Annotated in this window: 222 protein-coding genes, 5 pseudogenes and 1 riboswitch (1 of these 228 running past the window's edge); of the genes and pseudogenes, 90 read left to right on the forward strand and 137 right to left on the reverse strand. The window is 68.3% G+C overall.

Annotated elements, in window-relative coordinates:
* Positions 1-560 precede the first annotated feature (560 nt).
* From AC1RUS_RS11920 to sdhC, 6 genes are all read right to left on the reverse strand, one after another.
* On the reverse strand, positions 561-881 hold the full coding sequence (locus AC1RUS_RS11920) for a 2Fe-2S iron-sulfur cluster-binding protein (protein WP_492916315.1): 321 nt from the start codon (positions 879-881) through the stop codon (positions 561-563).
* A gap of 20 nt (positions 882-901) precedes the next feature.
* Entirely contained in the window at positions 902-2,122 is a 1,221-nt protein-coding gene (locus AC1RUS_RS11925; protein WP_492917098.1) for an NAD(P)/FAD-dependent oxidoreductase, read from the reverse strand.
* 201 nt (positions 2,123-2,323) lie between these two features.
* Entirely contained in the window at positions 2,324-3,106 is a 783-nt protein-coding gene (locus AC1RUS_RS11930) for a succinate dehydrogenase iron-sulfur subunit (protein WP_492916317.1), read from the reverse strand.
* Between the two features lie 7 nt (positions 3,107-3,113).
* Entirely contained in the window at positions 3,114-4,904 is a 1,791-nt protein-coding gene (gene sdhA / locus AC1RUS_RS11935; protein ID WP_492916319.1) for a succinate dehydrogenase flavoprotein subunit, read from the reverse strand.
* Positions 4,904-5,308, reverse strand: a complete 405-nt coding sequence (gene sdhD, locus AC1RUS_RS11940) for a succinate dehydrogenase, hydrophobic membrane anchor protein (RefSeq protein WP_492916321.1) — start codon at positions 5,306-5,308, stop codon at positions 4,904-4,906. The genes sdhA and sdhD overlap by 1 nt, the downstream gene beginning before the upstream one ends.
* 2 nt (positions 5,309-5,310) lie before the next feature.
* Positions 5,311-5,718: a succinate dehydrogenase, cytochrome b556 subunit gene (gene sdhC, locus AC1RUS_RS11945; protein WP_492916323.1), complete on the reverse strand. Its 408-nt coding sequence runs from the start codon at positions 5,716-5,718 to the stop codon at positions 5,311-5,313.
* A 182-nt stretch (positions 5,719-5,900) separates the two neighbouring features.
* Between sdhC and AC1RUS_RS11950 the strand changes: the two genes are divergently transcribed.
* Positions 5,901-7,340 carry a sensor histidine kinase gene (locus AC1RUS_RS11950; protein WP_492916325.1) on the forward strand — a complete coding sequence of 480 codons (1,440 nt, stop codon included), beginning with the start codon at positions 5,901-5,903 and terminating at the stop codon, positions 7,338-7,340.
* A 91-nt stretch (positions 7,341-7,431) separates the two neighbouring features.
* Here AC1RUS_RS11950 and AC1RUS_RS11955 read toward each other — a convergent pair whose 3' ends face one another.
* From AC1RUS_RS11955 to AC1RUS_RS11965, 3 genes are read right to left on the reverse strand one after another with little or no spacing between them, the layout of a single operon-like run.
* Positions 7,432-8,043: a GDP-mannose pyrophosphatase gene (locus AC1RUS_RS11955; RefSeq protein ID WP_492916327.1), complete on the reverse strand. Its 612-nt coding sequence runs from the start codon at positions 8,041-8,043 to the stop codon at positions 7,432-7,434.
* Between the two features lie 8 nt (positions 8,044-8,051).
* Positions 8,052-9,170: a cell division protein ZapE gene (zapE, locus tag AC1RUS_RS11960; protein WP_492916329.1), complete on the reverse strand. Its 1,119-nt coding sequence runs from the start codon at positions 9,168-9,170 to the stop codon at positions 8,052-8,054.
* 49 nt (positions 9,171-9,219) lie between these two features.
* The gene (locus tag AC1RUS_RS11965) at positions 9,220-10,134 is read right to left on the reverse strand and encodes a LysR family transcriptional regulator (RefSeq protein WP_492916331.1); all 915 of its coding nucleotides are present in this window, start codon (positions 10,132-10,134) and stop codon (positions 9,220-9,222) included.
* A gap of 112 nt (positions 10,135-10,246) precedes the next feature.
* On the opposite strand from AC1RUS_RS11965, the gene AC1RUS_RS11970 reads away from it, so the two are divergent.
* Positions 10,247-10,990 (forward strand): SDR family oxidoreductase, encoded by a 744-nt coding sequence (locus tag AC1RUS_RS11970; RefSeq protein ID WP_492916333.1) that lies wholly within the window; start codon positions 10,247-10,249, stop codon positions 10,988-10,990.
* 21 nt (positions 10,991-11,011) lie between these two features.
* Here the strand turns inward: AC1RUS_RS11970 and AC1RUS_RS11975 are convergent, their stop codons facing one another.
* Positions 11,012-11,308, reverse strand: coding sequence for a hypothetical protein (locus AC1RUS_RS11975; protein WP_492916335.1), 297 nt, complete (start codon positions 11,306-11,308; stop codon positions 11,012-11,014).
* Between the two features lie 429 nt (positions 11,309-11,737).
* On the opposite strand from AC1RUS_RS11975, the gene AC1RUS_RS11980 reads away from it, so the two are divergent.
* From AC1RUS_RS11980 to trxA, 7 genes are all read left to right on the forward strand, one after another.
* Complete coding sequence (locus tag AC1RUS_RS11980) at positions 11,738-12,592, forward strand: 1-acyl-sn-glycerol-3-phosphate acyltransferase (protein WP_492916337.1); 855 nt, start codon at positions 11,738-11,740, stop codon at positions 12,590-12,592.
* Complete coding sequence (tsaE, locus tag AC1RUS_RS11985; protein WP_492916339.1) at positions 12,589-13,035, forward strand: tRNA (adenosine(37)-N6)-threonylcarbamoyltransferase complex ATPase subunit type 1 TsaE; 447 nt, start codon at positions 12,589-12,591, stop codon at positions 13,033-13,035. Before AC1RUS_RS11980 ends, tsaE begins: the two co-directional genes overlap by 4 nt.
* The gene (gene amgK / locus AC1RUS_RS11990) at positions 13,001-14,113 is read left to right on the forward strand and encodes an N-acetylmuramate/N-acetylglucosamine kinase AmgK (protein ID WP_492916341.1); all 1,113 of its coding nucleotides are present in this window, start codon (positions 13,001-13,003) and stop codon (positions 14,111-14,113) included. Before tsaE ends, amgK begins: the two co-directional genes overlap by 35 nt.
* Positions 14,110-14,826, forward strand: a complete 717-nt coding sequence (gene murU, locus AC1RUS_RS11995; RefSeq protein ID WP_492916343.1) for an N-acetylmuramate alpha-1-phosphate uridylyltransferase MurU — start codon at positions 14,110-14,112, stop codon at positions 14,824-14,826. Before amgK ends, murU begins: the two co-directional genes overlap by 4 nt.
* Positions 14,823-17,792: a double-strand break repair protein AddB gene (gene addB, locus AC1RUS_RS12000; RefSeq protein ID WP_492916345.1), complete on the forward strand. Its 2,970-nt coding sequence runs from the start codon at positions 14,823-14,825 to the stop codon at positions 17,790-17,792. Before murU ends, addB begins: the two co-directional genes overlap by 4 nt.
* Complete coding sequence (gene addA / locus AC1RUS_RS12005) at positions 17,789-21,250, forward strand: double-strand break repair helicase AddA (protein WP_492916347.1); 3,462 nt, start codon at positions 17,789-17,791, stop codon at positions 21,248-21,250. The genes addB and addA overlap by 4 nt, the downstream gene beginning before the upstream one ends.
* A gap of 111 nt (positions 21,251-21,361) precedes the next feature.
* Positions 21,362-21,694, forward strand: coding sequence for a thioredoxin (gene trxA / locus AC1RUS_RS12010; protein WP_035049110.1), 333 nt, complete (start codon positions 21,362-21,364; stop codon positions 21,692-21,694).
* A gap of 69 nt (positions 21,695-21,763) precedes the next feature.
* Here the strand turns inward: trxA and AC1RUS_RS12015 are convergent, their stop codons facing one another.
* The 6 genes from AC1RUS_RS12015 to AC1RUS_RS12040 form a co-directional block, all read right to left on the reverse strand.
* A complete protein-coding gene (locus AC1RUS_RS12015; RefSeq protein ID WP_492916349.1) occupies positions 21,764-21,874 on the reverse strand; it encodes a hypothetical protein in 111 nt (36 codons plus the stop codon).
* A 212-nt stretch (positions 21,875-22,086) separates the two neighbouring features.
* Positions 22,087-23,403: a bifunctional folylpolyglutamate synthase/dihydrofolate synthase gene (locus AC1RUS_RS12020; RefSeq protein WP_492916351.1), complete on the reverse strand. Its 1,317-nt coding sequence runs from the start codon at positions 23,401-23,403 to the stop codon at positions 22,087-22,089.
* Positions 23,400-24,332 carry an acetyl-CoA carboxylase carboxyltransferase subunit beta gene (locus AC1RUS_RS12025; RefSeq protein ID WP_492916353.1) on the reverse strand — a complete coding sequence of 311 codons (933 nt, stop codon included), beginning with the start codon at positions 24,330-24,332 and terminating at the stop codon, positions 23,400-23,402. The genes AC1RUS_RS12020 and AC1RUS_RS12025 overlap by 4 nt, the downstream gene beginning before the upstream one ends.
* Positions 24,333-24,336: 4 nt before the next feature.
* Complete coding sequence (trpA, locus tag AC1RUS_RS12030) at positions 24,337-25,173, reverse strand: tryptophan synthase subunit alpha (protein WP_492916354.1); 837 nt, start codon at positions 25,171-25,173, stop codon at positions 24,337-24,339.
* Positions 25,174-25,185: 12 nt separating this feature from the next.
* Positions 25,186-26,406, reverse strand: a complete 1,221-nt coding sequence (gene trpB / locus AC1RUS_RS12035; protein ID WP_492916356.1) for a tryptophan synthase subunit beta — start codon at positions 26,404-26,406, stop codon at positions 25,186-25,188.
* 25 nt (positions 26,407-26,431) lie between these two features.
* Positions 26,432-27,079 carry a phosphoribosylanthranilate isomerase gene (locus AC1RUS_RS12040; protein ID WP_492916358.1) on the reverse strand — a complete coding sequence of 216 codons (648 nt, stop codon included), beginning with the start codon at positions 27,077-27,079 and terminating at the stop codon, positions 26,432-26,434.
* Between the two features lie 126 nt (positions 27,080-27,205).
* Between AC1RUS_RS12040 and AC1RUS_RS12045 the strand changes: the two genes are divergently transcribed.
* Positions 27,206-28,372, forward strand: coding sequence for a catalase family protein (locus tag AC1RUS_RS12045; RefSeq protein WP_492916360.1), 1,167 nt, complete (start codon positions 27,206-27,208; stop codon positions 28,370-28,372).
* Here the strand turns inward: AC1RUS_RS12045 and AC1RUS_RS12050 are convergent.
* Entirely contained in the window at positions 28,369-29,775 is a 1,407-nt protein-coding gene (locus tag AC1RUS_RS12050; RefSeq protein WP_492916362.1) for a sensor histidine kinase, read from the reverse strand. The genes AC1RUS_RS12045 and AC1RUS_RS12050 overlap by 4 nt on opposite strands.
* A 795-nt stretch (positions 29,776-30,570) precedes the next feature.
* Here AC1RUS_RS12050 and AC1RUS_RS12055 point away from each other — a divergent pair.
* On the forward strand, positions 30,571-30,897 hold the full coding sequence (locus tag AC1RUS_RS12055; RefSeq protein WP_492916364.1) for a GIY-YIG nuclease family protein: 327 nt from the start codon (positions 30,571-30,573) through the stop codon (positions 30,895-30,897).
* Between the two features lie 938 nt (positions 30,898-31,835).
* On the forward strand, positions 31,836-32,021 hold the full coding sequence (locus tag AC1RUS_RS12060) for a hypothetical protein (RefSeq protein ID WP_492916366.1): 186 nt from the start codon (positions 31,836-31,838) through the stop codon (positions 32,019-32,021).
* A gap of 3 nt (positions 32,022-32,024) precedes the next feature.
* On the opposite strand, the gene AC1RUS_RS12065 is transcribed toward AC1RUS_RS12060, so the two are convergent.
* Complete coding sequence (locus tag AC1RUS_RS12065) at positions 32,025-34,301, reverse strand: NADP-dependent malic enzyme (protein ID WP_492916368.1); 2,277 nt, start codon at positions 34,299-34,301, stop codon at positions 32,025-32,027.
* Positions 34,302-34,561: 260 nt separating this feature from the next.
* Between AC1RUS_RS12065 and dapB the strand changes: the two genes are divergently transcribed.
* The 5 genes from dapB to AC1RUS_RS12090 all read left to right on the forward strand — a co-directional run bounded on the left by dapB (position 34,562) and on the right by AC1RUS_RS12090 (position 40,274).
* Complete coding sequence (gene dapB, locus AC1RUS_RS12070) at positions 34,562-35,335, forward strand: 4-hydroxy-tetrahydrodipicolinate reductase (RefSeq protein ID WP_492916371.1); 774 nt, start codon at positions 34,562-34,564, stop codon at positions 35,333-35,335.
* Positions 35,336-35,416: 81 nt separating this feature from the next.
* The gene (locus tag AC1RUS_RS12075; RefSeq protein WP_492916372.1) at positions 35,417-38,656 is read left to right on the forward strand and encodes an intermembrane phospholipid transport protein YdbH family protein; all 3,240 of its coding nucleotides are present in this window, start codon (positions 35,417-35,419) and stop codon (positions 38,654-38,656) included.
* 35 nt (positions 38,657-38,691) lie between these two features.
* Positions 38,692-38,871: a YnbE family lipoprotein gene (locus tag AC1RUS_RS12080; protein WP_108489247.1), complete on the forward strand. Its 180-nt coding sequence runs from the start codon at positions 38,692-38,694 to the stop codon at positions 38,869-38,871.
* A 13-nt stretch (positions 38,872-38,884) separates the two neighbouring features.
* The gene (locus AC1RUS_RS12085; RefSeq protein ID WP_492916375.1) at positions 38,885-39,241 is read left to right on the forward strand and encodes a YdbL family probable chaperone protein; all 357 of its coding nucleotides are present in this window, start codon (positions 38,885-38,887) and stop codon (positions 39,239-39,241) included.
* Positions 39,242-39,404: 163 nt separating this feature from the next.
* Positions 39,405-40,274 (forward strand): EamA family transporter, encoded by an 870-nt coding sequence (locus AC1RUS_RS12090; RefSeq protein WP_492916377.1) that lies wholly within the window; start codon positions 39,405-39,407, stop codon positions 40,272-40,274.
* Between the two features lie 90 nt (positions 40,275-40,364).
* On the opposite strand, the gene cysQ is transcribed toward AC1RUS_RS12090, so the two are convergent.
* Positions 40,365-41,132: a 3'(2'),5'-bisphosphate nucleotidase CysQ gene (gene cysQ, locus AC1RUS_RS12095; RefSeq protein ID WP_492917100.1), complete on the reverse strand. Its 768-nt coding sequence runs from the start codon at positions 41,130-41,132 to the stop codon at positions 40,365-40,367.
* A gap of 26 nt (positions 41,133-41,158) precedes the next feature.
* Entirely contained in the window at positions 41,159-41,347 is a 189-nt protein-coding gene (locus AC1RUS_RS12100; protein WP_492916379.1) for a DUF3553 domain-containing protein, read from the reverse strand.
* Between the two features lie 66 nt (positions 41,348-41,413).
* Between AC1RUS_RS12100 and chpT the strand changes: the two genes are divergently transcribed.
* From chpT to AC1RUS_RS12115, 3 genes are all read left to right on the forward strand, one after another.
* Entirely contained in the window at positions 41,414-42,097 is a 684-nt protein-coding gene (gene chpT, locus AC1RUS_RS12105; RefSeq protein WP_492916381.1) for a histidine phosphotransferase ChpT, read from the forward strand.
* 79 nt (positions 42,098-42,176) lie between these two features.
* Positions 42,177-42,554: a response regulator gene (locus tag AC1RUS_RS12110; RefSeq protein WP_492916383.1), complete on the forward strand. Its 378-nt coding sequence runs from the start codon at positions 42,177-42,179 to the stop codon at positions 42,552-42,554.
* Positions 42,551-43,381 carry a CheR family methyltransferase gene (locus AC1RUS_RS12115; RefSeq protein WP_492916385.1) on the forward strand — a complete coding sequence of 277 codons (831 nt, stop codon included), beginning with the start codon at positions 42,551-42,553 and terminating at the stop codon, positions 43,379-43,381. Before AC1RUS_RS12110 ends, AC1RUS_RS12115 begins: the two co-directional genes overlap by 4 nt.
* Here the strand turns inward: AC1RUS_RS12115 and AC1RUS_RS12120 are convergent.
* From AC1RUS_RS12120 to nepR, 5 genes are all read right to left on the reverse strand, one after another.
* Positions 43,378-44,466, reverse strand: coding sequence for a hypothetical protein (locus AC1RUS_RS12120; RefSeq protein ID WP_492916387.1), 1,089 nt, complete (start codon positions 44,464-44,466; stop codon positions 43,378-43,380). The genes AC1RUS_RS12115 and AC1RUS_RS12120 overlap by 4 nt on opposite strands.
* A 148-nt stretch (positions 44,467-44,614) precedes the next feature.
* Positions 44,615-44,749, reverse strand: coding sequence for an entericidin A/B family lipoprotein (locus AC1RUS_RS12125; protein WP_492916389.1), 135 nt, complete (start codon positions 44,747-44,749; stop codon positions 44,615-44,617).
* Positions 44,750-44,817: 68 nt separating this feature from the next.
* The gene (gene phyK, locus AC1RUS_RS12130; protein ID WP_492916391.1) at positions 44,818-46,482 is read right to left on the reverse strand and encodes a sensor histidine kinase PhyK; all 1,665 of its coding nucleotides are present in this window, start codon (positions 46,480-46,482) and stop codon (positions 44,818-44,820) included.
* 29 nt (positions 46,483-46,511) lie between these two features.
* Positions 46,512-47,120: a sigma-70 family RNA polymerase sigma factor gene (locus AC1RUS_RS12135; protein WP_492916393.1), complete on the reverse strand. Its 609-nt coding sequence runs from the start codon at positions 47,118-47,120 to the stop codon at positions 46,512-46,514.
* Positions 47,121-47,122: 2 nt separating this feature from the next.
* Complete coding sequence (gene nepR, locus AC1RUS_RS12140) at positions 47,123-47,308, reverse strand: anti-sigma T factor NepR (protein WP_492916395.1); 186 nt, start codon at positions 47,306-47,308, stop codon at positions 47,123-47,125.
* A gap of 227 nt (positions 47,309-47,535) precedes the next feature.
* On the opposite strand from nepR, the gene phyR reads away from it, so the two are divergent.
* The gene (gene phyR, locus AC1RUS_RS12145) at positions 47,536-48,336 is read left to right on the forward strand and encodes an anti-anti sigma factor/receiver protein PhyR (protein ID WP_492916397.1); all 801 of its coding nucleotides are present in this window, start codon (positions 47,536-47,538) and stop codon (positions 48,334-48,336) included.
* A gap of 93 nt (positions 48,337-48,429) precedes the next feature.
* On the opposite strand, the gene AC1RUS_RS12150 is transcribed toward phyR, so the two are convergent.
* The 4 genes from AC1RUS_RS12150 to AC1RUS_RS12165 form a co-directional block, all read right to left on the reverse strand.
* Positions 48,430-48,684, reverse strand: coding sequence for a hypothetical protein (locus AC1RUS_RS12150; protein WP_492916399.1), 255 nt, complete (start codon positions 48,682-48,684; stop codon positions 48,430-48,432).
* Between the two features lie 11 nt (positions 48,685-48,695).
* Positions 48,696-48,887: a hypothetical protein gene (locus AC1RUS_RS12155; protein ID WP_492916401.1), complete on the reverse strand. Its 192-nt coding sequence runs from the start codon at positions 48,885-48,887 to the stop codon at positions 48,696-48,698.
* 358 nt (positions 48,888-49,245) lie between these two features.
* On the reverse strand, positions 49,246-49,716 hold the full coding sequence (locus AC1RUS_RS12160; protein WP_492916403.1) for an OmpA family protein: 471 nt from the start codon (positions 49,714-49,716) through the stop codon (positions 49,246-49,248).
* 90 nt (positions 49,717-49,806) lie between these two features.
* Positions 49,807-50,148: a YMGG-like glycine zipper-containing protein gene (locus AC1RUS_RS12165; protein WP_492916405.1), complete on the reverse strand. Its 342-nt coding sequence runs from the start codon at positions 50,146-50,148 to the stop codon at positions 49,807-49,809.
* A gap of 161 nt (positions 50,149-50,309) precedes the next feature.
* Here AC1RUS_RS12165 and AC1RUS_RS12170 point away from each other — a divergent pair, with 161 nt between their 5' ends.
* Entirely contained in the window at positions 50,310-51,176 is an 867-nt protein-coding gene (locus AC1RUS_RS12170) for a diacylglycerol/lipid kinase family protein (protein ID WP_492916407.1), read from the forward strand.
* Complete coding sequence (locus AC1RUS_RS12175) at positions 51,173-51,982, forward strand: metallophosphoesterase family protein (RefSeq protein WP_492916409.1); 810 nt, start codon at positions 51,173-51,175, stop codon at positions 51,980-51,982. The genes AC1RUS_RS12170 and AC1RUS_RS12175 overlap by 4 nt, the downstream gene beginning before the upstream one ends.
* Before the next feature lie 39 nt (positions 51,983-52,021).
* Here the strand turns inward: AC1RUS_RS12175 and AC1RUS_RS12180 are convergent, their stop codons facing one another.
* The 4 genes from AC1RUS_RS12180 to AC1RUS_RS12195 all read right to left on the reverse strand — a co-directional run bounded on the left by AC1RUS_RS12180 (position 52,022) and on the right by AC1RUS_RS12195 (position 53,725).
* Entirely contained in the window at positions 52,022-52,195 is a 174-nt protein-coding gene (locus AC1RUS_RS12180) for a DUF1328 domain-containing protein (RefSeq protein WP_492916411.1), read from the reverse strand.
* A gap of 91 nt (positions 52,196-52,286) precedes the next feature.
* The gene (locus AC1RUS_RS12185) at positions 52,287-52,910 is read right to left on the reverse strand and encodes a superoxide dismutase (RefSeq protein ID WP_492916413.1); all 624 of its coding nucleotides are present in this window, start codon (positions 52,908-52,910) and stop codon (positions 52,287-52,289) included.
* A 60-nt stretch (positions 52,911-52,970) separates the two neighbouring features.
* On the reverse strand, positions 52,971-53,360 hold the full coding sequence (locus tag AC1RUS_RS12190) for a hypothetical protein (protein WP_492916415.1): 390 nt from the start codon (positions 53,358-53,360) through the stop codon (positions 52,971-52,973).
* Positions 53,361-53,377: 17 nt separating this feature from the next.
* Positions 53,378-53,725, reverse strand: a complete 348-nt coding sequence (locus tag AC1RUS_RS12195) for a hypothetical protein (protein ID WP_492916417.1) — start codon at positions 53,723-53,725, stop codon at positions 53,378-53,380.
* 173 nt (positions 53,726-53,898) lie between these two features.
* Here AC1RUS_RS12195 and AC1RUS_RS12200 point away from each other — a divergent pair, with 173 nt between their 5' ends.
* Positions 53,899-55,797 (forward strand): HWE histidine kinase domain-containing protein, encoded by a 1,899-nt coding sequence (locus tag AC1RUS_RS12200; protein ID WP_492916419.1) that lies wholly within the window; start codon positions 53,899-53,901, stop codon positions 55,795-55,797.
* A gap of 138 nt (positions 55,798-55,935) precedes the next feature.
* Here the strand turns inward: AC1RUS_RS12200 and AC1RUS_RS12205 are convergent, their stop codons facing one another.
* On the reverse strand, positions 55,936-57,144 hold the full coding sequence (locus tag AC1RUS_RS12205; RefSeq protein ID WP_492916421.1) for a CaiB/BaiF CoA transferase family protein: 1,209 nt from the start codon (positions 57,142-57,144) through the stop codon (positions 55,936-55,938).
* A gap of 123 nt (positions 57,145-57,267) precedes the next feature.
* On the opposite strand from AC1RUS_RS12205, the gene AC1RUS_RS12210 reads away from it, so the two are divergent.
* Positions 57,268-57,867, forward strand: a complete 600-nt coding sequence (locus tag AC1RUS_RS12210) for a DUF4142 domain-containing protein (RefSeq protein WP_492916423.1) — start codon at positions 57,268-57,270, stop codon at positions 57,865-57,867.
* Between the two features lie 158 nt (positions 57,868-58,025).
* On the opposite strand, the gene AC1RUS_RS12215 is transcribed toward AC1RUS_RS12210, so the two are convergent.
* From AC1RUS_RS12215 to AC1RUS_RS12225, 3 genes are read right to left on the reverse strand one after another with little or no spacing between them, the layout of a single operon-like run.
* The gene (locus tag AC1RUS_RS12215) at positions 58,026-58,454 is read right to left on the reverse strand and encodes a PaaI family thioesterase (RefSeq protein WP_492916425.1); all 429 of its coding nucleotides are present in this window, start codon (positions 58,452-58,454) and stop codon (positions 58,026-58,028) included.
* The gene (locus AC1RUS_RS12220; protein WP_492916428.1) at positions 58,451-62,044 is read right to left on the reverse strand and encodes a M1 family aminopeptidase; all 3,594 of its coding nucleotides are present in this window, start codon (positions 62,042-62,044) and stop codon (positions 58,451-58,453) included. Before AC1RUS_RS12220 ends, AC1RUS_RS12215 begins: the two co-directional genes overlap by 4 nt.
* Positions 62,045-62,056: 12 nt before the next feature.
* Positions 62,057-62,935 carry an ABC transporter ATP-binding protein gene (locus AC1RUS_RS12225; protein ID WP_492916430.1) on the reverse strand — a complete coding sequence of 293 codons (879 nt, stop codon included), beginning with the start codon at positions 62,933-62,935 and terminating at the stop codon, positions 62,057-62,059.
* 186 nt (positions 62,936-63,121) lie between these two features.
* Here AC1RUS_RS12225 and AC1RUS_RS12230 point away from each other — a divergent pair, with 186 nt between their 5' ends.
* The 4 genes and pseudogenes from AC1RUS_RS12230 to AC1RUS_RS12245 all read left to right on the forward strand — a co-directional run.
* Positions 63,122-63,802 (forward strand): fumarylacetoacetate hydrolase family protein, encoded by a 681-nt coding sequence (locus AC1RUS_RS12230; RefSeq protein WP_492916432.1) that lies wholly within the window; start codon positions 63,122-63,124, stop codon positions 63,800-63,802.
* Positions 63,803-63,813: 11 nt separating this feature from the next.
* A complete protein-coding gene (gene maiA, locus AC1RUS_RS12235; protein ID WP_492916434.1) occupies positions 63,814-64,455 on the forward strand; it encodes a maleylacetoacetate isomerase in 642 nt (213 codons plus the stop codon).
* Positions 64,456-64,465: 10 nt separating this feature from the next.
* The gene (locus AC1RUS_RS12240) at positions 64,466-65,092 is read left to right on the forward strand and encodes a carbonic anhydrase (protein WP_492916436.1); all 627 of its coding nucleotides are present in this window, start codon (positions 64,466-64,468) and stop codon (positions 65,090-65,092) included.
* A 26-nt stretch (positions 65,093-65,118) separates the two neighbouring features.
* Positions 65,119-65,219, forward strand: a pseudogene (locus AC1RUS_RS12245) (hypothetical protein); the annotation flags it as partial.
* Between the two features lie 26 nt (positions 65,220-65,245).
* Here AC1RUS_RS12245 and pbpC read toward each other — a convergent pair.
* The 4 genes from pbpC to AC1RUS_RS12265 all read right to left on the reverse strand — a co-directional run bounded on the left by pbpC (position 65,246) and on the right by AC1RUS_RS12265 (position 73,943).
* Positions 65,246-67,315 (reverse strand): penicillin-binding protein 1C, encoded by a 2,070-nt coding sequence (gene pbpC, locus AC1RUS_RS12250; protein WP_492916438.1) that lies wholly within the window; start codon positions 67,313-67,315, stop codon positions 65,246-65,248.
* A 133-nt stretch (positions 67,316-67,448) separates the two neighbouring features.
* The gene (locus AC1RUS_RS12255) at positions 67,449-72,491 is read right to left on the reverse strand and encodes an alpha-2-macroglobulin family protein (protein ID WP_492916440.1); all 5,043 of its coding nucleotides are present in this window, start codon (positions 72,489-72,491) and stop codon (positions 67,449-67,451) included.
* An 88-nt stretch (positions 72,492-72,579) separates the two neighbouring features.
* Positions 72,580-73,401, reverse strand: coding sequence for a carbonic anhydrase (locus AC1RUS_RS12260; protein ID WP_492916442.1), 822 nt, complete (start codon positions 73,399-73,401; stop codon positions 72,580-72,582).
* Between the two features lie 68 nt (positions 73,402-73,469).
* On the reverse strand, positions 73,470-73,943 hold the full coding sequence (locus AC1RUS_RS12265) for an Lrp/AsnC family transcriptional regulator (protein ID WP_492916445.1): 474 nt from the start codon (positions 73,941-73,943) through the stop codon (positions 73,470-73,472).
* Positions 73,944-74,062: 119 nt separating this feature from the next.
* On the opposite strand from AC1RUS_RS12265, the gene ald reads away from it, so the two are divergent.
* Positions 74,063-75,175 (forward strand): alanine dehydrogenase, encoded by a 1,113-nt coding sequence (gene ald / locus AC1RUS_RS12270; protein WP_492916447.1) that lies wholly within the window; start codon positions 74,063-74,065, stop codon positions 75,173-75,175.
* Positions 75,176-75,286: 111 nt separating this feature from the next.
* Here the strand turns inward: ald and AC1RUS_RS12275 are convergent, their stop codons facing one another.
* The gene (locus tag AC1RUS_RS12275) at positions 75,287-75,991 is read right to left on the reverse strand and encodes a glycosyltransferase family protein (RefSeq protein ID WP_492916448.1); all 705 of its coding nucleotides are present in this window, start codon (positions 75,989-75,991) and stop codon (positions 75,287-75,289) included.
* Between the two features lie 165 nt (positions 75,992-76,156).
* Entirely contained in the window at positions 76,157-77,032 is an 876-nt protein-coding gene (locus tag AC1RUS_RS12280; RefSeq protein WP_492916451.1) for a bifunctional regulator KidO, read from the reverse strand.
* A gap of 102 nt (positions 77,033-77,134) precedes the next feature.
* Between AC1RUS_RS12280 and AC1RUS_RS12285 the strand changes: the two genes are divergently transcribed.
* Positions 77,135-78,112, forward strand: coding sequence for an XdhC family protein (locus tag AC1RUS_RS12285; protein WP_492916453.1), 978 nt, complete (start codon positions 77,135-77,137; stop codon positions 78,110-78,112).
* Between the two features lie 74 nt (positions 78,113-78,186).
* Here AC1RUS_RS12285 and moaC read toward each other — a convergent pair whose 3' ends face one another.
* Genes moaC through moaA form a run of 5 tightly spaced genes read right to left on the reverse strand, consistent with a single transcriptional unit; the run spans position 78,187 to position 80,939 of the window.
* Positions 78,187-78,660 carry a cyclic pyranopterin monophosphate synthase MoaC gene (gene moaC / locus AC1RUS_RS12290; protein ID WP_492916455.1) on the reverse strand — a complete coding sequence of 158 codons (474 nt, stop codon included), beginning with the start codon at positions 78,658-78,660 and terminating at the stop codon, positions 78,187-78,189.
* Positions 78,657-79,211, reverse strand: a complete 555-nt coding sequence (gene moaB, locus AC1RUS_RS12295; protein WP_492916456.1) for a molybdenum cofactor biosynthesis protein B — start codon at positions 79,209-79,211, stop codon at positions 78,657-78,659. The genes moaC and moaB overlap by 4 nt, the downstream gene beginning before the upstream one ends.
* 3 nt (positions 79,212-79,214) lie before the next feature.
* The gene (locus tag AC1RUS_RS12300; protein ID WP_492916458.1) at positions 79,215-79,661 is read right to left on the reverse strand and encodes a molybdenum cofactor biosynthesis protein MoaE; all 447 of its coding nucleotides are present in this window, start codon (positions 79,659-79,661) and stop codon (positions 79,215-79,217) included.
* Positions 79,658-79,900: a MoaD/ThiS family protein gene (locus tag AC1RUS_RS12305; RefSeq protein ID WP_492916460.1), complete on the reverse strand. Its 243-nt coding sequence runs from the start codon at positions 79,898-79,900 to the stop codon at positions 79,658-79,660. The genes AC1RUS_RS12300 and AC1RUS_RS12305 overlap by 4 nt, the downstream gene beginning before the upstream one ends.
* A 1-nt stretch (position 79,901) precedes the next feature.
* Positions 79,902-80,939 (reverse strand): GTP 3',8-cyclase MoaA, encoded by a 1,038-nt coding sequence (gene moaA / locus AC1RUS_RS12310; protein ID WP_492916462.1) that lies wholly within the window; start codon positions 80,937-80,939, stop codon positions 79,902-79,904.
* Positions 80,940-80,968: 29 nt separating this feature from the next.
* Here moaA and AC1RUS_RS12315 point away from each other — a divergent pair, with 29 nt between their 5' ends.
* Complete coding sequence (locus tag AC1RUS_RS12315; RefSeq protein WP_492916464.1) at positions 80,969-81,574, forward strand: nucleotidyltransferase family protein; 606 nt, start codon at positions 80,969-80,971, stop codon at positions 81,572-81,574.
* Here AC1RUS_RS12315 and AC1RUS_RS12320 read toward each other — a convergent pair.
* The 7 genes and pseudogenes from AC1RUS_RS12320 to AC1RUS_RS12350 form a co-directional block, all read right to left on the reverse strand.
* Positions 81,571-81,789, reverse strand: a complete 219-nt coding sequence (locus tag AC1RUS_RS12320) for a hypothetical protein (protein WP_492916466.1) — start codon at positions 81,787-81,789, stop codon at positions 81,571-81,573. The genes AC1RUS_RS12315 and AC1RUS_RS12320 overlap by 4 nt on opposite strands.
* On the reverse strand, positions 81,761-82,204 hold the full coding sequence (locus tag AC1RUS_RS12325) for a hypothetical protein (RefSeq protein ID WP_492916468.1): 444 nt from the start codon (positions 82,202-82,204) through the stop codon (positions 81,761-81,763). The genes AC1RUS_RS12320 and AC1RUS_RS12325 overlap by 29 nt, the downstream gene beginning before the upstream one ends.
* Positions 82,205-82,270: 66 nt before the next feature.
* Positions 82,271-82,618, reverse strand: coding sequence for a hypothetical protein (locus AC1RUS_RS12330; protein ID WP_492916470.1), 348 nt, complete (start codon positions 82,616-82,618; stop codon positions 82,271-82,273).
* A 214-nt stretch (positions 82,619-82,832) separates the two neighbouring features.
* On the reverse strand, positions 82,833-83,111 hold the full coding sequence (locus tag AC1RUS_RS12335) for a hypothetical protein (RefSeq protein WP_492916472.1): 279 nt from the start codon (positions 83,109-83,111) through the stop codon (positions 82,833-82,835).
* 121 nt (positions 83,112-83,232) lie between these two features.
* Positions 83,233-83,415, reverse strand: a pseudogene (locus tag AC1RUS_RS12340) (LuxR C-terminal-related transcriptional regulator); the annotation flags it as partial.
* A gap of 64 nt (positions 83,416-83,479) precedes the next feature.
* Positions 83,480-85,669, reverse strand: a complete 2,190-nt coding sequence (locus tag AC1RUS_RS12345; RefSeq protein ID WP_492916474.1) for a xanthine dehydrogenase family protein molybdopterin-binding subunit — start codon at positions 85,667-85,669, stop codon at positions 83,480-83,482.
* Positions 85,666-86,202, reverse strand: coding sequence for a (2Fe-2S)-binding protein (locus AC1RUS_RS12350; RefSeq protein ID WP_492916476.1), 537 nt, complete (start codon positions 86,200-86,202; stop codon positions 85,666-85,668). Before AC1RUS_RS12350 ends, AC1RUS_RS12345 begins: the two co-directional genes overlap by 4 nt.
* A 227-nt stretch (positions 86,203-86,429) precedes the next feature.
* On the opposite strand from AC1RUS_RS12350, the gene AC1RUS_RS12355 reads away from it, so the two are divergent.
* Together AC1RUS_RS12355 and AC1RUS_RS12360 are read left to right on the forward strand one after the other, a co-directional pair.
* Positions 86,430-86,744, forward strand: coding sequence for an MliC family protein (locus tag AC1RUS_RS12355; RefSeq protein ID WP_492916478.1), 315 nt, complete (start codon positions 86,430-86,432; stop codon positions 86,742-86,744).
* Positions 86,745-86,754: 10 nt separating this feature from the next.
* On the forward strand, positions 86,755-87,651 hold the full coding sequence (locus tag AC1RUS_RS12360) for an NAD(P)-dependent oxidoreductase (protein ID WP_492916480.1): 897 nt from the start codon (positions 86,755-86,757) through the stop codon (positions 87,649-87,651).
* Here the strand turns inward: AC1RUS_RS12360 and AC1RUS_RS12365 are convergent.
* The 4 genes from AC1RUS_RS12365 to AC1RUS_RS12380 all read right to left on the reverse strand — a co-directional run bounded on the left by AC1RUS_RS12365 (position 87,648) and on the right by AC1RUS_RS12380 (position 95,242).
* Complete coding sequence (locus AC1RUS_RS12365; RefSeq protein ID WP_492916482.1) at positions 87,648-89,300, reverse strand: MFS transporter; 1,653 nt, start codon at positions 89,298-89,300, stop codon at positions 87,648-87,650. The two genes, AC1RUS_RS12360 and AC1RUS_RS12365, sit on opposite strands and share 4 nt — an antisense overlap.
* A gap of 56 nt (positions 89,301-89,356) precedes the next feature.
* A complete protein-coding gene (locus AC1RUS_RS12370; RefSeq protein WP_492916484.1) occupies positions 89,357-92,041 on the reverse strand; it encodes a PAS domain S-box protein in 2,685 nt (894 codons plus the stop codon).
* A 91-nt stretch (positions 92,042-92,132) separates the two neighbouring features.
* Positions 92,133-92,816: a Fe2+-dependent dioxygenase gene (locus tag AC1RUS_RS12375; protein ID WP_492916486.1), complete on the reverse strand. Its 684-nt coding sequence runs from the start codon at positions 92,814-92,816 to the stop codon at positions 92,133-92,135.
* Positions 92,817-92,905: 89 nt separating this feature from the next.
* The gene (locus AC1RUS_RS12380) at positions 92,906-95,242 is read right to left on the reverse strand and encodes a TonB-dependent receptor (protein WP_492916488.1); all 2,337 of its coding nucleotides are present in this window, start codon (positions 95,240-95,242) and stop codon (positions 92,906-92,908) included.
* Positions 95,243-95,455: 213 nt separating this feature from the next.
* Positions 95,456-95,538: riboswitch (ZMP/ZTP riboswitch) on the forward strand.
* A gap of 25 nt (positions 95,539-95,563) precedes the next feature.
* On the opposite strand from AC1RUS_RS12380, the gene AC1RUS_RS12385 reads away from it, so the two are divergent.
* From AC1RUS_RS12385 to AC1RUS_RS12395, 3 genes are all read left to right on the forward strand, one after another.
* Positions 95,564-96,196 carry a LysE family translocator gene (locus tag AC1RUS_RS12385; RefSeq protein ID WP_492916490.1) on the forward strand — a complete coding sequence of 211 codons (633 nt, stop codon included), beginning with the start codon at positions 95,564-95,566 and terminating at the stop codon, positions 96,194-96,196.
* A gap of 54 nt (positions 96,197-96,250) precedes the next feature.
* A complete protein-coding gene (locus tag AC1RUS_RS12390) occupies positions 96,251-96,967 on the forward strand; it encodes a ribonuclease T2 (RefSeq protein WP_492916492.1) in 717 nt (238 codons plus the stop codon).
* Positions 96,968-97,066: 99 nt separating this feature from the next.
* Positions 97,067-98,695 carry an ABC-F family ATP-binding cassette domain-containing protein gene (locus tag AC1RUS_RS12395; RefSeq protein ID WP_492916494.1) on the forward strand — a complete coding sequence of 543 codons (1,629 nt, stop codon included), beginning with the start codon at positions 97,067-97,069 and terminating at the stop codon, positions 98,693-98,695.
* Between the two features lie 124 nt (positions 98,696-98,819).
* On the opposite strand, the gene pnp is transcribed toward AC1RUS_RS12395, so the two are convergent.
* From pnp to rimP, 13 genes are all read right to left on the reverse strand, one after another.
* Positions 98,820-100,958 carry a polyribonucleotide nucleotidyltransferase gene (pnp, locus tag AC1RUS_RS12400; RefSeq protein ID WP_492916496.1) on the reverse strand — a complete coding sequence of 713 codons (2,139 nt, stop codon included), beginning with the start codon at positions 100,956-100,958 and terminating at the stop codon, positions 98,820-98,822.
* Positions 100,959-101,203: 245 nt separating this feature from the next.
* Positions 101,204-101,473, reverse strand: a complete 270-nt coding sequence (gene rpsO, locus AC1RUS_RS12405; protein ID WP_492916498.1) for a 30S ribosomal protein S15 — start codon at positions 101,471-101,473, stop codon at positions 101,204-101,206.
* Positions 101,474-101,487: 14 nt separating this feature from the next.
* Positions 101,488-102,420 (reverse strand): tRNA pseudouridine(55) synthase TruB, encoded by a 933-nt coding sequence (truB, locus tag AC1RUS_RS12410; protein WP_492916500.1) that lies wholly within the window; start codon positions 102,418-102,420, stop codon positions 101,488-101,490.
* Positions 102,420-102,914 carry a 30S ribosome-binding factor RbfA gene (gene rbfA / locus AC1RUS_RS12415; protein WP_492916502.1) on the reverse strand — a complete coding sequence of 165 codons (495 nt, stop codon included), beginning with the start codon at positions 102,912-102,914 and terminating at the stop codon, positions 102,420-102,422. Before rbfA ends, truB begins: the two co-directional genes overlap by 1 nt.
* A 228-nt stretch (positions 102,915-103,142) precedes the next feature.
* On the reverse strand, positions 103,143-103,925 hold the full coding sequence (locus tag AC1RUS_RS12420) for a dienelactone hydrolase family protein (protein ID WP_492916504.1): 783 nt from the start codon (positions 103,923-103,925) through the stop codon (positions 103,143-103,145).
* A gap of 101 nt (positions 103,926-104,026) precedes the next feature.
* Positions 104,027-104,575 (reverse strand): hypothetical protein, encoded by a 549-nt coding sequence (locus tag AC1RUS_RS12425; RefSeq protein WP_492916505.1) that lies wholly within the window; start codon positions 104,573-104,575, stop codon positions 104,027-104,029.
* Positions 104,572-105,084, reverse strand: a complete 513-nt coding sequence (locus AC1RUS_RS12430; RefSeq protein ID WP_492916507.1) for a DUF2939 domain-containing protein — start codon at positions 105,082-105,084, stop codon at positions 104,572-104,574. Before AC1RUS_RS12430 ends, AC1RUS_RS12425 begins: the two co-directional genes overlap by 4 nt.
* Positions 105,085-105,131: 47 nt before the next feature.
* Complete coding sequence (locus AC1RUS_RS12435; RefSeq protein ID WP_492916509.1) at positions 105,132-105,545, reverse strand: type II toxin-antitoxin system VapC family toxin; 414 nt, start codon at positions 105,543-105,545, stop codon at positions 105,132-105,134.
* The gene (locus AC1RUS_RS12440) at positions 105,542-105,805 is read right to left on the reverse strand and encodes an AbrB/MazE/SpoVT family DNA-binding domain-containing protein (protein ID WP_492916510.1); all 264 of its coding nucleotides are present in this window, start codon (positions 105,803-105,805) and stop codon (positions 105,542-105,544) included. Before AC1RUS_RS12440 ends, AC1RUS_RS12435 begins: the two co-directional genes overlap by 4 nt.
* Before the next feature lie 116 nt (positions 105,806-105,921).
* On the reverse strand, positions 105,922-108,975 hold the full coding sequence (gene infB / locus AC1RUS_RS12445; protein WP_492916513.1) for a translation initiation factor IF-2: 3,054 nt from the start codon (positions 108,973-108,975) through the stop codon (positions 105,922-105,924).
* Positions 108,976-109,176: 201 nt separating this feature from the next.
* On the reverse strand, positions 109,177-109,839 hold the full coding sequence (locus tag AC1RUS_RS12450; protein WP_492916515.1) for an RNA-binding protein: 663 nt from the start codon (positions 109,837-109,839) through the stop codon (positions 109,177-109,179).
* Between the two features lie 77 nt (positions 109,840-109,916).
* Complete coding sequence (gene nusA, locus AC1RUS_RS12455; RefSeq protein ID WP_492916517.1) at positions 109,917-111,587, reverse strand: transcription termination factor NusA; 1,671 nt, start codon at positions 111,585-111,587, stop codon at positions 109,917-109,919.
* Between the two features lie 2 nt (positions 111,588-111,589).
* Complete coding sequence (gene rimP, locus AC1RUS_RS12460; protein WP_492916519.1) at positions 111,590-112,207, reverse strand: ribosome maturation factor RimP; 618 nt, start codon at positions 112,205-112,207, stop codon at positions 111,590-111,592.
* Between the two features lie 275 nt (positions 112,208-112,482).
* On the opposite strand from rimP, the gene ppa reads away from it, so the two are divergent.
* A complete protein-coding gene (gene ppa / locus AC1RUS_RS12465) occupies positions 112,483-113,016 on the forward strand; it encodes an inorganic diphosphatase (RefSeq protein WP_492916520.1) in 534 nt (177 codons plus the stop codon).
* Positions 113,017-113,162: 146 nt separating this feature from the next.
* Here ppa and trmB read toward each other — a convergent pair whose 3' ends face one another.
* The 15 genes from trmB to AC1RUS_RS12540 form a co-directional block, all read right to left on the reverse strand.
* Positions 113,163-113,843: a tRNA (guanosine(46)-N7)-methyltransferase TrmB gene (gene trmB / locus AC1RUS_RS12470; RefSeq protein WP_492916522.1), complete on the reverse strand. Its 681-nt coding sequence runs from the start codon at positions 113,841-113,843 to the stop codon at positions 113,163-113,165.
* A 208-nt stretch (positions 113,844-114,051) separates the two neighbouring features.
* A complete protein-coding gene (metK, locus tag AC1RUS_RS12475; protein WP_492916524.1) occupies positions 114,052-115,275 on the reverse strand; it encodes a methionine adenosyltransferase in 1,224 nt (407 codons plus the stop codon).
* Positions 115,276-115,418: 143 nt separating this feature from the next.
* Positions 115,419-115,850 (reverse strand): helix-turn-helix domain-containing protein, encoded by a 432-nt coding sequence (locus tag AC1RUS_RS12480; protein WP_492916526.1) that lies wholly within the window; start codon positions 115,848-115,850, stop codon positions 115,419-115,421.
* Positions 115,851-115,913: 63 nt separating this feature from the next.
* Positions 115,914-117,467 carry an apolipoprotein N-acyltransferase gene (gene lnt / locus AC1RUS_RS12485; RefSeq protein WP_492916528.1) on the reverse strand — a complete coding sequence of 518 codons (1,554 nt, stop codon included), beginning with the start codon at positions 117,465-117,467 and terminating at the stop codon, positions 115,914-115,916.
* The gene (locus AC1RUS_RS12490; RefSeq protein ID WP_492916530.1) at positions 117,464-118,360 is read right to left on the reverse strand and encodes a hemolysin family protein; all 897 of its coding nucleotides are present in this window, start codon (positions 118,358-118,360) and stop codon (positions 117,464-117,466) included. Before AC1RUS_RS12490 ends, lnt begins: the two co-directional genes overlap by 4 nt.
* A gap of 12 nt (positions 118,361-118,372) precedes the next feature.
* Positions 118,373-118,822, reverse strand: coding sequence for an rRNA maturation RNase YbeY (gene ybeY, locus AC1RUS_RS12495; RefSeq protein ID WP_492917102.1), 450 nt, complete (start codon positions 118,820-118,822; stop codon positions 118,373-118,375).
* A gap of 18 nt (positions 118,823-118,840) precedes the next feature.
* Positions 118,841-119,785: a PhoH family protein gene (locus AC1RUS_RS12500; protein WP_492916532.1), complete on the reverse strand. Its 945-nt coding sequence runs from the start codon at positions 119,783-119,785 to the stop codon at positions 118,841-118,843.
* Complete coding sequence (gene miaB, locus AC1RUS_RS12505) at positions 119,782-121,134, reverse strand: tRNA (N6-isopentenyl adenosine(37)-C2)-methylthiotransferase MiaB (RefSeq protein ID WP_492916534.1); 1,353 nt, start codon at positions 121,132-121,134, stop codon at positions 119,782-119,784. The genes AC1RUS_RS12500 and miaB overlap by 4 nt, the downstream gene beginning before the upstream one ends.
* A 167-nt stretch (positions 121,135-121,301) precedes the next feature.
* Entirely contained in the window at positions 121,302-121,709 is a 408-nt protein-coding gene (locus AC1RUS_RS12510) for a Fur family transcriptional regulator (protein WP_492916536.1), read from the reverse strand.
* Between the two features lie 45 nt (positions 121,710-121,754).
* A complete protein-coding gene (gene rimI, locus AC1RUS_RS12515; RefSeq protein WP_492916538.1) occupies positions 121,755-122,207 on the reverse strand; it encodes a ribosomal protein S18-alanine N-acetyltransferase in 453 nt (150 codons plus the stop codon).
* Positions 122,204-122,845 (reverse strand): tRNA (adenosine(37)-N6)-threonylcarbamoyltransferase complex dimerization subunit type 1 TsaB, encoded by a 642-nt coding sequence (gene tsaB, locus AC1RUS_RS12520; protein ID WP_492916540.1) that lies wholly within the window; start codon positions 122,843-122,845, stop codon positions 122,204-122,206. Before tsaB ends, rimI begins: the two co-directional genes overlap by 4 nt.
* Positions 122,842-123,432, reverse strand: a complete 591-nt coding sequence (locus AC1RUS_RS12525) for a DUF1131 domain-containing protein (RefSeq protein ID WP_492916542.1) — start codon at positions 123,430-123,432, stop codon at positions 122,842-122,844. Before AC1RUS_RS12525 ends, tsaB begins: the two co-directional genes overlap by 4 nt.
* A gap of 7 nt (positions 123,433-123,439) precedes the next feature.
* Positions 123,440-124,090, reverse strand: a complete 651-nt coding sequence (locus AC1RUS_RS12530) for a DUF1131 family protein (protein ID WP_492916544.1) — start codon at positions 124,088-124,090, stop codon at positions 123,440-123,442.
* Positions 124,091-124,216: 126 nt separating this feature from the next.
* On the reverse strand, positions 124,217-124,804 hold the full coding sequence (locus AC1RUS_RS12535; protein ID WP_492916546.1) for a malonic semialdehyde reductase: 588 nt from the start codon (positions 124,802-124,804) through the stop codon (positions 124,217-124,219).
* Between the two features lie 181 nt (positions 124,805-124,985).
* Positions 124,986-125,555: a NifU family protein gene (locus AC1RUS_RS12540; RefSeq protein ID WP_492916548.1), complete on the reverse strand. Its 570-nt coding sequence runs from the start codon at positions 125,553-125,555 to the stop codon at positions 124,986-124,988.
* Between the two features lie 130 nt (positions 125,556-125,685).
* On the opposite strand from AC1RUS_RS12540, the gene AC1RUS_RS12545 reads away from it, so the two are divergent.
* On the forward strand, positions 125,686-126,954 hold the full coding sequence (locus tag AC1RUS_RS12545) for a cytochrome P450 (RefSeq protein WP_492916550.1): 1,269 nt from the start codon (positions 125,686-125,688) through the stop codon (positions 126,952-126,954).
* Between the two features lie 127 nt (positions 126,955-127,081).
* On the opposite strand, the gene AC1RUS_RS12550 is transcribed toward AC1RUS_RS12545, so the two are convergent.
* The 5 genes from AC1RUS_RS12550 to AC1RUS_RS12570 form a co-directional block, all read right to left on the reverse strand.
* The gene (locus AC1RUS_RS12550; protein ID WP_492917104.1) at positions 127,082-127,570 is read right to left on the reverse strand and encodes a universal stress protein; all 489 of its coding nucleotides are present in this window, start codon (positions 127,568-127,570) and stop codon (positions 127,082-127,084) included.
* Between the two features lie 32 nt (positions 127,571-127,602).
* Positions 127,603-128,649 carry a tryptophan--tRNA ligase gene (gene trpS / locus AC1RUS_RS12555; RefSeq protein WP_492916552.1) on the reverse strand — a complete coding sequence of 349 codons (1,047 nt, stop codon included), beginning with the start codon at positions 128,647-128,649 and terminating at the stop codon, positions 127,603-127,605.
* 164 nt (positions 128,650-128,813) lie between these two features.
* The gene (gene murJ / locus AC1RUS_RS12560) at positions 128,814-130,448 is read right to left on the reverse strand and encodes a murein biosynthesis integral membrane protein MurJ (protein WP_492916554.1); all 1,635 of its coding nucleotides are present in this window, start codon (positions 130,446-130,448) and stop codon (positions 128,814-128,816) included.
* 57 nt (positions 130,449-130,505) lie between these two features.
* The gene (gene thpR, locus AC1RUS_RS12565) at positions 130,506-131,042 is read right to left on the reverse strand and encodes an RNA 2',3'-cyclic phosphodiesterase (protein WP_492916556.1); all 537 of its coding nucleotides are present in this window, start codon (positions 131,040-131,042) and stop codon (positions 130,506-130,508) included.
* Between the two features lie 5 nt (positions 131,043-131,047).
* On the reverse strand, positions 131,048-132,100 hold the full coding sequence (locus AC1RUS_RS12570; RefSeq protein WP_492916558.1) for an aldo/keto reductase: 1,053 nt from the start codon (positions 132,098-132,100) through the stop codon (positions 131,048-131,050).
* 152 nt (positions 132,101-132,252) lie between these two features.
* Here AC1RUS_RS12570 and AC1RUS_RS12575 point away from each other — a divergent pair, with 152 nt between their 5' ends.
* Entirely contained in the window at positions 132,253-133,005 is a 753-nt protein-coding gene (locus AC1RUS_RS12575; protein WP_492916560.1) for a Bax inhibitor-1/YccA family protein, read from the forward strand.
* 124 nt (positions 133,006-133,129) lie between these two features.
* The gene (locus tag AC1RUS_RS12580) at positions 133,130-133,504 is read left to right on the forward strand and encodes a hypothetical protein (RefSeq protein WP_492916562.1); all 375 of its coding nucleotides are present in this window, start codon (positions 133,130-133,132) and stop codon (positions 133,502-133,504) included.
* Between the two features lie 7 nt (positions 133,505-133,511).
* On the opposite strand, the gene AC1RUS_RS12585 is transcribed toward AC1RUS_RS12580, so the two are convergent.
* Together AC1RUS_RS12585 and AC1RUS_RS12590 are read right to left on the reverse strand one after the other, a co-directional pair.
* Positions 133,512-133,853, reverse strand: coding sequence for a DUF2794 domain-containing protein (locus AC1RUS_RS12585; protein WP_492916564.1), 342 nt, complete (start codon positions 133,851-133,853; stop codon positions 133,512-133,514).
* Between the two features lie 577 nt (positions 133,854-134,430).
* On the reverse strand, positions 134,431-135,144 hold the full coding sequence (locus AC1RUS_RS12590) for a DUF1223 domain-containing protein (protein WP_492916566.1): 714 nt from the start codon (positions 135,142-135,144) through the stop codon (positions 134,431-134,433).
* Between the two features lie 66 nt (positions 135,145-135,210).
* Between AC1RUS_RS12590 and AC1RUS_RS12595 the strand changes: the two are divergent.
* A pseudogene (locus AC1RUS_RS12595) lies at positions 135,211-135,377 on the forward strand (hypothetical protein).
* A 27-nt stretch (positions 135,378-135,404) separates the two neighbouring features.
* On the opposite strand, the gene acnA reads toward AC1RUS_RS12595, so the two are convergent.
* Positions 135,405-138,092, reverse strand: a complete 2,688-nt coding sequence (gene acnA / locus AC1RUS_RS12600) for an aconitate hydratase AcnA (RefSeq protein ID WP_492916568.1) — start codon at positions 138,090-138,092, stop codon at positions 135,405-135,407.
* Between the two features lie 180 nt (positions 138,093-138,272).
* Here acnA and ccmA point away from each other — a divergent pair, with 180 nt between their 5' ends.
* From ccmA to AC1RUS_RS12635, 7 genes are all read left to right on the forward strand, one after another.
* Entirely contained in the window at positions 138,273-138,875 is a 603-nt protein-coding gene (gene ccmA / locus AC1RUS_RS12605) for a heme ABC exporter ATP-binding protein CcmA (protein ID WP_492916570.1), read from the forward strand.
* Positions 138,872-139,537, forward strand: coding sequence for a heme exporter protein CcmB (gene ccmB, locus AC1RUS_RS12610; RefSeq protein WP_492916572.1), 666 nt, complete (start codon positions 138,872-138,874; stop codon positions 139,535-139,537). Before ccmA ends, ccmB begins: the two co-directional genes overlap by 4 nt.
* A 112-nt stretch (positions 139,538-139,649) precedes the next feature.
* Complete coding sequence (locus AC1RUS_RS12615; protein ID WP_492916574.1) at positions 139,650-140,246, forward strand: Spy/CpxP family protein refolding chaperone; 597 nt, start codon at positions 139,650-139,652, stop codon at positions 140,244-140,246.
* A gap of 51 nt (positions 140,247-140,297) precedes the next feature.
* Positions 140,298-141,044: a heme ABC transporter permease CcmC gene (ccmC, locus tag AC1RUS_RS12620; RefSeq protein ID WP_492916576.1), complete on the forward strand. Its 747-nt coding sequence runs from the start codon at positions 140,298-140,300 to the stop codon at positions 141,042-141,044.
* A gap of 1 nt (position 141,045) precedes the next feature.
* Positions 141,046-141,216: a heme exporter protein CcmD gene (gene ccmD, locus AC1RUS_RS12625; protein WP_492916578.1), complete on the forward strand. Its 171-nt coding sequence runs from the start codon at positions 141,046-141,048 to the stop codon at positions 141,214-141,216.
* Positions 141,213-141,725 (forward strand): DsbE family thiol:disulfide interchange protein, encoded by a 513-nt coding sequence (locus AC1RUS_RS12630; RefSeq protein ID WP_492916580.1) that lies wholly within the window; start codon positions 141,213-141,215, stop codon positions 141,723-141,725. The genes ccmD and AC1RUS_RS12630 overlap by 4 nt, the downstream gene beginning before the upstream one ends.
* 200 nt (positions 141,726-141,925) lie before the next feature.
* Positions 141,926-142,204 (forward strand): hypothetical protein, encoded by a 279-nt coding sequence (locus AC1RUS_RS12635; protein WP_492916582.1) that lies wholly within the window; start codon positions 141,926-141,928, stop codon positions 142,202-142,204.
* Positions 142,205-142,323: 119 nt separating this feature from the next.
* Here AC1RUS_RS12635 and AC1RUS_RS12640 read toward each other — a convergent pair whose 3' ends face one another.
* The 3 genes from AC1RUS_RS12640 to ftsY form a co-directional block, all read right to left on the reverse strand.
* Entirely contained in the window at positions 142,324-142,875 is a 552-nt protein-coding gene (locus tag AC1RUS_RS12640) for a MarR family winged helix-turn-helix transcriptional regulator (RefSeq protein ID WP_492916584.1), read from the reverse strand.
* Positions 142,876-142,987: 112 nt separating this feature from the next.
* The gene (locus tag AC1RUS_RS12645) at positions 142,988-143,593 is read right to left on the reverse strand and encodes an inner membrane-spanning protein YciB (protein ID WP_492916587.1); all 606 of its coding nucleotides are present in this window, start codon (positions 143,591-143,593) and stop codon (positions 142,988-142,990) included.
* Between the two features lie 2 nt (positions 143,594-143,595).
* On the reverse strand, positions 143,596-144,537 hold the full coding sequence (gene ftsY, locus AC1RUS_RS12650) for a signal recognition particle-docking protein FtsY (RefSeq protein WP_492916589.1): 942 nt from the start codon (positions 144,535-144,537) through the stop codon (positions 143,596-143,598).
* 91 nt (positions 144,538-144,628) lie between these two features.
* On the opposite strand from ftsY, the gene AC1RUS_RS12655 reads away from it, so the two are divergent.
* Positions 144,629-145,288 carry a trimeric intracellular cation channel family protein gene (locus AC1RUS_RS12655; RefSeq protein WP_492916591.1) on the forward strand — a complete coding sequence of 220 codons (660 nt, stop codon included), beginning with the start codon at positions 144,629-144,631 and terminating at the stop codon, positions 145,286-145,288.
* Positions 145,289-145,291: 3 nt separating this feature from the next.
* Here the strand turns inward: AC1RUS_RS12655 and AC1RUS_RS12660 are convergent, their stop codons facing one another.
* The 7 genes from AC1RUS_RS12660 to dapF all read right to left on the reverse strand — a co-directional run bounded on the left by AC1RUS_RS12660 (position 145,292) and on the right by dapF (position 150,623).
* On the reverse strand, positions 145,292-145,669 hold the full coding sequence (locus AC1RUS_RS12660; protein WP_492916593.1) for a helix-turn-helix domain-containing protein: 378 nt from the start codon (positions 145,667-145,669) through the stop codon (positions 145,292-145,294).
* A complete protein-coding gene (locus tag AC1RUS_RS12665; protein WP_492916595.1) occupies positions 145,669-145,953 on the reverse strand; it encodes a type II toxin-antitoxin system HigB family toxin in 285 nt (94 codons plus the stop codon). Before AC1RUS_RS12665 ends, AC1RUS_RS12660 begins: the two co-directional genes overlap by 1 nt.
* Before the next feature lie 51 nt (positions 145,954-146,004).
* Positions 146,005-146,436, reverse strand: a complete 432-nt coding sequence (locus tag AC1RUS_RS12670; protein ID WP_492916597.1) for a GFA family protein — start codon at positions 146,434-146,436, stop codon at positions 146,005-146,007.
* A gap of 8 nt (positions 146,437-146,444) precedes the next feature.
* Positions 146,445-147,509: an endonuclease/exonuclease/phosphatase family protein gene (locus AC1RUS_RS12675; RefSeq protein ID WP_492916598.1), complete on the reverse strand. Its 1,065-nt coding sequence runs from the start codon at positions 147,507-147,509 to the stop codon at positions 146,445-146,447.
* 98 nt (positions 147,510-147,607) lie between these two features.
* A complete protein-coding gene (gene mtaB, locus AC1RUS_RS12680) occupies positions 147,608-148,936 on the reverse strand; it encodes a tRNA (N(6)-L-threonylcarbamoyladenosine(37)-C(2))-methylthiotransferase MtaB (RefSeq protein ID WP_492916600.1) in 1,329 nt (442 codons plus the stop codon).
* Entirely contained in the window at positions 148,933-149,856 is a 924-nt protein-coding gene (locus AC1RUS_RS12685; RefSeq protein ID WP_492916603.1) for an SDR family NAD(P)-dependent oxidoreductase, read from the reverse strand. Before AC1RUS_RS12685 ends, mtaB begins: the two co-directional genes overlap by 4 nt.
* Positions 149,769-150,623 (reverse strand): diaminopimelate epimerase, encoded by an 855-nt coding sequence (gene dapF, locus AC1RUS_RS12690; RefSeq protein WP_492916605.1) that lies wholly within the window; start codon positions 150,621-150,623, stop codon positions 149,769-149,771. The genes AC1RUS_RS12685 and dapF overlap by 88 nt, the downstream gene beginning before the upstream one ends.
* A 96-nt stretch (positions 150,624-150,719) precedes the next feature.
* On the opposite strand from dapF, the gene AC1RUS_RS12695 reads away from it, so the two are divergent.
* From AC1RUS_RS12695 to AC1RUS_RS12710, 4 genes are all read left to right on the forward strand, one after another.
* Positions 150,720-151,508: a potassium channel family protein gene (locus tag AC1RUS_RS12695; protein ID WP_492916607.1), complete on the forward strand. Its 789-nt coding sequence runs from the start codon at positions 150,720-150,722 to the stop codon at positions 151,506-151,508.
* 53 nt (positions 151,509-151,561) lie between these two features.
* Positions 151,562-153,700, forward strand: coding sequence for a prolyl oligopeptidase family serine peptidase (locus AC1RUS_RS12700; RefSeq protein ID WP_492916609.1), 2,139 nt, complete (start codon positions 151,562-151,564; stop codon positions 153,698-153,700).
* Entirely contained in the window at positions 153,701-155,839 is a 2,139-nt protein-coding gene (locus tag AC1RUS_RS12705; RefSeq protein ID WP_492916611.1) for a prolyl oligopeptidase family serine peptidase, read from the forward strand.
* Between the two features lie 100 nt (positions 155,840-155,939).
* Complete coding sequence (locus AC1RUS_RS12710) at positions 155,940-157,034, forward strand: GNAT family N-acetyltransferase (RefSeq protein ID WP_492916613.1); 1,095 nt, start codon at positions 155,940-155,942, stop codon at positions 157,032-157,034.
* A gap of 36 nt (positions 157,035-157,070) precedes the next feature.
* Here AC1RUS_RS12710 and AC1RUS_RS12715 read toward each other — a convergent pair whose 3' ends face one another.
* Together AC1RUS_RS12715 and AC1RUS_RS12720 are read right to left on the reverse strand one after the other, a co-directional pair.
* Entirely contained in the window at positions 157,071-157,409 is a 339-nt protein-coding gene (locus AC1RUS_RS12715) for a DUF2218 domain-containing protein (protein WP_492916614.1), read from the reverse strand.
* Between the two features lie 14 nt (positions 157,410-157,423).
* Entirely contained in the window at positions 157,424-157,996 is a 573-nt protein-coding gene (locus AC1RUS_RS12720) for a PadR family transcriptional regulator (RefSeq protein ID WP_492916615.1), read from the reverse strand.
* A 397-nt stretch (positions 157,997-158,393) separates the two neighbouring features.
* On the opposite strand from AC1RUS_RS12720, the gene AC1RUS_RS12725 reads away from it, so the two are divergent.
* From AC1RUS_RS12725 to AC1RUS_RS12750, 6 genes are read left to right on the forward strand one after another with little or no spacing between them, the layout of a single operon-like run.
* Positions 158,394-159,248: an MlaA family lipoprotein gene (locus AC1RUS_RS12725; protein WP_492916616.1), complete on the forward strand. Its 855-nt coding sequence runs from the start codon at positions 158,394-158,396 to the stop codon at positions 159,246-159,248.
* Complete coding sequence (locus AC1RUS_RS12730; RefSeq protein WP_492916617.1) at positions 159,245-159,913, forward strand: MlaC/ttg2D family ABC transporter substrate-binding protein; 669 nt, start codon at positions 159,245-159,247, stop codon at positions 159,911-159,913. Before AC1RUS_RS12725 ends, AC1RUS_RS12730 begins: the two co-directional genes overlap by 4 nt.
* A gap of 3 nt (positions 159,914-159,916) precedes the next feature.
* The gene (gene mlaD, locus AC1RUS_RS12735) at positions 159,917-160,447 is read left to right on the forward strand and encodes an outer membrane lipid asymmetry maintenance protein MlaD (RefSeq protein ID WP_492916618.1); all 531 of its coding nucleotides are present in this window, start codon (positions 159,917-159,919) and stop codon (positions 160,445-160,447) included.
* Positions 160,448-160,449: 2 nt separating this feature from the next.
* Positions 160,450-161,235, forward strand: coding sequence for an MlaE family ABC transporter permease (locus tag AC1RUS_RS12740; protein WP_492916620.1), 786 nt, complete (start codon positions 160,450-160,452; stop codon positions 161,233-161,235).
* The gene (locus tag AC1RUS_RS12745; RefSeq protein WP_492916621.1) at positions 161,232-162,005 is read left to right on the forward strand and encodes an ABC transporter ATP-binding protein; all 774 of its coding nucleotides are present in this window, start codon (positions 161,232-161,234) and stop codon (positions 162,003-162,005) included. The genes AC1RUS_RS12740 and AC1RUS_RS12745 overlap by 4 nt, the downstream gene beginning before the upstream one ends.
* The gene (locus tag AC1RUS_RS12750; protein ID WP_492916623.1) at positions 161,995-162,441 is read left to right on the forward strand and encodes a hypothetical protein; all 447 of its coding nucleotides are present in this window, start codon (positions 161,995-161,997) and stop codon (positions 162,439-162,441) included. The genes AC1RUS_RS12745 and AC1RUS_RS12750 overlap by 11 nt, the downstream gene beginning before the upstream one ends.
* Positions 162,442-162,580: 139 nt before the next feature.
* Here AC1RUS_RS12750 and AC1RUS_RS12755 read toward each other — a convergent pair whose 3' ends face one another.
* Positions 162,581-163,477 carry a hydrogen peroxide-inducible genes activator gene (locus tag AC1RUS_RS12755; protein WP_492916625.1) on the reverse strand — a complete coding sequence of 299 codons (897 nt, stop codon included), beginning with the start codon at positions 163,475-163,477 and terminating at the stop codon, positions 162,581-162,583.
* Between the two features lie 232 nt (positions 163,478-163,709).
* Between AC1RUS_RS12755 and AC1RUS_RS12760 the strand changes: the two genes are divergently transcribed.
* The gene (locus tag AC1RUS_RS12760; protein WP_492916627.1) at positions 163,710-165,095 is read left to right on the forward strand and encodes an intermediate filament-like cell shape determinant CreS; all 1,386 of its coding nucleotides are present in this window, start codon (positions 163,710-163,712) and stop codon (positions 165,093-165,095) included.
* Positions 165,096-165,157: 62 nt separating this feature from the next.
* Here AC1RUS_RS12760 and AC1RUS_RS12765 read toward each other — a convergent pair whose 3' ends face one another.
* The 3 genes from AC1RUS_RS12765 to AC1RUS_RS12775 form a co-directional block, all read right to left on the reverse strand.
* Positions 165,158-165,685, reverse strand: coding sequence for an SRPBCC family protein (locus tag AC1RUS_RS12765; RefSeq protein ID WP_492916629.1), 528 nt, complete (start codon positions 165,683-165,685; stop codon positions 165,158-165,160).
* 190 nt (positions 165,686-165,875) lie between these two features.
* The gene (locus tag AC1RUS_RS12770) at positions 165,876-166,844 is read right to left on the reverse strand and encodes a TraB/GumN family protein (protein WP_492916631.1); all 969 of its coding nucleotides are present in this window, start codon (positions 166,842-166,844) and stop codon (positions 165,876-165,878) included.
* Between the two features lie 167 nt (positions 166,845-167,011).
* Complete coding sequence (locus AC1RUS_RS12775) at positions 167,012-169,138, reverse strand: M3 family metallopeptidase (RefSeq protein WP_492916633.1); 2,127 nt, start codon at positions 169,136-169,138, stop codon at positions 167,012-167,014.
* A 132-nt stretch (positions 169,139-169,270) separates the two neighbouring features.
* Between AC1RUS_RS12775 and murI the strand changes: the two genes are divergently transcribed.
* Positions 169,271-170,122 (forward strand): glutamate racemase, encoded by an 852-nt coding sequence (murI, locus tag AC1RUS_RS12780; protein ID WP_492916635.1) that lies wholly within the window; start codon positions 169,271-169,273, stop codon positions 170,120-170,122.
* Here murI and AC1RUS_RS12785 read toward each other — a convergent pair.
* Together AC1RUS_RS12785 and AC1RUS_RS12790 are read right to left on the reverse strand one after the other, a co-directional pair.
* Complete coding sequence (locus AC1RUS_RS12785; protein ID WP_492916637.1) at positions 170,119-170,490, reverse strand: ammonium transporter; 372 nt, start codon at positions 170,488-170,490, stop codon at positions 170,119-170,121. The two genes, murI and AC1RUS_RS12785, sit on opposite strands and share 4 nt — an antisense overlap.
* Positions 170,487-170,783, reverse strand: a complete 297-nt coding sequence (locus tag AC1RUS_RS12790) for an autorepressor SdpR family transcription factor (RefSeq protein WP_492916639.1) — start codon at positions 170,781-170,783, stop codon at positions 170,487-170,489. Before AC1RUS_RS12790 ends, AC1RUS_RS12785 begins: the two co-directional genes overlap by 4 nt.
* Before the next feature lie 176 nt (positions 170,784-170,959).
* On the opposite strand from AC1RUS_RS12790, the gene AC1RUS_RS12795 reads away from it, so the two are divergent.
* Complete coding sequence (locus AC1RUS_RS12795) at positions 170,960-173,386, forward strand: DNA translocase FtsK (protein ID WP_492916641.1); 2,427 nt, start codon at positions 170,960-170,962, stop codon at positions 173,384-173,386.
* A gap of 12 nt (positions 173,387-173,398) precedes the next feature.
* Here the strand turns inward: AC1RUS_RS12795 and AC1RUS_RS12800 are convergent, their stop codons facing one another.
* Complete coding sequence (locus tag AC1RUS_RS12800) at positions 173,399-173,719, reverse strand: hypothetical protein (protein WP_492916643.1); 321 nt, start codon at positions 173,717-173,719, stop codon at positions 173,399-173,401.
* Positions 173,720-173,944: 225 nt separating this feature from the next.
* On the opposite strand from AC1RUS_RS12800, the gene AC1RUS_RS12805 reads away from it, so the two are divergent.
* From AC1RUS_RS12805 to AC1RUS_RS12820, 4 genes are all read left to right on the forward strand, one after another.
* Entirely contained in the window at positions 173,945-174,598 is a 654-nt protein-coding gene (locus AC1RUS_RS12805) for an outer-membrane lipoprotein carrier protein LolA (protein WP_492916645.1), read from the forward strand.
* A gap of 231 nt (positions 174,599-174,829) precedes the next feature.
* Positions 174,830-175,636, forward strand: a complete 807-nt coding sequence (locus tag AC1RUS_RS12810; RefSeq protein WP_492916647.1) for an exodeoxyribonuclease III — start codon at positions 174,830-174,832, stop codon at positions 175,634-175,636.
* A gap of 105 nt (positions 175,637-175,741) precedes the next feature.
* The gene (locus AC1RUS_RS12815) at positions 175,742-177,103 is read left to right on the forward strand and encodes a sensor histidine kinase (RefSeq protein ID WP_492916649.1); all 1,362 of its coding nucleotides are present in this window, start codon (positions 175,742-175,744) and stop codon (positions 177,101-177,103) included.
* Between the two features lie 69 nt (positions 177,104-177,172).
* Entirely contained in the window at positions 177,173-177,931 is a 759-nt protein-coding gene (locus AC1RUS_RS12820; protein ID WP_492916651.1) for a tetratricopeptide repeat protein, read from the forward strand.
* A gap of 10 nt (positions 177,932-177,941) precedes the next feature.
* On the opposite strand, the gene dnaQ is transcribed toward AC1RUS_RS12820, so the two are convergent.
* Genes dnaQ through AC1RUS_RS12845 form a run of 5 tightly spaced genes read right to left on the reverse strand, consistent with a single transcriptional unit; the run spans position 177,942 to position 181,650 of the window.
* A complete protein-coding gene (gene dnaQ, locus AC1RUS_RS12825; protein ID WP_492916653.1) occupies positions 177,942-178,667 on the reverse strand; it encodes a DNA polymerase III subunit epsilon in 726 nt (241 codons plus the stop codon).
* A gap of 30 nt (positions 178,668-178,697) precedes the next feature.
* Complete coding sequence (coaE, locus tag AC1RUS_RS12830; protein WP_492916655.1) at positions 178,698-179,291, reverse strand: dephospho-CoA kinase; 594 nt, start codon at positions 179,289-179,291, stop codon at positions 178,698-178,700.
* Positions 179,292-179,294: 3 nt separating this feature from the next.
* Entirely contained in the window at positions 179,295-180,149 is an 855-nt protein-coding gene (gene aroE / locus AC1RUS_RS12835; RefSeq protein WP_492916657.1) for a shikimate dehydrogenase, read from the reverse strand.
* On the reverse strand, positions 180,146-180,745 hold the full coding sequence (locus tag AC1RUS_RS12840; protein WP_492916659.1) for a Maf family protein: 600 nt from the start codon (positions 180,743-180,745) through the stop codon (positions 180,146-180,148). Before AC1RUS_RS12840 ends, aroE begins: the two co-directional genes overlap by 4 nt.
* Complete coding sequence (locus AC1RUS_RS12845) at positions 180,742-181,650, reverse strand: pyruvate, water dikinase regulatory protein (RefSeq protein ID WP_492916661.1); 909 nt, start codon at positions 181,648-181,650, stop codon at positions 180,742-180,744. The genes AC1RUS_RS12840 and AC1RUS_RS12845 overlap by 4 nt, the downstream gene beginning before the upstream one ends.
* 434 nt (positions 181,651-182,084) lie before the next feature.
* On the opposite strand from AC1RUS_RS12845, the gene hemE reads away from it, so the two are divergent.
* The 4 genes from hemE (at position 182,085) to rho (ending at position 186,304) form a co-directional block, all read left to right on the forward strand.
* A complete protein-coding gene (gene hemE, locus AC1RUS_RS12850) occupies positions 182,085-183,119 on the forward strand; it encodes a uroporphyrinogen decarboxylase (protein ID WP_492916663.1) in 1,035 nt (344 codons plus the stop codon).
* A complete protein-coding gene (hemH, locus tag AC1RUS_RS12855) occupies positions 183,116-184,159 on the forward strand; it encodes a ferrochelatase (RefSeq protein ID WP_492916665.1) in 1,044 nt (347 codons plus the stop codon). Before hemE ends, hemH begins: the two co-directional genes overlap by 4 nt.
* Positions 184,108-184,623 (forward strand): CopD family protein, encoded by a 516-nt coding sequence (locus tag AC1RUS_RS12860; protein WP_492917106.1) that lies wholly within the window; start codon positions 184,108-184,110, stop codon positions 184,621-184,623. The genes hemH and AC1RUS_RS12860 overlap by 52 nt, the downstream gene beginning before the upstream one ends.
* A 259-nt stretch (positions 184,624-184,882) precedes the next feature.
* Positions 184,883-186,304 (forward strand): transcription termination factor Rho, encoded by a 1,422-nt coding sequence (rho, locus tag AC1RUS_RS12865; protein WP_492916667.1) that lies wholly within the window; start codon positions 184,883-184,885, stop codon positions 186,302-186,304.
* Positions 186,305-186,385: 81 nt separating this feature from the next.
* Here rho and AC1RUS_RS12870 read toward each other — a convergent pair whose 3' ends face one another.
* Together AC1RUS_RS12870 and AC1RUS_RS12875 are read right to left on the reverse strand one after the other, a co-directional pair.
* Positions 186,386-187,351 carry a quinone oxidoreductase family protein gene (locus AC1RUS_RS12870; RefSeq protein WP_492916669.1) on the reverse strand — a complete coding sequence of 322 codons (966 nt, stop codon included), beginning with the start codon at positions 187,349-187,351 and terminating at the stop codon, positions 186,386-186,388.
* A 4-nt stretch (positions 187,352-187,355) separates the two neighbouring features.
* Positions 187,356-188,054: a dienelactone hydrolase family protein gene (locus AC1RUS_RS12875; protein ID WP_492916671.1), complete on the reverse strand. Its 699-nt coding sequence runs from the start codon at positions 188,052-188,054 to the stop codon at positions 187,356-187,358.
* 109 nt (positions 188,055-188,163) lie between these two features.
* Here AC1RUS_RS12875 and AC1RUS_RS12880 point away from each other — a divergent pair, with 109 nt between their 5' ends.
* The 6 genes from AC1RUS_RS12880 to AC1RUS_RS12905 all read left to right on the forward strand — a co-directional run bounded on the left by AC1RUS_RS12880 (position 188,164) and on the right by AC1RUS_RS12905 (position 194,175).
* Positions 188,164-188,409, forward strand: coding sequence for a DUF6489 family protein (locus AC1RUS_RS12880; protein WP_492916673.1), 246 nt, complete (start codon positions 188,164-188,166; stop codon positions 188,407-188,409).
* Entirely contained in the window at positions 188,409-189,746 is a 1,338-nt protein-coding gene (gene mnmE, locus AC1RUS_RS12885) for a tRNA uridine-5-carboxymethylaminomethyl(34) synthesis GTPase MnmE (protein WP_492916675.1), read from the forward strand. Before AC1RUS_RS12880 ends, mnmE begins: the two co-directional genes overlap by 1 nt.
* A gap of 178 nt (positions 189,747-189,924) precedes the next feature.
* On the forward strand, positions 189,925-191,781 hold the full coding sequence (mnmG, locus tag AC1RUS_RS12890; protein WP_492916677.1) for a tRNA uridine-5-carboxymethylaminomethyl(34) synthesis enzyme MnmG: 1,857 nt from the start codon (positions 189,925-189,927) through the stop codon (positions 191,779-191,781).
* Positions 191,771-192,421, forward strand: a complete 651-nt coding sequence (rsmG, locus tag AC1RUS_RS12895; protein WP_492916679.1) for a 16S rRNA (guanine(527)-N(7))-methyltransferase RsmG — start codon at positions 191,771-191,773, stop codon at positions 192,419-192,421. The genes mnmG and rsmG overlap by 11 nt, the downstream gene beginning before the upstream one ends.
* Positions 192,411-193,220 (forward strand): ParA family protein, encoded by an 810-nt coding sequence (locus AC1RUS_RS12900; RefSeq protein ID WP_492916681.1) that lies wholly within the window; start codon positions 192,411-192,413, stop codon positions 193,218-193,220. Before rsmG ends, AC1RUS_RS12900 begins: the two co-directional genes overlap by 11 nt.
* 40 nt (positions 193,221-193,260) lie before the next feature.
* The gene (locus AC1RUS_RS12905) at positions 193,261-194,175 is read left to right on the forward strand and encodes a ParB/RepB/Spo0J family partition protein (protein WP_492917108.1); all 915 of its coding nucleotides are present in this window, start codon (positions 193,261-193,263) and stop codon (positions 194,173-194,175) included.
* A gap of 329 nt (positions 194,176-194,504) precedes the next feature.
* On the opposite strand, the gene AC1RUS_RS12910 is transcribed toward AC1RUS_RS12905, so the two are convergent.
* The gene (locus AC1RUS_RS12910; protein WP_492916683.1) at positions 194,505-195,056 is read right to left on the reverse strand and encodes a hypothetical protein; all 552 of its coding nucleotides are present in this window, start codon (positions 195,054-195,056) and stop codon (positions 194,505-194,507) included.
* Between the two features lie 139 nt (positions 195,057-195,195).
* Here AC1RUS_RS12910 and coaBC point away from each other — a divergent pair, with 139 nt between their 5' ends.
* Together coaBC and dut are read left to right on the forward strand one after the other, a co-directional pair.
* Positions 195,196-196,392: a bifunctional phosphopantothenoylcysteine decarboxylase/phosphopantothenate--cysteine ligase CoaBC gene (gene coaBC, locus AC1RUS_RS12915; RefSeq protein WP_492916685.1), complete on the forward strand. Its 1,197-nt coding sequence runs from the start codon at positions 195,196-195,198 to the stop codon at positions 196,390-196,392.
* 60 nt (positions 196,393-196,452) lie between these two features.
* Entirely contained in the window at positions 196,453-196,908 is a 456-nt protein-coding gene (dut, locus tag AC1RUS_RS12920; protein ID WP_492916687.1) for a dUTP diphosphatase, read from the forward strand.
* A 9-nt stretch (positions 196,909-196,917) separates the two neighbouring features.
* On the opposite strand, the gene AC1RUS_RS12925 is transcribed toward dut, so the two are convergent.
* Positions 196,918-197,049, reverse strand: coding sequence for a hypothetical protein (locus AC1RUS_RS12925; protein ID WP_492916689.1), 132 nt, complete (start codon positions 197,047-197,049; stop codon positions 196,918-196,920).
* A 419-nt stretch (positions 197,050-197,468) separates the two neighbouring features.
* On the opposite strand from AC1RUS_RS12925, the gene AC1RUS_RS12930 reads away from it, so the two are divergent.
* From AC1RUS_RS12930 to AC1RUS_RS12945, 4 genes are all read left to right on the forward strand, one after another.
* Complete coding sequence (locus tag AC1RUS_RS12930) at positions 197,469-199,265, forward strand: methyl-accepting chemotaxis protein (protein WP_492916691.1); 1,797 nt, start codon at positions 197,469-197,471, stop codon at positions 199,263-199,265.
* Positions 199,266-199,412: 147 nt separating this feature from the next.
* Positions 199,413-200,516, forward strand: a complete 1,104-nt coding sequence (locus AC1RUS_RS12935) for an HlyD family secretion protein (RefSeq protein WP_492916693.1) — start codon at positions 199,413-199,415, stop codon at positions 200,514-200,516.
* 10 nt (positions 200,517-200,526) lie between these two features.
* A complete protein-coding gene (locus AC1RUS_RS12940) occupies positions 200,527-202,125 on the forward strand; it encodes a DHA2 family efflux MFS transporter permease subunit (protein ID WP_492916695.1) in 1,599 nt (532 codons plus the stop codon).
* Complete coding sequence (locus AC1RUS_RS12945; protein ID WP_492916697.1) at positions 202,125-202,733, forward strand: TetR/AcrR family transcriptional regulator; 609 nt, start codon at positions 202,125-202,127, stop codon at positions 202,731-202,733. The genes AC1RUS_RS12940 and AC1RUS_RS12945 overlap by 1 nt, the downstream gene beginning before the upstream one ends.
* Positions 202,734-202,859: 126 nt before the next feature.
* Here AC1RUS_RS12945 and AC1RUS_RS12950 read toward each other — a convergent pair whose 3' ends face one another.
* From AC1RUS_RS12950 to AC1RUS_RS12975, 6 genes are all read right to left on the reverse strand, one after another.
* Positions 202,860-203,675: an enoyl-ACP reductase FabI gene (locus tag AC1RUS_RS12950; RefSeq protein ID WP_492916699.1), complete on the reverse strand. Its 816-nt coding sequence runs from the start codon at positions 203,673-203,675 to the stop codon at positions 202,860-202,862.
* A 78-nt stretch (positions 203,676-203,753) separates the two neighbouring features.
* Entirely contained in the window at positions 203,754-204,656 is a 903-nt protein-coding gene (locus AC1RUS_RS12955) for a phytanoyl-CoA dioxygenase family protein (RefSeq protein ID WP_492916701.1), read from the reverse strand.
* A gap of 87 nt (positions 204,657-204,743) precedes the next feature.
* Positions 204,744-206,690: an O-linked N-acetylglucosamine transferase, SPINDLY family protein gene (locus AC1RUS_RS12960; protein WP_492916703.1), complete on the reverse strand. Its 1,947-nt coding sequence runs from the start codon at positions 206,688-206,690 to the stop codon at positions 204,744-204,746.
* A gap of 15 nt (positions 206,691-206,705) precedes the next feature.
* Positions 206,706-207,923, reverse strand: coding sequence for a beta-ketoacyl-ACP synthase I (gene fabB, locus AC1RUS_RS12965; RefSeq protein WP_492916705.1), 1,218 nt, complete (start codon positions 207,921-207,923; stop codon positions 206,706-206,708).
* A gap of 67 nt (positions 207,924-207,990) precedes the next feature.
* Entirely contained in the window at positions 207,991-208,506 is a 516-nt protein-coding gene (fabA, locus tag AC1RUS_RS12970; protein ID WP_477034423.1) for a 3-hydroxyacyl-[acyl-carrier-protein] dehydratase FabA, read from the reverse strand.
* Positions 208,507-208,600: 94 nt separating this feature from the next.
* A complete protein-coding gene (locus AC1RUS_RS12975; protein ID WP_492917110.1) occupies positions 208,601-209,077 on the reverse strand; it encodes an SH3 domain-containing protein in 477 nt (158 codons plus the stop codon).
* A gap of 135 nt (positions 209,078-209,212) precedes the next feature.
* On the opposite strand from AC1RUS_RS12975, the gene AC1RUS_RS12980 reads away from it, so the two are divergent.
* Complete coding sequence (locus AC1RUS_RS12980; RefSeq protein ID WP_492916707.1) at positions 209,213-210,199, forward strand: 2-hydroxyacid dehydrogenase; 987 nt, start codon at positions 209,213-209,215, stop codon at positions 210,197-210,199.
* A gap of 13 nt (positions 210,200-210,212) precedes the next feature.
* Here AC1RUS_RS12980 and AC1RUS_RS12985 read toward each other — a convergent pair whose 3' ends face one another.
* Together AC1RUS_RS12985 and AC1RUS_RS12990 are read right to left on the reverse strand one after the other, a co-directional pair.
* Positions 210,213-211,184 carry an alpha/beta fold hydrolase gene (locus AC1RUS_RS12985; RefSeq protein WP_492916709.1) on the reverse strand — a complete coding sequence of 324 codons (972 nt, stop codon included), beginning with the start codon at positions 211,182-211,184 and terminating at the stop codon, positions 210,213-210,215.
* A gap of 63 nt (positions 211,185-211,247) precedes the next feature.
* Complete coding sequence (locus AC1RUS_RS12990; RefSeq protein WP_492916711.1) at positions 211,248-211,985, reverse strand: HesA/MoeB/ThiF family protein; 738 nt, start codon at positions 211,983-211,985, stop codon at positions 211,248-211,250.
* A 5-nt stretch (positions 211,986-211,990) separates the two neighbouring features.
* Here AC1RUS_RS12990 and hslV point away from each other — a divergent pair.
* From hslV to hslU, 3 genes and pseudogenes are all read left to right on the forward strand, one after another.
* Positions 211,991-212,589, forward strand: a pseudogene (hslV, locus tag AC1RUS_RS12995) (ATP-dependent protease subunit HslV).
* A 75-nt stretch (positions 212,590-212,664) separates the two neighbouring features.
* Positions 212,665-213,510 (forward strand): DUF4440 domain-containing protein, encoded by an 846-nt coding sequence (locus AC1RUS_RS13000; RefSeq protein ID WP_492916713.1) that lies wholly within the window; start codon positions 212,665-212,667, stop codon positions 213,508-213,510.
* Between the two features lie 19 nt (positions 213,511-213,529).
* A complete protein-coding gene (hslU, locus tag AC1RUS_RS13005) occupies positions 213,530-214,825 on the forward strand; it encodes an ATP-dependent protease ATPase subunit HslU (protein WP_492916715.1) in 1,296 nt (431 codons plus the stop codon).
* 56 nt (positions 214,826-214,881) lie between these two features.
* Here the strand turns inward: hslU and AC1RUS_RS13010 are convergent, their stop codons facing one another.
* The 3 genes from AC1RUS_RS13010 to AC1RUS_RS13020 form a co-directional block, all read right to left on the reverse strand.
* The gene (locus AC1RUS_RS13010) at positions 214,882-215,208 is read right to left on the reverse strand and encodes a hypothetical protein (protein ID WP_492916717.1); all 327 of its coding nucleotides are present in this window, start codon (positions 215,206-215,208) and stop codon (positions 214,882-214,884) included.
* Positions 215,209-215,337: 129 nt separating this feature from the next.
* Complete coding sequence (locus tag AC1RUS_RS13015; protein WP_492916719.1) at positions 215,338-216,207, reverse strand: methylated-DNA--[protein]-cysteine S-methyltransferase; 870 nt, start codon at positions 216,205-216,207, stop codon at positions 215,338-215,340.
* A gap of 50 nt (positions 216,208-216,257) precedes the next feature.
* Positions 216,258-216,734, reverse strand: a complete 477-nt coding sequence (locus AC1RUS_RS13020) for a DUF2244 domain-containing protein (protein WP_492916721.1) — start codon at positions 216,732-216,734, stop codon at positions 216,258-216,260.
* A 52-nt stretch (positions 216,735-216,786) separates the two neighbouring features.
* Here AC1RUS_RS13020 and nth point away from each other — a divergent pair, with 52 nt between their 5' ends.
* On the forward strand, positions 216,787-217,494 hold the full coding sequence (gene nth, locus AC1RUS_RS13025; protein WP_492916723.1) for an endonuclease III: 708 nt from the start codon (positions 216,787-216,789) through the stop codon (positions 217,492-217,494).
* Here nth and AC1RUS_RS13030 read toward each other — a convergent pair.
* The 3 genes and pseudogenes from AC1RUS_RS13030 to AC1RUS_RS13040 all read right to left on the reverse strand — a co-directional run.
* Positions 217,491-217,619 (reverse strand): annotated as a pseudogene (locus tag AC1RUS_RS13030) (hypothetical protein); the annotation flags it as partial. The gene nth and the pseudogene AC1RUS_RS13030 overlap by 4 nt on opposite strands.
* 13 nt (positions 217,620-217,632) lie before the next feature.
* Positions 217,633-218,337, reverse strand: coding sequence for a glutathione S-transferase N-terminal domain-containing protein (locus tag AC1RUS_RS13035; RefSeq protein WP_492916725.1), 705 nt, complete (start codon positions 218,335-218,337; stop codon positions 217,633-217,635).
* A gap of 48 nt (positions 218,338-218,385) precedes the next feature.
* Entirely contained in the window at positions 218,386-219,264 is an 879-nt protein-coding gene (locus tag AC1RUS_RS13040; RefSeq protein ID WP_492916727.1) for an ATP-grasp domain-containing protein, read from the reverse strand.
* 126 nt (positions 219,265-219,390) lie between these two features.
* On the opposite strand from AC1RUS_RS13040, the gene AC1RUS_RS13045 reads away from it, so the two are divergent.
* Positions 219,391-220,380, forward strand: coding sequence for an adenosine kinase (locus tag AC1RUS_RS13045; RefSeq protein WP_492916729.1), 990 nt, complete (start codon positions 219,391-219,393; stop codon positions 220,378-220,380).
* An 8-nt stretch (positions 220,381-220,388) separates the two neighbouring features.
* Positions 220,389-220,694: the 5' portion of an imidazoleglycerol-phosphate dehydratase HisB gene (gene hisB, locus AC1RUS_RS13050; protein WP_492916731.1), read on the forward strand. It continues 285 nt past the right edge of the window; only the first 306 of its 591 coding nucleotides appear in the window; the start codon lies at positions 220,389-220,391; its stop codon lies off the right edge, out of view.

Here is a 220,694-nt window from a genome sequence, read left to right on the forward strand (position 1 = left end):
CGATGTCGGCGGAGGCGGCTATCTATCCAACCTCGAATTCCGTGTCAAATCGTTTTTTTCAAAACTTTCCGACTTTCGCCGCCGAGCCAGTTTTTCAACCGATCCAGCAGAGCCGGCAGCTTCTAAAGAAGCTACCAAATCCAGTCAACCATTTTCTTTGAAGAAATCTTCTTAGAAACAACTGACTAGACTTAACATCGCGCCGCTGAATTCTTGCGAACACTTGGCGGCGATGCCGGAGCGGCGCTTCTAGAGAAGCTCCATTCCGAAGTCAACCAACTCTTTTCGGCGATTTCAAAACCCGGAAACCGGGGAGTGAAAAGGCAAAAGGATGAACCAGGGCCGCCGAGGCCGCCCTCTGAATGGTGCATCACCGAGTCGATTGAGGCGCGGAAACTAGCGAAGCAATTCGGACTAAGCAAGCGCCCTTTCGGGAACCAACTTCGTCCGGGCGCGATGCGTTTCCGAGCGAGGGGCGGATTTAGGCCTCGCCATCCGACATGGCAACCCCCGCGTGACGATATAACGACGCTTTTTGGACGGCGTCGTTAACGCCGTCCTTAGTGCTGGCTTTCCGGCAGCCGCACGACCAGGCCGTCGAGGGTGTCCGACACCTTGATCTGGCACGACAGGCGGCTGTTGGGCTCGACGTTCTCAGCGAAGTCCAGCATCGACTCCTCCATGGCGGACTTCTCGCCGGTCTTGTCGAGCCAGGCGTCGTCCACATAGACGTGGCAGGTGGCGCAGGCGCATGCGCCGCCGCAATCGGCGTCGATGCCCGGCACGTTGTTCTTCACCGCGCCTTCCATGACCGTCAGGCCCGGCTTCACGTCGATGACGTGTTCGGCGCCGTCGTGCTCGATATAGGTGATCTTGGCCATCAGTTCCCCTTTGGGCGGCTTCAGGCCGCCACGTCCTTCATGGATATCGTCGTATCGGTGAGCTTGCCCACCGACACCGGCGTACGCTTGGCGATCAATTGCTTGCCCGCCATGAATTCGGGCGGCGCGTTGACCGCCTCCACCGCCTGGATCAGGTCGCCCTTCATATGGAAGACGGCGAACCTGGCGGCGGCGACATCGCCGCGCACCACGATGTGGTCGGCGTCGAACGGCAGGCCGGCGATCTGGAGCTTCAGGTCATACTGATCCGACCAGAACCACGGCACTTCCGGAACGGGTCCGGCGCGGCCGACGATGGCGGCGGCGGCCTGCTTGGCCTGCTCCAGCGCATTGGGCACGCTTTCCAGGCGGAACTGGCGCTCATAGAGCGGCAGCGGCCGATGGCTGACGTCGCCGATCGCGAAGATCTTCGGATCGCTTGTGCGCGCCTCCAGATCCACGACCACGCCGTTGACGCATTCCAGGCCCGCGTCCTTGGCCAGTTCGTCATTGGGAATGGCGCCGACGCCCACGAGGACGACGTCGCAGGCGACAACCCGGCCGTCGGAGAACTTCACGCCCGTGACACGGCCGTCCCGGCCCTCGAAGGCCTCGACCCCGGCGTTGAGTTCGAAGGCGACGCCCTTGGCGCGGTGATAGTCCTGGAAGAAGGATGACAGCGCGTGGCAGGCGACCCGGGCCAGCACCCGCTCCTCGCGCTCGATGATCATGGCGTGGGCGCCCAGAGCCCGGGCCGAGGCCGCCGCCTCCAGGCCGACATAGCCGCCGCCGACCACGGCCAAGCGCTTGTCGGGGCCCAGCGCGTTCTTCAGCAGCTCGGCGTCGGCGGCGGTGCGCAGGGCCAGGACGCCCTTCAGGTCGGCGCCGGGGATCGGCAGCATCCGCGCGCGGGCGCCGGTGGCCAGGATCAGATAGCCGTACGGAAGGATCTCGCCCGAGGCCAGGGTGACGGTCTGGTCGGCGCGATCGATGCGCGTGACCACGCCGCCGAGGCGCAAGGACACGTTGGCCTCTTCATACCACTCGGCGGGCTTGAGGGAGAGCGACTCGGCGTCGGCCTCGCCCTTCAGCCAAGCCTTGGACAGCGGCGGGCGTTGATAGGGCAGGAGCGGCTCGTCGCCGATGAGGGTGATCGGACCCGTATGGCCGTACTGACGCAGGAACGCGGCCGCCGACCCGCCGGCGTGACCGGCTCCGACAATGACAACGCGCGCGTTCAGATCGCCCGGCTCGACTGCGTTCAAGGACGCGCCCTCCCTTTCGTCAAAAATGACGGCGGCGTCACCTTTTGGCAAGCACCTTGAGCGCGGTCACCGTCATCGAACGGATACGGCGTTTTGAGCGTACGCCACACGTCTTAGTTCTAAGGCCCTCGCCCACCGATCAAACGGGAGTGAGGGCCTTGATCGGAAGCCGGTGCGTCAGACGACGCGCTCGACCATCATCTTCTTGATCTCGGCGATCGCCTTGGCCGGGTTCAGGCCCTTGGGGCAAACCTGGGCGCAGTTCATGATCGTGTGGCAGCGATAGAGCTTGAACGGATCCTCGAGCTGGTCGAGGCGGTCGCCGGTCGCTTCGTCGCGGCTGTCGATCAGCCAGCGATAGGCGTGCAGCAGGGCCGCCGGGCCCAGATACTTGTCGCCGTTCCACCAGTAGCTGGGGCACGAGGTCGAGCAGCAGGCGCAGAGGATGCACTCATAGAGGCCGTCCAGCTTCAGACGGTCTTCCGGGCTCTGCTTCCACTCGGTCTGCGGCTCGGGGGTGTCGGTGTGCAGCCAGGGCTCGACCGAGGCGTACTGCGCGTAGAACAGCGTCAGGTCCGGGATCAGGTCCTTGACCACCGGCGCGTGCGGCAGCGGGGCGATCTGCACGGCCTTGCCGGGCACTTCGGCCCAGCCGTGGGTGCAGGCCAGGGTGTTGCGGCCGCCGATGTTCATCGAGCACGAGCCGCACACCCCTTCCCGGCACGACCGGCGGAAGGCCAGCGTCGGGTCGATGGTGTTCTTGATATAGAGCAAGGCGTCCAGGACCATCGGGCCCACGGCGTCCATGTCGACGTCGTAGGTGTCCCAGCGCGGATTGCCGCCCGCCTCGGGATCGTAGCGATAGATCTTGAAGGTCTTGACCTTCTTGGCCCCCGCGGGCGCCGGCCAGTGCTTGCCGGCCTTGACCTGGGAGTTCTTGGGAAGCGTAAGCTCGACCATAGGACCCTCAATAAACCCGTGCTTTGGGCGGGATGTAGGCGATGTCGTCCGACATCGTGTAGCTGTGGACCGGGCGGTAATCGATCTTCACCTTGCCGGTGCCGACGTCGAGCCAGGCCAGGGTGTGCTTCATCCACTCGCCGTCGTTGCGATCGCCGAAGTCTTCCCGGGCGTGGGCGCCGCGGCTTTCGGTGCGGTTGACCGCGCCGTTCACCGTGACGACCGCCTGGCCGATCAGGTTGTCGAACTCGAGGGTTTCCATCAGGTCGGTGTTCCACACCAGACCCCGGTCGGAGACCTTGATGTCGGCCTTCTTGGCCCACACCGCGTCCAGACGACGAACGCCGCTTTCCAGGCTTTCGCCGGTGCGGAACACGGCGGCGTCTTCCTGCATGGCCTTCTGCATTTCCAGACGCAGGCTCGCGGTCGTCTGCGTGCCGTTGGCGTTGCGGAAGCCGTCGAAGCGATCCAGATGCGGCTGGGTCTGGCTGTCCTTCAGTTCCGGTTGCTTGGCGCCGGGCTTGAGGATCTCGGCGCAGCGCAGCGCGGCCGCGCGGCCGAACACCACCAGGTCGATCAGGGAGTTCGAGCCCAGGCGGTTGGCGCCGTGCACCGAAACGCAGGCGGCCTCGCCCACGGCCATCAGGCCGGGGATCACCTGGTCGGGGTTGCCGTCCACCTTGGTGACGACTTCGCCGTAGAAGTTCGTGGGGATGCCGCCCATGTTGTAGTGGACGGTCGGCAGAACCGGGATCGGGGCCTTGGTCACGTCGACGCCGGCGAAGACCTTGGCGGTCTCGGAGATGCCGGGCAGGCGCTCGTGCAGGATCTTCGGATCCAGGTGATCCAGGTGCAGGAAGATGTGGTCCTTGTTGGGGCCCACGCCGCGGCCTTCGCGGATCTCGATGGTCATGGCCCGGCTGACCATGTCGCGCGGGGCCAGGTCCTTCACGGACGGCGCATAGCGCTCCATGAAGCGCTCGCCCTCCGAGTTGGTCAGATAGCCGCCCTCGCCGCGGGCGCCTTCGGTGATCAGGCAGCCGGCGCCGTAGATGCCGGTGGGGTGGAACTGCACGAACTCCATGTCCTGCAGCGGCAGGCCGGCGCGCAGCGCCATGGCGTTGCCGTCGCCCGTGCAGGTGTGGGCCGAGGTGGCCGAGAAGTAGGCGCGGCCGTAACCGCCGGTGGCCAGGATCACCATCTGGGCCTGGAAGCGGTGCAGGGTGCCGTCGTCGAGCTTCCAGGCGGTGACGCCCCGGCACACGCCGCCTTCGTCCATGATCAGGTCGAGGGCGAAGTACTCGATGAAGAACTCGGTGTCGTGGGCCAGGGACTGGCCGTACATCGTGTGCAGCATGGCGTGACCGGTGCGGTCGGCCGCCGCGCAGGTGCGCTGGATCGGGCCTTCGCCGTAGTTCTTGGTCATGCCGCCGAAGGCGCGCTGATAGATCTTGCCCTCGGCCGTGCGCGAGAAGGGCACGCCCCAGTGCTCGAGCTCATAGACGGCGGCCGGCGCGTTACGCGTCAGATATTCGATGGCGTCCTGGTCGCCCAGCCAGTCCGACCCCTTGACGGTGTCGTACATGTGCCAGCGCCAGTCATCCTGGCCCATGTTGCCGAGCGAGGCCGAGATGCCGCCTTGCGCCGCGACGGTGTGCGAGCGGGTCGGGAACACCTTGGTGACGCAGGCAGTCTTCAGACCGGCCTGGGCGCAGCCGAGCGCGGCGCGGAGGCCCGAGCCGCCGGCGCCGACGACGACGACGTCGAACTTGTGATCGATGAACTTGTAGGCCGACATCAGAAGGCTCCGGTGAGGGCGACCTTCAGGATCGAGAAGACCCCCAGGGCGCCGCTGAGCACGCAGACGAAAACGTTCAGGATGACCAGAGCGCTCTTGGTCGTGAACTTGTGGATGTAGTCCTCGATCACGACCTGGATCGCGCCCTGCAGGTGGACCAGGGCGGTCACCAGCAACAGGGCCAGCAGCACGGCGTTGATCGGGCTGGAAAGCCACACGGCCGCGCCCTCGAAGTCGCCGGCCGCTAGCTTCAGGCCGGCGAACACGCCCCACAGGGACAGCGGGATCAGGGCCAGGCCCGAAACGCGCTCGGTGATGAAGTGGCTGACGCCGTGGCGAGCGGCGCCCATGCCGCGAGCCCGCGACAGCGGGGTGCGGAAACGTTCGGAGTGGGTCTCGGCCATGATCAGAGCGCTCCCGTGGCGGCGGCGATCACCCAGGTGACGATGGTGGCGACCACCGCGAAGGCGATCGCGGTCGCGCCCGTCAGGTCGGCGGTCTTCGGCGCGAAGCCGACGCCGGCGTCCCAGAAGGCCTGGCGGATCGTGTAGGCGATGTTGAAGAACACGGCGAAGGTCAGGCCCAGCAGGACCAGCTTGCCGATCAGCGAGCCCAGCAGGCCCGCATAGAGCGCGTAGGCGTCCGGGCCGAGGGCCAGGGACAGCGCCCAGCCGGCCAGGATCACCGCGCCGACATAAAGGCCGACCACGCAGCCGCGGTGCAGGATCGAGCAGGCCATGGTGATATGCCAACGCCACACCTGCAGGTGCGGCGACATCGGGCGCTCAGGCAGCCCCCGGCTCGTGTCGGTCATGAGAGGTCCAACCCCAGTAGCCTTTGTGCGTTGCGGGATGCTTTTAAGCGTGACGGCGGGGGTGTCAACGAAACCGCCCTTGTTGAGAAACGTTCTCACGGTCGCACGGGTTGACGGGATTGGAACCTATAAAGCCAAGCTGGCATTGTGATGCCAGTGACGCGCGGGGGAGGCGCGCCTTGATGCGTGATCCGATCGATTTCCAGACTGTGTTCGACCGGATCCCGAGTCCGTACATGATGCTGGACCGCGAGTTTCGCTTCGTCGCCGCCAATCGCGCCTATCTCGCCACCGTCGCCCGCGCCTGGTCGGAGCTGGAAGGCCTGGACATGTTCGAGGCCTTTCCGTCCGACGGGGAAAGCCGGAGGATCCTGGAAGGCTCGCTGATCCGGGCCCGCGACAGCGGCCAGGTCGATATGCTGCCGCTGATCCAGTACGCCATCCAGCGCCCCGCCCATCTGGGCGGAGGGTTCGAGGACCGGATCTGGAGCGCCACCCACACGCCGATCGCCGGCGAGAACGGCGAGACCCTCTATATTCTCCAGCACACCCAGGACGTGACCGAGATCCAGCGGCTCAAGGACGTGGCCTTCGGCGGGCGCGCGCCCGTGGCGGCGGCCATGCTGGGCGATGACGTCCTGCGGCGGGCCGAGACCGTCCAGGCCCAGAGCCTGCAACTGCGCCAGCTGTTCATGCAGGCCCCCAGCTTCATGGCGGTTCTGCGCGGCCCGGACCACGTGCTGGAGCTGGTCAACAACGCCTATCTGCAGCTGATCGGCCATCGCGACGTGGTCGGCCTGCCGCTGGGCCATGCCCTGCCCGAGGTGGTGGAGCAGGGGTTCGTGGCGCTGCTGGACACCGTGCGCACCACCGGCGAGGCCTTCGTCGGCCGCCAGATCAAGGTCGTGCTGCAACGCGATCCCGGCGGCGCGCCCGAGGAGCGCTATCTCGACTTCATCTATCAGCCGATCATCGAGGACGACGGCGAGGTGTCCGGCGTCTTCGTCGAGGGCGCCGACGTCAGCGACCGGGTGCGGGCCCAGGAGCGCCAGCGCCTGCTGGTCGACGAGCTGAACCACCGCGTGAAGAACACCCTGGCCACTGTCCAGGCCATCGCCCAGCAGACCCTGCGCAGCGCGACGACGCCGGAGCGGTTCGCCGAGGCCTTCGAGTCGCGGCTGCTGGCCCTGTCCAAGACCCACAACGCCCTGACCGACAGCCACTGGACCGGCGCAGGCCTGCGCCAGATCCTGTGGCAGGAGCTGAGCCCCTATGGCTCCGAGCGGGTGCTGATCCAGGGCCCCGACGTCCAGCTGTCGGCGCGCCTGGCCCTCGCGCTGGGCATGGTGTTCCACGAACTGGCCACCAACGCCGCCAAGTACGGCGCCCTGTCGGGCGGCGGGCGCCTGCGGGTGACCTGGGCGGTCGACGACGCCGACGACCTGACCCTGGAATGGCGCGAAAGCGGCGGACCTCCGGCCTCTCCGCCCGCCAAGCGCGGCTTCGGCTCACGGCTGATCGAGCGCAGCATCACCGGCGAACTTCAGGGCCGGATCGCGGTCGACTACGCAGACACCGGCCTGGCCTGCCGCTTCACCGTGCCTTTGGCGCGGGAGCCTTAAGGTCGGTCAGGGTTTCGCTTCACGATATGAGACGCCCGCCTCTTTAAAGCTCCGCCATTCCCGCCCCTGTGGCGGGAATGGCGGAGGGAAATTAGGGGGCGATGTGCGTTCGATTGCTCCCTAAGCGCAGCACGTTCAGCGCCAGGTGCTGCAACAGCATGATGGTCTTGGCGTCGCGGATGCGGCCGTCGGCGATCATGGCCAGGGCCTCGTCGATGGTGGGCTCCACGACCTCGATGTCTTCGCCCTCGTCGGGATGGCCGCCGCCGTCGCCGATGCGCATGGCCGCGTCGTATTCGGCCACGAAGAAGTGCAGAATCTCGGTCACCGAGCCGGGGCTCATGAAGGCCTCGAAGACCTTGCGGACCTCGCCGAGGCGATAGCCCAGCTCCTCCTCGACCTCGGCGCGGATGCGCACTTCCGGCTCGGCGTCGTCCAGCAGGCCGGCGGCCGCCTCGATCAGCAGGTCGTCATAGCCGTTGACGAAAGCCGGATAGCGGAACTGCCGCACCAGCAGGACGGTGCGCCGTTCCAGATTGTAGGGCAGCAGCACCGCCCCGTTGCCGCGGTCGTAGTGCTCGCGGGCTTGCGTCTGCCAGGTCCCGTCCCGACGCTTCCAGTCGAAGGTCGTCGTCTTCAGGACGTACCAGTTGTCCGACAGCAGCTTGGTCTCGCGCACGCGGACGCGGTCTTGAACGCTCATGGCGGCTCCTAGTCCCGTACGCGGGCGACATAATCGGCGGATCGCATCTCCTGCAGGCGCGAGACCGTGCGCTCGAACTCGAACGAGCCGTCACCGGCAGGATACAGCGCCTCGGGCTCGGCGTCGGCCAGGGCCACCAGCTTGGCGTCGGCCTCATAGAGCGCGTCGATCAGGGTGTTGAACCGCTTGGCCGCGTCGCGCCGCTCGGGCGTCAGGCGCGGGACGTCTTCCAGGAAGATGGTGTGGAAGCGTTCGGCGATGGCCAGGTAGTCCTGCGGGCCCAGGGCCTGCTGGCACAGGCTGGCGAAGGACGAGCGCAGCAGGCCGCCGGCCACGCGCGGCAGGCGCATCTTGCGGCCCAGCACCTCCAGCGTCGCGCCGGTCTCGGGCGCGCCGTCCAGCATGTCGGCCCACAGATGCTCGAACTCGGCCTGGCGGGCCTTGTCGTTGGGCGACAGCCAGGTGCGGGCGGCGCGCAGGCGGTCAAGGCGGAAGTCCACCGGCCCGCGCACGGCCACGACGTCCAGGGCGGTCTTCAGCATCTCGATGAAGGGCACGAACAGCTGGCGGTTCAGGCCGTCCTTGTAGAGGTCGTCCGGAGGCCGGTTGCTGGTGGCCACCAGCGTGACGCCCTGGGCGAACAGCGCTTCGAAGAGGCGCCCCAGGATCATGGCGTCGGCGATGTCGGTGACCTGCAGCTCGTCGAAGCACAGCAGCCGGGCCTGGCCGGCGATCAGGTCGGCGGTCGGGACGATCGGGTCGTCGCCCTTGTGCTGGCCGAAGCGCGCCTTGCGCTCGGCTGCGTCGCCCTTGCGCCAGGCGTCGATGTGGGCGTGGACCTCGGCCATGAAGGCGTGGAAGTGGATGCGGCGCTTGCGGGCGACGGGAGCGGACTCGAAGAACAGGTCCATCAGCATGGACTTGCCGCGCCCGACCGGTCCCCAGAGATAGACGCCGCGCTGGCTCTTGGGCTTGCGGCCGAACAGCGAGAAACCGGGCTCGCCGGCCGAGTCCAGGTCGGCCTCCAGCCGTGACAGGGCGTCGACGGCGGCGGCCTGGGCGGCGTCGGGACGGATCTCGCCCTGGGCCAGGCGCTCGCGATAGGCGGTGCGGAGTGAAGTCGGCATCGGGATTGCGGTTAGCGCGGTACGGCTGGGAGGGAAAGAGGCCGCAACGTCAACCGCCGCGCTCCGCCGCCCGAAGCCGGCGGCTCATGAAGTCGACGAAGGCCCGCAGCGGGGCCGACGCGCCCAGGCGGCTGGGATAGTAGAGTCGCCAGCTGGTCTCGCCGGCCAGGTAGTCGTCCAGCACCCGCTCCAGCCGTCCGGTCGCGACATGTTCGGCCACCTGGGTCTCCGGACCGTAGGCCAGGCCCATGCCGTCGATCGCCGCCTGCCGCAGCAGGTCGAAATCGTTGATGCTCAGCGGCCCGTCGACCGCGACGTCGAATTCCTGGCCGTTCTCGGCGAACTCCCAGCGATAGTTCCGACGGCGCGTGATCTGGTGGATGTTGAGGCAGGGAAAGTCCTTCAGATCATGGGGATGGCCCGGCCGCCCGATGCGATCCAGCAGCGCCGGGGCGGCGAACACGCAGAACCGGAACGGCTTGGAGACCCGCACGGTGACCATGTCTGGCGCGATCATCTCGCCCAGGCGCACGCCGACGTCGAAGCCGTCCTCGATGATGCTGACCGAGACGTCGTCGACCACCACTTCCAGCTTCACGTCGGGATAGGCGCGCGAGAACTCGGCCACCACCGGGGACAGCACCATGGTCATGGCGCCGCGCGACAGGGTCACCCGCACCACGCCCGCCGGCCCTTCCCCCAACGACCGCGCCGAGGCGGTGGCGGCCATGACGCCCTCGACGGCCGGCTTGACGCCGTCGAGGAAGCGGCGGCCGGCTTCGGTCAGACCCACCTCACGGGTGGTGCGGGCCAGCAGGGTCACGCCCAGACGGGCTTCCAACTGCTTGATCGTGTGGCTGACGGAGGCCGCGGTCACGCCAAGGTCGCCGGCCGCCACGGTGAAACTGCGTCGCCGCGCCACCGCTGCGAAGGCGACGACGCCGTCCATCAGGTCGCGTTGCAATTATCAAATCCTGCTTGAAAGTCTGTTGAGACTATCAAGGATTATCACTGACGCTTCAAAAGCGCATCTCCTTGTCACCGGGACAGGCCCGGCAACGACAGGAGATTTCCAGATGTCCGCCAATATCGAAAACAAGGTCGTGGTCATCACCGGCGCCAGCAGCGGCCTGGGCGAAGCCACCGCTCGCCATCTCGCCGCCAAGGGCGCCAAGCTGGTGCTGGGCGCGCGCCGCCTCGACCGCCTCGAGGCTCTGGTCGCCGAGATCCGCGCCGCCGGCGGCCAAGCCGTCGCCCGCCAGACCGACGTCACCGTCAAGCTCGAGGTCGAGGCCCTGATCGCCGCTGGCGTCGAGGCCTTCGGCCGCGTGGACGTGATGGTCAACAACGCCGGCCTGATGGCCATCGCCCCGATATCGGCGGGCGCCACCGACGAGTGGGACCGGATGATCGACATCAACATCAAGGGCCTGCTGTACGGCGTCGCCGCCGCCCTGCCGGTCTTCGAGGCGCAGGGCTCGGGCCAGTTCGTCAACATCTCGTCGATCGCCGGCCGCAAGGTCTTCAGCCCGGGCGGCACGGTCTACAGCGGCACCAAGTTCGCCGTGCACGCCATTTCGGAAGGCCTCCGGCACGAGGTGGGCTCCAAGATCCGAGTGACGGTGATCTCGCCCGGCGGCGTAAACACCGAACTCAAGCACGGCAGCTCGGACGCCGAGTCCCTGAAGAACCTGGACGCGTTCTACGAGATCGCCATCGGCTCGGACGCCATCGCCCGCGCCATCGCCTACGCCGTCGAGCAGCCGGCCGATGTCGACGTCAGCGAGATCGCCGTCCGTCCGACCGCTCAGGACTTCTAGGAAGCCTCAAGGGGGCGGGTTTCAGCTCGCCCCCAGCTCCTTGCGCACGAAGCGATAGGTCTCGCGCCGTTCGCAGGCGCAGGCCCGCATCTGGCCGTCCTTGGTCCACCAGACCATCAGCGGCCAGGCGAACTTGACGCCATTGTCCTTCAGCAGCGGGATCAGCTTTTCGACATTGGCGCGGCCGGCCTCGACCACCGCCGTGCGGGCGATGTCGCCGTCGGCCGGCTTGATGCCCGGCGCGGTCCAGGCTTCGACCGGGGTGGCGTCCCAGCGCTCGGCCAGGGCCCAGCTGCGGTTGACCCACAGCTCGGCCACCGTGGCCCGTCGACTTCGGCACGCCGTTCTTCTCGGCCCGGGCCACCTCGATCACCCGGGTGTCGACGCCCGCTTCATGCAGCTTCGGAAACTCCTCGGCCTTGAACCGCACGCAGTCGGGGCAGGTGCGGAAGCTGACCATGTAGAACTTGGGCCCCGGCAGGTTCGGCGACACCCAGCCGGACTCCTGCAGGATCTTGGCGATCTCGGCCTGGTGCTTGGTGATGGTCTTGGGCCGCCAGCGCAGCTCAAGGTTCCAATAGCCGTAGACGCCGGCCCCGATCGCGACCAGGACCAGCAGGGCGATCAGCCCCCGCACGAACTTTTTCATTCCAGCGCTCCCTTGGCGACGCGGACCCTAGGCTCGGCCGCCGCGACGCGCCCGTCAAATTTCCTGACACGGATCACAACGCCTCCTAAGCTCGTCGGATGCTCAAGGTCTCCGAGCTCGGCCCCGCGCCGCACATCGTCGACACCCTGATCGCCGAGCGCGCGCCCCGGCTGACCGGCGCGGCGCTGTGGCCGCTGGTCCGCCCGCCGCTGCATGCCCTACTGGGCTACGCCAAGGCCCGCGCCATGGTCGACGCCATCGCCGACAGGGGCGGCCGCGCGGCGCTGGAGCACGTCTCGGCCCTGCTGGCCCTGAAGGTTTCGGTTCGCGGCCTGGAGAACCTGCCCCCGGCGGGCCGCGTGGTGATCGTCGCCAACCACCCGACCGGCATCGCCGACGGTGTGGCGGTCTATGACGCCCTCAAGGCCAGGCGGCCCGATCTCGTCTTCTACGCCAACGCCGACGCCCATCGGGTCTGTCCGCGCTTCGACGAGGTGCTGATCCCGGTCGAATGGGTGGAGGCCAAGCGCAGCCGCGAGCGCATGCGGCTGACCTTGCAGATGACCCGCGAGGCCGTGGAGGCCGATCGCGCGCTGATGGTGTTCCCGGCCGGACGCCTGGCGACGCGCGACGCCGAGGGCCGGCTGACCGATCCGCCCTGGGCGACCTCCGCCGTCTCCATCGCCCGCAAGTACGACGCGACCATCGTCCCGATCCATGTCGCCGGCCCGTGGTCGACCCTGTTCCACCTGTTCGACAAGCGCTCGCGAGAGCTGCGTGACATCACCCTCTTCCATGAGCTGCTGAACAAGACCGGCCGCCGGTTCGATCTGATCGTCGGCCGGCCCGTCGATCCGGCGAGCCTGCCCGCCGACACGGGGGAAGCCACGGACGTCTTGAAACGCTATGTGGAGCGCGTTCTCCCCGACCAGCCCGAGGGATCGCTGACTTGAACGCCATCCGCCTCGAAAACGAGGCCGCCACCCAGGACCTGGGCCGCGCCCTGGCCTGCGCCCTGCAGCCCGGCGACGCCCTGTGCCTGACAGGGCCGCTGGGCGCCGGCAAGTCGACCCTGGCCCGCGCCCTGATCCGCGCCCTGACCACGCCCGACGAGGAGGTCCCCAGCCCGACCTTCACCCTGGTGCAGTTCTACGAGACCGCCGCATTCCCCTTGGCCCATTTCGACCTCTACCGCCTAAGCGATCCCGACGAAGCCTATGAGATCGGCCTGGACGAGGCCCTGGAGGGGGGCGTGGCGCTGATCGAGTGGCCGCAGAAATTGGAAGGGCGTTTGCCGCCGACTCGGCTCGATATAGACATCGCCCTCGACGGCGACGCGCGACGCGTCACGATCACCCGGCATGGCGAGTTTGAAGGACGCACCCTTGAGTTCTGAGCGCGAGACGGCCAAGGCCGCGTTCCTGTCGGCCCACGGCTATGGCGACGTCCGCCGCGAGAGCCTGGGCGGCGACGCCTCGACCCGCAGCTACGAGCGCCTGCATCGCGAGGGCGGCGTCAGCTTCATATTCATGGACCAGCCGCCCTCGGTCGAGACCGCGCCCTGCCCGCCCGAAGCGACGCCGGCCGAACGCGCCGCCCTCGGCTACAACGCCCTGGCCCGCCTGGCCGCCGGCCGGGTGGACGCCTTCATCGCCTGCGCCGGCTGGCTGAACGCCCAGGGCCTGTCGGCGCCCAAGGTGCTGGCCGCCGATCCGGGCGCCGGCCTGGCCGTGTTGGAGGACCTCGGCGACGACCTTTATGCCCGCCTGATCGAGACCGGGACCGACGAGGGCCCACTCTATGACGCCGCCATCGACGGCCTGCTGGCCCTGCACGCCGCCCCGACCCCGAGCGTGCTGGACTTCGACGGTTCGACCTGGCCGCTGCTGACCTATGACGACCTGGCCCTGAAGACCGCCCACGACATCTTCACCGAGTGGCAGCCCAAGTTCCGCGACGTCGCCTTCGACGATGCGGCGCTCGCGGACTGGGAAGCCATCTGGGCGCCGATCCGCGCCAAGGGCGAGGCGAACGCCAGGGTGTTCTGCCATCGCGACTATCACGCCGAGAACCTGATCTGGCTGCCGGCGCGCGACGGCGCGGCCAAGGTCGGCCTTCTCGACTTCCAGGACGCCGTCCTGGCCCATCCGGCCTGGGACCTGTCGATGCTGCTGCACGACGCCCGCCGCACGGTGTCGCCGCAGCGCGAAGCCGCCAGCCTCGATCGCTATCTGGCCGCCCGCCCCGAGCTGGACCGCACCGCCTTCCTGGCCGACTACCACGCGCTGGGGGCGCTCAACATCATCCGGATCCTTGGCATCTTCGCCCGCCTGGTGACCCGCGACGGCAAGCCCCGCTACGCCGACTTCATTCCTCGGCTGTGGACCTATCTGGACGCCTGCTTCGCCGATCCGGCGCTGAAGAACCTCAAGGCCTGGTTCGACGCCCACGTCCCGGCGGAGGCTCGCCGATGAACGCTCCCAAGATCGCAATGGTGTTGGCCGCGGGCCTGGGCACCCGCATGCGCCCGCTCACCGACGACCGGCCCAAGGCCCTAGTCGAGGTTGGCGGCCGGGCCCTGATCGACCACATGCTGGACCGCCTGGTCGAGGCCGGGGTCGAGACCGCCGTGGTCAATGTCCACTACTTCGCCGACCTGGTCGAAGCCCATCTGGCCGCCCGTCAGGCCCGAGGCCTCGCGCCCCGCATCGTCATCTCCGACGAGCGCCCGCAGGCGCTGGAGACCGGCGGCGGCGTCAAGCAGGCCCTGCCGCTGCTGGGCGATGGCCCGGTCTGGGTGGCCAATATCGACTCCGTCTGGATCGAGAGCGGCGCCCCCGCCCTCGACGCCGTCGCGGCGGCCTGGGATCCGGAGCGGATGGACGTCTGCCTGATGCTGGCCTCGACCGCCGGTTCGCTGGGCTTCCATGACAGCGGCGACGTGTTCCTGAACGACGGCGTGGTGCGCTTCAAGAATCCCGGCGAGCCCGCGCCGCTGGTCTATGTCGGCGTCCACATCTGCAAGCCGGCCATCACGGCGGACGGTCCCGAGGGTCCGTTCTCGCTGCTGCCGATCTGGAAGGGCCTGGCCGCCAACCACCGTGTGCACGGCGTCTCGCCCGAGGGCTTGTGGATGCATGTCGGCGACCCCGGCGCGCGCGACCTCGCCGAGGCCAAGCTGAAATGACCTTCGGCGGCCCCTTCGACCGAGACGGGCCGCGCTGGTTCTCGATCCCGGCCCACCGTCCGTTCGTGGACGATCTGGCCCGGGGTTTCCTGGCGGCGCTGGCGCATATGGGTCCCGAGGCCCTGCCCCGCGCCACCCTGCTGACCCCGACGCGTCGCGGGGCCCGCGCCGTGGCCGACGCCCTGCTGGCCGCCAGCGACGGCAAGGCCCTGCTGCTGCCGCAGATCCGCCCCCTGGGCGACCTGGACGAGGGCGAGCCGCCGTTCGAGCCGGGCGACCTGGCCCTGGACCTGCCGCCGGCCATCGCCTCACGCCGCCGGCGGTTCGAGCTGGCGCGGATCGTGGTCGACCATGCCGACCTCCTGACCTTCACCCCCGGCGCCTCGCAAGCGCTGGAGATGGCCAAGGCGTTGTCGGACTTCTTCGACAGCTGCCGAATCGAGGAAATCGACACCGACGGCAAGCTCGACGGCCTCGCCGACGGCGACCTGGCCCAGCACTGGCAGGTTTCCGCGCGGTTCCTGAAAGCCGTGCTGGCCGCCTGGCCCAAGCGGCTGGAAGAACTGGGCCTGATCGACGTCGCCGACCGCCGCGTGCTGCTGCTGCGCGCCCTGGCCGAGCGCTGGAAAGAGCATCCGCCGAGCGAGGTGCTGGTCGCCGCCGGCTCGACCGGCACGGCGCCGGCCACCGCCGACCTGCTGCGCGTGGTCGCCGCCGCCCCATTGGGCGCGGTCGTGCTGCCGGGCCTCGACGAAGACCTGGCCGAAAGCGCTTGGGACAAGGTCGGCGAGCAGCATCCGCAGGGCGCCATGCGCCGCCTGCTGGACCGCGCCGGGATCACCCGCGCCGATGTCCGTCCCTGGTTCCCCTCCGCCGACAGCCGGGGCCGCTGGCGCCGGCGGATCGTCAACGAGGCCCTGCGCCCAGCCGAGGCCACCGCCGACTGGCTGGCCCAGATCGACAGCCTGCGCGCCGAGGCCCCCGAGCTCGACCCGGTCGCCGAAGGGCTGAAAGGCCTGTCGCTGATATCGGCCCGCACGGAGGAAGAAGCCGCCAGCGCCTGCGCCTTGCTGCTGCGCGAGGCCCTGGAAGATCCCAACCGCACCGCCGCCCTGGTCACGCCCGACCAGACCCTGGCCCGCCGGGTCAATGCCCGCCTGCTGCGCTGGGGCGTGATCCCCGACAGCTCGGCCGGCGCGCCCCTGGCCGCCAGCCCGGCCGCGATCCTGGCCCAGCACCTCGCCGGCCTGGTCGCCGATCCGCTGGACCCCGTGCGCCTGCTGGCCCTGGCCAAGCATCCGTTGGTGCATGTCGACGATGACCTCTCGGCCGCGACGACGCTGGAGCTGAAGGGCCTGCGCGGCCCCGCGCCGCGTTCGGCGGACGCTCTGCTCAAGCGGCTGGACGAGCACCCAAACGCCCGCACCCTCGCCCAGCGCCTGCTGGCCGCCGTCGCCCACGCCGGCGCGCCCTATGTCGACGAACTGGCCCCGCCGTCGAAAGCGGCGTTGGCCCTGACCGAAGCGCTGGAGGCCCTGACCGGCCCGGACCGCCTGTGGATCGGCCAGGCCGGCGAGTGCCTGGGTTCCCTGCTCTCGGCCCTGATCGAGGACGGCGTCGTTTTGCCCGACGCCAAGCCGCAGGCCTTCGCCGACATCCTCAACCGCCTGGTCAACGAGGAGACCTTGCGGGTCGGCGGCGCCACTCATCCCCGCCTGCGGATCCTGGGGGCCATTGAGGCCCGTCTGGTGCGCGCCGACCGGCTGGTGTTGGCGGGGCTGGAGGAAGGGATCTGGCCGCAGGGCGCGCCGATCGACCCGTTCCTGTCGCGTCCGATGCGCGAGAAGCTGGGCCTGCCGCCGCCCGAGCGCCGGGTCGGCCTGACCGCCCACGACTTCGCCCAGGCCGCCAGCGCGCCCGACGTCATCCTGGTCCATTGCGAGCGACGCGGCGGCGCGCCCGCCGTCGAGTCCCGCTGGCTGTGGCGGCTGAAGACCCTGGCCGGCGGCGCGGACCTGAAGCTGCCGCAACGCCAGGACGCCCTGGACTGGGCCCGCGCCCTCGACGCGCCGGGGACCTACGCGCCCTACGCCCGCCCGGCCCCGACCCCGCCGGTCGCCGACCGCCCGCGCCGCATGGCCGTGACCCGCGTCGAAGCCCTGACCCGCGACCCCTACGCCGTCTGGGCGCGCGACATCCTCAAGCTCTATCCGCTGGAACGCCCCGACGAACCGGTCGAGGCGAGGGCGCGCGGCACCGCCATTCACGCGGCGTTCGAGAAGTTCTCTCTGGACCATTCGGGTCCGGTGCCGGCCAACGCCGCCGCCATCTTCGAGGCGCTCTACATGAGCGAGCTGGTCTCGGCCGGCATGCCGCCGACGGCTCTGGCCCGCGAGCGTGCCCTGGCCCGGGAGGCCGCCGCCTGGGTCGCCGACTGGGAGCGCGACCGCCGCGCCCGGGCCGAGCGGATCATCGTCGAGGCCGAAGGCCGACTGACCTTCCCGATCAACGGCCAAGACTTCACCCTGACCGCCAAGGCTGATCGGCTGGAGCCCACCGCCGACGGCCTAGCCCATATCCTCGACTACAAGACCGGCGCCGCGCCGAGCAAGAAGCAGGTCGAGTCCGGCTTCTCGCCGCAGCTGACCCTGACGGCGGCGATCCTGCTGAACGGCGGCTTCCCGGATCTGCCGGGCCGTAAGCCCGGCGACCTGACCTATGTCCGCGTCACGGGCCGCAAGCCGGCGGGCCTCGAGGAAGTGCGGGTCACGGCCGCCGACAGCGAACACGCCGCCTTCCAGGCTCTGGACGGTCTGCGCACCCTGATCACCCGCTACGACGACCCGGCCCAGCCCTATCGCTCACGCACCGCCCCGCAGTTCGTGAAGGACCACCCGGGTGACTACGCCCACCTGGCGCGGGTGTTCGAGTGGTCCACCAGCGGCGACGATGGGGAGGGCGAATGACCGCCCTCGATCCCCAGCGCGTCGCCGCCGATCCGGCGATCAGCGCCTTCGTCACCGCCAACGCCGGCTCAGGCAAGACCAAGACCCTGATCGACCGGGTGGCGCGCCTGCTGCTGAACAGGACTAAACCCGAAGCCGTCCTTTGCGTGACCTACACCAAGGCCGCGGCGGCCGAGATGCAGAGCCGCCTGTTCCAGCGCCTCGGCAAGTGGTCGGTCACGGCGGACGCGGACTTGCGCAAGGAGCTCTCGGACCTGGTGGGCGAGCCTGACGCGGTCTTTGACGCCAAAAAGCTTTCTGAAGCCCGCGCGCTGTTCGCCCAGGCCCTGGAAACCCCCGGCGGCCTGAAGATCCAGACCATCCACGCCTTCTGCGAAAAGCTGTTGCGGCGCTTCCCGCTGGAGGCCGGGGTGTCGCCGGGCTTCGTGGTCATGGACGACTCGGCCGGCGCCGCCGTGGCCCGCGCGGCCCGCCGCACGGTGGCGGCCTATGTCGACACCCACGACGACGCCTATGCCGTGGCCTATGCGCGGTTCTCGGTGGCCTTGGACTTCGCGGCCTTCGAGTCGATGTTCGGCACGTTCGAGATCCGGCGCGGGGCGATCGCCGACTATCTGGCGCGGCACGGCGGCCTCTCCGGCGCGATCGAGGACGTCTGGCGGGTCTGTGGGTTCGACGAGCCGACAGATCCCCAAGCGGTCGCCGCCGAGGCGATGGACGAGATGGATCCCGATCTCTGGGAAGCCTGCGCCAGCCTCTTGGAATCCAGCGGCAAGGCCCGCGACACCGAGCACGCCGCTCGTCTGCGCGTCACCCTCGCCACACGGGATTTCGACGACGCCCTCTGCGCCCTGTTCACCGACAAGGAAGACCCTCGCAAGCACCTGCAGACCACCACGACCTTCAAGGCGCGGGAGGATTTGCGCGAGGCGCTGCTGGAGGAAACCGACCGGTTGTCCTTCGTCCGCCAGCAGGTTCGCGCCGCCGGCGTGGCGCATGACACGGCCGGGGCCCTGCGGCTGGCGGCGCTGTATATCCTGGCCCACGCCAACGAGAAGGCGTCACGCGGCGCGCTGGACTTCACCGACCTGATCGACCACGCCAAGGTGCTGCTGACCGAGAAGGTCGACGCGGCCTGGGTGCTCTACAAACTGGACGGCGGGGTCGATCACATCCTGCTCGACGAGGCCCAGGACACAGCGCCTGACCAGTGGGCGATCTTGCGGGCCCTGACCGCCGACTTCTTCGCCGGAGCCGGCGCGGGCGGTTGGCGCAAGACCCGCGACGAGCGGACCCTGTTCGTGGTCGGCGACGAGAAGCAGTCGATCTACTCGTTCCAGGGCGCCGATCCGCAGCGGCTGCTGATCGAGACCCAAGGCTACATCGCCCAGATCGAGGCCGTCGGCCGGGTGGGCATGGGCGTGCCGCTGACCGTCTCGTACCGCTCAACCCGCGAGGTCTTGAGCTTCGTCGACGCCCTGTTCTCCGATCCCGCCACCCGCGAGGGCGTGCCCCCGCCGGCCGGCGAGGACGTGGTGCGTCACCAACCCTTCCGCACCGACGGTCCCGGCTGCGTCGACCTGTGGCCGCTGACCCGCGAGCGCCCCGGCGAGGAGCGCGACGCCTGGGAGGCGCCGCTGGACGCCGAGACCGAGCACAGCGCCAACCGCCGCCTGGCCGAGGCCATCGCCGCCGAGATCAAGGGCATTCTCGATCGCGGCGACGAGGTCCACGACAAGGAGACGAAGCAGCGCCGCGCCGCCCACGCCGGCGACATCCTCATTCTCGTCCGCCGCCGCAAGGTGTTGTTCGAGGAGATCATCCGCGCCCTGAAGCGGCGGAACGTGCCGGTGGCCGGCGCCGACCGCCTGTCGCTGTCGGCCCATATCGCCTTCGACGACCTGCTGGCCTTGGGCCGGTTCGTGCTGTTCCCCGACGATGACCTGACCCTGGCGGCCCTGCTGAAGAGCCCGTTCTGCGCGTTGACCGACGAGGACGTCTACGCCCTGGCCAAGGGTCGCAAGGCGACGCTGTGGTCGGTGCTGTCGGCGCGCGCCGACGAGGATCCGCGCTGGACGGCCGCCCGCGACCTGTTGAGCTGGGCGCTGGTCGAGGGCTGCAAGCGCCAGCCGTTCGAGTTCTTCGCCACCCTGCTGGGCAAGGTCGACGGCGCCGGCGTGTCCAACCGCGCCAAGGTGCTGACCCGCCTGGGCGGCGAGGCCGATGAGGCGCTGGACGAGTTCCTGGCCCAGGTGATGGACGCCGAGCAGCGCAACATCCGTGACCTGGAGGCCCTGGTCGCCGACTTCGCTGCGCTGGACATCATCGTCAAGCGCGAGATGGAAGGCGCCCGCCGCGAGGTGCGGGTGATGACCGCTCACGGCTCCAAGGGGCTGGAGGCGCCGATCGTCTTCCTGCCCGAGACCACGGTGAAGCGCGGTGCGGGCGGCTCGCCGTTGCTGGCCACCGAGGATGGCGGGGTGCTGTGGTCGACCGGAAAGTCTTCGGACTGCGCCGCCTCGACCGCCGCCCGCGAGCTGCGCGACAAGAAAGAGGCCGAGGAGGCCCTGCGGCTCTATTACGTGGCCCTGACGCGAGCGCGGGACCGGCTGGTGCTGTGCGGTCGCATCGACGCCCGCACCAAGGACGAGAACGTCGGCGGCTGGTACGCGGCGGCCAAGGCAGCCTTCGCCCATGCCGACATCGCCCCCGACGTCCGCGAGATCGACGATCCGGACGCGCCGATCCTGCGCTACGGACCTGATCCCAAGACCCTGCCGCGCGAGGCCGAAGCGCTGGTCGCTGCCGCGCCCCTGCCCGCCTGGGCCACCGGTCCCGCCAAGCCCGAACCGGCCACCGCTCGCTACGCCGCCCCGTCGCGGATCGAGGACGAGGCCGACAGCCGCGCTCCGGCGCCGTCGCCCCTGGCCAAGGTGGAGGGCTTGGGTCGCTATCGGCGCGGCGAGATCATTCACCGGCTGCTGCAGATCCTGCCCGACGTCGCCCCGGCCGAGCGCCGCGTGGCGGGCGTTCGCCTGCTGGCCGCCGAGCGCGATCTCTCCGACGACCAGCGCATTGAGATGGCGGCGGCCGCGTTCGGGGTGCTCGAGGACGACCGCTTCGCCGCCGTGTTCGGCCCTGGCTCGCGGGCCGAGGTGGCGCTGGCCGGGACCAGCCCGCTGCTGCCCAAAGGCCTGGCGATCTCGGGCCGGGTCGACCGGCTGGTGGTGACGGCCGAGCGCGTGCTGGTCGTCGATTACAAGACCAACCGCCCGGCGCCGGCCAGCATCGAGAACGCCGACCAGGCCTATCTGGCCCAGATGGCGGTCTATGTGGCGGTGCTGCGCGAGGTGTTCCCCGACCGTCCGGTCGAGGCGGCCCTGGTGTGGACGGACGGTCCCAAACTGATGCCGGTTCCAGAAAAGGTGATGTCCGACGCGCTGCGGCGGATCGGCTAGGGCGTTGCCGGGAACGTCCCCGGCGCCTACATCTTCTTCAAGCGCTCGCGACGACTCGCGGGCTTTTCTTATTCCGCGCCGGTCAGACGGCGCCCTGATGGAGCAAACGACATGAGCACCGTGACGGTGACCGACGAATCCTTCGAACGCGACGTGCTGCAGGCCGACGGCCCCGTGCTCGTCGACTTCTGGGCCGAATGGTGCGGTCCCTGTAAGCAGATCGCTCCGGCCCTGGAGCAGATCTCCGAGGAGCTCGCCGATCACGTGACCGTGGCCAAGGTCAATATCGAGGACAGCCCCACGACCCCGTCGCGCTACGGCGTGCGCGGCATCCCGACCATGATGCTGTTCCGCGGCGGCCAGATGACCTCGATGAAGGTCGGCGCCATGCCCAAGCAGAAGATCCTGGAATGGCTCAACGAGGCCGGCGTCCAGCCCGCCTGAGCCCTTTAGGCTTTTGATGAGATCCAGCCGCCCACTCCGCCGACGCGGGGTGGGCGGTTTGGTGTCTGGCTACTTCTTGGCCGACGTGACGATGAACGGCGAGACCGACTCCGGCGCGGCCTTCTTGTCGGCCTTCGGTTTGCGGACTTCCTTGTTGGACTTCTTCTGACCCTTGGCCATTGGCGGTTCCTGCCAGGACGGGCGCGCCTGCCGAGGATGTCCAGCGGGCCGAGCCGCCCTATCGGCGTGGGGCAGGTGTACGCCCAAGCCCGACGGAGCGCCTCCCTTATTCTGTCATCCCGGACGGCCCGAAGGGTCGATCCGGGACCACCGGAAGCGCCGCGCCTGCCGTGGTCCCGGCTCGGCGCTTCGCTTGGCCGGGATGACAATCTCTATTGAGGCCAGGTCTCGAGGCTCATCGCCAGCACCTCGCCGGCCAGGTAGAGCGAACCGCAGATCAGAACGTGCGGGGTCGGCGTCAGGGCCAGAGCCTTGGCCAGGGCGTCCTCGACGCCGTCGCAGGCATGGGCCCGCAGGCCGGCCAGTTCGGCGGCGGCGGCGGTCTGGGCGGCGCTGGCCGCGGAGTGACCTTCGAAAGCTACGGTGAAGACCTGTGCCTTGAGCAGCGCGAACGGGCGGAAGAAGCCGGTGGCGTCCTTGTTGGCCAGCAGACCGGAGATCAGGGCCACGGGGCGGCCGTCGCGGGCCGCCAGGTCGCCGAGGGCCCGGGCCACGGCGGCGCCGGCGTGGGGATTGTGGCCGCCGTCCAGCCACAGATCGGCGCCCGCCGTCTTGGCCCGTTCGGCCAGGGGACCGGCGGTCAGGCGCTGGAAGCGGGCCGGCCAGACCGCGCCGGCGATCCCGGCGGCCATGGCGGCCTCGTCGATGCGCGGATCGGCGAGGGCCAGCAGAGCGGCGACCGCGAGACCGGCGTTGGCGAACTGGTGCTCGCCCGGCAGGGACGGCGCGGGCAGGTCCAGCAGACGGTCCTGCATCTGCACCAGAAGGCGGCCGCGCTCGTTCCAGGCGTCGAACTCGCGGCCCATCAGGGTCAGCTCGACCCCGGCCAAGGCGGCGGTGGACTCGAGCACGTCCTCGGCCTCGGCCTGCTGGCGGGCGGACACGGCCGGCGCGCCGGGCTTGATGATGCCGGCCTTTTCGAAGGCGATCTCGCCGATGGTGTCGCCCAGGAACTCGCGATGGTCGATGTCGACCGGGGCGATGACGCTGACGGCGGGCGTCTCGATGACGTTGGTGGCGTCCAGCACGCCGCCCAGCCCGACCTCGACGATGCAGAGATCGGCCGGGACCTCGGCGAAGGCGACGAAGGCCGCGGCCGTGGTGATCTCGAAGAAGGTGATGGCCTCACCGGCGTTGGCCTGCTCGACCCGGTCCAGCACGTCGGCCAGATGCTCGTCGGTGATCAGGGTCCCGGCCAGGCGGATGCGCTCGGCGAAGCGGACCAGGTGCGGCGAGGTGAAGACGTGGACCTTCAGCCCGGCGGCTTCGGCCATGGCCCGCAGATAGGCGACCGTCGAGCCCTTGCCGTTGGTGCCGGCCACGTGGATCACCGGCGGCAGGCGGTCCTGCGGATCGCCCAGCGCGTCGCACAGCCGCCGCATGCGATCGAGCGACAGGTCGATCAGCTTGGGGTGCAGAGCCTTCAGCCGCTCGAGGGCGGCGTCGTGGGCGCGGAGGTGTTCGCTCACGCGGCCTTGCGGACGCGGCCCATCATCAGGGTGCCGAGGATCGAGCCCAGCACGGCGGGCAGCTCCTTGCGCGGCGTGACGCGGTCGACCATGCCCTTTTCAACGAGATATTCCGACCGCTGGAAGCCTGGCGGCAGAGTCTCGCGGATGGTCTGCTCGATGACGCGCGGGCCGGCGAAGCCGATCAGGGCGCCCGGCTCGGCCAGGTGGACGTCGCCCAGCATGGCGTAGGAGGCGGTGACGCCGCCGGTGGTGGGGTCGGTGAGGACCACGACATAGGGCAAGGCCGCGTCCTTCAGTTCGTTGATCGCCAGCGTCGTACGAGCCATCTGCATCAGGGACAGCGCCCCTTCCTGCATCCGCGCGCCACCGGCGGCGGTGAAGACGATCAGCGGGATTTCGCGGTCGAGCGCGGCCTTGGCGGCGGCCACGAAGCCCTCGCCGGCGGCCATGCCCAGCGAACCGCCCATGAAGGCGAAGTCCTGGACCAGCACGATGGCCTCGACGCCGCCGACCTTGCCGTGGCCGATGGCCATGGCGTCAGGCTCGCCGGTGGCCTTGCGGGCGGCGGCCAGGCGGTCCTTGTAGGGCTTGCCGTCGGAGAAGTGCAGCGGGTCTTCCGGCACGGCCGGCGTCGGCAGCGACTCGAACTGACCGTCATCGAAGGTGAACTTGAAACGCGCTTCGGGACCGATGCGCATATGGCGTCCGGCCGGAGTTACCCACAGGGCGGCTTCCAGGTCGGAGCGGAAGATCATTTCGCCCGTATCGGGACATTTGACCCAGAGATTCTCCGGAGTCTCGCGCTTGGCGAAGGCGCCGCGCACGCCGGGGGCGATGCGCGAAAGCCATCCGCCGCCGCGTCGGCCGTCAGCCGAGGTCTTTGATTTGTCGCCCTTTTTCGGGTCCTGGGGTTCAGCCATAGCCATAGCCTTAGAGCCTCACTTCGTTCCCGACTCGCGCCGATCGCACAGCCTTAGCCAGCTGCGACGCCTTGAGAAGAACCTTCTCGGTCACGTTTTCGTTCAACTGGGCGGCGGATTCAATTTCATCCACAAGCGCCGAGCCGACCACGGCGGCGTCGGCGACGCGGGCCACGGCGGCGGCTTGCTCTGGCGTCCGGATGCCGAAACCGACTGCGACCGGCAGGCCAGAGGCCTTGCGCAGGCGAGTGACGGCCGGGGCCACGTCGCCCGCGTCGGCCGACTTCACGCCGGTCACCCCGGCGACCGAGACGTAATAGACGAAGCCCGAGGTGCGCCGGATCACGGCCGGCAGGCGCTTGTCGTCGGTGGTGGGCGCGGCCAGGCGGATCAGGGCGACGCCTTCAGCCTCCAGAGCATCCGACAGCGGGTCGGCTTCTTCCGGGGGGCAATCGACGATGATCAGGCCATCGACGCCGGCCTTGGCGGCGGCGGCGGCGAAGCTCTCGAAGCCCCGGTTCAGCACCGGGTTGAGATAGCCCATCAGGATGATCGGGGTCTCTTGATCGCCTTCGCGGAAGGCGGCGACCAGGTCCAGCGTGCCCTGTAGGGTCATGCCGGACTTCAGGCCGCGCTGAGCGGCGCGCTGGATGGTCGGCCCCTCCGCCATCGGATCGGAGAAGGGAAAGCCCAGCTCGATCAGGTCGGCGCCGGCGCCCGGCAGGCCCTTGAGCACGCGGAGCGTGGCGGCGGCGTCGGGATCGCCGGCCATGATGTAGGTCACGAAACCGGCGCGGTTCTCGGCCTTCAGCGCCGCGAAGCGACGGTCGATACGGTCTTTGGTCACGCTGGTCAGGTCCTAGATCTTGCGCCCAAGCGCTTCGGCCACCGTAAAGATGTCCTTGTCGCCGCGACCGCAGAGATTCATCACCACGATCTTGCCCTTGCCCAGCTCCTGGGCGATCTCGCCGACGCGGGCCAGGGCGTGGGCCGGCTCCAGCGCCGGGATGATGCCTTCGAGGGTCGAGCACAGCTGGAAGGCCGCCAGGGCCTCGTCGTCCGTGGTCGAGACATATTCGGCGCGGCCGATCTCGTGCAGGAACGAGTGCTCGGGGCCGATGCCCGGATAGTCGAGCCCGGCCGAGATCGAGTGGGCGTCGATGATCTGGCCGTCGTCGTCCTGCAGCAGATAGGTGCGGTTGCCGTGCAGCACGCCGGGGCGGCCACCGGTCAAGGAGGCGGCGTGCTTGTCGGTGGAGACGCCGTGGCCGGCCGCCTCGACGCCGATCAGGCGCACGCCCTCGTCGGCCAGGAACGGATGGAACAGGCCGATGGCGTTGGAGCCGCCGCCGATGCAGGCGACCACCGCGTCGGGCAGACGGCCCTCGGCTTCGAGGATCTGCTGGCGGGCTTCGGTCCCGATCACGCTCTGGAAGTCGCGGACCATCACCGGATAGGGGTGCGGGCCGGCGGCCGTGCCGATCAGGTAGTAGGTGTCGTGCACGTTGGTGACCCAATCGCGCATCGCCTCGTTCATGGCGTCCTTCAGGGTGCCGGTGCCCGAGGTCACCGGGCGCACTTCGGCCCCGAGGAGATTCATGCGGAAGACATTGGGCTTCTGACGTTCGACGTCGGTGGCGCCCATATAGACGACGCACGGCAGGCCGAAGCGGGCGCAGACGGTGGCGGTGGCCACGCCGTGCTGGCCGGCGCCGGTCTCGGCGATGATCCGGGTCTTGCCCATGCGCATGGCCAGCAGGATCTGGCCGAGCGCATTGTTGATCTTGTGCGAGCCGGTGTGGTTCAGCTCGTCGCGCTTGAAATAGATCTTGGCCCCGCCGAAGTGCTCGGTCAGACGCTCGGCGAAATAGAGCGGGCTGGGCCGGCCGGCATAATGGGTGTTGTAGCTGGTCAGCTGCGTCTGGAACGCCGGGTCAGCCTTGGCGGCGGCATAGGCGTCGCCCAGCTCCAGCACCAGCGGCATCAGGGTCTCGGCCACATAGCGACCGCCGAAGTCGCCGAACCGACCGTTGGCGTCGGGATAGGCGGAGTAGTCGTTGGGCTTTGAGGGGGCGTTCACGAGATCATCCAAAGGCTGGGCAGAGCTACACGCGTTTGACGGCGTCGAGGAACGCCGTGATCAGAGCCGGGTCCTTTAGGCCGGGACCGCGCTCCACGCCAGAAGAAACGTCCACCAGCGGGGCTCCGGAGACCCGGATCGCGTCCGCCACGTTCCAGGGATCCAGGCCGCCGGCCAGGAAGTGGGGGCGCGAAAATCTGCGGCCTTCCAGCAGGGTCCAGTCGAACCGCGCGCCAGTGCCGCCGGGCAGGACCGAACCTTCCACAGGCCGGGCATCGAACAGGAACTGCTCGGCCACGGTCTCGAAGGCGCGGGCCTGGTCGACGTCGGAGGGCGAGGAAACCGAGAAGGCCTTGATCACGCCGGCGCCGGAACGGGCGGCGATCTCGCGGACCCGGGCCGGGGTTTCCTTGCCGTGCACCTGGATCAGATCGGGCTTGAGCGTGGCCATCAGCCGGTCGACCAGGGCGTCGTCGGGATCGACGGTGACCGCCACGGTCTTGACGCCCCGGCCCCGGATCGGATCGGCCAGCCGCCCGGCGGCTTCGGGCGTCAGGTTGCGCGGGCTCTTGTCGAAGAACACGAAGCCCAGATAGGCCGCGCCGCCGTCGAAGGCGGTCTTCACCGTCTCGGGGGTCGAGAGCCCGCAGATCTTGGCCTTGGCCTGGGTCATGGGCGGGGAGTTACGTGCGGGGAACGTCCAGCGCAAGGGGGCCGGGCCCGGAACAGGCGTCCGCACGGGGTGTTCCCTTCACAGCCCTCAGACAAGGACGTTCCCATGCCGACCCTGGATCCTCACTTGCCTGAAGGCCTCCGCGCCGACGACCTGGCGTCGATCGGCGCCGCCGAAGCGCGCAGCTTCGCGCCCGGACCGCCGGTCAGCCCGCAGCGCTATGACCCGTCGGTCGAGACCATCGAACCCGACGAGGCCGAGACCGCCCAGGCGATCGTGGCCACCATGCGCAAGATCCAGGAGCGCACCTATGCCGACGGCGGGCGAGCCCTGCGGGCCGTCCACGCCAAGAGCCACGGCATCCTGAAGGCGCAGCTGGAGATCCTGCCCGGCCTGCCGGCGGTCCTGGCCCAGGGCCTGTTCGCCAAGCCCGGCCGCTATCCGACCGTGATGCGGTTCTCGACCATTCCCGGCGACATGCTGCCCGACAGCGTCTCGACGCCGCGCGGCGTGGCGCTGAAGATCCTCGGCGTCGAGGGCGAGCGTCTGCCGGGCTCGGAAGGCGGAACCAGCCAGGACCTGATCCTGGTCAACGGTCCGATCTTCAACGCCAAGAACGCCAAGGCCTTCCTGGCCAATCTGAAGCTGGTGGCGGCGACCACCGATCGGGCCGAAGGCGCCAAGGTGGCGCTGTCGGCCGTGGCCCAGACCGTCGAGAAGCTGATCGAGGCGTTCGGCGGCCAGAGCGCCACGCTCAGCGCCCTGGGCGGCCAGCAGCCGCGCCACATCCTGGGCGAGACCTTCTTCAGCCAGCTGCCGCTGCGCCATGGCGACCATATCGCCCGCTATTCGCTGGTCCCGGCCTCGGCGGAGCTGAAGGCCCTGGAGGAGGCGACCGTCGACCTGGGGGCCGATCCGGACGCGCTGCGGCTGGCGATCCAGAAGCACTTCGGCCTCAAGGGCGGCGAATGGCTGCTGCGGGCCCAGCTGTGCGCCAATCTCGACGACATGCCGGTCGAGGACCCGACCGCCGTCTGGGACGAGGCCCTCAGCCCGTGGATCCCGGTGGCGCGGCTGACCGCCGGTCCGCAGTCGGGCTGGAGCGCGGCGCGGTCGGAGGCCGTCGACGACCGCATGGGCTTTTCGCCCTGGCATGGCCTCTCGGCCCACCACCCGCTGGGCCAGATCATGCGGATGCGCCGCAGCGCCTACGCCAAGGCCCAGCAGTTCCGGGCCGAGCGCAACGGCGGGCCGCTGGCCGAGCCCACCGATCTCGACTCGTTTCCCGACTAGGCCGACATCGCGCCAGCCTCGGCGGGTTCCGACAGCGTGACCTGCATCACGCAGACCAGGCCCTCGGGGCGGTAGTCCATGGTCGCCGCGCCCTTCATCTCGCCGCGCAGGCTGCGCTCGATCAGCCGCGAGCCGAAGCCCCGGCGGGTGGGCGGCGAAACGGGCGGGCCGCCGGTCTCGGTCCAGGTCACCCGCAGGCCGCGGGCGGCCTCGTCATAGGTCCAGTCCAGGGTCACGCGACCGTCGGGGCGGGAGAGCGCGCCGTATTTCAGAGCGTTGGTCGCCAGCTCGTGGAAGATCAGCGCCATGGTCAGGGCTCCGCCCGGCTGCAGCCAGACCGACGGCCCGTCGACCACCACGCGGTCGGCCACCTCGGTGAACGGCGCCAGGGCCCGCTGGGCCACTTCGCGCAGCGCCGCGCCGTGCCAGCTCTCGCGGGTCAGGACATCGTGGACCTGCGACAGGCCCAGCAGCCGCGACTCGAACTTCTCGAACGCCACCGCCGGCTCGGGCTCGTTGCGCAGGGTCTGGGCGGCCATCGACTGCACGGTGGCCAGGGTGTTCTTCACCCGATGGTTCAGCTCGTTGATCAGCAGGCGCAGCTGGCCCTGATAGTGCTGCTGCTCGCTCTCGGCCTGCTTGCGGGCCGTGATGTTGGAGATGATCATGACCAGATAGGGCGGCTCGTCGCCCAGCTGGACCCGTGAGGCGGTCAGGTGAATCCAGACCAGGGCGTCGCCGCCGGCCTTGAGCCGCCGCTCGACCGTGTAGGTCTCCATCTCGCCGGTCAGCAGGGCCTGGGCGTGGCCCATGGCGCCGGCCAAGTCCTCGGGCGACACCAGATCGCGGAACCGCATGCCCAGCAGGGCGTCGCGGTCGTAATGGGTGATGGCGCAGAACCGGTCGTTCATCTCCAGGAACCGGCCGTCGAAGGTCACGCGGGCCACGCCCATCGACGCCTGGTCGAACACGGCGCGATAGCGCGCCTCGGCCGCCTGCAGCTCCTGGCGCGCCCGGACCGAGGCGGTGACCACCTCGGTATAGAGCACCAGCCCGCCGATCGCCCCGTCGTCGGTGCGCCAGGGGGCCATCGACCAGCGGATCCAGTCGACCTTGCCGTTGCGGTCGGTGAAGGGCTCGCCCTCCTCGTGCCGCAGCTCGACCCCCTCGGCCAGCACCCGGGCGTGCAGGTCGCGCCAATGCTGGGGAATCTCGGGGAAGACCTCGTAGTGGCGGCGACCGATCAGCGACAGGTCGGCCGGCAGGTCCTGGTCGGTCAGGTACTGCCGCGAGGCCGCCAGATAGCGCATGTCGCGGTCGAAGATGGCGATGCCCAGCGGCGCGTGCTTCAGCGCGGTCGTCACGCTGGGCGAGGTGGCCAGAAAGGTCAGTTGGTCGATCACGGGCGCTGACCCCGCGTCTCCGACCTGTCCCTCGCCATCGGCCTCATGACCACCCTCGAATGCCGGCGATCGCACGGTCACGGCGCCCGTTGCTGGGCCTGCGACACGATAGCGCCGCCACCCCGGCAAGTCATCGCACAACCCTGCGACCACGGGTCACACCCAGGCCGCGCTCGGGGAAATCCCCGACGGGCGTCTGAGCCATCGCCGCCCGGACAGCACGAGGCGGCCTCGCGCGGAAAACCGCCGATGGGATGGGAAGGGTCGCGGAGCGCCCGGGCCTCGCCCGGATGGGTGCGTAGTGAGTACCGTTTCGACGAAGACGGACGCTCCGCGTGACCGTTTTCCCTCTGGCCGGGGCGCGCGGGTCTGGTTCAACCCTTTGCCCCACCCGGATTTCCCCTGCCTCGCGACGGACCCAGCCCTGGGGCTGCAAGCCACGCCGATTCCGGAGGGATCCGGAGCGAACCTTCGGACGGGCGGGGATCTTGGCCGATCCCCGATGGATGGGTTTACGTCCCCCATCCTCGTTCCCGCGCGATCACACCCCAAGGCCCATCAGGTCGCCGGCCGACGTCCCTTCCCTTGCCTTGGGGCAGGAGCAGTATGGGGCTTGTTTTGAGCGCGTCCGAAAGGGCGATGCGAGAAAGTTCCAAGGTGTTGAAATCGTGGAGCTCTGTCGCGCAAACGCCCGGGATGGAGCGCCGCCTATCCCCGCGCTCGCGCCCTGCTTCACCGCCAAGGTGACACGTCACGATTGTTCTTGTATTGTTCTTATTCCGACGGAGAACAGCCATGGTTCCGCGCGACGCCTGGATCGCGGTCTACATGATGGCCGATCGATATCGGGGGACGCTCTATACCGGCGTCACGGGCCAGTTCCTCTCGCGGATCGTTCAGCACCGCGAAGGCCAGCAACCGGGCTTCACCAGGACCTACGGCCTGAAACGCCTTGTCTGGTACGAGGCCCACGACCTGATGACAGAGGCGATCCAGCGCGAAACCTCCATCAAGCGCTGGACCCGCCAGTGGAAGATCAACCTCATCGAGCGCGACAACCCGCGCTGGGACGATCTCTATGCGTCGGTGTTCGAATGGACGCCCGTTCCGCGGATGGTGTGAGCGTCATCTGCCCACCTAAACCCACCGTCATTCCCGCCCTTGTGGCGGGAACCCCTGGTTCAGCCGACACGTGAAGCGCAGTCGGACCGCCAGCGGTCCGCCCCTCCCGCACTTGCGGCGGATAGAGGGGTTCCCGCCACAAGGGCGGGAATGACGGTGGAGAGGGGGGTGCGTGAACCGCAGAGACCCCGCTTGCGAAATCGGCCCGCTAAAAATACGCCCGCCAACCCAACACGCATCGTCATTCCCGCCCCCGTGGCGGGAACCCCTGGTTCAGCCGACACGTGAGGCGCAGTCGGACCGCCAGCGGTCCGCCCCTCCCGCACCTGCGGCGGACCGCCACAAGGGCGGGAATGACGGTGGAGAGGGGGTGTGAAAGGAACGCCTCACGGCGAGGCCGCGCCTTGAACCCATGGAGGCGAGCTTGCTCGGGCTGAGGGTCTCGTCAAGGACCGCCTCTGGCGGCCGCGTCGCGGCGACGCTCCGCGTCGTCCTTGACGAGACCCTCAGCCCGAGCTCCAATTCCACCAAGGGTTTTAGGGTGGGCTAAACGCCAATGGCGACGCTCGACGAACATCTTGAACACGTCGTCTTGCCGGCGCTTCGAGAGTACTGGACCGCTGAGCACGCTCTCTCCCATGCGGCTCAAAATGATGTCTCCGCAGTTCCAACCGCTCGCCTCGACAGTATGCGTCGTGGCCGCACCGCAGCGACAGAACTGCATCACCTGGCGGACTTCGCGTTAAAGGAAGGCGATGCAAATCTTCCAGCATTCTCCAGTTTAGATGAAGTTCGAGAGGCCGTTTCTGCTCAGTGCTTACACTTAAGAACAACCGAACGATCGCTTGACGTCGCGCTCCTTCGAGATGTTGCCGATGCGTTTAAGCACCGAGTGTTAGATAGAAGGAATGCCCGTATCGCTGGGGCGGATGCAGTGATTGCCTGCCAATCTGGATACGGGCAACTACGGTTCGGGAGAAGGCAAGCTCGGCGGCATCGACCAAGTCGTTATCACTGACCGTAACGGCGATCAGCGCGTGCTCTCCTCCGTACTGCAAAACGTACTCGATGCGTGGCGGAGGCTTCTGGACAAAGCACTGCCGCCACTTAACGACTTTCAGTAACCCCTACCCCTCCACCGGCGCGTCATACGCCGCCATCATCGCCATGTTCAGGATCTTCGACACCGACGCGCTCAACGGCGCGATCTGGACCGACTTCGACAATCCGAGAAGCACCGGCCCGATCACCGTCGCTCCGCCCAGGCTCTGCACCAGCTTGGTCGAGATCGAGGCGGCGTGGATGGCCGGCATGATCAGGATGTTGGCGCTGTCGGTCAGGCGCATGAACGGGTAGTTGGCGCGCTTTTCGGGGTCGAGGGCCAGTTCGGGCGGCATTTCGCCTTCGTATTCGAAGTCGACGTCCATCTCGTCGAGCATGGCGACGGCCTCGCGCACCTTTTCCGAGCGCAGGCCCATCGGGTTGCCGAAGGTGGAATAGCTCATGAAGGCCACGCGCGGCTTGTGGCCCAGGCGGGCGACGGCGCGGGCGGCTTCGCAGGCGATCTCGACCAGCTCCTCGGCCTCGGGCAACTCGGTGACGTTGGTGTCGGCCACGAAGATCGTGCGGCCCTTAGCCAGCACCACCGACATGCCCATGATCCGGCCGCCGGGGGCCGGGTCGACGACGCGCAGCACGTCCTCCAGCGCCTGGTCGAAGCTGCGGGTGACGCCGGTGACCATGCCGTCGGCCTCGCCCAGGGTGACCATCGAGGCGGCGAAGCTGTTGCGGTCCTGGTTGATCAGCCGCTGGATGTCGCGCTTCAGATAGCCCTGGCGCTGCAGGCGGGCGTAGAGCGCGTCGACATAGTCGGGATTACGGTCGCTGAGGCGGGCGTTGATGATCTCCAGGCCCGCCGTGTCGGGGTCGAGGCCCACGACGCGCATGTTCTCGTGCACCAGGTTCTCGCGGCCGCACAGGATGGCCTTGCCGTAGCCGCCGGTCTGGAAGGCGTAGGCGGCGCGGATGACCGACGGGTCCTCGCCCTCGGCGAAGACGATGCGCTTGGGATTGGCCAGCACCGAGCCGGCGATTTTCTGCAGGAAGCCGGCGGTGGGATCCAGGCGCTGGGCCAGGCTGGCGCGATAGGCGTCCATGTCCTCGATCGGTCGGCGGGCGACGCCGGTGTCCATCGCCGCCTGGGCGACGAAGGGCGGCACGTACCAGATCAGGCGCGGGTCGAAGGCCGAGGGGATGATGTAGTTGGGGCCGAACTTCAGCTGGCGGCCGTGATAGGCGGCGGCGACCTCGTCGGGCACGTCCTCGCGGGCTAGCATGGCCAGGGCGTTGGCGCAGGCGATCTTCATCTCGTGATTGACGCGCTTGGCCCGCACGTCCAGGGCGCCGCGGAAGATGTAGGGGAAGCCCAGGACGTTGTTGACCTGGTTGGGATAGTCGCTGCGGCCGGTGCCCATGATGGCGTCCTTGCGCACGGCGTGGACCTCTTCGGGCGTGATCTCCGGGTCGGGATTGGCCATGGCGAAGATGACCGGGTTGGGCGCCATGCTGGCGATCATCTCGGGCGTGAAGGCGCCCTTGGCCGAGAGGCCGAGAAGGACGTCCGCGCCGGCGACGGCTTCGGCCAGGGTGCGCTTGTCGGTGTCGACCGCGTGGGCGCTCTTCCACTGGTTCATGCCGTCGGTGCGGCCGCGATAGAGCACGCCCTTGGAGTCGACGGCGATGACGTTCTCGGGGCGCACGCCCATGGCCTTGATCAGCTCCATCGAGGCGATGCCGGCCGCGCCGGGGCCGTTCAGCACCACCTGCACGTCGGCCAGGTTCTTGCCGGTGATGTGGCAGGCGTTGATCAGGCCGGCGGCGCAGATGATCGCCGTGCCGTGCTGGTCGTCATGGAACACCGGGATGTCGAGCAGCTCCTGCAGCTCGGTCTCGATGCGGAAGCATTCGGGGCTCTTGATGTCTTCCAGATTGATGCCGCCGAAGGTGACGCCGATGTTCTTGACCACCGTGATGATCTCGTCGGCGTCTTTCGAGGTGACCTCGATGTCGATGCTGTCGACGTCGCCGAAGCGCTTGAAGAGGACGGACTTGCCTTCCATCACCGGCTTGGAGGCCAGGGCGCCCAGATCGCCCAGGCCCAGGATCGCGGTGCCGTTGGAGATCACCGCCACCAGGTTGCCCTTGGAGGTGTATTCGTAGGCGAGGTCGGGGTCCTTGGCGATCGCCAGCACCGGCACAGCGACGCCGGGCGAATAGGCCAGCGACAGGTCGCGCTGGGTGGCCATCGGCTTGGTGGCGACCACCCCGATCTTCCCCGGCGTGGGATAGCGGTGGAAGTTCAGCGCTTCTTCGTCGGTGAAGGTCTTCTTTTCGGTGTCGCTCATAACCGGCGTTCCCCGTCCTGCGTGCAAGTTGATGGGACGAGCCGGACAATGCGGAGCGCCCTTATGTGCGCTCACCGTACGGGGGCTTGGGAGAGCCCACAACCTCGCCCAGCGGAGAAAATCGCTCGCAAACGCCTGTTGGGCTTGGCGTTGCGTCAAGCTGGAGGGTCGCGCGCAAGGCGCTCGCCGCCCTCGCCGCCATTGACCCGGAGGGGTCGGATGGGCGATCAGGCGCGACACGTTTCGTGTCGGAGGCCGCCATGTCCACGCCCGTGAAGATCGCCATCGCCGGGGCGCTCGGCCGCATGGGCCAGGCGGTGGCCAAGACCCTGGACGGCCACGCCCTGGCCACGGCGGTCGCCCGCTTCGACCGTCCCGGCGCGGACGGTCCGGGCCTGGTCGACCGCGACGCGGCCCTGGCCGCCGCCGACGCGGTGATCGACTTCACCCTGCCCGAGGCCTCGGTGGCGCTGGCCGAAGCCTGCGCGGAACGCGGCGGTCCAGCCCTGGTGATCGGCTCGACCGGCTTTTCCATCGAGCAGCTGGCCCGCATCGACGCAGCGGCGACGAAGATCGCCATCGTGCGCTCGGGCAACTACTCGCTGGGCGTCAACATGCTGATGGGCCTGGTCAGGCAGGCCGCCGCCGCCCTGCCGGCGTCCGAGTGGGACATCGAGGTCTACGAGGCCCACCACAAGCGCAAGATCGATGCGCCCTCGGGCACCGCCCTGATGCTGGGCGAAGCCGCCGCCGAGGGCCGCGGGGTGGGCCTGGGCCAGGTCGCCGACCGCGGCCGCGACGGCGTAACCGGCCCGCGCAAGGAAGGCGCGATCGGTTTCTCGGTGGTGCGCGGCGGCGGGATCATCGGCGAGCACAGCGTGATCTTCGCCGGCGAGGAGGAGCTCCTGACCCTGTCGCACTCGGCCACCGACCGGGGCCTGTTCGCGCGCGGGGCCATCGCGGCGGCTGCCTGGGTCGCGGGCAAGCCGCCCGGTCTCTACGACATGCAGGACGTTCTGGGCTTCCGAGGGTAGATCTGGGCTTTCGCGGATAAAAGTCGCGAACTAGACATTACAGAGAAGAGCCGGGGGGCTTCGATCCAGACCTAGGACCTGATGGCCGACCCGACTCCCGATCCCGCGTCCAAGCCTTCCAAGCCCAGTCGCCGCGACCGGCTGGTCGATGCGGGACTGGAAGCCGTCTCGCTGTCGATGATGGCCTTCATCGCCACCGGCCTGCTGGTCTATGGCGGCCGGCGCGAGATCAGCCGCGAGCTGGCCCAGAGCTGGCTGAGCGAGCGCGGCATCGACGCGGTGGTCACGGTCGACGACCTGGACGCCAGCGGCTTCTCCGGCTCGGTGCTGCTGGGGCCCAGGAGCGACCCGATCTTCGCGGCCGACCGCATCGAGGTGGCCTACGACCTGCAAGCGCCGTGGAGCGGCGGCCCCTTCGCCATCGACACCCGCGCCGTGCGCTTGGTGCGGCCGCGCCTGAAGGCCAGCCTGACCGACAAGGGCCTGAATTTCGGTCCGCTGCAGCCGATCATCGACGAGGCGCTGAAGTCGCCCAAGGAAAAGAAGACCGCCGGTCCGGCCATCCTGGTCGAGGACGCCCGCGTCGACCTGCGCACGCCCGGGGGCTTGGCCCGCATCACCGGCGACGCCAGCCTCGACGACGGCCAGCTGCTGCGCTTCGATGGCCGGCTGGCGCGGATGCGCTATGCGACGGGCGACCTGGTGGTCGAGGCGCGGGGGGCCCTGGTCACCGCCCGCAAGCGCGGCGAGCGCCTGACCGTCACGGCCCGCTTCGACCTGGAAACCCTGGTGCGCGAGGACCTGGAGCTGGAGGACGCGCAAGGCGAGCTCAGCGCCGACCTGGCCTATCCCGACCTGATCAAGCTGTCGGCCGACGGCCCCGCCGAGATCCGCGCCGCCTTCACCGCCGACGCCGCCCGGGCCGGGGCGGCGCGCAGCGAGGGCCTGGCCGCCGACATCGCCCTGGCCGGCCGGCTGGACGGCCCCCTGGCCAACGGCCGCTTCGACGGTCGGCTGACCGGCAAGGCGCGCGGCGATGTGCTGACCACCCCGGGCCTGGACGCCCGCGAGGCGGCGATCGATCTGGATTTGACCTCGCTGAACCTGTCGCGCCAGGGCGCGAGGCTGGGCGCCCGGGTCGGCGGCCATGTCTCGGTCGAGGCCGAGCGCGCCCTGGCCGGCGGCGCGGCGGTGCGCGGCGGGTCCATGCGGATCGAGTCGGCGGGGCTGATCGTCTCCAACGACCCGGCGGGCGGCTTCGCCAGCGGTCCGGTGGCCGTGCAGCTGGGCGCCAACCGGCTGGCCAGCGGCGGCCTGGCCCTGACCAGCCTGGCCGCCAATGCGCGCGGGCGCGTCTCGGGGCCCTTCGCCCGCCTGGGCGTGACCCTGGACGGCTCGGCCGGCGCCGACAGCGGCGTGTCGGGACCCGACGCCGAGCGCCTGACAAGCGCCCTGCCCAATCCCGCCTACGCCAAGGCCGCCGCCCAGGCCCTGCGGACCTTCGACCTGCGCGCCCCGGCCTTCCGCATCTCAGTGCAGGATGGCCGCACGGTGCTGAGCCTGCCCAGGCCCGTCAGCCTGGAAACCGCCAACGGCGTGCACGCCGAGATCGCCGCCCCGGGCGGTCCGCTGGTCGACATCGCCGGCGGCAAGGCGCGCGGCGGCTTGTCGGCGCGGCTGAACGGCGGCGGCCTGCCCACGCTGCGCCTGGACGCCCGCGACTGGCGGCTGACCGACGGCGCGCTGTCCAGCCGCCTGACCCTGGCCGGCGAGGCCATCGACATCCCGCCGCTGGAGGGCCTGAGCGGCAAGGTCGAGGGCGTGGCGCGCATGGCCGGCGGCCGCGCCAGCTTCGCCCTGGCCGACTGCGCGCCCTTCACGGCCAAGCGCCTGCTGATCGGCGAGACCCCGCTGAGCGGACCCAAGGCGACCCTGTGCCCGGCGGCCGCGCCGCTACTGACCCTGAACGACGGCGCGTGGACGGCGGCCGCGAAATTCCGCGACCTCGAATCTGGCCTGGACGAAGCCGAGGCCAAGATCGGCAATGTGGCGGGCAGCCTGAGCGCCGCCGGATCGGGCGCGCGAATGACCGCCGAGGTCCGGCTGGACCAGGGCGTGATGAGCGACGTTGCCCAAAGCCGGCGCTTCAACCCGATCAAGACCGCCGGCCGCCTCTCCCTGTTGAACGGGATCTGGGCCGGGACGATCGACGCGTCCACGCCCAAGGACCAGCCGCTGGGCCGGATCACGATCCGCCACGATCTTGCCCAGGCGCGCGGCCGGGCCGAGCTGGACGCCAGCAAGCTGACCTTCGCCAAGGACGGCGGCCTGCAGCCGGTCGACCTGTCGCCGATGGCCGCCTTCGCCAAGAACGCCTCGGGCGCGGCCAGCTTCACGGGCCTGTTCGTCTGGGACGCCGACGGCATGACCAGCAAGGGGCGGCTGGTCGCCGACAAGATCGACTTCACCAGCCCGATCGGCTTCGTGGCCACCCTGGACGGCAGCATCGACTTCACCAGCCTGGCCCCGTTGGTCAGCGCGCCCGACCAGACCCTGAAGATCACCCGCGTCGACAGCCTGGTGCCACTGGAGGGCTTCGTTTCGGCCTTCAGCCTGGGGGCGGACGCCCTGCACATCTCGTCGGCGGCCTTCAACGCCGCCAAGGGCCGGGTGTCGATCGAGCCGATCGACGTGCCGCTGGATCCGACCAAGCCGATGCGCGGCGTCATCGTGATCGAGCACCTGGACCTGGGCGAGCTGATCGCCGCCTCGTCCCTGGTCGAGAAGGTGCAGCTGGACGCCGTGGTCGACGGCCGCCTGCCGTTCGAGTTCGGCCCCAAGGGCTTCAAGTTCCTGGACGGCAGGATCGCCGCCATTCAACCCGGCCGCCTGGCGATCTCGCGCGAGGCCCTGACCGGCGTCCAGGCGGGCGTGCAGGGCCAGGACAGCGACAGCCCCGGCGCGCCGGCCAAGCCCGTCGGGCCCGCCGCCCCGGTCAACGCCATCCAGGACTTCGCCTACCAGGCCATGGAGAACCTGTCGTTCGACACGCTGGAGGCCGGGGTCAACAGCACCGACCAGGGGCGTCTGGCGATCCTGTTCCACATCAAGGGCGAGCACGATCCCAAGGTGGCCGAGAAGGCCCGCATCGGCCTGCTGGACCTGATCCGCGGCTCGGCGTTCAACAAGCGCATCGCCCTGCCGGCCAAGACGCCGGTCGACCTGACCCTCGACACCTCGCTGAACTTCGACGAGCTTATGGAAGCGTGGCGCAACGCCTATAACGCCGACGTTTCGCGTTCAGCCCCGGTTCAGCCGTGACCGGCCAAGATCCAACCCGAACTGGAGACACACGCATGAGAAAGCGCGCCCTGTTGACCGCCCTGATCGCGATGGGGGCGCTCGGAGCCTGTACGCCGACGATCCGCGTGAAGGTCGACCCGATCAACATCTACGCCAAGCTGGACGCCGACGTCCGGGTGCGGCTGGACAAGGAAGTTCAGACGCTGATCCAGCAAAACCCGAACCTGTTCTAGGAAAGGAACCGACATGATCCGCAAGACGATGACGGTCCTGGCCATCGGCCTCTCGCTCGCCGCCGCCGGCGCGGGCGTGGCCGCCGCCCAATCGGCCGCCGCCAAGGCCGCGGTCGACGCCGCCAAGGCCGCCGGCGTGGTCGGCGAGCAAGCCGACGGCTTCCTGGGCATCGTGTCCGGCGGCGACGCCGGCCTGCGCGCCTCGGTCGCCGAGATCAACACCGGCCGCGCGGCCGTCTACAAGGACATCGCCGCCAAGACCGGCGTGACCGCCGAAGCCGCCGGCCAGGCGACGGCCAAGCAGCTCTACGCCCGCGTGGCGCCGGGTCAGTACTGGAAGCCGCTCGAGGGCGGCTGGGTGAAGAAGTAGAGCCTTCAGGCGACTTGCCCCCACCGGGCTGCTGCGCAGCCGTCCGCCCCCATAGGGGGCGGATAGGATCATCTTCCCCCTATGGGGGAGGAGCGCGCAGCGCGGAGGGGGCGAGTCCGCCAACACTGGAACTCTAGCAGCGGGTTCCATAAGAACGGGCCGTATGGCCGCCCCGCGAAAATCCCTGATCCCCTACGCCGCGCTCCTGGCCGCGATCGTGACGCTGTGCATCGGCACATCGTTCGCCAAGAGCCTGTTCCCGATCGTCGGCGCGCAAGGGACCAGCGCCTATCGCGTCGGGTTCTCGGCCCTGGTGCTGCTGATCGTCTGGCGCCCCTGGCGGCATCCGCTGAAGGGCGCCGACCTCAAGGCCGTGGCGATGTACGGCGCGGTGATGGGGTTGATGAACCTGAGCTTCTATATGGCCCTGCGCACCATTCCCCTGGGCCTGGCCATCGCCATCGAGTTCACCGGGCCGCTGGCCCTGGCCCTGATCCATTCGCGCAAGCTGATCCACTTCGTCTGGATCGCCCTGGCGGTGCTGGGCCTTGGCCTGCTGCTGCCGCTGAAGCCCGGCGCGGGCGCGCTGGACCCGGTCGGGGTGGGTTTCGCGGCCATGGCGGCGGTGCTGTGGGCGCTCTACATCATTCTGGGCAAGCGCACCGGCCACCTGCACGCCGGCCGCACCGTGGCCTGGGGCATGACCACCGCCGCCCTGATCCTGGTCCCGATCGGCTTGTTCACCGCCAAGGCCAACCTGTTCCAGCCTAAGCTCTTGGCGCTAGGCCTGGTGGTGGCGGTGCTGTCCAGCGCCATCCCCTATTCACTGGAGATGGTCGCGCTGAAGGGCATCCCAAAACGAAGTTTTGGCGTGCTGCTCAGCGCCGAGCCGGCGGTCGGGGCGCTGGCGGGCCTGGTGATGCTGGGCGAGATGCTGAGGCCGCTGCAATGGCTGGCCATCGCCGCGATCGTTGCGGCGTCGGTGGGGACGATCCTGACGACGCCGGGGGAGGAGCCACTGGCCCCCACCTGACCTGCTTCGCAGGTCGTCCGCCCCCATAGGGGGCAGATCGATCTTCCCCCTATGGGGGAGGAGCGCCGCAGGCGCGGAGGGGGCGAGTGACTAAGCCCCCCGCGCCACGAACCAGCCGTTCCTGAACCCCTCGTCGGCCTTGCCGTAGAGGAACGCCCCGCCGTCCGGCGCGGTGAACTTGCCGCCGGCCGCCACCAGGATCGCGTGACCGGCCGCGGTGTCCCACTCCATGGTCGGGCCGTGGCGCGGATAGATGTCGGCCGAGCCCTCCGCGATGCGGCACATCTTGATCGAGCTATCCATCGGCGTGCGCAGGTCGAAGCCGTATTCGGCCGCCAGCTCCAGGGCGCGCTCTTCCTTCATGGTGTGGCTGACCAGGGCCACGGCCTCGCCTTGAGGCCAGGCGCGGACCTGGGCTTTCGTCTCGACGCCGCCCGGCTGCAGGCGCTTGAGCACGCCGTCCGAGGTGGTGAACCAGGCCTCGCCGGTGGCCGGGGCGACGATCGCGCCGGCGGCGGGGACGCCGTTCTCGATCAGGCCGATATTGACCGTGAAGTTGGGATCGCCGCGCACGAAGGCCTTGGTGCCGTCGACCGGGTCGACCAGGAAGAAGCGCGGGCCGATGGCGTCGGGCGTGCCGAACTCGCTGGCGTGCTCTTCGGAGATCGCCGGCACCTCGGGGAACAGTTCGGCCAGGCGGGCCAGGATCAGGCGCTCGCCGGCCTGGTCGGCCTCGGTCACCGGGCTGCTGTCGGCCTTCTGGGTGACGTTCAGCTCGGTGCGCCAGAACGGCAGGATGACCGTGGCGGCCTCCTCGCAGATCTCGGCCAGGGTCCGGCCCCAGTCAGCCAGCGCCATGGCGCTGAGCGGCGTGTCGGAAGCGCTCATGAGGATCCTCTGGGATCGTCGCCGACGAAGATCAGGGTCACCCGGTGGGCGTCGATCATCTGCTTGCCGGCGTCTTCGAAGTTGACGGTGACGCGGTGTCCGATCACGGATTGCACCTGTCCCAGGCCCCAGTCGGGCTGGTCAGGGTGGCGCACGAGGACGCCCGGTTCGAGAAACGGATCCATAACGCGCCCCTGATAGAGCCGACGGCCAGTTTGCCAAAGCCTCAAATCACGCCAGAGTCCGCGCCCATGACCGACACGACCGCTTCCGAGACCATCCCGACCGCCGCGCCCGCGACGGTCGACGTCAATGGCCCCGACTTCGCCGCGATGCTGGCCGCGCGCCTGTGTCACGACTTCATCAGCCCGGCCAGCGCCATCGTCTCGGGGCTGGACCTGCTGGAGGACCCGGCCGCCCAGGACATGCGCGAAGACGCCATGAGCCTGATCGCCTCGTCGGCGCGCAAGCTGGCCGACATGCTGCAGTTCACCCGCGTGGCCTTCGGCGCCTCGGCCTCGGCCGAGAACTTCGACTCCCGCGAGCTGGAAAAGCTGGCCCAGGGCGTGTTCGACCACGTGCGCCCGACCATGGTGTGGGCGATCGAGCCCACCGTGATCAACAAGCCCGCCACCCGCGCCCTGCTCAACATCGCCCAGCTGGCGGCCAGCGCCCTGCCGGCCGGCGGCGTGGCCACCCTGAAGGGCGTCAGCGCCGAGGGCCGCTTCCTGATCACCGCCGACTCGGTGGGCCCCCGCGCGCGCCTGCGCCCCGAGGTGCTGGCCGGGCTGAAGGGCGAGCCGCTGGCCGAGGGCCTGGGCGGTCCGTGGGTGCAGGCGGCCTATCTGCACGCGCTGGTCCGCGCCGCCGGCGGCCAGGTCGCCGTCGAGGTGGCCGAGGACCGCATCAGCCTGGCCTGCTGGGTCCCGGCTTAAAGGTCGCACCGGAAAATCTCGGGTTCATCCTTAAGACTCACGGCTCCTTAACCTCGCCGCGCCAGCATGGCGGTCGAGATTGGAGCATGCCGTGAAGACCTGTCTGGTGGTCGACGACAGCAGGGTGATCCGCAAGGTCGCCCGCCGAGTCCTGGAGGACATCGGCTTCGAGATCGCCGAGGCCGCCGATGGCATGGAGGCTCTGGCGTGGTGTCGCGCGGCCATGCCTGACGCCGTGCTGCTCGACTGGAACATGCCCGTGATGAACGGCATCGAGTTCCTGCGCCAGCTGCGCACCGAACCGGGCGGCGATGCGCCGACCGTGGTGTTCTGCACCGTCGAGAACGATGTCAACCACATCCGCGCCGCCCTCGAGGCCGGCGCCAACGAATACATCATGAAGCCGTTCGACGGCGAGATCATCGCGGCGAAGTTCGCCGAGGCGGGCCTGCTGTGACCCCCGAGGACATGGAGCTGCTGGCCGCCCTGGGCCGTACGCGCGCCGGCCTGCTGGTCGATGTCGACAAGACCTATGTCGTGGAAAGCCGTCTTGGGCCCCTGGCCCGCCGCGAGGGCTTCGACTCCATCGACGCCCTGATCGCCACCCTGCGGGCCAAGCGCGAGGAGCGCCTGATCTGGGCGGTCGTCGAGGCCCTGACCTTCAACGAGACCCGCTTCTTCCGCGAGCGCGAGGTGTTCGCCCATCTCCGCGACGAGGTGCTGCCGGCCCTGTCGCGCGCGCGCCGCGACCAGCCGATCCGACTGTGGAGCGCCGCCTGCTCGACCGGCCAGGAGGTCTATTCCCTGGCCATGGCGGCGGGCGACAGCCGCGACGTCGAGCCGGGCGCCAAGTTCGAGTTCTTCGGCTCCGACATTTCCGAGCGCTGCCTGGAGAAGGCCCAGAGTGGTCTCTACACCCAGTTCGAGATCCAGCGCGGCCTGCCGATCACCCAGCTGATCAAGCACTTCGCCAACCAGGACGACACCTGGGAGATCAGCCCGCGCATCCGCCAGGCGGTGCGCTGGAAGCGGCTCAACCTGCTCAGCGACCTCTCCAGCCTGGGTCGCTTCGACGTGATCCTGCTGCGCCATGTGCTGGACGGCCTGGAGCCGTCGCTGCACGGTCGCATCATTCAGAACCTGACGGCCCTGCTGCCCGACGACGGCGTGCTGGTGCTGGGCCCAGACGACCAGTTGACCGGCGAGGCCGAGGGCCTGCTGCGGCCGACCGGCCAGCCCGGCCTCTTCACGCGCGGCCAGGACGCTCAGGAAGCCGCCGCCTAGCGGCGAGCGGTCTCGAAGGCTTGGCGGCGACCGGCCAGGCGACCCACCCAGCCCTTGACCAGCACCACAAGACGATCGCCGGCGGCGGACGTCTCGGCCGGCATGATCGCGAAGGTGTTGGCCAGCTTGCCATAGAGCTGCAGCGCCTCGCGGCTGGCGATGGCCTGGCGCAGGTCCAGGGCCTCGACCACCCCTCGCGCCATTGCCCGGAACGGGACGATCGACAGCTCGTGGCGCTCGGGCGTGCGACAGTCGGAGAAGTCCGGCGACAGGCCGCAGCCCTGGCGGATCGCCGCCTCGATGCTCCGCGCATAGTCGGCGTCGCGGGCCATCCGGTCGACGTCGATGACCAGGTCGGCCTGGGGCAGGGCCCGCAGGTAGGACAGCAGATAGACCGCCAGGAAGGCCGCGAACGACACCTTGGCGTGGGCGCGCTTGAGGCGGCGGCGCACGGCGGCGATCCGCTCGGCCAAGCCGCCGCGCCCCTCGAACCGCGCGCCCAGCAGGGCCTGGGCGTCGAGGTCGCGACCGGGGAGCTCCGACAGGATCACGTACTGGCACAGCTCGAAATAGGTCGGGCGAGGCCGGCGGCGCAGGGAATAGAACGACATCCACTGCTGCACCGGATCGCGGATCAGCACGATGTGGAAACCGTCGAACCGGCGCTTGAGCCAGTCGATTCGGCCCAGGGTGCGGCAGCAGGCCAGCACCGGGACCTCGTCCCGCGCCCGGGCGGCGTCGACCAGGCCCGCGACATAGGCCTGCTGGTCGGCGTCCTCCTCGTCGGCCTCGAGGAAATAGCGGTCCAGGGCGAAGCGGTCGTGGTAGCCGCGCACGCCGCCGGCGGGATCCAGCACGGGCTGGAATTCGTCGAGATAGGGCCGCGAGCCGCCCGGATGGCGCAGGCCGCTGTTGTCGGGGGTCTCGGCGATGAGCGTCTCGGCGTTCAGCCGGCCCAGCTGCTCGTGCCAGGGCTCGTAATAGGCCCGCACGCCGGCCAGGGCGCGGAACTTGCTCCAGACATAGGTGCTCGAACATCTCCAGCCGCTGTGGACGAAAACGGTTGGACTGGACGATGACGACACGCGCGACGGGCCTCAAGCAACGGAACGCGTCCAGCTTGGCCCTTACGGTTTTCAGGCGTGTCTCCGTCTCGTTTCAGCAGCGAAACGGACAGCGAAAAGCCCGCCGGTCTCGCGACCGACGGGCTCTCGAAGAAAAACGCCGTGTGGACTACTTGGCGTCCTTGGCGGTGTCGCTGACGGCCTTACCGGCCGACGAGACGTCCTTGCCGGCGCCTTCGACGGTGTTGCAGGCGGCGACGGAAAGGCTGGCGGCGATGGCGGCCAGGATGATGATCTTGCGCATGGTGATCTCCGCAGTGTTTGGTCCGGATAGGGTTGAACCCGGTCGCGCAAACAACGCCTCCGGCGAAGCTAGGTTCCGGTCGATCCTGGCGCTTGAGGCGTCGGAAACACCAGGCGCACAAGCAATCCTCCGGCGTCGGAGCTCTCGAACGTCACCTTGCCGCGCAGCTGGCGGGCGAAGGCGTTCATCAGGGTCCGCCCCACGCCCTCGCCGGGGCCCTTGCCGGCGCCGGGACCATCGTCGCCGATCGACAGCTCGGCCTCCTCGCCGCGCACGGCGAAGTTCACCCACAGCACACCGCCGCGATCGTTGAAGGCGTGTTTCTGGGCGTTGGTGATGGCCTCGACGGCGAACAAGGCGATCGGAGCCAGGCGGTCGGGATCGATGACCAGCGGGTCGGCATGAACCTCGGTGCGCACCGCGCCCGAGGTCGAGATGTCGCCGGCCAGCAGCTGAGCGGTCAGCTCTTCCATGAACGGCCGCAGGTCGACGCGCTTCAGGTCGGGCCCCTGGTAAAGGGCGCGATAGATCTGGGCCAGGGCGGTGATCCGCTGGCGGGTGTCGTTCATCGCCGCCTTGGCCGCCGGATCGGTCAGGGCCCGCTGCTGCATGTTCAGCAGCGAGGTGATGATCTGCAGATTGTTCTTCACCCGGTGGTGGATCTCGCGCATCAGCGCGTCCTTGTCCGCCAGGTTGTCCATCAGCGAGGCGTCACGGGCGACGATGGCCCCGGCCATGTGGTCGAGGGTGGCGGCCAACTCGCGGATCTCGGGCGGCGCGCGCTCGGCCTGCAGCGGGCGCACAGTGAAGCGCCCCTTGGCGTAGATCGCCGCCACGCGCTGCAGATAGATGATCCAGCGGATCACGGCCCGCTCGGCGGCGTAGAGCACCGCCACCAGCGCCGCCACGAAGGCCAGCAACGGCAGGATCAGGCGTGAGATCGGATTGATCGAGGCCCAGGAGAACAGGCCCGGCGACGGCGCCGACAGGATCAGGAACACGCCGTTCTCGCCCAGGGGCGCGGCGGAATAGGAGCGGGTGCGGTGGCGCTGGTCCTTGGCCGACCACAGGAACGCCCCGCGCTCGACGGCGCGGGCGCGCCAGCCGACGGGGGGCGTGCTGAACACCTCGGCGCGGGTGGCGGCGAACACCTTGCCGTGGGAATCGACCAGGGCCACCTCGGCGCCCTCGGGCAGGAAGCGGTTGGTGGTCTCCAGTTGCAGGCTGCGCAGGGTCAGCACCGCCACCATGGCGCCGTCGAAGCCCTGGCTGTCGCTGGCGCGGACGCCGGCCAGCACCGCCGGCTCGTTGGCATAGACCGCGCCGGGCGCACTGGCCACGACCATGGCCTCGCCGCCCTGAAGCTCCAGGAACCAGGCCCGGCCGGCGCGGGCGGGATCGGCGGGCGTGGTGGACGCGGCGCAGGACACCCGGCCCCGGGAATCGAAACGGATCAGGTTGGCGTAGCCCGGCAGGCGGGCGCGCACATCGGCCAGGCGCTGAGCGCATTCCAGGCCCACCGAGCCTGGACCCAAGGTCTGGAGCAGCACGCCGGCCGCCTCGATGCGGGCCCGGGCGATGGCGGCGCTGCGTCCGGCCGCCAGCTCCAGGCTCTGACGGCGTGAGTCGGCCTCCGCCTGGAAAGCGAACACCGACTGCAGGACGCCCAGGATCAGGACGGGAAGGAGCGCGACGGACAGAGCCACGGCCAGACGGACGCGGATCGATGTCATGGCGCTGGGGCCTTGGCCCGCGAAAGGTCTCACCGCAAGGAGCTCAGCCGCTCCGCGTCCGCCAGGATGGAGCCCATGGCTTCGCCAGCCGCCTGACCATCGCGATCATAGGCGCCGGCTTCAAGGATGGCCTGCAGCGCGCGGCGGGCGCGGCTGACGCGGCTCTTGACGGTGCCCACGGCGCAACCGCAGATCTCGGCGGCCTCTTCGTAGGCGAAGCCGCCCGCGCCGACCAGGATCAGGGCTTCGCGTTGTTCGGCGGGAAGCATGCCCAGGCTGAGGCGCAGTTCGTCCAGAGCGACGGGCGCCTCGGGATCGTCGACCGCCACCAGGGTGCGCTCGGCGGCTTCCTGGTCGAGCTGGCTCTGACGCCAGGACCGTCGCTTTTCCGAATAGAACTGGTTGCGCAGGATCATGAAGGTCCAGGCCTTCATGTTCGTGCCCAGCTGGAAGCTGGCGCGAGCGTCCCAGGCCTTCATCATGGCGTCCTGCGCCAGGTCGTCGGCGGCGGTGGGATCACCCGTGAGCGTGCGCGCGAAGGCGCGCAGATGCGGAATCAGCGTGACCAGCTCTTTCTTGAAGAGGGTGTCGCGCTGTGGGTCGAAGGGCGAACGGCCGACCTGGACGTCGTCGGTCATGCTCATTCTTCTCCCGCGGGCTTGTCGGCCTTGCGCAGGATGTCCAGGAACTCGTCCGGGACCGCTTCGTTGACGACCTCGTCGAACATCTGGCGCAGCTTTACGCCGATGGCCTGCTGACGCAGTCGGGCTTCGTCGAGCGCCGCGGCGCCTTTACGGTGATCTTCCATGGGTACGTGTTCGATCATGTCCTCGACGCCGAAATAACGCAGCGCCCGCCCCCTTTGGCCGAATGTGTCTCTGCCAGACGTCAACGTCGATTTCCGTATCCGGTTCCCGAAGCTTGGGCGTAAGATTGCAAAATTCGACGATCAGCGGAACCTGCTTGATAAGGCGGCGTTTAAGACCCTGATCGAACGGCCTAGCTTGACCGTTGGATAGCGTTTTTTCTGAAGACACCGCATCGGGAGGGGTCATGAGTCTTCTTGCTCGGCTGGCGCCGCATCTGCCTTATATTCGTCGCTACGCCCGCGCCCTCACCGGCGACCAGAACACCGGCGACCACTATGTCCGCGTGGCTCTGGAAGCCCTCGCCGCCGGCGAGCGCTCGCTGGATAACGACCTGTCGCCCCGCGTGGCGCTGTATCGCGTGTTCCACGCGATCTGGCTGTCCTCGGGCGCGCAGCTCGAAGCCCGTCGCGACGACAGCGTCACGGCCGCCGACGACGCTTCGCAGCGTCTGATGCGCATCGCTCCGCGTTCGCGCCAGGCGTTCCTGCTCACCGCCCTGGAAGGCTTCACGCCGACCGAGGCCGCCCAGATCCTCAGCTGCGAGTTCGGCGACGTCGAGCGCCTGATCGCCGAGGCCCAGAACGAGATCGACGCGGAACTGGCCACCGACGTCCTCATCATCGAGGACGAGCCGGTGATCGCCGCCGACATCGAGGCCCTGGTTCGCGAGCTGGGTCACGAAGTCACCGACATCGCCGCCACCCGCGGCGAGGCGATTGACGCCGTGGCCCGCAAGACGCCGGGTCTGGTCCTGGCCGACATCCAGCTGGCCGACGGTTCGTCGGGCATCGACGCGGTCAAGGACATCCTGGCCCGCCTCGACGTTCCGGTGATTTTCATCACCGCCTTCCCCGAGCGCCTGCTGACCGGCGAGCGCCCGGAACCGACCTTCCTGATCACCAAGCCCTTCCAGCCGGAAACGGTGAAGGCGGCGATCGGCCAAGCGCTGTTCTTCCATCCGCGCCGGACCAAGAAGGCCGCCTGATACGCCTAAAAAGACCACCCCCAAAACGGCGACGGCCGCTCCTTCGGGAGCGGCCGTTTTCGTTTGTGCGTATCGCGAAAGATAAGGAGCCGATCAGCCGCCGGGCGCGGTGGTCTGACGGGCCGGGGTCTGTTCGGTGGTGTAGCGGCTGGCCTCGGCAGGGGTCTTGGCGCCGTTGTTGTGCTCGACCGACGCCAGGTCGCCCGAGCGGAAGCCCCAGGCCCCGAACAGGCCGATCGCCGCCAGGACGGTCGAAACCACGAGAATCCAGAAGATGTGCTGGCCCCAACGGCCCTGACGCGCGCGGGTGGCGTTCAGGCGAGGCGCGGGATGAATATCGGCGGGCATGAAGTCCTCCTTCAAGGCATTGAATAACCGGACGCCGCGGCGCTGGCTGCGCGCGCATTGAACGCCTGGACGACGCCAGTGGAGGCCGCGACGGTCGCGATCACCACCAAGGCCAGGAACCGTGTCCGCAAGGTCTTCTGACGCCGGGTCGGCGCCGTCTGGAAAACCATACCGCCATGTTGGGCCTGATAGGTCCGGATCATGACGTTCCCCTCATTCGCGAAAACGGTCCGCTTGACCGTCATCTGAACAACGTCCCTGAGGGTGGCCTGTTCCGTTTCAGCCAAGCGGGCCGGGCGATTTCGAGGGCTCGAAAAAAAGTTTCGAAAAAATCGCGTTGGGCGGGAACCAGGTTTTGGAGGTCGCGTTTTCACATTGCGGAGGCGGCGACGCCCCCCCGACTTGAGACTGGCGAAAGCCGGTCTGCTGCCTCCGCACCCCCCTTTTTTATCCGACCTTTGGGCGGACCGGTCATCGGCCCGCCCTTTCCTTATGGTCGACCCGCGCATGGCGAAAACCCCGCCGACGCCGAGGCGCGGGCGGGGCGGCCGAAGGCCGGGCTCAGCGCTTGGTCGGCGCGGCCAGGTCGAAGAAGATGTCGGCGCGGCGGCGCAGCGGCGCGGCCGTCCCGGCTGTGCTGCCGGCGCCCAGGTCGCCCACGGCCATCTGGTCGATCTCGACCTTGCCGAAGCCGACCTTGGTCAGGGCCTGGGTCACCGAAGCGGCGCGGCGCTTGGACAGGGCCAGATTGACTTCGGAGGTCCCGACCGCGTCCGCCAGACCCACCACCCGGGCGCTGACGACGGTGCAGCCCTTGGCCATGGTTCTGGCGCTGGCCAGCACTGAGCGGGCCTCGCGGGTGACCTGGTCGGCGTCGCGCTCGAAATAGATCGACACCTGGAAGTCGGCGCACGCCGGCTGGGCGACCTCGATCGACGCGCGGCTGCGCGGCGGCCAGGGCGTCGAGGCGCAGCCGGCCAAGGTCGCGCCGATCACGCTCATCAGAACCAAGGACTTCGTCGTGGTCTTCATCAAGTGGCCTCCCCTTTTGATCCGGACATGCGAAAGGGCGACCGACATCAGCCGGCCGCCCCTTGGGTTCATCATCGAGATGGCGGCGCCTTAACGCGGACGGCCATCTTCCCAGAAGTAGCGGCCGCTCTGGGAGTCGTAGTAGTAATAACGACCCGCGCGCTCGTCATAGTACTGGCGACGGTTGACGGTGCTGGCGCCACAGCCGCCGTCTTCGCGACAGCCCTTCACGGCGCCGGCGGTGCCGCCAATGGCCGCGCCGATGGCCGCGCCGGTCCCGGCGTCGCCGCCGCCGACATTGTTGCCGATCACGGCGCCGGCCAGGGCGCCCAGGGCCGCGCCGCCCGCGGCGTTGCGTTCCACATTGCCCGTGGAGGTGCAGGCCGAAGCGATCAGGCCGACACCCATCAGGGCGATCAGGGTCTTCTTCATTGGGGGCTCTCCCATCGAGCTGTTCTGGTCAGGCTAACGGTCTGGCCGATCCAAGGTTCCGCTATCGGGCCCGGAGCCGAGTCCGAGAGAGGGCGCGGGGCGGAACCTGCGCGAAGCTGCGCCGTTTGCCAGACTGTCCAGTCAACCCGGGGGAAACGCCTGTGCGGCGCGTCGAGATCATCGCCAACATCGCTTCGGGCTCCGTCGGGCCGAAGGCCCCGGCCCTGGCCGAACAGATCCTGGCCGAGCACGGCGTCACCGGCGTGGTCCACGCCCCCGGCGACGGCGAGTTGAACACCTGTCTGCGCTCGGTGATCGACAGCGCGCCGGACGCGGTGTTCATCCTGGCCGGCGACGGCACGGCGCGGGCGGCGGCCGAGCTGTCCGGGCCCGACGGTCCGCCGATCGCCCCCCTGCCCGGCGGCACCATGAACATGCTGCCCCGCGCCTTCTATGGCGAGCGGACCTGGCAGGAGGCCCTGGTCGCCTGCCTGGAGACCGGGGCGCCGCGGATGGTCTCGGGCGGCGAGGTGGCCGGGCGGCCGTTCTATGTCGCCGCCATCCTGGGCAGCCCCGCCCTGTGGGCCGACGCCCGCGAGGCCGTGCGGGCCGGAAAGCTGGACCTGGCCGTGATGCGCGCCCAGCGGGCCTTCCGCCGCGCCTTCTCGGGCCGCCTGCGGATCTCGCTGGACGGCCGGCCGACCTTGAAGACCGAGGCCCTGACCCTGATGTGTCCGCTGGTCTCGACCGCCCTGGCCGAGGACGAGCGGGCGCTGGAGGCCGCGGCCCTGGATCCGTCCAGCGCCGTCGACATCTTCCGCCTGGGCGTCAGCGCGATCACCGGCTCCTGGCGCGACGATCCGTCGGTCAGCATGGGCCGCTGCCGGATCGGCAAGGTCTGGGCCGGCGGACACCTCCCGGCCATCCTCGACGGCGAGCCGATGCGGCTGGGCCCCGAGGTGCAGGTCCGCTTCCGGCCCAAGGCATTCCGCGCCGTCGCCCTGCCCGACGAGGCCGCGTCGGCATGAGCAGCGGCAAGCCCTTCAAGATGGTCCAGGTCTCGGACGTCCATTTCGGCGGCGAGAACCAGGCGGCCACCGAGGCGGCGATCGCGCGCTTCCACGCCGAGCAGCCGGACCTGTTCGTGGCGGCCGGCGACCTGACCCGCGACGGGGCGGTGACCGAGTTCGACACCGCCCGCGCCTGGCTGGACCGCGCGCCCCAGCCGCAGCTGGTCGCCCCGGGCAATCACGACACGCCCTATCTGGGGCCGCTGGAGATCATCGAGCGGCTGGTCTCGCCCTGGAAGCGCTACGAGGCGCGGTTCGGACCGTCCGACGACGTCGCCTGGCATGGCGATCGGGCCTCGGTCTTCGCGTTCAACACCGCGCGCGGCGCCCAGATCCGCTGGAACTGGTCGAAGGGCGCAGTGTCCAGCGGCCAGGCTCGGCGGATGAAGGCGCGCCTGCAAGCCGCGCCGGCCAGCGACGCCCGCATCGTGGTCTGCCATCACCCCCTGATCGAGATCACCGGCGGCCCGATGACCGCCAGGGTGCGCGGCGGCACGCACATGGCCGAGACCCTGGTGGCGGCCGGCGCCGACATCGTGCTGTCGGGCCACATCCACACGCCCTTCGTCGCGCCCTACCCGTTCGGCGACGGCAAGACCGTGGCGGTGGGCTCGGGCACGCTGTCGGTCCGCGAACGCGGCGCGCCGCCCAGCTTCAATGTCATCGAGATCGACGGCCGCGAGATCCGGGTCACGGCCCTGGCGTTCGAGCGCACGGACTTCCAGGTCTGGCGCACCTGGGCCTTCGAGCGGCGCCAGGACTAGTCGCGAAAACGGCGCGACTTTCGCCGCGCCGCAAAGGTGTCAGGTGACGGAGCGGTCCTGGAACAGGCTCAGGGTCAGCGAGCCCAGGAACAGCGTGCCGAAGACGTAGAACAGGATCTTGGCCAGGCCGATGCTGGCGCCGGCGACGCTGGTGAAGCCCAGCATGGCCGTGACCACGGCCACCGCCAGGAAGATCAACGCCCATCTGAGCATTCGCGCCTCCGAACCTTCGGCGAGGCCGCATGCCCCGCCGAAGTCCAAACGCGCGTCGATCGACGATCGTTCCTGTTAACGAATCAAACGCTTAGGCGGTCGGAGCCGGGTAGGCCCAGGCTTCGCCCGCGCCCTTGGCGGCCGCGAACTGGCTGTCGGCCAGCGACCAGTTGGCCACCGTGTCGAACCAGGCTTCAAGGAAGCCCTTCCGGTTGTTCTGGTGGTCCAGATAGTAGGCGTGCTCCCAGACGTCGCAGACCAGCAGCGGCGTGACGCCGTCCTGGGTGACGGTGGTGGCCGCGTCGTGGGTCGAGATGACCTTCAGCTTGCCGCCTTCCGACACCAGCCACACCCAGCCCGAGGCGAAGTGGCCGACGCCTTCGGTGACGAAGGCGGTCTTCAGCGACGCCAGGTCGCCGAACGCCTCGGTGATGGCGGCCGACAGCTCGGCGCTGGGCTCGGTCTTGGTCGGGCTCATGGCGTCCCAGAAGAATGCGTGGTTCCAGGCCTGGGCGGCGTTGTTGAACACCTTGCCGGGCGCGGCGGTCTTGATGACCTCTTCCAGCGAGCCCTTGTCGTCGCCGTTCAGCAGGCCGTTCAGGGCCGTGACATAGGCGGCGTGGTGCTTGTCGTGGTGGAAATGCAGGGTGTTGGCCGAGACGGTCGGCTCCAGCGCCTCATAGGCGTAGGGAAGGTCGGGCAGGGTGTACGGCATGGTCACTCCATGGAATTGCGCTCCCGAAAGGGAGGAGGGGAACGCGCGAACGAAGACGACTTAGCGCGGCGGCTGCCGCGTTTCCATGAAGGCCTTGGCCACGGCCGCCGTCAGGGTCGGATTTTTCAACGCGAAGACGCCGGCGGCAAGCGCCGCGCCGATGGAGACCAGCGGACGATCCTTGACGATCTCGACGATCTTCTCGGCGAAGCTGAAGTCCTGCGGCGCGCCGTAGCCCTGCTGGGGCGCATGATGATGATGACGGCCTTCGGCCTTGCGCGCGGCCAGGAGGCCGGCGATGGCCACGATCAAGGCGGCGACAGCGGCGACCACCGCGGCGGCGCCGGCAGAGCCGATTTGGGGCTGCAGGACGGCGTGCAGGGCGAACGCCGCGGCGAACACGCCGACGGCCGCCGCGGCCGCGATGGCCGCCGCAGCCGCGAGCGTCATGAGGGTTTTTTCGAAGATCACCGGTTGTTACGATTGCCGGCGATGAGCAGGCCCAGCAGGACCCCGACGCCCAGGCCGGCCAGGGTGGCCGTCAGCGGGCGTTCGCGAACGCGCTCGGTGACATAGCGTTGAGCGTCGTCCAGTTGCTGGCCGGCGGTGTCGGTGTAGGTGCGGCTCTGGGCGCGCAGGGTCTCAAGACCCTCGGCGACCGACTTCTCGACGCGTTTGGCGGCTTCGGCCAGCGACGCCTTGGCGTGAGCAGCGGCTTCCACGAAGCTGTGCTCGGCGTCCTTGGCGGCCGACGTGGCCGTGTCCTTCAGGGCCTCGGCGTCCTTGGCGGCGGTCTTCAGAACGTTGGCGGGCATGATCATCTCCGGTTCGTGACGCGGCCGACAACAGAGCGGGCTGGCGACAAGCTGAGCCCCGTCAACGCGAAGCTCTGGTGGACGGTTCCATGATAGCGCGCAGGTTGAAGCTTCACCACGCGGAATCTTCATCGACACTCGCGCCTGACGCGAAGCAAGTCTATGGTCCGATCATGGACGATGCCCGTTCCGCGCAGGACGCTGAAAACGAAGCCGCCCGGCTGCGCGCCGTGAACGCCCTGAAGGCGTGCGACGGCTCGGTCGATGACCCCCGCTTCCTGCGCGTCGTGCGCCTGGCCGCCCGCCTGTTCGAGGCTCCCCGCGCCGCCCTGTTGCTGGTCGAGGACAACGGCCTGTGGCGCAAGGCCGGCGTCGGCCAGGCCGCGACGTCGCTGCGCCTGGCCCGGCTGCTGATCGAGCGCCGCGAGCCTCTGCTCTGCGCCAACGCCGAGGCCGATGCGGGACTGAAGGGCTTCGCGCCCGCCGGCGTGGGCCTGCTGGCTTGCGCGCCGGTGATCGACGCCGCCGGCCAGGTGGTGGGCGTGCTGACCGTCGAGGACCCCGCACCCCGCGCCGCCGTCGCGCCGGCCGATTCCCAGGCCCTGGCCGATCTGGCCGCCCTGGCGATGACCGAGCTGTCGGTGGGCCTGAAGAACGGCAAGGCCGGCGCGCTCGAGAGCGAGCGCCTGGCCCTGGCCATCGGCGCGGCCAGCCTCGGCGAGTTCGAATGGGACCGCGCGCTCGACATCTATCGGATCAGCCCAAGGCTGGCCAAGATCGCCAACCTGCCCGAGGGCGTGATCCCGGCCGAGGACGGCCAAGCCCTGTTTCCCTATGTCCACATCGATGACCGCGCCGAGATCCAGCACACGGTCGACGACCAGCTGCGCAAGCGCGGCCGCTACGAGGTGGAATTCCGGCGCAATCCCGACGAGAACGGCCGCATCCAGTGGAACCGCGCCGCGGGGGTCATGACCCTGGACGAACAGGGCCAGCCCACCCGGCTGATCGGCGTCATCCAGGACATCACCGACCGCAAGCAGCAGGACGAGCAGCGCGAGAGCCTGCTGGCTGAGCTGGACCATCGCATCAAGAACCTGCTGGCCGTCGTGCAGTCGGTGGCCGCGCAGTCGGCCCGCAAGTCGGCGTCGCTGGACGTGTTCCTGAAGACCTTCGCCGGCCGTCTGAAGTCGATGAGCTCGGCCCACGACCTGCTCAGCGCCGCCCGCTGGCGCGGCGCCACCCTGGCGCGGATCGCCGCCGCCGAGCTGGGCGGCCTGGCCCCTACCCAGACCCGCTGGGACGGGCCCGAACTGTTCCTGACTCCGCGCGCGGCCTCGGCCCTGTCGCTGACCCTGCACGAACTGGCCGTCAACGCGGTCAAGTACGGCGCCCTGTCCAACGAGAACGGCAAGGTCGAGGTCGTGTGGCGGCGGGGCCCCAACGGCGGCTTCTCGCTGGAATGGCTGGAGACCGGCGGACCGGCGACCTCTCCGCCCGAGAAACGCGGCTTCGGCGCCACCCTGATCGAGGACGTGGTCGGCCGCGAACTGGGCGGCCGGGCCCGCATGGAATACAAGCGCGGCGGCCTCAGCGCCCTGATCCAGGCCTCGCCCGAGGCGCTGGCCGACGGCCCGCCGCCCGAACCCGAAAAGGCCGCGGCGCCCGAGCGGATCATCGAGACCCTGATCGCCGCCGACGAGAACATCCGCCCCGGGGCCATCGCCGGCCTGAAGGTGCTGATCGTTGAGGACAGCTTGCTGCTGGCCCTGGAGCTGGAAGCGGGTCTCGAGGACGCCGGGGTCGTAGTGGTCGGCTGCGCGGCCGAGCTCAGCGAAGCGCTGTCGATGCTGGACCAGGAGTTCGACGTCGCGGTGCTGGACGCCGACCTCAATGGCCAGTCGGTGGCCCCGGTCGCCGAGATCCTGCGTCAGCATGGCCGACCATTCGTGTTCGCCACCGGCTATGCCGACAAGGCCGCCCCGATGGGCTTCGACGCGCCGATCGTGCGGAAGCCGTACAACGTGCACCAGATCGCGCGGGCGATCGCCGAGGTGACGGACCGGCATTAGGGACGGCGGCGGACTTGCCCCCTCCGGGCCGCTTCGCGACCCTCCTCCCCCATAGGGGGAAGATGAGCTCCGCCGATCTTTATCTTCCCCCTATGGGGGAGGAGCGCCGAAGGCGCGGAGGGGGCAAGTCCTCCGCCTCTACAACACCCCCCGCGCCCGCAACCCCGCGATCGTTTCCTCAGACACCCCCGCCACCTCGCGCAGCACCGCATCGGTGTGCTCCCCCAGCGTCGGCCCGACCCAGCGCACCTCGCCCGGCGTCTCGGACAGCTTCGGGAAGGCGTTCTGCATCTTCACCTGGCCGAACACCGGATGGGGCACGGTGACGATGGAGTCGCGGGCGATGAACTGCGGGTCGGCCAGCATGTCGGGCGCGCGGTAGATGCGGCCGGTGGCCAGGCCCGCCGCCTCGATGCGGGGCAGCAGGTCCTCGATCTCGTGGTCGGCGGTCCAGGCGGCGATGCGGGCGTCCAGCTCGGCCTGGTGGATCCCGCGCGCGGCGTGGTCGCGATAGCGGACGTCGTCGGCCAGGTCCGGCCGGCCCATCAGATCGCACAGGCGTCGGAACAGGGTGTCCTGGTTGGCGCCGATCAGGATCAGTTCGCCGCTCTTGGTGGGGTAGACGTTGGACGGCGCGATGCCGGGCAGCACGGCCCCTGACCGCTCGCGGACATAGCCGGTCAGGTCGTACTCGGTGATCAGGTTCTCCATCACCGTCAACACGCTCTCATAGATGGCCGCGTCTACCACCTGGCCCTTGCCGGTGCGCTGACGGGCGTGCAGGGCCATCATCACGCCCAGGGCGGCGTTCAGGCCCGACAGGCTGTCGCCGATCGAGATGCCGGCCCGGGCGGGATTGCGGTCGGGCTCGCCGGTGATGTGGCGCAGGCCGCCCATGGCCTCGCCGACCAGGGCGTAGCCGGCCCGGCTGGCATAGGGTCCGGTCTGTCCGAACCCGGAGACCCGCGCCATCACCAAGCCCGGATTGAGCTTCGCCAGCGCCTCATAGCCCAGGCCCCACTTTTCCAGCGTGCCGGGGCGGAAGTTCTCGACGACGACATCGGCCTTCAGGATCAGGCTGCGCGCCAGGTCACGGCCTTCGTCCGTGCGCAGATCGACGGTGACCGATTTCTTGTTGCGGCCGATCACGGGCCACCAGGGCGACAGGCCCTTGGGCTTGGACCGGCCCCACTGGCGCATCGGATCGCCGACCTTGGGGTCCTCCAGCTTGATCACCTCGGCGCCGAAATCGCCCAACACCTGACCGCAGAAGGGCCCGGCGATCAGCGAGCCCATTTCGATGACCCGCAGTCCGGCCAGGGGGCCCGTCGCCGACGATGCGCTCATGTCGATATCCCCCTCGGGTCCGGAACCGTTCACGGCCCCGTGATGTTCTTGTCATCACACGCGGCGCAGCGCGACGCCGCCCCGGGGACATCCTCTAGGAAAAATGCGCAGGGAAACACAGCCATGACCCGCAACATTCTCATCGTCGGCGCCGCTTTCGCCGCCCTCAGCCTCGCCGCCTGCGGTCCCAAGACCGAAGAGACCAAGGGCGCCGCCACGCCTTCGGAACAGGCCGCGACCCCGGACGCCAACCCGGCGGCGACCGTTCCGACGCCGTCGGACGAAACCAAGGCCGACGTGTTCGTCGCCAAGGCCGCCGCCAGCGACATGTTCGAGATCGAAGCCGCCAAGCTGGCCGCCAAGCGCTCGACCAACGCCGAGGTCAAGAAGTTCGCCGCGATGATGCAGACGGCCCACGCCAAGAGCACCGAGTCGCTGAAGGCCGCCATCGCCGCCTCGGGCGCCGCCATCACTCCGCCGGCCGCCCTGCCGGAAGACCTGCAGTCCAAGCTCGATGACCTGACCAAGGCCGACGACAAGGACTTCGACAAGAAGTACGCCGACAGCCAGGTCGACGCCCACCAGGCGGCCCTGAACCTGCTGCAGCGCTACGCCCAGGACGGCGACACCCCGGCCATCAAGGCCTTCGCCGCCGCCACGGCCCCGACCGTCCAGGAACACCTGAACCACGCCGAAGGCCTGAAGAAGGGCTTCGTGAACTAAGGACGACCTCCAAACTTCCACCAAAATCTTGTCATCCCGGAAGCCTCGCAGAGGCTGTCCGGGACGCAGGGGCAACCGCACTGCACTGGCCCCTGGGTCCCGGCTCTCCGCTTCGCTGCGGCCGGGATGACAAGTATTTTTGGGTTTGAAGTGGATGACTACGGAATGGCGTAGGCCACCGTCGCCTTGGCCGCAGCGCGCTCGCGGCTCTCGTTCCACATCAACACGTCGACCGTGGCGATGCGGCGTCCAAGCTTCAGCAAAACCGCCTCGGCATGGAGGTCGCCCGGCTTGCAGCCGCGCAGGAAATGGACCGTCAGCGAGGTCGTGACCGCCATGGCCACCTCGCCGATATGGGCCAGCACCACGGCGTAGGCCGCCGTGTCGGCCAGGGTCATCAGGGTCGGACCCGAGATCACCCCGCCCGGCCGCAGCTGCCGGCTGGCATAGGGCAGCTTCAGCAGCGCCCGGCCCTCTTCGACCTCCAGCACCGACGCCATCTGCTGCGGGTCCGCCTCCGGAAAAGCCCTGCGCAGGAAGGCGTTCAGCGCATCGGCGTCCAGCTTGAGGGCGCCGTCCTCGCTCACCCGCCGACCTTGATGGTGTTGTCGTCGCCGTTGCGGTCGATGACCGTGTTGTAGGGATCGACCCCGGCGAACTTCGGCGGCTTGGCGACCGTGAAGGTCAGGGTCTGGACGCCAGAGCGGATCGGACGGCGCTCCAGCAGCACGACATTGCCGGCCTTGAACGCCGGCTTGCCAGGCTCGGCCGTGAACAGGCCGACATCCATGGTCTCGTTCAGGACGGCCGAGGTCTCCTTGCCCTTGCCGTCGGCGTACATCTTCCGGGCCTCGATCGTCAGGGTGACGTCATAGCGGCCGTCGGCGCGCTTCTTCGACGTCGCCGACTTGGTCTTCAGATCGTAAAGCGTGATCTTCTGGAAGAGGTCGGTGATCAGGGCTTGCTTGTCGGCGGGCGCCTCGGCGCGCACGGCGGCCAGGAAGTCCAGCGTCGTCGGATAGGGCGCGCCCTTGAAGGCGTGGTCCTTGATCAGCTTGCGCAAAGCGCGATTGACCGCCGCCTCGCCGATCTCGTCCTGCAGCCGGTACATGACCAGCGAGCCCTTGCGGTAATAGACGTAAGGCTGCTCCTCGACCTTGTAGAGCGGCTGCTCCTCGATCGGATCGCCGCCGCGGGCGCGCAGATAGCTGTCCAGCTCGAACTTCAGGAACTTGCGGATCTGGCTCTCGCCGTACATCCGCTTCATCACCATCAGGGCCGAGTACTGGGCCAGGGTCTCGCTGAGCATGGCGCCGCCCTGCTGGTCGGCCCCGATCACCTGGTGGGCCCACCACTGGTGGCCGATCTCGTGAGCGCCGACATAGGTGACCATGTCGATCTTGTCGGGCTTGCGGTAGTCGGAGATGAAGAACATCCCCTCCGACCACGGGATCGTATTGGCGAACGACTGGGCGAACTGGGCGTAGTCGGGGAACTCCTGGAACCGCAGCTGGCGGAACTGGTAGGGGCTGAACTCCGTCGACATGTAGTCCAGCGAGGCCTTCATCGCCGTCTTCATGCGGTCGATATTCCAGGGATGCTGGGCGTCGTAATAGACGGCCAGGTCGACGCCCTTGTAGCTTTCGCGGGCGACCTGGTAGCGGGCCGACTGGATCGAGACGAAGTTCTGGATCGGGGCCTCGGTGACGAAGCGCGCCACCCGACGGCCGTCCTTGACCGTGTCGGAGACCTTGTAGCCCGGCGCGATCGGCGTCTGGTCGGCCAGGGTCGAGACGGTGATGTCGGACGACACCCAGTCGGCGTCCTTGCGCAGGCCGTTGAACTGCATCGACGCGGCGTCGCCCAGCTTGGCCATGCGGCGCTCAGCGGGCAGGCCGTACTTGCGGCGCTTGGCGCGGTCCTTCAGCAGGCCGTCGCGCGACATGCCCAGGATCGGCGCGATCTCCATGTTGTTCAGGAACGTGCCGTTGTCGACGACCCGGCTTTCGGCGTCGCTGTTGGGGAAGCCCTTCTGGGCGCGCTCGGTGGTGAAGCTCATCTTGCGCCGCTCGCCCGGCGCCATCGGCGTGTCGAAGGCGAAGATGCGGTAGTTGAACCTGTCGTAGGTCTTCTTCGAGCGCGCGCCCTGGATCGACAGGCCCTTGACGGTCAGGTCACGGTCGAAGCGGACGTGGATCTCCTTCAGCGGCGCGCCCGTGCGGTTCTCGATCACATAGGCTCCCCAGGTCGAGACGCGCGGCTCGCCGGGATAGAGGTCGACCTCCATCAGCATCGAGACGATCTTGGGCTGCGGCGTGTTCTCGAACGGCAGCAGGGTCTTTTCGTAGTCGGCCTGCCACTTCTCGTTGTCGATCCGGGTCCGGTAGTCGTTCCAGACATTGGTGTTGATGAAGATGAAGACGCCGCTGGCCAGCGCCACGACCAGGGCCGAGACCAGGGTCAGGCCGGCCTTGCCGGTCATGCGGCCGGGCAGGCGCTGGATGCGCGGCCACAGCCGGCTCTCGGTCCCGCGACGCCACAGGCCATAGGCCAGAACCACCAGCACCAGGGCGAAGGCGCTCCAGTAGAGCCGCAGCCACCAGGCCCCGATCCAGAACTTGCCCTGGCCGTTCATGTCCGAGAACGGGGTCTCGGTCGTGGCGCCATAGGTGTAGAGCTTGTGCTCGAGACCCAGGTTGCCGAAGGTGATGGTGGCGACGATGTAGATCACCATCAGCCCCCAGCCGATGAACTTGTGCGGGCTGATCGCCTGCAGGAACACCGCCAGCACCGCCAGCAGGATCCAGTCCACCGATTGCGGCAGCACGTACCACAGCAGGTACTTGCCCAGCTCCAGGTTGGTGTAGCCGTGGGCCAGCTGGCTGATGATCGCGGCCAGCACGCTGACGAACAGGGTCGAGATCAGCACCAGGGCGATGGCCAGGGTCTTGGGCCCGACGAAGGCCCAGTCGGGCACGGGTGTGGCGTCGATGATCTCGTGGGTCTTCCTCTCGCGCTCGCGCCAGACCAGTTCGCCCGAATAGTAGATGGCGATGATCATCGGGATCAGGCCGAACGAGCCCGTCAGCGGCTGCAGCAGCACGCGGGTGACCGGATAGATCACCCCGCCGTAGCGGCCGGCGTCGGTGGCGAACCACAGCGAACCCATGGCGTTGGCCAGGCCCAGGAACAGCAGCACGAAATAGGCCGGGCTCTTGAACACCTGGCCCATGTCCAGCCGCGTGCGGGCGACCAGCTGGGCCCAGGCGGCCTTGCCGTCATAGGTCGGGACCGGCAGGGGCCCTGCGGCCAGGATCGGCGCGGCGTCGCGATCGGCCGCGCCCGCCTTGGCCTTCTTGACCTTCCGGGAGCCCGACAGCTCGGCCGGCTGGACGTTGAACAGGAAATAGGCGGCGGCCAGGAAGGCGCTCGACACCGTCAGGCAGAAGACGCGGTTCCACAGCAGCACGCCGGCCAGGGGCGGGGTGATCGTGTTGCGCTCGGTGGCGGTCCAGTACTTGGTCACCAGGCCGTAGGCGGCGGTGCCCAGGGGCTCCCAGATCGCCGCGCTCTTCTCGAACTCGGGCCGGTCCAGCGCGATGCCGGCGATGATCCACAGCACCATGAAGGCGATGACGCCGACATAGGTCCACATCATCGAGCGGGTCACCGTGGCCAGGGCGAAGAAGATCGCCGAGGTCAGGAACAGCGCCGGCAGAGCCAGGGCGAAATAGGAGAAGAGGTAGGCTTCGAGGATGTTGGGCCCGAGGCGCTCGGGATCGATCCACGGCATGAACGAGCCGATGAAGATCGCCAGGGGCACGGCCAGGAACGAGATCGCAGCGGCCAGGAAGGCGCCGGTGAAGCGACCGTAGAGATAGTCGAACTTGCGGATGCGGGTGGAGCGGAGGATCGGCCCGAACCCGGTCTCGTCGTCGCGCACCACCACATTGGCGACGAACGCCGTGGTCACGAACATGTAGAAGATCGACAGGATCAGGTGGGTCTGGGCGATCGCGAACGGGGCGTTCTTGTGGATCGAGCCGCCGCCGCCGATGCGAATCTGGTCGATCGTGGCCGCCCCGAAGGTCAGCAGGAAGAAGATCGTCGCCACCACCCAGAAGACGGGGGACTTCAACTGGTAGCGGAGCTCGAAGCCCGCGATCTTGCGAAACATCCGGCTGTCCTCCTACGCCGCGCGGCGGGTGGCGGACAGGGTCGAGAAATAGACGTCCTCGAGGCCGCCCTCGACCGGCGCGAAGCCGTCGCCCGGGTCCTGCTCGGACTCGATGTGGATGACCGTGCGGCCGGCCAGCAGGCGGGTGGAGATGATCTTGTGGCGGGCCCGGGCGGCCTCCAGCTCGCTCTTGTCGATGATCTTCTTCCAGATGCGGCCCTTCAGCTGGGCCACCAGATCGGTCGGCGCGCCTTCCTTGACGATGCGGCCGTCGCAGATGATCGCCATGGCCGGACACAGGTCCGACACGTCCTCGACGATATGGGTCGACAGGATCACCACCACGTTCTCGCCGATCTCGGCGAGCAGGTTCAGGAAGCGGTTGCGCTCCTCGGGGTCGAGGCCGGCGGTGGGCTCGTCGACGATGATCAGGCGCGGATCGCCGATCAGGGCCTGGGCGATGCCGAAGCGCTGGCGCATGCCGCCCGAGAACCCGGCCAGGGCCCGCTTGCGGACGTCCCACAGATTGACCTGGTTGAGCAGGCTCTCGACCGTCTCCTTGCGCGCCTTGGCGCCGGAAATGCCCTTCAGCACCGCCATGTGGTCGAGCATGTCGTAGGCCGAGACTCGCGGATAGACGCCGAAATCCTGCGGCAGGTAGCCCAGGGTGCGGCGCAACAGCTCCGGGGTCTTCAGCACGTCGATGTCGCCGAAGCGGATGTGGCCGGAGGTCGGGGCCTGCAGGGTGGCGATGGTGCGCATCAAGGTCGACTTGCCGGCGCCGTTCGGACCCAGGAGCCCGTACATGCCGCTCGGGATGGTCAGGCTGACCTCATCGAGCGCGCGTTTTCCGTCGCCATAGACGTGAGTCAGGTTCTCGATGATCAGCATGCGCGCGCTCACAGCCCCCGTACGAAGTAGTCGCCCAAAAAACCCCACAATCGTCATGACTCGGCTGTGCGGGGATGAGCAAGTGAAAGAACGTTTAGACGCTCGCCGCGCCCCGAAGATTTCTAACGCGCGATAACCTTGATCGGGGCGCTTTTGAAGCGGGCGGTTTGGGTCTAATCAGGCGGCATGACGACATACGCCTTTCCCCCGCCCGCCCTTTCCACGGTTCCGGTCGAGGGTTCGACCGAGGTCTTTCCGGTGCGCCGGATCCTGTGCGTAGGGCGAAACTACGCCGCCCACGCGCGCGAGATGGGCGCCGACAGCCGCGACCCGCCGTTCTTCTTCGCCAAGCCGGCCGACGCCCTGGTCACGGAAGCGACGAGCGTGCCCTATCCGCCGGCCACATCCGACCTGCATTACGAGATCGAACTGGTCGCGGCCCTGAAGGCCGGCGGCGAGAACCTGACGCCCGAGCAGGCGATCGACCTCGTCTTCGGCTACGCGGTCGGCGTGGATCTCACCCGCCGCGACCTGCAGAACGCCGCTAAGGCCAAGGGCCATCCGTGGGAAGCCGGCAAGGCCTTCGACGCCAGCGCCCCGATCACCGCCATCCGTCCGATGAGCGGCCCGCCGCCGGAAGGCGCGATCTGGCTCACCGTCAACGGCGAGGAAAAGCAGCGCGGCGAGATCGCCGACATGATCTGGAACGTCGCCGAGGTGATCGCCAAGGCCAGCCAGTTGTGGACGCTGGCCGCCGGCGACCTGATCTTCACCGGCACGCCCGAAGGCGTCGGCCCGATCGTGCGCGGCGACCAGATCGTCGGCGAGGTCGAGGGTGTGGGCCGGCTGGCCTTCACCCTGGTCTAGGAGCGGTCGCCATGAAGCTGACGCTGCACAGCGCCTGGCGGGCCAGCGCGCCCTACCGGGTGCGCATCGGCCTCAACCTCAAGGGCCTCGACTACGAGATCCGTCCGGTCGACCTGGTCACCAGCCAGCACCACGATCCGGCCTATCGCGCCCTCAACGCCCAGGCCCTGGTGCCGACGCTGGAGGTCGACGGTCGTCGCCTGACCCAGAGCCTGTCGATCCTGGAGTGGCTGGACGAGGCGCATCCCGAGCCGCGCCTGTTGCCGACCGACGCCTTCGACCGGGCGACGGTGCGAACCATGGCCGAGATCATCGCCTGCGACATCCATCCGGTGAACAATCTGCGCATCTTGCGGGCCCTGACCCAGCTGGGCGTCGACCAGGACGGCCGCGACGCCTGGGCCCAGCGTTGGATCGCCGACGGCTTTTCGGCGCTGGAGCCGATGGTCGCCCAGCACGGCCGGGGCTACGCCTTCGGCGACGCGCCGGGTCTGGTGGATTGCTGTCTCGTGCCGCAGGTCTATAACGCCGCCCGCTTCCACGTGGACATGACGCCCTATCCGGCGATCAACGCCGCCGTGGCCAAGGCCCATCAACATCCGGCGATCGTCGCCGCCCATCCCAACCTGCATCCGGACGCCCAGAAGGCCTGAGGAGAACAGCATGCTCGAGGACTTGAAGGCCAACAACGCCGCCTGGTCGAAAGGCAAGACCGAGGTCGACCCGCAGTTCTTCAAGCGGCTCGAAAACCAGCAAAGCCCGGAATATCTGTGGATCGGCTGCAGCGACAGCCGCGTACCGGCCAACGAGATCGTGGGCCTGGATCCCGGCGAGCTGTTCGTCCACCGCAACGTCGCCAACCTGGCCCCGCCGCAGGACGCCAACTACCTGTCGGTGCTGCAGTTCGCGGTCGACGTGCTGAAGGTCAAGCACATCATGGTCGTGGGACACTATGGCTGCGGCGGCGTGGCGGCGGCCATCGATGGCAAGCGGCGGGGTCTGGTCGACCACTGGCTGCACCCGATCCGCGAGGTCCACGCCGAGCACCGCCATGAGCTGGACGCCCTGCCCAGCGAGAAGGACAAGCTCAACCGCCTGTGCGAGCTGAACGTCATCCGCCAGGTCCGCAACGTCGCCGCCGACGTCTTCGTGCAGGACGCCTGGGCGCGCGGCCAGTCGCTGGCCGTGCACGGCTGGGTCTATTCGCTGGGAAATGGCCTGGTGACGGACCTGAACGTCGGGATCTCGAGCCTCGAGGCCTATGAGGCGGCGGCTGGGGGGCCGTGCTGAGCAACGCCCTCGCTTAACTTAAAACCTGTCATCCCGGCCGCAGCGCAGCGGAGAGCCGGGACCCAGGGGCAACCGCGATGCGGCGGCCCTGGGTCCCGGACAGCCTCTGCGAGGCTTCCGGGATGACAAGGATTGGGATCAGCGTTGCAGCGCCTACCCCACCTTGATCCGCACCCGCGAGGTCGCCTTGCGCCCCTGCCCGTCCACCACCGACAGCTTGTAGAACCCCGGCGCCGACGGTCGCCAGACCACCCGGCCGCTGACCGGGTCGGCCGACAGCGGGGTTCCCGCGACGTACCAAGTCAGGTTGTCGCCGCCGGCCGCCAGAACCAGCCCCCGCGACCTCGGCCCCAGGGCCTCGACCTGCACCGCCGCGCCGTCGGGCGGGAAGATCAGGCGCGGACCTTCGGCCGCTGCGCGCAGGGTCTGCAGGGCTTGCGGCGCGGCCTTCGGGGCGATCGGACGCGGGGCCGTCGTCGGCGCGCCCACCACGTCGGCGACGTCGAACAGCAGCGGCAGGGCCGCGTCGCGCCCGGTCAGCCCGCCCCGTGCGCCGCCGTCGGCCCGGCCGGTCCAGACGATCATCGCATAGCCGCCGACCACCCCGGCCGCCACCGCGTCGCGGAAGCCGTAGGAGGTGCCGGTCTTGAAGGCCATGGCCGGTCCGCCCAGGGTCAGGGCCGACGGCGCGCGGCCGCGCGGGGCCGGGGCCTCGCGCAGGATGTCCAGCACCTGCCGCGCCGCCTCGGGCCGAACCATGCGCGTGCCGCCGGACTTTTCGCGCAGTCGGGCGTCGGCCTCGGTCCAGGCCAGGGGCTTGGCGAGGCCGCCGTCGCCCAGGGCGGCATAGAGCATGACCAGATCGCGCAGGGTGATGCCCTCGCCGCCCAGCGCCAGCGCCAGGCCCGCCGCCTTCAGCTCCGACTTGGGTCGCGCCAGGTGCGCGCCGGCCGCCTCGATACGACCGGCGAAGGCCTCGGGGCCCAGGCGCTCCAGGGTGGCCACGGCCGGGACGTTCAGCGAGTGGGTCAGGGCCTCGCGCACCGTGACCTTGTCGTGGAACACCCGGTCGAAGTTCTCGGGCTGGTAGTCGGCGAAGCGGGTGGCGCTGTCGGCCAGCTGGGTGTCGGCGGCGACCAGGCCGTCGTCCATGGCCATGGCGTAGATGAACGGCTTCAGGGCCGAGCCCGGTGAGCGCAGGGCGCGGGTCATGTCCACCCAGCCGCCGGGCCGGTCACGGCCGGCCGAGCCGACGGCGGCGCGCACCGCGCGGCCCTTGATTTCAACCACCAGGATCGCGGCGGCGGCGTCCGTGCCTTGCGAGGCGGCGACGGCGGCGGCCATAGGCTCCAGCCGGGCCTGCAGATCGGCGTCGATCGTCGAGATGACACTGGCCTGGCTGACCGGCGCGGCCTTGGCCAACTCGCCGGCGATGTTCCAGGCCAGGGCCGGGAAAGGCGCGCGACGTGGCAGGGGTTCGGCTTCAGCCTCTGACGCGGCGCTCTCGCTCAGCACATGAGCGCGAACCATCTTGTCCAGCACCGCCCGTCGGGCATAGCGCGCCGCCTCGGGGCGACGATCGGGTCGGCGCGCCTCGGGCGACTGCGGCAAGGCGATCAGCAGGGCCTGTTCGCCGTCGGTCAGGCTGGTCGGCTCGTGGCCGAAATAGGCGAGGCTGGCGGCGCGGACACCTTCCAGGTTGCCGCCGTAGGGGGCGAGCGTCAGGTACAGCGCCAGGGTCTCGCGCTTGGTCAGCCGCGATTCCAGCTGCACGGCGCGGATCATCTCGATCAGCTTGGAGCCCAGGTTGCGTGGGCGCGGCTCCAGCAGGCGGGCGGTCTGCATGGTCAGGGTCGAGGCGCCCGAGGTGGCTCGGCCATGGACAATCGCCGTGCCCGCCGCGCGGACCACCGCCAGCGGATCGACGCCCAGGTGGCCGTAGAACCGCGCGTCCTCGACGGCGATCAGCCGGGCCTTGAAGCTGTCGTCGGTGCGGTCGAGATCGGTGCGGATCCGCCAGCGGCCGTCTTCGACCGGCAGGGCTCGGAGCCACGCGCCGCGCCGGTCCAGCGCCACCGGCGAGGAGTGATGGGCGCGGGTCATGTCCGGCGGAAAGACGGCGCTCAGGGCGAAGAGGGCGACCTGTAGGCCGATGAAGCCGACGAGGACGCGGGTGAGCGTCGCGATCCTCTTCCCCCTTTGGGGGAGGAGGATGCGCAGCATCCGAAGGGGGCCCGTGGCGGGAGCGCCCCCTGAATCAGCAGGCGTCATTCCGCGGAGAGCCCCGGCCTGCTCGCCCGCTCCGGGCTTGCGGCCCTCCTCCCCCATAGGGAGAAGATGAAGCGCATACGCATCCTCACTGCCCCGGCGCGATCACCGCGCGGCCGGCGTCCGAGCGGGCGTTCAGGCTTGGCCGGTACATATCCTTGGCGACGGCGCCGGGCAGGAAGAACTCGCCCGGGGTCACGGCCCGCGCCACATAGGCCAGGGCGAAGGGCTTGTTGCCCGCCAGGTCCATCGCCGCGATGAAGCGGTCGTCGCGGCTTTCCTGGACGTCGGCCGCGGTCAGTTCGCCGAGGAACTTGTACGGACCGTTCTGGGCGTCGTCGGCCCCGAGCGTGGTCTCGATCTCGAAGCCGGCCGGCAGGGCGTCATCGACCACCAGGGCCGTGGAGCGCGCCTGCATCGAGCGACCTGAGACCAGGATGATCACCCGGTCGCCCTGGCGGATGGCCGAGGGATCGACGGCTCCGCCGTTCATCGATAGCAGCCGCTTGCTCACCGACAGGCCGTTGGACGCGGCGCCCGGCGCGAACACCGGGGTGCCGCGCACGGAGACCGTCCGCCACAGGGCGCCCTTGCTGGTGTTGACGAAGCGGCTGTCGGCCAGCTTGCCCACCGCCCAGCGCGGCGCACCCCCGGCCGCCGGCAGGGGCATGGCGCCCTTGGCGTCGATCGAGATCGGGCCGGCCGCCTTCAGCAGGGCGTAGGCGGCGTGCAGCAGGGCGGCCTGTTCCTGGGTATTGAGGGCGTCGGGGTCCTTGACCACGTTCTCCAGCCGGCCTTGCAGCTGGCGAGCTACATCGCCTTGGCCGGCCTCGACGGCGAGCGCCGTCAGGGTGGCCACGTCGCGCAGCGGGCTCTGGTACCAGTCCTGGTCGTCGCGATAGCCTAGCGAACGGATCGCCTGGCGCATGGCCGAGCGGGCCCGGGCTTGGTCGCCCATGCGGGCCAGGCCGGCGGCGACATAGGCCTTGGCGATCGGCTGGTCCTCATCCTTCATCTGCACGTCGTGCCACCAGCGCAGGCGGGCAAGATCGCCCTTGCCACCCTTGGCCATCACGTACAGCGCATAGGCCGAGGCCCGGCGGCGCATGCGTTCGGTGGCCTTCTTGGAGGCGTCGGGATTGGCGGCCCACCATTCGGGATATTCCATCCGGTAGGACACCGAGGCCCAGCTGTCGGGTCGGCTGATCTGGCGCATGGCGTTCATCGCCTTGTCGATGGCCCCGTCGGGCACCGCCACGCCCTGGGCCTTGGCTTCCAGGATGAAGTCGGTGGCGTAGGCGCCGAGCCAGGCGTCAGCCTCGCCGTCGCCCACGCGCCAGAGGCCGAAGGCGCCGTCGAGAGTCTGGCGGTCCAGTAGCTTGCCCACCGCGCCGGCCAGGGCGGCCGGGGTGCGCTTCAGCTTCGGATCGCTGGTCAGGCTCTGGGCGTAGAGCAGCGGATAGGCCGTCGAGACCAGCTGCTCGGTGCAGCCATAGGGGTAGCGTTGCAGGGCCACCGCGATCGCCGCCGGGTCGAAGCCCTTGAACGGCGAATAGCTGACCTGCAGCGTCACGTCCCCGGCCGCCAGACCGCTCATCAGATCGTAGGACGGCGTGTAGGCCGCGCCGGGTTGCTGCAGTTCGGTAGTGGTGCGCACCACGTCGCCCCAGCCCAGCCGGGTCTGGATCGGATAGTCCTTGGTGGTGGTGAAGCCCGGCCCGGCGACCTTGAAGCCGATCTTGCCGATGCCCGTCACGTCCGGCGCCAGGAAGGGTATCTTTTCGGCCAGGCGCTGGCCCAGGACCAGCTGGAACACCTTCTTGAAGGCCACCTTCAAGCCATTGGTCGAGAAAGCCTCGGCGGTGTAGGCGCCCGGCTTGCCTTCGACATTGTGCAGCTCCAGCGTGGCCATCGCCTTGTCGCCGGGGGCCAGGAAGCGCGGCAGGTTGAGGTCGGCCACCACCGGCTGGCGCACGGTCAGGGGCTTGGAGCCCGAGCCGACGGCGTTGTCGGTCCAGGCCACGGCCATCAGCCGCAGCTCGCCGTTGAAGTCGGCGGCCGGCAGCTTGATCACCGCCTTGCCGTCCAGCCCGGTCTCGACCACGCCGGACCACAGGGCCACGGTCTTGATCGGGGTCACCGTCAGGCCCTCGCCGCCGACCTCGTCGCCGCCGAAATTGACGTTGGCGGGCGCGCCGAGGTTCGGATCGAGCAGGCGGCCATAGTCGTCGCGATAGTCGACGCCCAGGGCCCGCTTGCCGAAGTACCACTTCACGGGGTCGGGGCTGTCCTGGCGGGTCAAGCGCAGGATGCCTTCGTCCACCGCCGCGACGGTGACGTGGGCGCGCTGGCCAAAGCCGAGGCCCTTCACAGCAACGGGGATCTCGACCGGCGCCTTGCTGTCGATCTTCACCGGCGTGCCGAGATCCACGGTCAGCTTCCGGCCCTTGGGATCGAGCGGCACATAAACGAGACCCAGAGCTCGGCGCGGCTTGGGCGAGGCCACCGGATCGCGCGGCTGGATGACGCTGACCATGATATAGGCCCCGCCGCCCCAGGCGGCCGAGGTCTTCAGGCGCACGGTCGTCCCGTTCTCACCCACGGAGACCGTCTTCAGGTCGATCAGGCGATCGGTGGCGACGGCCACCTGGGCCTGGCCGGCATAGGGCGGCTTCAGCGTGATCTCGACGGTGTCACCCTGGACATAGGCCTTGGTCCCGGCGCTGACGCGCACGAAGTCCGGCGCCTCGGCGTCCTTGGCGGGCGAGCCCCAGCCGGCGGCGAAGCGGGTGACGGTCTTGGAGCCGTCCGCGCCCTCGACGACCAGGCGATAGTCGCCCCAGCCCAGGCGGCGGGTGATGCGCAGCGGATCGCCGGCCCCGATATTGGCCTGGGCCTTGGCCACCACCGCGTCGCGGCTGGTGCGCCGCCACTGCCAGCGGCCGCCTTCCTGGTACCAGTCATAGTCCCAGTTCTCGCTGATCAGGGTGTAGGTCGCCGTGGCGCCCACCCGCTTGCCGGCGGCGTTGACGGCGATGACGTTCAGGGTGATCGGCGGATCGCCCTTGGCGCTTTCGCCCTGGTCGACCTTGACCCCGAAATAGAGCGGCTTGGCGCGAACCTTCAGGTCCAGCCCCTCGCGCACCGGACGGCCGCCCGGCTCGAACACCGAAGTGGTCACCGACGCCACCAGCGGCTGGGCGGTCTCGCCGGCCACATCCGTGCCGACCGACAACACCGCGCGGCCTTCGCCGTCGGTGACCGTCGTGCCCAGCTCCAGGAACTTCTCGTCGAACGGCGTCTGGGCGTCGCCCCAGACATAGTCCTTGAAGGCGGGGAACGGATCGTTGTCGACGCGCAGGCGGGCTTCGCCCTGCGTCTGCAGGCCAGCCCCCGGCGCGCCGTAGAGGAAGCGGGCCGAGACGTCGACCTTGCGGGTCTCACCCACGCCCAGCGGGACGGATTCCTGGCCTGTGGCCGTGACCGCCAGGCGCTGCGGCGCGAAGTCCTCCACGCTGAAGGTCAGGCTGCCGGCGACGGCCTCGATGCCTTCAATCTTCAGTTCGGCGGTCCAGCGCCCCCGCGGCGCGGTGCGCGGCAGGGCGATGTCGGCCAGCACGGCGCCGGCGTTGGCGTTGCTGAACGGATAGCGCTTGAACTCGACCCCCGAGGGACGCTTGACCACGATCTCGCCCTTGCGGTCGTTGACGGCCTTGGCCAGGCGGTCACGGGCCATGGCGGTCAGGTGGACGGTCTCGCCCGGGCGATAGATGCCGCGGTCGGCATAGAGGAAGCCGTCGATGTCGGTCTTGGTCGCGCGGCCGTCGGTGACGCCCTCGCGCCCGCCGACGCCTTGCTTGGAGAGGTCCACCGGCGAGCGGTCGAGATCCAGCACCGCCAGGTCGCTCTGCGGGCCATAGGCCATGATCATCTTGGCGTGTTCGCCGCCTTCGCCTTCCAGCAGCGGACGCAGGAAGCGCACGCGGCCGTCGGCGTCGCTGGTGGCCTGGGCCAGGTCCTGGCCATCCTTGGCGACCAGCGAGACCTTCACGCCCGACATCGTCTTGGCCGTCTTCAGCGAGCGGACCACGACGTCGAGGGATTCAGAGCCGTCATAGGCGATCATCGCCATGTCGGTGAACATGATCCAGCGGCGGGCCTGGGCGGGCGGGGTGTCGCCGTCCTCGTCCGGATCGCGGCCGCCCGAGGCGTCGCGCGCCTTGATGACATAGCCGCCGGCCTTCATGTCCTTCAGCACCGCGCCCAGCGGGAAGACGGTGGTCGCCTTCTGGCCGGTGGTGGAATTGTTGACCTGCACGACGCCCTTCCAGACCCGGCGGCCGTCCTCGCCGACACTGTCGTCGCCATAGTCGCCGGCATAGTCGCCCTCGCCCGAGGGATCGGGGGCGCTGATCGACTTGCGGACCAGGTTGCGGTCCGGCACGCGCCAGACCTCGATGGCCAGGGCGGAGACATTGATGGTCTCGATGCCGACGCCGTCGGACTCCTCGCGCGGCAGGATCACGCCGTCGCCGGCGAAGCCGACGTACGGGGGCTTTTCGCCGAACGTGAAGTCGACGTCGGCGTTGGCGGTCAGGGTGTCTCCGCCCTTGGCGGGCAGGCCCTTGAGCAGGGTGATCCGGTGGTCGGTGAAGCCGACGCCGCCGACGCACAGCTCGTCGCCCTTCACCCGCACAGCGGGCTGGCGGCCGATGTCGGGCGAGATCAGCACGAAGTCGGCATAGGATTTGGACGGATCCAGCGCCTTGCTCATCCGCACGCAGGCCATCGGGTCCTGGCCGGAGCTGTCGATGCGGGTCTGCCAGACCGCGAAGCCGTCGGGCTTGGGGATGCCCCGGCGCGGCGCGTTGGCCGAGCGCGGCTTGCCAAACAGCGACCAGGCCTCGCCCTTGACCGGGGTCGAGGCCACGCCGGCCTTGCCGCCGCCAAACCAACCGAGCTCGGCCGCCTTGCCGGTGAGAAGACCACCGCCGAAGCCGATGACCAGGGCTCCAGCCGCGACGGCGACCAAAGGCGACTTCAGACGCTCGGGAATGTGGCTCTTGAGCTGCGCCCAGCGAGCCGAGAGGGAGCCGCGTCCGCCCACCGGCGGCGTCTCGTCCGTCGACATCCCGTATCCCCTCGCTTGGTCTAACGAGGGGGACTTGAGCCTAAGCCGGGTCGGGGGTCAACGTATCGGCGTTCGCCGATTCGCCGCGTCAGGCGTCGAACGCCACCTGGCCGCTGGCGAGGTCGTAGCAGGCCGAGACGATCTTCAGGCGGCCCTCGCCCAGGCGCTCGGCCAGGACGCCGTCGGCGACCTTCAGACGGGCGGCGACATCACGGACGTTCTGGCGAATCGCGGCGTCCTGCAGGTCGGCGGGATGTTTGTCCTGGGCTTCCAAAACGGCGGGCACGATCGGCAGGACCATGGTCAGCAGGGCGCCGTGCAGGTCGCTGTGCTTGGTGGCGACGTCGACCGCCGCGCCGACGGCGCCGCACTTGGTGTGCCCCAGGACCACCACCAGTGGCGCGCCCAGGTGCTCGACAGCGTAGACGATCGAGCCCAGGCCTTCCTGGCTGACCGTCGAGCCCGCGACGCGGACCACGAACAGCTCACCCAGATTGCAGTCGAAGATCAGCTCGGGCGCGGTGCGGCTGTCGCTGCACCCGACGATGATCGCATAGGGATGCTGGCCGCCGGCCAGTTCGGTCAGGCGCGCCGCGCCCGGCAGGGCGATGCTGGCGCCGCCGCGCGAGAAGATGGTGTTGCCCTGCTTCAGACGGCCCAGCGCCTCGTCCGGGCTTACGGCCTGCGGCGGCGGAGCATGAGGGGCTTCGGCCGGGTCGGCTTCCAGCGGCTTGACCTCGGCCAGGGCCTTGTGGAGCGCTTCCTTGTCGGTGGCCTGGGTCTTCAGGGCCTTGCGCGTGCGGCGGCCCTTCTTTGTCAGCAGGGTGGGCTCGTCGCCCTCGGCCAGGGCCAAGGCGGGCGCGGCCAGGCTGGAGGCCAGGACGCCCAGCAGAAGTCGTCTCGAAACCATCTCGTCCCCCGACGCGGTTCATGTCGGGGTCCAGACCTAGAGGAACAAGGTTAACCTTAGGTAGGTTTCTACAGCGGCAGTTCGCCACGTTTGACCACGGTGCGCAGGGCGATGCTGGAGCTGACCCGCACCACGCCGGGGATCCGCGTCAGCTCCCGGGCGTGGACCCGCTCCAGGTCGTCGACATCGGCCACCACCAGCCGAAGCAGATAGTCCGAGCCGCCGGTCATCAGGTAGCACTCGGCCACCTCGCGGACGTTGGCTATGGCTTTTTCGAAGCCGCTCAGCGTCGCCTCGGCCTGGGATGACAGGGTGACGGTGACGAAGACGGAAAGCGGCAGGCCCACCGTGCGCTCGTCGATCACGGCGGCGTACCGGCCGATGACCCCGGCCTCCTCCAGCGCCCGCACGCGACGAAGACAGGCGGACTCGGAAAGATTCACCGCCTCAGCCATTTCCACATAGCTGGCCCGGCCGCGTCGCTGGAGCAGGGCCAGGAGCTTCCGGTCGAATGTGTCCAGGTCGACGACGGGTTTCTTCATTACGAACCTTCATGACGCAGGATTCCTGCATAACACAGTTCTCGTCGCATGAAATGGCCAGGGAACCTGCGGGCCGAGAGGCGTAAACCGGCGTCAAAGTCCTTCAGGAGGAAATCATCATGCGCGTCGGCGTCCCTTCCGAGATCAAACCGGGCGAACACCGGGTCGGACTCACCCCTACGGCGGTCCGCGAATATGTCGGGCACGGCCACAGCGTCCTGGTGCAGTCGGGGGCCGGTCTCGGCGCCGGCTATTCGGACGAGGCCTACGTCAAGGCCGGGGCGACCATCGCTCCCGACGCGGCGGCGGTGTTCTCCGGCGCGGACATGATCATCAAGGTCAAGGAACCGCAGAAGATCGAGTGGGAGAAGCTGGAACCCCGCCACATCCTCTTCACCTATCTGCACCTCGCGCCCGATCCGGCCCAGACGGAAGGCCTGCTGAAGAGCGGCGCGGCGGCCATCGCCTATGAGACCGTCACCGACGCCAAGGGCGGCCTGCCGCTGCTGGCCCCGATGTCGGAAGTGGCCGGCCGGATCGCCGTGTTCTCCGCCGCCGAGACCCTGCTCAAGCACAATGGCGGCATGGGCCTCTTGCTCTGCGGCGTGCCCGGCGTGCCCCCGGCCCGCGTGGTCGTGCTGGGCGGCGGCGTGGTCGGCTCCAACGCCGCCCGCATGGCCGCCGGTCTTGGCGCCGAGGTGGTGGTGCTGGAGCGCTCGATCCCGCGCATGCGCGAACTGGACGACCTCTATCAGGGCCGCATCCTGACCCGCTATTCGACCTTCGCGGCCGTCGAGGAGGAGATCCTCAAGGCCGACGTCATCATCGGCGCGGTGCTGACCGCCGGCGCCGCCGCGCCCAAGCTGGTGCGTCGCGAGCATCTCAAGCAAATGAAGCCGGGTTCGGTGCTGGTCGACGTCTCGATCGACCAGGGCGGCTGTTTCGAGACCAGCAAGCCGACCACCCACGCCGAGCCGACCTACACCGTCGACGGCGTCGTCCACTACTGCGTGGCCAACATGCCCGGCGCGGCGCCGCGCACCTCGTCGGAAGCCCTGGGCAACGCCACCCTGCCGTTCGGCCTAGCCCTGGCCGACCACGGCCTGGATGCGCTGAAGACCAACGTCCACCTGGCGCGCGGTCTCAATGTGCTGAACGGCGAACTGACCCATCCGGCCGTGGCCGAGGCGCTGGGGAAGACGTCAGTGGATCCGTATGGGGCTTGGAAGTAGGCCACACCCTAGCACGTCATCCCCCGACTTGTTCGGGGGACCCAAGCCACATCGGCAAGGTCAGCTTGGGTCGCCCGGATAAACCGGGCGATGACCGAAGGGGTTAGGCCCTTAAGCCGCGAACCGCGCCAGGTCCTGGTGGCTTTCGACCAGATCGAGCACGTCGTTCATGCAGAAGTCCGGATCGACCGGATGCAGGGCGTCGTAGATCGAGCGGGCGAAGGCCAGGTCGGCGGCGGTCTTGACCCGCCAGTCCAGGTGCGACCAGTCGCGGCGGGCCTTCAGGTGCGTGTGGCTGAAGCGCTCGGGGGCGTTGCGGATGGCGGCGGTCGGCGAGACGCGGGCCGTCGGATCGCGTTCCTCGGCGGCCGAAACGCGCAGGGCGTTGGCGGCGATCACCTCGACCTCGAGCCCGGCCGGGAAGGTGCGGATAGCCCGGTTGGAGGTGTAGTCGGCGCCGCTCTTCAGGGCCAGGCGAACGGCGTCGTCGACGATGCCGGCGTCGACGAACGGCGCGTCGCCCTTGATGCGGACGATATGGCTGACGGCGCTATTGGCCTCGGCGCAGCGGGCGATGCGGTCGAGGATGTCCGCGCCCGCGCCGCGATGAACGGCGTAGCCGCGCGAGACCACGAAGCCGGCCAGGGCGTCGTCGGAAGCGTCGGTGCTGGTGGCGACGATGATCTTGCTCAGGGTGCGGGCGCCGCGCAGGCGCTCCAGCTGGCGGATGATCATCGGCTGGCCCTGGAGGGTGGCCATGGCCTTGCCGGGAAGACGACCGGCGCCCATGCGGGCTTGCAGTACAGCGAGGATCATCGGTCAGCCCCCTGACGTTGCGATTGAAATCCAGACTATTCGACAAACATAAAAGTCATGTGAATCAGATATTTATGAGGCGTTAGCCATCATTCGCCGCGCCTTTGGTCAAGGCGCGCGGACGCGACCGGCGAGGTCACTGTCGGATGCGATTCGGGGGTGGGGCTAAGCGACCCAACGACGCGGGTCGAGCGCGACCGGATCGTCGATGGCCATCTCGTCCCAGTCCAGGTCCGGCGGCGGGCTGGAGGCGGCGGCGACCACGGCCGACAGTTCGGCGGCGGAGGTCACGCCCACCAGGACGGCGCTGGCTTCCGGGCGCGACAGGGCGAAGCCCAGGGCGGCCTGAAGCGGATCGGAGCGGCCCTCGGCGATCATCCGGCGCACGCGCGACAAACGGCCCGAGGCGCCCTTCAGCTGGGCCGGCACGCGATCGGGCGGCAGGAACAGCAGACCGTTGAGGAAGATCGAGCGCAGCTGCACCTCGACGCCCATGCCGGCGATACGGGCCAGGGAGCCGTCGGCCAGCAGGCGCTGGTCGAGCAAGCTGGCCGGAGCCTGCAGGATGTCGGGCTTGAAGCGGCGGGCCACGCCCACCGGATCGTCGCTGGCGTGAGCCGCAACGCCGATCTTGGCGAACAGACCCTCGTCGCGCAGACGGGTCAGGCGATCCCACAGCGCCGCGCCGTGCGGACCGAACAGCTCGGACGGCGTGTGAACGATGATGGCGTCGGCGCGTTCCAGCCCCAGGCGGCGCAAGCTGGCGCGGGCCTCGGCCTCGACGAAGTCGGGACCGCGGTCGGCGCGCGCCGACGACAGGGTCACGCGCATGGAGACGGGACGGGGAAGCAGGTCGCCCAGGATGGCTTCGGCGCGGCCGTAGACGCCCGAGGCGTCGAGGACCGAAAGCTGGGCGCGGGCGGCGATGTTGAGAATGTCACGGGCTTCGGCTTCAGGCGAACGGCCGCGAGGCGCCGAGGTCATGCCGTCGAGGCCGAACTGGGCGGCCGCAAGGCCAAGCTTTGAAACCGAAATAGGCATGGTCATCCGTGCGGATTGAACACCGACTGAGTGGTGACCGTACGCGCCAAGGTTTGAAGAACCCGTTTCTGGAACCTTGCCGAGGGGTTAAAGTCGAGGGTGATGAACAGTTTTCCGACGGCCGTCGATTGGCCCCTCTACGGCATGGCCGACGACGCTCGCCCCGCCCTGAAAGCCGCGCTGGATCAAGGTCCAGCGGCGCTTGCGACCATCGTCGCCCTGGGCGGCGGCGGCCCGCGTCCGGTCGGCGCCCAGATGGTGTTCGGAAAAAATATTGTCTCCGGTTTTTTATCTGGCGGCTGCATCGAGTCTGACGTCGAGGTCCATGCCCTGGCCTGCCTCAAGGACGGCCAGCCGCGCCGACTGGTCTATGGCGACGGCAGTCCCTGGCCCGACATCCGGCTGTTGTGCGGCGCGCGGATCGAGATCCTGGTCGAGCGGATCCTTCCCGAAGACGCGGCGGTCGCGACCCTGCTGCGCCTGGCCGATTGCCGCATGCCGGCCTTCTGGGCCAGCGACGGCGCCACGCGCCGGTGCATGGAAGAGCCGATGGCCGCCTGGCCGGGGGCCTTCGAGCGGGCCTATGACCCCGCCCCACGCCTGGCCGTGGTCGGGGGCGATCCCACTGCCCTGGCCGTGGCCAGCCTGGGCGCGCAGGCCGGGTTCGAGACCTTCCTGATCCGGCCAAAGGGCCCCGCCGCCCCGCCGCTGCTGACGGGCGTCAGCTATAGTCGCGACCCGGTGGAGGACGCCTTGGCCGATCTGGACCTGGACGCCTGGACCGCCGTGGCGATCTGCGGCCACGACATCGAAGTCGACCACGCCGCCCTGTTGGCGGCCCTGCCGTCGGACGCGGCCTATGTCGGCCTGCTGGGCGCGCGACGGCGGCTTTCGGAGCGCCTCGACAGACTGAGAGCGGCCGGCCTGACCGAGCACGATCTCCTGAAGCTGCGAGCGCCGATCGGCCTGGACCTGGGCGGCAAGGCCCCGTTCGAAGTCGCCATCGCGGTGATCGGCGAGATCATCGCCACCCGCCATGGGCAGCCGGCGCTGGAGCGGCGCGCGGTGGTGGAGGCTTAGAGGCAACAATGCTTGTCATCCCGGCCGCAGCGAAGCGGAGAGCCGGGATGACAAGCATTGTTGCGTGAACCGCGCTAGTCCGCCCGCCAGTCCCCGGACTTCCCGCCTGTCTTCTCGACCAGGCGCACGGCTTCGATGACCATGCCCTTTTCGGCGGCCTTGAGCATGTCGTAGATCGTCAGGCAGGCCACGGAGACGGCGGTCAGGGCCTCCATCTCGACCCCGGTCGGGCCGGTGGTCTTGACCCGGGCGGTCACCGACAGTCCGCCCTCGCCCGGCTCGACCTCGACCACCACCTTGCTCAGGGCCAGCGGATGGCAGAGAGGGATCAGGCTGGAGGTCTGCTTGGCCGCCATGACGCCGGCGATCTCGGCCACGGCGCGGACGTCGCCCTTGCGGCCGGTCCCCGACACCGCCAGGGCCAGGGTCTCGGCGCTCATCCGCACGAAGCCCGTCGCCACCGCCTCGCGGGTTGTTGCAGCCTTGTCGGAGACATCGACCATCCGGGCCCGGCCCTGGTCGTCGATGTGGGTCAGCTTGCTGCTCACTGTTCCAGCAACCTCGGCATGAGCTCGACCATGTTGCAGGGCTTGTGGCGGCTGTCGAGCTGGGCGGCGATGACCTTGTCCCAGCCGTCGCGCACCGCGCCGTTGCTGCCCGGCAGGCAGAACACGAAGACGCCATCGATCAGGCCGGCCGTCGCCCGCGACTGCAGGGTCGAAAGCCCCACCGAGGCGTAGGACACCAGGTGGAAGATCACCGAGAAGCCGTCGATCTTCTTGTCGAACAGTGGCTCCAGCGCCTCGACCGTCACGTCGCGACCGGTCAGGCCGGTGCCGCCCGTAGTGACGATGGCGTCGACCTGGCCGCTGGCGATCCACGCGCGAACCTGGTCGCGGATCCGGGGAATGTCGTCGCGAACCACGGCGCGCCCGGCGAACACGTGGCCAGCCGCCTTGACGCGATCGATCAAGACCTGGCCGGAAGTGTCGCTGTCCTCGTCCCGGGTGTCGGAGATCGTCAGGATGGCCACGCGCACCGGCGTGAACGGGAGGTCCGGCTTGATCCCGCCGCCGGGAATGAGGCTCGCCGCCGACATGTCCTACTCCTGATCCCAGCGTTGCGCGTCGGTCCTATCGCGGTCCGTCGGCTCGATCCAGCGCGCGCCGTCCGGGCCGTGCTCCTTCTTCCAGAAGGGCGCGCGGCTCTTGAGCCAGTCCATCAGGAAATCGCAGGCCTCAAAGGCCTCGCGGCGATGGCCGGCGGCCGTGGCGACGAAGACGATGGCCTCGCCCGGCGCGATCCGGCCCGTGCGATGGACGATGCGGTAGTCGTGCAAGGCGAACCGGGTCTTGGCCGTCTCGGCGAATTCGGAAATCGCCGCGTCGGTGAAGCCGGGATAAGCCTCCAGCTCCAGCGCCGCCGCCTGGCCCCGCTCGGCGCGCGCCAAGCCCACGAAGCTGGCCACCGCGCCGGTCTCGTCGCGGCCGGCGCAGAAATCGGTGAGCAGCGCGCCGGGCTCGAACGGCTCGTGCGTGAGGGTGATCATCCGCCGCTCATCGGCGGCAGGAAGGCCACCTCGGTCGCCGCCGACAGCGAGGCCTCGCCGCGCACCAGGGCCTTGTCGACCGCGACCTGAACGCCGGGGCCGCTCAGGGCTTCGCCGAGGTCGGGATCATCGCTGGACAGCAGTGCGCGCAGCTCGGCCAGGGTCGCGGCCGGGGCGACGATCCGGTCGCGCCAGCCGGCCTGGTCGGCCAGGCGTCCGAACAGCAGCACCCGCGCCATCTCAGCCGCCCGTCTGCGACATGTGGCGGGCGACGGCGGGCCGCGCGCCGGCGATCTGGAAGTCGTGGCCCTGGGGCTTGGAGCCGATGGCGGCGAAGATCGCCTGCTCCAGCTCGGCGTCGCTGGCCCCGGCGCGGAGCACGGCCCGCAGGTCCGAGGCGTCGTCGCGGCCCAGGCAGGTGTGCAGGGTGCCGGTGCAGGTCAGCCGGACCCGATTGCAGGCCTCGCAGAAATTGTGGCTGAGCGGGGTGATGAAGCCCAGGCGGCCGCCGGTCTCGGCGATCCGGGCATAGCGCGCCGGACCGCCGGTGGCGTAACCGGGCTCGTCCTCCAGCGTCCAGAACGACGAGAGATCGCGGCGGACGTCCTTCAGGCTCAGATACTGGTCGGTGCGGTCTTCGTCGATCTCGCCCAGGGGCATGGTCTCGATCAGGGTCACGTCGCAGCCGCGCTGGTGGGCCCAGGCGATCAGGTCGGGCAACTCGGCGGCGTTGTCGTGCTTGAGCGCCACGGCGTTGATCTTGACGTCGATGCCGGCCGCCAGGGCCGCGTCGATCCCGCCGATCACCTGGGCGACGTCGCCGCCCCGGGTCAGGCGCTTGAAGAGGTCGGGTTTCAGGGTGTCGAGCGAGACGTTGATCCGCCGCACGCCGTGGCGGGCCAGATCCTCGGCGAACCGGGCCAGCTGCGTGCCGTTGGTGGTCAGGGTCAGCTCGTCCAGGGCCCCCGACCGCAGATGGCGCGACAGGCCGGCGACCAAGTCCATGAAGCCCTTGCGCACCAGGGGCTCGCCGCCGCTGAGCCGCAGCTTGCGCACGCCCAGGCCGATGAAGGTCGAGGCCAGGCGGTCCAGCTCCTCCAGCGTCAGCACCTGCGCCTTGGGCAGGAAGGTCATGTGCTCGGCCATGCAGTAGACGCAGCGCAGGTCGCAGCGGTCGGTGACCGAGACGCGCAGATAGGTGACGGCGCGTCCGAAACCGTCGATCAGACGGGGCGCGGCCTGGATGGCTTGCGTGGGACTGTCGTCATAGGGCGTCATGTCTGGAAACAAGATAGGCGTTGGACGACATGGCGGAAAGGGAAAGCGGACGCTTCGAGGCGATCGTGCTGGCGGCGGGGCTCGGGCGCCGTTTCGGCGGCGGCAAACTGCTGGCCCCGTTCCAGGGCCGACCGCTGATCCTCGGCGCTCTGACCGCCGCCTTGGACAGTCCCGCAGCCTCGGTGGTGATCGTGATCGGCCAAGCTGACGGCGCGCTGGAAGCCACCGCCTTGAACCTGGACGATGACGCGGATGTGCGGGTGGTGAAAGTGGCCGATCCGGCCCGGGGGATGGGCGCTTCGCTGGCCGCGGCCGCTCGCGCCGTGCCGGCCGACCTTGACGGCGTCTTCGTGTTTCTGGGCGACATGCCGCTGATCGGACCCGGGGTCGCCCCCGCCCTTGTCGCAGCCTTGGCCGGGCCAGAGGGGATCGTCGCGCCGGTCCATGGCGGTCGACGCGGACATCCGGTGCTGTTCGGCGCCGACTGGATCCCGGCCCTGCGCGCGCTGGACGGCGACACCGGCGCCCAGGCCCTGATCCGCCAGGCCGGCGACCGATTCATCACGGTCGAGACGGACGATCCCGGCGTGCTGTTCGACGTCGATCGGCCGGAAGACCTCGTCGCCGACGACTAGTGCCGGGTGAGCCGGCCTTCCCAGAGGATCAGTCGAATCTCGTCGATCACCCGGATGGCGCCCTCGGTGTCGCCCAGTTCCTCCAGCGCGATCAGGCGCGGGATCAGCATGGCCATGATCCGTCGGCTGACCGGATCGAGGGCGTTCAGACCGCGCTTGAACTCGGCCAGCTCCTCGGCGGAGACGTCATGGATATAGCTCGAGGTCACGCTCATGCGTCGCCTCCCGGGCCTTGATGACCGACAGCGTCGCCACCAGCAGCGCGACCAGCACGCCGTAGCTCAGCAACCCCAGGCCGGCGATCAGGGTGGCGATATAGATGCGCAGGTCGATGATCGTCACCACGTGCGAGGCCACCGACATCATCTGGCAGGCCGCCGCGAACACCGTCCACAGCTGGCGCGTCTTCAGCGACGCCGCCACGAACAGCACCATCACCAGCGTATCCAGCGCCATCACGCGCCATTCCGGCTGCAGCGGGTCGTGCAGCTGCAGGAAGGGCGTGGCGATCCATCCGATCAGATAGACCGCCGACACGAACCGGATCGGACCGTCCCCCTTCCAATAGGCGAAGCCGCAGATCGCGGCGGCGACGCCCAGGGAAATCCACGAAATAAGACTGTGGTACACGACATGATCCCGACGCGACTTGGCGCGGAACCATGCCGGAAGCGTAGCCCTTGGAAAAGGCCGTCATCATGCGGCGCGGCCGCCTTCGACGGCGTGCAGACCGGAGGTGCGCGGCACGTCCTCGGGCTTGTCCATCACCCCGACCGCCACGGTGCGACAGCCGATCTGCTCGCGCACGCTCTGCAGGCCCGCATGGGCGCGGATGATGGTGCGGCGAGCCGACAGGATGTGGGCCAGGGTCTCGCCCAGGTCGTCCACGGCGTCCTGGCCGATCACGGCCGACAGGTTGGCTTCCATCCGCAGGCTCGGCAGGAGGCCGACAAGCTCGGCGGTTTCGCGCAGCGCGGCGTCGATCGCGGCTTCGGCGCGCATCAGTTTCTGGGCCCCGGCGCGGGCCGCTTCAGCACGTTTCATGCAAGACTCTCCCGTCGCGCGGAGAGCGTCCGCGCGTTTTCAAGGTGTCGGTTTGCTTCTTGGGATCAGCCGGCCCGGGCGGGCGGCGGGCTCCAGCCTTCGCGGAACCGCTGAAGGGCGTAGAGGAAATCATGGGCCCCGGTGGTCAGGGCGCCGAGCAGAAGCCCGCTCAGAACCGCCAACCCGACGATCAGGCCCAGCCATTGGAGAGGAGTCAGGTCATCGCGCCAGCTCCTTCCAGTTCGTTGCGAAGCGGACGGTCGTCCGCCAGGAAGGCCGTGGCCGCCAGCACCCGCAGCAGCAGCTTCGACGGCGGGTCGCCCGCCGCCTGCGACTTCCGCAAGGCCGAGACCGTGTCCTGCACCAGCTCGCCGCGTTCCGGCGTGCCCGCCAGCAAGGTCAGGCTCTCTTCCAGCGACTGCCAGCTGGCGATGAAGAAGCCCGAGGTCTCGATCCGAGGCCGCGCCGTGTTCCGGGTCTGATTGTCGTTCATGGTCGTTCCCACCTGTACGGTGAGAAGAGACCCGAGACGGGGCCAGGGCTAGGTCGCCCGATTGCCTACGGTAGTCATTACCGGGGTCGGTTTCCCAGGCCATGAAGGCCAGGGCGGCGTCCCGCCGGCTCAGACCCGACAAGCGGCGGCGCGCGCTGAGCACGTGCATCTCGACCGTCTTGGGCGAGAGGCTGAGCAGGCGGGCGATTTCCTTGGACTGCAGGTGGCCGGCGATCAGGCGCAGGATCTCGCGCTCACGCGGGGTGAGGCGTTCGAACCCGAGGCTGTCTTTGGATTCCACCATGCCGCTAGCATGCGACGAGGTTCCCGTGCCGTCCAGCGCCAGAGCGGCGCCGAACGGCAGAGATCTAGGTTAACGACTTCGCGAAAGGCAGGCGCGCGGTCGGCTTGCTCGTCGCGGCCAGGATGGCGTTGGCCACGGCCGGCGCGATCACCGGCGTGCCGGGCTCGCCGACGCCGCTGGGCGGATTGCCCGACGGGACGATGTTGGTCTCGACCTTGGGCGCCTCATTCATGCGCAGCACGCGGTAACCGTCGAAATTGCCCTGATCGACCGCTCCGTCGGTCAGGGTGATCTCGCCGAACAGCGCCGCCGACAGGCCGTAGCAGGTTCCGCCCTCCATCTGGGCGGCGATCTGGTCGGGCGACACCGCCACGCCGCAGTCGATGGCGGTGACCACGCGGCCGACCCGGGGCTGGCCGTCCTCCAGCTTGACCTCGGCGACCTGGGCCACGACCGAGCCGAAGCTCTCGTGCACCGCCACGCCGCGCGTCCAGCCTTCAGTCGCCTTGGGCCCGGCCTTTTCCAGCGCCAGGTTCAGGGTCGCCAGATGCCGGTCGGCGCCGGCCTTGGCGTAGAGCGCCCGGCGGTACTCGACCGGATCCTTACCGGCCTTGCGGGCCAGCTGGTCGATGGTGTGCTCCATGACGAAGGCGGTGTGGGTCGCGCCCACCGACCGCCACCACAGCACCGGCACGCCGACCTCGGGGAAGGCGACCTGGGCGTCGACGATCGGCGTGGCCTTCAGATAGGGCGAGCCGGCCGTGCCCTCGATGGCGGTCTGGTCCGGACCTTTCCCGCCCATCGGCGAGTCCTTCATGATCGACTGGCTGACGATGCGGTGGCGCCAGGCGGCCGGATAGCCGTCCTTGTCCAGCGTGATCTTCAGCTTGTGGACCACCAGCGGCCGGAAATAGCCGGCCCGCATGTCGTCCTCGCGAGTCCAGACCAGCTTCACCGGCCGGCCCTTGCCGACCTTCTTGGCGATGTGGATGCACTCGGCGGCGTAGTCGGACTGGAAGTTGGCGCGGCGGCCGAACGAGCCGCCGGCGAACAGGGTCTCGATCTCGACCGAACCGGGCAAGGTGCCGACGATCTTGGCGGCGGCCAGCTGGTCCAGGGTCTGGCCCTGCGAGCCGAAGACCAGCTTGACCTTGTTGCCGTCGACCATGGCCACGCAGTTCATCGGTTCCATGGTCGCATGGGCCAGATAGGGGAATTCATAGGTCGCCTCGAACACCTTGGCGCCCTTGGCGGTGTCGAGCACGCCCGGGTCGCCCTTGGAGTCGAAGCCTTCCCACTTGATGTCGGTCGGCCCGCCGGCGGCGATGTCGTGGAAGGTCTTGGCGATCGCGGCGGAGCCGCGCTTCTCGACCTTGTCCTCGTTCCACTCGATCGACAGGGCCTCGCGGCCCATGCGGGCGGCATAGGTGGTCTGGGCCACCACGGCGATCCCCGTGGGAATCTCATAGACGTCGACCACGCCCGGGACCTTCTTCGCCTCGGCGGCGTCGAAGCTCTTCACCTTCGCCCCGAAGCGCGGGGCGTGGGCGACCACCGCCGTCAGCATGTCGGGCAGGCGGACGTCCTGGGTGAAGCGGGCCGTGCCGTCGCTCTTGGCCTGGGCGTCCTTGCGGCGCACGCGGTCGGTGCCGATCAGGGTGAAGGTCTTGGGATCCTTCAGCGGCGGACTGGCGGGCGGGGTGATCTTGGCGGCGTCGGCGACCAGCGCGCCAAAGCCGACGGTCTTGCCCGACTTGGCGTGAGTGACGACGCTGTCCTTGACCGTGAGTTCGCCGGCCGGAACGCTCCACTTGGCGGCGGCGGCCTGCACGAACATCGCCCGCGTCGCGGCGCCGGCGGTGCGCAGCTGGGTCCAGGAATTGGAGATCGCCGACGAGCCGCCCGTCAGCTGCGCGCCCAGGGCGCCGTTGGAATAGAGCTTGGCGTTGGCCGGCGACTGCTCGACCACGACCCGGGTCCAGTCGGCGTCCAGTTCCTCGGCGACGATGGCGGCCAGGCCCGCATGGTTGCCCTGGCCGAACTCGACGTGCTTGGAGATCACCGTCACCAGGCCGTCGGGCGCGATCTTGATGAAGGGGCCGAACGCCCCGACCTCGACCTTGGAGCCGGCGCTGACCAGGTCCGCCGGCGAGCAGCCGACCAGCAGCGCGCCGCCGACCACGGCCGAACCGACGACGACCACCTCGCGACGAGTGGGGCCAGTCTCCAGAAGCTTCTTGAAGGGCGCGTTCATCGGGCTGCTCCCCGGCTGGTGGAGCCGGACGCCGCGGCGATAGCCTCGTCGATATTGGCCGGGGCCGCGCCGGGGGCCGGAGCGATCGCGCCCGTGGCCGCGTCCTTGATAGCCGCGCGGATGCGCTGGTAGGTGCCGCAGCGACAGATGTTGCCGCTCATGGCGTTGTCGATGTCCTCATCGGTCGGGGCCCGGTTCTGCTCCAGCAGGGCGGCGGCCGACATGATCTGGCCCGACTGGCAGTAGCCGCATTGCGGCACGTCGTGCTTGACCCAGGCCTGCTGCAGCGGATGCGATCCGCCCAGGCCCTCGATGGTGGTGATCTTGACGCCCGACAGGCCGGCGATCGGCGTGACGCACGAGCGGACCGGCTGGCCGTCGACATGGACGGTGCAGGCGCCGCATTGGGCCATCCCGCAGCCGAACTTGGTGCCTGTCAGCCCAAGCTCGTCCCGCAGGACCCAGAGCAAGGGCGTTTCTGGAGCGGCGTTGACGGTTAGCGGCTTGCCGTTCACATCCAGGGTCGCAGCCATACGTCTTCGCCTCCATCCGGCGGGACCGGGGGCGGGACCCTGCCTGTGTTCGAACCTAACACCGTTCACAACGGCCGAAAGCGGCAATATTTCCATGCCGTCGCGCGCGTTTCGCGGCGCGGTTGAAAGCCGTCGTACAAAAGCCCGCGACAGACGATGAGTGGAGCGTGGCGCCGGCGCGAAACCGCGTATGCTTCGTCTCGGCCGTCGTTCGTCAGGAGTGCGCCATGCGTCGACTTTTGCTTGTCTCAGCCGTGGGCCTGCTGACCCTGTCGGGCTGCGCCACGCGGGTCGCGACCGAAGCCACGACCGCGCCCGTCAAATATTCCTGCAAGGCCGGCAAGCGTTTCACGGCGACCTATCCGGCCAAGGGGAACAAGGCGATCGTCTCGGCCGGCGGCCTGACCAAGGCCCTGCCCCTGGCGCGCTCGGCCTCGGGGGCGCGCTATGCGACCGGCAAGTTCGAGATCCGGGGCAAGGGCGACGCCGCCCGGCTCAACGGCTTTCCGGGCGGACCCTATGACGACTGCCAGGCCCACTAAGGACACGACCTTGGATTCCTTCCCCGCCTATTTCCCCCTCGCCGGCCGCAAGGTGGTGATCGCCGGTTCGGGCGACGGCGCCGACAACAAGGCCCGGCTGTTCGAGGGCTCGCCGGCCACGGTCGTGCGGCTGGACGGCCACGCCGCCTTCCTGCCCGGCTCCTATGCCGGCGCGGTCCTGGCCTTCATCGCCAGCGACGACGAAGTGTTCGTCCAGGCCGCCGCCGCCGCCGCCCGCGCCGCGCGCGTGCTGGTCAATGTGGTCGACAAGCCCGCCCTGTGCGACTTCAACACCCCGGCGGTGATCGATCGGGGCGAGGTCGTGGCGGCCGTCGGCACCGGCGGTTCGGCCCCCGTTCTGGCCACCATGCTGCGCAACGACATCGAGGCCCAGGTGCCCGAGGGCGCCGGCCGTGTGGCCGCCATGCTGCGCCGGTTCCAGGAAGAGGTCCGCAAGACCCTGCCGGCCATGCACGAGCGCCGCTCGTTCCTGCGCGACGCCGCCACCGGCGAGGCGGCTCAGGCCGCGATGGCGGGCGACATGGAGACGGCAGGGCGCCTGTTCCGCGAAGCCCTGGCCAAGGGCTCGGCGCGCAAGGGCCGGGTGCGGTTCATCGCCGGCAAGGGGCCTTCGGACCTTCTGAGCCTGCGCGCCACCCGGGCCCTGTCGGCCGCCGATGTCATGGTGGCCGACGACGATGTCGACCCGCAGATCATGACCATGGCTCGTCGCGACGTTCACCGCATCGCGCCCGGCGAGGCCACGCCCGACCAGCTGATCCAGCTGGCCGCCGAGGGCCGCCAGATCGTGCGGCTGATCACCGGCCCGGTGGAGCCGGCCTTGGTCCACGCCCTGGCCTCGGCCGGGGTGGCGGTCGAGGTGCTGGCCTCGGCTCCCGCCGCCTAGGCCTGATCGAGCGACCGGCCCTTGGTCTCGGGCAGTAAGAACAGGGTCGTCACCACGCTGACCAGGGTGAAGAACACCGGGTACCAGAGACCGGCATAGATGTTGCCGACCGCCGTCACGATGGCGAAGGCGAAGAACGGCACGAAGCCGCCGACCCAGCCGGTGCCGATGTGATAGGGCAACGACAGGGCGGTGTAGCGCACCCGGGTCGGGAACAACTCGACCAGGCTGGCGGCCAGGGGGCCGAACAGGGCCGTGGCGGCGATCACGAACACGAACAGCACGCCGAACATGCCCAGCCAGTTCATCCGCGCCGGATCGGCCTTGGCCGGATAGCCGGCCTGGACGAGCGCGGCCTTGATCTTGGCCTCGGTCGCGGTCTTGACGGCCTTGGTGTCGGCTTTCGACAGGCCGGTGGCGCTGGGCGAGGCCACTTCGATCGCGCCGACCTTCATCACCGCCGGGGTCCCCACCAGAGCCGTACGGTTCTCGTAGGAGACGCCGGCATTGGCCAGGGCGCTCTTGACAATGTCGCAGGACGAGACGAACGCGGCCTTGCCGACCGGATCGAACTGCAAGGCGCAATCCTTGGGATCGGCGACCACGACGACGGGCGACTTCGCCGTGGCCTCGGCCAGGGCGGGGTTGGCCGCCTTTTCCATCAGGTGGAAACCGGGGAAGTAGAACAGCAGGGCCAGGGTCATGCCGCCCAGCATCACCGGCTTGCGGCCGACCTTGTCCGACAGCCAGCCGAAGACGACGTAGAACACCGCGCTGACGGCGGTGGCGGTCATCATCAGGCCGTTGATGGTGACCGGATCGACCTTGAGGAACTTCTCGAGGAAGGTCTGTACGTAGAAGAAGCTGGTGTACCAGACCGCCCCCTGGGCGCACATCATCGACAGGAAGGCCAGGATCACCAGCTTCATGTTCTTCCACTGGCCGAACGCCTCGGCATAGGGCGCCTTCGAGGCCTCGCCCTCTTCCTTCATCTTGGCGAAGGCCGGGCTCTCGGTGAGCTTCATCCGCATCCACACCGACACGGCCAGCAGGCCGATCGACACGGCGAACGGGATCCGCCAGCCCCAGGCGTCGAACGCCTCCACGCCGACGACGGCGCGCGTGGCCATGATCACCATCAGGGCGCCGAACAGGCCGAAGGCGGCCGAGGTCTGCACCCACGAGGTCGACCAGCCGCGCCTGGTAGGGGACGAGTGCTCGGCAACGTAGATCGCCGCGCCGCCATATTCGCCGCCCAGTGCGAAACCCTGCACGCAGCGCAGGATGATCAGCAGGATCGGCGAGATGATGCCGGCCTGCTTGTAGGTGGGCAGCAGGGCGATGGCGAAGGTGGCGCAGCCCATCAGCAGCACGGTGGCCAGGAACGCACCCTTGCGGCCGGCCTGGTCGCCGATCTTGCCGAACACCAGCGCGCCCAGCGGCCGGAACGCGAAGCCGACCCCGAACAGGGCCAGGGCGGCGATATAGCCGGCCGCGTCGGGCAGGCCGGTGAAGAAGGTCTTGGAAATGACCTGGGCCAGGCTTCCGAAGATGAAGAAGTCGTACCACTCGAACGCCGTCCCGGCGGACGAGGCCGCGATGACTGTGCGCATCGACGCGCGATCATCCTGGATCGTCTGGTCGGTCATTCTGGAAGCCCCCTAATTTACCGCCAGCTTTAGCGTGCTTCCACGCCGGGGCAAACTCAGGCGACGGCGGTCTCCGAGGAAGACCCGCTCTCGGCCAGCCGGACGATCTCGGCGACCAGGGCGGCCGGCGCGATCGGCTTGGCCGCGACGCCGTCCATGCCGGCGGCGCGATAGGTGGCCCGCTGGTGGGCCATGACGTTGGCGGTCAGGGCGATGATCGGCGTCTGGCCCGCCGGACCCGGCAGGGCGCGGATGCGGCGCGAGGCCTCCATGCCGTCGATGCCAGGCATCTGGACGTCCATCAGGACGAGATCGAAGCCGCCGGTGCGCGTGGCCTCGACGCCGGCCAGGCCGTCGTCGGCCGTGCTGACCGAGGCGCCCAGTTGTTCGAGGATGCGCGAGGCGACCATCTGGTTGGTCGGATTGTCCTCGACCAACAGGATGCGCAGGCCGGCCAGGATGTCGCCCGAGGCGTGCTCGGCGGCGACCGGCGCCGCGGCGGACGGCGCGGCGATGGTCAGGGTGAAGCGCGAGCCGACCCCCGGCTCGGACTCGAAGCTCACCGCCCCACCCAGCATCTCGGCCAGGCGACGGGTGATGGCCAGGCCCAGGCCCGAGCCGCCGAAGCGGCGAGTGGTGCTGGCGTCGCCCTGCTCGAAGCGCTCGAACAGGCGCGCCTGGGCCGCCTTGGGCACGCCGACCCCGGTGTCGATGACGTCGAAGGCGATGGTCGGGCCCGTCGGGCTGGCCACGGGGCGCGCCCGCACGATCACCGAGCCCTTGAGGGTGAACTTCACGGCGTTGCCGATCAGGTTGAACAGCGCCTGGCGCAGGCGCGTGGGATCGGTGTCGATCCAGCCCAGGTCCGGCGCGTCGATCTTCAGGATCAGGCCCTTGTGCTCGACCTGGGCGGCCAGCAGCCGGCCCACGCCCTCCAGCAGCTGACGCGGATCGACCGGCTCGCGGTTCATCTCCAGCCGGCCGGCCTCGATACGCGAGATGTCGATGACGTCGTCCAGCAGGGTCGACAGCATCTGGCCGCAGGCCAGGGCTTCGCCCAGCAGCGCCCCGGCGTCGCCCGGCAGGGCCTGGCGCTTGAGCAGATGCATGACGCCCAGCACGCCGTTCATCGGGGTGCGGATCTCGTGGCTCATATTGGCCAGGAACTGGGCCTTGGCCTCGTTGGCCGCCTGGGCCGCGCGCTCGGCGGCCACCAGGGCCAGTTCCGAGCGCTTCTGCTGGTCGATGTCGAGGATCAGGCCGTAGGCCTTGCGAGCCATGCCATCGGCGGCGCGGCGCACCTCGTGGAACACCCGCATCCAGCGCACCTCGCCCGAGGCGGTGATGATCCGGGCGTCGATCGAGCGCGCCGGTCCGTCGCCAGCCCGCCTCCACTCGGCCGCCGTGGCGTAGATGTGGTCGCGGTCCTCGGGATGGACCATCGGCCAGACGGCCTCGCTGACATCCTCGTAGGTGATCCGGCGCCCCATCATGCGATGGAATTCCGGCGAGCCCCAGAAGGCGCGATGCTCGTGGTCGATCTCATAGACGCCGGCCTGGGCCGCGCCCAGCGCGATCCGTAGCCGCTTGGCGTTGACCCGGGCCTCGCGGCGGGCGTCGGCCAGGGCGGTGATGTCGTCCATGTAAGTGATCACGCCGACGATGGCGCCCATGGCGTTGCGCCAGGGCCGCGCCTCCCAGCGCAGGCAGTGTTCGACCCCCTCGGCGTCGCGCAGCCGGTCTTCGCGGCGGGTGACGATCTCGCCCGACAGGGCCCGTTCAACGGCCGAGACGAAGCGCTTGCGCTGGCCATGGGTCAGGTCGTGCAGCGACCGGCCGATGACGGCGGCCTCGCTCGACTTGAAGACTTCCAGGAACCTGGGGCTGACCACGCGCAGCTTCAGGTCCAGGTCGTAGACGGCCACCGCGAACGGCGCCTCCTCGACCAGCTGCCGGGCCCGGCGCTCGCCCCAGAGGGCCGCGTCGCGGCTGCGGGCCACGTCGGTGACGTTCTGCGAGATGCCCTTGAGCACGAACAGGCCGCTGTCCAGCGGTTCGGCCCGATAGGTCGAGCGCAGGGTGAACCACTGGTCGTCGCGGCCTCGGAGGCGGAACTCGACCGCGCCCGGCTCGCCCGAGCGCACGGCCTCGTAGAAGATCTTGAACACCGGATCGCGCTGCTCGATCGGCAGGCGGGCCAGGAAAAGGTCAGCGGTGGCCAGGTCGGTGGGGCTCAGGTCGGTGGAGGACAGGGCGTCGGGCGACCAGTCGATCGTCTCGTCGCGCGGATCATAGCTCCACAGGCCGATGCCGGCGGCCTCGGCCAGCATCACCCGGGTGCGAGTGGCCGCCACCTCCAGCGAGACGTCACGCAGGGTGCCGACGGTCTCGCCGTTCGGGCCCAGACGCATATGGCCTTCCAGCCAGACCGCCTGGCCGTCGCGACACAGGATCCGCAGGCGGCTGACGGCCGCGCCAGTCTCCCGCACCTGGCGGCCGGCCTCGATCAGCTCGGCGTGGCTCTCGGGGTGGACGAAGGAGACGCAGGCCTGGCCGACCAGCTGCTCGGCGGTCCAGCCGGTCAGGGGGGTCCAGGCCGGATTGACCGCCTTCAGCCGCCCCTGCGGCGAGATCACGGCGAAGAGGTCGTTGGCGTTCTCGAAGAACCAGCGTGCGGCTTCCGCCTCGCCGAACGGCGAGGGCGCGAGCGGGGTCGCGTCGGAAGACGAGGGGCGCGGCATCGAGGCTCCGGAACGTGGTCGTCCGGATCGTGCGGCCCAAGGGTAAACTTATGGTTGGCGAAACGGCCCGATGTTCGCTGAACGTGATATTTCAGAGCTCCGCCCATTGGCGCAGCAGGTTGTGATAGGTCCCGGTCAGGGTCAGGATCGAGGCGTCGGTTGGCCCCACGGCCTGGGACAGGCGCTGGATGGCCACGTCCATGTCCAGCAGCAGGGCCCGCTTGGCGTCGTCGCGCACCAGGCTTTGGATCCAGAAGAAGCTGGCCGTCCGCGTTCCCCGCGTCACCTCGGTGACGTGGTGCAGGCTCGAGGCCGGATAGAGGATCAGGTCGCCTGCGCCCAGTTTCACCGCATGGCTGCCATAGAGGTCGTCGACCACCAGCTCGCCGCCGTCATAGTCCTCGGGCTCGGCCAGGAAGAGCGTGGCCGAAAGATCGGTGCGCAGCCGCTGGCCAGTGACCGGATCGCGACGCACCGAATTGTCGATGTGGTCGGCAAACCCCATGCCCTCGCCGTAGCGGTTGAACATCGGCGACAGGATGGTCTTGGGCAGAGCCGCCGAAACGAACAGCGGATGGGCCTCCAGCGCCTTGACGATGATCGCCCCGACGGTGCGGGCCGCCTCGCCCTCCTGCGGCAGTTGCTGGTTGTTCTTGGCCATCGCGGCCTGGAAACCCGAGGTCATGTTGCCGTCGACCCATGGCGCGGCGTCCATGATCGCCCGGCATTCGGCGACCTGGGCCTTGGTCAGCACCTTGGGAATCTGCAGCATCATTTCGAAAAACCTAGGCCCCGGACATGAAGACGCCCCGTCCGGCAATGGGCTGGCCAGACGGGGCGCGCGTCAAGTCTGAGAGGGGAGTCTCAGTACTTGACGTTCAGCTTCAGCAGCGCCGTACGGCCGGCCGCGATCTGCACCATGTGGGTGGTGAAGGGCTTCACCGCATAGCGCTCGTCGGTCAGGTTCTGCAGGTTCAGCTGCAGGTCGACGCTGTTGTTGAACTTCCAAGACGCCATGGCGTCGTAGCGCCAGTAGCTGGGCACCGAATAGGTGTTGGTGGCGTTGCCGTAGCGCATGGACATGTAGGATGCGCCGCCGCCGACGGTGATCGCCGGGGTGATGCGGTAGGCGCTCCAGCCGCTGAAGGCGTGCTTGGGCGTGTTGGGGAACACCTTGCCGTTGTTCGGCGACGGAGCGCCCGACGAGAAGCCGCCGTCGATCACTTCGCTGTCGGTGTAGCTGTAGCCCGCCGTCACGCTCCAGGCCTGGGTGATCTGGCCGCCGGCGCCCAGTTCAACACCCTGGACCCGCGAATTGCCGATCAGGCTGATGACGCCCAGCGCATCGGTGACCCGAGCGTTGGTCTTGTCGGTGCGGAAGACGGCCGCCGTCAGGTTCAGCTTGCCGCCGAACGTGTTCCACTTGGCGCCGATCTCGTAGCTGTCGTTCTGCTCGGGATCGAGATTGACGGTGGTCGCGGCCACCGACGACACGTCGCCGGAGCCTTCGCCCGACGGGTTCGACGAGCTGCCATACGAGGCGTAGAGGCTGGCCTCTTCGACCGGCTTGTAGACGAGGCCCAGCTGGTAGTTCCAGAAGCTGGACTTGTTGGTCAGCGGAGCCGTCGGGGTCACGCCCGTGGCGGTGTAGGTCCCGCCGGTGAAGCGGTTGGTGTAGTCGTCGTGACGCACGCCGAGGTTCAGCAGCCAGTGCTCGTTGAACTCGATGGTGTCGAAGGCGAACAGCGCCTTGGTCGTCACCCGCGTCTCGGTGAAGGTCGGCGAGCGCGTGATCGTGCCGATCCACGGATCGTTGTAGTTCGGGTTGCTCAGGGTGGTGCAGTTATAGCCGTAGACGGCGCCCAGACGCGAGGCGCTGCTGCAGGCGAGGTTGGTGCTGCTGTAGGCGGCGCTGACCAGAGCCGGCGCCAGGCCGGCGGTCAGGCCCGGACCCGCCACGACATAGCCCTGGCTGTGGGTCTGTTCCTCGGCCCACTCGGTGCCGAAGGCCACGCTGTGCTTGAGGCCGCCGGTCGCGAACTCGCCGGTGATGGTGTTGGCGTTGGCCGTCGTGGTGGTCAGGGTGTTGCGGTTCTTCGACGAGCGGAAGAGATAGCCGTTGGCGACGTTGCCGCGGCTGTCGTCGGGGTTGGTGACCACATAGGCGTTGGTGGTGCGGCCGTAGCGGACCGCCGTCGAGAACTTCCAGGTCCCGCCCAGATCCTGCTGGAAGCGCAGGGTAGAGATGTCGGCGCTGGTGTCGCGGAAGTCGCGGCTGCGGAGGCCGTAGAAGTCGTCGTCGTGACCCTTCAGCAACGTGCCGTAGACCACGCCGTTGATGGTCGTGCGCTCGTAGGGCACGCCGTAGTCCGGCACTTCGCTGGTGTCGAGGTGGTAGTAGTCGAGGGTCAGTCGGCTGGGGCCGTTCAGGCCGAACCCGACCGAGGCCGCGACGCCCCAGCGGTCGCCGCTGACGCCCTTGCGGCCGTTGACCTCGTTCTCGTGATAGAGGCCGTTCAGGCGAACGGCGACGCTGTCGGTGATGGCTTCGTTGACGTCCAGCGTCACGCGGCGGGTGGCGTCGTCGCCCAGGGTCAGCGAGGCGGCCTTGAAGTCGCCGGGACGGGCCACCTTGGTCACCAGGTTGACGGCGCCGCCGGTCGAGCCGCGGCCGCTGAAGGCCGAGCCCGGACCCTTGACGATCTCGATCTGCTCCAGGGCGAAGACTTCGCGCGACTGGCCGCCGGCGTCGCGGACGCCGTCGACGAAGATGTCCGAGGTCGAGTCCATGCCGCGGATGCGCGGACGGTCGCCGGCGGGCGAACCGCCCTCGCCCGATTCCAGCGTGATGCCCGGCACGGTGCGGAAGGCGTCGGCCAGGCTGCTGATCGCCTGCTGGTCCAGCGCGTCCGAGGTGATGATGTTGACCGACTTGGGCGTGTCGAGCAGCGGCTTGGTGAACTTCTCCGACTGCGGGCGAAGCTTGCGCTGGCTCTTGACGTCGACGCCCGAGACCTCGGTGCTGTCGGCCGGAACCGCGGCGGCCGCGGCGGTCGCCATTGCGGCGTCCACGTCGGCGGCATGGGCGGCGCCCGCGCCGAAGGTCAGGCCGGCGAGACCGGCGACGGCCGCGACGCCGAGCGCGCGACGAGGACGGCTGACGACGCCGCCATTGAGGCCGCGGGTGTTCGAGTTATGCATGGAAAATCCTATCCCCAGCAGAGTCTGCGATCACTCGCGACCCTTCCTGAATTTGCGACGCGTTCTTAGCGATCATGCAAGGCAGTCGCAATGATAATCGTTCTTAATTGCGCACTCTGTGGCGGAAAGGTGACGCTTGGGTGATCGGCCCGCCGCTTTTGCCGCTCGCGCAACGCCGACCGGTGACGCGGATGGGGTCGGTGTGTAGGCTCGACCGGTCCGCGCGACTGGCGATCGGAGGGAGCACCCTCGGGAAGCGCGGACCGCATCGACAGCCGTACGCCTGGGCGCCCTCACCTCTTTCGCAGCGGAGCCGCGCCCATGCCGGAAGCCAAGACCTGGATCGCCTTCAGCCTCATCTGCCTGGGCATGGCCCTGACCCCGGGGCCCAACATGCTCTACTTGGTCAGCCGCTCGATCTGCCAGGGACCGCTGGCCGGGATCGTGTCGCTGATCGGCACGGCCGCGGGCTTCGTCGTCTATCTGTTGTGCGCGGCGCTGGGCATCACCGCTCTCTTGATGGCCGCGCCCATCGCCTATGACGTGCTGCGGTTCGGCGGCGCGCTCTATCTGGGCTGGCTGGCCTGGCAGGCGATCAGGCCGGGCGGCGCCTCGCCGTTCCAGGTGCGCGAACTGCCCAAGGACAGCCCCGCCAAGCTGATCAGCATGGGCTTCCTGACCAACCTGCTGAACCCCAAGGCGGCGATGCTCTACCTCTCGCTGTTGCCGCAATTCATCAAGCCCGAGCACGGCGGGGTGCTCACCCAGTCCCTGGCCTTGGGGCTCAGCCAGATCGCCATCAGCCTCAGCGTCAACGGCGTGATCTGCATGGCCGCCGGGACGATCGCCACCTTCCTGGCCACGCGTCCCAGCTTCGCGCTGATCCAGCGGTGGCTGATGGCCACCGTGCTGGGCGGGCTGGCGATCCGGATGGCCACCGAAGCCCGGCGCTGATTGAGCCTGTCATCGGTTTGCTAGAGAGTGCGGACGCCTGGAGTTGGAGTCCGCATGACCTCGAAGTTCGCCCGCGTCCTGATCGGCGCCGTCGCCGCCCTCGCCCTGTCGGGCATGGCCCAGGCTTCCAGCCTGAAATCCTGCGCGATCCCGCCGACCGTGGTTCCGGCTCCGGCCGAGATCCCGCCGGCCGACCAGATCCACACCGACGTGCCGACCGCCGCCTATCTGCTGGCCCTGTTCTGGTCGCCGGAGGCCTGCCGGGCCAACATCCCGGAGTCGGACAAGGCCATCCAGTGCGAGGCCAACAACTTCGGCTTCACCGTTCACGGCCTGTGGCCCAACGGCCCCGACAAGGTGCATCCGCGCTACTGCAAGCCCAGCCCGCCGATGAGCCTCAAGACGGTGAAGGCCAATCTCTGCATGACGCCCTCGCCCTGGCTGCTGCAGCATGAGTGGCAAGCCCATGGCACATGCAAATGGCCCACGCCCGAGGCCTATTTCAAGAAGGCCCGCGCGGTGCGCTCCAAGCTCAACGTGCCCGACCTGACGCCCGGCCCGAACGGGACCCTGACCGCCGGGCAGGTGCGCGAGGCCTTCCTGAAGGGCAATCGCGGCATGACCCGCGAGGGGCTCAACGTACGGGTCAACAAGGACAACCGCCTGACCGAGGTCTGGGTGTGCATGGACCTGAAGTTCAAGCCGGCCGCCTGCCGGGGCGGCAACGGCGCGCCCGACGACGTGACCATCCGGGTGACGCCAAGACGGTAGGCGCGTCCGGTCCCGGGACGAGTGACCCATCATCGCGCCCGGGATCGGGAGCGGCTCTAGGGCTGGCGTTCTGCGTCCGCCCGCGTTAGCAGACCGCCCATGATCCGCCTCGACAATATCTCCAAGCAAAACGGCCACCAGCTCCTGTTCATCGAAGCCTCGATGGGCGTCCAAAAGGGCGAAAAGGTGGGGCTGGTCGGCCCGAACGGCGCCGGCAAGACGACTCTGTTCCGCATGATCACCGGTCAGGAGCAGCCCGACGACGGGCTGGTCGCGATCGATCCCGGCATGACAATCGGCTATTTCAGCCAGGACGTCGGCGAGATGTCGGGTCAGAGCGCGGTCGCCGCGGTAATGGACGGCGTCGGTCCCGTCAGCGCGCTGGCCGCCGAAATGGCCACGCTCGAGGCGGCCATGGTCGATCCGGACAAGGCCGACGAGATGGACGCCGTCCTCGAACGCTATGGCGAGGTGCTGGAGCGCTTCCAGGAACTGGACGGCTATGCGCTGGAGGCGCGGGCGCGCGAGGTGCTGGCCGGCCTGAGCTTCAGCCAGGAGCGCATGGACGGCGACGTCGGCCTGCTGTCGGGCGGCTGGAAGATGCGCGTGGCGCTGGCTCGCATCCTGCTGATGCGCCCCGACGGCATGCTGCTGGACGAGCCCTCCAACCACCTGGACCTGGAAAGCCTGATCTGGCTGGAGGCGTTCCTCAAGAACTACGACGGCGCCCTGCTGATGACGTCGCACGACCGCGCCTTCATGAACCGCATCATCGGCAAGGTGGTCGAGATCGACGGCGGCCAGCTGATCACCTATTCGGGCGATCTGGACTTCTACGAACAGCAGCGCGCGCTGGGCGAGGCGCAGCGCCAGGCCCAGTACGAGCGCCAGCAGGCCATGCTGGCCAAGGAAATCAAGTTTATCGAGAAGTTCAAGGCGCGCGCCTCGCACGCCGCCCAGGTGCAGAGCCGGGTCAAGAAGCTCGACAAGATCGAGCGGGTCGAGGCTCCGCGCCGCCGCCAGTCAGTCCAGTTCGAGTTCCAGAGCCCGCCGCGGTCGGGCGACGACGTGATCAACCTGCGCAACGTCCACAAGGGCTATGGCGCCAACCCGATCTACGAGGGCCTGGACTTCCTGGTGCGCCGCAAGGAGCGCTGGTGCGTCCTGGGCGCCAACGGCGCCGGCAAGTCGACGCTGCTGAAGCTGGTGGCTGGCGACACCACGCCCGACCAGGGCACGGTCAATATCGGCGCCAGCGTCCGGATGGGCTATTTCGCCCAGCACTCCATGGACCTGCTGGATGGCGAAGAGACGATCTTCGAGTCCTTGGAGCGCTCGTTCCCGCAAGCGGGCCAGGGCGCGTTGCGCACCCTGGCGGGCTGCTTCGGCTTCTCGGGCGACGATGTCGAAAAGCCCTGCCGCGTGCTGTCCGGCGGCGAGAAGGCGCGCCTGGTCATGGCCAAGATGCTGTTCGACCCGCCGAACCTGCTGGTGCTGGACGAGCCGACTAACCACCTGGACATGACGACCAAGGAGATGTTGGTCGCGGCCCTTGCGGACTTCGAGGGCACCATGCTCTTCGTCTCGCACGACCGCCACTTCCTGGGGGCGCTGAGCAATCGCGTCCTGGAGCTGACGCCCGAGGGCGTCCATCAGTACGGCGGCGGCTATACCGAATATGTCGCCCGCACGGGCCAGGAAGCGCCGGGCCTGCACCCGGGCGGCTAGCCGCGCCGGCTTCCCGAGTCCGGTTCGTCACGGACGACCCTACCCATCGACCCAAAACGCAAAACGGGCGGCCCCTTTCGGAGCCGCCCGCCTGAGTTCCTTCCGGAAAGACCGGTGAAGAGGCTTACGCCTCTTCGGCCGGGGCTTCCTTCTTGGACAGGTCTTCGCCGGTCTCTTGATCGACGACCTTCATCGACAGCTTGGTCTTGCCGCGATCGTCGAAGCCCAGGAGCTTCACCTTCACGATCTGACCTTCCTTCAGCACGTCCGACGGCTTGGCGACGCGTTCGTTGCTGATCTGGCTGACGTGGACGAGACCGTCCTTGGCGCCGAAGAAGTTCACGAAGGCGCCGAAATCGACGACCTTGACGACCTTGCCGTCATAGATCGCGCCGACTTCAGCTTCCTGCGTGATCGACTTGATCCAGTCGATGGCGGCCTTGATCTTGGCGCCGTCCGAGGCCGAGACCTTGACCGTGCCTTCGTCGTTGATGTCGACCTTGGCGCCGGTGGTGGCGACGATCTCGCGGATCACCTTGCCGCCGGTGCCGATCACTTCGCGGATCTTGTCGGTCGGGATGGTGATGGTCTCGATCTTCGGGGCGAAGTCGCCGACTTCTTCCCGCGGCGCGTCCATCGCCTTGTTCATCTCGCCGAGGATGTGCTCACGGCCGCCCTTAGCCTGGGCCAGCGCTTGCTTCATGATCTCTTCGGTGATGCCGGCGATCTTGATGTCCATCTGCAGCGAGGTCAGGCCCTCGCTGGTGCCGGCCACCTTGAAGTCCATGTCGCCGAGGTGATCTTCGTCGCCGAGGATGTCGGACAGAACGGCGAAGCCGTCCTTTTCGAGGATCAGGCCCATGGCGATGCCCGAGACCGGACGGATCAGCGGAACGCCCGCGTCCATCATGGCCAGCGAGGAGCCGCAGACCGTGGCCATCGAGGACGAGCCGTTCGACTCGGTGATCTCGGAGACCAGGCGGATGGTGTAGGGGAAGTCTTCCTTGGCCGGCAGCATCGGACGCAGAGCGCGCCAGGCCAGCTTGCCATGGCCGATTTCGCGGCGGCCCGGGCTGCCCATACGGCCGGTTTCACCGACGCTGTAGGGAGGGAAGTTGTAGTGCAGCAGGAAGGATTCCTTGTAGGTGCCTTCCAGGGCGTCGATGAACTGCTCGTCGTCGCCGGTGCCCAGGGTGGCGACCACGATCGCCTGGGTCTCGCCGCGGGTGAACAGGGCCGAGCCGTGGGTGCGCGGCAGGATGCCGACTTCGCCCAGGATCGGACGCACCTTGTCGACCGTGCGGCCGTCGATGCGGATGCCGGTGTCGAGGATGGAGCGACGAACGATGTCGGCTTCCAGTTCCTTGAACACCGAGACCAGCTTCAGCGGGTCGATGCCGGCCGGGTTGGTGTCGCTCTTGGCGAAGGTCTCGATGGCCTTGGTCTTGGCGGCGCCCAGCGCGGCGACGCGTTCGCCCTTGGCTTGGATCTTGTAGGCGTCGGCCAGATCCTTGCCGACGGCCTTCTTCACTTCGGCCTTCAGGGCGTCGGTGTCTTCCGGTTGGAAGTCGAAGGGCTCCTTGGCGGCGTGTTCGGCCAGCTCGATGATCGCGTCGATCACCGTCTGCATTTCCTTGTGCGCGAAGGAGACGCCGCCCAGGACGATCTCTTCCGACAGCTCTTGGATTTCCGACTCGACCATCATCACGGCGTCGGCGGTGCCGGCCACGACCAGGTCCATCTTGCTTTCCTTCAGCTCGTCGAGCGTCGGGTTCAGCACGTAGCCGCCATCAACGTAACCGACGCGCGCGGCGCCGATCGGGCCCATGAACGGGGCGCCCGACAGGACCAGGGCGGCCGAGGCGGCCACCATGCCCAGGATGTCGGGATCGTTCTCGAGGTCGTGCTGCAGCACGGTGACGACAACCTGGACTTCGTTCTTGAAGCCCTTGACGAACAGCGGGCGGATCGGACGGTCGATCAGGCGGGAAACCAGGGTTTCCTTTTCCGACGGACGGCCTTCGCGCTTGAAGAAGCCGCCGGGGATCTTGCCGGCCGCGAAGGTCTTTTCCTGGTAGTTGACCGTCAGCGGGAAGAAATCTTGGCCGGGCTTCGCCTTCTTGGCGAACACGGCGGTGGCCAGGACGACGGTTTCGCCCATGGTGGCCAGAACGGCGCCGTCGGCTTGACGGGCGATGCGACCGGTTTCGAGGACCAGCGTCTTGCCGCCCCACTCGATCGTCTTGCGCTTGATATCGAACATTTTTTGCTTCTTTCGGTTCCGAAGGACCCATTTCCTTCAGGACGGACAGGGGCGGGCGGCCGAGTGGCGGTCCCGAGATTTCCTCATCCAGTTCGACAGGCGTCCGAGGATCGTGATCCCCGGCTTACGTGTTCAGACCCGCCGAGGCGGATCCGCAGCAACTCTCGTTTCGGCCTGTCTTGAAACGAGAGCCCAGAAAAGCGTTCGGCCGCCCCGCGTTAGCGAGGCGGCCGACTGCGCCGATACTAGCGGCGCAGACCCAGCTTTTCGATGAGAGCCGAATAACGGCCAGCATCGGACTTCTTCAGGTGGTCGAGGAGCGAGCGACGCTGGGAAACCAGCTTCAGCAGGCCACGACGGCTGTGGTTGTCCTTCTTGTGGGTCTTGAAGTGCTCGGTCAGGTTCGAGATGCGTTCCGAAAGGATCGCGACCTGGACTTCGGCGCTACCGGTGTCACCCTCGGTGCGGGCGTGTTCGGCGATAAGAGCGGTCTTGCGCTCGGCAGTGATCGACATCGGTTTGTCTCCGCTCAGGTGAGTTGGAAGACCCGCACCGGATTGAGCTTTCCGGCGCGCATCTCGCACAGAGCCACCAGCTTCTCTCCGGACATGGCGGAAACGGTTCGATCGCCGGGCGGAAGCTCGGCTTTCAGCGTTTCAACCTGCCTTGGGAGCAGAACGATGGCGCGTCCCTGCGCAAGCCGGAAGGCGTCTTCATCGGTCACGGCCAACGCCGGGATGTCGTCCAGCGCGGTCTCGACCGGAAGCAATGCCTCCGACAGGCGGGCCTCATAGCTCAAATTCTCCAGACTTTCCAGACTTATCGCCGAGGCCTCGGTGAACTGGCCGACCCGCGTGCGGCGAAGCTGGTCGACATGGCCGCAGGTTCCCAGACTCTCGGCCAGGTCGCGGACCACGGCGCGGACATAGGTGCCCTTGCCGCATTCCATCTCCAGGACCACGTGGTCGGCGTCCGGAACGTCGGTCACGCGCAGCGCGTGAATGTTGACCTTGCGGGTCTTCAGCTCGAACTCGACCCCTTCGCGGGCCAGGTCGTAGGCGCGCTCGCCGTCCACCTTGATGGCCGAGAAGTTCGGCGGCACCTGGTCGACCTCGCCGATGAAGGCCGGCAGGGCGGCCTCGACCTGCTCGCGCGTCGGACGCACGTCGCTGGTGCCGGTGGTCTCGCCCTCGCGGTCCAGGGTGGTGGTGTTGCGTCCCCACTGGATGGTGAAGCGATAGGCCTTGTCGGCGTCCATCAGGAACGGGACGGTCTTGGTCGCCTCGCCGAGCGCGATGGGCAGGATGCCCGTGGCCAGGGGATCCAGCGTGCCGGCGTGACCCGCCTTCTGGGCGTTATAGGCCCGGCGCACGCGGCTGACGGCGCTGGTCGAAGTCAAGTCATAGGGCTTGTCCAGGCACAGCCAGCCCGAGACGGCGTCGCCCTTCTTGCGGCGCGCCATCAATCGTTCTCGTCGTCGACCACGTCGGCCAGGCGGCGAACGTCCTGCTGGACGATCGGGTTGTCGAACAGGCGGTCCATATAGGCGGCCGAGTTGAAGCTCTCGTCGTGGATGAACTTAAGGTCCGGCGTGAACTTCATGTCGATCGACTTGCCCAGGCGGCCGCGCAGGAACTTGGCCACGCGGTTGAGACCGGCGACCACCACCTCGGGGCTGCCCGGCTCGACGGCAATCCGCGACGGCGAGGACGCCTCGCGCTCGATCTTCGGCGCGACGCCGGCGCCCAGAGGCTCGACGAAGCAGATGGCGTGGCGCAGGTCCGGGCTCATCCGCACCTCGGTCACCGTCACCGACACGCCGGCCAGGGCCGGATCCTGAAGGTCCTCCTCGCGCAGGATGTCGACCAGGGCGTGGCGGATCAGCTCGCCGGCGCGAAGCTGGCGTTGCGACGGACCGACCGGTCCGCCCTTGGGTTTGTCGGCATGGCGCTTCATGGCGCGGATATCCTTCAGGCCCGGCCGGCGGATCGAACACCGGTGCGCGGGCAAAAATGCAAGGCGCGGTGTCTAGGCGCGTAGGGGCCGAAAGTCCAGCACGGGGTGGATCCTCCCCCTTTGGGGGAGGTGGCCCAGAGGGCCGGAGGGGGTCCTCAACTGAATATGCCGTGGAGGACCCCGTCAGTCGCTCCGCGACAGCTCCCCCAGAGGGGGAGCATCTGTTTCTCAAGCCCCCGTGCGGTCCTTGAAGAAGGCGATGACCTTGTCGCGGGCCTTCATGGTCGCGCCCTCGGGGCGGTCGCGGTCCAGGTGCAGGGTCAGCACCGAATGGGGCGGGATCACGTGGTAGGGCGCGGCGTCGGCGTCCTCCAGCTCGACCAGGTCGACCAGGTCGCCGAACGCGGCCTTCAGCGCCTTGAACCGCCCGTCGCGGACATGGCCGTCGGACTTGAAGCGCAGGGCGATCATCGACAGGTCCTCGTCGGCGAACCGCTGGCGGGCGCAGGCGATCTCGGCGGCCGAGCAGTCCAGCCCGCTCTTGTCGAGCAGCGGCAGGGACGGTTGCGACAGCACCGGGGCCACCACCGACGGCTCGGTCATCATCGCCAGGGCGAAGCCGCCGGTGAAACACATACCCACCGCGCCCACGCCCTTGCCGCCGCACTCGGCGTGGACCTGCCGGGCCAGGGCCCGCAGCCAGTCGACGATCGGCGAGGAGCGCCCGGCCCGCCAGGCCGTGAACTCGCGGCGCACGCACAGGGTCTTCAGCACCGAACCCAGGGCGTAGTTGCGCGAGACGTCCTTGCCGGGCTCCCCGAACAGACTGGGACAGAAAACGGTCATGCCGGCGGCGGCCACGTCGCGAGCGAAATCGAGCACGCCGGGATGCAGGCCGGGAATCTCGTGGATGACGATGACGGCGGGGCCCGAGCCGATGCGATAGACCTCGCGGGTCCAGCGGCCGTCATCGAATTCAAACCGCGTGAAGTCGTCCAGCGCGCTGGTCATCCGGTCCCGCCCCTTTTTCGTTGAGAGGAGCTTAGACGAGTTCCGCTCGCCCTCAACGGCTGTCATCCTGGCGAGGACCCGGGATGACAGCTTTGGCGGGGCTAGCGCACGCCGATCAGGTTGTCGGTCCAGTCTTCCATCGGATCAGGCTTGGCGCCGCCGGGCAACCGCCACTCGCCGCGCCAGGAGAAGTCCAACGTGCCGCAGAGGCGGGCCTGGCCCGGGGTCTTTGGCGTGTCGCCGAACGCCTGCACCCGCAGGTCGCGGCGCGTGGCGATGCTGCTGAAGCTCAGCCACAGTCGGGTCGCCCCCGGGCAGAAGGCGCGGATATAGACCTTGCCCTGCTCGGCCTTGGGGTCAATCTCGTAGAGCGAAGCGTTGGCGTCGACGCCCTCTATCCCCGCCAGACCCTTTGGGCCCAGGTCGCTTTCCTTGCCGCGCATCAGCAGGCCTTGGGCCGGCACGCCGGTGGCCAGGACCTTGACCGGCTTGGCGCCCAGCAGGCCCTGGTCGAACAGCACGGTCAGGCCCGCGCCCGTCAGGCGCTTGGCGTCGGCCGAGATCGGATCGTACGAGAACATCCGCCGCTCGGCGTGGGCGGCCGTGCTCAGCGCGCCCATCGCCAGGACGATCGAAAGCGCCAGTCTCATCGCTTGAAGTGCAGGTTCGCCGCTTCGGGATCGAACCCGCTGAGGCGCCAGACGTCGCCTTCGCGCGTGAAGGTCAGCATGCACGGGCCGTTCTTCTTGGCCGCGCAGACCCGGCCGTTATCGACCGGGCGCAGCATGCTGGCGATGGCGATGCGACCGGGCAGCGGCTTATCGGGCGTGTAGCCGTAGTAGTTGGCGGCGGCCCGGAAGGTCTCGGGGCGGATCAGCGCCTCGCCGGCGATGTCGGCGGCCGGGCCGGCCAGGACGGCGGCGACGGCCATCAGGGTGTTGTCGGCCTTGCGGTTGCGGGCCTCGGCCATCAGCCGCGCCTCGATCTCGCCCTTCAGCGCCTGCCGGTCGACATGGGCGTCGAAGGTCGCCCGGTCACGGTCGCGGATGGCGGTCAGCAGGGTGTGGACGTCACCGGCCGCGTCGACGCGATCGACGGTGGCGCAGGCGCTGAGCGACAGCGTCGCGGCGGTCAGGGCGAGAAGGGCTTTGATACGCATGGCAAAGGCGTAACGCCGGAATTGGGCGAATTCCAGTCCGGCGGGCTTCAGGCGGTGAGAACGTCGAGGCCCAGACGGCGGGCGGCGGCGATCAGTTCGGCGTCGCAGGTGGCCAAAGCCGCACCCCTGCGGATCGCGAGCTCGAGGTAGGCGGCGTCATACGGAGTAAGACCTTCCGCGCGCGAGAGCCGTTGCGTGGCTCCCCAAGCATGCGTATCGGTCTCGGCATCCACCGAAATGTCCATGCGCTTCAGGCGCCCTAGCGACCTGTCGGCGAAGTCTTCATCGCAACGCTTGCGACGCACTGCATTTCGAAGAGCGCTCGCGACTTCCAGACGCCACAGCGAGGGCACGACAGCGCCTTCAAGGATCGCCCTCCGCAGAATGTCCGCAGCGGCTGGGCTGTCCTCGTCTTCAAATATGCTCGCCAAGGTCATCGAGGCGTCGAGAACCAGGGTCACTCCCGGCCCTCATCGATCAGTTCCCGGATCGAGATTCCCGCAAGGCTCCGCCCCTTCCGCTCATCGATCATCTCTTCGAGCGCCGCCAAAGCATCGGCGCGGGCTTGCGCCTTGCCGTCCGTGCGACGGATGACAATGTCGCCCTCCCGGACCTCGATCTCGACCTGCTCGCCATCGGTCAGGCCTGCCGTCTGGGCGATTTCGCGAGGTACGCGTAAGGCCAGGCTCTTGCCCCAGGTTCCAACGGTGATCCGGCTCATGGCGACCTCTTGTCGAGATATCCCAGCATATCTCACATATTCCGCGCTCAGAAACGAAAAAGGCGCGGACCTCGCGATCCGCGCCCTTCCGGTGATTCTGAAGTTCAAGACCGGCCCTAGTCGAGCTGGCGCTTGATCTCCTCGACGGTGAAGCACTCGATCACATCGCCGACCTTGATGTCCTGGAAGCCGGCGAACATCATGCCGCATTCCTGGCCGGACGGCACTTCGTTGACCTCGTCCTTGAAGCGCTTGAGGGTCTGCAGGGTGCCCAGTTCCAGGACCACGATGTCCTGACGGACGATCCGGACCTTGGCGCCCTTGCGGACCACGCCCTCGGTGACGCGGCAACCGGCGACCTTGCCGACCTTGGAGATGTCGAAGGCTTGCAGCACTTCGGCGTTGCCCAGGAAGGTTTCGCGCTGGATCGGCGCCAGCATGCCCGAGAGCACGCCTTTGATGTCGTCCAGCAGGTCGTAGATGATCGCGTAGTAGCGGATCTCGACGCCTTCGCGCTCGGCCAGCGCCCGCGCCTGGGCCGAGGCCCGGACGTTGAAGCCGATGAGCGGCGCGCCGGCGCCCTTGGCCAGCATGACGTCGCTTTCGCTGATCGCGCCGGCGCCCGACAGGATGATCCGCGCGCGGACCTCGTCGGTGGCCATCTTGTCCAGCGAGCCGATGATCGCTTCGGCCGAGCCCTGCACGTCGGCCTTGATGACCAGCGGCAGTTCTTTCAGCTTCTTGTCCTGCAGCTTGGCCATCATGTCGGCCATCGAAGCCCCGGCGCCCACGGGCGCCATGGTCTTCTCGCGCTTCTGGCGGATGCGGTACTCAGTCAGCTCGCGGGCGCGGGCTTCGTTCTCGACCACAGCGAAGGTGTCGCCGGGCGAGGGAACGCCGTCCAGGCCGAGGATCTCGACCGGGGTGGCCGGACCGGCTTCGGTCAGCTGCTCGTTGCGCTCGTTCAGCAGGGCGCGAACCCGGCCGAACTGGCTGCCGGCGACGACGATGTCGCCGCGCTTGAGCGTGCCGCGATTGACCAGCACGGTCGAAACCGCGCCGCGACCCTTGTCGAGCTTGGCCTCGATCACCACGCCATCGGCGGTGCGGTCGGGGTTGGCCTTCAGATCCATGACCTCGGCCAGCAGCAGGATGCGCTCGATCAGCTCGTCCAGGCCCTGGCCGGTCTTGGCCGAGACCTCGACGATCTGGGTGTCGCCGCCCAGGCTTTCGACCACGATCTCGTGCTGCAGCAACTCGTTGGTCACCCGGGTCGAATCCGAGCCCGGCTTGTCCATCTTGTTGACGGCCACGATCATCGGCACGTTCGCGGCGCGAGCGTGTTTGATGGCTTCGATGGTCTGCGGCATGACGCCGTCGTCGCCGGCCACCACCAGGATCACCAGGTCGGTGATGTTCGCGCCGCGCGCCCGCATCTGCGAGAAGGCCGCGTGGCCCGGGGTGTCGAGGAAGGTGACCTTCTGGCCATTTTCCAGACGCACCTGATAGGCGCCGATGTGCTGGGTGATGCCGCCATGCTCGCCGCCGGCCACATCGGCCTTGCGCAGCGCGTCCAGCAGGCTGGTCTTGCCGTGGTCGACGTGACCCATGACCGTCACGACGGGCGGACGGGTCTCCAGGTGATCGTCGATGTCCTCGGCGCCGATGAAGCCTTCTTCGACGTCGGCTTCCGACACGCGCTTGACGGTGTGACCGAACTCCGTCGCCACCAGCTCGGCGGTGTCGTTGTCGATGACGTCGTTGATCTTCAGCATCACGCCCTGACGCATCAGGAACTTGATGATCTCGACGCCGCGCACGGCCATCCGGTTGGACAGCTCCTGCACGGTGATGACGTCGGGAATGACGACTTCGCGGCTGACCTTGACGACGTCGGCGGGACCGCCGCGGCGCTTTTCCTTTTCACGTTCGCGGGCCCGGCGAACCGAGGCCAGCGAGCGCATGCGGTCGGCGGAGTCTCCGTCGCCGGCCACGGTCTGGATGGTCAGGCGGCCTTCGCGGCGAACCGGGGCGCCCTTGGCGCGCGACACGGCCTTGCCGGGGGCGGCGGCCTTGCGGCGATCGTCCTCGTCATCGGGCCTGCGGCTGACTTCGCCGCCGGGACGCGGGGCCGAGCGCATGGCGCGCTGGACTTCCGGGGTCGCCGGAGCGGCGGCCGGAACACCGGGACGCGGACCGCGCGGCGGACCGCCGGGACCCGTGCGGGCGCCGGGCGCCGGGCGCGGAGCCAGGGCCGAATAGCGGACGGTCTGGGTCGGGCGGTCGCCTTGCGGACGATCGCCTTGCGGGCGGTCGTTGCGGAAACCGCCGGCGCCTTCCGGACGCGGACCACGCGGCGCGGCGTCGGGACGCGGCGCGCGCTGATTGTAGGGGCCGTCCTGGCGCGGGGCGCGTTGGTTGAACGGCCGGTCGCCTTGCGGACGATCGCCCTGCGGGGGACGCTCGCCGGCCGGCGGACGGTAGGTGGTGGTCGACGAGCGGTCGTCGCGACGGTCGCGGCTGGGCTCGTAGGTGCGGGTCTGGCCGGCCGAAGGCGGCGCGGCGGGACGCGGGGCTTCCGAACGAGGAGCCTCGACGCGCGGCGCGGCCGGAGCGGCGGCGACCGGCGCTTGCGGCGCGGGGGCCTGAGCGACGGGAGCTTGAGCCACCGGAGCCGGGGCGGGAGCCACGGGCGCTGCGGCGACTGGAGCCGGAGCCGGAGCCGGCTCCGCAGCGGCCTTGGCGGCGGCGGCGGCCTTCGCGGCGGCGTCGCGGGCGGCGGCTTCGGCGGCGCGAGTGCGCGCTTCGGCTGCGGCGCGGTCGGCGGCGGCGCGATCCTGGTTTTCGCGAGCGGCCTCGATGGCGCGCTGGCGAGCGCGCATCTCGTCCTGCGACAGGCCGCCGGCCGAAGAGCCGCCGCCACCGCCGGAGCCCTGCGAAGGACGCGGTTCGTTGGTGCGGCGCTCAGCCGAAGACGGCGCGGCCAGGTTGCCGGCCGGCGCGGCGTGCGGACGGGTCCGCTTGGTTTCGACCACTACCGTCTTGGTGCGGCCGTGGCTGAAGCTTTGCTTCACCACGCCGGCGCTCACCGAGCCCTGGCGGGGCTTCAGTGTGATGGGCGCGCGCCCACCTGGGGTGCCGGGCCGACCGTTATCGTTCTCGTCGCTCATGCGCTCGCTTGTACTTCCGCCAGGCGATGCCCGGCCAAAAACCGTTCGTTCCATGTGAGAAAGGGGCCTGGACGTACTCCCACGAAGGAAGCTCGTTTCCCGACCCTTCACTCACGGGCCCGACCCCGAAGGGTCGCGCTCCACCTCAAAGATTCTAGAGCCTTGCGATCAGACCGGCCGCGCCGGTTCAATCGAAAGACCCTAGGGCTCCTCGCGCCAACTCGCCGACCAGGTCGGGGGCTGTAGCGGGCGAAAGCCTGATAACCGCTCGACGTCTAAAGTCCAGCGATCAGTGCCACGCCCGGCAAGAAGCGCCGTGTGTATCACATTCTCCCCGCCCAAGGCCAAACCCAATTCGTCGGACGTGAACATCCCCAAAATTCGCGGGTTGTTCGGGGCCTTGTAGACGGCGGTGAGCATCTTTCGGCGACCGTCGTCGGCGCCGTCGGACGCCTCGATCAGCCAGGCCGTCTTGCCGGAATTCAGCGCGGCGACGACTTTCTCGAACCCCGAGATAATGTTTCCGGCGCGCCGTGCAAGGCCCAGCCCGTCCAGAACCCGCTTGGCCAGCAAGGCTTCGACCTGGTCGGCGAGGTCCGCCGGGGCCGTCAGCTTGGTCTTGGCCGAGCGCGAGAACAGACCCTTCTTGGCCGCCGTGGTGATCGAGTCCCGATCCGCGCCCACCCAGATCCCGCGTCCCGGCAGCTTGCGCGCCAGGTCGGGGACCACGATCCCGCCGGGGCCTTCGACGAAGCGGATCAGCTTGCTCTCGTCAGTCGCCTCGCCCAGCACGACGTCCTTGCGCAGGCGCGAGGCCTCGGCATGGGTCTTGGGGGCGTTGGGGTCGACGGGCGCGTCGACCATATCGGCGGGGTCTTGGTTCATGAGCCTCTTGAAAGACCTCGGCCCTTCCGGCGTTCCGGAAGGGCCGAAGCTTTTTCTTAGTCCCGCGTCTCTTCGGCGGCTTCGGCCGGCGCTTCGGCTTCAGCCTCGACCTCGGTCTCAGCGTCGTCCTCGGCGTATTCGACCTCTTCGTATTCCGGCTCCGGCGGGGCCTCGACCCAACCCATGACGATCCGGGCGCGCATGATCAGCGCTTCGGCGTCTTCCGGCGACAGGTTGAAGCTTTCCAGGATGCCCGGCTCGCGCACGCGCTCGCCGTTCTTGCTCTCGAACCAGCCGCGCATGTCGTCGGGCACCAGACCGGCGAGGTCCTCGACCGACTTCACGTCGCCTTCGCCCAGGGCGACGGCCATGGCCAGGGTCACGCCCTCGATCTCGAGCACGGCGTCCTCGACGCCCAGCTCGACGCGCTTGGCGTCCAGGGCGGCGGCTTCCTTTTCCAGGAATTCGCGGGCGCGGGTCTGCAGTTCGTCGGCGGTCTCGTCGTCGAAGCCTTCGATGGCCGCGATCTCGTGCGGCTCGACATAGGCGACGTCTTCCACCGCGGCGAAGCCTTCGGTGACCAGCAGCTGGGCGATGACCTCGTCGACGTCCAGGGCTTCCTGGAACAGGGTAGTGCGCTCGGCGAACTCGCGCTGACGGCGCTCGCTCTCCTGGCTTTCGGTCATGATGTCGATCTGCCAGCCGGTCAGCTGCGAGGCCAGGCGGACGTTCTGGCCGCGGCGGCCGATGGCCAGCGACAGCTGCTCGTCGGGCACCACGACTTCGACGCGCTCGTCTTCCTCGTCCATGACGACCTTGGAGACTTCGGCCGGGGCCAGAGCGTTGACGATGAAGGTGGCTTCATCTTCCGACCACTGGATGATGTCGATCTTTTCGCCCTGCAGTTCGGCCACCACCGCCTGCACGCGCGAACCGCGCATGCCGACGCAGGCGCCGACGGGGTCGATCGAGCCGTCGTTGGAGATCACGGCCATCTTGGCGCGCGAACCCGGGTCGCGGGCCACGGCGCGGATCTCGATGACGCCGTCATAGACTTCCGGCACTTCCTGCGCGAACAGCTTGGCCATGAAGCCGCCGTGGGCGCGGCTCAGCATGATCTGCGGGCCCTTGGTCTCGCGGCGGACGTCGTAGATGTAGGCGCGGATGCGGTCGCCGACGTTGAAGTTCTCGCGCGGGATCGACTGGTCGCGGCGCATGATGCCTTCGCCGCGGCCCAAGTCGACGATGACGTTGCCGTATTCGACGCGCTTGACGCTGCCGTTGACGATCTCGCCCGAGCGATCCTTGTACTCGTCGTACTGACGCTCACGCTCGGCTTCGCGGACCTTATGCATGACGACCTGGCGGGCCATCTGGGTCTGGACGCGGCCGATCTCGAACGGCGGCAGGGTCTCTTCGTAGATCTTGCCGATCTCGGCGTCGCGCCAGGTGCGCTTGGCGATCGAGATCTGGACCTTGCCGATCTCGCCTTCCAGCTCGGTGTCGTCGGCCACGACCTCGATCACCCGCTTCTGGGTGGTCTCGCCGGTCTTGGGATCGATCTTCACCCGGATGTCGTGCTCGGCGCCGTAACGAGCGCGAGCCGCCTTCTGCAGGGCGTCCTCGATCGCCTCGATGACGACTTCCTTCTCGATGCCTTTTTCGCGCGCGACCGCGTCAGCGATCTGCAGCAGCTCGAGCCGGTTGGCGGAAATGCCGATGGCCATGGTCAGTCCTCTTCACTTTCGGACAGGTCAAAATCTTCGTCGTCGGCGTCGTCGCCGAGATCGTCTTCGTCAGCGCCATCGGCGGCGACGCGGGCGGCGCGTTGTTCGGCGCCGCGTTTCATCAGGGCGTCGGTCAGCACCAGCTTGGCGTCGACGATCCATTCGAACGGGAAATAGACGGTGGTGTCGTCCTCGCCCTCGATGTTCAGGCCCACCTGGCCGTCCTCGACGCCGGCGAGCTCGCCCTTGAAGCGCTTGCGGCCCTCGGCCACGCGGTCCAGCTCGATGCGGACCTCGAGACCGGCATAATCGTCGAAATCCTTCAGTCGCGTCAGCGGGCGATCGACGCCGGGGCTGGAGACTTCCAGGGTGTATTCGCCGGAAATGGGGTCGGCGGCGTCCAGGATCTCGGACACGGCGCGCGACAGCTTGGCGCAGTCCTCGACGTTCATGTCGCCGCCCGTGCCGTCTTCCAGCAGCGGACGCTCGGCCATGATCTGCAACCGACGCGTCTCGGCCCCGCCCATCAGGCGCAGGCGGACGATCTCGAAGCCGACGGTCTCGGCCACGGGATCGAGCATCTCGATCAGATCACGGTCTTCCTGCGTCTTGCCGCGCAACGGTTTTCTCAACTCAAAAACTGGGCCTTAGGCGCGGGCGCCAAACAGCCAAAGAAAAAGCGGCAGCCTTTCGGGCCGCCGCTCGAAAGCGCACTCAGCGCTGACGGACGATGTAGGAGCTATATAGCGCGATAGGCGAGCGGTTGGAAGCCCCCAGAGTCTTGCGTGACGCCCGGCCGCGCGCGGCCTCTTTCGCACTGCAATACTTGTAGCCTATACAGACGCCCGCGCAGGCCCGCCTCCCCGCGGGACCCAAACTCCTTAGAAGAGTGAAAATGGACCTCTCCAAGATCGCCACGGGCGTCAACCCGCCCTACGACCTCAACGCCATCATCGAGATCCCGCAGGGCGGCGAGCCGGTGAAGTACGAGATCGACAAGGAAAGCGGCGCCCTGATGGTCGACCGCTTCCTGCACACGGCGATGTTCTATCCGGCCAATTACGGCTTCATCCCGCACACCCTGGCCGACGACGGCGACCCCGCCGACATCATGGTGGTGGGCCCGACCCCGGTGGTGCCGGGCGCGATCATCCGCTGCCGCCCGATCGGCACCCTGATGATGGTCGATGAAGCGGGTTCGGACGAAAAGATCCTGGCCGTGCCGGTCGACAAGCTCCACCCCTTCTACACGGGCGTGAACAGCTGGCGCGACCTGCCGGTGATCCTCACCGAGCAGATCGCCCACTTCTTCCAGCACTACAAGGATCTGGAAAAGGGCAAGTCGACCAAGATCACCGGCTGGGCCGACCTGGAAGAAACCGCCGACATCATCCGCGCGGCGATCAAGCGCCACGACGATAATTACTGATTGAAGGCTGGGGGCGGGATGATACTCGCCCCCACCTGACCTGCTTCGCAGGTCGTCCGCCCCCATAGGGGGCGGATGAATTCATCTTCCCCCTATGGGGGAAGACGGTCGCAAAGCGACCCGTAGGGGGCAAGTCGCCCCGCTCCCTAGACCCTGAAGAAATCCAGGAACACCGGCGCGCAGTCGCCCAACTTCTTTTCCTCGTAACGCGTGGTCACGTGGTCGGCCGGCGGGGCATTGCGGTCGGCGGTCTCGCTCTCGAAGCGGAAGGCCGGATCGGCTAGCACGCGCTCGACGGTCCACTCGGCATAGTCGGCCCAGTCGGTGGCGAAGCGCAGGCGACCGCTGGGCTTCAGCACGCGGGCAAGTTCGGTCACCACCGCCGGCTGGATCAGGCGGCGCTTGTTGTGGCGCGCCTTGTGCCAGGGGTCGGGGAACATGATGAACACCCGCGTCAGACAGGCGTCGGGCAGCCAGCCGATCACGTCGCGGGCGTCGCCCTCATGGATGCGGACGTTCTTGAGGGCCTGCTCCTCGACGTGGCGGACCGCACTGGCCACGCCGTTGACGAAGGGCTCGGCGCCGAGGATCAGGGCGTGCGGATGCCGGCCGGCCTGGGCGGCCATGTGCTCGCCGCCGCCAAAGCCGATCTCCAGCCAGGTCTCCGTGGTCTCGGTCGCCAGGTCGCGGGGCTCGAACGGCGCCTCGGGAATGGCGATCTCGGGCAGCAGGGTGTCGAGCAGCGCCTGCTGGCGCGGCTTGACGGGCCGCGACTTGATGCGGCCGAACGAGCGCAGGGGCCCGTGGGGAATGGTGGGGGAGGTCATGGGGCGGCGTCTTAGCCGTCATCGTGGTTGGAGGCCAGCGGAGAGGCCGTGCATCCTTCGAAGCCCGCTGCGCGGGCGCCTCAGGATGAGGCGTTCTGTACTGCCTTCCTCATCCTGAGGTGCGAGGCGAAGCCGCACGGCGCCAAACGAAAACGGGCCCCGATCCGAAGATCGAGGCCCGCTTCAATCCGTCAGGAAAGGCCGAGGCTTACGCCAGCCCCTTCAGCTCGCTGGTCAGGTCGGTCTTCTCCCACGAGAAGCCGCCTTCGTTGTCCGGCGTGCGGCCGAAGTGGCCGTAGGCGGCGGTGCGGGCGTAGATCGGCTTGTTCAGCTGCAGGTGCTGGCGGATGGCGCGCGGGGTGGCGCCGCCGATCAGCTCGGGCAGGATCTTTTCCAGCACGGCCGGATCGACCTTGCCCGTGCCGTGCAGGTCGACGTGGAACGACACCGGCTTGGCCACGCCGATCGCATAGGCGATCTGGATGGTGCAGCGGTCGGCCAGGCCGGCGGCGACGACGTTCTTGGCCAGGTAGCGGCAGGCATAGGCGGCCGAGCGGTCGACCTTGGTCGGATCCTTGCCCGAGAACGCACCACCGCCGTGCGGGGCCGCGCCGCCGTAGGTGTCGACGATGATCTTGCGGCCGGTGACGCCGGCGTCGCCGTCCGGGCCGCCGATCTCGAAGCGGCCGGTCGGGTTGACCAGCCACTGGGTCTTCTTGGTGATCAGGCCTTCCGGGAAGATCGGCAGGATGTGCGGACGGATGAGGTCCAGCACGCGCTTGGAGGTCGCGGACTTGCCGTCGATCTTCTTCTTGTGCTGGTGCGACACCACGATCGAGACGACGCGGGTCGGCTTGCCGTTGGCGTCATATTCCAGGGTCACCTGGCTCTTGGCGTCCGGCTCGAGCTCGGAGAGCTCGCCGCTGTGGCGCAGCTTGGCCAGGTGGCTGAGGATGTTGTGGCTGTATTGCAGGGTGGCCGGCATCAGCTCCGGGGTCTCGGTGCTGGCGTAGCCGAACATGATGCCCTGGTCGCCGGCGCCCTCGTCCTTCTTGTCGCTGGCGTCGACGCCTTGGGCGATGTGGGCCGACTGGCCGTGCAGGTAGTTGGCGAACTTCGCCTTCTGCCAGTGGAAGCCCTTCTGCTCGTAGCCGATGTCCTTGATCGCGGCCCGAACCTTGGGCTCCAGCGACTTCAGAATGTCCTTGGTCAGCTGCTTGTTGGCGGCCTTGTCGCCGTCGGGCTTGCCCGCGCGAACTTCGCCGGCCAGCACGATGCGGTTGGTGGTGACCAGGGTCTCGCAGGCGACGCGGGCTTCAGGGTCGGCGCTCAGGAAGGCGTCGACGACGGTGTCGCTGATGCGGTCGGCGACCTTGTCGGGGTGACCCTCGGAGACGCTCTCGCTGGTGAAGATGTAGGACGAACGGCTCAAGGGACAGCTCCGGCCAATAATTTCGCCCAGGCGGACGACGTGTCCGCCCAGTTAGCCGGGGACCATATAAAGATATGTTTATGTCGGCAAGCCGCGCCGACGCTCATGCCCCGCCGAACAAGCGGCAAAAGCGCGCGGGACCCCTAGTCCTCGGCTTCGGCGACTTCCTCGTCGGCCATCGAGCGGACCAGGTCAAGGATGCGGCGACGCACCTTCGAGCGGTTGATCCTGGGGAACAGGCTGGCCAGCTCCAGACCTTCGGGGGTCATCAGGAAGTCGTGGACGAACTGCTCGGACCCGCTCTCAGCCATGCCGTCGGCGTCGGTCGGATCGGCCAGGCCCTCGAAGAAATAGGCCACCGACGACTGCAGGCTGCGGGCAATCTCGTACAGCTTGCTGGCGCTGACGCGGTTGGCGCCGCGCTCATACTTCTGCACCTGCTGGAAGGTCAGGCCCAGGTCCTCGGCCAACCGTTCCTGACTGACGCCCAGGATCTTGCGCCGCATTCGGATGCGCGCCCCGACATGCAGGTCGATCGGATTGGGGTGGCGGTCGGTGTCGGAGGGAGCGCTCATGCCTACGCTTGATAGCTGAAATTGCGGTTTTAATTCAGCCTATGTCTTACAGTTCTGTAACGATTAAAAGCCCTTAACCGCCTTTGGGCGAACTCCGGCGAACATTGATATCAAAATCAGGGCCCAGAACGGCCAGGAGCCGAGACGCGCAAAGGGCGTGGCCGTGCCCGTTTCGGGGACCACGCCGTCGATAACGCCGGTCTCTCCCAGATCCAGGCGCGCATTCGGCACGATTTTGCCTCTGGCGTCGATAATCGCCGACACCCCGGTCGGGGCGCCGCGAATGATCGGGGTGGCGGTCTCGATCGCCCGGTAGCTGGCCAGATTCAAGTGCTGCAGAGGTCCGGAGGTCACGCCGAACCAGGCGTCGTTGGACACGTTGATCAGCATCCGGACGTTCGGCTGGGGCTTGGCCAGCCGCGGGAACAGGCTCTCGTAGCAGATCAGCGGCTGGACGGTCAGGTCGGGCGAGATGCGCAGCGGCGCGGGGCGCGGCCCGGTCTCGAAGCCGTCGCCCAGATGAGCCAGGCTCTTGATCCCCAGTTTGGTCAGCAGGGCGTCCATCGGCAGATATTCGCCGAACGGCACCAGCCGATGCTTGTCGTAGACTCCAACCACCTCGATGTCGTCGGCGCCGCGTTTCAGGGCGATCAGGCTGTTGTAGTAGCGCGGTTTGTTGGGCGTTCCGTCATAGCGATAACCGCCGATCAGCAGCAGCTGGCCGGGCTGCAGGGCGTCGACGATGGCCTGGCGCACCCAGGTCCCCGGCGCGAGATAGTCGTTGATCGCCGCCGGCAGAGCGCCCTCGGGCCAGACGACGATGTCGGCGGGCTTGCCGCCGGCATAGGGCCTGGCCGTCAGCCCGATATAGGCCTGGACAATGCGTGAGAAGCTGTCGGCGTCCCACTTGGCGGCCTGCTGGATGTCGGCCTGGACGATCCGCACGGTCGGCGCGCCGGGCTTGGACGTCGGCGCCGGAGACATCCAGCCGTTGAGGTAGAGCGCCGCCAGCATAGCCGCGGCGGCTGCGATCGCCTTACGGCCGGCCAGGCCCTCGCGCCAGACGGCCGGAGCGGCGCAGATCGCCAGGGTGATCCAGGTCAAGCCGTAGGCGCCGACCAGGGCGGCGGCCTGGGACGGAGCCGAGCCGGCTCTCCAGGTCTCGCCCGGCAGGTTCCACGGAAAGCCGGTCAGCACATGGCCACGCGTCCATTCCAGCAGGGCGAAGACGCCGGCGAACACCAGCACCCGCTGCACGCCCGGCGGCCGGACCAGGCGATAGACCACGGCCGTCACGCCCCAGAACAGCGCCAGGCCGCCAGCCATGGCGGCGACCGCAAACGGGGCCATCCAGCCCTGGTTGGCTGCGTCGACCATGAAGGCCTCGGCGATCCACCAGGTGCCCAGGCCGAAATAGGCCAGGCCCGCCAGCCAGCCGCGCAGGAAGGCCGAGCGCAGCGGACGCGGACCGTCGATCGTGTCCAGCTGCCACAGCAGCAGGGCGTAACCCAGAAGGCCCGGCAGCAGGCCGAACGGCGGATGGGCCAGGGCGGCGGCAAGGCCAGCCGCCAGGGCCAGGCCGCGCCCGCGCCAGGTCGTCAGGATCTTGAAGTTCACGAAGCCGCCGCCTCGGCGGTTTCGGCCGCAACGGCGGCGGGACGCACGCGCACGCGGCGCACGCGGCGCGGATCGGCCTCGACCACTTCCAGCTCGAAGCCGTCGGGATGGGCGATAACCTCGCCGCGCTGGGGCACGCGGCCGGCCAGGGCCACGACGAGACCGGCGACGGTGTCGATATCCTCTTCCATGTCGCGCGGGGCCAGTTCGCGACCCAGAGCCGCTTCCAGCTCTTCGAGCGGGGCGCGGGCGTCGGCCTCGAACACCCCGCCGGGGCGGGCGACGATGCTGGCGGCATGGGCGTCGTCGTGCTCGTCGTCGATTTCGCCGACCACCGCCTCGATCAGGTCTTCCATGGTCACCAGGCCGTCCGTACCGCCGAACTCGTCGATGACCAGGGCCAGGTGGATGCGGCTGGTGCGCATGCGCAGCAGCAGGTCGGCGGCGCGCATCGAGGCGGGGACGTACAGGGCCTCGCGGCGCACCTTGTGCAAAACGACGTCGGTCCCAGCCGGGCGCTTGTCGCCGGCGGCCAACAGTCGGAACACGTCCTTGACGTGAACCACGCCCACGGGGTCGTCGAGGGTCTCGCGATAGATCGGCATCCGCGAGTGCTCGGCCTCGGTGAACTGGGCGACCAGGGCCTCAAAGGGCGTGGAGACCTCGACCGAGACGATGTCGGCCCGAGGGGTCATGACGTCGGCGACACGAAGGGTCTTGAAGGCCTCGGCCTGGTCGACAATGTCGACAGCGCCGGCCTGGATCGGCTCGGGCGGACGGGCGGCTTCGACCGGCGCGGTCAGCCGCTTGCGCATCTTGCGGAGAAACGCCCGCACGCCCCGGCTCTGTCGAGCTGGACCGGCGGGCTGTGGACTAGAGTCGTCGCTTGGCATGGCCTTGGCGTTTTACCCCTGATCGCCGGCGTAGGGATCGGGCACGTCCAGCTTGGCCAGGATCTCGCGTTCCAGGGCCTCCATGGACTCAGCCTCGTCGTCGCCTTCGTGGTCATATCCTAAGAGATGCAGCACCCCGTGCGCCACCAGATGTTGCAAGTGGTGCGCGAGAGGCTTGCCCTGCTCGATCGCTTCGCGCTGGCAGACCCCGAACGCCAGGGCGATATCGCCGATCTGGCCTTCCGGATTGGGCGGCGACGGGAAGGACAGGACGTTGGTCGCGTAGTCCTTCTGTCGGAAGTCGCGGTTCAGAGCCTGCACGCTGTCGTCGTCGGCCAGCAAGATGACGATCCCCTGGCCCTCGATGTCTTCGTGGGCGTCCAGCACGGCCTGGGCGGCGCGCCAGACCAGGGCCTCGGTTTCCGGCTCGGCCTTGATCCAGGCTTCGTCTTCAATCTCGATGTCGACGGTGATGGTCATTTAACGGGGCGTGCTCTGGGCTGCGTCGGCGTCGTAGGCCTTGACGATGCGTTCCACCAGCGGGTGACGCACCACGTCGGCGGCGGTGAAGCGCGACACCGAAACGCCCTCGACCCCTTCCAGGATCGAGACGGCGTGGGCCAGGCCCGAGTCACGCGGATTGAGCAGGTCGATCTGGGTCGGATCGCCCGTCACCACCATGCGCGAGCCCTCGCCCAGGCGGGTCAGGACCATCTTCATCTGCAGGCGCGAGCAGTTCTGGGCCTCGTCGACGATGACGAACGCATGCGCCAGCGTGCGGCCGCGCATGAAGGCGATCGGGGCGACCTCGATCTCCAGCTTCTCGCGGCGGCGACGCAGCTGGTCGGCGCCCATAATGTCGGTCAGGGCTTCCCAGACCGGGGCCATGTAGGGGTCGACCTTCTCGTTGAGGTCGCCCGGAAGAAAGCCGAGCTTCTCGCCGGCCTCGACGGCGGGGCGGGTGACGATCAGGCGATCGACCTCGCCGCGCAGCAACATGCCGGCGCCGTGGGCCACGGCCAGAAAGGTTTTGCCCGTGCCGGCGGGACCCAGGCCAAAGGACAGCGGATGGCTGGCCATGGCCTCCATGTAGCGGGCCTGCCCCTTGGTCTTGGGCGACACCGAGCCCTTGCGCACCGCGCGGGGCGAGGCCTGGCCGCCCGTGCTCTGGGCTTCGCCGACCGCGACGCGGACATCGGCCTCGACCACTTCCTCGCCGGCGTCGGCGCGGGCGGCCAGATCGTTCAGCGCCCGCTTGGCGCCGGTGCGTCCCTTGACGTCGCCGGTGATGGTGACGCCGCCGCCCGGGGTCTCGATCAACACCTTGAAGGCGTCCTCGATCAGGGCGGCGTGACGGCCATTGGGACCGGAGACGGCATGAACGGCGTCGTCCGACAGCGGCAGGAACTCAGGGGTGCGGCTCAAGCGGTTTCCAGGACTGAAGAGGTTTCCAGCACGCCGCCCAGGCTCATCTTGGCGGCGCTTTCGATGCGGACCGGAACGATGGTCCCGATCAGCTGTTCCGCGCCCTCGGCATGGACCGCCTGTAGATAGGGACTGCGGCCGACGATTTGACCGGCATGGCGGCCACTTTTTTCAAACAGCACCGGCATGGTCTTGCCGACCTGGCTGGCGTTGAAGGCCTTCTGCTGCTCGTCCAGCAACTGGTTCAAGCGCTCCAGGCGCTCGGCCTTCACGGCCTCGTCCACCTGACCGGTCATGGCCGAGGCCGGGGTGCCGGGGCGACGCGAATACTTGAAGGAGAAGGCCGACGCGAAACCGACCTCGCGGACCAGCTCCAGTGTCTTCTCGAAATCGCCGTCGCGCTCGCCGGGGAAGCCGACGATGAAGTCGCCGCTCATGGCGATGTCGGGACGCGCGGCGCGGATGCGCTCGATCAGCTTCACATAGCTGTCGGCCGTGTGGTCGCGGTTCATGGCCTTCAGGATCTTGTCGCTGCCCGCCTGCACCGGCAGGTGCAGATAGGGCATCAGCTCCGGCAGCTCGCCATGGGCCTCGATGAGGTCGTCGCCCATGTCGCGCGGGTGGCTGGTGGTGTAGCGGATGCGGTCCAGGCCATCGATCTTCGCCAGCTGGCGAACCAGCTTCGCCAAGGTCGAGCCGTCGCCGTCATAGGCGTTGACGTTCTGACCCAGCAGGGTGACCTCGCGCACGCCTTGATCGGCCAGGCGCTTGGCTTCCTCGACGATGTCGTTGACCGGCCGCGACCACTCGCCGCCGCGGGTATAGGGCACCACGCAGAAGGTGCAGAACTTGTCGCAGCCTTCCTGCACGGTCAGGAACGCGGTGACGCCGCTCACCTGGCGCTCGGCCGGCAGGGCGTCGAACTTTTCATCCGCCGCAAAGTTGGTCGACAACCGCTCGCCGGTGGCCCGGTGGGCGCGGGCGATCAGCTCGGGCAACTGGTGATAGGACTGCGGACCAACGACCAGATCCACCGCCTTCTGGCGGTTCATGATCTCCTTGCCCTCGGCCTGGGCCACGCAACCGGCCACGGCGATGGTCATGCGACCGCCGCCTTCCGCCTTCCGGTCCTTCATCTGCTTGATGTAGCCGAGCTCGGAATAGACCTTCTCGGTGGCCTTCTCGCGGATGTGGCAGGTGTTGAGCACCACCAGATCGGCGCCTTCGGGCTCGTCGACCACGCCATAGCCCAGCGGACGCAGGACATCGGCCATGCGCTCGCTGTCATAGACGTTCATCTGACAGCCGTAGGTCTTGATATAGAGGCGCTTTTGCGGGGTCTCGCTCATGGGCGCGGTTATGAGCGCGCGAAGGTCCGCACGCAAGATCGCTGGGAAGATCCTCCCCCTTCGGGGGAGGTGGCCCAGAGGGCCGGAGGGGGTCCTCTCCGGTCTAAACCGTTGAGGACCCCCTCAGTCGCTCCGCGACAGCTCCCACAAAGGGGGAGCATCTTCAATCAATCCTCGATCGGAACCCCGTACAGCTCCAGCCGGTGGTCCACCAGCTTGTAGCCCAACTTGCGCGCGATGGCGTTCTGCAGGGCCTCGATCTCCTCGTCCACGAACTCGACGACCTTGCCGGTCTTCATGTCGATCAGGTGGTCGTGGTGGTGGCTGGGGGTCTCTTCGTAGCGCGAGCGGCCGTCGCGGAAGTCGTGGCGCTCGATGATGCCGCTTTCCTCGAAGAGGCGGACGGTGCGATAGACCGTGGCGATCGAGATGTGCGGGTCGACGGCGTGGGCGCGGCGGTGCAGCTCTTCGACATCCGGATGGTCGTCGGCCGACGACAGCACGCGCGCGATGACGCGGCGCTGGTCGGTCATGCGCATGCCCTTTTCGATGCAGAGCTTTTCAAGTCGATCCAAGGCGGCGCCTCCGTCTGAGTCGATGGCAAGATAGGCGGTCGAGCTCTAGCTGTTAAGCGCCCGCCGCATGACAACCGCGTCCCTAGCGCCATCCGGATGGGGATAATAGCCCTTGCGCAATCCGACCCGGGCGAAGCCGGTCGCCGCATAGAGGGCGATCGCGGCGGTATTGTCGGCCGCGACCTCCAGGAACATCGCCTCGGACCCGGTTTCCGTGGCGATCCCCGCGGCCATTTCGACCAGGGCCGCGCCCCAGCCGCGACGGCGGGCGGCGGGGTCGACGGCGATGGTCAGGATCTCGGCCTCGCCGGCGATCGACCGGCACAGGATGAAGCCTTTTTCCTCGGTGGGCTCGCCGGCCTCGCCCATCACGGCGAAGACGCCGGGCGATTTCAGCAGTTCCTCGAACGCCAGCGCGTCCCACGGCCGGTCAAAGGCGCGGTCGTGCAGGTCGGCGAGGATGAAACAGGCCTCCAGGCCCACGGGGCGGAGGATCATGCGGCCGGCAAGGTGGCGTAGGGCGCACGGAGATAGAGCGGCCGGGGCGAATGGGACGGCGCGGGCCTTGCGGCGGTCAAGCGGGCGATCGCGACCGGATCGGGCGCGGCGGGGGTCAGGATCGCAGCCGACGGCATCGTGTCGGCCAGCAGCGCCGCGCCGGAACCGACCAGGGTTACGGCCTGGCCGCCGTGCAACTCTGCCAGCCGCGCGGCGGCCGAGCCCAGGTCCAGCGCATCCGGCGCCATCAGGGCCACGCCGCCGTCGAAGACCTGCAGATAGACCTGGCTCATGCGCGCATCGAGCACGGCGGCGACGAAGCCCTTGCCCTCGACGCCGGCCGCCAGGGCTTCGAGCGTATTGACCCCGACGCAGGGGATCGACAGCGCCGTCGCCAGTCCCTTGGCGAAGGCCAGACCCACGCGCAGGCCGGTGAACGACCCCGGGCCGACGGTGACGCCGATCCGGGTCAGTTGCGAGAACGCCACGCCCGCCTCGGCGGCGACTTCGCGGGCCAGCACGCCGATGCGCTCCTGATGGCCCCGGGTCATCGGCTCGCTGCGCGACGCCAGCACCCGGTCGCCGTCGAGGATCGCCACCGAGCTGGCGCCCAGGCAGGTGTCGAGGGCCAGGATCATGCGCCGCCCCCAGCCGGGGCGTAGCCGCCCGCGCCGCTCTTCCAGATGAAGTCGCGCAAGGTCGCCTTGGCCAGCACCTCGACCGGTGGCAGCGTGTCCGCCGTCCAGCCGGGAACCTCGAACACGTAGCGCAGCACGGACTCGCCGGGCTGGGTGCAGATCACGGCGTGGCGATAGACGTCCTTTCCCATCCAGCAGCGCTTGAGCGGCACGTCGAGCTTGGGCCACGGCATGCCGAACACCTCCCCGCGCGGGCCCGTCGCCAGGCGGCCGGCGATATGGATTTCGCCCACCGTGGCCAGACCCGGCTCGGCGTGGATTTCCAGCATCTTGGCGCCGTCGCGCGCGACGGTGATCACCGCGTCGGCTGTCTCGACCTTGTCCTTTGGAAGCAGGGCCTGGATCGCCTCGGCCGTGAACGGGGTCTGGGCCATGATCGGGCCGACGGCGTATTCGTCGAGCGCCAGCAGCGAACTCGCCGGTGCGACAGCGGCCGGCGCCGAGGCGGGCTCAGCCGATTGCTCCGCCGGCCCGCAGGCGGCGAGCAGCGCCAGCGGAACGGCGATCAGGGCGGTACGCAAAAACATGAAACGATCAGGCCGCGCCGACGGCGGCCACCTCGGCCGGACGCCAGACGAAGCCGTTCAGCTGGCCCTTGGCGTTCAGCGTCTCGACCGGCGGCAGGCCGCCCTTGGTCCAGCCGGGCACGCCGATCAGGTACTGGACGTTGGGCGCCTCGGGCCGCACGCAGACCACACCATTGACGTCACGGCCCTCGCCGGCACGGCAGCTCTTGATGTCGAAGGCCAGGGACGAGAACTTGGTCAGCAGGGTCTCGTCCTTGGGGCCGCGCACGTCGCCGCCCTCCAGGCGGATCGCGCCCAGGTCGCCATCCTCGCTCTTGGAGATCTCCATCAGCGGGATCTGGTTCTGCTCGACATTGATGATCGGCTGGGCCGGACCGGTTCCGAAATGCAGGAAGGCCTGCTCGACCACAGCCTTGGGGAACAGGGCCTTGATCGTCGGCAGGTCGAAGGCGGTCGCGGCGGTGATCGGGCCGACGCCCTCGGCGCGGATGCTCAGCGGGCCGTCGACATAGGGTTTGACCGTCACGGCGACGGCGCCGCTCTTGCTGGGCTCGGCCGGCGGCGGGGCGGTCCCGGCCTCGTCGGCTTTCTTCTCCACCGGACCGCAGGCGGCCAGCAGCAGGATGGGCAGGGCGATCAGGGCGAGGCGCTGGGTCATGGGAGCATTTAGCGCGATGTGCGCGCGATGCGCAAAACAACCGTCGCCCCCGAACGTCGAAACGGTCGGGGGCTCAGGCTGACCGATCCATACTCACGCGGACCGGCCAAACTTCAGGTCTGAAAATCAGACGATCTTGGCGGCTTCCTCGAAGTCGAGGCGCGGACTGCGCGGGAAGAGGCCGTCTTCCGTGCCGTAGCCGATGGAAGCAATGAAATTGGACTTAATGTTGGTGCCCGCGAAGAATTCCGCGTCGACGCCGGCATTGTCGAAGCCCGACATTGCGCCGACGTCCAGGCCCAGGGCCCGGGCGGCGAGGATGAAGTAGCCGCCCTGCAGCGAGCTGTTGCGAAACGCGCCCCATTCCTTGGCCACGGGATCGGCGAACCAGTTCTTGGCGCCCGGGGCGTGCGGGAACAGCTTGTCGAGGGTCGCAGGGAAGTCGAGGTCATAGCCGACGATGACGGTGACCGGCGCGGCCAGGATCTTCGGACCGTTCGAACCTGACGACAGCGCGGCCAGCTTGGCCTTGGCTTCCGGGCTCTGCACGAAGATGAAGCGGGCCGGGGTCGAGTTGGCGGCCGTGGGGCCAAACTTCACCAGATCATAGAGTTCGCGCAGCACCGCTTCCGGGATCGGGTCGGACTTCCAGCCATTGCGCGTACGGGCTTCGGTGAACAGTTGGGCGAGCGCCGGAGCGTCGAGCTTGGCCATTTGCGATCCTCAAGAGGGCTATCAGCAACTTCTATAGTTACAATATAGACGTCTCAGAAGGGCGCGCAAGCCGATGCGGCGAAAACCTCGTCCTTCGACACGCTCAGGATGAGGTTTTCGACTGAAAGGTCTTTGCAGTGAACCTCACCCTGAGCCTGTCGAAGGGCGAGGTTCGCGGCGCCTACAGCGTCTGCTCGACCCGGGTCACTTCCGGCACATAGTGCTTGAGCATGTTCTCGACGCCGGCCTTCAGCGTCGCCGACGAGGACGGGCAGCCCGAGCAGGCGCCGCGCATGTGCAGCCAGACCACGCCGGTGGCGGGCTCGAACTTGCTGAACACGATGTCACCGCCGTCCTGGGCCACGGCCGGACGGATGCGGGTGTCGAGCAGATCCTTGATCTCCGCGACGATCTGGCTGTTTTCCTCGTCATAGACGCCGTCATCGTCGTGACCGCTGTCAGTGGCGTCGAGCAGCAGAGCCCGGCCGCTGGTGAAGTGGTCCATGATGGCGGCCAGGATCGGCGCCTTCAGGTGCGGCCACTCGGCGTCGGCGTCCTTGGTGACGGTCAGGAAGTCGGGACCGAAGAACACCCGCGTCACGTCGCCCAGGTCGAACAGGGCCTTGGCCAGCGGCGACGAAGCGCCCTCCTCCACGGTCTTGAACTCGCGTGCGCCCTCACCCAGCACTTCGCGGCCGGGCAGGAACTTCAGCACCTCGGGATTGGGGGTGGTTTCGGTCTGGATGAACATGCCCGACAGATGGACCCGAGCCCCGCTGCGCGCAAGTGCGCCGCAGCGTCACAATTCAACTCACAATAAAGATGACACAGGCGTCATTTTCTGGCGTGATACGGAAAACAACGATCCGTGGGAGGGTCTGATGAGCGACGGCTCGATTGATCTCAGCGCCGATGCGCGCGCCAAGGCCTGGTCCATTCCGCTGGAAGACTACCACGTCGCCGACCCGGCCCTGTTCAAGGCCGACGCCATGTGGCCCTATTTCGAGCGCCTGCGGAAGGAAGACCCGGTCCACTTCTCCAAGGGCGACGAGGACACGGGGCCCTACTGGTCGATCACCAAGTACAACGACATCATGGCGGTCGACACCAATCACGCGGTGTTCTCCAGCGACGCCCATCTGGGCGGGATCACGATCCGCAACTTCGACGAGGACTTCGTCCTGCCGATGTTCATCGCCATGGATCCGCCCAAGCACGACATCCAGCGCAAGACCGTCAGCCCGATCGTCTCGCCCGTGAACCTGGCCAAGCTGGAAGGGATCATCCGCGAGCGGGTGTGCCTGATCCTCGACAGTCTGCCGATCGGCGAGCCCTTCGACTGGGTCGACAAGGTGTCGATCGAGCTGACCACCCAGATGTTGGCCACACTGTTCGACTTCCCGTGGGAAGAGCGCCGCAAGCTGACCCGCTGGTCCGACGTCGCCACCGCCTCGCCGGAAAGCGGCATCGTCGAGAGCGAGGACGCCCGCCGGGCCGAGCTGCTCGAATGCCTGGGCTATTTCACCAACCTCTGGAACGAGCGGGTCAACGCCACCGAACCGGGCGGCGACCTGATCTCGATGCTGGCCCAGGGCGAGGCGACCAAGAACATGCCGCCCATGGAGTACCTCGGAAACATCATCCTGCTGATCGTCGGCGGCAATGACACCACCCGCAATTCCCTGACCGGCGGGCTCTATGCCCTCTCCAAGAACCCCGAGCAGGAAGCCAAGCTGCGGGCCAATCCCGAGCTGATCCCGTCTATGGTCTCAGAGATCATCCGCTGGCAGACGCCGCTGGCCCACATGCGCCGCACGGCGTTGGAAGATGTCGAGCTGGCCGGCAAGACCATCAAGAAGGGCGACAAGGTCGTCATGTGGTACGTCTCGGGCAACCGCGACGACACGGTGATCGAGAACCCCGACGCCTTCATCATCGACCGCGAGAACCCCCGCCGCCACCTATCGTTCGGCTTCGGCATCCACCGCTGCGTGGGCAACCGCCTGGCCGAGATGCAGCTGAAGATCGTCTGGGAAGAGATCCTGGCGCGGTTTCCGAAGATTGAGGTGCTGGACGAGCCGAGGCGGGTGCTGTCGACCTTCGTAAAGGGGTACGAGACGCTGAAGGTGCGGATTCCGGAGCGGATTTAGGCGGCCAACTTGCCCCCTCCGCGCCTGCGGCGCTCCTCCCCCATAGGGGGAAGATGAAAAAGCGCGGATTCCATCTTCCCCCTATGGGGGAAGACGACCGCGTAGCGGTCAGTAGGGGGCAAGTGGCCTAAGCCAAGTCCTCGATCTCGGCGTCCGTCAGGTCGCCGGGAACGACGGTGACCGGCAGCTTGCGCCCGCTCCAGCCGACGCCGTCCTTGGCGATGGCCGAGATCAGGGGCCCCGGCCCGCGCCCGCCGACCGAGGTCGCCAGGATCAGGATCTTGATGGCCGGGTCGGCGGCGACCACAGCCTTGACCGCGGCGCGGGTGCTTTCGGCGTGCTGGATCAGGAACTCGGGCGGCAGGCCGGTCTCGGCGATCACCTGGTCGGCCAGGCCGTGCAGCAGCACCTCAGCCTCGGCGCGTTCCTGGCGCTCGATCTCGTCGCGCACTCCGCTCCAGTGCTCGAACTCGGCAGGCGCGATCACCCGCAGCATCGCCACGCAGCCGCCCGTCGAGCGAGCTCGGCGGCAGGCAAAGCGCAGGGCCGCGCCAAATTCCGGGCTGTCATCGGCGATGACCAGGAACTTGCGGCGGCTCTTGGAGGCGTCATCCATCACGGCAGGATGACGCCCGTTTTCGTCGAGGCTCAAGCCCCCCAGAAGCCGACCAGCTTCTTCACTTCGGCCACCGTCGGGGCCGCGACTTCGCGAGCCCGCGCCGCGCCCTTGGCCAGGATCGCGTCGATCTCGGCCGGATCGGCCAGCAGGGAGCGCATGCGCTCGCCGACCGGGGCCAGCTTCTCGACCGCCAGCTCGGCCAGGGCCGGCTTGAAGGCGCCAAAGCCCTTGCCGGCGTATTCGGCCAGAACCTCGGCCTTGGTCCGCCCATCGAGCGCCGCGAAGATGCCGACCAGGTTGTCGGCCTCGGCGCGGGTGGCCAGCTCTTCCAGGGTTTCCGGAAGCGGCTCGGGATCGGTGCGGGCCTTCTTGACCTTCGCAGCGATGGCGTCGGCGTCGTCGGTCAGGTTGATGCGGCTGTAGTCCGACGGGTCGGACTTGCTCATCTTGGCCGAGCCGTCGCGCAGCGACATGATCCGCGCGCCGGGGCCCTGGATCAGCGGGTCGGGCTGCGGGAAGAAGTTCGGCGCGCCGCCCGGAATGCCGAAGTCGTGGTTGAACTTGCCGGCGATGTCGCGGGTCAGCTCCAGATGCTGCTTCTGATCCTCGCCCACCGGCACGTGGGTGGCCTTGTAGATCAGGATGTCGGCGGCCTGCAGCACCGGATAGGTGTAGAGGCCGACGCTGGAGCGCTCCTTGTGCTTGCCGCTCTTCTCCTTGAACTGGGTCATGCGGTCCAGCCAGCCCAGGCGGGCGACGCACTGGAAGATCCAGGCCAGCTCGGCGTGCTCGGGCACGGCCGATTGCGGGAAGATGGTGGCCTTGGCCGGGTCGAGGCCGGCGGCCAGATAGGCGGCGGCGATCTCGCGGGTCTGCTGGGCCAGCAGGGCCGGGTCCTGCCACACGGTGATGGCGTGCAGGTCGGCGACGAAGATGAAGGTGTCGATCTCGTGCTGCAGGCGGGCGAACTTCACCAGCGCGCCGAGATAGTTGCCCAGGTGCAGGGCGCCGGAGGGTTGCACGCCCGAAAGCACGCGGGCGGGGCCCGCATAGGCGGCGGCAGCTTGGTCGGTCATGGCTTCAGCCTTGGATCTTGAAACTTGAAATGGCGAACGCACAGCTGTGCGAGCCGCGCCGAAACGCGGCGGTCGATGTCAGTTGGAGCCGCGCCATCGCGAGGCGAAGAGACCGATCGTAGCCATGGACGTTGGTTACCGCTGGCGACGTCGCAGGGCAAGACCTAGGCCTTGCCCTTGCGCCGCAGCGCCGCCTTGGCTTCGGCCGGCGTCACCCCGCCCAGGGCCAGCAGCAGCACCGGGTAGACTACCGCTGCAAGCGCGCAGGTTCCCAGAACCGCGATCTCCTTGGCCCCGATGCCGACGACGTGGACGCCGGCCAGCGGCCCCTCGATCACCGGACGGAACGCCTGGACCGTGGCCAGCAGCAGGCCCAGGGCCACGCTGGCGGCCAGCACGCGGACCAGCTTTCCCCAGGCCTTGGCGCTGGGCCAGTAGTCGCCGCGTTTGCCCAGGGTGAAGATCATCTGGCCGACATTGGCCCACGAGGCCACGGCCGTGGCGGCGGCGATGCCGGGCACGCCGATCACGTAGAAGAGCGCGATGCCCAGGACCACGTTGACCGCCACCGAGATCAGGGCGAACCGCATCGGCGACTTGGTGTCGCCGCGCGCGAAGAAGCCCGGCGACAGAACTCGCAGCAGCACGAAGGCCGGGGTCGCCAGGCCGTAGAACAGCAGCACGGCGGCGGTCGAGGCCACGTCGAAGCTGTTGAACTCGCCGCGCCGGAACAGGCCGTCGATCAGGAAATTGGGCATGGCCACCAGGGCCGTGGCGGCCGGCAGGGTCAGGGCCATCGAGAACACCACCGCCTGGTCCATGGCGGCCTGGGCCTCGTCGCCATCCTTGGCCTGCACGGCGCGCGACAGGCGCGGCAGCAGGGCCACGCCGATGGCCACGCCCACCAGGCCCAGCGGCAGCTGGTACAGGCGGTCGGCGGTCGCCAGCCACGAGCGGGCGCCGTTCACATGGCTGGCCAGCACGGTCGAGACGAACACATTGACCTGCGAGGCGCTGGCGGCGATCGCGCCGGGCACGGCCAGGGCCAGCAGGGTCTTGATCTCGGGCGTCAGGCGCGGAAGCCGCCAGTGGACCTTGGCGCCGGACTTGTTGACGCCCCAGGTCAGCAGGGCGGCCTGGGCCACGCCCGCCGCCAGGATCGCCCACGAGGCCGCGAAGGCCGCGTCGTGGCTGTTCTTCTGAGGCCAGATGGCGATCAGCATGATCAAGTTCAGCAGCACCGGCGCGCCGGCCGACAGGATGAAGCGGTTGCGAGCGTTCAGCACGCCCGACAGGTGGGCGACGATGGCCATGCACGGCAGGTACGGCATGGAGATCTGGGTCAGGGTGACGGCCAGCTTGAACTTGGCCGGCTCGGCCGCGAAGCCCGGGCTGATCAGGTACATGAGCCACGGCATGGCCAATTGCGCGACGACGGTGATGATGATGGTGGCCGCCGCCAGGGTGGCCATGGCGTCGGCGGCCAGTTCGTCGGCCTTCTCCTCGCCTTCCTTCTCCAGGGCCTTGGAATAGGCCGGCACGAAGGCGGCCGCGAAGGCGCCCTCGGCGAAGATCCGCCGGAACAGGTTGGGGAACATCAGGGCGGTGTTGTAGGCGTCCGCCGCGAAGGTGGCGCTGGCCCCAAGGCGCGCGGTGACGACCAGGTCCCGCGCCAGACCCATGAACCGGCTGACCAGGGTCAGGCCCGAATAGATCATCGACGAGCGGATCATCCCCCCGCCCTTCTTGGCGGTCGCGGCGGGGATGGTTTCGGGCGGCGGGGGGGCGATGTCGGTCACAGTCGGCTTCTGCGGCCTGGCGTGGGGGGCGTCAAGGGACACCCCGCGCGGGTTGCATCACCCCAGCGGATACTCCCGCTCCAGTCGGTAGGCCGAGCCCTCGCTGGTCCGCCAGCTGGAATAGAGCCCGAAGCTGTCCACCCGGAACGCCGGCGAATGCAGCAGGTTGTTGGCCTGGACCCAGGCGCCGACCTCGGGGACCGCCGGGCGCTTCAGATAGGCCAGGGTGACGTGCGGGGTGTAGACGCGGCTTTCGGGCTTCAGCCCCACATGCCGCGCCGCCCGTTCATTGGCCTTGGCGAGCTGCCGCAGGTCCGGGCTCTCGCCGACGCCCGCCCAGACCGCGTGGATCTCGACGCCCTCGCCGAAATGGCCGACGCCCGCCAGTTCGAGGTCGAAGGCCGGCGCCTCGATTTCGGCCAAGGCCTCGTCGAGTTCGGCCGCGACCGGCTCCTGCACGTCGCCGATGAACTTCAGCGTGATGTGGAACGCCTCGAGCGGCCGCCAGCGCGCGCCCTCGATCCCGTGCTGGCGGGACAGGAGGCCCTGGCCGATCTCGGGCGGGACGGTGATGGCGGTGAAGAGACGGATCATCGACCTTACGGGCAGGGGTTCGGTTGCGCCGCGTGGATGGCGTTGACGGCCTTTTCCAGCTCCTCGGTCCAGGTCAGGTCGAAGGCGTCGATGGCGATCTTCAGCTGGTCCATCGAGGTGGCGCCGATGATGGTGGCGGTGACGAACTGACGGGCGTCGCAGAACTTCAGGGCCAGCTGGGCCGGATCCAGGCCGAACTTGCCGGCAAGATCGACATAGGCGCGGATGGCGGTCTCGGCGCCGGGGCCCTCATAGCGCTGCATGCGGTTGTAGAGCGCCTTGCGCGAGCCCTCGGGCAGCTGGCCGTCCAGGTACTTGCCGGTCAGGGCGCCCTGAGCCAGCGGCGAATAGGCCAGCAGGCCGACCTGCTCCCGCATGGCGATCTCGGCCAGGCCGTATTCGAAGGTGCGGTTGGCCAGGTGGTAGGCGTTCTGGATCGAGGCGATGCGGGGCAGGCCGCGCGTCTCACTCTCGGCCAGGAAGCGCATCACGCCCCACGGGAATTCGTTGGAGACGCCGATCGCGCGGATCGTGCCCTTCTTAACATGAGCGTCCAACGCCTGAAGGATGTCGCCGAAGGTCTCGTAGTCCTGCTCGTAGTCCTTGAAGGTCTGGCCGCCGAACACCCGCACCGGCCGGTCGGGCCAGTGCAGCTGGTAGAGATCGAGATAGTCGGTGCTCAGGCGCTTGAGCGAGTTCTCGACCGCCTCGTCGATCTGGCTCTTGGTGTGGCGGGTGGGCGCGCCATCGCCGCGCATCCAGGTCAGGCCGCCGAAGGCGCTGCCGCGACCGGCGACCTTGGAGGCCAGCACGATCTCGCCGCGCTTGCCGGTCTTCTTCAGCCAGGAGCCGATGTGGCGCTCGGTATTGCCCTGGGTCTTGGGGTCTGGCGGGCTGGAATACATCTCGGCCGTGTCCCAGAAATTGACGCCGCGCTCGAGCGCGTAGTCCATCTGGGCGTGGGCCTCCTCTTCGCTGTTCTGCGAGCCCCAGGTCATGGTGCCCAGGCAGCAGCGCGAGACCATCACGCCGGTCCGTCCCAGTTCCGAATAATCCATCCCGCGTCCCGACCGTTTTCTGATTTGCGTTGGGACCTATTTAGGCGGTCTGGCGCGGGTCTCAACAGCCATGCCTTGCGCGGAAGCCCCGGGATGCCGATATTCGTCAGGCGTCCAACTTGGGCGTGATGCAATCAAAGGGTTTTCCCTCGATGAACGACTTCAACCGCGGCTACGCGCGCTCGATCCCGGCGGATCGCGCCGACATGTCGGTTGACGCCGGCCTGCGCAGCTTCATGCTCGGCGTCTACAACAAGGTGGCCCTGGGCCTCCTGCTGTCCGCCGGCCTCGCGTACCTGACCAGCGCCTATGCGCCGGTCACCAACCTGCTGTACCTGACCACGCCGGACGGCCGCCTGGCCGGCTTCACGATGCTGGGCACGATCGTCCGCTTCGCCCCGCTGGCGATGATGCTGATCGCCATGTTCGCGATGAAGAACCCGACCGCGCAATCGTCGGGCGTCTTCTACTGGACCCTGGTGGCGACCATCGGCGCCGGCTCGGGCGTGTGGCTGCTGGCCTATACCGGCGCCTCGGTGGCCTCGACCTTCCTGATCACCGCCATCGCCTTCGGCGGCCTCAGCCTGTTCGGCTACACCACCAAGAAGGACCTGAGCGGCTTCGGCAGCTTCCTGATCATGGGCATGATCGGCCTGGTGCTGGCCTCGCTGGCGCAGATGTTCCTGCACCTGCCGGGCCTGAGCTTCGTGATCAGCATCCTGGGCGTGTTCATCTTCGCGGGCCTGATCGCCTACGACACCCAGAACCTGAAGATGAGCTACTACCAGATGGGCGGTGACCAGAACTCGATGGCGGTGGCCACCAACTACGGCGCGCTGAACCTCTATCTGAACTTCATCAACCTGTTCCAATTTCTGCTCAGCATCTTCGGCTCGCGCCGCTAGATCCGGGTTCGAACCTGAAACACGAAGCCCCGGCGGGAAACCGCCGGGGCTTTTTCGTGGGCGACGCCTCGACGGACCTGATGGGAGGGGTCATGTTCGTGCTGGGGACAGTTTCGAGGACTTGATGATGCGCGCCCTGATCCTTCTGACCTGTCTGGTTCTCACCGCCGCCGGCGGCGCGCACGCCGAGACGGCCGGTCTCAAGCCCTATCCGACCTCGGCCAGGGCTCCGGCGATGTCATTGGCGCGAGACGCCGCGATACAGATCTCCAGGCCGGACCTCTCCTTGCCCGTCCGCTACGCCAACGCGCCGGCGCAGCTGCCGCGCGGGATCGCCAAGACCTCGGTGGAAAGCCGCATCGCCGGCGACGGGCCGACGGCCTCCGCCGGCGTCCTGTGCGGCCTCAAGCCCAGCGCCGACTACAGCGGCATGGGGACGGCGCGCGGTTACGACAACGACGGCCGGTTCGTGGGCGCCAAGCTGGCCTTCACGTTCTAAGGCCTCTTCAGTCGACGACCGAGAACTTGCCCTTCTCGAACACCTTCAGCACCTGGGCCAGCTCGTGGCCGCGCTTGAGGATCTGGCCGCCCTGGCCGAACACCGCCCAGGCGCCCTGCTTGCGGGCGAGGGCCGGTCGCTTCTCAACCCGATAGAGCGGGGCCTCGGCCGCATGGCGGAAGATCGAGAACACCGCGCAATCGGACAGGCCGGCGATCCCATAGTCGCGCCATTCGCCGGCCGCGACCATGCGGCCATACAGGCGCATGAGCGTATCCAGCTCGCGCCGCTCGAAGAAGGTCACGCCGCCGGGCGAGGGGGCGGACGGAAACTGCTGATCCAACGCCATCGGACGAATCCTAGACCCAAATCAGCCGGTCTGGCGAGACGTGGCGTTACGGCCACGCTTGGGGAATTTGCAACAGGTCGGTCATGACGCGCCGCGAAAGGACCTTAATTCGGTCCATCGGCCGCCTGTTTGCGCCGCCATAAATCCAGTGTCGGCTGATCGGACATCTCGTGGTCCCGGGATCCTGAACAGCCCCCCCAGCCCCCCTCGATCGCGGGCCGGTCGGCCGACAGAACCAACCATCCCCTCCCCTATGAGCCCGCGCGGATTTCCCCCACCGCGCGGGCTTTTGGCGTTCCGGCGCCGGGCCCAAAGCTTGGGCATTGGCCTTTCCATCGCCTCATACCGCCGCGAAAGGACCTTTCTTTGGTCCATTCAGCGCCGGGTTGGCCCTCGATAAAGACAGTGTCGAACGACCGGCTTCGGGACCCCAGGTTCCTGACCAGCCCCCCAGCCCGCCTGGTTTCCGGAGCCGGTCGCCGACAGTAAGAGCCCCTCTCCTAAAGAGCCCGCGTGTCCGCTCCCCCCGGTCGCGCGGGTTTTTTGCATCTGAGATGGTCTTGAGCTTGAGGCGCGTCTAGCGCTCGGCTGGGGTTTCCAGCACGCCCAGGATGCGACCGCCCTTGGCGCCTTGCACGATGATCACGCTGTCGAGGCCGTCGTCGCTCTGTGCAGGCAGGCGGTAGAGCCGGGGCTTGCCGGACCATGGGCCCAGGCGCACCAGCTCGCGCACGACGTTCTTGTGGACCAGGGTCTGGCCCTTGTTGTCGCCGCGTTTGACGGCGATCTCCTGCTCGCGCGGATCGAACCGCACCAGCCACACCTCGCCGCCGCCGCGCGGGGCGGGGCCCGAGCCGACCGCGACGCGGGTCTTGCCGACGAGTTCCATGTCCGGCGGATTGGACGGGGCCTTGGCGGCGGTCTTGACCAAGTCCTCGACCTGTTCGGCCTTGGCGCCCGAGGCCTGGACGCGACCGCCGACCACCACCTGCGGCGTGGGCACGTCGCGCAGGGCGAACTTCTTGACGTAGGCGCGCTGGCGCTCGGCGAAGCCGGGCTTGGCGAAGGTGTCCTTCCAGCCCAGGTAATCCCAGTAGTCGACCGAATAGGTCAGGGCCAGGACGCCGTCGCGCTCGGCGAGGTCGGCGGCCAACTGGTTGGCCTTGATGCACGAGGTGCAGCCTTGCGCGGTAAACAGCTCGACGACCACTGGCGGCTTGGCGGCCCAGGCGGAAGTCGCGGCGAGGCCCGACAGAGCCAAACAGAACAGGGAAAGGGCGGCCTTACGCATTGCGGGTCACTTAAGCCAAGAACGTCGCGGATAGCCGTTCACGAGACCGTGAAGGCGGGGTTTCTTCTGTGGGAACGCCGTGCGTCCTTCGAGGCTCACCTACGGCTCGCACCTCAGGATGAGGAATTCATGGCGACAAGGCTCCTCATCCTGAGGCGCCCGCGAAGCGGGCCTCGAAGGACGCACGGTGGACCCGCAAAAGAAAAAGCCGGGCCCCGAAGGACCCGGCTTGATCTTGTTCATCGCTGAACGCGTCGCGCCTAGTCGGCCTTGGCCAGGTTGCGCAGCACGTAGTTCAGGACGCCGCCGTTCTTGAAGTATTCAAGCTCGGTCGGGGTGTCGATGCGGCAGCGGACCGGGAAGCGGGCGATGCGGCCGTCCGACGGACGATAGAGCTCGACGATCAGCTGCTTGCGCGGCGACAGGTCCTGCAGGCCGCGGATCGAGACGATCTCCTCGCCGGTCAGTTCCAGCTTCTGCCAGCCGTCCTGGATGAACTGCAGCGGCAGAACGCCCATGCCGACCAGGTTCGAGCGGTGGATGCGCTCGAAGCTTTCGGTGATCACAGCGCGGACGCCCAGCAGCTTGGTGCCCTTGGCGGCCCAGTCACGCGACGAGCCGGTGCCGTATTCCTTGCCGGCGAAGACCACCGAGGGGCGACCCTCTTCCTGGTACTTCATGGCCGCGTCGTAGATCGACATCACCTGGCCCGACGGGAAGTGCTTGGTCACGCCCCCTTCGATTTCCGGGGTGATGCGGTTACGGATGCGGATGTTGGCGAAGGTGCCGCGCATCATGACCTGGTGGTTGCCGCGACGCGCGCCGTAACCGTTGAAGTCTATGGGCTGGACGCCGTTCTCGACCAGGTACTGGCCAGCCGGGCTGGACGTCTTGATCGAACCGGCCGGGCTGATGTGGTCGGTGGTGATCGAGTCGCCGAACACGGCCAGGACGCGGGCTTCCACGATGTCGGTGACCGGGGTCGGGGTCATCGACATGTTGGGGAAGTAGGGCGGGTTCTGGACGTAGGTCGAGTCGCCTTCCCAGGCGTAGGTCTGGCCGCCCGTGATCTTGATGCCTTGCCAGTTCTTGTCGCCCTTGAAGACGTCGCCATAGCGGGCGGCGAACATCTTCTCGGTGACCGACTTGCGCTGCAGGGCGGCGATGTCCTCGTTCGAAGGCCAGATGTCCTTCAGATAGACGGGCTTGCCGCCCTTACCTTCACCCAGGGGCTCGTTGACCAGGTCGATCTTCATCGAGCCGGCCAGGGCGTAGGCGACCACCAGCGGCGGCGAGGCCAGGTAGTTGGCGCGGACGTCCGGGTTCACGCGGCCTTCGAAGTTGCGGTTGCCCGAGAGCACGCTACAGGCGACCAGGTCGTTGTCGCTGATCGTCTTGCTGATGGCTTCCGGCAGCGGGCCCGAGTTGCCGATGCAGGTGGTGCAGCCATAGCCGACCAGGTTGAAGCCCAGGGCGTCGAGGTGCTTGGTCAGGCCGGCCTTGGCCAGGTAGTCGGTGACCACCTGCGAGCCGGGGGCCAGCGAGGTCTTCACCCACGGCTTGACCTTCAGACCCTTGGCGACCGCGTTCTTGGCCAGCAGGCCGGCGGCGATCAGGACCGAGGGGTTGGAGGTGTTGGTGCACGAGGTGATGGCCGCGATGACCACGTCGCCGTGACCGACGTCGAAGTTTTCGCCTTCGACCGGGGCGCGCAGCTCGGAGGTCTCGGCCTTGCCGAACTCACCGACCAGCGATTCCGCGAACTTGGCGGCGGCGTCCGACAGCAGCACGCGGTCCTGCGGGCGCTTCGGGCCGGCCAGCGACGGCAGGACGACCGACAGGTCCAGTTCCAGGCCGTCCGTGAAGGTCGGCTCGGGCACGCCCGGCTCCCACCACATGCCCTGTTCCTTGGCGTAGGCTTCGACCAGGGCGACGCGGTCGGCGTCGCGGCCGGTGCCCTTCAGATAGGCGATGGTCGCGGCCGAGATCGGGAAGAAGCCGCAGGTGGCGCCATATTCCGGAGCCATGTTGGCGATGGTCGCCTGGTCTTCCAGGGTCAGGTTGGCCAGGGCGTCGCCGTAGAATTCGACGAACTTGCCGACCACGCCCTTCTTGCGCAGCATCTGGGTGACGGTCAGCACCAGGTCGGTGGCGGTCGCGCCTTCCGGCATGGCGCCGGTCAGCTTGAAGCCGATGACTTCCGGGATCAGCATCGGGATCGGCTGGCCCAGCATCGCGGCCTCGGCCTCGATGCCGCCCACGCCCCAGCCCAGGACCGACAGGCCGTTGACCATGGTGGTGTGGCTGTCGGTGCCGACGACGGTGTCGGGATAGGCGACGTTCTCGCCGTCGACTTCGTTGGTCCAGACGGTCTGGGCCAGATATTCCAGGTTCACCTGGTGACAGATGCCGGTGCCGGGCGGAACGACGCGGAAGTTGTTGAACGCCGACGAGCCCCAGCGCAGGAAGCGGTAGCGCTCGATGTTGCGCTCGTACTCGCGCTTGACGTTGTCGTCATAGGCCTTCGGGTTGCCGAAGTTGTCGACCATCACCGAGTGGTCGATGACCAGGTCGACCGGGTTCAGCGGGTTGATCTTGGCCGGGTCGGCGCCCAGGGCGACCATGGCGTCGCGCATGGCGGCCAGGTCGACGACGGCGGGAACGCCGGTGAAGTCCTGCATCAGCACGCGCGCGGGGCGGAAGCTGATTTCGTGCTCGACCGCGCCCTTGTTCTGCAGCCAGGCCGAGACGGCCTTCAGGTCGGCTTCGTTGACCGACACGCCGTCTTCGTAGCGCAGCAGGTTTTCCAGAAGCACCTTCATCGACACCGGCAGCGAGGCCGAACCGGTCAGACCGGCTTCCTCAGCGGCGCGAAGGCTGTAATAGACGTAGGTCTTACCGCCGACGACAAGTTCGCGGCGGGTTTTGAGGCTGTCCAAAGACGCCATTCGGGAGATCCCTTCTCTGTCCACGGCCGCCCGAAAACCACTCCCGGGATCGCGCGATCGAGGCGGACCCACAGCGTCCATCCCCGCGCCGCGTACGCCCCTGACAAGTTGGAGGGTGACGGCCGAGGGCTTCTTAGCGCTGCTGGTCCGCAACGTCCATGCGCGCGGCAGGGACTTGGCATGTTGAGAGCTGTTCTCATAAAGGATTTGACCGTCTCTCGGGGAGAGCGGCGCCTGTTCTCTGGGCTCTCGCTGGCGCTCGCCGCCGGCGAGGCCACGGCGCTGACGGGACGCAACGGCGCGGGCAAGACGAGCATGCTGCGCGCCGTCGCCGGGTTGCTGCGGCCCGACGCCGGCCAGATCGTGTTCGAGGACGTCGAGGCCGAGACCGCCCGGGCCGAGCAGCTGCACATGGTCGGCCACCATGACGGCCTGAAATCCACCCGCACCGCCTGGGAAGAGCTTCGCTTCCAAACCCTGTGGACCGGCGGGACGGAGGCCTCGGCCCGTATCGCCGCCGAACGGATGGATCTCAACCGCCTGCTCGACCTGGAGGTTCGCCGGCTGTCGGCCGGCCAGCGCCGTCGCCTGGCCCTGGCCCGGCTGGTCGCCAGCCCGCGCGCCCTGTGGCTGCTGGACGAGCCGATGGCGCCGCTGGACGCCGGCCATCGCGCCGCGTTCGGGGCCCTGATGGCCGAGCACCTGAACGGCGGCGGCATGATCCTGGCCGCCGTCCACGATCCCCTGCCCGTCGCGGCTCATGTGGCGGAGATCGGGGCGTGAGGGCGTTCGTTATCCTGCTGCGGCGCGAACTGGCCCTGGCCTGGGGCAAGGGCGGCGGACCCTTGCTGGCGCTCGCGTTCTACGCCTGTGTCGTCACCCTGCTGCCGATGGCCGCCGGCCGCGCGCCCGAAAAGCTGGCCGCCGTCGCGCCCGGCATCGCCTGGCTGGCCCTGGCCCTGGCGGCGCTACTCTCTCTCGAGAGACTGTTCGAGCGCGACTTCGAGGACGGGGCGCTCGACCTTCTTGCCCTGGGCCCCGCCTCGCTGGAGGCGGTCGCGGTCGCCAAGTGCCTGGCCCAATGGCTGACCTCCGGCGCGCCCCTGGCTCTCGCAGCTCCGATCGCGGCCCTGGCCCTGGGCGCGGATCCGAAGATCATTCCGCTGCTGGTGCTGTGCGGCCTGGCCGGCGGCCTGGCCTTCGCCTTCCTGGGCGGCCTGGGCGCGAGCCTGGCCCTGGGCAGCCGGCGCGGCGGCCTGCTGGTGGCGGTGATCGTGCTGCCGCTCTACGTGCCGCCGGTGATCTTCGGTGCCGGCGCCCTGGACGCCCTGGCCGGGGGCTTGGCCTGGACCCCGGGCCTCTACCTGATGCTGGCCTATTGCGCGGCGGCCGTGGCGCTCAGCCCCCTGGCCATGGCGGCGGCGTGCCGCAACGCGCTGGACTGACCTCCAAACGCGCTACACGACAATCATGTAACATTGTTCATCTAGTCTGACATTTTCGCGCCATATGCCGATGCTCAAGCTCCCGCCAGAGTTTCATCAGGGAGCAACCATCATGCGTACCTCCACGCGTCGCCTGGCCCTCGCCGCCAGCGCTGTCCTCACCCTTGCCGCCGCCGGCGGCGCCGCCTTGGCGCAGGTTCCGCCGCCGCCCGCCCCTCCGGCCCCGCCCGCGCCGCCGCCGCCTCCGCCGCCGTTCGAAGCGATGGGTCCCGGCCAGCACGTCTTCATGATGCGTGGGCCGCACGGCGATCCGGCCGCCCACGCCCAGCATCTGCGCGACGTGCTGCAGCTGCGCGCCGACCAGGAGGGCGCCTTGAAGGCCTATCTGGAGGGCAGCAAGCCGCCGGCGATGAAGGAAATGATCAAGGACGACGGTCCGGACGGTGACGACAAGAAGCCTCTGACCACGCCGGAGCGCCTCGACCGCCAGGCCGCGCGCATGGCCGAGATGGCCGCCACGTTCCAGAAGCGCGCCGCCGTCACCAAGGCCTTCTACGCCGCCCTGTCGCCCAGCCAGCAGAAGGCGTTCGACGCCCTCGGCCCGGAGATGGGCGGTCCCAATGTGATCGTGCGCCGCATCGAGACCCGCCACGACGGTCCCCCGGCCGGCGGCCAGCACAAGGTGATCATCCAGCGCAAGGCCGGCTGATAGGGTCGATACGGATTGCGGGTGTCCGTGCGGGGCTCTAATCAGCTTCCCATGGGCGCCCGTAATCCGCTGCACGTGTTCGATTTCCTCACCAACCCCGAGCGGTTCATGACCTTCTCGCGGTGGGCCGCGCCGATGTTTGGCGCCCTAGCGGCCGTGCTGGCCATCGCCGGCCTCTACCTGACCTTCGCCGCCCCCGAGGACTACCAGCAGGGCGACACGGTGCGGATGATGTTCATCCATGTGCCCGCCGCGATCATGAGCATGGTCGTCTATCTGTTCCTCGGGATCGCCAGCCTGCTCGCCCTGATCTTCCGCCATGCCCTGGCCGACGCCGCGGCGCGCGCCTGCGCGCCGCTGGGCGCGGTGTTCACGGCCCTGGCCCTGATCACCGGCTCGCTGTGGGGCAAGCCGATGTGGGGAACCTGGTGGCAATGGGACGCGCGGATGACCTCCGTGCTGGTGCTGTTCCTCTTCTATCTCGGCTATCTGGCCCTGCGCGGCGCGCTCGAGGACGAGCAGAAGGCGGCCCGCGCGGCGGCGATCCTGGCCCTGGTCGGCTTGATCAACCTGCCGATCGTCAAGTTCTCGGTCGACTGGTGGAACACCCTGCACCAGGGTTCCTCGACCCTGTTCGCCAAGCCGGAGAACCGGCTGCCGGCGGTCTATCTGTGGCCCTGGGCGCTGATGACCCTGGCCTATCTGTCGGGCTTCGGTTCGCTGTGGCTGGTGCGGATCCGGGCGCTGGTCTGGCGGCGCAAGGCGCGCAGCCTGGCCCTTCGCGCGGCGGAACGCTGACATGACCCTGGATTTCGACGCCGGCCGCTACGCCATCTATGTCTGGCCCGCCTTCGCCCTCTCGGCGACGGCCTTCGCCTGGATGATCGTCGACAGCCTGGCCCAGGCCCGCCGCTGGAAGCGCGAGCTGGAGCGCCTGCAGGCCGAGGCTTCCAAGGACGCCGAGGCGTGAAGCGCTGGCTGGCCTTCGCGCCGCTGATCGTGCTGGCCCTGTTGGCGGTGCTGTTCGCCGGCTATGCGCTCAAGCGCGACCCCAAGGTCCAGCCGCACGCCATGGTCGGCAAGCCTATGCCGGCGCTGTCCCTGCCCGAGCTGGCCAGCGGCCAGCCGGTGGCGCTGAAGGACGCGGCCAAGGGACCTGTTCTGGTCAATTTCTTCGCCTCGTGGTGCGCGCCCTGCGAGGTGGAGCATCCGCAGCTGATGGCCCTGAAGGCGCAAGGCGTGACCATCGTCGGCGTCGCCTACAAGGACGCGCCGCCCAACACCCAGGCCTTCATCGCGCGGCTGGGCGACCCGTTCGCCACCCGCCTGGTCGACCGCAACGGCGGCGCGGGCCTGGAGTTCGGCGTCACCGGCGTGCCGGAGACCTATCTCGTGGGGTCCGACGGCGTGATCCTGGCCAAGCACACCGGGCCGCTGACGCCCGATGCGGCCGAAGAGCTGCTGTCGAAGGCGCGATAAAACTGTCATCCCGGCCAAGTGCGAAGCACGCCGAGCCGGGACCGCAGGAAGCTCATGCGCATGCCGCGGTCTCGGGTCTTCGCTACGCTGCGCCCGGGATGACAGTTTTCAAGGTGCGCTGACACGTCGCGGAGCTTTCGCGTTAACCTCGCGTTGACCATGCTCGCGGACTCTTCATTAACCATGTTAGACTTCGAGTCATGAGCACCGTCCGTCCCGCCGGCTGGCCGACAGCCCCCGCGAAACCGATCTCGACCCCCGCGTCGAGCGCCGGCGCTGCGACGCGCTCGGCCTTCTTCCAGGCGGCCCTCGGCGACGCGGCCTCCACGCGCCCGGCCCAGGCCGCCGCCGCGGTGCAGATGCAGGCCCAGACCCAGGCTCAACCGCAGCGCCAGGCGCCCGCGCGGCCGTTCGTGCAGCCCGACGCCCAGCCGCAGAAGATCCTGCGCCCGGGCTCGCTGCTGAATATCGTGATCTAAGGATCCGAAAACCTCGTCCTTCGACAAGCTCAGGATGAGGTTTTCTACTGAACGGCCTTTTGCATTTGAACCTCACCCTGAGCCTGTCGAAGGGCGAGGTTCGTACGCGGCGTTGACGATCAGGCCGCCTTCTTGGCCGCCTTGTCCTTCTTGGGCTTCTTGTCCTTCTTCGGCTTGTCGGCCTTCAGCTTCTTGACCTTGGCCGGCTCGACATCGGCGGGATGCAGGTCCGCCCCGGCCATGTCGCCCAGCAGATCCAGGAACCCTTCGCGCTTGCCCGGCTTGAGCAGGGCCAGGATCCGCGCGTCGGCCATGGCGACCATCGGCGCGATCTCCTCCAGCACGGCCCGGCCGGCCGGCGCCAGGCGGACGCTGTTGGCGCGGGCGTCCTGGTCCGAGCGTTGGCGCTCCAAGTGGCCCTTGGCGATCATCCGGGCGACCATGTCGGCCAGGGTCGAGCGGTCGATGCCCGTGGCCTTGACCAGGGCCGTCTGGGTGACGCCCTCGTTCTCGGCCACCGCCGACAGCACGGCGAACTGGCGCTGGGTGATCCCGGCCGCGCCGCACTCCTCGGCATAGATGTCGAGGGCCAGCTGCAGGACCCGATGCAGGAGGTGGCTGGGCGAGCGCTCCAGCAAGCCGCCGCTCTTCTCAACCTTGGTCTTGGCCATGACTTCGCCCTCGTCCGATCCGCCGACGGACGAGGAATATCATCGTTAGACGTCGTTTTGACGACAGGTGATCCGTAGGCGGCGCATTGGCGCGACCGGCGGCGAAAAGCGCCTAGAAGCCGGCGTCCGGCGGCTCGGCCGCGGCCGGCTCGTCGCCCTTGGCCATGTGCTTCATCATGAAGGGCAGCTGGGTGGCGACGAACACCAGGGCCAACGGCAGCAGGGCGACCCGGAACTTCACCCAGGTGGGCGTGTCCTGGGTGATGCGGACGATTTCGTTCAGCACGGCGACGGCCGCGAAATAGCCCCCATAGCGCAGGGTCAGGGTGCGCCACGCCTGGGCGGGCATGTGGATGGCCTCGCCCATGATCACCTTCAGCGGCTCGCGCTTGACCAGCACTCCGCCGATCATGAAGGCGGCCAGGGCCGCGTTGACCACGGTCACCTTGATCTTCACGAACACGTCGCTGTGGAAGATCAGGCCCAGGGTCCCGAAGATCAGGGCCATGACGCCGGCGAACAGCGGCATCAGGGCCAGCCGGCGCTCCACCGCGTAGCCGACGATCAGGGCCGCCGCCGAGGCGCCGACCAGCACCCAGGTGGCGGTCTGGAAATTCTTGGTGACGAAATAGGCGACGGCGAAGGCGATCGGCGCGCCATAGTCGACGGCGGTCCGCACCCAGGCGGCGTTCTTCTTGGCTTGCGGCTCGTCGCTCACGCCTAGTCCTCCAGCCCTACCAGCGAGCGCGAAAACGCCCTCGCGTCGAAGGGCTGCAGATCCTCGACGCCCTCGCCGACGCCGATCAGCTTGATCGGGCTGTCGGAGGCGCGCGCCACCGGCACCAGCACCCCGCCGCGCGCGGTGCCGTCCAGCTTGGTCATGACAATCCCGGAGACGCCGACCTGGTTGCCGAAGATCTTCTCCTGCGCCAGGGCGTTGCGGCCCACGGTGGCGTCCAGCACCAGCAGGGTCTCGTGCGGATAGTCGGGATCCACCTTCTTGACCACGCGGATGACCTTCAGGAGTTCGTCCATCAGGCCCTGCTTGTTCTGCAGCCGGCCGGCGGTGTCGATCAGCACGACGTCATAGTGCTCGGTCTTGGCGCGCTCGACGGCCTCATAGGCCAGGGCGGCGGCGTCCGATCCGGTGGGCTTGGACATGAAGTCGGCCCCGGCCCGGTCGGCCCAGACCTTCAGCTGCTCGACGGCGGCGGCGCGGAAGGTGTCGCCGGCGGCGATCAGGACGCGGGCACCCTTCTCGGTGAGGTCCGAGGCGATCTTGCCCAGGGTGGTGGTCTTGCCCGAGCCATTGACGCCGATGAACAGCACCACATAGGGGCGCGGCCCGCCCAGCGGATCGAAGCGGCCCTCGCGGTCGGCCAGCTCGGCGGCGACCAGTTCGGCCAAAGCTTCCTTGACCTCGTTGTCGGTCGACGACTTGCCGAAGCGCGCCTTGCCGAAGGCGTCGGCGATGCGCGCGGCGATCTGCGGGCCGAGATCAGCCTCGATCAGCATCTCCTCAAGGGCGTCCAGCTGTTCCTGGTCGAGGGGCTTCTTGGTGAAGGTCCCGGTGACCTGCTCGGTCATCGCCTGGGACGACCGGGCCAGGCCGGAGGTCAGGCGCTGGAACCAGCCTTTTTTCTGCTCGGGCTTATCGCTCATCCGCGCTCCTTTAGGGGAACGGGCGAAAGTGTAAATCAGATATTACCCCGCTGTGGTTTCCGCCGCCGGCTTGGCCGTGGCATGAACAGCCATGGACCCGCTTCTCAACGCCATATCGGACCCTCTGGCCGCCACGCTGTTCTGGCTGGATTACGTGGCCGTGGCGGTGTTTGGCGCGACCGGCGCCCTGGCCGCGGCGCGGCGAAAGCACGACATCATCACGTTTGGTTTCTTCGCTGCGATCACCGGCGTGGGCGGCGGCACGCTGCGCGACCTGCTGATCGGCGCGCCGGTGTTCTGGGTGCAGCGGCCCGGCTACATCCTGGCCTGTTTGGCCGCCGCCACGGTGGTCTGGCTGCTGGGCAAGCGCGGCTGGCGGTTCCGGGCCCTGCTGTGGCTAGACGCCCTGGGGATGGCCGCCTACGCCGTGGTCGGCACGGCCAAGGCCCTGAGCCTGGGCGTGCATCCCTTCACCGCCGTGGTCATGGGCGTCCTGACCACCGCCTTCGGCGGCGTGATCCGCGACGTCCTGGCCGAGGAGCCCAATCTGCTGCTGCGTCGGGAAATCTATATCACCGCGGCTCTGCTCGGAGCCTCGGTGTTTGCGGTGCTGCAGCTGCTGGGCGTGGGGTTCTGGCCGGCAGGGATCGCGGGGTTCGCCGCGGCTTTCGGCCTGCGCGCGGCGGCGATCAAGCTGGGCTGGAGCCTGCCGGGGTTCGCCGGGGGCGAGGACAAGACCGTGGACGACTAGGGCTCAGGCGGGCTCGGCCTGGATGACCAAGGCCTGAACCGGGATGCCCCAGGCTTTCGACAGCAGTCTGATCTGCGGCAAGGTGAGCTCTCGGCGGCCATTGAGAATTTCCGAAGCGCGAGACCGTGAGCCCAAAAGCTCGGACAAGTCCGATTGCCCAAGCCCTTGGCGGTCCATGGCGAAGCGGATCGCTTCCACTGGACTCGTCTTAGGCATGGGGAAATGCTCCTCCTCATACTTGGCCAGAAGCAGGCCCAGAAGCTCGAACCGATCGCCCGCTTCACTGCCCGCCGGAGGCTCATTGTCGAAGAAGGCTTCATACTCCGCCATGACGGTCTCGTAGCCGGCTTCGTCACGGATGATGCTGATCTTGCTGGCCATTACACCGTCTCCGGATCGATCTTGTCGTAGTCGGCATGCGTGCCGACGAACTTCACCAGGACCTGTTTGAAGGTGTAGGAAACCCGCACCACCAAACGATAGTTGTTGCCGCCGATGTCGAAGATGACCCGGTTGTCGCCCACGAAATCGACGCTGCGGAAGTCGTTCTTGATATCCTGCGGCGTCCGCCATTCGGCGGCTCGAGCGTGATCATACCAGGCGTTCAGCGGACCTCTGGCGCCGGGATGAGCAGTCCAGAAGGCCTGCAGAAGTCTCTTCGTCACGACATTCACGATCGAACGATATCATGTTCCCCATTTGGGAACAAGACGCCCTCAGGTGTCGTGGTCTGGATGCTGCCGCGAGGTGATCTCGCTGGGCGGACCCGGCGAAGGCCGCACCGGCAAGTCGGCGACGTGGTCGATCCACGGGACGCGGCTTTCCTTGGCCAGTTGCACCACCGGCTCGACCGCCGACGGATCGTCGAACGCGAACACCGCGAGATCGATGACCGCGTCGCTGTAGTCGAAGGTCAGCGGCGTGCCGCAGGCGGCGCAGAAGCCGCGCCTGATCTGGTCCGAGCTCTGGAAGTTGGTCGGCGCACCGCGCGTCCAAGTCAGGTTCGCGATCTCCACCGTCACGAGCGCCCCGAACGGCCCCGCGAAGGCCTTCTGGCACATGCGGCAATGGCAGATCGAGGCCCGCCCCGGCTCACCCTCGACCCGGAAGCGGACCGCGCCGCATTGGCAGCCACCGGACAGGGACATGGGAAACCTCAGGGCTTGGGCGGCAAGGGCGTCAGGCGGAAAGTGACTTCATAGGCGTCGTGATCGGACAGCACCGGACCACCGGTGACCGAGCCGTCGAAGCGGGCCTCGACCCGGATAGGCCGGATGCCGACGCGGTCGCCTTGCTTGAAGCCGATCAGGTCCTGAGTGTCGAGCCACGGCGCGTCGCCGTCGGCCGAGATCCTGGCGTCGCAGCTGGCCGGCGTCTGGAAACAGACCTGGCTGACCACCTCGAACGGATAGTCGCCCATCACGTAGTCGTAGCGGTCGGGCGCGTGCTTGATGTTGAAGTCACCGCCGACGATCAGCGGCGCGCCCGCCGTGCGGTCCTGCTGCATGAACGACTTCAGCTCGTCGGCCTGCAGGTGATGAGCCATGCGGCTGCGGCTGCGGGGCACGCCCGAGGCGCCCTTGGAATTGAGGTGGGTGTCGGCGATCTCGACCGGGACCGGTAGGCCCGGCACGTCGAGGCTGACCAGCATCACGCCCTTGTTGGCCAGGCAGTCCAGGCCCGCGCAGTAGCGATAGGCGTGCGACTTGACCCAGTTGATCGGATGGTTGCTCAGCACCCACAGGCCGCTGGAGCCCCACTTGCCCCAGCCCTCGCCCTTGCGGCGGTATTTCACCCGCTTGTAGCGCGGCTTGTCCTGCTTGCTAAAGACGTTGGGATCGCGCTGCTTCTTGCGCGGGCCCCGCGCGACGTGCTGGTAGCCCGAGAGAGCGATCAGGTCGGCGGTCTCCTCGCGGAAGCCCTCCTGCAGCAGCACGACGTCGGGCTCGATCCCCTTCTCGCGCAGAGCGGCCAGTTCGCGACCGATGGCCTTGAGCTTCTCGCCGCGCCCGGACCGCACGAACCAGGGCAGGCCCTCGATGTTGTAGGTCATGACGCTGAGCTCGACCGGCTTCATCGGCCCGATCGGCTGGAAGGCGGCGGGCGGAGTGTCTTCGGTCTTGGGCGGCGGGATCTGGACGGCGGGAATCGCGTCCTGGGCGTGAGCCGGTGCGGACAGGCAGAGGATCCCGGCCAGGGTGAGGGCAAATTTTCTCGTCATCCCGGAAGCCGATGCCGTGCGCTCGCCCCTGGGTCCCGGCGCTCCGCTTCGCTGCGGCCGGGATGACAGGATTAGGAGGCTCGGCAAGGCAGGAATTGTCAGGCCGCCAGCTCCGCGATCACCCGGCTTCCGTCGTGGCCGGTGACCCGGAAGGCGGCGATCTGGCCGTGGGGCGCTTCGCCGGCGAAGGCGATCTCGGTGAAGTCCTCGGCCCGCGCCACGCCGTCGCGTTCGACCAGCCCAGAAAGCGTGCGGCCGACCTGGCGCTGGAGATGGCGTTCCAGGCCCGCCTGCCCCGCTTCGCGCAGGCGGCGGGCGCGGTCCTTGATCACCGGGCCCTTCACGGGCGGCATCCGCGCGGCGGGCGTGCCGGGGCGGGCGCTGTAGGGGAAGACGTGCAGGAAGGCCAAGCCGGCTTCCTCCACCAGCTTCAGGGTGTTTTCGAAGGCCTCGTCGCTCTCGGTCGGGAAACCGGCGATCAGATCGGCGCCGAAGGCGGTGTCGGGACGCACGGCGCGGACGCTGGCCACCAGCTTCAGCGCGTCCTCGCGGCTGTGGCGGCGCTTCATGCGCTTGAGCACCAGGTTGTCGCCGGCCTGCAAGGACAGATGCAGATAGGGCATCAGACGCGGCTCGGTCTCGAGCAGCTTGAAGAGGTCGGGGTCGATCTCGGCCGCGTCGATCGACGACAGGCGCAGGCGCGGCAGGTCGGGGACCAGCTTCAGGATGCGGGCGACCAACTGGCCCAGGGTCGGCTGGCCCGGCAGGTCGGCGCCCCACGAGGTGACGTCGACGCCGGTCAGGACGACCTCGTTGTAACCCTCGGCCGACAGGCGGCGGACCTGGTCGACCACCTCGCCGGCCGGCGCCGAGCGCGAATTGCCCCGCCCGAACGGGATGATGCAGAAGGTGCAGCGGTGGTCGCAGCCGTTCTGGACCTCGACATAGGCCCGGGCGCGGTCCTTGAGGCCGGCGATCAGGTGACCGGCGGTCTCCTTGATCGACATGATGTCGTTGACCCGCACGCGGGTGGAGGTGTCGAGCAGAGCCCCTGGAGCGGCCTTCTCGGCGTTGCCCAGCACCAGATCTACCTCCGGCATGGCGGCGAAGGCGGCGGGATCGATCTGGGCGGCGCAGCCGGTGACGATCAGTCGGGCGTCGGGGCGCTCGCGACGGGCCTTGCGGATCGCCTGGCGGGCCTGGCGCACGGCCTCGTTGGTCACGGCGCAGGTGTTGAAGACCACCGCGTCCGACAAGCCGTCGGCCGAGGCGCGAGCTCGGATGGCCTCGGACTCATAGGCGTTCAGCCGGCAGCCGAAGGTGACGACATCGACGCCGTCGGGGCCCGACATCGTCGTGGCCGGTCCGCCCTCTTCGCCGATGGCGGGAGCCTTCGGCTTGGACGCTATGACGGTGTAGGTGGTCACGGCTTTTCGATGCCCGACGCGACGTAGTTCGCGAAGGCGTCCTTCCAGTCGTCGTGCCAGCGCGACAGGGCCGGGCGGTTCTCGATGATGTCGCCGATGGCCCAGGCCATGCGCTTCTCGTCGACGGCGCGCGAGACGTCGTTGTCGGGGCACAGGATGTAGAAGTCGCCGGCCTCGATGCGGGCCAGCATGAAGTGGACGACCTGCTCCGGCGTCCAGGCCGCATCGGGTTTGCCGCCCGGACCGCGCTTCGTCATGCCGGTGAAGGTGTAGCCGGGGATCAGCAGGTGGGCGGTGACCTGGCAGTCCTCGGTCTGGCGCAGGGTGTGGGCGAGGCCCTCGGTCAGCGACTTCACCGCCGACTTCGAGACGTTGTAGGCCGTGTCGCCCGGCGGTTGGGTGATGCCCTGCTTGGAGCCGGTGTTGATGATCAGGCCGGGGCGACCCGACAGGGCCATCTCCTCGCCGAACACCTGCACGCCGTTGATCACGCCCCAGAGATTGACGTCGAGGATGCGCTTCCAGGCGTCGTCGCCCGCAAAGGCGTCGCCCCCGCCGCCGACCCCGGCGTTGTTCATCAGCACGTCGACGGCGCCATAGGCCTCGATCGCGGCGGCCTTCAGGGCCTCGACGGCCGCGCGGTCGGCGACGTCGGTCGGCACGGCGAGCGCGCCGATGGCTTCGGCCTCGGTCTTCAGCTTGCGGCCGGTGACGTCGGCCATGACCACGTTGAGGCCCAGCTCGCGGAAGATCTTGGCGGCGGCCAGGCCGATGCCGTCGGCGGCGCCGGTGATGACGGCGGTCTTGCCGTCAGCGAGAGCGGGATGCAGGCTCATGCCGCGACCCGCTCGGGCAGCTTGCCGGTATATTCCAGGGTGATCGGGCCGGTCATGATCACGTGGCCGTCGGCCTCGCGCCATTCGATGACCAGAGAGCCGCTCTCGAACTCGACGGTGGCGACCCGGTCGGTCAGGCCCCGGCGCACGGCGGCGACCTGGGCGGCGCAGGCGCCGGTGCCGCAGGCGGCGGTCAGGCCTGCCCCGCGCTCCCAGACCTTGAGCTTGATGTGATCGCGGGCGGCGATGTGGGCGAAGCCGACATTGACGCCTTCGGGAAACAGCGGGTGGTGCTCGACCAGCGAGCCCGTGCCGGTGGCGAAGGCGTCGGTCACCGGGGCGTCGACGAAGAACACCACGTGCGGATTGCCCATCGAGACGCAGCCCGGCGTGTGGACCAGCGGCGCGTCGATCGGACCGACCTGCAGCTCGACCCGCTCGGTGTTCATCTCTTCGGATAGCGGGATTTGCGTCCAGTCGAGGCCCGGCTGGCCCATGTCGACCGTGACCCGCTTGTCGCCGGCCATCTTGCCCGAGAGGCGCCCGGCGATGGTGTCGAAGGCAACGCTGTCCTTGCCCGCCGACTCCATCAGGAGCCACGCCACGCAGCGCGTGCCGTTGCCGCAGGCGCCAGTGACCTCGCCATCGGAATTCCAGAACCGCACATAGGCCGAAGCGCCTTCCGCGCGCGGCGGATCGATGGCGATCACCTGGTCGCAGCCGATCCCGCCGTCACCGCGTTTGGCGATGGCGCGGATTTCCTCCGGCGTGGGCTCGAAGGGCTGGCTGGCGGTCTCGATCACGACGAAGTCGTTGCCGAGGCCGTTCATCTTGAGAAAGGTGCGGCTCATGGTGGGGGCTATATAGTGGAAAACTGCGGCCAAGTCAGAGGCCGGCGCATCCCGCGATGATTTGACCGCGTGGGTGTGACCAAGAAAGGGCGGCGCTTGAGCACCACGGAACACCAGGGCCTGCGCCTGCGCGCCCGTCTTCGCGCGCTCTATCACGGGGCCTCGTCGGCGGCGGTGAAGTTCCGCTACGCCGTCATCCTGATCGACTTCCTCATCATCGCCTTCTTCATCGCCGCCCCGGCGATGCGCGATCACGGCCTGACCTTCTATGTGCTGGACTACGCGGTGGCGGTGTTCTTGGCGCTGGACATGCTGGCCAGAGCCATCGCCCACGGCGACGTCAAGGCCTGGCTGAAGAAGCCGATCGTCTGGGTCGACCTCTTCGTGCTGGCTACCCTGCTGTTCCCGGCCTGGCTGCTGAACCTGGGCTTCCTGCGAGTGGTGCGGCTGTGGACCCTGGTGCACAGCGAGTTCTTCTGGCGCACCGTCGGGCGGCGCTATGACGACACGCGGGTCGAGGACATCGCCCGGGCCGGCGCGTCGCTGCTGACCTTCGTCTTCGTGGTGACGGGCTTCGTCTATTCCAGCTTCGTCGGGCGGTATGAGGGCGTCAGCGGCTATGTCGACGCCCTCTATTTCACCGTCACCAGCCTCACGACCACCGGCTATGGCGACATCACGCTGCCCGGCGTGTGGGGCAAGCTGTTGTCGATGGCGGTGATGCTGGGCGGGGTGTCGCTGTTCATCGGCCTGATCCAGTCGATCCTGCGGCCGCACAAGGTGACCTATCAGTGCCACGACTGCGGGCTGCGCCGGCACGATCCGGACGCCGTGCACTGCAAGGCGTGTGGGAAGCTGCTGAACATTCCCGACGACGGGGTGTAATCCTCTAACGGAAGCTCTGGCGCGGGTCGGTTTTTCCGATACCGTCCCCCGCCATGATGATGCTTCGCACCTGTTCCGCCGGGGCCCTGGCCCTCGCCCTGCTGTCCCACGGCGCCGCGCTGGCCCAGGAGAGCGATCCCCATCTGGCCCTGGAGGCGGTCGAAAGCCCCGACAGCCTGGCCTGGGTGAAGGCCCAGAACGACAAGACCTTGCCGATCCTGTCGGGCGATCCGCGTTTCGCGGGCCTGCAAGCCGAAGCGCTGAAGATCCTGTCGGCCAAGGACCGCATCGCCGCTCCGACCTTCATCGGCCAAGACGTCTTCAACTTCTGGCAGGACGACACCCATGTGCGCGGCATCTGGCGCAAGACGACACTGGCCTCCTACAAGACCGCCACGCCGCAGTGGGAAACGGTGCTGGACCTGGACGCCCTGGCCAAGGCCGAGGGCAAGAACTGGATCTGGAAAGGCGCGGACTGCCGGCCCAAGACCCATGACCGCTGCCTGCTGAACCTGTCGAACGGCGGCAAGGACGCCGTGACGATCCGCGAGTTCGACCTGGCCACGAGGACCTTCGTGGAAGGCGGCTTCAACCTGCCCGAGGGCAAACAGAACACCGAGTGGCTGGACCCCGACACCCTGATCATGACCCGCGACTGGGGTCCGGGCACGACCACCGACAGCGGCTACGGCATGGTCATCAAGACCCTGAAGCGCGGCCAGACCCTGGACCAGGCGGTCGAGGTGTTCCGGGGCCAGAAGAGCGACGTCTCGGCCCGGCCGCAGGTGCTGCGCGACGCGGCCGGCAACCGCGTGGTGCTGATCTCGCGGGCCACAGACTTCTTCCACGACGAGACTTCTCTGTGGGACGGCGCCAAGGTCATCCCTCTGCCCCTGCCGCAAAAGCTCGGCGTGCGCGGCCTGATCGACGGCAAGCTGGTGATGAAGATCGAGGAGCCGTGGACCTTCCCGGTCGCCGGCAAGCCCAAGACCTATCCGGCCGGCGCGATCGTCGCCGTCTCGCTCGAGGTCCTGACCAAGTCGCAAGGCCTCGAACTGATCGTCAGCAATGATTGCGATCCTTGCCAGCTGCTGGCCCCCGGTCCGCGCCAGTCGATCGACCAGTTCGCTGTGACCGACCACCGCGTGGTGGCCGTGGTCTATGACAATGTGCGCGGCAGCCTGGTCAGCCTGCAGCTGCGCGGCGAGTTCGGCGTTAAGACCCAGGCCCTCCCGGTGATCGCCAACGGCTCGGTGTCTCTGGGCTCGCACGCCGACGAGGGCGACCAGATCTTCTACAGCGTCGAGGGCTTCACCACCCCGACCCAGCTGAAGCTGGCAGACGCCGCCACCGGCCAGTCGGCGACGGTGAAGGCCCTGCCCGCCCAGTTCGACGCCAGCAAGCTGGAGGTCGAGCAGAAGATCGCCAAGTCCAAGGACGGGACGGAGATCCCGTACTTCCTGATCCACCCCAAGGGCGAGAAGCCGGACGGCCTGAACCCGACCCTGCTGCACGCCTATGGCGGCTTCAACCTGTCGAAACTGCCGGTCTATGACCCGCTGATCGGCAAGCTATGGCTGGAGAAGGGCGGCAGCTACGCGGTCGCCAACATCCGGGGCGGCGGCGAGTTCGGGCCCGGCTGGCACGAGGCGGCGCTGAAGGCCAACCGCCAGCGGGCTTATGACGACTACTTCGCCGTGGCCGAGAACCTGATCTCGACCAAGGTCACCTCGCCCCGCCACCTGGGCGCCTATGGGCGCAGCAATGGCGGCCTGCTGATGGGCGTAGCCCTGACCCAGCGGCCCGACCTGTGGAACGCGGTGGTGGTCGAAAGCCCGCTGCTGGACATGATCCGCTATCCGCAGCTGCCGGCCGGCGCCTCGTGGATCGGCGAGTATGGCGACCCGGCCATCCCGGCCGAGCGGGCCTGGATCGAGAAGTACTCGCCCTATCAGAACCTGAAGGCCGGCGTGAAATACCCGTTGGCCTACATCACCACCTCGACCAAGGACGACCGGGTCCACCCCGGCCACGCCCGCAAGTTCGCCGCTCGCCTCGACGACCTGAAGGTCGACCACCTCTATTTCGAGAACACCGACGGCGGCCACGCCAATGGCGCGGACCCCAAGTCGAACGCCCGCCGCTGGGCGCTGCACTACACTTACCTGTCGCGTCAGCTCATGGATCACTAAGTGCGTAACCTTGTCCTTGCTCTCCTAGCGTCCACGAGCCTCATGACCGCAGCCCACGCCGACCCCGCGCCAGCCGCCAATACCGAAGCGCGGACCCCGCTATCGGAGCTGGGCAAGGACGATCCCTATCTGTGGATGGAGGAGATCGAGGGGACCCGGGCCATGGACTGGGCCAAGGCCCAGAACGGCAAGACCTTGCCGGTGCTGCAGGGCGACGCCCGCTACGCGATGTTGGAAAGCCAGGCCCTGGCCATCCTCAACGCCAAGGACCGAATCCCCGGCGTGTCGTTCGCCGGCGACGGGAGCTTGCGCAACTTCTGGCAGGACAAGGACCATGTGCGCGGCCTGTGGCGGAAGACCACGCTTGAGAGCTACCGCACGGCCGAACCCGTCTGGGAGACGATCCTCGACATCGACGCCCTGTCGAAGGCCGAGAACGCCAACTGGGTGTTCAAGGGCTCGAGCTGCCTGCCGCCCGAGGACACGCGGTGCCTGGTCACCCTGTCGAACGGCGGCAAGGACGCCGTGACGGTCCGCGAGTTCGACACCGCGACCAAGAGCTTCGTCCCCGGCGGCTTCGAACTGCCAGAGGGCAAGCAGAACTACACCTGGCTGGACAAGGACACCCTGCTGGTCGCCCGCGAGTGGGAGCCGGGTCAGGTCACCAAGTCGGGCTACGCCTATGTGCTGAAGACGCTGAAGCGCGGACAGACCTTGGCGCAGGCCAAGGAGGTGTTCCGCGGCGTCGACACCGACGTCTCGGTCAGCCCGTTCGTGCTTCGCGACGACGACGGCAAGGCCGTGGCGGTGCTAGCCCATCGCGGCGTCACCTTCTTCGAGAGCGAGAACCACCTGCTGACCGACACCGGTCCGGTGAAGCTGGACCTGCCGCTGAAGAGCTCGATCCAGGGCTATGTCGACGGCCAGATGATCGTGCTGATGGAGCAGGACTGGGCTCAGAAGGGCTTCAAGACCGGCGACCTGATCAGCTTTGACCTCGCCGCCCTGAAGGCCGCGCCCGACGCCGCCAAGGCGACCCTGGTGCTGCGCCCGACGGCCAGGCAGTCGGTCGAGAATGTCCAGACCACCCGCACCAAGCTGGTCGTGGGCCTGCTGGACAACGTCAAGGGCGCGGCCAAGGTGCTGACCCACGGTTCCAAGGGCTGGAGCAGCCAGAACCTGGCCCTGCCGGCCAACAGCGCGATCGGCCTGGGCTCGAGCTCTGAGAAGGACGAGCGCCTGTTCGTCACCGTCACCGGCTATCTGACGCCCTCGACCTTCTGGCTGGCCGACGCCGGCTCGCTGAAGCTGGAACAGGTCAAGGCCTCTCCGGCCCGCTTCGACGCCTCGACCCACGTGGTGGAACAGTTCGAGGCGACCAGCACCGACGGGACCAAGATCCCCTACTTCGTCGTGCGACCCAAAAACGTGAAGTACGACGGAACAGCCCCCACCCTGCTCTACGCCTACGGCGGCTTCCAGGTGTCGATGACCCCGGGCTATTCGGGCGTGATGGGCAAGCTGTGGCTGGAGCGCGGCGGCACGTACGTGGTCGCCAACATCCGCGGCGGCGGCGAGTTCGGCCCGGCCTGGCACACGGCCGGCCTGAAGGAGAACCGACAGAAGGTCTATGACGACTTCTTCGCCGTCTCTCAGGACCTGATCGACCGCAAGCTCACCTCGCCGCGTCACCTGGGCGTAATGGGCGGCAGCAACGGCGGCCTGCTGATGGGCGTGGCCCTGACCCAGCGACCCGAGCTGTACAACGCCATCGTCGTGCAGGTGCCGCTGTTCGACATGATCCGCTACAGCCAGATCGGGGCCGGCGCCTCGTGGGTGGGCGAGTATGGCGACCCGGCCATACCGTCGGAAAAAGCCGTCATCGCCAAGTATGACCCCTATTCCAATCTCAAGGCCGGCCAGAAGTATCCCGAGGTGTTCATCGAGACCTCGACCAAGGACGACCGCGTCCACCCCGCCCACGCCCGCAAGGCGGCCGCGCGGCTGGAGGAACTGGGCTATCCGGTCCTCTATTACGAGAACATCGATGGCGGCCACGCGGCCAGCGCCAACCTGGCCGAAACCGCCCGTCGCCAGGCGCTGGAATATGTCTATCTGTCGCGCAAGCTGATGGACTGAGTTGGCAAAACGCCGATAGCCGAAATTTCGCCCCGTCAATAATGGGGAAAGCTATCGGCGCCAGACTCCGACGGTCAAATTCCGTCTGAGTCACCCGCCCGTGAAGATCCAAGTCGTTACCGCGATGGACCTCAACCCCGCCGACGCCGACCGTTGGTCGCGCCTGCAGGCCGGGGCCTCGCGCCTGGACTCGCCCTTCCTGTCGCCGCGCTGGACCCAGGCCGTGGCCCAGGCCCGCGCCGCCACGGGCAAGGATCCCCGGCAGATCAAGGTGGCCATCCTGCGGACCGACGACGGCCAGGCGATGGGCTTCCTGCCAGTGCGCCTGCGCCATGGCGTGGCCATGCCGGTCGGCGCGCCGATGTGCGATTACCAGGCCCTGGTCGGCGCGGCCGGCGCGGCGGTGGATCCGCGCAGGCTGCTGAACGCCCTGGGCGTCAGCCGCATGGACTTCTGCCACATGCAGGCCGACGACGAGACCCTGGCGCGTCATGGCCGAGGCCACACCGAGTCCTGGATCGTCGAGACGCCGGACGGCTACGCCGCCTATGAGGCTCAGCGCAAGGCGGCCGGGTCCGGCGCCCTCAAGGACATCGAGAAGAAGCGCCGCAAGGCCGAGCGCGAGGTCGGGCCAGCGGTCTTCACCGCCATGTCGACCGATCGCGCCGACTTCGAGCAGCTGATCGCCTGGAAGCGGGCCCAGCTGCTGGCCACTGGCCAGACCGACTATTTCAAGACGCCGTGGGTGATGAAACTGGTCGAGGACCTGTTCGAGACCCGCGACGAGACCTTCGGCGGCGGCCTCTACACCCTGCATCTGGGCGGCAAGCTGGCCGCCGTGCATATGCACCTGCGCGGGTCCCACACCATCCATGGCTGGCTGATCGCCCACAATCCGGAATTCGAGCGCTATTCGCCCGGCCTGATGCTGTTCCAGGACATCCTGAAGAGCATGGACGGCGGGCCCTATACGCATCTGGATCTCGGGGCCGGCGACTATCGCTTCAAGCGCGACCTGTCGAACGCCCGCCAGACCGTGATGTTCGGCTTCCTGGGCGTGGCCTCGCCGGCCACCTTCGTGCGCAGCGCCGCCTATGGCGTGCGCCAGATGGCCGAGTCCCTGCCGCTGGGCCGGATGTCGGCCCTGCCCGGCAAGGCCATGCGGCGGATCGATCTGCTGCGCGGCCTACACTAGGGCCTAAGCCCTTCTCCCCTCGCGGGGAGGGAAGGATCAAGCCTGGCTCAATCCCACCCGCATTGCCGGCGGGTCGATGCGGCCGGCTTCCCAGGCGCGGGTCCAGGCCAGTTTCTGCACGTTTTCGCGGAAGGCGAAGCGCAGCAGGTGTTCGGCCACCACGTCCTCGAGCTTGGCCAGGCCCTCATGGTTGGCGGCGTCGACCGTGATGTCGAGACCATCGGCGTCCGCCGCCATCCGGCAATCGCCGAGCGGCAGCGGGATTCGGGCGGAGGTCTCGTCGAAGGCGACGACGAACCTGTGGCTCCAGTGCTTGGCCAGCTGCGTCATGTAGCGGCTGGCCTTGTCGGTGGGCAGTCGGGCGTGGCTTTGCATGGCGCGCCGCTCCTTCAGATGCGTTCGATGACGCCGGCGGCGTCGTCCAGGGCCTTGGCGATGGCGTCGACCTGCTCGGCCGAGAGCTGGCCGGCGGTCAGCTTCAGGCGCAGGGCGGTCTTCAGGTTCTCGCGGGCCCGCATGATCTGCGGCGAGAAGGCCGCGCTGCGCGAGGCGGCCTCGGCCATGCGCTCGAACAGGCTGGTCACCGGCTGGGCGTTGGAGGCGAGGAAGGCTTCGCCCTCGGGCGTGATGGTGTGCAGCTTCTTGCCGCCGCCGGCGTCGCTGACGGTGATGTAGCCCAGCTCTTCTAGCAGGGTCAGGGTCGGATAGACCACGCCGGGGCTCGGGGTGTAGGCGCCGCCGGCGGCGGTTTCGATGGCCTTGATCAGCTCGTAGCCATGGCTGGGCTTCTCGGCGATCAGCTTGAGGACCACGAAACGCAGGTCGCCGTGGTCGAAGAACCGGCCGCCCATGCGACCGCCTCGGCCATGCGGGCCGCGACCGCGGTGCTCGTGGCCATGGAAGCCGAAGGGGTGGCGGCTGTGATGGCCATCGCGGCCGTGGTGGTGATGACGTCCAAACATTTGTGTTTTAGATCCTGTTTCGTTATATCGAAATTCTAGATATATCGGATTGGAAATTCGTCAAGAGCGTATTTCGATATATCTGATATGAGGCCGTGGGCGCAGCGGGTCCGTATCTGCCCAACCAGGCGGCGTACGGAGGAAACAGCACACCCGCCGCCTTCAAAACATGCGTGAAATGCGCAAGCCGACATCGGGGACGGAGGAATAGATAAGCGTGGCCTTGATCCGGCGGACGGCGTGAATACATGCCTGAGACCTCGCCAAGGCCGGAGCCCGGAAACGCGGGGCCTATTTGCGACGTTCGGTGGGGGTGACCCGGCGGCGACGTCAAAGACCCCGGACCCCGAGACGGCGCCGCCGCCTCGGTCCAATCGAAGACTATCGGTGAGCCGCCTTGACCTCTGAACGATCCAAACGCCGCGATACAGCGTCCGTCGGGCTTGGCCTCGCCCTCGCCGCGACCGCCCTGGTCTGGACCTCGAACGTCCAGGCCCAGGAGCAACCGCCCCTCGTCAAGGCGCCGCCGGCCGTGGCCTCCAACAGCGGCGATCCCTGGCAAGGCCTCAATCGCGCGTCATTCGCCGTCAGCATGGGCCTGGACAAGGTGCTGATCGGTCCGATCACCCACGTCTACATGGCGGTGATCCCCGGTCCGGTCCGCGACCGGGTCAGCTCGGCGGTCTATAATCTAGGCGAGCCCAACACCGCGATGAACCTGGCCCTGCAGGGCCACGGCAAGGCCGCCGCCCGCTCGGGCACGCGCTTCGTGGTCAATTCCACCGTCGGCGTGCTCGGCCTGTTCGACGTCGCCGCCAAGACCGGCCTGAAGCGCCGCGAGGCCGATTTCGGCCAGACCTTCGGTCGTTACGGCGCCAAGCCCGGGCCCTATGTCTATGTGCCGGTCATGGGCCCCAGCAATGTCCGCGACGGGACCGGCCGGGTGCTGGACTTCGTCACCGACCCGCTCGGCATCGCCTTCGGCGGGGTGGAAAGCAAGTTCGGCCGCGCCCGTCTAGGCGTGACCATTCTCGACACTCGGGCCGTCTATGACAGCGCCTTCCGGGCGCTGGACGACACCATCGACCCCTACGCCGCCACCCGTTCGGCCGGCCAACAGCGTCGCGAGGCCTTTGTTCGCGAGGCCACGGGCGAGGTTCAGGCGTTGCCTGACTTCGACGACGCCGAAACCTCCTCCCCCACTCCTTCGGCGACGCCGCCCGCGCAACCCGCCCAGGCAGGACCCCAATGACCGACTTCAACGCATCCTTCCGTCCCACGCGCCGCCTGGCGCTGACCGCCGTTCTGGGCCTGGCCGCCCTCGCCTCCCCGATGGTCGCCCCGACGGCCGCCCTCGCCCAAGGCGGGGCCCGCGACGCCAGCGCCGAGCAGTTCGTCCAGAGCCGCGCCCAGCGGATCATCGGCGTGCTGGCCGACAAGGGCATGACCGCCGCTCAGAAGAACGCCTCGTTCCATACGGCGATCGACGAGCTGGCCGACGTGCCGCGCGTCACCAACTTCGTGCTGGGCAAGTACGCCCGCACCATCACCCCCGACCAGAAGGCTCGCTTCTCGGCCGCCTTCCGCACCTATGCCGAGGGTGTCTACCAGAACCGCCTGGGCGACTATCATGGTGAAAACCTGAAGGTCACCGGCTCGGTCGTGCGCAAGCCCGGCGACGTCATCGTCAACACCGTGGTGGCCGGCGGCCAGGTCAGCCAGCCGCTGCCGGTGGCCTGGCGCGTGCTGAACACGGGCGGCGCGTGGAAGGTGGTCGATGTTCAGGTCTCGGGCGTGTGGCTGGCCATCACCCAGCAACAAGACTTCGTCTCGACGATCGACAACGCCGGCGGCAACATCGACGTCCTGATCGGACAACTTCAGCGCGGCGGTCAGCGCCCAACGCGGAGCAAATAAGACATGAGTTCGCGCGAACAATGGGCCGAGACCGGCATGGGCGTCGTCGTCCTGGCCCTGGCGGGAACGTTCCTGGCCTATTCCCTGAGCGTCGGCGGCGTGAAGATGAAGGCCGGAGGCTATGACGTCACCGCCAAGTTCGGCCAGGCCGGATCGCTGGCCCCCGGGGCCGCGGTCAGCGTCGCCGGGGTCAAGGTCGGCACGGTCTCGCAGATCACGCTGGATCCGAAGACCTATCTGGCGGTGACCAAGCTGCACCTGGATCCGACCGTAAAGCTGCCGTCGGACTCCACCGCCAAGATCACCAGCGACAGCCTGCTGGGCGGGGTCCACGTGGCCATCGCCCCGGGCTCGGCCCTGGACGACCTGAAGCCGGGCGGCGAGATCGACAACACGCAAGGCGCGGTCGACCTGTTCGGCCTGATCGGCCAGGTCGTGCGGCCGCAGAGCGCCGAGACGCCGGCCGCCCCCTCGACGGGCAAGACCGACGCGCCCGCCGCCAATCCCGCCACCGTCGCCCCGGACTCCTACTGATCATGGGCGCCCACGCCGTGAATCCGGTCCGCAAGCTCGGACGCTCGACCCTGGCCGGCGTGCGCATGGTCGGGTCGGTCGGCCTGTTCGCCGTGCGCGGGACCATCGCTGCCGCGACCGCGCCGTGGTTCGGCGGCCAGACGGCGCGTCAACTGGTGGCGATCGGCTTCTTCTCCCTGCCCGTGGTCGGCCTGACCGCCGTCTTCACCGGTGCGGCCCTGGCCTTGAACATCTTCACCGGCGGCGGGCGCTTCAACGCCGAGCAGGTGATGCCGCAGATCGTGGCCCTGGGCATCACCCGCGAGCTGGGCCCGGTCCTGGCCGCGCTGATGCTGGCCGGCCGTGTCTCGGCCGCCATCGCCGCCGAGATCGGGGCGATGCGGGCGACCGAGCAGATCGACGCCATGCGCACCCTGTCGACCGATCCCTACCGCTACCTGGTCGCGCCGCGCCTGCTGGCCGCGACCCTGATGCTGCCGCTGCTGACCGTGATCGCCGACATCATCGGGATCGCCGGCGGCTGGCTGGTGGCGGTGAAGATCCTGCACTTCAACCCGTCGATCTATATCCGCAACACCCTGGACTTCGTGCAGGCCTGGGACGTCGGCTCGGGCCTGATCAAGGCCGCCGTGTTCGGCTTCATCGTCGCGCTGATGGGCTGCTACCACGGCTACAACGCCAAGGGCGGCGCGCGCGGCGTGGGCCGGGCCACCACCCACGCGGTGGTGTCGTCGGCCATCCTGATCTTCGCCTCCGACTACTTCCTCACGACGCTGTTCAGCACATGACCGACATCGCTCCCAAACTGCAGTGGAAGGGCGTGTCCAAGCGCTTCAACGGCGGTCCCGCCGTGCTGGACAAGCTGGACCTGAGCGTCGCGCCGGGCCGGTCGCTGGTGATCATCGGCGGCTCGGGCCAGGGCAAGTCTGTGACCATCAAGTCCGCCCTGGGCCTGGTGCGGCCCGACGCCGGCGAAATCTATCTGGACGGCGAGAAGACCGTGGCCCTGGGCGAGCGCCAAAGGCGCGACCTGTTCCAACGCGTCGGCGTGCTGTTCCAGGGCGCGGCCCTGTTCGACAGCCTGACCATCTGGGAAAACGTCGCCTTCCGGCTGCTCAACGCCGACGGCGTCCCCCGCAAGGAAGCCAAGGTCCTCGCCGTCGAGGCCCTGGGCCGCGTGCGCCTGGGCCCGCAGGTCGCCGACCAGTATCCGTCCGACCTGTCGGGCGGCATGCAAAAACGCGTCGGCCTGGCGCGCGCCGTGGTGGCCAATCCCGAGATCCTGTTCTTCGACGAGCCGACCACGGGTCTGGACCCGATCACGGCGGCGGCGATCAACGAGCTGATCGTCGACCAGGTCAAGCACCTGGGCGCCACCGCCATCTCGATCACCCACGACCTGGCCTCGGCCCAGACCATCGGCGACGAGATCGCCATGCTGCATGGGGGCAAGATCGTCTGGCGCGGCCCGGCGGCCGAGCTGAAGACCACCGACAACCCCTATGTTCGCCAGTTCGTCGACGGCCGCGCCGAGGGTCCGATCTCCAATGCGGTCTAGGATACTGGCGGCCGCGTCGGCCGTGGTTCTGTTCTCCACCGCCGCCAGCGCCCAGGACTATGTGCGCGCTGACTGCCGCGACACGGTCGCCGCCTCGCCTACCGCCTTCGACAGCCCCGAGCACGAGCGCTGGTACAAGCGGTTCTGGACCGGCGACTGCGAGAAGCTCAGCTTCTGCTTCCCCGGCTCGCCCAACTGGAACGATATCGTCGGCAAGCTGCTGGTGCGCGGCGGCCCGTCGGAACGCGTCGTGCTGCTGCCCAAGGCCTGCCGCTTGGGCCGGCTGATCGGCCTGGAATGGTCGCGCGACAAGAAGATCCGCAAGATCGACACCGGGGATCTGCGCAAGTTCAATTCGATGCTGGAAGCCTCGGGCGACGCCCTGCGCGGCGTCGAGCGGGTCGAGGCGAGCGCGCAGGGGAAGTTGAAGCGGTAGGCTGAACAAGATGCTCCCCCTTTGGGGGAGCTGTCGCGAAGCGACTGAGGGGGTCCCTCGCGGCCTATATCGTGGAGGACCCCCTCCGGCCCCTCCGGGCCACCCCCCCCCCCGAAGGGGGAGGATCTGCCGCTTGTCCTCAAACCGCCTGCAGCGTCTCGGCTAGCAGACGACCCTCGGCCGCACGGCTGGAGCCGTTGCGCCAGGCCACCACGATCTCGCGGCTGGAATGAGCGGTGGCCAGGGGCCGGACGGTGACGGCGGCGTTGTCGGTCAGACCCGCCTCGACCGCCATGGCCGGCAGGAACGACACCCCCAGGCCCGAGCCGATCATCTGCACCAGGGTGGGAAGCGACGTCGCCGCGAAGCTCTCCTCGTCGCCCACGCCCTTGGGCGGCTCCAGCCCGCAGGCGGCCAAAGCGTGGTCGCGCAGGCAGTGGCCGTCCTCCAGCAGGATCAGGTCGTCGCCCGACAGGCTGTCCGGATCGACCCGGGCCGAGGCCGCCATCGGATGGTTGGCGGGCGCCGCGGCCAGCAGCTCGTCGTCCTCGACATGGGCCCAGTCCAGGCCGGTCATGTCGTAAGGCAGGGCGATCAGGGCCGCGTCCAGGGCTCCGGCCTTGAGTGACGCGATCAGGCGCTGGGTCAGATCCTCGCGCAGGAACAGGCGCAGCTTGGGGAAACGGTCGCGCAGCAGGGGCAGGGCGCGGGGCAGCAGATAGGGCGCGACCGTCGGGATGACGCCCAGCTTGAACCGCCCGGCCAACGGCAGGCCCGCGCCGCGCGCGGCCTGCACCAGATCCTCGGTGCGGGTCAGGATGTCCTGGGCGCGGCGCACGGCCTCCTGGCCAGCGGCGGTTAGGATCACGCCCGAGCGGGCCCGATCAACCACCGGCGCGCCGAGGATCTTCTCCAGCTCCTGGATGCCGGCCGACAGAGTGGGCTGGGTGACGTGAGCGCTCTCGGCGGCGCGGCTGAATGAGCCGTGTTCGGACAGAAGCTTGAGATATTGCAGCTGGCGCAGGGTGGGGAGCATGGCCTCGATATAGGACCGACCTATGCGAACGCCAAAATCAATCGACGCGATTTCTAAGGCGTCCGACGCCTCGACCTGGGTTTTCGCGCACAGGGTGCGACAGTAGCGCCCTCGACATGCAACTTGCCCTTCAGCTACCTTGTTAACCTCTGTTAATGAGCGATTCGAGGGTGGCGGAGCACGGGGCTTCGGGAGCCCTCGCGATACCTCCACACGAGGGAAGGTGGGCGACATGAGGCTGCTGTCGAAGAACGTCCGTGACGGCAAGGGCGGCAACGCTCCCAAGCCGGCCATGCTGGTTGAAGGCGTCGGCCGTCCGGAAGGTTCGGAGCGGTTGCCCGAATCCACCCAGGCCATCGGCGTCCGCTACGAAACCATCCATGGCGGCCTCGACAGCATCGAGCGCGTGGTCGAGCACCTGCGGGCCATCGAGCCGCTGCTGGCCGAGATCCGTCAGCCGGTCGCCGAGGAGTTCGAAGCCCGCCGCGCCGAGCACGCCGAGCTGATCGCCCTGCGCGCCAATTACGAACAGGCCCTGCGCCAGGTCGCCCTGGCCCAGACCGAGGAACGCGAACTTTCCGCCAAGCTGGCCTCGACCGAGATCGCGCTGGGCGAATCCGAAGCCCGCCTGCAGGCCCAGGACACCGCCCTCGAGGACAATGCCCTCGAGATCGACCGCTTGCGTAACGGCCTGCTGCAGTCGGACCTGAAGGTCGGCAGCCTGGACGCGTCCCTGCGCGACTCCACGGCCCGGGTCGAACACCTGGTGCAGGACATCGAGACCCTGCGCACCCAGAGCCACGACATCGACGCCCGTCGCGGCGAGGCCGAAGCGGCTCTCGCCCGCGCCAACCAGGACAACGCCCTGCTGCTCGAGGAAGGCGCGACCCTGAAGAAGCGCATCGACCAGGCTGGCGTGGACATCGCCCGCCTGTCGCGCGTCGAGACCGACCTGGAAGCCCAGCTGGCCGCCGAGCGCGCCCGCGTCCAGGCCACCGAAAACGCCCTGTCCATCCATCAGACCGACGCGGCCCGCACGATCCGCGGCCTGGAAAGCCAGGTCGAGGCCGGCCGCGCCGACATCTCGGCCCTACAGACCCGTCTGGAAACCGCCACGGGCCGCGCCGACAAGCTGGAAGAGATGAACGGCCAGATCGCCCAGCGTCTCGCCGAGTCCAGCGCTCAGCAGCAGGCCGTCGAACGTCGCGCCGGCGACCTCAACGTCGCCCTGGAGCGCGCCCTGGAACGCATCCGCTCGCTCGAGGAAGAGGCCGAGGGTCTGCGTCAGCGCCATGCCGGCGTCGACACCGCCCGCGCCGCCGCCATCGAGCGCGCCGACCAGCTGGCCAAGGGCGCCGTCGCCCATGACAAGACCCTCAAGCGCGCCGAGGAGCGCGCCGTCCAGCTCAAGGCACGCATCGACGCGATGCAGGAAGCCCAGGACGCCGCCCGTCGTCAGCACGACGAAAAGGTCGGCGAGCTGCAGGCCCAGATCGATCGCCTCACCTCCGAGGCGGCCCTGGCCGAAGGCGCCCTGGAAGCCGCCCGCCGCGACCGCTCGCGCCTGCAGATGGCCCTGCTGGGCGCCACCGACGACGACGTGGCGCAAGCCGGCTGATCTTCCGGTACATCAGGTTTGAATAGGAAAGGGCGGTCCTCACGAGCCGCCCTTTCTGCTTTTCAGCCCGGTTTCCCCGTCTCCACCTGAGCCTTCAGGCGCGCGACCTGCTGGCCCAGCACGCCATCGACGGGGCCGGCGATCTTGTCGAGCCCGCCCTTGAAGTAGCCGCCGACGTCGTAGGTTACGGTGAGCTTGGTCACCCCGTCCTTCTCGGCCAACGCGAAGGCCAGATGGCCCGCTGCGCCCGAGCTCTGCAGCGGCCCCAGGGCGCCGAACAACACCAGCTTCTGGTTGGGCACGGCGTTGACCGTGCTCAGGTGCAGCACCGAGCCGCCATTGGGCAGCCGCTCGCAGAAGCAGCCGCCCGAGGCCGCCGCCAGCGACAGGTTGGCGGCCGAGCCCGACCAGGTGTGGCGCGAGTCCCACCAGCTTGCCGGCTGCAGGATCGTGGCCCAGACCTTGGCGGCCGGCGCGGCGATCTCGACCGTGTGCTTGACCTCGAAGCCGTTGGGCTGGGCGTCGACCACCTCGGCGTGGGCCGTGGTGGTGAGCAGGGCGAGGGCGGCGGCGGAAATCCAGAGCTTCATGTGTTTGTCCCCCGGTGTTGAGGCAGGGGACGCCGAGGGGAGGGTGGCGTCAAGGCGTTGAAGTTCCTCCCCCTTCGGGGGAGGTGGTCCGGAGGGCCGGAGTGGGTCCTCCACGATATAGGCCGTAGAGGACCCCCTCAGTCGCTCCGCGACAGCTCCCCCAAAAGGGGGAGCATCGCATCGATCAGCTCTACTCCACAGGCGAGGTCACACTCGCCCCGCCCGCCTTCAGCCGATCCAGCACCCCGTTGGCCGGCAGCAGGAAACCCAGATCGACCACCGCCACGGTGACGCCCGGACGCTTCAGAGCCTGCGTCATGGCTTCGGTCGTTTGGGCGACGCCCTTGTCCAGCAGGGCCGCGCCGCCGGGGGCGCGCAGCAGGCAGCGCTGGGCGGCGCTAGCGCGATAACGGGCGCGCACCGAGCCGAGGTCGCCCTGGGCCCAATCACCGCCCAGGGTCTGGGAGCGCTGAGCGTCGTGGTCGATCTCATCCAGGGCCACGCGCAGGCAGTAGAGCTGGTCCTCGGGCGACAGCTTGGCGGCGATGTTGGTCACCGCGCTCATCCGGTATTGGCCCACGGCCTTGACCTTCAGCTTGCGGGCCTTGGCCATGCGCTCGACGGTGCTGACCGGCTTGGCTTCGGACAGGCCCGCGGCCTGGCGGAAGTCCGACAGCAGCAGGAAACCCGCCACGGCTGGTTTCCAGTTCTTGTATTCGCCCGCGCCCTTGCGGGCCTGCCTTCTGTCTTCGATGAAACGGGCCTTGAGGTCAGGCGGCAGCTGGTCTTCCAGCGCCTTGCCCATCGGCTGGCGCAGGCCGCCGCCGAGTTTCAGCACGAAGCCGGCCAGCTGCATGGGCCCCAGCGAGGCTTCCGGCGGAACCAGCACGAGGCTCGCCTTGTCGAGCGCGCGCTCCAGGCGCGGACTGGACCATTTCAACTGGTGGGGCAGGGGCGGCGCCGAGCCCAGGACGTAGAGCTTGGCCCCGTCCTTTTCGACCAGCCACACCGCCGGGCCGGGCGGCTTGGCCACCACGGTCAGTTCCTCGACGACTGCGCTGCCGGGGTCCTGGGGCGTGAGATCGACGGTCTGGGCGTGGGCTGCGACGGGGAGGGCGGAAGCCGCGATCGCGACGAGGGTGGATTTTACGAACGCCATGTCACCTCTCGAATACCGCGTCTGGGGCAAACCTAGGGCGCATCATAATCTTGTCATCCCGGCCGCATCGCAGCGGAGAGCCGGGACCCAGAGGCCGATGCAGTGCGGCTGCCCCTGGGTCCCGGACAGCCTCTGCGAGGCTTCCGGGATGACACGTTATTTCAAGGTCACGCCCCCGGCGGAACCGGGAAGCCACGGTCGCGCATCAGCGCCCCGATCTTGACGTTCCGGCCGCGGAAGGCCTTGAACTGGTCGACCGGATCGACCGAATTGCCCTTCGACATGATCGTCTCATAGAGGCGCTTGGCGGTGGGCTTGTCGTAGAAGCCGCCCGGCGCCTCCTGGAAGGCCTCGGCGACGTCGGCGGTCAGGGTGTCGGCCCACAGATAGCTGTAATAGCCGGCCGAATAGCCGTCCGACGAGAACACGTGACCAAACTGCGGCGTGCGGTGCCGCATGACGATCTCCTTGGGCATCTTCAGCTTGGCCAGCTCTTCCCGCTCGAACGTGTCGGGATCGATGTCGACGTCGCCGGCCAGGTGCAGCTTCATGTCGATCAGGGCGCTGGCCAAATATTCGGTGGTGTCGAAGCCCTGGTTGAACTTGTCGGCGGCCTTGATCTTGTCGACCAGGGCCTGCGGGATCGGCTTGCCGGTCTGGTAGTGGACGCAGAAGCGGTTCAGCACTTCCTTGGTCGGCAGCCAGTGCTCGTTCAGCTGGCTGGGGAACTCGACATAGTCGCGCGCCACGTTGGTGCCCGACACCGACGGATAGGTCGCGTTGGCGTTCAGGCCGTGGATGGCGTGGCCGAACTCGTGGAACAGGGTGGTGGCGTCGTCCCACGAGATCAGCACCGGCTCGCCAGGCTTGCCCTTGATGAAGTTGGAGTTGTTGGAGACGATCGTGGTGATCTCGCCCTTGAACCGCTCTTGCGTGCGGTAGGCGTTCATCCACGCGCCCGAGCGCTTGCCGGCGCGGGCATAGGGGTCGAAGTACCACAGGCCGACATGCTTGCCGCCGCGGGTCACCTCGTAGACGGTCATGTCTTCCTGGTAGACCGGAACGCCCTCGACCTTCTTGAACTCGAAGCCGTACAGCTGGCCGGCGGCCCAGAACATGCCCTCGCGCAGCTTGTCCAGCTGCATGTACGGCTTCACCTCGTTCATATCGAGGTCGTACTTCGCCTTGCGGACCTTCTCGGCATAGAAGCGATAGTCCCAGGGCTCGATCTGGAAGCCGCCCTTTTCGCTGTCGACGATGGCCTGCATGGCCGCCACGTCGATGGCCACCTGGTTGATGGCCGGAGTCCACACCGCCTCCATCAGGCCCATGGCGTTCTCGGGCGTCTTGGCCATGGCGTTCTCGAGGCGCCAGTGGGCGTGAGTCTTGTAGCCCAGCAGCTTGGCGCGCTCGACGCGCAGCTTCAGGATCTTGGCGATGATGGCGTTGTTGTCCGTGGCGCCGCCGTTGTCGCCACGATTGACGAAGGCCTTCCAGACCTTCTCGCGGGTGGCGCGCACCGGCGAATAGGTCAGGTACGGGTCAACGCTGGAGCGCGTGTTGACGATGATGTGCTTGCCGGCCAGCTTGCGCTGCTCGGCGCTGGAGGCGGCGGCGGCCTTCAGCGAGTCCGGCAGACCCACCAGGTCGGCGTCGGTCAGCTCGATGAAGGTGTTCTCGTCGGCCAGCAGGTTCTGGCTGAACTTGGTGAACAGGCCGGCCAACTCGGTGTTGATGGCGCCGACGCGGGCCTTGTCCTCGGGGTTCAGCTTGGCGCCGGCCCGCACGAAGTTGGTGTAGTAGATCCACAGCACGCGCTGCTGCTCGGGCGTCAGCTTGGCCTTTTCCGGCGAGTTGTAGACGGCCTCGATGCGTTTGAAGAGCGCGGGGTTCTGGTTGATCTTGTCCTGAAAGGCCGAGAGCTTGGGATCCATCTCGGTCTCGACCGCCTGGAACTCCGGCGAGCTCATGTTCGAGCCCCAGATGCCGTAATAGCAATAGACGTCCGACAGGGCCCGGCCGCTGTCTTCCAGCGCGCCGATGGTGTTGTCGAAGGTCGGCGCGGCCTTGTTCGCGGTGATCGCGTCGATCTCGGCCAGGTTCTTGGCCATAGCGCCGTCCAGCGCGCCCTTGAAATCCGAGACCTTGACCTTGTCGAAGGCGGGCACGCCGCCATAGGGGCCGGTCCACTTGGCCAGCATCGGATTGGTCTCCGCACCGAGGGCGAGATTGGGCGAAAGGGTCGCGGCGACGCCGGTGGCGGCGGCGGAAGCCAGGAAGGTGCGACGTTGCACGGGCGATCTCCGGTGAAAAGTTTGATGGACCCTATGTCAGGGTTTCGGCCGCGTCACATGACAGGACCGTAACCTTTCGCGCCGCGCCGAGGGAGCGTGGACGAAGGCGACGGCCAAGGCTAAAGCTCACGCATGTCCATCGGCGTCTTTGACTCCGGCGTGGGCGGGCTTTCGGTCCACCGCGCCCTCGTGCAACGCCTCCCGCAGGCGGATTTCACCTATCTGGCCGACCAGGCCAACGCGCCGTATGGCGTGCGGAGCGGCGAGGAGATCGTCGACCTCACCCGCGCGGGCTGCGAGCGCCTGTTCGACACCGGCGCCAGCCTGGTGGTCCTGGCCTGCAACACCGCTTCGGCCATCGCGCTGCGCCGCCTGCAACAGACCTGGCTGCCCGGGTACCGCAAGCAGCTCGGGCGCCCGATCAACGTGCTGGGCATCATCGTGCCGACCATCGAGGCCGCCACCGGCCTGCCCTGGGAGCACGAGGCCGAGCGTCGCGGCGACAAGGTCGAGCAGCTGGACGTGCTGGGCGTGTTCTCCACCCCCGCCACCACCCGCTCGCGCGTCTACGAGATCGAGATCGACAAGCGAAAGCAGGATCTGGCGGTGTTCTCGCAGGCCTGCCCGGACCTGGTGCCGATGATCGAGGCCGACGCCGGAGCGGTCGACCTGGCCAAGGCCGTCGAAGGCTATGTTCAGGAGCTGAAGACGCGCATCGGCCGTCATCCTGACCGGGTGGTGCTGGGCTGCACCCACTACGAGATCATCGCCGACATCTTCCGCGCCGCCCTGCCGGCCGGCACGCCGCTGATCCAGCAGCCGGCCTCGACCGCCGATGCGCTGGAGCTCTACCTGTCGCGCCATCCGGAGTTCGATCCCGGGACGGGCGGCGGCCGGGCGTTCCTGACCACCGGCACGCCGGGTCCTCAGAACGGCCTGGTCGAGAGCTTCTGGGGCGGTCCGCTGCGGTTCGACGCCGCCTAGGCGGCCTTGTTCCGCAGTGACAGGCAATAGCCCAGCGTCACGGCGATCCCCGCCAAGACCGCGCCGGCCCCACCGACAGCCGCGACAGGGATCGGGGCGAACGCCCAGAGGCCGGCTTGGACAAGCCCGCTCAGCACCAGGGACCAACTCGCGACCCGTCGGGCCTGACCGGAATCGACTGGAACCGGGACCAGGGTCTTGGGCATCCGGTTGCCGTACCAGGCCATCCACAGCCCGAAGACGCCGATCGTTACGCGGAGCACCGTGTCGCGATCGACATAGCCCAGCCTGTGCGCCAGGGCTGCGCCAAACGCCAGGACAGCCATCAGGCCGGCCCAGGCGAGACTTCCGATCAGGTCCTGCTTCATCGCGTAGCCTCCGTCTTGGGCTCCGGCGCCGCCGCGCCGAGACCGAACGAATGGACGAAGCCCAGCAGCGCGTCTTCGAGCACCGAGAGCTTCAGGTGATAGATGATCGACTTGCCAGCCTTCTCGGCATGGACGAGGTCGGCCTCCTTCAGCACCGCGAAGTGCGCCGACATCGTCGGCTTGGAGACGTCGAACCGTTGGCTCAGCTCGCCGGCGCTCATCGGCCCCTGCCGCAGGAGCTGCAGCACCCGGCGGCGGGTGGGATCGGAGAGGGCTTTGAACACCTGGCTCATGATGAGACGATTAGCTAATCGTCTAAATGAGTCAAGGCGCTCCGGGACGCGAAAGCCGCGACTCTATGAATCAGGCCCAAACGAACGCCGTAAACGCCCCTTAACCCTCTTGCGGCACAACATGGCGGTTCGACCTGCTTTGGCGGTCAACGAGACGGTTGAGTTCGGAGAGTTTCATGGCGCGAGCGGCGCGGCGTACGACGGCGGAGCTCCTTTGGGATGCGGTTCGCTACGGCTGGGCCCAGCCTTGGTCGGCGCGGTTCCGCGGCGGTCTGGTCACGGTGTTCGGCGCGGGCCTGCTGCTGGCTGTCGCCACCTATAACGCCGCCGATCCCAGCCTGAACGCCGCCACCGGCGTCGAGGCCACCAACGCGCTGGGCGGAGCCGGCGCGGCGATCGCCGACATCATGATCCAGTCGATGGGTCTGGCCGGCTGGGGCGCGGCCCTGCTGATGCTGATCTTCGGCGTCACCCGCGTCTCGCAGGCTGACCCGGCCGCCGAGCGCAAGGATTTGCGCGTGCGCGCCGGCGTCGGCGTTGTCGGCCTGCTGGCCTTGGCCGGGCTGCTGTCGGCCCCGCGTCCGCCCGCCGCCTGGCCCCTGGAAAAGGGCCTGGGCGGGTTCTGGGGCGATGGCCTGCTGCACCTGTTGGCCGGAATCTTCCACTTCGCCCGCCTGCCGGGCTCGACCCTGATCGCCGCTTTGGTGCTGGCCGTCGGCGCGGCCATCGCGCTGGGCTACGCCATCGGCTTCCGCCGCTTCGATCCGGACGCCATCGCCCAGGTCGTCGGCAATGTGATGCAGCCGCGCGAGCGCCACGAGCCCGAACCCGAGCCGGCTCCCGCGCCCAAGCCGGCCCGCGCCCGCAAGGCCCCGGCAGAGACCCCGATCCCGCCGCGCCGTCCGGCCCGTCCTGAAGTCGAGCCGGTCGAACAGGCCTACACGCCGCCCGCCCCGCCCGTGGTCGACGACGAGGACGACGCCTTCGAGGAAGCGATCGCCGCCCGCCCCCTGGCCATCGCCAAGCCCAAGGGCGGGCCCAAGGACAGCGGCCGCGAACAGCGCGAGCAGCAGAAGACCTTCGACTTCACCCACGAGGGTGGCTTCCAGCTGCCCGAGCTGGCCATGCTGGCCAAGGCCAAGCCGCGATCCTCCGACGTCGACGCCGCCGCCCTGCGCCAGAACGCCCGCCTGCTGGAAAGCGTGCTGGCCGAGTTCGGCGTGAAGGGCCAGATCGACCAGATCCGCCCCGGCCCCGTGGTCACCATGTACGAGCTGGTCCCGGCTCCGGGCGTCAAGACCGCCCGCGTCGTGGCGCTGGCCGACGACATCGCCCGCTCGATGAGCGTGATCTCGTGCCGCGTGGCCGTGGCTCAGGGCCGCAACGCCATCGGCATCGAAATGCCCAACTCGCGCCGCGAGACCGTCTATCTGCGCGACCTGCTGTCCAGCGCCGACTACGACAAGGCCAGCTCGATCCTGCCCATGGCCCTGGGCGAGACCATCGGCGGCGAGCCCTATATCGCCGACCTGGCCAAGATGCCCCACCTGCTGATCGCCGGCACCACCGGCTCGGGCAAGTCGGTCGGCGTCAACGCCATGATCCTGTCGATCCTCTACAAGTTGCCGCCCGAGAAGTGCCGCTTCATCATGGTGGACCCGAAGATGCTGGAACTGTCGGTCTACGACGGCATCCCGCACCTGCTGGCGCCGGTCGTGACCGATCCCAAGAAGGCCGTCGTGGCCCTGAAGTGGACCGTGCGCGAGATGGAGGACCGCTATCGCCGCATGTCCAAGATCGGCGTGCGCAACATCGGCGGCTTCAACGAGAAGGCCAACGAGGCGATGGCCAAGGGCGAGCACTTCGAACGCACCGTGCAGACGGGCTTCGACGACGCTGGCCGGCCGATCTACGAGACCGAGCAGATCCGCCCCGAGCCCATGCCCTATCTGGTCGTGGTCATCGACGAGGTCGCCGACCTGATGATGGTAGCCGGCAAGGACATCGAAGGCGCCGTCCAGCGTCTGGCCCAGATGGCCCGCGCCGCCGGCATCCACCTGATCATGGCCACCCAGCGCCCGTCGGTCGACGTCATCACCGGCACCATCAAGGCCAACTTCCCGACCCGGATCAGCTTCCAGGTCACCAGCAAGATCGACGCCCGCACCATCCTGGGCGAGCAGGGCGCCGAGCAGCTGCTGGGCCAGGGCGACATGCTCTACATGGCCGGTGGCGGCCGCATCACCCGCCTGCACGGCCCGTTCGTCAGCGACGGCGAGGTCGAGGCCGTGGCCCGCTTCCTGCGCGACCAGGGCACGCCCAACTATCTGGAAGAGGTCACCGCCGGCGGCGACGAAGAACAGGAAGAGGCCATTGAGGGCGCGTTCGCCGGCGAAGGTGGGACCAACGACCTCTACGACCACGCCGTGGCCGTGGTCACCCGCGACCGCAAGGCCTCGACCAGCTACATCCAGCGCCGCCTGCAGATCGGCTACAACCGCGCCGCCTCGCTGATGGAGCGGATGGAAAAGGAAGGCGTCGTCGGCGCCGCCAACCACGCCGGCAAGCGCGAGATCCTGGCCCCGCCGCCGCCGGGGCTGTAATCGCCGGCGGGATCAGCCGCAGTCTTCGAGCGCCTGGGCCAGTCGCGCGTCGGCGCGGGCGATCTGGCTGGGATACAGCACGCGCGCGCCGCCAGGGCGGGCGTTGACGACAATCGAGGCCGGTCCGCCGGCATGGCGGAAGGTGATCACCCACGCATCGTTCGTCGGCGCGCGTGAAAAGGCTTCGACCGACGGCGCAAACGCCTCCACGGTCTTGAGCAGGCAGGCGCGAACCTGCGCGGCCGGCTTGGCGGACTCGTAGATCGTGATCCGCAGATCGGACGCGGCGTTCGCGGCGCAGGCCGTCGCCAGCACCGCGGCCGACGCCGCCAAACCCAGTCCTCGCCTCACGCGCTTTACTCCACTTTGCCGCCTGGCAGTCTTCGTCACGGTCATCGATCTGGCAAGCGCGCGCCGCAACCCATGCTCCAGCTTTCGCGTTCCCCACAGCCCCAACCTGAACGACGCTTCATCGGAGCGCCGGAAAATGGCCTCGCGACGGCCTTTCGCTCGTCGTGTCGTCAGGGCAAAGGTTGAGGCTACGGAGAGATGCAGACCATGACCGCCCAGACCCGACGCTTCCTGATCACCGCCGCCGCCGTCGCTGGCCTGGCCACGCCGGCGTTCGCGCAAGGCGCCAAGCCCACCATCGGGCCCGCGCCGCGCAACGCCGAGCAGCAGGCGCTGGTCAAGAAGGCGACCGACTACATCCAGGGCCTGAGCTCCGCCAAGGGCCGGTTCATCCAGACCGACCAGCGCGGCACGGTCACGCAAGGCACGCTCTATCTGCAGCGCCCGGGCAAGGCGCGCTTCGCCTATGAGGGCGCTTCGGGCCTGCTGGTGGTCAGCAACGGCAGCAGCGTCAATATCTTCGACAGCCGCCTGAAGACCTTCGAGAGCTATCCGCTGAGCCGCACGCCGCTGGCCCTGCTGCTGGCGCGCGAGGTCCGCCTGGATCGCGGCGTGATCATCACCGACGTGCGCAAGCTGGCCGACGGCTTCACGATCGTGGCCCAGGACGCCAAGCGCCAGACCCTGGGCCGCATCAGCCTGGACTTCAGCAACGACCCGGTCGAACTGATCGGCTGGACGGTCAGCGACGTGAAGGGCGGCCAGATCCGCGTTCGACTCGTGGACCTTGAGAAGGCCGACGGCTTCGACCCCAAGTTGTTCGTGCTGAACGATCCGCGTCGTCGCGTCGGCAAGCCGTGAATGTGACATTCTCACAACATGCAAGAATCAACAGTGTTGGCTCTTGACTATTAATTCTCCAGTGGCATATTTAACACGCATGGCGACGAGCGCCCGACCCGCTCCTCGCAAACCGTACCGGATCCTATCCCCTCCCGGTCGCGGCATGAGAGACTAGACTTTCGCCCCAGCGCCGATGCGCTGGGGCGTTTTTCTTTTCCGGCGCATCCCGATCCGAGTTAGAGCCAGACCATGCGCCTCCGTATCGCCACCTGGAACGTCAACTCCGTCCGCCTGCGCGCCGAACAGGTCGCCCGCTTCGTCGACGAGCAGGCGCCCGATGTCCTGTGTCTGCAGGAGATCAAGTGCCAGGAGGCCGAGTTTCCACGCGAGGCCTTCGAGGCCGCCGGCCTGAAGCACCTGAAGATCGCGGGCCAGAAGGGCTGGCATGGGGTGGCCATCGCCTCGCGCCTGCCGTTCGAGGACGTCCCGACCCTGATGAACTGCCGCGAGGGCCATGCCCGCTGCGTGGCGGTCAAGGTGGCCGGCGTCGACATCCAGAACTTCTACATCCCGGCCGGCGGCGACACGCCCGACCGCATCGGCAATCCGAAGTTCGACCACAAGCTGGACTTCTACGAGACCCTGACCGCCGCCCTGAAGAAGCGCGACCCCAAGGACCCATTGATCGTCACCGGCGACCTGAACATCGCGCCGGGCGAGAACGACGTCTGGAGCCACCGCCAAATGCTGAAGGTCGTCAGCCACACGCCGGCCGAGCTCGAGGCCTTCGACGCGATGATCAAATCGATGGACCTGCTCGACCTGCCGCGCCTGGCCACGCCGGAGCCGGAAAAACTGTTTTCCTGGTGGAGCTATCGCGCCGCCGATTTCCGCAAGTCCAACCGCGGCCTTCGCCTGGACCATATCCTGGCCAGCCCCGGCCTGCGCGACGCGGCCATCGTCGACGGCAAGGTTTCATCGAAGGTGCACGATACGGTTCGCGAATGGGAGCGCCCCAGCGACCACGCCCCGGTGACGGCCGACCTCAAGCTCTAAGGCGCGACGTTCGGCGCTTTGCCAGCGGCGGCGATCGCGCGTTACAAGCAAGTCGCGTCAGCCGATCGTGCACGAGACCGGCGTGGCGACCTTCGCGAGGTGCTGATGGTCGGTTACGAACGCAAGCTGCTGACCCTGGTCGGACTGATCGCCCTGGCGTTCCTGCCGCTGCTGGCCGCTTCGCTCTACTTCCTGTCGACCGTCTCAGCCTCGCAGGACCGTCTGGACGCGCTCTACACCAAGACCGTCATCCAGGCCCACGAACTGCGGGTCGAGAAGCTGAAGCAGAATGCGCTGATGCCGGTGATCGTCATCACTGGCGAGGACGGGCTGGTCGGCGAACTGCGCGCTTCCAACCGACAGTTCGACTCGCTGCTGGGCCAGCTTCGGACCTTGGACCGCGACGCCGAGTCCCGCCGCGCGCTGGACATGGTCGCCGGTCTGCAACGCCGCCTGCTGGCGGTGCAGGACCATGGACTGGCCCTTCGCCTGGGCGGCGGCTCGGCCGCCGAGACCAACGCCTATTTCCAGCACAACGCCGGCCCGATCACCCGCGACATCAACGGCGCCATCGATCGCTTCACCCAGCAGGCCGACACCCGCTACCAGGCCGAGCGCGGCCGCAACCAGCGCGTCGTGCATGGGGTCTTCTGGGTGCTGGCCACAGCCTCGGTCGCCGCCTTCATGTTCTGCGCCTATGTCGGCTGGCGGCTGTTGCAGCTGGTGGGTCAGAAGAGCGCCCTCGACCAGGTCAGCGCCAGGCTGGCCCAGCGCGAGAAGGAAATTTCCCAGGCGCGCAAGGAGGCGGTCGAGGTGGTGGCCCATGACCTCAACAACCCGATCACCACCATCCTGTTCGCCACCGAGAACCTGCTGGCCCAGCCAGGTGTCGACGGCCTGCCCAAGGTCAAGTCCAGCATTGAGAGCATCCTGCTGGCCACCGAGACTATGCGCCGGCTGATCCGCAACATCCTGGACCACTCCAAGATCGAGGCCGGCGGCCTGGTGCTGTCGAAGGAAAACATCGACCTGCGCGAGCTGCTGGCCGACATCGCCGAGCAGTTCAGGGTGTCGGCGGCGCGCAAGGGCGTGGAATTTTCCCAGGCCCATCCGGACGGCTCGACGACGCTGCGCGCCGACGGCGCGCGGATCGAGCAGGTGGTCGCCAACCTCCTGGCCAACGCCATCAAGTTCACCGCGCCCGGCGGATCCATCCGCCTCTCCAGCACGATCTCGGACGCGGCGGTGACGGTGCGGGTGCAGGACACCGGCTGGGGCATGACCGCCGAGCAAGTGGCCCGGGTGTTCGACCGCAACTGGCAGGCCGCCGACGCCGCGCCGCATGGCAACGGCCTGGGCCTGACGATCAGCAGGGCCATCGTCGAGGCCCACGGCGGCCAGCTGGGCGTCGACACCACACCGGGTGAGGGTTCGACCTTCACGGTGACCCTGCCGATGGCGGCGTGACGCGGCGGATGTTCAAAGTCGCCGGCAACTGATAATCGCTCGCAAGAACTGACCTGTGAGCGCCCAGCCGTGCCCGATCCCGCAAGCCCGAACGCCCCGCCGCCACCGCTTCGGCGGATCAACCTGGCGGCCCTGTCACCGGACGAGGTCAAGGCGCGCTTGGCCCATTCACCGGAAGCCGCCGCCGAGATGCTGAAGGCCGGCGCCGAGGCGGGCCTGCCCGAAGCCCAGACCCTGTATGGCCAGATCCTTTTGAACGGCCAGGGCGTCCGGAAGGACCCGGAGGCCGGCTTCCAGTGGTTCCTGCGCGCGGCCAAGGCGGGTCATCCGCCGGCCATGAACATGGCCGGCCGCTGCCTCGACCAGGGCTGGGGCGTGGCGGTCGACCAGGCGCGGGCTGTCGTGTGGTTCAAGGCCGCCGCCGACGCCGGCCTGGACTGGGGAATCTACAACTACGCCCACGCCCTGCGATCCGGCGCCGGCGCGGATCAGGACGAGGCGGTCGCCTTGGCCTGGTTCGAGAGAGCCGCCAGCCTTGGCCACATCAAGTCGGTCAACTTCGTCGGAACGTTCTTCGAGGACGGCCGCGTGGTCGCCCGCGACCTCGCGCGGGCCGAGGCCTGCTATCGCCAAGCGGCGGTCGGCGGGGATTTCCGGGGGCAGTTCAACCTGGCGCGGCTGCTGGCCGAGGCCGGCGCGGTCGACGAGGCGCTGACCTGGATCGCCAAGGCCAACGCGACCTGCATGCCCGCCTACCGGGTCACGATGCGCCAATATCTTGAAAACTCGGACCTGCCGGCCCTGCGTCAGGCGGCGTCCGATCTCTGAGGCGCGGGCGTCAGCCCTGGCCGGCGGCTTCGATCTCGACCAGGCCCAGCTTCACCCAGACGGCCTTGTCCTTCAGGGTCGACTTGATCCACTCGACATGGATCTCGCGCTCGGCGTCGGTCGAACGGGGGGCCAGGGCGCGAGGGCGTTCGCCATAGGCGCCCGCCTGCAACTGACCCGCCATGGTCTCGGTGACCACCGCCGTCAGCTCCAGCGCTCGTTCCTTGCCGCCCTGCAGCTCGAGATAGACCTCGGCCAGCAGGTGGGCGTCGATCAGCGCGCCGTGCTTGTCGCGGCTGTCGAGGCTGATCTTGAAGCGCTTACACAGGGCGTCCAACGAGTTGTACATGCCCGGAAAGCGCTTCTTGGCCATGGCCAGGGTGTCGACCCAGCGCGGTTCGGGCAGGGCGGCGCGGCCGCACTTCTCCAGCTCGAAATTGACGAAGCTACGGTCGAAGGCGGCGTTGTGGGCGACCACGACGCTATCGCCGACGAACTCCAGGAACTTGTCGGCGATCGCCTCGAAGCGGGGTTTGCCGGTCAGGAAGGCGCTGGACAGGCCGTGGACCTTCTCGGCCTCGGCCGGCATGTCGCGCAGCGGATCGCAATATTCGTGGAACGAGCGGCCCGTCGGCATGAAGTCGACCACCTCGATGCAGCCGATTTCGACCAGGCGGTCGCCGGTCTTTGGATCGAAGCCGGTGGTTTCGGTGTCGAGGATGATTTCCCGGGCCATGGCGTTTCATGCGTCCGTTCGACGACAGCTTCAAGCGCTGGCGCGCAGGCGAGTCAGGATGTCGCGGACTTGTCCACGGGCGTGTTCCAGTCCCTGGCTCGTGTCGATGACGAAGTCGGCGCGCGCGCGCTTTTCGGCGTCGGGCGTCTGGCGCGCCAGGATGGCGTCGAACTTGGCCTCGGTCATCTCGGGCCGGGCCAGCACCCGCGCGCGCTGAACCTCGGCCGGGGCCGAGACCACCACCACCTTGTGAACCTTCTTGTCGCCGCCGGTCTCATAGAGCAGCGGCACGTCGAGCACGACGATGTCGTGATCCTGAGCCTGCGCATCCTCGAAGAAGCCGATGCGGTGGGCGCCGACCAGCGGATGGACGATGGCTTCCAGCTTCTGCAGCGCCTCGGGATCGCCGACAACCGCGGCGCTCAGCCTGGCCCGGTCGATCGCGCCGTCGACGACGACGCCGGGGAAGGCCGCTTCCACCGGCGCGACAGCCGCGCCGCCCGAGGTGTAGAGCGCATGCACGGCGGCGTCGCTGTCATAAACGGGTACGCCCTCGGCTTGGAACATCGTCGACGTGGTCGACTTGCCCATGCCGATCGAACCGGTGAGACCCACGATGATCATGTCTCAGGCCTCGCCCAGATGGCGCAGGGCCAAAGCGCGGACATTGACGCCCGTCGGCGGCGGCTGGCCGTAGAAGGCCTCGAACGAGGGGATCGCCTGGCACAGCAGCATTTCGAGGCCATCCACCGTGCGGCGGCCGGCGGCCTGGGCCCGTTGCAGGAACTCGGTGCGCAGCGGCTTGTAGACCATGTCGACGATCACGGCTTCGGCGGGGGTCAGGTCCAGCTGGGCGGCCGGGCCCTCGCCGCCGCCGAGACCCAGCGAGGTGGCGTTGATCACCAGGCCGGCGTCGATCAGCTGGTCGGGCAGGGCGTATTCCGGAACCGCGACCACGCGCGGGCCGAAGGCGGCGGCCAGTTCGTGGGCGCGGTCCAGCGTGCGGTTGACGATCCCGACCTTGGGGGCCCCGGCCAGCAGCAGGGCGGCGATCGCGCCGCGCGCCGCACCGCCGGCCCCCAGCACCACGACCGGGGCCGACGCGATGTCATAGCCCGGCGCCTGAGCCTCGATGGCGCCGAGCAGGCCGGGGCCATCGGTGTTGTCGGCGCGGATCGTGCCGTCAGCCTCGAAGATCAGCAGGTTGGCCGCGCCGGCCATGCGGGCCAGGTTGCTGACCTGATCGGCGGCCGCCAGGGCCTTTTCCTTGAACGGAATGGTGACGTTGAGGCCGCGAATGGCCCCGCCGCGTAAGCCATCGATGAAGGTCTCGAAGTGATCCTCGGCCGGGGCGAAGGGCACATAGGCCGCGTCGAGGCCGGCGGCCGCGATCCAGGCGTTGTGGATCAGCGGGCTCATCGAATGGCGGATCGGCGCGCCGCAGACGCCGGCGACGATCGCCGCGCCCGAAATCGAACTCATGTCTCGAGGGCTCCATGCAGGCGGAGGAAATCAAGCAGTCCCACCAGCGGCAGGCCCAGGATGGTGAAGTAGTCGCCGTCGACGGCGTCGAACAGCTGCACGCCCTCGCTCTCCAGCTCGTAGCAGCCGACGCAGTGGAGGATGTGCTCGCCGCGCCGCTCGAGATAGCCGTCGAGCCAGGCGTCGCTGAACGGCCGCACCGACAGCTTGGCGCTCTGCACCACGCGCCAGATCGGTTTGCCTTCGCGGGCCACGACCACGGCCGAGTGCAGCTTGTGGGTCTTGCCGCGCAGTTCCAGCAGCAGGGCGCGGGCCTCGTCCAGCGTGTCGACCTTGTCGATCAGTCGGCCGGCGAAATCCAGCGTCTGGTCGGCGCCGATCACCAGGCCCGGACGCCTGGTCGAGACCTTGACCGCCTTCATCTCGGCCAGGGCGTCGGCGACCTCGCGCGGCGACCCGCCCTCGGCCAGCAGGCCGGCCTTGGCCGCGTCTTCGTCCACGCCCGCGACGACGGCCTCGAAGTCGATCCCGGCGTTGCGCAGGATCGCCTGACGGGCCGAGCTCTTGGAGGCCAGGGTGACCGGCGTGCGGCTCATCCCAAAACCTCGACCTGGCCGCGGCCACCGGACAGGAGGTTGATGATCGCCGCGGCCGTCTCTTCCACCGAGCGGCGGGTGACGTCGATGATCGGCCAGCCCATCTTCTCGAACAGCCGGCGGGCGGCGATGATCTCGCTGCGCACCGAGTCGGTGTCGATATAGTCGCTCTCGCGGTTCTCCTTCAGAGAGAGAAGCCGGTTGCGACGGATCTGGATCAGCCGCTCGGGCGAGGTCATCAGCCCGACGATCAGCGTGTTCTTCAGCTCGAACAGCTCGGAGGGCGGCGGGCGGCCCGGCACCAGCGGCACATTGGCGGCGCGCACGCCGCGATGAGCCAGATAGATGCAGGTCGGGGTCTTGGAGGTCCGCGACACGCCCACCAGGATCACGTCGGCCTGGGTCAGGTCCTGGCCGCCCTGGCCGTCGTCGTGGGCGATGGCGTAGTCCAAAGCCTCGATGCGGTCGAAATAGTCGTTGTTCAGCGCGTGCTGCGCGCCCACGCGCGTAGAGATCCGCGCGCCCAGATAGCGCGACATGGCGCTGACCACCGGATCCAGCGCCGCGATGCAGGGCATCTCCAGCCGTCGGCAGCCTTCCTCCAGCGCCGAGCGAAGGTTGGGATCGATGATGGTGTGCATCACCACGCCCGGCGCGCCGGCAATCTCGTCCAGGGCCCGGTCCAGCTGCCGCGTGGAACGCACCAGCGCGTAAATGTGTTCAATCGGCAGAATGTCGGTGAAGCGGGCGCAGACGGCCCGGGCCATCGCGTTCAGCGTCTCGCCGGTGGAATCCGATACGAGATGGATATGGAAGTAGGTCGCGAACCGAGGCGCGGGGCGATCACCCTCGCTCGCTCCGGTCGAAGACTCCTGTGGATCATCCGTTAACGGTTGCTTAACCACTTGGCCTGCCTCTGGGGACGCGTGGGCGCCGAAACCGTCCCAGAGCGTCGTGTCATGGCGCCGCTGTGATCAACGGCCGCATTGACCGCGTATCATCCCCAAGCCCGACCCGCATCCCTCGATCTTGGATCATCGCGATCCCATGTCCGGGGAAGAAAGGTTAACGAGGCCTTAAGCACGCTGAGGCTCGTTAAGAGTTCATTAAGAAACGCAAGGCCGTAGCCATCCATCCCCATGATTAACAGGGCGCCGTCCCCATGTGGGGGAACGTGGGCATAAGCCTGGATCGCGTGTGGGAGTCAGCGTGAGCCATCCGGTTTTCCCCAGTTCCCACTTGCCCTTCTCCTCCTACTTCCAAACTTAAGATCTTATTAAGAAATGAAGATGGGCCTTCGGGCTTGAGCCCAAGGGCGGGACGGGATTTAACGCCCCTCATGAACGCCCCGATCATCCAGACGCCCAAGCTGCTCTCCGTCCTCGCGGGACAAACGGCCGAACGCCCGCCCGTGTGGTTCATGCGCCAGGCGGGTCGCTATCTGCCGGAGTACCGCGCCGTCCGCGCTACGACGCCGGACTTCATCAGCTTTTGCTTCGATCCGGAAAAGGCCGCCGAGGTGACGCTGCAGCCGATGCGGCGCTTCCCCTATGACGCGGCCATCGTGTTCGCAGACATCCTGCTGATCCCCGGCGCGCTGGGCCAGAAGGTCTGGTTCGAGGCGGGCGAAGGTCCGCGTCTGGGCGAGATGCCGTCGATCGAGTCGATGGCCGAGCTGGCCGGCAATGCAGGGGCCAAGCTGTCGAACATCGGCGAGACCCTGAGCCGTGTGCGTTCGGCGCTGGATCCGGAAAAGGCCCTTATCGGTTTCGCCGGCGCGCCCTGGACCGTGGCGACCTATATGATCGAGGGCGGCTCCAGCGACCGGACCGGCGCGCGAACCTACGCCTATCAACACCCTGAAAAGCTGGACCAGCTGATCGCGGTGCTGGTCGAGGCGACGATCGATTATCTGGCCATGCAGGTGAACGCCGGGGCCCAGGCCCTGAAGCTGTTCGAGAGCTGGGCCGAGGGTCTGTCGGAACCCCAGTTCGAACGCCTGGTCATCCAGCCGCACGCCGCCATCGTGAAGGGCCTTCGCGACCGAGGCGTGACGGTTCCGATCATCGGCTTCCCGCGGGGCGCCGGCGCTCTGGTGGAAACCTACGCTTCGGTCGTGCCGGTTCAGGGCGTGGCGCTGGACACCCAGGTCAGCGCGGCGATGGGTCAGCGCATCCAGAAGATCAAGCCGATCCAGGGTGCGCTCGATCCGCTGCTGCTGCGGGCCGGCGGCGATCAGCTGCTGCGTCGGGTCGACCAGATGATCGAGCAGTGGGGGCAGGGGCCCTACATCTTCAATCTGGGTCACGGCATCCTGCCAGACACGCCGATCGCCCATGTCGAACAGGTTCTGGCGCGGGTGACCGGCAAGTGACCGCCCGCCGCAAGGTCGCCGTCGTCCTGTTCAATCTGGGCGGACCCGATGGCCCGGACGCGGTGCGGCCGTTCCTGTTCAACCTCTTTCGCGATCCGGCGATCATCGGCGCGCCGGCGATCATCCGCTATCCGATCGCGGCGCTGATCTCGACGACTCGGGAAAAGAGCGCGAAGGCCAACTACGCGATCATGGGCGGTGGCTCTCCGCTATTGCCCGAGACCCAGAAGCAGGCTGCAGCCCTGGAAGCCTCTCTGTCTGAGGCTATGCCCGAGACCGAGACCAAGTGCTTCATCGCGATGCGCTACTGGAAGCCGCTGACCGACGAGACCGCCAAGGCCGTCAAGGCTTGGGCGCCGGACGAGATCGTCTTGCTGCCGCTCTACCCGCACTATTCCACCACAACGACAGGCTCTTCGCTGAAAGCGTGGGAGAAGGCCTATCGAGGTCCCGGCCAGACCCGCACCATCTGCTGCTATCCGACCGACGACGCGCTGATCGATGCTCATGCGCGTCTGATCCGTGAAACCTACGAAAAGGCTGGCAGCCCGAAGCCGGCGCGCCTGCTGTTCTCGGCCCACGGCCTGCCTGAGAAGGTGATCCTGGCCGGAGACCCCTATCAGAAGCAGATCGAGGCCACGGCCGCCGCCGTCGCGGCCAAGCTCGGCGACGGTTGGGATTGGAAGGTCAGCTATCAGAGCCGCGTTGGGCCGTTGAAGTGGATCGGTCCTTCGACCGACGACGAAATCCGCGCCGCCAGCCAGCAGGGCTTGGCGCTTGTGGTGACGCCGATCGCCTTCGTCTCCGAGCATATCGAGACCCTGGTCGAACTGGACCACGAGTATCGCGAGCTGGCGGTCGAGAATGGCTGCCCAGCCTATATCCGCGTCCCGGCCTTGGGGATCGAGCCGGCCTTTCTCGCCGGCCTGGCCCGGGCGGTTGTCGAGGCTCTTCCGCGGGACGGTGTTTCGCCCGCGTGCCCGTGGCGCTGCGCCAACGACCTGACCCAGTGTCCTCGCAAGCCAGGAGCGGCCGCTTGACCGATTTCCTCGTCCAGAACTTCAACGTCTTTCGCGGCCTGCACATCCTGGCCGTGATCGCGTTCATGGCCGGGATGCTCTACCTGCCGCGCCTCTACGTCTATCATACCCAGGCCACGCCGGGCTCGGAGATGGACGAGACCTTCAAGGTGATGGAGCGCCGGCTGCTGCGCGGCATCATCAATCCGGCTTCGGTCCTGACCCTCGTGTTCGGGCTCTGCCTGATCCTGGCCGACAGCCAGATCCGCGGCTGGGGCTTTCTGATGCAGCCCTGGATGCTGACGAAGCTGGTGTCCCTGGTCGGCCTCTATGGTTGGCACGGCTTCCTGTCGGCCTCGCGCAAGAGGTTCGAGCGCGGCGAGAATGTCCGCTCGGAAAAGTTCTGGCGGATCACCAACGAGTTGCCGTTCGTGCTGGCGATCATCATCGTCATCTCGGTGACGACCAAGTTCCTGAACCACTAGGCGGCCTGGCTGGTGGCGCGGCGCTTGACCGGCCCCCTCGCATGTGGTTCCCATCGACCTCAGGACCGACAGGTCCTGTCTTCACGGACCGGCGCCCGTCCTGGCGCGCCCCCGGAGCCAAGCTTCGAAGGTCTGTTCCCCAATCGATCCGCGTCGTCGTCATGGCGCGCTCGCCGAGCTTCCTTGGCCCGGCGTGAGAACTAGAAATCTTTCCGGCCGGATCGCGTCTCGCGGTCCGCGTCCCCGTTTGAGTCCAAACATGACCGAAGACACCGATCACGACGCTTCCGCCGACCTGGAACCCGTCATCGACACCACCACCCCGGCCGAAGAGCCCGGCGCCCAATCGGCCGAGTCCGAAGACGGCGGCGACGCGGAAGACACCGGCATCGCCGACGCCGTCGCCGCCCTGGGCCTCAAGACCATGTCCCTGCAGGAGCTGAAGGAGAAATCCCCGGCCGACCTGCTGGCGTTCGCCGAGACCTTCGAGGTCGAGAACGCCAACTCCATGCGCAAGCAGGACATGATGTTCGCGATCCTCAAGACCCTCGCCGAGGAAGGCGTGGAGATCTCGGGGTCGGGCACCATGGAAGTCCTGCAGGACGGCTTCGGTTTCCTGCGCTCGCCGGAAGCCAACTACCTGCCGGGTCCCGACGACATCTACGTCTCGCCGTCGCAGATCCGGAAGTATGGCCTGCGCACCGGCGACACCGTCGACGGCGCCATCCGCTCACCGCGCGAAGGCGAGCGCTACTTCGCGCTGACCGGCGTGGCCAAGATCAATTTCGAGGCCCCCGACAACGTCAAGCACAAGATCCACTTCGACAACCTGACGCCGCTCTATCCCGAAGAGCGCCTGAACATGGAACTGCCCGATCCGACCATCAAGGATCGCTCGGGCCGCGTCATCGACATCGTCGCTCCGCTCGGCAAAGGCCAGCGCTGCCTGATCGTCGCCCCGCCGCGCGTGGGTAAGACCGTCATGCTGCAGAACATCGCCAAGTCGATCGAGACCAACCACCCCGAGTGCTACCTGATCGTCCTGCTGATCGACGAGCGCCCGGAAGAAGTCACCGACATGCAGCGCACCGTGAAGGGCGAAGTCATCGCCTCGACCTTCGACGAGCCGGCGACCCGGCACGTGCAGGTGGCTGAAATGGTCATCGAGAAGGCCAAGCGCCTGGTCGAGCACAAGCGCGACGTCGTCATCCTGCTGGACTCGGTCACGCGTCTGGGCCGCGCCTACAACACTACGGTCCCGTCGTCGGGCAAGGTGCTGACCGGCGGTGTCGACGCTAACGCCCTGCAGCGTCCCAAGCGCTTCTTCGGCGCGGCGCGCAATGTGGAAGAGGGCGGTTCGCTGTCCATCATCGCCACCGCCCTGATCGACACCGGCAGCCGCATGGACGAAGTGATCTTCGAAGAGTTCAAGGGCACCGGTAACTCGGAAATCGTCTTGGACCGCAAGGTCGCCGACAAGCGCATCTTCCCGGCCATCGACGTGCTGAAGTCCGGCACCCGTAAAGAAGAGCTGATCACCCCGCGCGACCAGCTGCAGAAGACCTACGTCCTGCGCCGCATCCTCAACCCGATGGGCGCCTCGGACGCCATCGAGTTCCTGCTCGAGAAGATGCGCCAATCCAAGACCAACGGCGATTTCTTCCAATCGATGAACACCTGAGTCCGAACAGACTCAACGTTCAAAGGAAAAGCCCCGGGGATGACCCGGGGCTTTTTTGTTGGGCTGACCGGGTATGCGGCCCTACGGAATCAGCAGGGTAGCGCCGGTCGTACGACGACCTTCGAGGGCTTCGTGCGCCGCACGAGCCTCGGCCAGCGGGAAGGTCTGGCCGATGTCGATCTTCACCGCGCCGGAGGCCAGGACCGCGAACAGGGCCTCGGCGCTCTCGTCCAGTTCCTCGGTCGTGACGATGTAGTCGAACAGGCGCGGACGAGTGACGAACAGCGACTTGCTCGCCAGCTCCAGCGGCGTGAACGGCGCGACCGGTCCCGAAGCGTTGCCGAAGGTCGCCAGCACGCCGCGACGCGCCAGGCTCTTGAGGCTGGCTTCAAAGGTGTCCTTGCCGACGCCATCGTAGACCACGGCCACGCCCTTGCCGCCCGTGATCTCGGCCACGCGAGCGGCGACGTCTTCCTGACCATAGAGGATCACATGGTCCGCGCCGAGTTCGCGGGCGATGGCGGCCTTAGGCTCCGAACCGACCGTGGCGATCACGGTCGCGCCGAGGCTTTTGCACCACTGCACCAGGATCTGGCCAACGCCGCCGGCCGCCGCGTGGACCAGAACGGCGTCGCCCTGTTTCACGTGAAAACATCGGCGGACGAGGAACTCGGCGGTCATGCCCTTGAGCAGGACGGCCGCCGCGATCTCCAGGCTGACGGCGTCCGGCACCTTCACGGCGCGATCGGCCGGCACGACGGCGACCTGGCTATAGGCGCCGATCGTGCCGTTGTAGGCGACGCGATCGCCGACCGCGAAACGGGTGACACCCTCGCCGAGCGCCTCGACCACGCCTGCCGCTTCCAGCCCCAGCACCGCCGGCATCTTCATCGGGTAGAGGCCCGAGCGGTGATAGGTGTCGATGAAGTTTAGGCCGACGGCGTGATGCTTGACCAGGATCTGGCCGGCGGCCGGAGAGGGGACGGGCAGGTCGACGGCTTCGAGCACCTCGGGTCCGCCAGCCTTGGTCGCTTGGATCGCCAACATCGGATCAGCCCAGGTGGGTCTTGAAGAAGGTCAGGCTGCGGCCGTTGGCCTTGGCCGCGTCGGCCGCGTCGTAGTGCGCGCCGCCTTCACGCGCGAAGGCGTGGTCGCGGCCGGCATAGGCGTGGATCTCGATCTGCGGATGATCCTTCAGCGCGGCCAGGATGACTTGCTGCGCCTCGGGCGGCACGAATTGGTCCTTCTCAGCGATATGCATCAGCAGCGGATGGGCCAGCTTCTCGGCCTCGCCGACATGCTTCTCCAGGCCGACACCGTAATAGGAGACGCAGGCGTCGGCGTCCGTGCGGGTCGCCGTCAGGAAAGTCAGCAGACCGCCCAGGCAATAGCCGACCGCGCCGACCTTGCCGGTGACGGCGGGCAGGGCGCGGGTCGCGGCGATCGTGGCGGCGATGTCGTTGACGCCGGCGTCGACGTCGAAGGCGTTGAACAGCTCAAAGGCGCGCTTCCACTCGGCCTCGGACTGGTCGGTGATGTCGATACCGGGCTCGATCCGCCAGAAAAGGTCGGGGCAGACGGCGATGAAGCCCTGCGCGGCCAGGCCGTCACAGATGTCGCGCATCACCTTGTTGACGCCGAAGATCTCCTGGATCACGACGACGGCCGGCGCATCGCCCGCTGCCTGAGGTCGCGCCACATAGGCGGAAAAGGCGCCGTCAGGCGTTGTGATCCTGAGGGTCTCGCTCATCGGGGCTCTCCGTCGTTTCAGGTCGATGTGACTTTCGACCAAAGCGCTCTAACGTGACCCGTCGGGCGTTGCCCATAACAATATCGTGCCCTGACCTGAGGGAACCGCCATGAAGATGACCATCGAGATCGACTGCACGCCCGTCGAGGCGCGGACCTTCCTGGGCCTTCCCGACGTCAGCGCGCTCAACGACCACCTGGTCAAGGAGATGCAGTCGCGCATGGACGCCAACATGGCCATGCTTGCCCCCGAGGAGCTCATGAAGAACTGGATGGCGTTCGGGGCTGGCGCTCAGGACCAGTTCCGCAAGCTGATGACGGCCGCGGCCGGCGCGGCGGTAGGCAAGCGCGACTGATGACGGAGACGATCTTCGCCCTGGCCACGGCGGCCGGGCGGGCGGCGGTGGCCGTGGTGCGCGTCTCAGGCCCAGGCACGCGAGACGTGGTGGCGGCGTTGGCGGGCAAGGTCCCCAAACCCCGCCAGGCCGGTCTTCGTCGGCTTCGCCACGATGACGTCGAGCTGGATGAAGCCTTGGTCCTGTGGTTCGAGGGACCCGCCAGCTATACCGGCGAGGACGCCGCCGAGTTTCACGTGCATGGCGGTAGGGCCGTCGTCGAGGCGTTACTGGAAGCCCTGGTCGCGCTGGGCTTGCGCCTGGCCGAGCCCGGCGAGTTCACACGCAGGGCCTTCGAGAACGGCAAGCTGGACCTGGCGCAGGCCGAGGGCGTCGCGGACTTGATCGACGCCGAGACCGAGGGTCAGCGCCGCCAGGCGCTGGGCCAGATCGGTGGGGCGCTGAGCCAACGCTATGATCGCTGGCGCGACATCCTGATAGAGGCCCTGGCCATGCTGGAAGCCGCCGTTGACTTTCCCGATGAGGACCTGCCGGAGGAGGTCGCGGCCCGTGCTCGCCCCGGTCTGCAGACCTTGGCTCGCGAAGTCGACGAAGCCTTGGCCGACGTGGCGCGGGGCCGGCGTGTGCGGGACGGCTATCGCATCGCCCTGGTCGGCGCGCCCAATGCGGGCAAGAGTACAGTGCTCAACGGCTTGGCCGAACGCGAAGCGGCGATCGTCACGGAGATTGCCGGCACCACGCGGGACATCATCGAGGTTCCCCTGGTGCTGGGCGGCTATCGCGTCCTGCTGGCCGACACCGCCGGCCTTCGCGAAACCTCGGATGTCGTCGAGGCGGAAGGCGTACGCCGGGCGCGGTCGTGGGCCCATGATGCGGACCTGCGAATCTGGGTCGTCGATGGGTTTCACGTGGAACATCCGCCAGGGGAGGGGAGTGATCTCCTCGGCCCTGGCGACTGGGTGCTCATCAATAAGATGGACATCGCCGACGCCAAGGCGGTCGCGACGGCTACGGAAACCTTGGCGGCGCGTGGCCTCACCGTGCGGACGGCGACCGCCAAGTCAGAGGGCGCAGTCGATCGCCTGAAGTCCGATCTCACGACCCATGTGGTTGCTGCGCTGTCCGGCGCCGAGTTTCCGGCGGCGACGCGTCTGCGTCATGCCGAGCGCTTACGAGAAGCGCGCGCCTATCTGGGCCGAGCGCTATCCGAACTCGAGGTCGAACTGGCAGCGGAGGATGTCCGGCTAGCGGCTCGGGCGCTGGCCAAGATCACCGGCCGCATCGACGCCGAGGATGTACTGGACCGGGTGTTTTCCAGCTTCTGCATAGGCAAGTGATGTTCCACGTGAAACGTCGACAGGTTGTCCACAGGCTGATCACAGCTCTGTCCTGAGTGTTTCACGTGAAACGTCGCCGCAGCCTGCGGACTCGCGTCGACCTTTTAGCCTTGAAGGCGTATATGTGAGTCCAGCGCCCCCGCCAGAGATCGGGGGCGTTCGCATTGAGGCGCGTACCTTGTCCAACACCTGGGATGTTATTGTCATCGGCGGCGGCCACGCCGGCTGCGAGGCGGCCAGCGCCGCCGCGCGCACGGGCGCTCGCACGCTGTTGCTGACCCACAAGCTTGAGACCATCGGCGAGATGTCCTGCAACCCGGCCATCGGCGGCCTGGGCAAGGGTCACTTGGTCCGTGAGATCGACGCGCTGGATGGGGTGATGGGGCGCATGGCCGACAAGGCCGGCATCCAATTCCGCATGCTGAACCGCTCGAAGGGTCCTGCGGTGCGTGGACCTCGCGCTCAGATCGACCGCAAGCTCTATCGCGAGGCGATGCAGGTCGAGCTCCATGCCACGGAAAACCTCGACATCATCGCCGCTGCGGCGGAAGACCTGATCGTCGAGGATGGTGTCGTCGCTGGTGTGATCGATGGGGCAGGGGTCTGGTATCGCGCCGGGCGCGTCGTCCTCACCACGGGCACCTTTCTGAAGGGCCTCATCCATCTGGGCGAGACCCGCACCCCGGCCGGTCGGGTCGGCGACGCGCCGTCGATCGGTCTGTCGGATCGCCTCTACGCCCTCGACTTTCACATGGGACGTCTGAAAACCGGCACCCCCGCGCGCCTCGACGGCTCGACCATCGCCTGGGATCGCCTGGAAATGCAGGCCGCCGACGAGGAGCCGATCCCGTTCTCGTTCCTGACCGACAAGATCGAGGTGCCGCAGATCCAATGCGGCATCACCTTCACGACTGCAGAGACCCACCAGATCATCGCCGATCGCCTGGGCGAGTCCGCCGTCTATGGCGGTCGCGCCACGGGGATAGGCCCACGATATTGCCCGTCGATCGAGGACAAGGTCGTCCGTTTCGCCGACAAGACCAGCCACCAGGTGTTCCTGGAGCCCGAGGGCCTGGACGACACGACGGTCTATCCGAATGGCGTCTCGACCTCAGTGTCCGAAGAGACCCAACTGCTGTTCCTGCGCACGATCCCGGGTCTCGAGGCCGTTGAGGTCAAGCGATACGGCTATGCGATCGAGTACGACTATGTCGATCCGCGCGAGCTTTTCCCGACCCTGGAGACCAAGCGTCTGCCGGGTCTCTATCTGGCCGGCCAGATCAACGGCACGACGGGCTATGAGGAGGCGGGGGCTCAAGGCCTGGTCGCCGGTCTCAACGCCGCACTGGCGGCTCAAGGCAAGGAGCCCGCGACCTTCGCGCGGGACGAGGCCTATATCGGCGTGATGATCGACGACCTCGTCACGCGCGGCGTCACCGAGCCCTATCGCATGTTCACCAGCCGAGCCGAGTTCCGCCTGACACTGCGCGCCGACAATGCCGACCAGCGCCTGACCGATCGCGGTATCGCCTTGGGCGTCGTCGGTCCGGTGCGGGCGAAAGCCTGGGCGGCCAAGAAAGCCGATCTCGACGCCGCTCGCACCTTCGCCCGTTCGGTCAGCCTGACCCCGCCCGAGGCGGTGAAGGCCGGCTTCAAGGTCAATGCCGACGGTCAGCGCCGCGACGTCTTCGCCATGCTGGCCTATCCGGACGTCACGCTCGACGATCTCGGCCGGGTGTGGCCGGAGGTTTTCACGTGGAACATTGCCGTGCGCGAGCAGATCGAGATCGAGGCCGCCTATGCCGGCTATCTCGACCGCCAGCGCGCCGACGCCGAGTCGTTCCGCAAGGAAGAAGACCTGCGCCTGCCGGCCGATCTCGACTACCGGGCCGTCGGCAGCCTCTCCAACGAGATCAAGGAAAAGCTAACGCGCGTTAAGCCTCTGACCCTGGGCCAGGCGGCGCGCATCGAGGGCGTGACGCCGGGCGCGCTGACAGCGCTGCTGGCTCACGTGCGGCGCTCGCATGCCGCCTGAGACCGTCCTCGCTCCCGAACCCGTTCTGGACGCGGCCGGCTTCCAGGCCTTGACCGGCGTGACCGACGGTCAGCTGGCCGATCTGGCGCGCTATCAGAATCTGTTGGCCGAATGGAACGAGGTGATGAACCTGGTCGGGCCGCTGACCATCGCCACCTATTGGACTCGCCATGCCTTGGACAGCTGGCAGCTGCTGCCGATGGCGCCCGACGCCAAGGTCTGGGCCGACCTGGGCGCCGGAGCCGGTCTGCCCGGCATCGTGCTGGCCATACTTCTGAAGGACGCCCCCGGCGCCAAGGTCCATCTCATCGAGAGCATGACCAAGCGCTGCAAGTTCCTGGTCGAGGTGGTCAAGGCGCTGGGCCTGCCGGCCCAGGTGCACAATGTCCGCGCCGAGGAGCTGGCCCTGAAGGTCGACGTCGTCACCGCGCGGGCCTGCGCGCCGATGACCAAGCTGCTCGGCTTCTCCGAGCCCTATCTGAAGCGCGGCGCGACGGGTCTTTTCCTGAAAGGACAAGATGTCGCGACCGAGCTTTCCGAGGCCGCCGCGTCTTGGAAATTCGAGTCCGAGTTGCGACCTAGCCAAAGCGACCCTCGCGGTCGGATCGTTCAAGTAAAGAGGCTTTCCCGTGTCCGCTAAGCCACCGCTCCGCGTTCTCGCTGTCGCCAACCAGAAGGGCGGGGTGGGCAAGACCACCACGGCCATCAATCTGGGCACCGCCCTGGCCGCCTGCGGCGAGAAGGTCCTGCTGATCGACGCCGATCCGCAGGGCAACTGCTCGACCGGCCTGGGCATCACCCGCCAGCAGCGCCGCACCACGCTCTATGACGTGCTGATGGGCGAGTCGCCCGTCGTCGACGCGGCCGTGGCCACCAGTCTGCCGGGCCTCGACGTCATACCGGCCGACGCCGAACTGTCGGGCGTCGAGTTGGAACTGAGCCAGGTGGCTCGTCGGTCATACCGGCTGCGCGATGCGCTGGAGCCGCTGCGCGCTCATGGCGACTACACCTATGTGCTGATCGACTGCCCGCCGTCGCTGAATGTGCTGACGGTCAACGCCATGACCGCCGCCGATGCGGTGTTCGTGCCGCTGCAGTGCGAGTTCTTCGCGCTGGAAGGCCTGACCCAATTGATCCGCACCATCGAGCGCGTGCGCGGCAGCTTGAACCCGAGCCTGGAGATCCAGGGCGTGGTGCTGACCATGTACGATCGCCGCAACAGCCTGTCCGAGCAGGTGGCCAAGGATGTTCGCGCGCACTTCGGCGACAAGGTCTATGACGCGGTCATCCCGCGCAATGTCCGCGTCTCCGAGGCGCCGTCGTTCGGCAAGCCGGTGCTGCTCTATGACATCAAATGCGCCGGCAGCCAGGCCTACCTGAAGCTGGCGCGCGAGGTGATCAACCGCGAACGCACCCGTCAGGCCGCTCAGGCCGCCTGACGTTCCTGAAGTCCAATCGATCCTGAAATTCTAGTTTGTGATGGAGTCCGCCGTGGTGGGAGAGCCGGGTATGGCCGAAGGGCGCAGGGGTCTGGGACGCGGTCTGTCCGCCCTGCTGGGCGAGGTCGACTCCGCGCCGGCCCAGGCGCCGGGCGAGCGTGTCGGTGGGACCAACGAGGCGCCGATCGAACTGCTGCGCCGCAATCCCGACCAGCCGCGCCGGACCTTCCGCGAGGAAGACCTGGTCGAGCTGTCCAACTCGATCCGCGAGAAGGGCGTGCTGCAGCCGATCCTGGTGCGTCCGGCTCCGGGCGCGGCGGGCGAATACCAGATCGTCGCCGGCGAACGCCGCTGGCGCGCAGCCCAGCGGGCGGGCCTGCGCAGCGTGCCGATCATGGTGCGCGAGCTGGACGACCTGGCGGTGCTGGAAATCGGCATCATCGAGAACGTCCAGCGCGCCGACCTGAACATTCTGGAGGAGGCGCTGTCGTACCGCGTCCTGATGGACAAGTTCGAGCGCACCCAGGAGAACATCGCCCAGACTATCGGCAAGAGCCGCAGCCATGTGGCCAACACCCTGCGCCTGCTGGCCCTACCTGAGGAAGTTCAGCAGCACCTGGTCAGCGGCGAGTTGTCGGCCGGTCATGCCCGCGCCATCGCCGCCGCCGAGGACCCCGCCGCTCTGGCGCGCGAGATCATCAACCGGGGTCTGTCGGTTCGCGACACCGAAGCTCTGGCCCGCAAGACGCCCGACGCGCGTCCGGCCAAGAACAAGGGCGGTCGTCCGCCGCGCGTGAAGGACACCGACACCCAGGCCCTCGAGGCCGACCTGTCGTCGGTGCTCGGCCTCGACGTCGTCATCGATCATCGCGGGGGCTCGGGCACGCTGACCATCAGCTACACGACGCTCGAGCAGCTCGACGACCTCTGCAACCGACTGACCCGCGGGGTCTGATCGTCTGCACGCAAAAGGGTGCAATCGCGCCCTTTTTCGAGCCTTTCGAAATCGCCTCTGTGGCGCATGGAACGACGCCTTGCCGTACTCCGGGAGGCGTCGTTTTTGTGAGAGGAGGGCGATTTTCGCTTAAAGCGCCCCAAACGATTGACCTGTAAGGGTTTCTCGAAACTCGCCCACAGCGCCGCAAAGGCCTGTTTTTCGCGGTTTTCAGCCAATTTTCGGCCGAAGGTCTGGCGAACGGCAAAATCTCCGTGCGAACGCGCGGCGCGCATCCGCACGGAAGCGAAAATCTCAGGCGCGATGCGGAATGCGAGCGAGCGCACGCATCAGCTGTCGGTCTGGTCCTTTTCGCGGGCGGCCGTCGCACGGCGCGCCTCGCGAGTCTTCTGCACATCCCAATAGCTCTCGCCGTCGTCCGGCTTGAACATCGCGCGCGGCGCGCCCTCGCGGGAGACGACGGCGAAGACGTTGTCCTTGGGATCGTAGATCAGCGTGTCGCCATTCGACCGCTTCAACGTCTCGACGCCCTTGGGCGGATGATCGACGAAGGCGTGAACCTTGACGACATAGTCGTCGACCGTCTTGGCGTCGAAGGTCTCACCGTTGCGCTCGAAGGCGCGCTGGGCGTTCTCCTCGGCGCTACGTGTGCGGTTGGCCGCCCAGAACGGCTTGCCGGCCACCAGGCGGACAGGCGCGTCGCGCGGATCCTGCCGCCGGGCCTCGCCGGAGGGGGCGACCGGCGCCTCGGTCGTATCGGCCGACGCCGTGCGTTCGCCCGCCTTGGGCGCGCGAACCGCCGAGGCGCCGCCGTCGCAACCCGCCAGCAGGATCGTCGCCAGAAGCGCCGTCGTCGTGGTGGAAAGTCTGTTCAACCCCATGATCTCACTGCCCCATTCATTCAACCTTACCGATTAATGAACGAAAGTGGAACGAGAGTCGAGTCCGTCATCAGCTTGTCCTTTGGCGGATCGCGTCGCATGGGCCATAAGAGCGGAAGGCAAAGCGGAGACGCCGGGCGTGAGCGACAAGCGGGTTCTTCTGATCGTCGGGGGCGGGATCGCCGCTTATAAGGCGCTGGAGCTTACGCGCCTGCTGCGCAAGGCCGGCGTCGGCGTGCGGCCGATCCTGACCAAGGCCGGCGCCGAGTTCGTCACGCCGCTGTCCTTGGGCTCGCTGGCCGAGGACAAGGTCTATGGCGACCTCTTCTCGCTGACCGACGAGGCCGAGATGGGCCACATCCAGCTGTCGCGCTCGGCCGACCTGGTGGTGGCGGCGCCGGCGACGGCCGACCTGATCGCCAAGGCCGCCCACGGTCTGGCCGGAGACTTGGCGTCCACGACCCTGCTGGCCACCGACAAGCCCGTGCTGATGGCGCCGGCCATGAACGTGCGGATGTGGCTGCACCCAGCCACCCAGCGCAACATCGCCGCCCTGAAGGCCGACGGCGTGACCTTCGTCGGTCCCGACGACGGCGCCATGGCCTGCGGCGAGTTTGGCCCGGGCCGCCTGGCCGAGCCGGAAACGATCTTCGCGGCGATCATGGCCGCCCTCGAAGGGCCCGCCGCGAAGCCTCTGGCCGGCAAGAAGGCCCTGGTGACGGCCGGCCCGACCTTCGAGCCCATCGACCCCGTGCGGGGCATCACCAACCGCTCCAGCGGCCGCCAGGGCTTCGCGATCGCTGAGGCGCTGGCGCAGCTGGGCGCCGAGGTCACCCTGGTCAGCGGACCGGTCTTCCTGCCCACCCCGCCGGGCGTGACGCGGATCGATGTCGAGACCGCCCGCCAGATGTTGGCCGCGAGCCAGGCGGCGCTGCCGGCTGATGTGGGCGTGTTCGTGGCCGCCGTGGCCGACTGGCGCGTGGACGAGGCCTTCGGGACCAAGTTGAAGAAGGAAAAGGGCGGTCCGCCGGCCCTGACCTTCGTCGAAAACCCCGACATTCTGGCCACGGTGTCGGCCACCGGCCCCAATCGTCCGCGCCTGGTGGTCGGCTTCGCGGCCGAGACCAATGACGTCGAACTGCACGCGCGGGCCAAGCTGTCGCGCAAGGGCTGCGACTGGATCATCGCCAACGACGTCACCGAACCCGGCGTGATGGGCGGCGACGAGAACGCCGTGCTGCTGGTCACCCGCGAGGGGACCGAGCGCTGGGAGCGCGCCGCCAAGGACGAGGTGGCCCGCGCCATCGCCGATCGGATCGCCAAGGCGCTCGCCTAGGGCTGGCCTGACGGTCGGCAAATCAGCTAGAGCCGGTCCGTCTCTTCAAGGAACCGCCGCATGTCCGCTCAGACGATCCTCTTCAAGCGCTGGGACGGCAACGCCGACCTGCCGGTCCCGACCTACGCCACCGCGGGTGCGGCCGGTTTCGACCTGCGGGCCCATGTGCCCGAAGACGCGCCGATCGTGCTGAGGCCCGGCGCGCGCTGCATGGCGCCGACCGGCTTTTCGGTCGCGATTCCGGACGGTTACGAGATGCAGGTTCGCCCGCGTTCGGGTCTCGCGTTCAAGAACGGGGTGACCGTGGTCAATGCGCCCGGCACCGTCGACAGCGACTATCGCGGCCAGGTCTGCGTATTGTTGATCAATCTGGGCGAGGAAGACTTCACCGTCCGCCGGGGCGACCGCATCGCCCAGGGGATCATCGCGGCCGCGCCGCAGTGGGCGCTGGTCGAGGTCGACGACCTGGACGCCACCGACCGGGGCGCCGGCGGCTTCGGGTCGACCGGGGTCTGAGACCCTGCGTCAGCCGTTGATGGCGCGCAGGCCCAGGAACAGGTAGCCGCCGAAGCCGGCGGCGAAGGCCGTCGCGGCGACCCAAAGCACGGGGCGGAACATGCCCAGGGGCGATTGACCGATCGGGGGTTGAACGTTCATCGGCGCATCCTTCAGCGCGGGCGTAGACGAGCGGCGAACTGAGGCCGCAGGGGCAATACGCGCTCCCCTCGACTTGGTTGCGATGGGGGACGGCTTTTAGTGTGTATCGATTCTCGCGCAAGCTGAAATTGCGACCGGTCGTCACAGCTTGACCTTAAGCCTCGCCGAGGCTGATCGCGAACGTCTTCCAATATAGATATTTGGTCAGACGACGGACATCTATTCGACCGAAACAGTCCCAGGATCAGTTTGACGCGACAAAACGTCGCGACGAGTCCCGACAAGCTTAGTTTTACCTGCCAGAAAACGATTTCAGCCGCTAAGCGCCCAGCGAACACTGGTTGAATTCAAGACAATAGACGTTTGTTAACCTTGCGGACGCACACATTTCCCCACGAACTCGGCTGGGGACCAGGCCAATGTCTAATCTCAAGGTTGCGCACAAGCTTTTGTTGGCGTTCGCCATTCTCGTCGCCGCGGTCGCCGCCGCCGGCGCGATGGTCGGCGGCAGCCTGTCGTCGATCCAGAAGATCACGCGGCTGAACGAGCACAGCTATGCCTATATCGACGCGATCGCCGATACGTCGACGGCGCTGGTCGAGCAGCAGAACGCCACGCGCGGCTATGTCGCCAGCCTGGACCCGTCGTTCGTCGAGAAGTACCGCAAGTACGGCGCGGAGTACGACGACAACTTCAAGCGCCTGCTGGCCGGCGTCGAGGACGCCGACGAGAAGGCCCGCGCCGACGCGCTGGCCGCAGCGGTGGCGACCTTCCGTCAGCAAACCGACAAGCAGATGGCCGAGGCGGCCAACCCCGCCACGGTCGATGCCGCGCGGGCCGAGATCGGCTCCAGCGGTCGCCTGACCGAAATCCGCAAGGTGCTCAAGACCATCGCCGACGAGGAAGAGCGCCAGCTGAAGGATCGCGCCGCCGAGCAGCGCGCCGCCTTCGCCGCCGCCACGATCACCCTGGTGGTCGGCGGCGCGGCCGCCGTCGGCATCGCCGTGCTGATGGGCTGGCTGCTGTCCAACGCCATCGCCGCGCCCGTCACCGCCATGACCGCCGCCATGCGCCGCCTGGCCGACGGCGACAACGAGGTCCTCGTGCCCGCCACCGGCCGCAAGGACGAGATCGGCGGCATGGCCGCGGCTGTCCTGACCTTCAAGGAAGCCGCCGTCGAGAAGCTGCGCCTGGCCGCCGAGGCTGAGCGCCAGGGCCGCCAGGTCGAGCACGAGCGCCAGTCCAACGAGGCCGGCCGCGCCGCCTCGGCCCGCGAGCAGTCGGCCGTCGTCGCCCGGGTGGGCGAGGGCCTGGAAAGCCTCGCCAAGGGCGACCTGACCTTCCGCCTGAACGAGACCTTCCCCGAGAGCTATCGCAAGCTGCAGGGCGACTTCAACGCCGCCATGGACAGGCTGGCCGAGACGATGGGCGTCATCAACGGCGCGGTCGGCGGCATCAGCGCCGGGTCGGGCGAGATCAGCCACGCCGCCGACGACCTGTCGCGCCGCACCGAACAGCAGGCCGCCTCGCTGGAAGAGACCGCCGCCGCCCTGGACGAGCTGGTGGCCACTGTGCGCCGCAGCGCCGAGGGCGCGGGCCAGGCCCGTCGGTCGGTCGAGGCCGCCCGCAAGGACGCCGAAACCGGCGGCCAAGTTGTCGACCGCGCGGTCGCGGCCATGGGCCAGATCGAGAACTCGTCGCGCGAGATCGGCAACATCATCGGCGTGATCGACGAGATCGCCTTCCAGACCAACCTCCTGGCCCTCAACGCCGGCGTCGAGGCGGCGCGGGCGGGGGAGGCGGGTCGCGGTTTCGCGGTCGTCGCCCAGGAAGTGCGGGCCCTGGCCCAGCGTTCCGCCGAAGCGGCCAAGGAGATCAAGGCGCTGATCAGCGCCTCGACCCAGCAGGTCGATGAAGGCGTGGGCCTGGTCGGCGAAACGGGCGAGGCCCTGCGCCGCATCACCGCCGGCGTCGTCGAGATCAACCGCACGGTCGCCGAGATCGCGGCCTCGGCCGAGGAGCAGGCCACCGGGCTCGCCCAGATCAATACGGCCGTCAACCAGATGGACCAGGCCACCCAGCAGAACGCCGCCATGGTCGAGCAATCGACCGCCGCCAGCCACGCCCTTTCCAACGAAGCGGCGGAACTGTCGCGCCTGGTCGCGCGCTTCCGGCTGGCCGACGCCGAAGACCGTCCGAGAAGCCGCGCGGCCTGATCGCCAGGCGGTTAACCGCGCCCGCGAAACTCTTTGCCCAGCGGTTGTTGATTTCTGGACGGGTGCGTCCATTTATCACTTGCCGAGCGCGCCGGACCCTTCTATCCGGCGCATCGGAGCTGTTGGGTTCGTTCGGGGTATTGGGTCATGGCCGCGTCAGAAAAGAAGAAGCTTGTTCCAATGATCGTCGGCGGCGTCGCCGTCGTGGCGATCGCGGTCGGCGGCACGCTCTGGTTCATCGACAAGGAGCGGTTCGAGTCGACCGACAACGCCTTCGTCCAGGCCGACACCGTCCAGGTCAGCCCGCAGATCTCCGGCAACGTCATCGAAGTGCTGGTGGCCGACAACCAGCGGGTCGAGCCCGGCCAGGTGCTGGCCCGCATCGACCCCTCGACCTTCCAGGCCAAGCTGGACCAGGCCCTGGCCAACGCCCAGGCGCTGGACGCGGCCATCAGCGCGGTCGACGACAAGGCGTCGCTGGAACAGGCCCTTATCGCCCAGAAGGCGGCCGGGGTGTCCAGCGCCCAGGCCGACGCCAGCCGCGCCAAGGCCGATCTCGACCGCTATGACAGCCTGGCCCACCAAGGCTGGGTCTCGCAGCAAAAGGTCCAGACCACCCGGGCCGGCGCCACCCAGTCGGCCGCCGCCGTCGCCAGCGCCCAGGCCGCCCTCGAGGCCGAGAAGCGCGCCGCCCAGTCGCTGGGCTCGGCCAAGGCCCAGACCATCGCCCAGGCCGCCGCCGCCCACGCCGCCGTGGAGCAGGCCAAGCTCGACCTGGACCGCACCGTGATCCGCGCGCCCGTGGCCGGCGTCGTCGGCGCCCGCTCGGTGCGTCCCGGCCAGCTGGTCCAGCCCGGCGTCTCGCTGATGTCGGTGGTGCCGCTGGGCCAGAGCTATGTGGTCGCCAACTTCAAGGAAACCCAGGTTTCACGCCTGCGTGTGGGCCAGCCGGTCGAGATCAAGGCCGACGCCTTCGGCAAGCAGGTCATCCACGGCAAGGTCGACAGCTTCGCCCCGGCCACCGGCCAGGAGTTCGCCCTGATCCCCGTCGAGAACGCGGTCGGCAACTTCACCAAGATCACCCAGCGCCTGCCGGTGAAGATTGCCGTCGACCGCTCCAAGTACGGCGCGGCCCTGCGCCCGGGTCTGTCGGTCGAGATCAAGGTCGACGTGCGCGATCGTTCGGGTCCGTCCTTCGCCGAGGCCGGCCAGATCTCGCCGCAGGTCGCCCGCGAAGGTTCGACCCGCTAAGGGCCCGGCCATGACCGCCGCCGCCATCCCCGCTTCCGGCGCCGCCGCGGCGCCGCCCGCCACGCCGCAGGTCGACTGGACCAAGCTGATGCTTGGCTTCGGGGCCATGGTCATCGGCCAGTTCATGGCCATTCTCGACATCCAGATCGTGGCGGCCTCGCTGCCGCAGATCCAGGCCGGGGTCGGCGCCAGCGCCGACCAGGTGAGCTGGATCCAGACCGCCTACCTGATCCCCGAGGTCGTGATGATCCCGCTGTCGGGCTATCTGTCGCGGCTGTGGGGCACGCAGAAGGTCTATCTGGCCTCGTGCACCGGCTTCATCGTCATGAGCGTGCTGACGGGCCTGTCCTCGTCGATCGACATGATGATCCTGACGCGGGCCCTGCAGGGCTTCATCGGCGGGGCGATGATCCCGACGGTATTCGCAGTGGCCTTCACCGCCTTCCCGCCCGAACGCCGGATCACCGCCAGCGTCATCATGGGCCTGATCGTCACCCTGGCGCCCACGGTGGGCCCCACCCTGGGCGGCCACCTGACCGAGTGGCTGTCCTGGCGCTGGCTGTTCTTCATCAACGTGCCCACCGGTCTGGTGGTGCTGTTCGGCGTCGCCCGCTGGGGCCAGTTCGACAAGGGCGATCCCAGCCTCTCCAAGGGCTTCGACTGGTTCGGCCTGGGCGTGATGGCCACCTTCCTTATGAGCCTGCAGTTCGTGCTGGAAGAGGGCGCCAAGAACAGCTGGTTCGAGGACGATCTGATCCTGGGCCTGTCGGTCCTGGCCGCCGTCACCGGCGTGCTCTTCGTCTGGCGATCCCTGACCTACAACAACCCGATCGTCGAACTGCGGGCCTTCGCCAATCGCAACTTCTCGATCGGCGTCGCGATGACGGCCGTGTCGGGCGCCAGCCTGTTCGGCGGCACCTTCCTGCTGCCGCAGTTCCTGGGCCGCGTGCGCCACTATTCGGCGTCCGAGGTCGGCACCACGATGATCATCTCGGGCCTGTCGATGTTCGCCACCGGTCCGATCGCCGGCCGCCTGGTGCGCAAGGTCGATCCGCGCCTGCCGATGTTCATCGGCTTCCTTCTGGCCGGCTGGGGCATGTACATGGCCCACGGCGTGACCAAGGACTGGGGTTTCTGGGAGTTCGCGGGCGTTCAGGCTTGCCGCGGCGTCGGCGTCATGATCGCCATGATTGCAACGCAACAGATCACGATGAGCACCTTGCCCCAGCACATGGTCAAGAACGCCTCCGGCCTGGTGAACCTGTCACGCAACACCGGCGGCGCCATGGGCCTGGCCCTGCTGGCCACCAGCATCACCCAGCAGACGGCGCTCTACTACAACGACCTGTCGTCCAAGGTGGCCCAGGGCAATGTCGAGGCCTCGACCATGATGACGGGCCTGGCCGCCCGCATGGCCCAGCTGGGCGTGTCCGATCCCGACGGCGCGGCCCGCAAGGCCTTCTCCGGCTTCCTGCAACAGCAGGCGACGGTGATGGCGTTCGGCGACAGCTTCACGCTGCTGGCCATCGGCTGCTTCGTCGCCGCCGGGGTGTCGCTGCTGGCCAAGCCGGCCAAAAACGCCCCGCCGCCGCCCTCGGACGCCCACTGATGCCCAGGGTTCCCGGACAGATCGACGTCGCCAAGACCGAGGCCATCCTCGACGCCGCGGTCGAGGTGATCGGCGAGCGCGGCCTGTCGGCGCCGATGGAGGAGATCGCCCGCCGCGCGGGGGTCTCCAAGCAGACGGTCTACAACCACTATGGTTCGAAGGCCGAGCTGATGCGGGCCCTGATGGCCCGCCGCGTGGCCCAGATCACCGCGCCGCTGCGCGATCCGGGCGCCGTCGACCATCCGCGCGAAGCCCTGACGGCCTATGCCCGCTCGATGCTGGAAACGGTGATCACCACCAAGAGCTATTCAATCATGCGGGTGATCATGCTGGGCGCCGGCGAGATGCCCGACATCGCCCACGAGGTGTTCGAGGCCGGGCCGCGCCACGCGCGCCGACAGCTGGCGGCGTTCCTGGAGACCGAGACGCGCCTGGGCCGGCTGAAGGTCGACAACTACGACCAAGCGGCGGAGTTCTTCTCCGGCATGGTCATGGGCCACAGCCAGCTGCGCTCGCTGCTGCGCCTTCCGTCCGACAAGACCGAGGCCGAGTTCGACAGCCTCGCGGGCGAGGCCGCGGAGCGGTTCCTGCGGGCCTACGCGCCGTAAGGTCCTGAGTCCTTCGAGGCCCGCTGCGCGGGCGTCTCAGGATGAGGGATTCGACACAACCGTCCTCATCCTGAGGTGCGAGCCGTCGGCGAGCCTCGAAGGACGCACGACGGCTCAAACCAAGCCTTAGGCTTCGGCTTCGTCGGGCATGCCCATCATGTGGAAGCCGGCGTCGACGTGAACGACTTCGCCCGTGGTCGACTTACCCAGGTCCGAGACCAGCCACAGGGCGGCGCCGGCGACGCCTTCCATCGAGGTGTCTTCCTTCATGGCGCTGAACGCCCGGCCCTGGGCGATCATGCCGCGGCCGCCGGCGATGCCGGCCAGGGCCAGGGTGCGCATGGCGCCGGCCGAGATGGCGTTGACGCGGATGCCCTTGGGGCCCAGGTCGCGGGCGATATAGCGGGTCGCCGCTTCCAGGGCGGCCTTGGCCACGCCCATGGTGTTGTAGTTCGGGATGGTCCGCTCCGACCCCAGATAGGTCATGGTGATCAGCGACCCGCCGTTGGGCATGATCTTGGCCGCGCGCTTGGCGACGTCCACGAAGCTGAAGGCCGAGATGTTCATGGCCAGCAGGAAGCCGTCACGGGTGGTGTTGTCGACGAACGAGCCCTTCAGCTCGTCCTTGTTGGCGAAGGCCACCGAGTGGACGACGAAGTCGATCGTGCCGAACTTTTCCTCGATGGCGGCGAAAGCGGCGTCCATCGAAGCGTCGTCGGTGACGTCGGCCGGCACCAGGGTGGTGACGCCGATGCTTTCGGCCAGCGGGCGCACGCGACGCTCAAGGGCTTCACCCTGGTAGGTGAAGATCATTTCCGCGCCCTGGGCGGCCAGCTGCGAGGCGATGCCCCAGGCGATGGAGTTGTGATTGGCCACGCCCATCACGAGGCCCTTCTTGCCCCGCATCAGCTCGCCCTTGGGAAATGCGTAATCGTCGGCCATGGGTTGGCTCTCCTGAAATCCTTGCCCGCTAGCTAGCAGGACCCATCGCGCCGTGGAACCCCCGGGCCCGCCCCGGGGCTAGTAGGCGCGGACCGTCCGCAGCACCGTCCGGCCGATGAAACCAGCGACGGCGCGGGCGCTGACCCGGGCCAGCTTGCCGTCCAGGCGCGGCCAGACCCAGCCGCCGGTCCGCAGGTTCGAGGGCAGGCGCAGCTGCAGCTTGCCGCGCGCCAGATTGGAATAGCGCGGGGTGTAGTAGAGGCAGTTCTCGAAGAAATAGTGGGTCACCAGCGAGCGACGGGTGGCGTCCTCCCGGCCGATGGCCGCGCCGCCGTGGGCCAGGTTGGCGGCCCAGACCAGGGCCTGGCCCTTCTTCAGCAGGGCCAGCTGGGGCGCATCGTCCAGCTGACGGGCGAAGGCGGGCTCGTAGGTACGCTCATAGTCCTCGACGGTCGGGACACGATCGGCGATCCCGGCCTCGGCCATGCCGAACACGGGCCGCCGGTGGCTGCCGGGATGATAGAACAGCGGCCCGGCGTCGGGCGCGACGTCCTCTAGGGCGAACCAGACCCCGCACATGAAACGCTGCGGCTCGCTGTGGAAATGGACGGCGTCGCTGTGGGCCCGCTGCTCGCTGCCGACCAGGAAGTTCAGGGTCTGGAAGGCGAAGGGTCGGCGGCCATAGGCCAGGCGCAGGCGCTGCTCGATGATCGGCAAGGTGGACAGGGTCCGCACCGCCGGCGAGCGTCGCCAGGCGTCCTGGGCCCGCCGGGCGCCCTTGGCGAAGTATTTCTCGGTCTCGGCCACGACCTGGTCGCACAGCGCCAGGCCTTCGGGTCCAAGATCGATGATGGCGACCCCGTCGCGCTGCAGGTCGGTGACGAAGGCGCGCTCGGCCGCGTCCGCGCCGACGGCGGCGAGATAGGTCTCGACCCGATCGCTCTCGACCCAAGGGATCGGAGCCTCGTCCTGGATACGCATCGTCCGCCGCCCCCGGAGGTCACTGATCCTTTCATAACCGGTTGGCGCAGATCAAATCAACCTCAGGTCGCGTGTCGCGCGAGAGGCTCAAGCGATGTCGAGATCGGCCGGCGCCAGACCCGCCAGACGCCTTTGGTGCGCGGTTTCGAAGGCGGCTTCGAGGGTCCGCGCAAAGGCGCTCGGATCGAAGGCGGAGGACGTCTCGATCGCCAAGGTCAACCTTTGCTTGAGCGCGCCCAGCGCCTTGGGGTCCTTGGCCAGCGCGGTGGCCGTCGCCACGTAGATCGCCGGATCGGCGGCGATCAGGTCCGGCAGGTCCAGGGCGGTCAGCAGGCTGGCGGCCACGCGACTGGCGAAGCTCCGGCCCGGCAGGGTCAGCACCGGAACGCCCATCCGCAGGGCGTCGCTGGCGGTGGTGTGGGCGCCATAGGGCCAGCTGTCCAACACCAGATCCGCCAGGGCCTGGCGCGCCAGGTGCTCGGCGTGCGGGGCGGGCGCGGCGAACACCAGCCGGGCCGGATCGACCCCAACCTTGGCGGCCTCGGCGCGGAGGTTGGTCTCGACGCCGGGCGCGCCCGCGTAGAGCCACAGCACGCTGGCGGGCGCGGCGCGCAGGATGTCCATCCATGTCGCGAAGGTCTCGGGCGTGATCTTGCCGGGGTTGTTCAGGCAGCCGAACACGAAGGCGTCGCGCGGCAGGCCGACCGCTTTGCGTACGGGGGCGGAGAGGGGCGGGGAGAGCGCGTCGTTGGGCTGGTACAGCGGCAGGCGGATCACCGCCTCGGTGAAATCGCGCGCGGCGCCGGCGGGCAGGACCACGCGATCGGCGACCACATAGTCGGCATAGGGCGCGGCCAGCGTTCCAGGATAACCCAGCCAGCTGATCTGCACCGGCGCGGCGCGATGGGCCAGGATCCCAGGACGGCCGTCCTGGGTGTAGCCCTTCAGGTCCACGACGATGTCGACGCCCATCGTCCGGGCCAGGCTGGCCACGGCGGCGTCGGACATCCGCCGCACGTCGATCCGCCGCTCGAACGCCGCGTTCAGCCGCTCGCGCATGGGACCCTTCAGGTCGGGTCCGTAGGAGAGGGCGATGATCTCGAAGCGCGCGCGGTCATGGGCTTCCAGCACGCCGGCCATCAGACGGGCGGTGGCGTGATCGTGCAGGTCGGCCGACAGATAAGCGACGCGGATGCGCTCGCCCGGCGGGCGCTCGGGCCATGACGGCGGAGGGACGGCCTCAGGGGCGGCGAGGGCGGCGCAGGCCTTGTGCAGGGCCGGATCGTCGAACGCCGCCAGGGCCGCGAACGGGCTGATGGCCAGGCGGCCGGCGTCCAACTCGGCGCGGACCAGACCCTTCAGCGCGGCGTCGTCGCGCCAGTCGCAACTCTGGCGGCGGGCGTGCAGCAGGTCGCCCAGGGCGCGGGGATAGCGAGGGTCCAAGGCGACCACCGCTTCCAGGTCGAGCGCGGCCTCGGCCGGGCGGCCCAGCAGCGCCATCAGGGCGGCGCGATTGGCCAGGGCCTTGGGATCGCGAGGCGCGGCCTGGATGGCGCGGCCGTGGGCGGCCAGAGCCTGGTCGAAGCGGCCCAGGTCCGACAGCGCCACGCCCAGATTGCACAGGGCGTCCGGAAAGCCCGGCGAGAGGACGAGGGCTTCCTGGTAGGCCTCCAGAGCCTTGTCGGGCTGCCCCAGGCGGCGCAGGGCCACGCCCTTGGCGTTTAGCACCACCGGATTGTCGGGATCGCGGGCCAGGGCCGCCTCGCAGGCGCCCAGGGCCTCGTCGTCGCGCCCCAGGGCGACCAGGGCCGCCGCCCGGGCCGACAGCACGCCGGCGCGGACCGGATCCAGGCCCAGGGCTCGGTCCAGGGCGACCAGCGCCTCCTGGGTCAGGCCCAAGGACAGCCGCGCCGCGCCCAGCAGGTGCCAGGCCTCGATCGAGGTCGGGTTGTCGGCAATGACCCGTTCGCAGACCTCGGCCGCCTCGGCGGTCCGGCCGACGCGAAAAAGGTCGAAGGCCTGGCGTGCGGTCACCAAGCCTCCCGGATCCTAGTCGGCCTTGCTGAAGATCAGCGTGCCGTTGGTGCCGCCAAAGCCGAAGCTGTTGGACATCACCGTGGTCAGCGGCTTGTCGGAGCGCTCGAGCAGGATCGGCAGGTCGGCGAACTCGGGGTCGAGGTTTTCGATATTGGCGCTCTGGGCGGCGAAGCCGTTGTCGAGCATCAGGATCGAATAGATCGCCTCCTGCGCGCCGGCCGCGCCCAGGCTGTGGCCGGTCAGCGACTTGGTCGACGAGATCAGCGGGGCCTTGTCGCCGAAGACGTCGCGCACCGCGCCCATCTCCTTGCTGTCGCCGACCGGCGTCGAGGTGCCGTGCGGGTTCAGATAGTCGATCGCGCGGCCGCCGGCCTCGGCCATGGCCAGTTTCATGCAGCGCGCCGCGCCCTCGCCCGACGGGGCGACCATGTCGTAGCCGTCCGAATTGGCGGCGTAGCCGACCAGCTCGCCGTAGATCTTGGCCCCGCGCGCCTTGGCGTGCTCGTACTCTTCCAGCACCACGATGCCGGCGCCGCCGGCGATCACGAAGCCGTCGCGGTCCTTGTCATAGGCGCGGCTGGCCACGGCTGGGCGGTCGTTGAAGTTGCTGCTCATGGCGCCCATGGCGTCGAACAGGTTCGACAAAGTCCAGTCCAGCTCCTCGCAGCCGCCGGCGAAGACGATGTCCTGCTTGCCCAGCTGGATCTGTTCGGCGCCCGCGCCGATGCAGTGGGCGCTGGTCGCGCAGGCCGAGCTGATCGAATAGTTGATCCCGCGGATCTTGAACCAGGTCGACAGCACCGCCGACGGGCCCGAGCTCATGGCCTTGGGCACCGCGAACGGACCGATCCGCTTGGGACCCTTTTCCTTGGTCGTGGCTGCGGCCTCGACGATCACCTTGGTGGACGGCCCGCCCGAACCGACGATCAGGCCGGTGCGCTCGTTGGAGATGTCGCCCTCTTCCAGGCCCGAGTCCGCGATCGCCTGTTCCATGGCGATATGGGCGTAGGCCGTGCCGGGAGCCAGGAAACGCGCCGCGCGGCGGTCCACCAGGGCTTCCCAGGAGTCGAGCTTGACGGTGGCGTGGACCTGGCAGCGGAAGCCCAGCTCCGCATAGTCCGGAGCGGCGACCACGCCCGACTTGGCCTCGCGCAGCGAAGCCAGCACCTCGGCGGCGTTGTTGCCGATGGACGAGACGATACCCAGTCCGGTTACGACGACGCGACGCATGAAACTTCCTCTTCTCTCCCCGGATCCAAAGGGGACCGACTCTCTAACGGCCGATCCTACGGCTGGATCACGACGCCATCTGCTCGGCGGTGAACAGGCCGACCTTCAGGTCCTTGGTTTCGTAGATCACCTTGCCATCGGCCTCCAGGACGCCGTCGGCGATGCCCATGACCAGCTTGCGCATGATCACGCGCTTGAGGTCGATCTTGTAGACGACCTTCTTGATGTCCGGCGTGACCTGACCGGTGAACTTCACTTCGCCGACGCCCAGGGCCCGGCCGCGGCCGGGACCGCCAGACCAGCCCAGGAAGAAGCCGACCAGCTGCCACAGGGCGTCCAGGCCCAGGCAGCCCGGCATGACCGGGTCGCCGATGAAGTGGCAGGCGAAGAACCAGAGGTCGGGATTGATGTCGAACTCGGCCTCGACATAGCCCTTGCCGTACTTGCCGCCCTCGGACTCGATCCGGACGATGCGATCGAACATCAGCATCGGCGGCGCCGGCAGCTGGGCGTTGCCGGGACCGAACAGTTCGCCGCGTCCGCAAGCCAGGAGTTCGTCGAAGGTGTAGGAGCTTTGTTGCATGTGCAGGCCCTAGCACGACGTCGGGTCGCGCCTCAATGTTACTTTCGGTAACGCTTGTGAACGACAGGCGCTCCGCGAGGGCGCCAATTGCCTGTCAGTGCTTGCACTGCACCTGGGGCGCGGCGCCCCAGATCTCGCTTTCGCGCGCCCAGCCATGCGAGCCCTCGGCCTTCAGCCGGCACCAGCCCTTGTCGCACTTGTCGAGATTGGCGGTCGAGCGGCCGCGCAGCCAGGCGTTGATCTTGGCGCCGTCCTTGGGGCTGGCCAGCAGGGCCAGGGGCGTGGGCTGCACGCGCATGGCGGTGCGCCGGCCGTCGGTGGTGCGCTTGTGCACCCAGGCCAGGCCGCCTTCCGGATCGCAGACCCGCCGCCATTCGCGGGTTTCGGCCACCACCTGCACCGGCAGGCCCTTGGCCTTGTAGACCCACAGCAGGCGATGGTCTTCGTCGGGGCCGTTGCGGGCGTTGACGGTCTCGTATTTCAGCGACACGTAGCGCGGCACGTCCAGACCCGACGGGGTCAGGCGCGGCGGATCGGCGGCGCCGGCGCTGGAGGCCATGCCGATCAGCATCAGGGCGGCCGCTCCGGCCAGGGCCAGACCACCTGGCGAACGTTGTTTGCAAATCGACGGCATGTTGCTTGGCCCCACCGGGCCCCTTTGCTACAGCTTTTGAACGCCCGTCAGAGAGAGCTTTTCAAACCGCCCATGGCAGCCCGCAAGCTCAAAGTCGTCGTCACCCGCAAACTCCCCGATCCGGTGGAGACGCGGATGTGCGAGCTGTTCGACACAGAACTCAACGTCACCGACAAACCCTTGACGGCGGATGAACTGGTTGACGCCATGAGCCGCGCCGACGTGCTCGTGCCGACGATCACCGATCGGATCGACTCGCGCCTTCTGTCGCGATCCGGCGATCGGCTCAAGCTGATCGCCAATTTTGGCGCCGGCGTGGACAATATCGACGTCGCCACCGCCAATGCGCGCGGCATCATCGTCACCAACACCCCGGGCGTCCTGACCGAGGACACCGCCGACCTGACCATGACCCTGATCATGGCCGCCTCGCGCCGCGTGGTCGAGGGCGCCGAGGTGGTCAAGGCCGGCGGCTTCCAGGGCTGGTCGCCGACCTGGATGCTGGGCCGTCGCCTGTGGGGCAAGCGCCTGGGCATCATCGGCATGGGCCGCATCGGCCAGGCCGTGGCCCGCCGCGCCAAGGCGTTCGGCATGCAGGTGCACTATCACAACCGCAAGCCCGTCAGCCCGCGCATCGCCGAGGAGCTGGGCTGCACCTACTGGGAAAGCCTGGACCAGATGCTGGCCCGGATGGACTTCATCTCGGTCAACTGCCCGCACACACCGGCCACCTATCACCTGCTGTCGGCCCGCCGGCTGAAGCTGCTGCGGCCGCACAGCATCCTGGTCAACACCGCGCGCGGCGAGGTGATCGACGAAGGCGCCCTGGCCAACATGCTGGCGCGCGGCGAGCTCGCGGGCGCGGGTCTCGACGTCTATGAGCACGAGCCGGCGATCAATCCCAAGCTCCTGAAGCTGCCCAATGTCGTGCTGCTGCCTCACATGGGCTCGGCCACGGTCGAGGGCCGCGTCGACATGGGCGAGAAGGTCATCGTCAACGTGAAGACCTTCATGGACGGCCACCGTCCGCCGGATCGCGTCATCCCGTCGATGCTGTAGGGGTTCGCGACGCTCAGGGCGCCGCCGTCGGATAGACCTTGGCCGTCAGCCATCCCTTCAGGTCCCGGGCCGAGCGGTCGGGGATCTGTTCCATCGGCACGTGGCCGACCTCGGGATAGAGGATCAGGGTCGAGCCCGGTATGGCCGAAGCGAACCGCTGGCCGTCGCTGGCGGGGATCAGCCTGTCTTCCTGGCCGAACATGACCAGCGTCGGCGCCTTGATCCGCGACAGCAGCTCCGGGCTCGCCCGGCGATGGGGGCCGGCCTGGAGGGCCAGCAGGATGTCGCGGTGGCCGGGCGCGCGGGCCAGTTCGACATAGCGGTCGACCAGCACCTCGTTGGCCAGCTTCGGGTCCAGATAGGCCGAGCGCAGGCCCTGGCGGATCAGCGGGCGGACGTCGATGTCGCGCAGCAGCGCCCGGCCCCAAGGCGTCTTCAGGATGGTGAAGATCAGGGCGTCGTTCTGACCGCTGGGCGCCCAGCCGGCGGAATCGACCAGCACCAGGCCCTCGACGCGGTCCGGATGGTCGACCGCATAGCCCCAGGCCACGCCGCCGCCCATCGAATTGCCGACCACGGTGAATCGCTCGGCGCCCAGGCGGCGGGTGAGCTGGTCGACGATCGCCTCATAGCCCTGGCGGCCGGCCGCATAGCCCTGGTCCGCCCGGGTCAGACCGTGGCCCGGCAGGTCCAGGCTGATGACCCGGTAGTCGTCCTTCAGCGCCCGGACCCAGGGCTCCCAGGCGTGCAGCGAGGCCGCATAGCCGTGGACCAGAACCAGGGTGGGCCCTTCGCGGCGCCCCTCGTCGCGGTAGTGCACGCGCAGGCCGCCGGGAAGGTCCATCCAGCGCGAGGCCGGACTGTCGTACTTGGCCTCGAGCGTGTCGAAGGGGATGTCCTTGCGCTGCAGGGCCAGCCAGCCGACGGCGGTCAGCGCCGCGATCAGGGCCAAGGCGATCAGCAGACTGCGGACCAGCGTCTTCATGCGGCTCTCCCCCGAGAAACCCTTATATTGTTGGGGATAGAGAGCGCCCGAAGGCGCGGGTCGTCAACCGCCGCAAGCGGGACAGGCCGGATCGGGACCGATCCTCACCGTCCGGGTCTCGGCCTCCAAGGCGTCGTAGATCAGCAGCCGGCCCGCCAGGGGCTGACCCGCGCCGGTGATCGTCTTGACCGTTTCCAGGGCCATCATCGACCCGATCACGCCGGCCAGGGCCCCCACGACGCCGACCAGGGCGCAGGTCTCGGCGTCCGGCGGGGTCTCGGGCACGAGGCAGCGATAGCAGGGCCGGCCGTGGAACACCCCGACCTGGCCGGTCCAGCGACCCAGAGCCCCGCTGACCAGGGTCTTGCAGTGGACCACGCAGGCGTCGCTGGCGGCGAAGCGGGTGGCGAAGTCGTCTGTGCCGTCCAGGATCAGGTCATACTGCGAGACCAGGTCGCCGGCGTTGTCGGCGTCCAGCCATACCGGATGGGCCTCGACCACCACATTGGGATTGATCGCGATCAGGCGCTCGGCGGCCACCTCGACCTTGGGCCGGCCGACGTCCGGCGTCTGATACAGCACCTGGCGCTGCAGATTGGACAGCGACACCGCATCGGCGTCGGCCAGGCCCAGGGTTCCCACCCCCGCGGCGGCCAGGTACAGCGCGGCCGGCGCGCCCAGCCCGCCCATGCCGACCAGCAGGACGCGGGCCGCCTTCAGCTTCTGCTGTCCCGGCCCGCCGATCTCGCGCAGCACCAGATGGCGGGCATAGCGTTCGACCTCGCCGTCCGAAAAGCTCATCGCGCTTGATCTCCGCAGTCAGCCTCGCCACATGCGAGACATGCAAAACAGCAATTCCTTCCCCGACTGGCATGGCACCACGATCTTGGCGGTGCGCAAGAACGGGCAGACCGTGATCGCCGGCGACGGACAGGTCTCCATGGGCCCAACCGTCGTCAAGGGCAACGCCCGCAAGGTGCGCCGCCTGGCCGGCGGCAAGGTGATCGCCGGTTTCGCCGGGGCCACGGCCGACGCCTTCACCCTGATCGAGCGGCTGGAAGCCAAGCTGGAGCAGTATCCCGACCAGCTGGCCCGGGCCTGCGTGGACCTGGCCAAGGACTGGCGCACCGACCGCTACCTGCGCAAGCTGGAGGCCATGTTGCTGGTCGCCGACGCCACGGCGATCTACACGGTCACCGGCGTGGGCGATGTGCTGGAGCCGGGCGAAAGCGCGGGCGGCGGTTCGGTGGCGGCCATCGGCTCGGGCGGAAACTATGCGCTGGCCGCCGGCAAGGCCTTGATCGACCAGGATCTTTCGGCCGAGGAGATCGCCCGCAAGGCGATGGGCATCGCCGCCGAGATCTGCGTCTACACCAATGGCAACCTGACCGTGGAGACGGTCTAGCCTTACCGCGAATTCACGGGTCAGACCGGCCCTACCGGGCTTAGCTTGCCGCCAAACGGGCGGGAGCTATCGATCATGCGCATCTTCATCGTGGCGGCGGCCTTGAGCCTGGCCGGTCCGGCCTTGGCCCGTTCCGCGCCCACCGATCAGGTGGTGGCCGCCGAGCGCGCCTTTGCGGTCGACGGCGCGGCGATGGGGATCAAGAGCTCGTTCCTGAAGCATTCGGCCGCCGACGCGCTGGTGTTCCAGCCCGATCCGGTCAACGCCCACCAGTCGCTGTCGGCCCAGCCCGACGGACCGCCCGGACCCAAGCTGGAATGGTGGCCCCTGTTCGCCGGCGTCTCGCGCGACGGGAATTTCGGTTTCACGACAGGGCCTTACGCCTTCGACGGCGCACGCAAGGGTCACTATTTCACCGTCTGGAAGCGCCAGGCCGACGGCGGCTGGAAGTGGATCTTCGACGGCGGCGCGGCGGCTGATCCTAAGGCCGAGGCGGGACCCGACGGGGCGGTGGTCTCCCTGCCCGTCTCGACCGCTGGCGCGGCCTCTTCCGAAGCGGCCAAGGCCGAGGTGGCGGCGATCGAGGCCGCCCTGGCGCTCGAGGCGGCCAAGGACCAGAAGGCCGCGCACCTGGCCCGCCTGGAGGCCGACGGCCGGCTCTACGTCGCCCCGTTGCCGCCCGCCAAGGGCGAGGCGGATTTTCCTGCGACCCTGGGCGGTTGGCCCGCGACCTTCACGTTCTCGCCGCTGGGCGCCGAGGCTGCGGGATCGGGCGATCTGGTCTGGACCTATGGCGACGCCCGCTGGACCCGCGACGGCCAGGACCGCCGGGGCCACTACGCCCGGATCTGGCAGAAACGCGCCCAGGGCTGGGCGCTGGTCTTCGCCGAAATCGTGCCGGCCCCTCCCGCCAGGCCTTGAGAGCCCCTATCTCGACCGCATGACCGAGTTTTCTCCCCGCGAAATCGTTTCCGAGCTCGACCGCTTCATCGTCGGCCATACCGAGGCCAAGAAGGCCGTCGCCGTGGCCCTGCGCAACCGCTGGCGCCGTCGGCGCGTGCCCGCCGACCTGCGCGACGAGGTCACGCCCAAGAACATCCTGCTGATCGGCCCCACGGGCGTGGGCAAGACCGAGATCGCCCGGCGCCTGGCCAAGCTGGCCCAGGCCCCGTTCCTGAAGGTGGAAGCCACCAAGTTCACCGAGGTCGGCTATGTCGGCCGCGACGTCGACCAGATCGTCCGCGACCTGGTGGAAAGCGCCCTGGCCATGGTTCGTGACAAGCGCCGGGCCAGCGTGCGCGCCAAGGCCGAGGCCGCCGCCGAGGAGCGCATCCTCGACGCCCTGACCGGCCCCGGCTCGACCGCCGCCCGCGAAAGCTTCCGCAAGAAGCTGCGGGCCGGCGAGCTGGACGACAAGGAGATCGAGCTGCAGTTGGCCGACACGGGCGGCGGCGGCATGTTCGAAATCCCCGGCCAGCCCGGCGCTTCGGTGCTGAACTTGTCGGAGATGATGAAGAATTTCGGCGGGGGTCGCACCAAGACCCACAAGACCACCGTCGCCGGCGCCCACGCCCCGCTGATCGCCGAGGAAAGCGACAAGCTGCTGGACCAGGAGGCGCTGACCCAGGAGGCCGTCGAGCTGGCCGAGAACCACGGCATCGTCTTCCTCGACGAAATCGACAAGGTCGCCTCCTCGTCCCAGCGCGGCGGGGCCGACGTGTCCCGCGAGGGCGTGCAGCGCGACCTGCTGCCGCTGATCGAGGGCACGACGGTGTCGACCAAGCACGGGCCGGTGAAGACCGACCACATCCTGTTCATCGCCTCAGGCGCCTTCCACGTGGCCAAGCCCAGCGACCTGCTGCCCGAGCTGCAAGGCCGCCTGCCGATCCGCGTGGAGCTGAAGGGCCTGACCCGCGACGACCTGCGCCGGATCCTGACCGAGCCGGAGGCCAACCTGATCCGCCAGCACCAGGCGCTGATGCTGACCGAGGGCGTGACCCTGGTGTTCACCGACGACGCCGTCGACGCCCTGGCCGACGCGGCCGTGGCCGTGAACGGCTCGGTCGAGAACATCGGCGCCCGCCGGCTGCAGACGATCCTGGAGAAGGTGGTCGAGGAGATCAGCTTCTCGGCCGCCGATCGCTCAGGCGAGACCGTGACGATCGACGCGGCCTATGTGCAGGCGCGCGTCGGCGCCCTGGCGGCCAACGCCGATCTCAGCCGGTTCATTCTGTAGGGATCGTCCGGGCCGTCGGCCCCCGCGTCCGGGGGTGCGACGGCATGTCGCACAGGTTAGGAGGCGCGGCGGCGGCTCTGCTGGTCCAGCGACAGGATTTCCGGAGGTTCGTTGCTGACATAGAGGCTGGCGAAGCCGCTCTCCGACAGCGTCCAGGTCTCCTCGCGCGACTGGCCCGGCGTGACCAGATCGCCGCGGAAGGCTTCGCGGAAGCGGCGGTCGCGGAAGGCCAGCAACTCGTTCCACTGCGAAGGCTTGGGCGGCGAAATCGCCATTTCACGCAGCAAAGCCTGGCATTCCGGCGTCAGGTTCGGACTGCGGTGAAGGACCTTTCCGCTGATCTTGATGATCGGCGCCACAAGGTCGCGGATGCGTTGCCGCATGCTCAACATGATTTCCCCCCCGGTCGAAATCGTCGTTAATCGGAGCATTCGCCCACTCACGCTTTTCGTCAAGAGGACACCGTTCAGGCGACAGCGTTCGCCCAACGCGCGAATCTGACTCGATCCTGGTCAGGCTGACGTCGCGACCGCCTCCATTCCGAGCATCGCGGCTTTCCGCGCCAACCCCCAGTGGTAGCCGGTCAGGCGTCCGCTCTTGGCGATGGCGCGGTGGCAGGGGATCAGCAGCGAGATCGGATTGGCCCCGATCGCCCCGCCGGTGGCCTGGTAGGCCCTGGGGTTTCCGGCCCATTGGGCGACCTGGCCATAGGTGGCCGTCTCGCCGGTCGGGATATTGAGCAGGGCCTTCCAGACCTGGATGTGGAACGGCGAGCCGATCAGCACGATCGGCAGCGGCCCCTTGCCGACGGTGAAGGCGTGGGCGGCGGTGGCCAGGGCCGCGGCGTCGTCGCGCGACCACTCGGCGGCCGGGAAGCGGCGGTGCATGTCGGCGAAGGTCGCCTCGTCGTCGCCGTCCGAGAAGGCCAGGCCCGCAAGACCACGGTCGGCCATCACGAACAGGCCCCGTCCGAACGGCGTGGGCGCCCAGCCCCAGCGCAGTCTCATGCCCGCCCCGCGCCGACGCACCTCGCCCGGCGTGGCGGCTTCCTGGGCGATGAACAGGTCATGCAGGCGCGAGGGGCCCGACAGGCCGGCGTCGAAGGACGCGTCCAGCACGCTGGCCCCCGCCTCCAGCGCGCGACGGGCTTCGGCGTGGGCGATGGCCGAGACGAACGACTTGGGGCTGACCCCGGCCCAGCGGGTGAAGATCCGCTGGAAATGGAACGGCGACAGGCCGACGGCCTGGGCGGCCTCGTCCAGCGACGGGTGGTCCTGCCAGCGCTCGGCCAGCCAATCCAGGGCGCGGGCCATGCGGTGGTAATCGGTCGACCGTTCGGCCAGCCGGGCGAGTTCCTCGGGGATAGGGGCGTCGAAAGGCATGGACAAAGCCTAGCCCTCCCTTTTCGGCGCGTCCGCCCGGTTCTTGCGGCTCATGCGTAGCGCTCGGCGCGGGCTTCGCGGATGGCCCGCCGCAGGGCGTCGGCGAACTCCACCCGCTCGGGCGGGCTGAGCGCCCGGGCCAGGGTCAGGCGCTTGCGATAGATGCGCAGGCGGACCCGGGCCTCGTGCTCGCCGGGCTGGTCCAGATCGACGCCGGTGAAGGCCGTGGGCGAGGTCCAGACGATCCGGGCGCCCTTCTCGTCCTCGCGGCTGACGGTGATGGTCTCGGCGGTGACGCGCACCCGCTCCTTGCGCTCGGCGGCCCGGAAGCTGGCGCGCAGGGCCAGCCAGATAGCCAGGACGTCCAGGCCCAGGAACGGCAGCACCGGCGGCGCGCCCAGCACCAGCAGGAACACCGCGACGATCAGGTTGAAGGCGATCAGCACGCCCAACAGGACGTGCAGCCCAGTCCGGCTCAGCGACCGGTTGGGCGAGATCACGGCGTCCATGTAGAGGGGCGCGGCCATGTCTCCGATTTAGGCCCCAGACGCCGCCTTGGCGAGGGGGCCGCATCACGGCATGGTCCGGCCGATGGCCCTGCTCAAGAAAACACCCAAGAAACGCCCGTCCGCCAAGCGGATCTCGCCGGCAGAGCGCGAGCGCGTCGAGGTGCTGTTCGCCCGCTTCGAGAGCCTGGAGCTGCATCCCAAGACCGAGCTAAACTACAACAACCCCTATGAGCTGGTCACGGCCGTGGCCCTGTCGGCCCAGGCTACCGACGTCCAGGTCAATAAGGCCACGGGTCCGCTGTTCCAGGTCGCCGACAGCCCGGCCAAGATGTTGGAGCTCGGCGAGGACGGCCTGATCAAGTACATCGCCTCGATCGGCCTGTTTCGCACCAAGGCCAAGAACGTCATCGCCTCGGCCCACATCCTGATGGACCGGCATGGCGGCCAGGTGCCCCTGAACCGCAAGGACCTGGAAAATCTGCCCGGCGTGGGCCGCAAGACCGCCAGCGTGGTGCTCAACGAGCTGGACATCGAACCGGCCATCGCCGTCGACACCCATGTGTTCCGCGTCTCGCACCGCCTGAAACTGTCGGTTGGCAAAACGCCCGACGCGGTCGAGGACGACCTGATGCGGATCGTGCCCCCGACCTACCAGACCCGGGCGCACCACTGGCTGATCCTGCACGGGCGGTATGTGTGCGTGGCCAGGAAGCCGAAGTGCGAGATCTGCAGGATCGCGGACCTGTGTCCGTCGCGGGAGCTGTTCCTGGGGGCTTAGCTCAATAAATATTTGTCATCCCGGAAAGCGCGAAGCGCTTGTCCGGGACCCAGGGTCCGGCGCACTGCGATGGCCCCTGGGTCCCGGCTCTCCGCTTCGCTGCGGCCGGGATGACAAGCTAATTTGGGCTTTTGGCGCCTACGGCCTAGCCGGGATCTCCAGCCCGCGCTGCACCGCCGGCCGCGCCAGGCAACGCTCCAGCCAGGCCGGCACATGCGTGAGCGTGTCATAGCCCACCAGCTCGCCGGCCTCGTAGAAGCCGTTGATGTTGCGCACCCAGCCCAGCAGGGCGATGTCGGCGATGGTGTAGTCGTCGCCCATGATGAACTTGCGATCGGCCAGGCGGCCTTCCAGCACGCCCAGCAGGCGCTTGCTCTCGGCGACGTAGCGGTCGCGGGGGCGCTTGTCCTCGTAGTCCTTGCCGGCGAACTTGTGGAAGAAGCCGACCTGACCAAACATCGGGCCGACGGCGGCCATCTGGAAGAACACCCACTGGATGGTCTCGATGCGGGCGATCGGGTCCTTGGGCAGCAGCTGGCCGGTCTTCTCGGCCAGATAGATCAGGATCGCACCGGATTCCCACAGGCCCACCGGCTTGCCGCCCGGACCGTCGGGATCGATGATCGCCGGGATCTTGCCGTTGGGGTTGAGGGCCAGATATTCCGGAATCCAGGTCTCGTTGGCGCCGATGTTGATCGTGTGCGGCTCGTACGGCAGGCCGATCTCCTCCAGCATGATCGACACCTTCACGCCGTTGGGCGTGGGCAGCGAATAGAGCTGCAGGCGGTCGGGGTGCTTGGCGGGCCAGCGGGTCGTGATCGGGAAGGCGGAAAGATCGGACATCGGTAACTCCCTCGGTTACGGCCTAGATAGGTCCGAACTGGTCGTCCGCTAGAGCCGGGCCTTCACCGCCGCCGCGAACGCCGCGCCATGGTCGTGGGCGTGTTCCAGGAAGAGGTCGGGCTCGATGACCTCCAGCTCCATCAGCTGCGGGGTGTGATCCAGGCCCCGGATCAGGTCGATGCGCGCATAGGTCAGGGGCAGGTCGGCCGCTTCCAGCACCATCCGGGCCGCATGCAGGGCTTCCGGCTCGGGCGCGACCTCGCTGACCTTGCCGCCGAACTGCGGCTGGACGCGGAAGTCGCCGTCGACCGCCACCTTGGCCACGGCGTGGCTGAAGACGCCGTCGAAGAAGAACAGCGAGATCTCCCCCTCTTCCGACACCGCGGGCAGAAAGGGCTGCACCAGGGCCGGCCCGCTCGGGCCGCCGGTCAGCGACACCGCCTCGCCCGGATGGCGCTTGATCCGCACCGTCTCGTGCGAGCCGCCGGAGACCTGCGGCTTGATCACCACCTCGTCGACCCCGAAGGCGTTGAAGGCCTCGGCGACCCGTTCCGGAGTCAGGCGATCGTGGGTATGGGTCGGGACCACTGGCGCGCCCTTGCCCGCCAGTTCGACCAGATAGGTCTTGGTGGTGTTCCAGCGCAGGGTCGGGACCGGGTTGAGCACCGGGACCTCGGCGGCCTCCCAGGCGTCCAGCTGGGCGAACCACTCGGGCTGTCGATGGTGGTAGCCCCAGGCGATCAGCGGCAGCACCAGCCGGGCTTGTTCGGGATCGATCGCGTCGGTCCAGGGCTGGGCCGCGACGGTCAGGCCTTCGGCCCGCAACGGCGCGGCCAGGCGTTCGAACAGGGGCTTCCAGCTGCTGGCGAAGCGCGGTTCGTCGGCGGCGGGCGCGAGGATCAGGATATCAACGGTCGTCGAAGTCATGCCCTTGCGGTTAGAATGTCGCGGTTCGGCGAGCAAGCCTCGCGTTGCCTTGACCGCACGCTTCCTTTACTTGCCGCCCCTTAAACGCTTTTCGCGCCCTGCTCTTTCAAAGGCTTGTCGATCTCCATGACCGCTCTCTACGACGTCGCCGCCATCGGCAACGCCATCGTCGACGTCATCGCCCAGTGCGACGACGCCTTCCTCGAGCGCGAAGGCCTGGTGAAGGGCTCGATGGCCCTGATCGACGTGGCGCGCGCCTCCAGCCTGTATGACGTCATGGCCTCGGGCATCGAGGCTTCGGGCGGCAGCGCCGGCAACACCGTGGCGGGCGTCGCCAGCTTCGGCGGTCGCGCCGCCTTCATCGGCAAGGTCGCCGACGACCAACTGGGCCGCGTCTTCACCCACGACATGCGGGCCATCGGCGCGACGTTCAACACCCCGCCCCTGGCCGAGGGTCCCGCGACCGCGCAGAGCCTGATCAACGTCACCGCCGACGCCCAGCGGACCATGAGCACCTATCTGGGCGCCTGCGTGGAGCTGACCAGCGCCGACGTCGATCCCGCCATCATCGAGGCCGCCCAGTATTCCTATCTGGAAGGCTATCTGTTCGATCCGCCCGAAGCCCGCCGCGCCTTCGCCAAGGCCGCCGCCCTGGCCCACGGCGCCGCGCGCAAGATCGCCATCACCCTTTCCGACAGCTTCGTGGTCGAGCGCCATCGCGCCGGCCTGCTGGGCTTCGTCGAGACGCAGTGCGACATCGTCTTCGCCAACGCCTCGGAAGTCTGCGCCCTGTTCGAGACCGACGATTTCGACGCCGCCGTCCTGGCCCTGGCCGCCAAGGTCGACATCGCCGCCGTCACCCGCAGCGAAAAGGGCTCGGTCGTGGTGTCGGGCGGGCAGGTTCACGAAATCTCGGCCTACCCCGTCGAAAAAGTCGTGGACACGACGGGCGCGGGCGACCAATACGCCGCAGGTTTCCTCTACGGCCTCTCCCAGGGCCGCCCGCTGCCGGTCTGCGGCCAGCTGGGCTCCCTGGCCGCCGCCGAGGTCATCGACCATTACGGTCCGCGTCCGCAGGTCAGCCTGCGCGATCTGGCCGGCAAGAACGGACTCTAAGGACACGCATGGCCCGCACCGCTGAAGTGGTCCGCGAGACGAAGGAGACCCAGATCCGGGTCTGGATCGATCTCGACGGGACCGGCGCCTCGACGATCTCCACCGGCATCGGGTTCTACGACCATATGCTGGAGAGCTTCGCGCGCCACGGCGGCTTCGACCTGAAGGTCGAGACCAAGGGCGACCTGCACATCGACATGCACCACACGGTCGAGGACACCGGCATCGTGCTGGGCCTGGCGATCAAGCAGGCGCTGGACGGTTTCAAGGGCATCCGCCGCTTCGGCTCGGCCTATATCCCGATGGACGAGACC

The sequence above is a fragment of the Caulobacter sp. GW821-FHT10F06 genome (assembly GCF_058809215.1).

What these genes read in the sequence shown, in the direction of transcription:
- AC1RUS_RS11920 (WP_492916315.1), bottom strand. Translation starts at nt 881, where the DNA reads ATGGCCAAGATCACCTATATCGAGCACGACGGCGCCGAACACGTCATC.
- AC1RUS_RS11930 (WP_492916317.1), bottom strand. Translation starts at nt 3,106, where the DNA reads ATGGTCGAGCTTACGCTTCCCAAGAACTCCCAGGTCAAGGCCGGCAAG.
- sdhA (WP_492916319.1), bottom strand. Translation starts at nt 4,904, where the DNA reads ATGTCGGCCTACAAGTTCATCGATCACAAGTTCGACGTCGTCGTCGTC.
- sdhD (WP_492916321.1), bottom strand. Translation starts at nt 5,308, where the DNA reads ATGGCCGAGACCCACTCCGAACGTTTCCGCACCCCGCTGTCGCGGGCT.
- sdhC (WP_492916323.1), bottom strand. Translation starts at nt 5,718, where the DNA reads ATGACCGACACGAGCCGGGGGCTGCCTGAGCGCCCGATGTCGCCGCAC.
- AC1RUS_RS11950 (WP_492916325.1), top strand. Translation starts at nt 5,901, where the DNA reads ATGCGTGATCCGATCGATTTCCAGACTGTGTTCGACCGGATCCCGAGT.
- AC1RUS_RS11955 (WP_492916327.1), bottom strand. Translation starts at nt 8,043, where the DNA reads ATGAGCGTTCAAGACCGCGTCCGCGTGCGCGAGACCAAGCTGCTGTCG.
- zapE (WP_492916329.1), bottom strand. Translation starts at nt 9,170, where the DNA reads ATGCCGACTTCACTCCGCACCGCCTATCGCGAGCGCCTGGCCCAGGGC.
- AC1RUS_RS11970 (WP_492916333.1), top strand. Translation starts at nt 10,247, where the DNA reads ATGTCCGCCAATATCGAAAACAAGGTCGTGGTCATCACCGGCGCCAGC.
- AC1RUS_RS11980 (WP_492916337.1), top strand. Translation starts at nt 11,738, where the DNA reads ATGCTCAAGGTCTCCGAGCTCGGCCCCGCGCCGCACATCGTCGACACC.
- amgK (WP_492916341.1), top strand. Translation starts at nt 13,001, where the DNA reads ATGGCGAGTTTGAAGGACGCACCCTTGAGTTCTGAGCGCGAGACGGCC.
- murU (WP_492916343.1), top strand. Translation starts at nt 14,110, where the DNA reads ATGAACGCTCCCAAGATCGCAATGGTGTTGGCCGCGGGCCTGGGCACC.
- addB (WP_492916345.1), top strand. Translation starts at nt 14,823, where the DNA reads ATGACCTTCGGCGGCCCCTTCGACCGAGACGGGCCGCGCTGGTTCTCG.
- addA (WP_492916347.1), top strand. Translation starts at nt 17,789, where the DNA reads ATGACCGCCCTCGATCCCCAGCGCGTCGCCGCCGATCCGGCGATCAGC.
- trxA (WP_035049110.1), top strand. Translation starts at nt 21,362, where the DNA reads ATGAGCACCGTGACGGTGACCGACGAATCCTTCGAACGCGACGTGCTG.
- AC1RUS_RS12015 (WP_492916349.1), bottom strand. Translation starts at nt 21,874, where the DNA reads ATGGCCAAGGGTCAGAAGAAGTCCAACAAGGAAGTCCGCAAACCGAAG.
- AC1RUS_RS12025 (WP_492916353.1), bottom strand. Translation starts at nt 24,332, where the DNA reads ATGGCTATGGCTGAACCCCAGGACCCGAAAAAGGGCGACAAATCAAAG.
- AC1RUS_RS12040 (WP_492916358.1), bottom strand. Translation starts at nt 27,079, where the DNA reads ATGACCCAGGCCAAGGCCAAGATCTGCGGGCTCTCGACCCCCGAGACG.
- AC1RUS_RS12055 (WP_492916364.1), top strand. Translation starts at nt 30,571, where the DNA reads ATGGTTCCGCGCGACGCCTGGATCGCGGTCTACATGATGGCCGATCGA.
- AC1RUS_RS12065 (WP_492916368.1), bottom strand. Translation starts at nt 34,301, where the DNA reads ATGAGCGACACCGAAAAGAAGACCTTCACCGACGAAGAAGCGCTGAAC.
- dapB (WP_492916371.1), top strand. Translation starts at nt 34,562, where the DNA reads ATGTCCACGCCCGTGAAGATCGCCATCGCCGGGGCGCTCGGCCGCATG.
- AC1RUS_RS12075 (WP_492916372.1), top strand. Translation starts at nt 35,417, where the DNA reads ATGGCCGACCCGACTCCCGATCCCGCGTCCAAGCCTTCCAAGCCCAGT.
- AC1RUS_RS12080 (WP_108489247.1), top strand. Translation starts at nt 38,692, where the DNA reads ATGAGAAAGCGCGCCCTGTTGACCGCCCTGATCGCGATGGGGGCGCTC.
- AC1RUS_RS12085 (WP_492916375.1), top strand. Translation starts at nt 38,885, where the DNA reads ATGATCCGCAAGACGATGACGGTCCTGGCCATCGGCCTCTCGCTCGCC.
- AC1RUS_RS12090 (WP_492916377.1), top strand. Translation starts at nt 39,405, where the DNA reads ATGGCCGCCCCGCGAAAATCCCTGATCCCCTACGCCGCGCTCCTGGCC.
- cysQ (WP_492917100.1), bottom strand. Translation starts at nt 41,132, where the DNA reads ATGGCGCTGGCTGACTGGGGCCGGACCCTGGCCGAGATCTGCGAGGAG.
- AC1RUS_RS12100 (WP_492916379.1), bottom strand. Translation starts at nt 41,347, where the DNA reads ATGGATCCGTTTCTCGAACCGGGCGTCCTCGTGCGCCACCCTGACCAG.
- chpT (WP_492916381.1), top strand. Translation starts at nt 41,414, where the DNA reads ATGACCGACACGACCGCTTCCGAGACCATCCCGACCGCCGCGCCCGCG.
- AC1RUS_RS12125 (WP_492916389.1), bottom strand. Translation starts at nt 44,749, where the DNA reads ATGCGCAAGATCATCATCCTGGCCGCCATCGCCGCCAGCCTTTCCGTC.
- phyK (WP_492916391.1), bottom strand. Translation starts at nt 46,482, where the DNA reads ATGACATCGATCCGCGTCCGTCTGGCCGTGGCTCTGTCCGTCGCGCTC.
- AC1RUS_RS12135 (WP_492916393.1), bottom strand. Translation starts at nt 47,120, where the DNA reads ATGACCGACGACGTCCAGGTCGGCCGTTCGCCCTTCGACCCACAGCGC.
- nepR (WP_492916395.1), bottom strand. Translation starts at nt 47,308, where the DNA reads ATGATCGAACACGTACCCATGGAAGATCACCGTAAAGGCGCCGCGGCG.
- phyR (WP_492916397.1), top strand. Translation starts at nt 47,536, where the DNA reads ATGAGTCTTCTTGCTCGGCTGGCGCCGCATCTGCCTTATATTCGTCGC.
- AC1RUS_RS12150 (WP_492916399.1), bottom strand. Translation starts at nt 48,684, where the DNA reads ATGCCCGCCGATATTCATCCCGCGCCTCGCCTGAACGCCACCCGCGCG.
- AC1RUS_RS12155 (WP_492916401.1), bottom strand. Translation starts at nt 48,887, where the DNA reads ATGATCCGGACCTATCAGGCCCAACATGGCGGTATGGTTTTCCAGACG.
- AC1RUS_RS12160 (WP_492916403.1), bottom strand. Translation starts at nt 49,716, where the DNA reads ATGAAGACCACGACGAAGTCCTTGGTTCTGATGAGCGTGATCGGCGCG.
- AC1RUS_RS12165 (WP_492916405.1), bottom strand. Translation starts at nt 50,148, where the DNA reads ATGAAGAAGACCCTGATCGCCCTGATGGGTGTCGGCCTGATCGCTTCG.
- AC1RUS_RS12175 (WP_492916409.1), top strand. Translation starts at nt 51,173, where the DNA reads ATGAGCAGCGGCAAGCCCTTCAAGATGGTCCAGGTCTCGGACGTCCAT.
- AC1RUS_RS12180 (WP_492916411.1), bottom strand. Translation starts at nt 52,195, where the DNA reads ATGCTCAGATGGGCGTTGATCTTCCTGGCGGTGGCCGTGGTCACGGCC.
- AC1RUS_RS12185 (WP_492916413.1), bottom strand. Translation starts at nt 52,910, where the DNA reads ATGCCGTACACCCTGCCCGACCTTCCCTACGCCTATGAGGCGCTGGAG.
- AC1RUS_RS12190 (WP_492916415.1), bottom strand. Translation starts at nt 53,360, where the DNA reads ATGACGCTCGCGGCTGCGGCGGCCATCGCGGCCGCGGCGGCCGTCGGC.
- AC1RUS_RS12195 (WP_492916417.1), bottom strand. Translation starts at nt 53,725, where the DNA reads ATGCCCGCCAACGTTCTGAAGACCGCCGCCAAGGACGCCGAGGCCCTG.
- AC1RUS_RS12200 (WP_492916419.1), top strand. Translation starts at nt 53,899, where the DNA reads ATGGACGATGCCCGTTCCGCGCAGGACGCTGAAAACGAAGCCGCCCGG.
- AC1RUS_RS12205 (WP_492916421.1), bottom strand. Translation starts at nt 57,144, where the DNA reads ATGAGCGCATCGTCGGCGACGGGCCCCCTGGCCGGACTGCGGGTCATC.
- AC1RUS_RS12210 (WP_492916423.1), top strand. Translation starts at nt 57,268, where the DNA reads ATGACCCGCAACATTCTCATCGTCGGCGCCGCTTTCGCCGCCCTCAGC.
- AC1RUS_RS12220 (WP_492916428.1), bottom strand. Translation starts at nt 62,044, where the DNA reads ATGTTTCGCAAGATCGCGGGCTTCGAGCTCCGCTACCAGTTGAAGTCC.
- AC1RUS_RS12225 (WP_492916430.1), bottom strand. Translation starts at nt 62,935, where the DNA reads ATGCTGATCATCGAGAACCTGACTCACGTCTATGGCGACGGAAAACGC.
- AC1RUS_RS12230 (WP_492916432.1), top strand. Translation starts at nt 63,122, where the DNA reads ATGACGACATACGCCTTTCCCCCGCCCGCCCTTTCCACGGTTCCGGTC.
- maiA (WP_492916434.1), top strand. Translation starts at nt 63,814, where the DNA reads ATGAAGCTGACGCTGCACAGCGCCTGGCGGGCCAGCGCGCCCTACCGG.
- AC1RUS_RS12240 (WP_492916436.1), top strand. Translation starts at nt 64,466, where the DNA reads ATGCTCGAGGACTTGAAGGCCAACAACGCCGCCTGGTCGAAAGGCAAG.
- pbpC (WP_492916438.1), bottom strand. Translation starts at nt 67,315, where the DNA reads ATGCTGCGCATCCTCCTCCCCCAAAGGGGGAAGAGGATCGCGACGCTC.
- AC1RUS_RS12255 (WP_492916440.1), bottom strand. Translation starts at nt 72,491, where the DNA reads ATGTCGACGGACGAGACGCCGCCGGTGGGCGGACGCGGCTCCCTCTCG.
- AC1RUS_RS12260 (WP_492916442.1), bottom strand. Translation starts at nt 73,401, where the DNA reads ATGGTTTCGAGACGACTTCTGCTGGGCGTCCTGGCCTCCAGCCTGGCC.
- AC1RUS_RS12265 (WP_492916445.1), bottom strand. Translation starts at nt 73,943, where the DNA reads ATGAAGAAACCCGTCGTCGACCTGGACACATTCGACCGGAAGCTCCTG.
- ald (WP_492916447.1), top strand. Translation starts at nt 74,063, where the DNA reads ATGCGCGTCGGCGTCCCTTCCGAGATCAAACCGGGCGAACACCGGGTC.
- AC1RUS_RS12275 (WP_492916448.1), bottom strand. Translation starts at nt 75,991, where the DNA reads ATGATCCTCGCTGTACTGCAAGCCCGCATGGGCGCCGGTCGTCTTCCC.
- AC1RUS_RS12280 (WP_492916451.1), bottom strand. Translation starts at nt 77,032, where the DNA reads ATGCCTATTTCGGTTTCAAAGCTTGGCCTTGCGGCCGCCCAGTTCGGC.
- AC1RUS_RS12285 (WP_492916453.1), top strand. Translation starts at nt 77,135, where the DNA reads ATGAACAGTTTTCCGACGGCCGTCGATTGGCCCCTCTACGGCATGGCC.
- moaB (WP_492916456.1), bottom strand. Translation starts at nt 79,211, where the DNA reads ATGTCGGCGGCGAGCCTCATTCCCGGCGGCGGGATCAAGCCGGACCTC.
- AC1RUS_RS12300 (WP_492916458.1), bottom strand. Translation starts at nt 79,661, where the DNA reads ATGATCACCCTCACGCACGAGCCGTTCGAGCCCGGCGCGCTGCTCACC.
- AC1RUS_RS12305 (WP_492916460.1), bottom strand. Translation starts at nt 79,900, where the DNA reads ATGGCGCGGGTGCTGCTGTTCGGACGCCTGGCCGACCAGGCCGGCTGG.
- moaA (WP_492916462.1), bottom strand. Translation starts at nt 80,939, where the DNA reads ATGACGCCCTATGACGACAGTCCCACGCAAGCCATCCAGGCCGCGCCC.
- AC1RUS_RS12315 (WP_492916464.1), top strand. Translation starts at nt 80,969, where the DNA reads ATGGCGGAAAGGGAAAGCGGACGCTTCGAGGCGATCGTGCTGGCGGCG.
- AC1RUS_RS12320 (WP_492916466.1), bottom strand. Translation starts at nt 81,789, where the DNA reads ATGAGCGTGACCTCGAGCTATATCCATGACGTCTCCGCCGAGGAGCTG.
- AC1RUS_RS12330 (WP_492916470.1), bottom strand. Translation starts at nt 82,618, where the DNA reads ATGAAACGTGCTGAAGCGGCCCGCGCCGGGGCCCAGAAACTGATGCGC.
- AC1RUS_RS12335 (WP_492916472.1), bottom strand. Translation starts at nt 83,111, where the DNA reads ATGAACGACAATCAGACCCGGAACACGGCGCGGCCTCGGATCGAGACC.
- AC1RUS_RS12345 (WP_492916474.1), bottom strand. Translation starts at nt 85,669, where the DNA reads ATGAACGCGCCCTTCAAGAAGCTTCTGGAGACTGGCCCCACTCGTCGC.
- AC1RUS_RS12350 (WP_492916476.1), bottom strand. Translation starts at nt 86,202, where the DNA reads ATGGCTGCGACCCTGGATGTGAACGGCAAGCCGCTAACCGTCAACGCC.
- AC1RUS_RS12355 (WP_492916478.1), top strand. Translation starts at nt 86,430, where the DNA reads ATGCGTCGACTTTTGCTTGTCTCAGCCGTGGGCCTGCTGACCCTGTCG.
- AC1RUS_RS12365 (WP_492916482.1), bottom strand. Translation starts at nt 89,300, where the DNA reads ATGACCGACCAGACGATCCAGGATGATCGCGCGTCGATGCGCACAGTC.
- AC1RUS_RS12370 (WP_492916484.1), bottom strand. Translation starts at nt 92,041, where the DNA reads ATGCCGCGCCCCTCGTCTTCCGACGCGACCCCGCTCGCGCCCTCGCCG.
- AC1RUS_RS12375 (WP_492916486.1), bottom strand. Translation starts at nt 92,816, where the DNA reads ATGATGCTGCAGATTCCCAAGGTGCTGACCAAGGCCCAGGTCGCCGAA.
- AC1RUS_RS12380 (WP_492916488.1), bottom strand. Translation starts at nt 95,242, where the DNA reads ATGCATAACTCGAACACCCGCGGCCTCAATGGCGGCGTCGTCAGCCGT.
- AC1RUS_RS12385 (WP_492916490.1), top strand. Translation starts at nt 95,564, where the DNA reads ATGCCGGAAGCCAAGACCTGGATCGCCTTCAGCCTCATCTGCCTGGGC.
- AC1RUS_RS12390 (WP_492916492.1), top strand. Translation starts at nt 96,251, where the DNA reads ATGACCTCGAAGTTCGCCCGCGTCCTGATCGGCGCCGTCGCCGCCCTC.
- AC1RUS_RS12395 (WP_492916494.1), top strand. Translation starts at nt 97,067, where the DNA reads ATGATCCGCCTCGACAATATCTCCAAGCAAAACGGCCACCAGCTCCTG.
- pnp (WP_492916496.1), bottom strand. Translation starts at nt 100,958, where the DNA reads ATGTTCGATATCAAGCGCAAGACGATCGAGTGGGGCGGCAAGACGCTG.
- rpsO (WP_492916498.1), bottom strand. Translation starts at nt 101,473, where the DNA reads ATGTCGATCACTGCCGAGCGCAAGACCGCTCTTATCGCCGAACACGCC.
- truB (WP_492916500.1), bottom strand. Translation starts at nt 102,420, where the DNA reads ATGGCGCGCCGCAAGAAGGGCGACGCCGTCTCGGGCTGGCTGTGCCTG.
- rbfA (WP_492916502.1), bottom strand. Translation starts at nt 102,914, where the DNA reads ATGAAGCGCCATGCCGACAAACCCAAGGGCGGACCGGTCGGTCCGTCG.
- AC1RUS_RS12420 (WP_492916504.1), bottom strand. Translation starts at nt 103,925, where the DNA reads ATGACCAGCGCGCTGGACGACTTCACGCGGTTTGAATTCGATGACGGC.
- AC1RUS_RS12425 (WP_492916505.1), bottom strand. Translation starts at nt 104,575, where the DNA reads ATGAGACTGGCGCTTTCGATCGTCCTGGCGATGGGCGCGCTGAGCACG.
- AC1RUS_RS12430 (WP_492916507.1), bottom strand. Translation starts at nt 105,084, where the DNA reads ATGCGTATCAAAGCCCTTCTCGCCCTGACCGCCGCGACGCTGTCGCTC.
- AC1RUS_RS12440 (WP_492916510.1), bottom strand. Translation starts at nt 105,805, where the DNA reads ATGAGCCGGATCACCGTTGGAACCTGGGGCAAGAGCCTGGCCTTACGC.
- infB (WP_492916513.1), bottom strand. Translation starts at nt 108,975, where the DNA reads ATGAGCGACGAGAACGATAACGGTCGGCCCGGCACCCCAGGTGGGCGC.
- AC1RUS_RS12450 (WP_492916515.1), bottom strand. Translation starts at nt 109,839, where the DNA reads ATGGTCGACGCGCCCGTCGACCCCAACGCCCCCAAGACCCATGCCGAG.
- nusA (WP_492916517.1), bottom strand. Translation starts at nt 111,587, where the DNA reads ATGGCCATCGGCATTTCCGCCAACCGGCTCGAGCTGCTGCAGATCGCT.
- ppa (WP_492916520.1), top strand. Translation starts at nt 112,483, where the DNA reads ATGGACCTCTCCAAGATCGCCACGGGCGTCAACCCGCCCTACGACCTC.
- trmB (WP_492916522.1), bottom strand. Translation starts at nt 113,843, where the DNA reads ATGACCTCCCCCACCATTCCCCACGGGCCCCTGCGCTCGTTCGGCCGC.
- AC1RUS_RS12480 (WP_492916526.1), bottom strand. Translation starts at nt 115,850, where the DNA reads ATGAGCGCTCCCTCCGACACCGACCGCCACCCCAATCCGATCGACCTG.
- AC1RUS_RS12490 (WP_492916530.1), bottom strand. Translation starts at nt 118,360, where the DNA reads ATGCCAAGCGACGACTCTAGTCCACAGCCCGCCGGTCCAGCTCGACAG.
- miaB (WP_492916534.1), bottom strand. Translation starts at nt 121,134, where the DNA reads ATGAGCGAGACCCCGCAAAAGCGCCTCTATATCAAGACCTACGGCTGT.
- rimI (WP_492916538.1), bottom strand. Translation starts at nt 122,207, where the DNA reads ATGATCCTCCGCCCCGTGGGCCTGGAGGCCTGTTTCATCCTCGCCGAC.
- tsaB (WP_492916540.1), bottom strand. Translation starts at nt 122,845, where the DNA reads ATGATCCTGGCCCTCGACACCTGCCTGGGCGCCAGCTCGGTGGCGATC.
- AC1RUS_RS12525 (WP_492916542.1), bottom strand. Translation starts at nt 123,432, where the DNA reads ATGTTTTTGCGTACCGCCCTGATCGCCGTTCCGCTGGCGCTGCTCGCC.
- AC1RUS_RS12530 (WP_492916544.1), bottom strand. Translation starts at nt 124,090, where the DNA reads ATGACCCAGCGCCTCGCCCTGATCGCCCTGCCCATCCTGCTGCTGGCC.
- AC1RUS_RS12535 (WP_492916546.1), bottom strand. Translation starts at nt 124,804, where the DNA reads ATGGCCAAGCTCGACGCTCCGGCGCTCGCCCAACTGTTCACCGAAGCC.
- AC1RUS_RS12540 (WP_492916548.1), bottom strand. Translation starts at nt 125,555, where the DNA reads ATGTTCATCCAGACCGAAACCACCCCCAATCCCGAGGTGCTGAAGTTC.
- AC1RUS_RS12545 (WP_492916550.1), top strand. Translation starts at nt 125,686, where the DNA reads ATGAGCGACGGCTCGATTGATCTCAGCGCCGATGCGCGCGCCAAGGCC.
- AC1RUS_RS12550 (WP_492917104.1), bottom strand. Translation starts at nt 127,570, where the DNA reads ATGGATGACGCCTCCAAGAGCCGCCGCAAGTTCCTGGTCATCGCCGAT.
- trpS (WP_492916552.1), bottom strand. Translation starts at nt 128,649, where the DNA reads ATGACCGACCAAGCTGCCGCCGCCTATGCGGGCCCCGCCCGCGTGCTT.
- thpR (WP_492916556.1), bottom strand. Translation starts at nt 131,042, where the DNA reads ATGATCCGTCTCTTCACCGCCATCACCGTCCCGCCCGAGATCGGCCAG.
- AC1RUS_RS12570 (WP_492916558.1), bottom strand. Translation starts at nt 132,100, where the DNA reads ATGGATTATTCGGAACTGGGACGGACCGGCGTGATGGTCTCGCGCTGC.
- AC1RUS_RS12575 (WP_492916560.1), top strand. Translation starts at nt 132,253, where the DNA reads ATGAACGACTTCAACCGCGGCTACGCGCGCTCGATCCCGGCGGATCGC.
- AC1RUS_RS12580 (WP_492916562.1), top strand. Translation starts at nt 133,130, where the DNA reads ATGATGCGCGCCCTGATCCTTCTGACCTGTCTGGTTCTCACCGCCGCC.
- AC1RUS_RS12585 (WP_492916564.1), bottom strand. Translation starts at nt 133,853, where the DNA reads ATGGCGTTGGATCAGCAGTTTCCGTCCGCCCCCTCGCCCGGCGGCGTG.
- AC1RUS_RS12590 (WP_492916566.1), bottom strand. Translation starts at nt 135,144, where the DNA reads ATGCGTAAGGCCGCCCTTTCCCTGTTCTGTTTGGCTCTGTCGGGCCTC.
- acnA (WP_492916568.1), bottom strand. Translation starts at nt 138,092, where the DNA reads ATGGCGTCTTTGGACAGCCTCAAAACCCGCCGCGAACTTGTCGTCGGC.
- ccmA (WP_492916570.1), top strand. Translation starts at nt 138,273, where the DNA reads ATGTTGAGAGCTGTTCTCATAAAGGATTTGACCGTCTCTCGGGGAGAG.
- AC1RUS_RS12615 (WP_492916574.1), top strand. Translation starts at nt 139,650, where the DNA reads ATGCGTACCTCCACGCGTCGCCTGGCCCTCGCCGCCAGCGCTGTCCTC.
- ccmC (WP_492916576.1), top strand. Translation starts at nt 140,298, where the DNA reads ATGGGCGCCCGTAATCCGCTGCACGTGTTCGATTTCCTCACCAACCCC.
- ccmD (WP_492916578.1), top strand. Translation starts at nt 141,046, where the DNA reads ATGACCCTGGATTTCGACGCCGGCCGCTACGCCATCTATGTCTGGCCC.
- AC1RUS_RS12635 (WP_492916582.1), top strand. Translation starts at nt 141,926, where the DNA reads ATGAGCACCGTCCGTCCCGCCGGCTGGCCGACAGCCCCCGCGAAACCG.
- AC1RUS_RS12640 (WP_492916584.1), bottom strand. Translation starts at nt 142,875, where the DNA reads ATGGCCAAGACCAAGGTTGAGAAGAGCGGCGGCTTGCTGGAGCGCTCG.
- ftsY (WP_492916589.1), bottom strand. Translation starts at nt 144,537, where the DNA reads ATGAGCGATAAGCCCGAGCAGAAAAAAGGCTGGTTCCAGCGCCTGACC.
- AC1RUS_RS12655 (WP_492916591.1), top strand. Translation starts at nt 144,629, where the DNA reads ATGGACCCGCTTCTCAACGCCATATCGGACCCTCTGGCCGCCACGCTG.
- AC1RUS_RS12660 (WP_492916593.1), bottom strand. Translation starts at nt 145,669, where the DNA reads ATGGCCAGCAAGATCAGCATCATCCGTGACGAAGCCGGCTACGAGACC.
- AC1RUS_RS12670 (WP_492916597.1), bottom strand. Translation starts at nt 146,436, where the DNA reads ATGTCCCTGTCCGGTGGCTGCCAATGCGGCGCGGTCCGCTTCCGGGTC.
- AC1RUS_RS12675 (WP_492916598.1), bottom strand. Translation starts at nt 147,509, where the DNA reads ATGACGAGAAAATTTGCCCTCACCCTGGCCGGGATCCTCTGCCTGTCC.
- AC1RUS_RS12685 (WP_492916603.1), bottom strand. Translation starts at nt 149,856, where the DNA reads ATGGCGCGAGGCCGACGGCCACGTGATCATGACCGGCCCGATCACCCT.
- dapF (WP_492916605.1), bottom strand. Translation starts at nt 150,623, where the DNA reads ATGAGCCGCACCTTTCTCAAGATGAACGGCCTCGGCAACGACTTCGTC.
- AC1RUS_RS12700 (WP_492916609.1), top strand. Translation starts at nt 151,562, where the DNA reads ATGATGATGCTTCGCACCTGTTCCGCCGGGGCCCTGGCCCTCGCCCTG.
- AC1RUS_RS12715 (WP_492916614.1), bottom strand. Translation starts at nt 157,409, where the DNA reads ATGCAAAGCCACGCCCGACTGCCCACCGACAAGGCCAGCCGCTACATG.
- AC1RUS_RS12720 (WP_492916615.1), bottom strand. Translation starts at nt 157,996, where the DNA reads ATGTTTGGACGTCATCACCACCACGGCCGCGATGGCCATCACAGCCGC.
- AC1RUS_RS12730 (WP_492916617.1), top strand. Translation starts at nt 159,245, where the DNA reads ATGACCGACTTCAACGCATCCTTCCGTCCCACGCGCCGCCTGGCGCTG.
- mlaD (WP_492916618.1), top strand. Translation starts at nt 159,917, where the DNA reads ATGAGTTCGCGCGAACAATGGGCCGAGACCGGCATGGGCGTCGTCGTC.
- AC1RUS_RS12740 (WP_492916620.1), top strand. Translation starts at nt 160,450, where the DNA reads ATGGGCGCCCACGCCGTGAATCCGGTCCGCAAGCTCGGACGCTCGACC.
- AC1RUS_RS12745 (WP_492916621.1), top strand. Translation starts at nt 161,232, where the DNA reads ATGACCGACATCGCTCCCAAACTGCAGTGGAAGGGCGTGTCCAAGCGC.
- AC1RUS_RS12750 (WP_492916623.1), top strand. Translation starts at nt 161,995, where the DNA reads ATGCGGTCTAGGATACTGGCGGCCGCGTCGGCCGTGGTTCTGTTCTCC.
- AC1RUS_RS12755 (WP_492916625.1), bottom strand. Translation starts at nt 163,477, where the DNA reads ATGCTCCCCACCCTGCGCCAGCTGCAATATCTCAAGCTTCTGTCCGAA.
- AC1RUS_RS12760 (WP_492916627.1), top strand. Translation starts at nt 163,710, where the DNA reads ATGAGGCTGCTGTCGAAGAACGTCCGTGACGGCAAGGGCGGCAACGCT.
- AC1RUS_RS12765 (WP_492916629.1), bottom strand. Translation starts at nt 165,685, where the DNA reads ATGAAGCTCTGGATTTCCGCCGCCGCCCTCGCCCTGCTCACCACCACG.
- AC1RUS_RS12770 (WP_492916631.1), bottom strand. Translation starts at nt 166,844, where the DNA reads ATGGCGTTCGTAAAATCCACCCTCGTCGCGATCGCGGCTTCCGCCCTC.
- murI (WP_492916635.1), top strand. Translation starts at nt 169,271, where the DNA reads ATGTCCATCGGCGTCTTTGACTCCGGCGTGGGCGGGCTTTCGGTCCAC.
- AC1RUS_RS12785 (WP_492916637.1), bottom strand. Translation starts at nt 170,490, where the DNA reads ATGAAGCAGGACCTGATCGGAAGTCTCGCCTGGGCCGGCCTGATGGCT.
- AC1RUS_RS12790 (WP_492916639.1), bottom strand. Translation starts at nt 170,783, where the DNA reads ATGAGCCAGGTGTTCAAAGCCCTCTCCGATCCCACCCGCCGCCGGGTG.
- AC1RUS_RS12795 (WP_492916641.1), top strand. Translation starts at nt 170,960, where the DNA reads ATGGCGCGAGCGGCGCGGCGTACGACGGCGGAGCTCCTTTGGGATGCG.
- AC1RUS_RS12805 (WP_492916645.1), top strand. Translation starts at nt 173,945, where the DNA reads ATGACCGCCCAGACCCGACGCTTCCTGATCACCGCCGCCGCCGTCGCT.
- AC1RUS_RS12810 (WP_492916647.1), top strand. Translation starts at nt 174,830, where the DNA reads ATGCGCCTCCGTATCGCCACCTGGAACGTCAACTCCGTCCGCCTGCGC.
- AC1RUS_RS12815 (WP_492916649.1), top strand. Translation starts at nt 175,742, where the DNA reads ATGGTCGGTTACGAACGCAAGCTGCTGACCCTGGTCGGACTGATCGCC.
- dnaQ (WP_492916653.1), bottom strand. Translation starts at nt 178,667, where the DNA reads ATGGCCCGGGAAATCATCCTCGACACCGAAACCACCGGCTTCGATCCA.
- coaE (WP_492916655.1), bottom strand. Translation starts at nt 179,291, where the DNA reads ATGATCATCGTGGGTCTCACCGGTTCGATCGGCATGGGCAAGTCGACC.
- aroE (WP_492916657.1), bottom strand. Translation starts at nt 180,149, where the DNA reads ATGAGTTCGATTTCGGGCGCGGCGATCGTCGCCGGCGTCTGCGGCGCG.
- AC1RUS_RS12840 (WP_492916659.1), bottom strand. Translation starts at nt 180,745, where the DNA reads ATGAGCCGCACGCCGGTCACCCTGGCCTCCAAGAGCTCGGCCCGTCAG.
- hemE (WP_492916663.1), top strand. Translation starts at nt 182,085, where the DNA reads ATGAACGCCCCGATCATCCAGACGCCCAAGCTGCTCTCCGTCCTCGCG.
- rho (WP_492916667.1), top strand. Translation starts at nt 184,883, where the DNA reads ATGACCGAAGACACCGATCACGACGCTTCCGCCGACCTGGAACCCGTC.
- AC1RUS_RS12870 (WP_492916669.1), bottom strand. Translation starts at nt 187,351, where the DNA reads ATGTTGGCGATCCAAGCGACCAAGGCTGGCGGACCCGAGGTGCTCGAA.
- AC1RUS_RS12875 (WP_492916671.1), bottom strand. Translation starts at nt 188,054, where the DNA reads ATGAGCGAGACCCTCAGGATCACAACGCCTGACGGCGCCTTTTCCGCC.
- AC1RUS_RS12880 (WP_492916673.1), top strand. Translation starts at nt 188,164, where the DNA reads ATGAAGATGACCATCGAGATCGACTGCACGCCCGTCGAGGCGCGGACC.
- mnmE (WP_492916675.1), top strand. Translation starts at nt 188,409, where the DNA reads ATGACGGAGACGATCTTCGCCCTGGCCACGGCGGCCGGGCGGGCGGCG.
- rsmG (WP_492916679.1), top strand. Translation starts at nt 191,771, where the DNA reads ATGCCGCCTGAGACCGTCCTCGCTCCCGAACCCGTTCTGGACGCGGCC.
- AC1RUS_RS12905 (WP_492917108.1), top strand. Translation starts at nt 193,261, where the DNA reads ATGGAGTCCGCCGTGGTGGGAGAGCCGGGTATGGCCGAAGGGCGCAGG.
- AC1RUS_RS12910 (WP_492916683.1), bottom strand. Translation starts at nt 195,056, where the DNA reads ATGGGGTTGAACAGACTTTCCACCACGACGACGGCGCTTCTGGCGACG.
- dut (WP_492916687.1), top strand. Translation starts at nt 196,453, where the DNA reads ATGTCCGCTCAGACGATCCTCTTCAAGCGCTGGGACGGCAACGCCGAC.
- AC1RUS_RS12925 (WP_492916689.1), bottom strand. Translation starts at nt 197,049, where the DNA reads ATGAACGTTCAACCCCCGATCGGTCAATCGCCCCTGGGCATGTTCCGC.
- AC1RUS_RS12930 (WP_492916691.1), top strand. Translation starts at nt 197,469, where the DNA reads ATGTCTAATCTCAAGGTTGCGCACAAGCTTTTGTTGGCGTTCGCCATT.
- AC1RUS_RS12935 (WP_492916693.1), top strand. Translation starts at nt 199,413, where the DNA reads ATGGCCGCGTCAGAAAAGAAGAAGCTTGTTCCAATGATCGTCGGCGGC.
- AC1RUS_RS12940 (WP_492916695.1), top strand. Translation starts at nt 200,527, where the DNA reads ATGACCGCCGCCGCCATCCCCGCTTCCGGCGCCGCCGCGGCGCCGCCC.
- AC1RUS_RS12945 (WP_492916697.1), top strand. Translation starts at nt 202,125, where the DNA reads ATGCCCAGGGTTCCCGGACAGATCGACGTCGCCAAGACCGAGGCCATC.
- AC1RUS_RS12950 (WP_492916699.1), bottom strand. Translation starts at nt 203,675, where the DNA reads ATGGCCGACGATTACGCATTTCCCAAGGGCGAGCTGATGCGGGGCAAG.
- AC1RUS_RS12955 (WP_492916701.1), bottom strand. Translation starts at nt 204,656, where the DNA reads ATGCGTATCCAGGACGAGGCTCCGATCCCTTGGGTCGAGAGCGATCGG.
- fabB (WP_492916705.1), bottom strand. Translation starts at nt 207,923, where the DNA reads ATGCGTCGCGTCGTCGTAACCGGACTGGGTATCGTCTCGTCCATCGGC.
- fabA (WP_477034423.1), bottom strand. Translation starts at nt 208,506, where the DNA reads ATGCAACAAAGCTCCTACACCTTCGACGAACTCCTGGCTTGCGGACGC.
- AC1RUS_RS12975 (WP_492917110.1), bottom strand. Translation starts at nt 209,077, where the DNA reads ATGCTGATCGGCATGGCCTCCAGCGCCGGCGCCGCCGATCCGCCGCGC.
- AC1RUS_RS12980 (WP_492916707.1), top strand. Translation starts at nt 209,213, where the DNA reads ATGGCAGCCCGCAAGCTCAAAGTCGTCGTCACCCGCAAACTCCCCGAT.
- AC1RUS_RS12985 (WP_492916709.1), bottom strand. Translation starts at nt 211,184, where the DNA reads ATGAAGACGCTGGTCCGCAGTCTGCTGATCGCCTTGGCCCTGATCGCG.
- AC1RUS_RS12990 (WP_492916711.1), bottom strand. Translation starts at nt 211,985, where the DNA reads ATGAGCTTTTCGGACGGCGAGGTCGAACGCTATGCCCGCCATCTGGTG.
- AC1RUS_RS13000 (WP_492916713.1), top strand. Translation starts at nt 212,665, where the DNA reads ATGCGCATCTTCATCGTGGCGGCGGCCTTGAGCCTGGCCGGTCCGGCC.
- hslU (WP_492916715.1), top strand. Translation starts at nt 213,530, where the DNA reads ATGACCGAGTTTTCTCCCCGCGAAATCGTTTCCGAGCTCGACCGCTTC.
- AC1RUS_RS13010 (WP_492916717.1), bottom strand. Translation starts at nt 215,208, where the DNA reads ATGCGGCAACGCATCCGCGACCTTGTGGCGCCGATCATCAAGATCAGC.
- AC1RUS_RS13015 (WP_492916719.1), bottom strand. Translation starts at nt 216,207, where the DNA reads ATGCCTTTCGACGCCCCTATCCCCGAGGAACTCGCCCGGCTGGCCGAA.
- AC1RUS_RS13020 (WP_492916721.1), bottom strand. Translation starts at nt 216,734, where the DNA reads ATGGCCGCGCCCCTCTACATGGACGCCGTGATCTCGCCCAACCGGTCG.
- nth (WP_492916723.1), top strand. Translation starts at nt 216,787, where the DNA reads ATGGTCCGGCCGATGGCCCTGCTCAAGAAAACACCCAAGAAACGCCCG.
- AC1RUS_RS13035 (WP_492916725.1), bottom strand. Translation starts at nt 218,337, where the DNA reads ATGTCCGATCTTTCCGCCTTCCCGATCACGACCCGCTGGCCCGCCAAG.
- AC1RUS_RS13040 (WP_492916727.1), bottom strand. Translation starts at nt 219,264, where the DNA reads ATGACTTCGACGACCGTTGATATCCTGATCCTCGCGCCCGCCGCCGAC.
- AC1RUS_RS13045 (WP_492916729.1), top strand. Translation starts at nt 219,391, where the DNA reads ATGACCGCTCTCTACGACGTCGCCGCCATCGGCAACGCCATCGTCGAC.